This window comes from Telluria sp. AC161 (genome assembly GCF_979258535.1).
The window spans coordinates 742346-973031 of sequence record NZ_OZ409861.1; the positions used below are offsets into that span (position 1 = coordinate 742346).

The 230686-nt window shown below is 64.0% G+C and carries 204 protein-coding genes, 1 tRNA gene, 1 other RNA gene, 1 pseudogene and 2 riboswitches (1 of these 209 only partly in view); of the genes and pseudogenes, 135 read left to right on the forward strand and 72 right to left on the reverse strand.

All coding sequences use genetic code 11. The annotated features are described in order from the left end of the window. Positions 1–169 precede the first annotated feature (169 nt). The 6 genes from ACZ0AJ_RS03335 to ACZ0AJ_RS03360 all read left to right on the forward strand — a co-directional run bounded on the left by ACZ0AJ_RS03335 (position 170) and on the right by ACZ0AJ_RS03360 (position 6963). The gene (locus tag ACZ0AJ_RS03335; protein WP_499456714.1) at positions 170–442 is read left to right on the forward strand and encodes a WapI family immunity protein; all 273 of its coding nucleotides are present in this window, start codon (positions 170–172) and stop codon (positions 440–442) included. Between the two features lie 425 nt (positions 443–867). Further along, positions 868–1068 (forward strand): GNAT family N-acetyltransferase, encoded by a 201-nt coding sequence (locus tag ACZ0AJ_RS03340; protein WP_499452741.1) that lies wholly within the window; start codon positions 868–870, stop codon positions 1066–1068. A 790-nt stretch (positions 1069–1858) separates the two neighbouring features. Further along, positions 1859–2953: a galactose-1-phosphate uridylyltransferase gene (gene galT, locus ACZ0AJ_RS03345; RefSeq protein ID WP_183549818.1), complete on the forward strand. Its 1095-nt coding sequence runs from the start codon at positions 1859–1861 to the stop codon at positions 2951–2953. Then, positions 2950–4053, forward strand: coding sequence for a M24 family metallopeptidase (locus tag ACZ0AJ_RS03350; RefSeq protein ID WP_499453878.1), 1104 nt, complete (start codon positions 2950–2952; stop codon positions 4051–4053). Before galT ends, ACZ0AJ_RS03350 begins: the two co-directional genes overlap by 4 nt. Beyond that, positions 4050–5165, forward strand: a complete 1116-nt coding sequence (gene galK / locus ACZ0AJ_RS03355; protein ID WP_499452743.1) for a galactokinase — start codon at positions 4050–4052, stop codon at positions 5163–5165. The genes ACZ0AJ_RS03350 and galK overlap by 4 nt, the downstream gene beginning before the upstream one ends. After that, a complete protein-coding gene (locus tag ACZ0AJ_RS03360) occupies positions 5152–6963 on the forward strand; it encodes a glycoside hydrolase family 2 protein (RefSeq protein ID WP_499452744.1) in 1812 nt (603 codons plus the stop codon). Before galK ends, ACZ0AJ_RS03360 begins: the two co-directional genes overlap by 14 nt. A gap of 254 nt (positions 6964–7217) precedes the next feature. On the opposite strand, the gene ACZ0AJ_RS03365 is transcribed toward ACZ0AJ_RS03360, so the two are convergent. The 7 genes from ACZ0AJ_RS03365 to ACZ0AJ_RS03395 all read right to left on the reverse strand — a co-directional run bounded on the left by ACZ0AJ_RS03365 (position 7218) and on the right by ACZ0AJ_RS03395 (position 12210). Then, entirely contained in the window at positions 7218–7787 is a 570-nt protein-coding gene (locus tag ACZ0AJ_RS03365) for a hypothetical protein (protein WP_499452745.1), read from the reverse strand. Positions 7788–8004: 217 nt separating this feature from the next. Further along, positions 8005–8430, reverse strand: a complete 426-nt coding sequence (locus tag ACZ0AJ_RS03370; RefSeq protein ID WP_499452746.1) for a VanZ family protein — start codon at positions 8428–8430, stop codon at positions 8005–8007. Between the two features lie 112 nt (positions 8431–8542). After that, a complete protein-coding gene (locus tag ACZ0AJ_RS03375) occupies positions 8543–8848 on the reverse strand; it encodes a hypothetical protein (protein ID WP_499453881.1) in 306 nt (101 codons plus the stop codon). A 569-nt stretch (positions 8849–9417) separates the two neighbouring features. Beyond that, positions 9418–10185 (reverse strand): SDR family NAD(P)-dependent oxidoreductase, encoded by a 768-nt coding sequence (locus tag ACZ0AJ_RS03380; protein WP_499452748.1) that lies wholly within the window; start codon positions 10183–10185, stop codon positions 9418–9420. A 44-nt stretch (positions 10186–10229) separates the two neighbouring features. Then, a complete protein-coding gene (locus ACZ0AJ_RS03385; RefSeq protein WP_499453883.1) occupies positions 10230–10721 on the reverse strand; it encodes a TPM domain-containing protein in 492 nt (163 codons plus the stop codon). Between the two features lie 20 nt (positions 10722–10741). After that, positions 10742–11590, reverse strand: a complete 849-nt coding sequence (locus ACZ0AJ_RS03390) for a TPM domain-containing protein (protein WP_499453885.1) — start codon at positions 11588–11590, stop codon at positions 10742–10744. 8 nt (positions 11591–11598) lie between these two features. After that, complete coding sequence (locus tag ACZ0AJ_RS03395) at positions 11599–12210, reverse strand: LemA family protein (protein WP_499452751.1); 612 nt, start codon at positions 12208–12210, stop codon at positions 11599–11601. A 149-nt stretch (positions 12211–12359) separates the two neighbouring features. On the opposite strand from ACZ0AJ_RS03395, the gene pyrF reads away from it, so the two are divergent. Then, positions 12360–13187: an orotidine-5'-phosphate decarboxylase gene (gene pyrF, locus ACZ0AJ_RS03400; RefSeq protein WP_499452752.1), complete on the forward strand. Its 828-nt coding sequence runs from the start codon at positions 12360–12362 to the stop codon at positions 13185–13187. 68 nt (positions 13188–13255) lie between these two features. On the opposite strand, the gene sbcB is transcribed toward pyrF, so the two are convergent. Together sbcB and ACZ0AJ_RS03410 are read right to left on the reverse strand one after the other, a co-directional pair. After that, on the reverse strand, positions 13256–14704 hold the full coding sequence (gene sbcB, locus ACZ0AJ_RS03405; protein ID WP_499453888.1) for an exodeoxyribonuclease I: 1449 nt from the start codon (positions 14702–14704) through the stop codon (positions 13256–13258). 107 nt (positions 14705–14811) lie between these two features. Then, a complete protein-coding gene (locus ACZ0AJ_RS03410; RefSeq protein ID WP_183549846.1) occupies positions 14812–15774 on the reverse strand; it encodes a GGDEF domain-containing protein in 963 nt (320 codons plus the stop codon). A 129-nt stretch (positions 15775–15903) separates the two neighbouring features. Here ACZ0AJ_RS03410 and ACZ0AJ_RS03415 point away from each other — a divergent pair, with 129 nt between their 5' ends. Further along, positions 15904–16716 carry a helical backbone metal receptor gene (locus ACZ0AJ_RS03415; protein ID WP_499453890.1) on the forward strand — a complete coding sequence of 271 codons (813 nt, stop codon included), beginning with the start codon at positions 15904–15906 and terminating at the stop codon, positions 16714–16716. Between the two features lie 58 nt (positions 16717–16774). On the opposite strand, the gene ACZ0AJ_RS03420 is transcribed toward ACZ0AJ_RS03415, so the two are convergent. From ACZ0AJ_RS03420 to ACZ0AJ_RS03430, 3 genes are all read right to left on the reverse strand, one after another. Further along, the gene (locus tag ACZ0AJ_RS03420; RefSeq protein ID WP_183549853.1) at positions 16775–17167 is read right to left on the reverse strand and encodes an HPF/RaiA family ribosome-associated protein; all 393 of its coding nucleotides are present in this window, start codon (positions 17165–17167) and stop codon (positions 16775–16777) included. Positions 17168–17262: 95 nt separating this feature from the next. After that, complete coding sequence (locus ACZ0AJ_RS03425) at positions 17263–18519, reverse strand: MFS transporter (protein WP_499452754.1); 1257 nt, start codon at positions 18517–18519, stop codon at positions 17263–17265. A 6-nt stretch (positions 18520–18525) separates the two neighbouring features. Further along, positions 18526–19554 carry a CDP-6-deoxy-delta-3,4-glucoseen reductase gene (locus ACZ0AJ_RS03430; protein WP_499456716.1) on the reverse strand — a complete coding sequence of 343 codons (1029 nt, stop codon included), beginning with the start codon at positions 19552–19554 and terminating at the stop codon, positions 18526–18528. Positions 19555–19705: 151 nt separating this feature from the next. Here ACZ0AJ_RS03430 and ACZ0AJ_RS03435 point away from each other — a divergent pair, with 151 nt between their 5' ends. Beyond that, on the forward strand, positions 19706–20587 hold the full coding sequence (locus ACZ0AJ_RS03435; protein ID WP_499456717.1) for an NAD(P)H-binding protein: 882 nt from the start codon (positions 19706–19708) through the stop codon (positions 20585–20587). A 13-nt stretch (positions 20588–20600) separates the two neighbouring features. Here ACZ0AJ_RS03435 and ACZ0AJ_RS03440 read toward each other — a convergent pair whose 3' ends face one another. The 4 genes from ACZ0AJ_RS03440 to ACZ0AJ_RS03455 all read right to left on the reverse strand — a co-directional run bounded on the left by ACZ0AJ_RS03440 (position 20601) and on the right by ACZ0AJ_RS03455 (position 27534). Continuing rightward, on the reverse strand, positions 20601–21206 hold the full coding sequence (locus ACZ0AJ_RS03440) for a glycine-rich domain-containing protein (RefSeq protein WP_499452755.1): 606 nt from the start codon (positions 21204–21206) through the stop codon (positions 20601–20603). 235 nt (positions 21207–21441) lie between these two features. Continuing rightward, on the reverse strand, positions 21442–23319 hold the full coding sequence (locus ACZ0AJ_RS03445; RefSeq protein ID WP_499452756.1) for a sensor histidine kinase: 1878 nt from the start codon (positions 23317–23319) through the stop codon (positions 21442–21444). 188 nt (positions 23320–23507) lie between these two features. Beyond that, entirely contained in the window at positions 23508–25694 is a 2187-nt protein-coding gene (locus tag ACZ0AJ_RS03450) for a metallophosphoesterase (RefSeq protein ID WP_499453893.1), read from the reverse strand. Between the two features lie 85 nt (positions 25695–25779). Then, on the reverse strand, positions 25780–27534 hold the full coding sequence (locus tag ACZ0AJ_RS03455) for a glutamine--tRNA ligase/YqeY domain fusion protein (RefSeq protein ID WP_499453894.1): 1755 nt from the start codon (positions 27532–27534) through the stop codon (positions 25780–25782). 199 nt (positions 27535–27733) lie between these two features. Between ACZ0AJ_RS03455 and ACZ0AJ_RS03460 the strand changes: the two genes are divergently transcribed. From ACZ0AJ_RS03460 to ACZ0AJ_RS03480, 5 genes are read left to right on the forward strand one after another with little or no spacing between them, the layout of a single operon-like run. Further along, positions 27734–28027, forward strand: a complete 294-nt coding sequence (locus ACZ0AJ_RS03460; RefSeq protein ID WP_258836240.1) for a DnaJ domain-containing protein — start codon at positions 27734–27736, stop codon at positions 28025–28027. A gap of 48 nt (positions 28028–28075) precedes the next feature. Continuing rightward, on the forward strand, positions 28076–28585 hold the full coding sequence (locus ACZ0AJ_RS03465) for a hypothetical protein (RefSeq protein WP_499452758.1): 510 nt from the start codon (positions 28076–28078) through the stop codon (positions 28583–28585). Then, positions 28575–29366 (forward strand): hypothetical protein, encoded by a 792-nt coding sequence (locus ACZ0AJ_RS03470; RefSeq protein ID WP_183549872.1) that lies wholly within the window; start codon positions 28575–28577, stop codon positions 29364–29366. The genes ACZ0AJ_RS03465 and ACZ0AJ_RS03470 overlap by 11 nt, the downstream gene beginning before the upstream one ends. 14 nt (positions 29367–29380) lie before the next feature. Beyond that, positions 29381–30259 carry a hypothetical protein gene (locus tag ACZ0AJ_RS03475; protein ID WP_183549875.1) on the forward strand — a complete coding sequence of 293 codons (879 nt, stop codon included), beginning with the start codon at positions 29381–29383 and terminating at the stop codon, positions 30257–30259. Positions 30260–30269: 10 nt separating this feature from the next. Beyond that, a complete protein-coding gene (locus ACZ0AJ_RS03480; protein ID WP_499453897.1) occupies positions 30270–31478 on the forward strand; it encodes an MFS transporter in 1209 nt (402 codons plus the stop codon). Positions 31479–31592: 114 nt separating this feature from the next. Here the strand turns inward: ACZ0AJ_RS03480 and infA are convergent, their stop codons facing one another. Further along, positions 31593–31859: a translation initiation factor IF-1 gene (infA, locus tag ACZ0AJ_RS03485; RefSeq protein ID WP_183549881.1), complete on the reverse strand. Its 267-nt coding sequence runs from the start codon at positions 31857–31859 to the stop codon at positions 31593–31595. A 452-nt stretch (positions 31860–32311) separates the two neighbouring features. Between infA and ACZ0AJ_RS03490 the strand changes: the two genes are divergently transcribed. The 4 genes from ACZ0AJ_RS03490 to ACZ0AJ_RS03505 all read left to right on the forward strand — a co-directional run bounded on the left by ACZ0AJ_RS03490 (position 32312) and on the right by ACZ0AJ_RS03505 (position 36879). Further along, the gene (locus ACZ0AJ_RS03490; RefSeq protein ID WP_499452760.1) at positions 32312–33814 is read left to right on the forward strand and encodes an ATPase domain-containing protein; all 1503 of its coding nucleotides are present in this window, start codon (positions 32312–32314) and stop codon (positions 33812–33814) included. Continuing rightward, positions 33801–35537: a response regulator gene (locus tag ACZ0AJ_RS03495; protein WP_499453899.1), complete on the forward strand. Its 1737-nt coding sequence runs from the start codon at positions 33801–33803 to the stop codon at positions 35535–35537. The genes ACZ0AJ_RS03490 and ACZ0AJ_RS03495 overlap by 14 nt, the downstream gene beginning before the upstream one ends. A 74-nt stretch (positions 35538–35611) precedes the next feature. Continuing rightward, positions 35612–36169, forward strand: coding sequence for a sigma-70 family RNA polymerase sigma factor (locus tag ACZ0AJ_RS03500; protein WP_499452764.1), 558 nt, complete (start codon positions 35612–35614; stop codon positions 36167–36169). Beyond that, entirely contained in the window at positions 36166–36879 is a 714-nt protein-coding gene (locus ACZ0AJ_RS03505; RefSeq protein ID WP_499452765.1) for an anti-sigma factor, read from the forward strand. The genes ACZ0AJ_RS03500 and ACZ0AJ_RS03505 overlap by 4 nt, the downstream gene beginning before the upstream one ends. A 70-nt stretch (positions 36880–36949) precedes the next feature. Here the strand turns inward: ACZ0AJ_RS03505 and ACZ0AJ_RS03510 are convergent, their stop codons facing one another. Next, positions 36950–38599 (reverse strand): DUF4394 domain-containing protein, encoded by a 1650-nt coding sequence (locus tag ACZ0AJ_RS03510; protein ID WP_499452766.1) that lies wholly within the window; start codon positions 38597–38599, stop codon positions 36950–36952. A gap of 268 nt (positions 38600–38867) precedes the next feature. Here ACZ0AJ_RS03510 and ACZ0AJ_RS03515 point away from each other — a divergent pair, with 268 nt between their 5' ends. Then, on the forward strand, positions 38868–39071 hold the full coding sequence (locus ACZ0AJ_RS03515; protein ID WP_499452767.1) for a hypothetical protein: 204 nt from the start codon (positions 38868–38870) through the stop codon (positions 39069–39071). 45 nt (positions 39072–39116) lie between these two features. Here ACZ0AJ_RS03515 and ACZ0AJ_RS03520 read toward each other — a convergent pair whose 3' ends face one another. Genes ACZ0AJ_RS03520 through ACZ0AJ_RS03530 form a run of 3 tightly spaced genes read right to left on the reverse strand, consistent with a single transcriptional unit; the run spans position 39117 to position 44566 of the window. Then, positions 39117–40379 (reverse strand): CaiB/BaiF CoA transferase family protein, encoded by a 1263-nt coding sequence (locus ACZ0AJ_RS03520; protein WP_499453902.1) that lies wholly within the window; start codon positions 40377–40379, stop codon positions 39117–39119. A gap of 33 nt (positions 40380–40412) precedes the next feature. After that, complete coding sequence (locus ACZ0AJ_RS03525) at positions 40413–42182, reverse strand: cation:proton antiporter domain-containing protein (protein WP_499453904.1); 1770 nt, start codon at positions 42180–42182, stop codon at positions 40413–40415. Positions 42183–42238: 56 nt separating this feature from the next. Then, positions 42239–44566, reverse strand: a complete 2328-nt coding sequence (locus tag ACZ0AJ_RS03530) for a family 1 glycosylhydrolase (protein WP_499453906.1) — start codon at positions 44564–44566, stop codon at positions 42239–42241. Between the two features lie 299 nt (positions 44567–44865). On the opposite strand from ACZ0AJ_RS03530, the gene trpS reads away from it, so the two are divergent. Both trpS and ACZ0AJ_RS03540 read left to right on the forward strand, forming a co-directional pair. After that, a complete protein-coding gene (gene trpS / locus ACZ0AJ_RS03535; RefSeq protein ID WP_499453908.1) occupies positions 44866–45927 on the forward strand; it encodes a tryptophan--tRNA ligase in 1062 nt (353 codons plus the stop codon). 127 nt (positions 45928–46054) lie between these two features. Then, a pseudogene (locus ACZ0AJ_RS03540) lies at positions 46055–47102 on the forward strand (serine endopeptidase). 135 nt (positions 47103–47237) lie between these two features. Here the strand turns inward: ACZ0AJ_RS03540 and ACZ0AJ_RS03545 are convergent. Continuing rightward, on the reverse strand, positions 47238–47660 hold the full coding sequence (locus ACZ0AJ_RS03545; protein ID WP_332530914.1) for a DUF3597 domain-containing protein: 423 nt from the start codon (positions 47658–47660) through the stop codon (positions 47238–47240). A gap of 809 nt (positions 47661–48469) precedes the next feature. On the opposite strand from ACZ0AJ_RS03545, the gene ACZ0AJ_RS03550 reads away from it, so the two are divergent. The 4 genes from ACZ0AJ_RS03550 to alaS all read left to right on the forward strand — a co-directional run bounded on the left by ACZ0AJ_RS03550 (position 48470) and on the right by alaS (position 54022). Further along, positions 48470–48820 (forward strand): DUF1294 domain-containing protein, encoded by a 351-nt coding sequence (locus tag ACZ0AJ_RS03550; RefSeq protein ID WP_499452772.1) that lies wholly within the window; start codon positions 48470–48472, stop codon positions 48818–48820. A 17-nt stretch (positions 48821–48837) separates the two neighbouring features. Next, positions 48838–49590 (forward strand): glycerophosphodiester phosphodiesterase, encoded by a 753-nt coding sequence (gene ugpQ, locus ACZ0AJ_RS03555; protein ID WP_499456718.1) that lies wholly within the window; start codon positions 48838–48840, stop codon positions 49588–49590. A gap of 94 nt (positions 49591–49684) precedes the next feature. After that, on the forward strand, positions 49685–51340 hold the full coding sequence (locus tag ACZ0AJ_RS03560; RefSeq protein ID WP_499452773.1) for a flagellinolysin: 1656 nt from the start codon (positions 49685–49687) through the stop codon (positions 51338–51340). Positions 51341–51412: 72 nt separating this feature from the next. Next, the gene (alaS, locus tag ACZ0AJ_RS03565; protein ID WP_499453911.1) at positions 51413–54022 is read left to right on the forward strand and encodes an alanine--tRNA ligase; all 2610 of its coding nucleotides are present in this window, start codon (positions 51413–51415) and stop codon (positions 54020–54022) included. Between the two features lie 52 nt (positions 54023–54074). On the opposite strand, the gene ACZ0AJ_RS03570 is transcribed toward alaS, so the two are convergent. Beyond that, on the reverse strand, positions 54075–54992 hold the full coding sequence (locus ACZ0AJ_RS03570; protein WP_499453913.1) for a LysR family transcriptional regulator: 918 nt from the start codon (positions 54990–54992) through the stop codon (positions 54075–54077). 151 nt (positions 54993–55143) lie between these two features. Between ACZ0AJ_RS03570 and ACZ0AJ_RS03575 the strand changes: the two genes are divergently transcribed. The 5 genes from ACZ0AJ_RS03575 to ACZ0AJ_RS03595 all read left to right on the forward strand — a co-directional run bounded on the left by ACZ0AJ_RS03575 (position 55144) and on the right by ACZ0AJ_RS03595 (position 59898). Further along, complete coding sequence (locus ACZ0AJ_RS03575) at positions 55144–55470, forward strand: putative quinol monooxygenase (RefSeq protein ID WP_499453915.1); 327 nt, start codon at positions 55144–55146, stop codon at positions 55468–55470. Positions 55471–55834: 364 nt separating this feature from the next. Continuing rightward, positions 55835–56062, forward strand: coding sequence for a sulfurtransferase TusA family protein (locus ACZ0AJ_RS03580; protein WP_183553472.1), 228 nt, complete (start codon positions 55835–55837; stop codon positions 56060–56062). A 221-nt stretch (positions 56063–56283) separates the two neighbouring features. Beyond that, positions 56284–57033, forward strand: a complete 750-nt coding sequence (locus ACZ0AJ_RS03585) for an electron transfer flavoprotein subunit beta/FixA family protein (RefSeq protein WP_258836221.1) — start codon at positions 56284–56286, stop codon at positions 57031–57033. Between the two features lie 34 nt (positions 57034–57067). Next, positions 57068–57997, forward strand: a complete 930-nt coding sequence (locus ACZ0AJ_RS03590; protein WP_499453918.1) for an electron transfer flavoprotein subunit alpha/FixB family protein — start codon at positions 57068–57070, stop codon at positions 57995–57997. 110 nt (positions 57998–58107) lie between these two features. Then, a complete protein-coding gene (locus tag ACZ0AJ_RS03595; RefSeq protein WP_499452777.1) occupies positions 58108–59898 on the forward strand; it encodes an acyl-CoA dehydrogenase in 1791 nt (596 codons plus the stop codon). A gap of 181 nt (positions 59899–60079) precedes the next feature. On the opposite strand, the gene ACZ0AJ_RS03600 is transcribed toward ACZ0AJ_RS03595, so the two are convergent. Next, a complete protein-coding gene (locus ACZ0AJ_RS03600; RefSeq protein ID WP_499453919.1) occupies positions 60080–60493 on the reverse strand; it encodes an NINE protein in 414 nt (137 codons plus the stop codon). A 248-nt stretch (positions 60494–60741) separates the two neighbouring features. On the opposite strand from ACZ0AJ_RS03600, the gene rpsP reads away from it, so the two are divergent. The 10 genes from rpsP (at position 60742) to ACZ0AJ_RS03650 (ending at position 69045) form a co-directional block, all read left to right on the forward strand. Further along, complete coding sequence (gene rpsP, locus ACZ0AJ_RS03605) at positions 60742–60990, forward strand: 30S ribosomal protein S16 (RefSeq protein WP_183549939.1); 249 nt, start codon at positions 60742–60744, stop codon at positions 60988–60990. A 25-nt stretch (positions 60991–61015) separates the two neighbouring features. Then, positions 61016–61582 carry a ribosome maturation factor RimM gene (gene rimM, locus ACZ0AJ_RS03610; RefSeq protein WP_499452780.1) on the forward strand — a complete coding sequence of 189 codons (567 nt, stop codon included), beginning with the start codon at positions 61016–61018 and terminating at the stop codon, positions 61580–61582. A 26-nt stretch (positions 61583–61608) separates the two neighbouring features. Next, complete coding sequence (trmD, locus tag ACZ0AJ_RS03615) at positions 61609–62370, forward strand: tRNA (guanosine(37)-N1)-methyltransferase TrmD (protein ID WP_499452781.1); 762 nt, start codon at positions 61609–61611, stop codon at positions 62368–62370. Between the two features lie 135 nt (positions 62371–62505). Next, positions 62506–62898, forward strand: coding sequence for a 50S ribosomal protein L19 (gene rplS, locus ACZ0AJ_RS03620; protein WP_183553473.1), 393 nt, complete (start codon positions 62506–62508; stop codon positions 62896–62898). A 130-nt stretch (positions 62899–63028) separates the two neighbouring features. Then, on the forward strand, positions 63029–63655 hold the full coding sequence (locus tag ACZ0AJ_RS03625) for a CoA pyrophosphatase (RefSeq protein WP_499456719.1): 627 nt from the start codon (positions 63029–63031) through the stop codon (positions 63653–63655). A gap of 91 nt (positions 63656–63746) precedes the next feature. Further along, positions 63747–64706, forward strand: a complete 960-nt coding sequence (locus ACZ0AJ_RS03630; RefSeq protein ID WP_499452782.1) for a CobD/CbiB family protein — start codon at positions 63747–63749, stop codon at positions 64704–64706. 84 nt (positions 64707–64790) lie between these two features. Further along, entirely contained in the window at positions 64791–65141 is a 351-nt protein-coding gene (locus ACZ0AJ_RS03635; protein WP_183549952.1) for a DUF3579 domain-containing protein, read from the forward strand. A 189-nt stretch (positions 65142–65330) separates the two neighbouring features. Then, a complete protein-coding gene (locus ACZ0AJ_RS03640) occupies positions 65331–67604 on the forward strand; it encodes a M16 family metallopeptidase (RefSeq protein ID WP_499453923.1) in 2274 nt (757 codons plus the stop codon). Positions 67605–67645: 41 nt separating this feature from the next. Beyond that, positions 67646–68152, forward strand: coding sequence for a M16 family metallopeptidase (locus ACZ0AJ_RS03645; protein WP_499453925.1), 507 nt, complete (start codon positions 67646–67648; stop codon positions 68150–68152). A 101-nt stretch (positions 68153–68253) separates the two neighbouring features. After that, complete coding sequence (locus ACZ0AJ_RS03650; protein ID WP_499452784.1) at positions 68254–69045, forward strand: SDR family oxidoreductase; 792 nt, start codon at positions 68254–68256, stop codon at positions 69043–69045. Between the two features lie 25 nt (positions 69046–69070). Here the strand turns inward: ACZ0AJ_RS03650 and ACZ0AJ_RS03655 are convergent, their stop codons facing one another. Both ACZ0AJ_RS03655 and ACZ0AJ_RS03660 read right to left on the reverse strand, forming a co-directional pair. Continuing rightward, entirely contained in the window at positions 69071–70141 is a 1071-nt protein-coding gene (locus tag ACZ0AJ_RS03655) for a flavodoxin family protein (RefSeq protein ID WP_499452785.1), read from the reverse strand. 118 nt (positions 70142–70259) lie between these two features. Then, a complete protein-coding gene (locus ACZ0AJ_RS03660) occupies positions 70260–71165 on the reverse strand; it encodes a LysR family transcriptional regulator (RefSeq protein WP_499452786.1) in 906 nt (301 codons plus the stop codon). Between the two features lie 95 nt (positions 71166–71260). Here ACZ0AJ_RS03660 and ACZ0AJ_RS03665 point away from each other — a divergent pair, with 95 nt between their 5' ends. Both ACZ0AJ_RS03665 and ACZ0AJ_RS03670 read left to right on the forward strand, forming a co-directional pair. After that, on the forward strand, positions 71261–72046 hold the full coding sequence (locus tag ACZ0AJ_RS03665) for an NAD(P)H-dependent oxidoreductase (protein ID WP_499452787.1): 786 nt from the start codon (positions 71261–71263) through the stop codon (positions 72044–72046). A 302-nt stretch (positions 72047–72348) separates the two neighbouring features. Further along, positions 72349–72984: a PEP-CTERM sorting domain-containing protein gene (locus tag ACZ0AJ_RS03670; RefSeq protein ID WP_499453928.1), complete on the forward strand. Its 636-nt coding sequence runs from the start codon at positions 72349–72351 to the stop codon at positions 72982–72984. 199 nt (positions 72985–73183) lie between these two features. On the opposite strand, the gene ACZ0AJ_RS03675 is transcribed toward ACZ0AJ_RS03670, so the two are convergent. From ACZ0AJ_RS03675 to ACZ0AJ_RS03695, 5 genes are all read right to left on the reverse strand, one after another. Next, a complete protein-coding gene (locus tag ACZ0AJ_RS03675; protein ID WP_499452789.1) occupies positions 73184–74467 on the reverse strand; it encodes a tetratricopeptide repeat protein in 1284 nt (427 codons plus the stop codon). A gap of 177 nt (positions 74468–74644) precedes the next feature. Continuing rightward, positions 74645–76132, reverse strand: a complete 1488-nt coding sequence (gene nagZ, locus ACZ0AJ_RS03680; RefSeq protein WP_499452790.1) for a beta-N-acetylhexosaminidase — start codon at positions 76130–76132, stop codon at positions 74645–74647. A 17-nt stretch (positions 76133–76149) separates the two neighbouring features. Next, entirely contained in the window at positions 76150–77172 is a 1023-nt protein-coding gene (locus ACZ0AJ_RS03685; protein ID WP_499456720.1) for an SIS domain-containing protein, read from the reverse strand. Between the two features lie 38 nt (positions 77173–77210). Beyond that, positions 77211–78320, reverse strand: coding sequence for an N-acetylglucosamine-6-phosphate deacetylase (gene nagA / locus ACZ0AJ_RS03690; RefSeq protein WP_499452791.1), 1110 nt, complete (start codon positions 78318–78320; stop codon positions 77211–77213). After that, the gene (locus ACZ0AJ_RS03695; protein ID WP_499452792.1) at positions 78317–79195 is read right to left on the reverse strand and encodes a glucosamine kinase nucleotide-binding domain-containing protein; all 879 of its coding nucleotides are present in this window, start codon (positions 79193–79195) and stop codon (positions 78317–78319) included. The genes nagA and ACZ0AJ_RS03695 overlap by 4 nt, the downstream gene beginning before the upstream one ends. 276 nt (positions 79196–79471) lie before the next feature. Between ACZ0AJ_RS03695 and ACZ0AJ_RS03700 the strand changes: the two genes are divergently transcribed. The 6 genes from ACZ0AJ_RS03700 to ACZ0AJ_RS03725 all read left to right on the forward strand — a co-directional run bounded on the left by ACZ0AJ_RS03700 (position 79472) and on the right by ACZ0AJ_RS03725 (position 86204). Next, the gene (locus ACZ0AJ_RS03700; RefSeq protein WP_499453932.1) at positions 79472–82477 is read left to right on the forward strand and encodes a hybrid sensor histidine kinase/response regulator; all 3006 of its coding nucleotides are present in this window, start codon (positions 79472–79474) and stop codon (positions 82475–82477) included. 66 nt (positions 82478–82543) lie between these two features. After that, on the forward strand, positions 82544–83059 hold the full coding sequence (locus ACZ0AJ_RS03705) for a hypothetical protein (protein ID WP_499452794.1): 516 nt from the start codon (positions 82544–82546) through the stop codon (positions 83057–83059). Between the two features lie 6 nt (positions 83060–83065). Next, positions 83066–84709 carry an AAA family ATPase gene (locus ACZ0AJ_RS03710; protein ID WP_499453934.1) on the forward strand — a complete coding sequence of 548 codons (1644 nt, stop codon included), beginning with the start codon at positions 83066–83068 and terminating at the stop codon, positions 84707–84709. Position 84710: 1 nt separating this feature from the next. Next, positions 84711–85430 (forward strand): general secretion pathway protein GspB, encoded by a 720-nt coding sequence (locus ACZ0AJ_RS03715; protein ID WP_499452796.1) that lies wholly within the window; start codon positions 84711–84713, stop codon positions 85428–85430. Between the two features lie 13 nt (positions 85431–85443). Continuing rightward, positions 85444–85989, forward strand: coding sequence for a molybdopterin-guanine dinucleotide biosynthesis protein B (gene mobB, locus ACZ0AJ_RS03720; RefSeq protein ID WP_499452797.1), 546 nt, complete (start codon positions 85444–85446; stop codon positions 85987–85989). Positions 85990–86012: 23 nt separating this feature from the next. Then, positions 86013–86204 (forward strand): YjfB family protein, encoded by a 192-nt coding sequence (locus ACZ0AJ_RS03725; protein WP_183549996.1) that lies wholly within the window; start codon positions 86013–86015, stop codon positions 86202–86204. Between the two features lie 48 nt (positions 86205–86252). On the opposite strand, the gene ACZ0AJ_RS03730 is transcribed toward ACZ0AJ_RS03725, so the two are convergent. The 3 genes from ACZ0AJ_RS03730 to fumC form a co-directional block, all read right to left on the reverse strand. Continuing rightward, entirely contained in the window at positions 86253–86537 is a 285-nt protein-coding gene (locus ACZ0AJ_RS03730) for a DUF883 family protein (RefSeq protein ID WP_499452798.1), read from the reverse strand. Positions 86538–86642: 105 nt separating this feature from the next. Further along, positions 86643–86855 (reverse strand): RNA-binding S4 domain-containing protein, encoded by a 213-nt coding sequence (locus ACZ0AJ_RS03735; protein WP_258836198.1) that lies wholly within the window; start codon positions 86853–86855, stop codon positions 86643–86645. A gap of 61 nt (positions 86856–86916) precedes the next feature. Next, on the reverse strand, positions 86917–88314 hold the full coding sequence (gene fumC / locus ACZ0AJ_RS03740) for a class II fumarate hydratase (protein ID WP_499452799.1): 1398 nt from the start codon (positions 88312–88314) through the stop codon (positions 86917–86919). A gap of 89 nt (positions 88315–88403) precedes the next feature. Between fumC and ACZ0AJ_RS03745 the strand changes: the two genes are divergently transcribed. Continuing rightward, entirely contained in the window at positions 88404–89549 is a 1146-nt protein-coding gene (locus ACZ0AJ_RS03745; RefSeq protein WP_499453938.1) for a type IV pilus assembly protein FimV, read from the forward strand. Between the two features lie 353 nt (positions 89550–89902). On the opposite strand, the gene ACZ0AJ_RS03750 is transcribed toward ACZ0AJ_RS03745, so the two are convergent. Further along, positions 89903–90184: a flagellar protein FliT gene (locus ACZ0AJ_RS03750; protein ID WP_183550013.1), complete on the reverse strand. Its 282-nt coding sequence runs from the start codon at positions 90182–90184 to the stop codon at positions 89903–89905. 159 nt (positions 90185–90343) lie between these two features. On the opposite strand from ACZ0AJ_RS03750, the gene ACZ0AJ_RS03755 reads away from it, so the two are divergent. Beyond that, entirely contained in the window at positions 90344–90961 is a 618-nt protein-coding gene (locus ACZ0AJ_RS03755; protein WP_499453940.1) for a class I SAM-dependent methyltransferase, read from the forward strand. A gap of 72 nt (positions 90962–91033) precedes the next feature. Continuing rightward, positions 91034–91210 (forward strand): CsbD family protein, encoded by a 177-nt coding sequence (locus tag ACZ0AJ_RS03760; protein WP_183550018.1) that lies wholly within the window; start codon positions 91034–91036, stop codon positions 91208–91210. 80 nt (positions 91211–91290) lie between these two features. Here the strand turns inward: ACZ0AJ_RS03760 and ACZ0AJ_RS03765 are convergent, their stop codons facing one another. Beyond that, complete coding sequence (locus tag ACZ0AJ_RS03765; RefSeq protein ID WP_499453942.1) at positions 91291–92406, reverse strand: AI-2E family transporter; 1116 nt, start codon at positions 92404–92406, stop codon at positions 91291–91293. Positions 92407–92641: 235 nt separating this feature from the next. On the opposite strand from ACZ0AJ_RS03765, the gene ACZ0AJ_RS03770 reads away from it, so the two are divergent. Continuing rightward, a complete protein-coding gene (locus ACZ0AJ_RS03770; RefSeq protein ID WP_183550021.1) occupies positions 92642–92842 on the forward strand; it encodes a CsbD family protein in 201 nt (66 codons plus the stop codon). A 99-nt stretch (positions 92843–92941) separates the two neighbouring features. Here the strand turns inward: ACZ0AJ_RS03770 and ACZ0AJ_RS03775 are convergent, their stop codons facing one another. Further along, positions 92942–95161: a S9 family peptidase gene (locus tag ACZ0AJ_RS03775; RefSeq protein ID WP_499452803.1), complete on the reverse strand. Its 2220-nt coding sequence runs from the start codon at positions 95159–95161 to the stop codon at positions 92942–92944. An 88-nt stretch (positions 95162–95249) separates the two neighbouring features. Further along, complete coding sequence (locus ACZ0AJ_RS03780) at positions 95250–96650, reverse strand: MATE family efflux transporter (RefSeq protein ID WP_499452804.1); 1401 nt, start codon at positions 96648–96650, stop codon at positions 95250–95252. Positions 96651–96826: 176 nt separating this feature from the next. Between ACZ0AJ_RS03780 and tssF the strand changes: the two genes are divergently transcribed. The 3 genes from tssF (at position 96827) to ACZ0AJ_RS03795 (ending at position 100348) form a co-directional block, all read left to right on the forward strand. After that, a complete protein-coding gene (gene tssF / locus ACZ0AJ_RS03785) occupies positions 96827–98659 on the forward strand; it encodes a type VI secretion system baseplate subunit TssF (RefSeq protein WP_499452805.1) in 1833 nt (610 codons plus the stop codon). Between the two features lie 3 nt (positions 98660–98662). Beyond that, positions 98663–99622, forward strand: coding sequence for a type VI secretion system baseplate subunit TssG (gene tssG / locus ACZ0AJ_RS03790; protein WP_499452806.1), 960 nt, complete (start codon positions 98663–98665; stop codon positions 99620–99622). A 96-nt stretch (positions 99623–99718) separates the two neighbouring features. Further along, a complete protein-coding gene (locus tag ACZ0AJ_RS03795) occupies positions 99719–100348 on the forward strand; it encodes a type 1 glutamine amidotransferase domain-containing protein (RefSeq protein WP_499452807.1) in 630 nt (209 codons plus the stop codon). 28 nt (positions 100349–100376) lie between these two features. On the opposite strand, the gene ACZ0AJ_RS03800 is transcribed toward ACZ0AJ_RS03795, so the two are convergent. The 4 genes from ACZ0AJ_RS03800 to ssrA form a co-directional block, all read right to left on the reverse strand. Further along, positions 100377–100931: a manganese efflux pump MntP gene (locus tag ACZ0AJ_RS03800; protein WP_499452808.1), complete on the reverse strand. Its 555-nt coding sequence runs from the start codon at positions 100929–100931 to the stop codon at positions 100377–100379. Positions 100932–100934: 3 nt separating this feature from the next. After that, positions 100935–101108: riboswitch (yybP-ykoY riboswitch) on the reverse strand. A gap of 61 nt (positions 101109–101169) precedes the next feature. Next, positions 101170–102291 carry an acyltransferase family protein gene (locus tag ACZ0AJ_RS03805; protein WP_499452809.1) on the reverse strand — a complete coding sequence of 374 codons (1122 nt, stop codon included), beginning with the start codon at positions 102289–102291 and terminating at the stop codon, positions 101170–101172. Between the two features lie 337 nt (positions 102292–102628). Beyond that, a complete protein-coding gene (locus ACZ0AJ_RS03810) occupies positions 102629–103432 on the reverse strand; it encodes a T9SS type A sorting domain-containing protein (RefSeq protein WP_499452810.1) in 804 nt (267 codons plus the stop codon). Between the two features lie 419 nt (positions 103433–103851). Next, positions 103852–104210, reverse strand: a transfer-messenger RNA (tmRNA) gene (gene ssrA, locus ACZ0AJ_RS03815). 98 nt (positions 104211–104308) lie between these two features. On the opposite strand from ssrA, the gene ACZ0AJ_RS03820 reads away from it, so the two are divergent. Then, entirely contained in the window at positions 104309–105220 is a 912-nt protein-coding gene (locus ACZ0AJ_RS03820; RefSeq protein WP_499453947.1) for a class I SAM-dependent methyltransferase, read from the forward strand. Between the two features lie 40 nt (positions 105221–105260). Here the strand turns inward: ACZ0AJ_RS03820 and ACZ0AJ_RS03825 are convergent, their stop codons facing one another. The 4 genes from ACZ0AJ_RS03825 to ompA all read right to left on the reverse strand — a co-directional run bounded on the left by ACZ0AJ_RS03825 (position 105261) and on the right by ompA (position 108391). Then, entirely contained in the window at positions 105261–105869 is a 609-nt protein-coding gene (locus ACZ0AJ_RS03825; protein ID WP_307732197.1) for a glycine zipper 2TM domain-containing protein, read from the reverse strand. A gap of 193 nt (positions 105870–106062) precedes the next feature. Beyond that, positions 106063–106770 (reverse strand): HAD family hydrolase, encoded by a 708-nt coding sequence (locus ACZ0AJ_RS03830; RefSeq protein ID WP_499453949.1) that lies wholly within the window; start codon positions 106768–106770, stop codon positions 106063–106065. 4 nt (positions 106771–106774) lie between these two features. Next, positions 106775–107479, reverse strand: coding sequence for a bifunctional 2-polyprenyl-6-hydroxyphenol methylase/3-demethylubiquinol 3-O-methyltransferase UbiG (gene ubiG, locus ACZ0AJ_RS03835; RefSeq protein WP_183550052.1), 705 nt, complete (start codon positions 107477–107479; stop codon positions 106775–106777). A gap of 207 nt (positions 107480–107686) precedes the next feature. Then, a complete protein-coding gene (ompA, locus tag ACZ0AJ_RS03840; protein ID WP_183550055.1) occupies positions 107687–108391 on the reverse strand; it encodes an outer membrane protein OmpA in 705 nt (234 codons plus the stop codon). A 374-nt stretch (positions 108392–108765) separates the two neighbouring features. On the opposite strand from ompA, the gene gyrA reads away from it, so the two are divergent. The 16 genes from gyrA (at position 108766) to cysM (ending at position 126434) form a co-directional block, all read left to right on the forward strand. After that, positions 108766–111381: a DNA gyrase subunit A gene (gyrA, locus tag ACZ0AJ_RS03845; protein ID WP_258836182.1), complete on the forward strand. Its 2616-nt coding sequence runs from the start codon at positions 108766–108768 to the stop codon at positions 111379–111381. A gap of 115 nt (positions 111382–111496) precedes the next feature. After that, positions 111497–112069 carry a DUF2059 domain-containing protein gene (locus ACZ0AJ_RS03850; protein WP_499452812.1) on the forward strand — a complete coding sequence of 191 codons (573 nt, stop codon included), beginning with the start codon at positions 111497–111499 and terminating at the stop codon, positions 112067–112069. 19 nt (positions 112070–112088) lie between these two features. Then, positions 112089–113174 (forward strand): 3-phosphoserine/phosphohydroxythreonine transaminase, encoded by a 1086-nt coding sequence (serC, locus tag ACZ0AJ_RS03855; RefSeq protein ID WP_499452813.1) that lies wholly within the window; start codon positions 112089–112091, stop codon positions 113172–113174. Between the two features lie 106 nt (positions 113175–113280). Continuing rightward, on the forward strand, positions 113281–114351 hold the full coding sequence (gene pheA, locus ACZ0AJ_RS03860) for a prephenate dehydratase (RefSeq protein WP_258836179.1): 1071 nt from the start codon (positions 113281–113283) through the stop codon (positions 114349–114351). A 21-nt stretch (positions 114352–114372) separates the two neighbouring features. Beyond that, positions 114373–115476, forward strand: coding sequence for a histidinol-phosphate transaminase (hisC, locus tag ACZ0AJ_RS03865; RefSeq protein WP_499452814.1), 1104 nt, complete (start codon positions 114373–114375; stop codon positions 115474–115476). After that, entirely contained in the window at positions 115477–116379 is a 903-nt protein-coding gene (locus tag ACZ0AJ_RS03870) for a prephenate dehydrogenase (protein ID WP_499452815.1), read from the forward strand. Beyond that, positions 116376–117707, forward strand: coding sequence for a 3-phosphoshikimate 1-carboxyvinyltransferase (gene aroA / locus ACZ0AJ_RS03875; RefSeq protein WP_499452816.1), 1332 nt, complete (start codon positions 116376–116378; stop codon positions 117705–117707). The genes ACZ0AJ_RS03870 and aroA overlap by 4 nt, the downstream gene beginning before the upstream one ends. 18 nt (positions 117708–117725) lie before the next feature. Beyond that, entirely contained in the window at positions 117726–118388 is a 663-nt protein-coding gene (gene cmk / locus ACZ0AJ_RS03880; RefSeq protein WP_499452817.1) for a (d)CMP kinase, read from the forward strand. A gap of 341 nt (positions 118389–118729) precedes the next feature. Continuing rightward, positions 118730–120436, forward strand: coding sequence for a 30S ribosomal protein S1 (rpsA, locus tag ACZ0AJ_RS03885; protein ID WP_183550082.1), 1707 nt, complete (start codon positions 118730–118732; stop codon positions 120434–120436). A gap of 26 nt (positions 120437–120462) precedes the next feature. Continuing rightward, positions 120463–120768, forward strand: coding sequence for an integration host factor subunit beta (locus ACZ0AJ_RS03890; protein WP_183550085.1), 306 nt, complete (start codon positions 120463–120465; stop codon positions 120766–120768). 153 nt (positions 120769–120921) lie between these two features. After that, the gene (locus ACZ0AJ_RS03895; protein WP_183550089.1) at positions 120922–121245 is read left to right on the forward strand and encodes a LapA family protein; all 324 of its coding nucleotides are present in this window, start codon (positions 120922–120924) and stop codon (positions 121243–121245) included. 13 nt (positions 121246–121258) lie between these two features. Further along, positions 121259–122434 (forward strand): lipopolysaccharide assembly protein LapB, encoded by a 1176-nt coding sequence (gene lapB, locus ACZ0AJ_RS03900; RefSeq protein WP_332530738.1) that lies wholly within the window; start codon positions 121259–121261, stop codon positions 122432–122434. A 38-nt stretch (positions 122435–122472) separates the two neighbouring features. Next, positions 122473–123441, forward strand: coding sequence for a D-glycero-beta-D-manno-heptose-7-phosphate kinase (gene rfaE1 / locus ACZ0AJ_RS03905; RefSeq protein ID WP_267875160.1), 969 nt, complete (start codon positions 122473–122475; stop codon positions 123439–123441). A gap of 111 nt (positions 123442–123552) precedes the next feature. Further along, positions 123553–123900, forward strand: coding sequence for a ComEA family DNA-binding protein (locus tag ACZ0AJ_RS03910; RefSeq protein ID WP_499452818.1), 348 nt, complete (start codon positions 123553–123555; stop codon positions 123898–123900). A gap of 89 nt (positions 123901–123989) precedes the next feature. Further along, entirely contained in the window at positions 123990–125393 is a 1404-nt protein-coding gene (locus ACZ0AJ_RS03915) for a M20/M25/M40 family metallo-hydrolase (RefSeq protein WP_499452819.1), read from the forward strand. Between the two features lie 138 nt (positions 125394–125531). Next, on the forward strand, positions 125532–126434 hold the full coding sequence (gene cysM, locus ACZ0AJ_RS03920; protein WP_258836170.1) for a cysteine synthase CysM: 903 nt from the start codon (positions 125532–125534) through the stop codon (positions 126432–126434). 266 nt (positions 126435–126700) lie between these two features. On the opposite strand, the gene ACZ0AJ_RS03925 is transcribed toward cysM, so the two are convergent. The 5 genes from ACZ0AJ_RS03925 to ACZ0AJ_RS03945 form a co-directional block, all read right to left on the reverse strand. Continuing rightward, positions 126701–127039, reverse strand: a complete 339-nt coding sequence (locus ACZ0AJ_RS03925) for a hypothetical protein (RefSeq protein ID WP_183550106.1) — start codon at positions 127037–127039, stop codon at positions 126701–126703. A 468-nt stretch (positions 127040–127507) separates the two neighbouring features. After that, positions 127508–128719 (reverse strand): lytic murein transglycosylase B, encoded by a 1212-nt coding sequence (mltB, locus tag ACZ0AJ_RS03930; protein WP_499452820.1) that lies wholly within the window; start codon positions 128717–128719, stop codon positions 127508–127510. Continuing rightward, positions 128716–130731: a transglutaminase TgpA family protein gene (locus ACZ0AJ_RS03935; protein WP_499453957.1), complete on the reverse strand. Its 2016-nt coding sequence runs from the start codon at positions 130729–130731 to the stop codon at positions 128716–128718. The genes mltB and ACZ0AJ_RS03935 overlap by 4 nt, the downstream gene beginning before the upstream one ends. After that, the gene (locus tag ACZ0AJ_RS03940; RefSeq protein ID WP_499453959.1) at positions 130728–131720 is read right to left on the reverse strand and encodes a DUF58 domain-containing protein; all 993 of its coding nucleotides are present in this window, start codon (positions 131718–131720) and stop codon (positions 130728–130730) included. The genes ACZ0AJ_RS03935 and ACZ0AJ_RS03940 overlap by 4 nt, the downstream gene beginning before the upstream one ends. Beyond that, entirely contained in the window at positions 131720–132640 is a 921-nt protein-coding gene (locus ACZ0AJ_RS03945) for an AAA family ATPase (RefSeq protein ID WP_499453961.1), read from the reverse strand. The genes ACZ0AJ_RS03940 and ACZ0AJ_RS03945 overlap by 1 nt, the downstream gene beginning before the upstream one ends. A 217-nt stretch (positions 132641–132857) precedes the next feature. Between ACZ0AJ_RS03945 and ACZ0AJ_RS03950 the strand changes: the two genes are divergently transcribed. The 7 genes from ACZ0AJ_RS03950 to ACZ0AJ_RS03980 all read left to right on the forward strand — a co-directional run bounded on the left by ACZ0AJ_RS03950 (position 132858) and on the right by ACZ0AJ_RS03980 (position 140643). After that, positions 132858–133790, forward strand: a complete 933-nt coding sequence (locus ACZ0AJ_RS03950; protein WP_499452823.1) for a histone deacetylase family protein — start codon at positions 132858–132860, stop codon at positions 133788–133790. A 135-nt stretch (positions 133791–133925) separates the two neighbouring features. Further along, complete coding sequence (locus ACZ0AJ_RS03955) at positions 133926–134768, forward strand: hypothetical protein (protein ID WP_499453963.1); 843 nt, start codon at positions 133926–133928, stop codon at positions 134766–134768. 1 nt (position 134769) lies between these two features. Next, positions 134770–135960: a hypothetical protein gene (locus tag ACZ0AJ_RS03960; protein ID WP_499452825.1), complete on the forward strand. Its 1191-nt coding sequence runs from the start codon at positions 134770–134772 to the stop codon at positions 135958–135960. Between the two features lie 296 nt (positions 135961–136256). Continuing rightward, complete coding sequence (gene ylqF / locus ACZ0AJ_RS03965) at positions 136257–137204, forward strand: ribosome biogenesis GTPase YlqF (RefSeq protein ID WP_258836163.1); 948 nt, start codon at positions 136257–136259, stop codon at positions 137202–137204. 25 nt (positions 137205–137229) lie between these two features. Beyond that, positions 137230–137468: riboswitch (cobalamin riboswitch) on the forward strand. Positions 137469–137536: 68 nt separating this feature from the next. After that, on the forward strand, positions 137537–139504 hold the full coding sequence (locus tag ACZ0AJ_RS03970) for a TonB-dependent receptor (RefSeq protein WP_499452826.1): 1968 nt from the start codon (positions 137537–137539) through the stop codon (positions 139502–139504). A 150-nt stretch (positions 139505–139654) separates the two neighbouring features. After that, entirely contained in the window at positions 139655–140317 is a 663-nt protein-coding gene (locus ACZ0AJ_RS03975) for a thiol:disulfide interchange protein DsbA/DsbL (protein ID WP_183550131.1), read from the forward strand. Then, positions 140314–140643: a hypothetical protein gene (locus ACZ0AJ_RS03980; RefSeq protein ID WP_183550134.1), complete on the forward strand. Its 330-nt coding sequence runs from the start codon at positions 140314–140316 to the stop codon at positions 140641–140643. The genes ACZ0AJ_RS03975 and ACZ0AJ_RS03980 overlap by 4 nt, the downstream gene beginning before the upstream one ends. 45 nt (positions 140644–140688) lie before the next feature. Here ACZ0AJ_RS03980 and ACZ0AJ_RS03985 read toward each other — a convergent pair whose 3' ends face one another. Continuing rightward, the gene (locus ACZ0AJ_RS03985) at positions 140689–141912 is read right to left on the reverse strand and encodes an MFS transporter (RefSeq protein ID WP_499453967.1); all 1224 of its coding nucleotides are present in this window, start codon (positions 141910–141912) and stop codon (positions 140689–140691) included. Then, complete coding sequence (locus ACZ0AJ_RS03990) at positions 141909–143228, reverse strand: ATP-binding protein (RefSeq protein WP_499452828.1); 1320 nt, start codon at positions 143226–143228, stop codon at positions 141909–141911. The genes ACZ0AJ_RS03985 and ACZ0AJ_RS03990 overlap by 4 nt, the downstream gene beginning before the upstream one ends. A 351-nt stretch (positions 143229–143579) precedes the next feature. Here ACZ0AJ_RS03990 and ACZ0AJ_RS03995 point away from each other — a divergent pair, with 351 nt between their 5' ends. Beyond that, positions 143580–144419, forward strand: a complete 840-nt coding sequence (locus ACZ0AJ_RS03995; protein ID WP_499452829.1) for a MipA/OmpV family protein — start codon at positions 143580–143582, stop codon at positions 144417–144419. Next, the gene (locus ACZ0AJ_RS04000) at positions 144419–145114 is read left to right on the forward strand and encodes a hypothetical protein (protein ID WP_499453970.1); all 696 of its coding nucleotides are present in this window, start codon (positions 144419–144421) and stop codon (positions 145112–145114) included. The genes ACZ0AJ_RS03995 and ACZ0AJ_RS04000 overlap by 1 nt, the downstream gene beginning before the upstream one ends. Before the next feature lie 212 nt (positions 145115–145326). Here the strand turns inward: ACZ0AJ_RS04000 and ACZ0AJ_RS04005 are convergent, their stop codons facing one another. After that, entirely contained in the window at positions 145327–146013 is a 687-nt protein-coding gene (locus tag ACZ0AJ_RS04005) for a response regulator (protein ID WP_499452831.1), read from the reverse strand. Between the two features lie 144 nt (positions 146014–146157). Next, positions 146158–147726 carry an alpha-amylase gene (locus tag ACZ0AJ_RS04010; protein WP_499452832.1) on the reverse strand — a complete coding sequence of 523 codons (1569 nt, stop codon included), beginning with the start codon at positions 147724–147726 and terminating at the stop codon, positions 146158–146160. A 251-nt stretch (positions 147727–147977) separates the two neighbouring features. On the opposite strand from ACZ0AJ_RS04010, the gene ACZ0AJ_RS04015 reads away from it, so the two are divergent. Then, positions 147978–148784: a UCP032817 domain-containing protein gene (locus ACZ0AJ_RS04015; protein ID WP_499452833.1), complete on the forward strand. Its 807-nt coding sequence runs from the start codon at positions 147978–147980 to the stop codon at positions 148782–148784. An 86-nt stretch (positions 148785–148870) separates the two neighbouring features. Here ACZ0AJ_RS04015 and ACZ0AJ_RS04020 read toward each other — a convergent pair whose 3' ends face one another. Together ACZ0AJ_RS04020 and xseA are read right to left on the reverse strand one after the other, a co-directional pair. Beyond that, positions 148871–149446 (reverse strand): superoxide dismutase, encoded by a 576-nt coding sequence (locus tag ACZ0AJ_RS04020; RefSeq protein ID WP_499452834.1) that lies wholly within the window; start codon positions 149444–149446, stop codon positions 148871–148873. A 109-nt stretch (positions 149447–149555) separates the two neighbouring features. Continuing rightward, the gene (gene xseA / locus ACZ0AJ_RS04025) at positions 149556–150917 is read right to left on the reverse strand and encodes an exodeoxyribonuclease VII large subunit (protein WP_499452835.1); all 1362 of its coding nucleotides are present in this window, start codon (positions 150915–150917) and stop codon (positions 149556–149558) included. 1064 nt (positions 150918–151981) lie between these two features. Between xseA and ACZ0AJ_RS04030 the strand changes: the two genes are divergently transcribed. The 9 genes from ACZ0AJ_RS04030 to ggt all read left to right on the forward strand — a co-directional run bounded on the left by ACZ0AJ_RS04030 (position 151982) and on the right by ggt (position 159349). Then, entirely contained in the window at positions 151982–152590 is a 609-nt protein-coding gene (locus ACZ0AJ_RS04030) for a MotA/TolQ/ExbB proton channel family protein (RefSeq protein WP_183550160.1), read from the forward strand. After that, a complete protein-coding gene (locus ACZ0AJ_RS04035) occupies positions 152590–153027 on the forward strand; it encodes an ExbD/TolR family protein (protein ID WP_332533441.1) in 438 nt (145 codons plus the stop codon). Before ACZ0AJ_RS04030 ends, ACZ0AJ_RS04035 begins: the two co-directional genes overlap by 1 nt. A gap of 38 nt (positions 153028–153065) precedes the next feature. Next, entirely contained in the window at positions 153066–154100 is a 1035-nt protein-coding gene (lpxK, locus tag ACZ0AJ_RS04040; protein WP_499452836.1) for a tetraacyldisaccharide 4'-kinase, read from the forward strand. Beyond that, positions 154081–154251 carry a Trm112 family protein gene (locus ACZ0AJ_RS04045; RefSeq protein ID WP_183550164.1) on the forward strand — a complete coding sequence of 57 codons (171 nt, stop codon included), beginning with the start codon at positions 154081–154083 and terminating at the stop codon, positions 154249–154251. Before lpxK ends, ACZ0AJ_RS04045 begins: the two co-directional genes overlap by 20 nt. Before the next feature lie 9 nt (positions 154252–154260). Then, entirely contained in the window at positions 154261–155013 is a 753-nt protein-coding gene (gene kdsB, locus ACZ0AJ_RS04050; RefSeq protein ID WP_499452837.1) for a 3-deoxy-manno-octulosonate cytidylyltransferase, read from the forward strand. A 186-nt stretch (positions 155014–155199) separates the two neighbouring features. After that, the gene (adk, locus tag ACZ0AJ_RS04055) at positions 155200–155856 is read left to right on the forward strand and encodes an adenylate kinase (protein WP_499452838.1); all 657 of its coding nucleotides are present in this window, start codon (positions 155200–155202) and stop codon (positions 155854–155856) included. A 179-nt stretch (positions 155857–156035) separates the two neighbouring features. Then, entirely contained in the window at positions 156036–156599 is a 564-nt protein-coding gene (locus ACZ0AJ_RS04060; protein ID WP_499452839.1) for a hypothetical protein, read from the forward strand. Positions 156600–156707: 108 nt separating this feature from the next. Then, on the forward strand, positions 156708–157466 hold the full coding sequence (locus ACZ0AJ_RS04065) for a 3-hydroxyacyl-CoA dehydrogenase (protein ID WP_499452840.1): 759 nt from the start codon (positions 156708–156710) through the stop codon (positions 157464–157466). A 107-nt stretch (positions 157467–157573) separates the two neighbouring features. Then, on the forward strand, positions 157574–159349 hold the full coding sequence (ggt, locus tag ACZ0AJ_RS04070; RefSeq protein WP_499452841.1) for a gamma-glutamyltransferase: 1776 nt from the start codon (positions 157574–157576) through the stop codon (positions 159347–159349). Between the two features lie 42 nt (positions 159350–159391). On the opposite strand, the gene ACZ0AJ_RS04075 is transcribed toward ggt, so the two are convergent. The 3 genes from ACZ0AJ_RS04075 to ACZ0AJ_RS04085 form a co-directional block, all read right to left on the reverse strand. Continuing rightward, the gene (locus tag ACZ0AJ_RS04075) at positions 159392–159982 is read right to left on the reverse strand and encodes a hypothetical protein (protein ID WP_499452842.1); all 591 of its coding nucleotides are present in this window, start codon (positions 159980–159982) and stop codon (positions 159392–159394) included. A 90-nt stretch (positions 159983–160072) separates the two neighbouring features. Further along, positions 160073–160663 carry a hypothetical protein gene (locus tag ACZ0AJ_RS04080; protein WP_499452843.1) on the reverse strand — a complete coding sequence of 197 codons (591 nt, stop codon included), beginning with the start codon at positions 160661–160663 and terminating at the stop codon, positions 160073–160075. Next, positions 160644–161027 (reverse strand): CHAP domain-containing protein, encoded by a 384-nt coding sequence (locus ACZ0AJ_RS04085; protein WP_499452844.1) that lies wholly within the window; start codon positions 161025–161027, stop codon positions 160644–160646. Before ACZ0AJ_RS04085 ends, ACZ0AJ_RS04080 begins: the two co-directional genes overlap by 20 nt. A gap of 427 nt (positions 161028–161454) precedes the next feature. Between ACZ0AJ_RS04085 and ACZ0AJ_RS04090 the strand changes: the two genes are divergently transcribed. The 4 genes from ACZ0AJ_RS04090 (at position 161455) to ACZ0AJ_RS04105 (ending at position 168768) form a co-directional block, all read left to right on the forward strand. Further along, a complete protein-coding gene (locus ACZ0AJ_RS04090) occupies positions 161455–165747 on the forward strand; it encodes a hybrid sensor histidine kinase/response regulator (RefSeq protein ID WP_499452845.1) in 4293 nt (1430 codons plus the stop codon). Between the two features lie 44 nt (positions 165748–165791). Continuing rightward, positions 165792–166472, forward strand: coding sequence for a response regulator (locus ACZ0AJ_RS04095; protein ID WP_499452846.1), 681 nt, complete (start codon positions 165792–165794; stop codon positions 166470–166472). A 126-nt stretch (positions 166473–166598) separates the two neighbouring features. Next, positions 166599–168236: an AMP-binding protein gene (locus ACZ0AJ_RS04100; protein ID WP_499452847.1), complete on the forward strand. Its 1638-nt coding sequence runs from the start codon at positions 166599–166601 to the stop codon at positions 168234–168236. 7 nt (positions 168237–168243) lie between these two features. After that, positions 168244–168768 (forward strand): MarR family winged helix-turn-helix transcriptional regulator, encoded by a 525-nt coding sequence (locus tag ACZ0AJ_RS04105; protein ID WP_499452848.1) that lies wholly within the window; start codon positions 168244–168246, stop codon positions 168766–168768. A 1-nt stretch (position 168769) separates the two neighbouring features. Here ACZ0AJ_RS04105 and ACZ0AJ_RS04110 read toward each other — a convergent pair. Continuing rightward, positions 168770–168844: transfer RNA gene (locus tag ACZ0AJ_RS04110), tRNA-Arg, on the reverse strand. Positions 168845–169072: 228 nt separating this feature from the next. Between ACZ0AJ_RS04110 and ACZ0AJ_RS04115 the strand changes: the two genes are divergently transcribed. From ACZ0AJ_RS04115 to ACZ0AJ_RS04180, 14 genes are all read left to right on the forward strand, one after another. Beyond that, entirely contained in the window at positions 169073–170974 is a 1902-nt protein-coding gene (locus ACZ0AJ_RS04115; RefSeq protein WP_499452849.1) for an ATP-binding cassette domain-containing protein, read from the forward strand. A gap of 40 nt (positions 170975–171014) precedes the next feature. Further along, positions 171015–171758: a CAAX prenyl protease-related protein gene (locus ACZ0AJ_RS04120; protein ID WP_499452850.1), complete on the forward strand. Its 744-nt coding sequence runs from the start codon at positions 171015–171017 to the stop codon at positions 171756–171758. A 36-nt stretch (positions 171759–171794) separates the two neighbouring features. Beyond that, complete coding sequence (gene epsL / locus ACZ0AJ_RS04125) at positions 171795–173009, forward strand: XrtB/PEP-CTERM-associated polysaccharide biosynthesis outer membrane protein EpsL (protein ID WP_499452851.1); 1215 nt, start codon at positions 171795–171797, stop codon at positions 173007–173009. A gap of 183 nt (positions 173010–173192) precedes the next feature. Beyond that, positions 173193–173993, forward strand: coding sequence for a polysaccharide export protein EpsE (gene epsE / locus ACZ0AJ_RS04130; protein WP_499452852.1), 801 nt, complete (start codon positions 173193–173195; stop codon positions 173991–173993). Positions 173994–174113: 120 nt separating this feature from the next. Continuing rightward, complete coding sequence (locus ACZ0AJ_RS04135) at positions 174114–174596, forward strand: MgtC/SapB family protein (RefSeq protein WP_499452853.1); 483 nt, start codon at positions 174114–174116, stop codon at positions 174594–174596. A gap of 482 nt (positions 174597–175078) precedes the next feature. Beyond that, positions 175079–177073, forward strand: coding sequence for a heparinase II/III family protein (locus ACZ0AJ_RS04140; RefSeq protein ID WP_499452854.1), 1995 nt, complete (start codon positions 175079–175081; stop codon positions 177071–177073). Positions 177074–177621: 548 nt separating this feature from the next. Further along, the gene (gene galE / locus ACZ0AJ_RS04145; RefSeq protein ID WP_499452855.1) at positions 177622–178620 is read left to right on the forward strand and encodes a UDP-glucose 4-epimerase GalE; all 999 of its coding nucleotides are present in this window, start codon (positions 177622–177624) and stop codon (positions 178618–178620) included. 16 nt (positions 178621–178636) lie between these two features. Further along, a complete protein-coding gene (locus ACZ0AJ_RS04150; protein WP_183550210.1) occupies positions 178637–179803 on the forward strand; it encodes a nucleotidyltransferase family protein in 1167 nt (388 codons plus the stop codon). Further along, positions 179800–181218, forward strand: a complete 1419-nt coding sequence (locus tag ACZ0AJ_RS04155) for a mannose-1-phosphate guanylyltransferase/mannose-6-phosphate isomerase (protein WP_499452856.1) — start codon at positions 179800–179802, stop codon at positions 181216–181218. Before ACZ0AJ_RS04150 ends, ACZ0AJ_RS04155 begins: the two co-directional genes overlap by 4 nt. Before the next feature lie 351 nt (positions 181219–181569). After that, positions 181570–184548: an ExeM/NucH family extracellular endonuclease gene (locus ACZ0AJ_RS04160; RefSeq protein WP_499452857.1), complete on the forward strand. Its 2979-nt coding sequence runs from the start codon at positions 181570–181572 to the stop codon at positions 184546–184548. A gap of 12 nt (positions 184549–184560) precedes the next feature. Next, complete coding sequence (locus ACZ0AJ_RS04165) at positions 184561–185151, forward strand: NF038129 family PEP-CTERM protein (protein ID WP_499452858.1); 591 nt, start codon at positions 184561–184563, stop codon at positions 185149–185151. A 149-nt stretch (positions 185152–185300) separates the two neighbouring features. After that, complete coding sequence (locus tag ACZ0AJ_RS04170; RefSeq protein WP_499452859.1) at positions 185301–186017, forward strand: winged helix-turn-helix domain-containing protein; 717 nt, start codon at positions 185301–185303, stop codon at positions 186015–186017. Beyond that, positions 186014–186724 (forward strand): LuxR C-terminal-related transcriptional regulator, encoded by a 711-nt coding sequence (locus tag ACZ0AJ_RS04175; RefSeq protein ID WP_499452860.1) that lies wholly within the window; start codon positions 186014–186016, stop codon positions 186722–186724. The genes ACZ0AJ_RS04170 and ACZ0AJ_RS04175 overlap by 4 nt, the downstream gene beginning before the upstream one ends. Before the next feature lie 82 nt (positions 186725–186806). After that, positions 186807–187217 (forward strand): hypothetical protein, encoded by a 411-nt coding sequence (locus ACZ0AJ_RS04180; protein ID WP_499453982.1) that lies wholly within the window; start codon positions 186807–186809, stop codon positions 187215–187217. 169 nt (positions 187218–187386) lie between these two features. On the opposite strand, the gene ACZ0AJ_RS04185 is transcribed toward ACZ0AJ_RS04180, so the two are convergent. Both ACZ0AJ_RS04185 and ACZ0AJ_RS04190 read right to left on the reverse strand, forming a co-directional pair. Then, on the reverse strand, positions 187387–190527 hold the full coding sequence (locus ACZ0AJ_RS04185) for a S8 family serine peptidase (protein WP_499453984.1): 3141 nt from the start codon (positions 190525–190527) through the stop codon (positions 187387–187389). A gap of 31 nt (positions 190528–190558) precedes the next feature. Continuing rightward, complete coding sequence (locus tag ACZ0AJ_RS04190; RefSeq protein ID WP_499453986.1) at positions 190559–191284, reverse strand: NF038120 family PEP-CTERM protein; 726 nt, start codon at positions 191282–191284, stop codon at positions 190559–190561. Positions 191285–191711: 427 nt separating this feature from the next. Between ACZ0AJ_RS04190 and gspG the strand changes: the two genes are divergently transcribed. Genes gspG through ACZ0AJ_RS04245 form a run of 11 tightly spaced genes read left to right on the forward strand, consistent with a single transcriptional unit; the run spans position 191712 to position 201238 of the window. After that, positions 191712–192149: a type II secretion system major pseudopilin GspG gene (gene gspG / locus ACZ0AJ_RS04195; protein WP_499452864.1), complete on the forward strand. Its 438-nt coding sequence runs from the start codon at positions 191712–191714 to the stop codon at positions 192147–192149. 38 nt (positions 192150–192187) lie between these two features. Next, positions 192188–193375 carry a type II secretion system F family protein gene (locus tag ACZ0AJ_RS04200; RefSeq protein WP_499452865.1) on the forward strand — a complete coding sequence of 396 codons (1188 nt, stop codon included), beginning with the start codon at positions 192188–192190 and terminating at the stop codon, positions 193373–193375. Continuing rightward, on the forward strand, positions 193372–195078 hold the full coding sequence (locus tag ACZ0AJ_RS04205; protein ID WP_499452866.1) for a GspE/PulE family protein: 1707 nt from the start codon (positions 193372–193374) through the stop codon (positions 195076–195078). Before ACZ0AJ_RS04200 ends, ACZ0AJ_RS04205 begins: the two co-directional genes overlap by 4 nt. Next, positions 195071–195880 carry a hypothetical protein gene (locus tag ACZ0AJ_RS04210; protein WP_499452867.1) on the forward strand — a complete coding sequence of 270 codons (810 nt, stop codon included), beginning with the start codon at positions 195071–195073 and terminating at the stop codon, positions 195878–195880. The genes ACZ0AJ_RS04205 and ACZ0AJ_RS04210 overlap by 8 nt, the downstream gene beginning before the upstream one ends. Continuing rightward, the gene (locus tag ACZ0AJ_RS04215) at positions 195877–196422 is read left to right on the forward strand and encodes a PilN domain-containing protein (protein WP_499452868.1); all 546 of its coding nucleotides are present in this window, start codon (positions 195877–195879) and stop codon (positions 196420–196422) included. The genes ACZ0AJ_RS04210 and ACZ0AJ_RS04215 overlap by 4 nt, the downstream gene beginning before the upstream one ends. Next, positions 196419–196994 carry a hypothetical protein gene (locus ACZ0AJ_RS04220; RefSeq protein WP_499452869.1) on the forward strand — a complete coding sequence of 192 codons (576 nt, stop codon included), beginning with the start codon at positions 196419–196421 and terminating at the stop codon, positions 196992–196994. Before ACZ0AJ_RS04215 ends, ACZ0AJ_RS04220 begins: the two co-directional genes overlap by 4 nt. Further along, complete coding sequence (locus ACZ0AJ_RS04225) at positions 196991–197536, forward strand: hypothetical protein (protein WP_499452870.1); 546 nt, start codon at positions 196991–196993, stop codon at positions 197534–197536. The genes ACZ0AJ_RS04220 and ACZ0AJ_RS04225 overlap by 4 nt, the downstream gene beginning before the upstream one ends. Before the next feature lie 14 nt (positions 197537–197550). Further along, on the forward strand, positions 197551–199617 hold the full coding sequence (locus ACZ0AJ_RS04230; protein WP_499452871.1) for a secretin GspD/PilQ domain-containing protein: 2067 nt from the start codon (positions 197551–197553) through the stop codon (positions 199615–199617). Positions 199618–199628: 11 nt separating this feature from the next. After that, positions 199629–200102, forward strand: coding sequence for a type II secretion system protein (locus ACZ0AJ_RS04235; RefSeq protein WP_499452872.1), 474 nt, complete (start codon positions 199629–199631; stop codon positions 200100–200102). 33 nt (positions 200103–200135) lie between these two features. Then, positions 200136–200519, forward strand: a complete 384-nt coding sequence (locus ACZ0AJ_RS04240; RefSeq protein WP_499453991.1) for a type II secretion system protein — start codon at positions 200136–200138, stop codon at positions 200517–200519. After that, complete coding sequence (locus ACZ0AJ_RS04245; protein WP_499452874.1) at positions 200513–201238, forward strand: type II secretion system protein; 726 nt, start codon at positions 200513–200515, stop codon at positions 201236–201238. Before ACZ0AJ_RS04240 ends, ACZ0AJ_RS04245 begins: the two co-directional genes overlap by 7 nt. A gap of 347 nt (positions 201239–201585) precedes the next feature. Here ACZ0AJ_RS04245 and ACZ0AJ_RS04250 read toward each other — a convergent pair whose 3' ends face one another. Both ACZ0AJ_RS04250 and ACZ0AJ_RS04255 read right to left on the reverse strand, forming a co-directional pair. Beyond that, positions 201586–202026, reverse strand: coding sequence for a hypothetical protein (locus ACZ0AJ_RS04250; protein ID WP_499452875.1), 441 nt, complete (start codon positions 202024–202026; stop codon positions 201586–201588). 61 nt (positions 202027–202087) lie between these two features. Further along, complete coding sequence (locus ACZ0AJ_RS04255) at positions 202088–202447, reverse strand: DUF6984 family protein (RefSeq protein ID WP_499453994.1); 360 nt, start codon at positions 202445–202447, stop codon at positions 202088–202090. A gap of 226 nt (positions 202448–202673) precedes the next feature. On the opposite strand from ACZ0AJ_RS04255, the gene ACZ0AJ_RS04260 reads away from it, so the two are divergent. After that, the gene (locus ACZ0AJ_RS04260) at positions 202674–203138 is read left to right on the forward strand and encodes a nuclear transport factor 2 family protein (RefSeq protein WP_499452877.1); all 465 of its coding nucleotides are present in this window, start codon (positions 202674–202676) and stop codon (positions 203136–203138) included. A gap of 20 nt (positions 203139–203158) precedes the next feature. Then, entirely contained in the window at positions 203159–204694 is a 1536-nt protein-coding gene (locus ACZ0AJ_RS04265; RefSeq protein WP_499453996.1) for a dienelactone hydrolase family protein, read from the forward strand. A gap of 4 nt (positions 204695–204698) precedes the next feature. Here the strand turns inward: ACZ0AJ_RS04265 and murJ are convergent, their stop codons facing one another. After that, the gene (gene murJ / locus ACZ0AJ_RS04270) at positions 204699–206249 is read right to left on the reverse strand and encodes a murein biosynthesis integral membrane protein MurJ (RefSeq protein WP_482897953.1); all 1551 of its coding nucleotides are present in this window, start codon (positions 206247–206249) and stop codon (positions 204699–204701) included. 209 nt (positions 206250–206458) lie between these two features. Here murJ and rpsT point away from each other — a divergent pair, with 209 nt between their 5' ends. Both rpsT and ACZ0AJ_RS04280 read left to right on the forward strand, forming a co-directional pair. Beyond that, positions 206459–206725, forward strand: a complete 267-nt coding sequence (gene rpsT, locus ACZ0AJ_RS04275; RefSeq protein WP_183550274.1) for a 30S ribosomal protein S20 — start codon at positions 206459–206461, stop codon at positions 206723–206725. Positions 206726–207139: 414 nt separating this feature from the next. Continuing rightward, positions 207140–209371, forward strand: coding sequence for an NADP-dependent isocitrate dehydrogenase (locus ACZ0AJ_RS04280; protein WP_499452879.1), 2232 nt, complete (start codon positions 207140–207142; stop codon positions 209369–209371). Between the two features lie 70 nt (positions 209372–209441). Here the strand turns inward: ACZ0AJ_RS04280 and ACZ0AJ_RS04285 are convergent, their stop codons facing one another. Both ACZ0AJ_RS04285 and ACZ0AJ_RS04290 read right to left on the reverse strand, forming a co-directional pair. Then, a complete protein-coding gene (locus ACZ0AJ_RS04285; RefSeq protein WP_499452880.1) occupies positions 209442–210410 on the reverse strand; it encodes an IS1595 family transposase in 969 nt (322 codons plus the stop codon). 90 nt (positions 210411–210500) lie between these two features. Then, entirely contained in the window at positions 210501–211067 is a 567-nt protein-coding gene (locus ACZ0AJ_RS04290; protein ID WP_499452881.1) for a pseudouridine synthase, read from the reverse strand. A gap of 181 nt (positions 211068–211248) precedes the next feature. Between ACZ0AJ_RS04290 and icd the strand changes: the two genes are divergently transcribed. Further along, positions 211249–212502 (forward strand): NADP-dependent isocitrate dehydrogenase, encoded by a 1254-nt coding sequence (gene icd / locus ACZ0AJ_RS04295; protein WP_258836107.1) that lies wholly within the window; start codon positions 211249–211251, stop codon positions 212500–212502. 84 nt (positions 212503–212586) lie between these two features. Here the strand turns inward: icd and ACZ0AJ_RS04300 are convergent, their stop codons facing one another. Continuing rightward, on the reverse strand, positions 212587–212790 hold the full coding sequence (locus ACZ0AJ_RS04300) for a cold-shock protein (protein WP_171084635.1): 204 nt from the start codon (positions 212788–212790) through the stop codon (positions 212587–212589). Positions 212791–213106: 316 nt separating this feature from the next. Here ACZ0AJ_RS04300 and clpS point away from each other — a divergent pair, with 316 nt between their 5' ends. The 3 genes from clpS to ACZ0AJ_RS04315 all read left to right on the forward strand — a co-directional run bounded on the left by clpS (position 213107) and on the right by ACZ0AJ_RS04315 (position 217464). After that, on the forward strand, positions 213107–213409 hold the full coding sequence (gene clpS / locus ACZ0AJ_RS04305) for an ATP-dependent Clp protease adapter ClpS (RefSeq protein WP_137175749.1): 303 nt from the start codon (positions 213107–213109) through the stop codon (positions 213407–213409). Continuing rightward, positions 213406–215706, forward strand: coding sequence for an ATP-dependent Clp protease ATP-binding subunit ClpA (clpA, locus tag ACZ0AJ_RS04310; RefSeq protein ID WP_258836105.1), 2301 nt, complete (start codon positions 213406–213408; stop codon positions 215704–215706). Before clpS ends, clpA begins: the two co-directional genes overlap by 4 nt. 192 nt (positions 215707–215898) lie before the next feature. After that, on the forward strand, positions 215899–217464 hold the full coding sequence (locus tag ACZ0AJ_RS04315; RefSeq protein ID WP_499452882.1) for a methyl-accepting chemotaxis protein: 1566 nt from the start codon (positions 215899–215901) through the stop codon (positions 217462–217464). Positions 217465–217539: 75 nt separating this feature from the next. On the opposite strand, the gene ACZ0AJ_RS04320 is transcribed toward ACZ0AJ_RS04315, so the two are convergent. The 3 genes from ACZ0AJ_RS04320 to prpR form a co-directional block, all read right to left on the reverse strand. After that, positions 217540–218739 carry a trans-sulfuration enzyme family protein gene (locus ACZ0AJ_RS04320; protein ID WP_499452883.1) on the reverse strand — a complete coding sequence of 400 codons (1200 nt, stop codon included), beginning with the start codon at positions 218737–218739 and terminating at the stop codon, positions 217540–217542. After that, a complete protein-coding gene (locus ACZ0AJ_RS04325; RefSeq protein ID WP_499454002.1) occupies positions 218736–220115 on the reverse strand; it encodes a pyridoxal-phosphate dependent enzyme in 1380 nt (459 codons plus the stop codon). The genes ACZ0AJ_RS04320 and ACZ0AJ_RS04325 overlap by 4 nt, the downstream gene beginning before the upstream one ends. Before the next feature lie 177 nt (positions 220116–220292). Further along, positions 220293–221915 (reverse strand): propionate catabolism operon regulatory protein PrpR, encoded by a 1623-nt coding sequence (prpR, locus tag ACZ0AJ_RS04330; RefSeq protein ID WP_499452885.1) that lies wholly within the window; start codon positions 221913–221915, stop codon positions 220293–220295. A gap of 175 nt (positions 221916–222090) precedes the next feature. Between prpR and ACZ0AJ_RS04335 the strand changes: the two genes are divergently transcribed. The 7 genes from ACZ0AJ_RS04335 to ACZ0AJ_RS04365 all read left to right on the forward strand — a co-directional run. Further along, positions 222091–222399 (forward strand): DUF485 domain-containing protein, encoded by a 309-nt coding sequence (locus tag ACZ0AJ_RS04335; RefSeq protein WP_499452886.1) that lies wholly within the window; start codon positions 222091–222093, stop codon positions 222397–222399. Next, on the forward strand, positions 222396–224063 hold the full coding sequence (locus tag ACZ0AJ_RS04340) for a cation acetate symporter (RefSeq protein ID WP_499454004.1): 1668 nt from the start codon (positions 222396–222398) through the stop codon (positions 224061–224063). Before ACZ0AJ_RS04335 ends, ACZ0AJ_RS04340 begins: the two co-directional genes overlap by 4 nt. 245 nt (positions 224064–224308) lie before the next feature. Next, positions 224309–225199 carry a methylisocitrate lyase gene (prpB, locus tag ACZ0AJ_RS04345; RefSeq protein WP_499452888.1) on the forward strand — a complete coding sequence of 297 codons (891 nt, stop codon included), beginning with the start codon at positions 224309–224311 and terminating at the stop codon, positions 225197–225199. 11 nt (positions 225200–225210) lie between these two features. After that, a complete protein-coding gene (gene prpC, locus ACZ0AJ_RS04350) occupies positions 225211–226371 on the forward strand; it encodes a bifunctional 2-methylcitrate synthase/citrate synthase (protein ID WP_499452889.1) in 1161 nt (386 codons plus the stop codon). A 175-nt stretch (positions 226372–226546) separates the two neighbouring features. Further along, positions 226547–229147, forward strand: coding sequence for a Fe/S-dependent 2-methylisocitrate dehydratase AcnD (gene acnD, locus ACZ0AJ_RS04355; RefSeq protein ID WP_499452890.1), 2601 nt, complete (start codon positions 226547–226549; stop codon positions 229145–229147). After that, on the forward strand, positions 229144–230337 hold the full coding sequence (gene prpF, locus ACZ0AJ_RS04360; RefSeq protein WP_499452891.1) for a 2-methylaconitate cis-trans isomerase PrpF: 1194 nt from the start codon (positions 229144–229146) through the stop codon (positions 230335–230337). Before acnD ends, prpF begins: the two co-directional genes overlap by 4 nt. A gap of 122 nt (positions 230338–230459) precedes the next feature. After that, positions 230460–230686 carry the beginning of a bifunctional diguanylate cyclase/phosphodiesterase gene (locus ACZ0AJ_RS04365; RefSeq protein WP_499454007.1) on the forward strand. Its footprint extends 2374 nt past the window's final position, so the window shows 227 of its 2601 coding nt (coding positions 1–227); its start codon is at positions 230460–230462; its stop codon lies off the right edge, out of view.

The window sequence follows — 230686 nt, forward strand, 5'->3', positions numbered from 1 at the left end:
CCGCTACATAGACGAACTAGGTGAGCCACATCTTCATCTTGCTGGCCTCAAGCTTTGGGTGCACGGATATCAGTATCGGGATGCGGGCGACTACTGGGACGGAAATTGGCTGAACGCTACAGCAATCTGCTCTGAGAACGGTGCAACTGTGCTGGTATGAGGAGCCTTCATCCGCACGAACGAAATCTACGATTGGCAGCTTGCTGTAGACAAGTTGCTCGCGGATATGGAAAGTGAGGCGAAACTCGTATGCATTGAACCTGAAGTTGGTGTGACGTTAAAGGTGCGGCCTTTAGGCACAGTTGAGATGGAGGTGCAAATCACGCCGGATCAGTTAACTCAAGAACACCGATTCACTTTTGCCATCGATCAAAGCTACTTGCTACCGTTTTCATCCCAGTGCGTACGGTTGTTGAACGACTTTCCAATACGCTGTACGTGAAGGTCCGCAATGGATCCGTTCCTGCCCTTCGTGACAGTCCGCGACTTTTCTGCCTTGGTGAACTGAGATGCTCAGATGAACGGCTGGTTGTGCGAAGTGGGGACGGTCAAAAGATCAATCGGGCATTTAGATGGAATGAGCGAACGATGGACGCATTGTTGATGGTTGGCCGTATCCTTGACGCGGTTTGGCTGAGTCCACGAGTGCAAATGCACCCCCGCGTGGGAGGACGAAACTACGGAAGCTATCTGCACCCACGTTGTTAGCTTTTCCTTTTCTGGCGCCCCATCGGTACAGGTCGTGCCATGCGAGATTCCGATACACAACGCGTATCCGGCGCTTGGTATTGATGTTCAGAAGTCACCACCGCCGTCAGGATTGCTGGAGGAGCTGCAAGCACGAGAGCGGCTACACGAAATTCAGGAGTGCTTACCTGCGAGGGTCGCTTTGAGTGGCACCTTTTCGTTGAAGGGGCATTATGCGGATCGATACGCCTCAAGGACATCGACAGAGAGGATAAAAAAGCGAAGATTGGATACTTTATTGATCGGCAATGCGCCGGGAGAGGCATAGTCACTTCAGCGGTGTCTACACTTCTCGGGTTCTGCTTCGGACCACTAATCTGAACAGGATAGAGTTGCGGTGTGCGATAGAAAATGCGCCTAGCAAGGGGGGCGCCGAGAAATTGGGATTTATGCATGAGGTGACCTTACGACAAGAAGAATACCTGAACGGTGTTTTCGTGGACCAACATATTTATGCGCTGTTTAAGCACGATTTCGAACTTTATTCACACTCTTCAATGTCCCGTTAGCGTCCTTGTAAGGTCCTGTCGGGGTCGTAAGCAGCCGATCCCGATCCCTCTCCGTCGGTGGCGTTACATCAGTTGTCAGGTCAGGGACGAAATGGTTCGCAGCGATTTCGATATCCCTCCGGATCAATCGCAGCTGGTTAGCGAAAAATCGTCACAGCTGTTCGCAAAAACAGGTAGACGCCGTCCGGTACATCCGCTCCTTGCGTCGCGTCTATTTCAGGAAGTCACAGATGCAGCCCAATTCGGTAATGCGGCCCTATTCGGACACCCTCGTCATCGTAGTTGACTTGTAGGTTTGGGTCCTGCCAGGTAGTGTAAAAAGTTCTAATTTTCCCGTAGGCGCAGGACTACAATACTCTCGCCATGGAGTGCCCTTGGAGGCGCTCTCCCTTGTAAATCCTCGTTGTATGCCAAGGGCTGTGTCTTCCCGATGCAGCTACCGTATTGTCGCCTGGAAAAGTACCAGCTTCCGGGCAGAAAATGTGGCAAATACAGCATGATAGGATCGGCTTGGAGCCAAGCTCCTGCAGCCGCGAGCGCACCAATGCGTCGATGTTGGCGTGCGCGTTCGCGCCGGATGTGACCGAACCTTATTGATTGCCATGCACAGTAAAGAACTCAAAAAACCGGACGGACGCAACCTTACCCTCTACAGCAACCGGCCCATCCCCGATGGCCTCGTTGCACCCAGCCCGTTTCCGGATCCCCAGCACGCCAACCCGCACCTGCGCTGGCATCCGCTGCGCGGCGAGTGGGTGACCTACGCCGCGTTTCGCCAGAACCGCACTTATCAGCCGCCGCCCCAGTACAACCCGCTGGCGCCGACGATCGATCCTGCCAATCCCACCGAGATGCCGGCTGGCGACTACGAGATCGCCGTGTTCGACAACCGCTTCCCCTCGCTGGCGCTCGAATCGCACGATCCGCCGTCGGTGACGGTGCAGACCGCGCCGGCCAATGGCCAGTGCGAAGTGGTCGTGTTCACGCAGGATCCGAACACGGCGCTGGCCCACTTGCCGCTGTCGCGTATCGCGCTCTTGCTGCAGGTCTGGGGCGATCGCACCACGCGCGTGGGCAGCCTGCCGCACATCCAGTACGTGCTGCCGTTCGAGAACCGCGGCGCCGAAGTGGGCGTGACGCTGCACCATCCGCACGGCCAGATCTACTCGTACCCGTTCGTGCCGTCGGTCCCGGCGCGCATGCTCGCGCAAGAGCGCGACTACTATCAGCAGCACGGTACGAGCATGCTGTGCGACATGGCGCGCGACGAAGCGGCCGATGGCAAGCGCGTGCTGTACCAGGACGATTTCGCCATTGCCTTCGTGCCGGCCTGCGCCCGTTATCCGTACGAGGTGTGGGTGATGCCGACCGCACCGTGCAAGGACTTCGCGGCGCTCACGCCGCCGCAGCGCGACTCGCTGGCGCGCGCGCTCAAGACCGTGCTGCTCAAGTACGAGACGCTGTGGAACCGGCCATTCCCGTACCTGATGGCGTGGTACCAGGCGCCGACCGACGGCGCCGAGCATCCCGAGACGCAGCTGCACGCCCAGTTCTATCCGCCGTACCGCACGCGCGACCGCCTGAAATACCTGGCCGGCACCGAGCTGGCTGCCGGCATGTTCGCGATGGACGTGCTGCCCGAGACCACGGCCTACGAATTGCAGCAGGTCGAGATCGATCTGGAGGAGGGCGCATGACGGACATCGATATGCGTGCCCAGGAGGTCGCCGACAAACTCGCGCTGCTGCGCGCCACCCTTGCCACCAGCGGCGCCGGCGCGGTGCGCCTGCGCGGCACCGACTGGTTCGCGTGGGTCACGGCGGGCGGCTCGAGCGCCGTGCTGCACACCACCGACACCGGCATTGCCGAAGTGCTGGTCACAGCGGGCGACGCCTGCGTGCTGACCGACCAGATCGAAGGCGAGCGCCTGCGCCTCGAAGAAGTGCCGGCCGGGTTCAGCTTTCATATCGAACCATGGGCCGAGCCCGAGCTGCGCGAGCATTTTGTGCTGGCCGCGGCCGAGGGTCGGCCAGTGCTGTCGGACCGCCCGCAGGCCGACGAACTGCCATTGCCGCTGCCCCTGCGTCAGCGCAAGCTGGTGCTGGGCGACGCCGAGCAGGCGCGCTACCGCCTGCTGGGGCGCGAAGCGGCCGAAGCGATGACCGAAGTGCTGCACCGCGCGCGCCCCGACTGGACCGAGCAGCAACTGGCCGGCGCCGGCGCGGACGCGCTGTGGCGCCGTGGCATCCATCCGGCGCTGGTGCTGGTGGCAGGTGCGCGGCGTTTGCCGCTGTTTCGCCACGCGACGCCGTCGCACGAGCCGATCGGCGAGCGCGCCATGCTCGTGTTCTGCGCGCGCCGCCACGGCCTGTATGCCAACCTGACGCGTTTCGTGAGCTTTGGCGGTACAGGTTCGGCGCCAACTGCCCAGCGCGCGCTGATGGCAGTCGAGGCCACCGGCCTGGCGGCCGTGGCGCCGGGCAAATCGCTGTCGTCGGTGTATCACGCGCTGGCGCAGGCCTATCACCACGCCGACGTCGAGGATGCGATCCGCGAGCACCACCAGGGCGGCATCACCGGCTACCTGGCGCGCGAGATCGTGGCCACCCCAAGCACCGCCACGCAGCTCGAACAGGGCATGGCATTTGCGTTCAATCCAAGTTATAACGGTATGAAGATCGAAGATACATTCCTGCTGGGCCCCGACGGACTCGAAAACCTGACCTTCGACCCGGCCTGGCCGTCGGTGGATATCCAGGGCCGTCAGCGGCCGCTCTGGCTGGAGGTGGACGCATGACCATCACGACCGATACCTTCTTTGGCGGCGCCCCCGAGGTGAACGCGTCAGCCCCGGGGCGCGTGAACCTGCTGGGCGAACACACCGACTACAACGACGGCTTCATGCTGCCTGTGGCCACGCCCCAGCGCACGCTGGTGGCCATGAGCCGCAGTGGCGATGACCACTTCCATTTTTATTCACCCAATTTCGACGCGACCGTCACGTTCGCGAAGGACAGCAGCGCGCCGCAGGGCTTCGGCAGCTATATCGAGGGCTGCATCCGCCTCGTGCAGGCCGAAGGCATCGAGGTGCCGCCGCTGCGCGTATATGTCGAAACCGATCTGCCGGTGGGTTCGGGCCTGTCGTCGTCGGCTGCGCTTGAAGTGGCCACGCTGCGCGCCATGCGCGCGCTGCTGGGGTTCGAGCTCGACGACGTCAAGCTGGCGCGCATCGCCCAGCGCGCCGAAATCGAGTACGCGCACGTGAACTGCGGGATCATGGACCAGATGGCGTCGAGCCTGGCCGATGAAACCAATATGCTGTTCATCGACGCGCGCACGCTCGAACATCATCTGTCGGCACTGCCGCCGGACACCGGACTGATCGTGATCGATTCGGGCGTGGCGCGCACGCTTGCCGCCAGCAAGTACAACGAACGCCGCGCCGAATGTGAAGAAGCCTCGCGCATCCTGGGCGTGACGGCGCTGCGCGACGTGGTCGACCCGGCCTCGGTCGAGACGCTGCCATCGCCGCTGCGCGAACGGGCCCGCCACGTGGTGCAGGAAAACCTGCGCGTGCTCGAGGCCGCCCAGGGCGTCGATGCCGAGCGCTTCGGCGAACTGATGAACGCATCGCATGCGAGCCTGCGTGACGATTACGAAGTCTCGATCCGCGCGCTCGACGTCCTGTGCGAGGCGCTGCGCGCTGCACCCGGCGTACTGGGCGCGCGCCTGACCGGCGCCGGCTTCGGCGGCGCCTGCGTCGCCCTGTGCCGCAAGGGGCAGGCGCAAGAAGCAGCCGCCACCGCGCTGGCGGCGTATCACGACCATCATGGACCAGGCAATGACGTCCAGGGACGCATCCTGATTCCGGTGCCAACTGACAGAAAGGACAAGAATGAATCAGTTTGAATATCCGCGTCCGCAACTGGTGCGCGACCAGTGGCAGAACCTGAACGGCACGTGGCAGTTCTGCTTCGATGACGAAGGGCACTACACGCTGCCGTCGGACGTGAAGGAGTGGACGCACGAGATCACCGTGCCGTTTGCACCGGAAACCGCGATGAGCGGCATCGAAGACACGGGCTTTCACCGCTTCGTCTGGTACCAGCGCGAATTCGAGGTCATGCCCATGGATGGGCGCACGATCCTGCACTTCGGCGCGGTCGATTACAGCGCGCGCGTCTGGGTCAATGGCCAGCTGGTCGTCGAGCACGAGGGTGGGCACACGCCGTTTTCCGCCGATATTTCCGGCACCCTGAACGCGGATGGCAAGCAGGTCGTCACGGTCTGGGTCGAGGACGATCCGGCCGACCTGGCCAAGCCGCGCGGCAAGCAGGACTGGCTGCTCGAGGCGCACTCGATCTGGTACCCGCGCACCACCGGCATCTGGCAAACGGTCTGGCTCGAGCAGGTCTCGCCAACGTATATCCAGAAGCTGCGCTGGACGCCCGTGTTCGAGACCTACGAAATCGGCTGCGAAGTATTCGCCACCGGCGACATCCAGGAAGAGCTGTTTGTCGAAGTCAAGATCTGGCACGGCGACCAGCTGCTGGCCGACGATTACTACAAGCTGCTGGGCGGCGAAGCGAACCGCAAGATCGCGCTGTCCGATCCGGGCATCGACGATTCGCGCAATGAGATCCTGTGGAGCCCCGAACGTCCGACCCTGCTCGATGCCGAAGTGACCCTGCGCGCAGGCGACGTCGTGCTGGACCGCATTCGCTCGTACACGGCGCTGCGCTCGGTGTCGATCAACCGCGACCGCTTCATGCTCAATGGCCGCCCGTACCAGCTGCGCCTGGTGCTGGACCAGGGCTACTGGCCGGAATCGTTCATGACGGCCCCGTCCGATGAGCACCTGAAGCGCGACGTCGAGCTGGCCAAGCTGATGGGCTTCAATGGCGTACGCAAGCACCAGAAGATCGAGGACCCGCGCTTTTTGTACTGGGCCGACAAGCTGGGCCTGATGGTATGGGAAGAAATGCCATCGGCCTACCGGTTCAGCCCGCGCGCCATTACGCGCATGGTCAAGGAATGGACCGAGGCGATCGAGCGCGATTACAGCCACCCGTGCATCATCGTCTGGGTGGCCTTCAACGAGTCGTGGGGCGTGCCGAACCTGACGCTCACGCAAGCGCATCGCAATGCCGTCGAGGCGCTGTACCACCTGACACGCACGCTCGACTCGACCCGCCCCGTGATCGGCAACGATGGCTGGGAAGCGTCGGCCACGGACATCCTGGGCATCCACGACTACGACAGCGACCCCGAGAAAGTGCTGGCGCGCTACGCCGTCACGGACCCGGTGCGCACGCTGTTCGATCAGCGCCGCCCCGGTGGTCGCATCCTGACGCTCGATGGCTTCCCGCATCGCGGCCAGCCGATCGTGCTGACGGAATTCGGTGGCATCGCGTACGATCCGAAGCAGACGCCGAACCCGGACGAAACCACTTGGGGTTATAGCCGCGCGCACACGGCAGAAAGCTATCTGAAGCAGTACCGGCGCCTGCTGCAGGTGGTCAACGAGACGTTCATGTTCAGTGGTTTCTGCTACACGCAGTTCACGGACACGTTCCAGGAAGCCAATGGGTTGCTGAACGCCGATCGCTCACCGAAACTGCCGCTGGATGTGATCAGCGCCGCCACGCGCAATATTCCGTTGTTCCAGCGTGCGCTGGAAGAGGGCAAGGATACTGGCACGCCGTAACGGCTGAGGCAGGGCAGGGCCGGTAGGGTCTGCCTGGTGAGGCAGTCAGGTAATGCGGTAAGCAAAAGGCCACATGTCGCGTCAGCGCATGTGGCCTTTTTCACCGGTACAGATGGTTTTATCAGACCTGGGCGGGCGTGTGGTCATGTTGACGCGGGCCGCGACTCTGTGAATTTCTGAAACAGACGCGACGCAAGATGCGGCTGTCGACCGGTTGAATGCAAGACCCATAGCGGACTTGACGACGTCTTGCATCAAGGCGATTTGTAGCGTGCCAGGATCTTCACCCGTTCACCTTGGTGCCCGACTTTGCTGCCCCACTTACGTAACTGGGCAAGCTGTTCGCGCTCGTCCTGGAGACCAGGTAATTTAAGAGAGCGTCGCACTACATAGATGTCCAGCATGGGCTCGTCGTTGCAACGCACGGGTGGGCGTTTGCGAGAGTCACGCGCCATGGCTGCAATATCACTGTCGTCGAGTACAACATGCCGGCACTCGTAATTTCGTAACGCAACAGCAGCCACACTGCGTGAGCGCATGTCGACGATAATTGCCGCCTTCTCCATGCAGCTCTGGCGGCGACACCCTTCAATCATGGCGTATGTCCCGAACTGGACTGGTTCTTCATCTCCAGGGATACCGATAAATTCATCAATCGTCCGGACTAACGACGCGTCTGGGATATAGGCGTCAATCTGCATGCCTGCGAATACAGATTTGCTATCCGGGTAGACAAGACGAGCGACATCGTAAAAATCCAGCGTCGCGGATTGTGCCGAAGTCGTGCTTAACGCGACAAGCGCCAAAAGAACTTTACCGAACATGACATCGACTCCCGGGACGTGCACAGACTACGGTAGCTCAGCTGGGACGTGGTTACCGTAGCACCTATCGCTGGTTCTACTGTCCGCTTCTGGCCAGAAGCTGAAGATCATCGCGGCCAATGTAACTCAGCAAGAAGCGATCGACTTCGCTACTTTACCCTCAGTAGTCGCAGTAATGTCCAGAACGTCGCTTCTATTTTGGAACGTCACAACACTGTCAGCCCGGCCGCGCGGGGTTGCGGCCGGACGCCTGCGGCATCGGGATGCGCGCAAGCAGTGCGCCCAGAGCTGTTGCTGCGACGGTCGCGGCGCTGACATCGACCAGCCAGTCGCGCACCGTGCCCGAGCGGTACGGCAGGAAGTGCTGCACGCCCTCGTCGAAAGCGCCCATCAGTGCAATGGCCAGCACCGCCTTGAGCGCGCGTTGCAGCGTGCTGCCGGTGCTGCCCAGGAACCAGAGCGTCGCGAGGCCGGCATAGGCCAGGCTGTGCAGCACGATGCCGGACGCGTATTCACCCACCTCGGCGCGTGCGCCGGGGACCGAGCCGGCGATCACGATGCAGGTAAAAATGAGCAGTGCCGCAGCATGCATGGCACGGCGGTGACGGGGTTCGGCGTACAACAGGGGAGACAGGGCTGGCATGGCGACGTGGTGACAGTACGGTGACGGGGCAAACGTCAACGTTACCATGCCGGGCGCACCTTGTGTGCCCGTTGCCGCCGGCCCGTGCGCTGGCTGCCCGCCGCGACGTGCGTCAAATCGTCAGTGCCGGGGCGCCGTCGGCGTAATGGGCGTCGAAACAGCTGGCACAGTCGGCGCAGAACAGGTGCGCCACGCGCACGCTCGCCTGTCGCAACACGAGTTTCAAGTGTGCCCGCCGGCACTTGGGACACACTTCGCGGACGCTGCCGAACGTAAGCAGATTGAGGGGGACGCTGTCGCGATCGATATCGTCGACCACGGCGCGCGGATTGAGTTCGCTGAGAACGAGGTCGCTTGACTCCTGATGGCGGCGGCAACTGTCTGGCGAAAGCGATGTTTCTGGTACACGTAAACTCATCGGACAATCTCCCGTGGTCGTTTCGTTGTACGCGGTCACCACCCGCTGGACAAGGTGGGACGTCGCAGCTTCATGATAGCCCTATTGAAGACGGCTTCAAGCACATAGACAATTTTTTCTGGCCCAAGTTGCGACAATGCCGAAAAAAATACCCGCACTGGGCGGGCAGAACCCGAGAACGGGCCAAGAGTGCAGAAACCGGGTTGGTGTGCAGCGCACGGGGCGCTCCACACCTGCTGGCACCACGCATATCGGTTACGTGTGTGTCAGGTGCATTCGAGTATAGGCAGGGAATGTGACGGGTCAGTGACCGTCATCAAGGTTCGGATGGAACGGTAGGAAATGTGATGACAGAATTGGGCTTATGACAATACGGTCGCAAATGACGTGGACCGGGCAAACCGTTCAGGCAAAAAAAAAGCCCGCTGTGCGGGCTTGAAACTATTTTCTTGGAGGAGAATAGTGGAGACAGGTGTAACTATAGGGATTCAGCGATCCAGCGTCCAATTGCGTTTTCGGATACCAGACATGTGATCCGTCAATATCTCTCAAAAAAGACCAGCGACGTGTCAATCACGCACTGGCACCGTGTAGTTCAGCGCCATGCGGCCACCGTCGGCGTACAGGGTCTGGCCGGTCATGTACGAGGCATCGTCACTGGCCAGGAAGGCGGCGATCGACGCGACTTCTTCCGGTTCGCCGCAGCGGCCCAGCGGCGTGCGCGACAGGATTGTGTGACGCGCTTCCGGGCTGCCCAGCACCGCCTTTTTCGCAAGCTCGGTCAGGATGGTGCCGGGGCCGATGGCGTTCACCCGAACGTCGTACTGGGCCAGGGCGATCGCAGCCACGCGCGTGAGCTGGTTGACGCCGCCTTTCGAGATCACGTACGGCACCTGGTTCGGGATCGTCAGCTCGGCATTCACGCTCGACATATTGATGATGCAGCCGCCTTCGCCGCGCGCCACCATGTCGCGCGCCGCTGCCTGGCTGCACAGGAACATCGATTTCAGGTTAATGCGCAGCACGCGGTCGAAATCGTCCTCGTGCAGGTCGAGGAATTCGGCCGCGTGGGTCACGCCGGCATTGTTGATCAGGATATCGATGCGGCCGAACGCGGCCAGCGTGGCCGCGATCATCGCATCGACCTCGACCTTGATGCCGACATCGGCGCGGTAGGCGCGGGCTGCGTCGCCCAGGCTGGCAGCGGCTTGCTCGACTTCGGGCCGGATATCGACGAGCATGACGCGCGCGCCTTCGCGCACGAGGCGCTCGGCGCAGGCCAGGCCAATGCCCTGGCTGGCCCCGGTGACGATGGCGATTTTCTGATGTAGTTTCATGGCGGGCTTTCGACGCTGTGGCAAAAGCCGCCATTCTACTGCTGCTAGAGCATGATGGGCCGGTCGGGCAATTCGTTGGTGCGCTCTCCGCTGGCCGGGAAGTGCTGGTGCAGCAGGTCGTTGACCTGCGCCACCGCCGCCAGCGTGGCGTCATGGAACTTCCCGTTCTTGAAGCCTGCAGTCATCGTGCGGCACACCGCCTGCCAGGTGGCGGCGTCGATCTTGCGGTCGATGCCCCGGTCGGCCACGATGTCGACCTTGTGCTCGGCCAGGTTCACATAGATGAGCACGCCGCAATTGTCTTCGGTGTCCCACACGCCGTAGTCGGCGAACAGGGCGAGCGCGCGCTGGCGGTTGGTGATGCCGTCCCAGGCAGCGTCGAAGGGCAGGGCCTTCTCAACGATCAGGCGCACCTCACCGCGGTGGGTGCGCTCGCCGGCATCGATGGCCTCGGCAATGGCCGTCAGTGTTGTTTCAGGAAAAGCGCGCCGCGCTTCGCCCGCGCTACTGGTGGCGTGGCGCCACGCGCGTGTCATTTTTTGTGCGATCGATCCCATTACCAGTCTCCCGAGGCGCCGCCGCCGTCAAAGCCGCCACCACCGCCTGAAAAACCGCCGCCGCCGAAGCCACCGCCGCCGCCGCCACCGCCAAACCCGCCACCACCACCGTTGCTCATATTGCCGATGATGTTGCCGAGGATGAAGCCGGTCGTCGCGCCGCCCCAGTTCGAGCGACCACGGCTGCTGGCAACCGTACGGCCGCGCTTGCCGCCGAAGACCGAGCGCAGCAGGAATGCACCGATCAGGATCGCGAAGATGGCTATCAACGGAATCCCGCCACCGCCCGCAGCTTCCTGTCGTTGCGGTGCTTGCTGCGGGGGCGCCGGGAAGGCTTCCTGGTTCAGCAGCGTGGCGATGGCGCCCACGCCGGCCACCAGGCCTTCGTAATAATGTTGTTCCCGGAAATGCGGCGCGATCACATCCTGCAGGATGCGCTTGGATTGCGCATCGGTCAGCACGCCCTGTACACCACGGCCAGCCTCGATCCGCAGGCGGCGCAGCGCCGACGGGTTGCCGGGGGCGACGACGAGCAGCACGCCGTCGTCGACGCCCTTGCGGCCCAGCTGCCAGGCATCCGTGACGCGGATGCTGTAGGCCTCGATGGCTTCGGGCTCGGTCGATTTGACGAGCAACACGGCGATCTGACTGCCCGTCTTGGCTTCGTAGTCGGCCAGCACGGCTTCCAGGCGCTGGCGCTGGGTGGCGTCGAGCATGCCGGCCTGGTCAGTCACGCGCGTGGTGAGCTTCGGCACCTCCTTGAGCTGGGCATGGGCCGGCACCGCGCCGGCGAGCAGCGTCGCCAGTGCGAACAGAAGCGTGGAGAACAAGCGCAGGAAGGCCGTCATCGCCAGCCTTACTTGCCGAAGTCGACTGCTGGTGCGGTCGAGATCGCTTTTTCATTCTCGACCGTGAACGATGGCTTGGTTTCGTAGCCGAATACCATGGCCGTCAGGTTCTTCGGGAACTGGCGCACGGTCACGTTGTAATCCTGGACCGAGGCGATGTAGCGCTGGCGGGCCACCGTGATGCGGTTCTCGGTGCCTTCGAGCTGCGAGGCCAGGTCACGGAAGCTGGTGTCGGCTTTCAGGTCCGGGTATTTTTCGGAGACCATCATCAGGCGCGACAGCGCGCTCGACAGTTCACCCTGCACCTGCTGGAACTTCTGGAACGCTTCCGGGTTGTTCAGCACTTCCGGAGTGATCTGGAAGCTGGTGGCCGACGCGCGGGCGCGCGTGACGGCTTCGAGCGTTTCGCGTTCGTGCGAGGCATAGCCCTTGACCGTGTTGACCAGATTCGGGATCAGGTCGGCGCGGCGCTGGTACTGGTTGACCACTTCGCTCCAGGCGGCCTTGGTCGCTTCATCCTTGGTCTGGAAATCGTTGTAGCCGCAGCCAGAGAGCAGGACGCCGGCGAGAATGGCGCTGCCGAGCAGGCGGGTCCAGCGGGAGATAAAGGTCGTAGTCATGGCAGTAAAGGTCCGTGCAAGTTGTCGAATAATCAAAATATACCTGAAACGGGCCGCAATTGGTGTTCCTGCAACCCCGAGGGGCAGGGGACCGCATGGCGGCGGGTACAATAATGGGTTTGCAATTATTCGGATACAAGGGGCTCGACGTGACTTTCATTCAAAAACTGGCGGCTGCATGGACCCGCAACGATTCGCTGCTGTGTGTGGGCCTCGACCCGGACCTGGCGCGCTTCCCGGCGCACCTGGCTGGCCAGCCGGATGCGATCGTGCAGTTCTGCAAGGCGATCATCGATGCCACCGCCGACCTGGCCTGCGCCTTCAAGCCGCAGATTGCCTATTTCGCCGCGCTGGGCGCCGAAGACCAGCTCGAGGACATCTGCACCTATCTGCGCGAGACGTATCCACACATCCCGCTGGTGCTCGACGCCAAGCGCGGCGACATCGGCGCTACTGCGCACCAGTACGCGCGCGAAGCGTTCGACCGCTACGGCGCCGATGCGGTGACCGTCAATCCGTACATGGGATTCGATTCGGTCGAGCCATACATGGCGTGGCCGGACCGCGGCGTGATCGTGCTGTGCCGCACGTCGAACGCGGGTGGCTCCGACCTGCAATTCCTGGATGTGGGCGGCCGCCCGCTGTACCAGCACGTGGCGCAACTGGTGGCCGACAAGTGGAACCGCAATGGCCAGTGCGCGCTGGTGGTGGGCGCGACGTTCCCGGAAGAGATCGCGCAGGTGCGGGCACTGGTGGGCGATATGCCGCTGTTGATTCCGGGTGTGGGCGCGCAGGGCGGCGATGTCGAGGCAACCGTGAAGGCCGGCCGCACGGCAGGCGGCGCCGGCATGATGATCAATTCGTCGCGTGCGATTTTGTATGCGACGCCGCAGGCTGGCGAAGACTTCGCGCAGGCAGCGCGGCGCGTGGCGACGGAAACGCGCGACGCGATCAATGCGGCGCGCAACGCCGCATGATGTGAACATCGCGCCAGCCGGCGCATGGTGTGAACATCGCGCCAGCCGGCGCGATGTTGTTCAATTGCTCAATGCAACTCTGGCGCGATCATCTCGGCGTAGTCGTACAGCGCGCCAAGAATCGCCTCGGCCCGCTCGTCGGCCGTCTCCGACAATGCATCGATCTCCTGGAATAGTTGATCGATGGTTCTGGCCCCGCCGGCGCCCTCGAACAGGCGCGCTGCGCGGTGCGCTTCCCAGGTCTGCATTTCTTCTTCCGACAGCGTCTCGGGGAAGTTGCGCGCGCGGTAGCGCAGCAGCAGTTCGTTGAGGCGCTCGTCCTCGAAACTCACGCGCTTTCCGGTCAGTGCCGCGGGCTTTTGCATGCGGATCGATTCCAGCTGGCGCCGGTCATCCTTGCTGACGAAGCCGCCATACAGATCTTCATCCACATCGACCGGCGTGCTGGATACCGGCTTTTGCAATACCTGCGCCCAGATGGCGCGCAGGTCGGGGCCGGCAGCGGCCAGCGCGGCGTGCGCGCGGCCCTGTTCCAGATCGATATCCCAGCGCGTGGCCAGTTCGGGCTGCAGCGTCTTGAGATTGGCCACCAGCATCGGCGACTTGTTCAGGTGCACGCTCTTGACCGGCAGGCGCGTGACGCCCTCCGGCAAGTCGTCGGTGCGCGTGAACATGCGCGTGCGGATCGTCTCGGCATCGAGGGTGAACAGTTCGGACGGATCGTAGCGGCAATCCCAGACCAGGATTTCGTTCTTGTTGGTGGGGTGCTGGGCCAGCGGATAGACGAGGGCCAGGCAGCCGTTCTCGACCGGGAACATGCCCGACACGTGCAGGAACGGCTGGCGCGCTTCAGGGGCCTGGTGCAGGCCGATCTCGGCGGCGACGCGGTCCTTGCGGCGCAGCTCCAGGCAAAAGTCGAACAGGCGCGGCTGCTTGCTGCGGATCAGGCGCGCCAGCGCAATGGTCGCGCGCACATCCGACAGCGCATCGTGCGCGGCCTCGTGTGCCAGGCCGTTGGCTGCGCTCAGGTGTTCCAGCTTGAAGCTCGGCTTGCCATCGTCGCGGGTGGGCCACACGATGCCGTCCGGACGCAGCGCATGCACCATGCGCACGACGTCGAGCAAGTCCCAGCGGCCGCAGTTGTGCTGCCACTCGCGCGCGTACGGATCGATCAGGTTGCGCCAGAACAGGTAGCGCGTGACCTCGTCGTCGAAGCGGATCGTGTTGTAGCCGACGCCGATCGTGTCGGGCTGGCTGAAGGCGGCCTCGATCTGGCGCGCGAACTCGTGCTCGGGCACGCCGTGTTCGAGGCAGTGCTGCGGCAGGATGCCAGTGATCAGGCACGATTCCGGATCGGGCAGAAAATCATTGGCTGGCTGGCAGTACAGCATGATCGGCTCGCCGATCTCGTTGAGTTCAGCGTCGGTGCGGATCGCGGCGAACTGGGCCGGGCGGTCGCGGCGCGGGGTCGCGCCAAAGGTTTCGTAGTCGTGCCAGAGGAAGGTATGCGGGCTCATGTCTTGTTGTTGTCTTGGCTGCAATCACAGCGTCGGCGACATGGTGGCACAGATGCGCCGTCCCGTCACGGCCCGGTATCACGGTCCGTGCGGGACGGCGTTGGACGCTAGTTACAGACGCGGTTGCGCCCGGCTTCTTTCGCCCGGTAGAGGGCGGCATCGGCCGCCGCCATCAGCGCGTATTCGTCGCCGTTCTCGCCCAGGCTGGCCACGCCGAACGACGCGGTCAGGTGCGGCAGTTCCACGCGCATGTCGGTAAACACAACGGTGTCGCGCAGGCGCTGGCACAGGCGCTCGGCCACCATCGTGGCCAGTTCGATGCCGGTGTCGGGCAGCACGGCCAGCATTTCCTCGCCGCCAAAGCGCACGGCGAAGTCGGACGGGCGCAGTGCGTCGCGGATCAGGCTGGCGGCGGCCGACAGCGCCACGTCACCGATGATATGGCCGTGGGTATCGTTGAACTGCTTGAAGTGGTCCAGGTCGATCATGACGATCGACAGGCCGCTGCCGGTACGGGCCGCGCGCGCCGCCAGCTTCGGCAGCATGTCGTTGAGCCAGGCGCGGTTGTACAGGCCCGTGAGCGGGTCGTTGAGCGACAGCTGGCGGTAGAATTCGCCCAGCTTCTGGCGCCGGCGCAGCAGCGCATTGGTGGTGCGGATGCGGAACGACAGCAGGCGCAGCAGATTGCGCGCCAGCACGCTCGAGCGGTCGATCAGCGACCAGACGACGCTCGATTCGATCACCAGGAGTTCGCTGTCTTCCAGCGCCGTCATGGCCGCCAGGTTCGCGGCATCGTCCAGCACGGCCTGGTCGCCGACGCTTTCGCCCGGCAAGACGCGGGTGGTGCCGGTTTCGTCGCCTGCGTGCGCATCCGATTCGATTTCGAGCTGGCCCGAGAGTACGATATACAGGTGCGCCTGACCGCTGTCGTCGATGCGCTCGCCCTTCGGCAAGCGCACGATGGCGCAGTCGGCCAGCATCGCGGCGACGTCAGGGTCGGTTTCGTCGCGAAACAGTTGCAAGTCGTTGATATGGGTACGGCTGGTGCCGAAGGTGCCGATCTGTTCCAAGTGAGTCCTCAAGCGGTACGCCGCGTTGGCATGCGTGATTGCATGTGTTATTACATCAGCGGGATCATAGCCGATTGTGCCACTCCTGCGCGTTTGACGAAACTTAAACTACCATGGCGACATATTCACATGACATCCAGCAGCATTGAACTGACCGACGCATTGGGCCAGGTACACCGGCCCGCGCCAGGTGCGCGCATCGTTTCCCTCGTGCCGTCGATCACCGAATTATTGTGCGATCTGGTCCTGGCGCCCCAACTCGTCGGCCGCACGGGTTTCTGCATCCATCCCAGGGACATTGTCGCCGCCATTCCCAAGGTCGGCGGCACCAAGGACGTCAATCTCGACAAGATCCGGGCCCTGGCGCCTACCCACGTCGTCGTCAATCTCGATGAAAACACGCGACCGACCTACGACGCGCTGGTGCAATTCGTGCCGCACGTGATCGTCACGCATCCGGTAACGCCGCAGGATAACCTGGCGCTGGCCCGCCTGCTGGGTGGCATCTTCGGCGTGCAGGAGGCGGCCGAATCCTGGTGCACCGCATTCACACAGGCATTGGCCGCGCTGCGTGCCCGGCCTGCCGGTGCATCACGCACGGTGCTGTACTGCATCTGGCAGGATCCGTGGATGAGCATCTCGGCCGATACCTATATCGCGGCGATGCTGGCCGAACTGGGCTGGCGCGTGCCGCAGCTGGGCGAAGACCGCTATCCGCGCTTCACGTGGTCGGACAGTCTGGTCGATGGCCTGGACGCCGTGCTGCTGTCGACCGAACCTTACCGCTTCACGCAGGCGCACGTGGACGCGCTGGAAAAACAGATCGGTATTCCCGTGCTGCTGGTCGATGGCGAAATGCTGTCGTGGTACGGCAGCCGCGCGCTGGCGGGTGTGAATTATCTGGAGACGTTGCGGGAACTATTGGAAGGCACGCCGCGCTGAGTGCGGCGTTGGTATTGCCCCTGCGCCCATGGCGGGCGCAGGGTCCTGCGGGCACTGATCAGTTATCGGTCAGGTGCTTGTCGGCAGTCGGGTCGATGTCGCCGTCAACGCTGACCACCGGGACGGCGGTATGGCGATGCTTATCGTGCAGGCGACCGATGGTGCTGTCGAGTGCGCGGGCCAGTTTGCCGCTGGCATTGTTGATCGCCTGGTGCAGGTCGTTCGCGTGATCGTGCACGACGATCGGGGCCACGCCAGCCAGGCGTGCTTCAAGCATGCAGTGGTTGCCGCCGTCTGCTTTCTTTTCCTTGTTCTCGTCGCTCAGGTGAACGTCGACGCGGGTCACTTGCTCGCTGAAACGACCGATGGAAGCGCGCAAGACGGTATCCACGTGCTCGTCCAGGCCTTGGTGCTTGGTGATGGTGTTATCGGTATTGACATTGATCTGCATGGATGGCTCCTGTAATCGTTATGGCTTTATCTTACACGCCCAGCGATTTTTACCGCGTCCGCTCCGCCAACCGTGCTCGACCTTCCATGCCGCCATCAGACCACGTCTTTTTCGCGCGCTGCTTCGTGGTGCGGAAAACGGTCCATCCGCGACAGCACCGGGAACAGCATCGCCCACACGCCCGTCACGACCAGCGTCGCTACGCCGCCGAGCAAAATCGCGCGCGTCAATCCCAGCCAGCCGGCCGTGACGCCCGACTCGAATTCACCCAGTTCATTCGAGGCGCCGATGAACACCGAGTTCACGGCGCTCACACGCCCGCGGATATCGTCGGGTGTTTCGTACTGCACCAGCAGATGGCGGATATACACGCTGACCATGTCGCCCACGCCCAGCAGGAACAGCGCGCCGAAGGCTACCGCGAAGTGGTCGGTCAGGCCCAGCACGATCACGCACAGGCCGAACAGGGCGACGCCGCCGAACATCCAGGCGCCGACGCGGCGCGTGATCGGGAACATCACCAGCGCCACCGAGCACAGGGCCGCGCCCATGCCGGGCGCCGTGCGCAGAAAGCCCAGGCCGGACGGCCCGGCGCCCAGGATGTCATGTGCGTAGGCCGGCAGCAGGGCGGTTGCCCCACCGAACAGCACCGCGAACAGGTCGAGCGAGATCGCGCCCAGCACGATCGGGCGCGAGCGCACGAAGCGCAAGCCTTCGAGCAGCGTGTGCCAGCTGACCGGCGCCTTGTTGATCACCTGCGCGATGGTGCGCGTGTTCGTCATGAGCAGCACCGCGAGCGCGAGCAGCGAGGCGGCCGTCATGTGCACCGTCTGCGGCCCCAGCACGTAGAGCAGGCCGCCGAAGATCGGGCCGAGGATCATTGCCACGTGCATCGTCGAGGAACCCAGCGCCACGGCCTGGCTGAAGTCTCGGTCAGGCACCAGGTTTTTGAGCACCGCCTGCGAGGCCGGCATCATGAAGGCGCGCGCGCTGCCGAACAGCACCAGGATCGCGAACACGGGCCACACGGTCGTGCTGCCGCTGGCCGTGAAGGCAATCAGCATCGCACTGCACAGCAGTTGCACGGCCATGCAGCACAGCACGATCAGGCGCCGGTTGTAGCGGTCGGCCACGTGGCCGGCCCACAGGATCAGCACCAGAAACGGCGCGAACTGCGCCAGGCCGATCAGCCCCAGGTCGAACAGGCTGCCGGTGATCTGGTACACCTGCCAGCCGATCGCCACGCTTTGCATCTGCACGGCGAAGGTGGCGAGAAAGCGCGCCGACAGGTAGAACGCCAGGTTACGGTTGCGCAGGACACCCAGGCGCCCGGTCGGGGAAATCAGCGGCATGGGCCCTTACTGGTCAGCCAGATCGGCGGCGGTCGTGAACGCGTCGGCGAAGAATTCGTCCTCGGGCAGGCCGCACAGCGCCACGTAATCGCGGCGTGCCGCATCGACCATGAGCGGCGCGCCGCAGGCATACACCTGGTGGCCGGAGAGGTCGATGATGTCCTGCACGACGGCGGCGTGCACGTAGCCGGTGCGGCCCGTCCAGGCATCTTCTGGCAGCGCATCCGAAATCACGGGCACGTAGGTGAAGTCGGGCAGGGTGGTTTCCCAGGCGCGGCACAATTCGTCCATGTACAGGTCTTGCGGGCGGCGGCCGCCCCAGTACAGCGTGACCTTGCGCGTGGACTTTAGGTGCATCAGGTGCTCGACCAGGGCCTTGACCGGTGCGAAGCCGGTGCCGGATGCCAGCAGCACGATCGGCTTGTCGGAATCTTCGCGCAGGAAGAACGTGCCGAGCGGACCTTCGAAGCGCAGGATGTCGCGCTCTTTCATCGCGCCGAACACGTGATCGGTGAACAGGCCGCCGGGCAGGTGGCGGATGTGCAGTTCAAGCGGGCCTTCGAACGACGGCGCATTGGCAATCGAATAGGCGCGGCGCTTGCCGTCCTTGAGCAAGAATTCGATGTACTGGCCGGCGCGGTAGGCCAGCAGCTCATTGGCGGGCAATTGCAGGTTGACGATGGCGACGTCCGGCGCGGCCTTGCGGATGCCGGCAACGCGCGTGGGCATCTTGCGCAGCGGGTAATCCGAGCTGCCGCCCACTTCGCGCGCCTCGATCATCAGGTCGGCCGACGGCATCGCGCAGCAGAACAGCGCCATGCCGGCAGTCTTTTCGATGTCACTCAAGGCGCGCTGCTGGTAGGGCTTGTGCTCGATGGCGCCATCGAGCACCTTGCCCTTGCACGAGCCGCAGGCGCCGTTCTTGCAGCCATACGGCAGGCCGACGCCGGCGCGGATGGCGGCGGCCAGGACGGTTTCATCGGCTTCGCAGCCAAACTGGCTGCCGCTGGGCTGGACGGTGATCTGGAAGGTCATGCGAATGGAGAAGTTGGGGCGCGAACGCGGGTGGTTGGTGGGGTGCGCCGGCGTGCGGCGAGAGGCCGCCATTCTACACCCGCCCTTGTTTTACCGGGCGCGCCCTGTGCTACAGTTGCCGCCTCCACGACCCCGCGATTCTTTCATGACCATGCCATCCCGCTCCGCTTTTGCCCGTCCGCGCCTGTTGATCATCGGCTGCGGCGACGTCGGCATGCGCCTGTTGCCATTGCTGGCCGGGCGTTTTCGCGTGTTTGCGCTGACCAGCCAGCCCGAGCGCTGCTCTGAGCTGCGCGCGGCCGGCGCAGTGCCGGTCGTCGCCGACCTCGACCGGCCCGCCACGCTGGCGCGCCTGCGCAATCTGGCACCGTGGGTGCTGCACCTGGCCCCGCCGCAGCCCGACGGCGATACCGACCGCCGCACGCGCCACCTGGTGGCGGCGCTGGGCGCCGTGCGCCGCATCGTGTACGTGAGCACCAGCGGCGTGTATGGGGATTGCGGCGGGGCGCTGGTGAAAGAGTACCGCCCGGTGGCGCCGAAGAACGGGCGCGCCCGGCGCCGCGTGGATGCCGAGCGCATCCTGCGCGCATGGGCGCTGGTGGCCGGCGCGACGCTGTCGATCCTGCGCGTGCCGGGCATCTACGCCGCCGACCGGCTGCCGCTGCGCCGCCTGGAGCAGGGCACGCCCGCGCTGCGGTTCGAGGACGATGTGTACACCAACCATATCCACGCCGACGATCTGGCCCGCATCGTGCTGCAGGCCTTGACGCGCGGCCGGGCCGGGCGGGTCTATCACGCGGTCGACGACACGCGCATGAAGATGGCCGATTACTTCGATGCCGTGGCCGACGCCTTCGGCATGCCGCGTTCGCCGCGCCTGCCGCGCGCCGAACTGGCGCAGCTGGTCTCGCCCGTGCTGCTGTCGTACATGTCCGAGTCGCGCCAGCTTGACAACACACGCTTGCGGCGCGAACTGCGGGTGCGCCTGCAGTACCCGGACGTCGCCACGGCGCTGGCGCGCCTGCGAGGCTGATCCGGGCGAATGCTTATGCGCGCTTGCCGGGCGATGCGCAGAACGCGATCTTGCTGGTCATGATCGCCGGCAGGCCCGGCGAGGCGCAGAAAGCACTGTCCGCGCCCTTGGCGACCGGCTTGCCGGGCGAGGCGCAAAAGGCGGTGGCATTCGCTGCGGCTGCCGGTTTGCCGGGGGAAGCACAGAACGCCGTCGCGCCGGCCGGCTTGCCTGGCGACGCGCAGAACGCAGCGTCGCCCCTGACCACCACACCGAACTCGGCTTCGTACAGCGCGCGCATGCGCTCGCCCGCCTGGACGTGTTCGCCTTCGGTGCCGGCGGCGATGCCGACATACGGATAGTGATGCAGGAAGAAGCCGAAAGCGGCCTCGCAGTCGCGCGCGTATTTCATGGTGTCGAGGATGTGATAGTGCCAGAAGGTGTCGACATCGACCGTTGGCGAGGCGCCGGCATCCGGGTATTTTTTCATGAGGAACAGGAAACGCCGGTACTCGGTCTCGACGGCGTTGGCGCGCGTTTCGGACCAGCCTTCGCCGGACGCTGCATGCATCAGTTTCATCTTGATCGGGTTCAGGTCAAGCGCCTCGAAGGCGGCGTATTCGGTATGGGTCGACATCATGATCACCTCGTGTGTGTTTGTGGATGAATCGGACAGTGCTGGCGGCTGTCACGGTGCCTGAGTGGGGTATTTCCATAGCGCATTACCGGGAAATTCCGGTGGTATTGACCTGTGACAGACACAGCCATTGTCATGCGCTGGCTCAGCTCAGCAGTTGAGCTAGATCAAACTTGGTAGCATGGACGAGCTCGGTGACCGGCGACGTCGTCACCCTTAGCAGGAAAGGGGGGGCGCCTCAGGCGGTGACGGGCGAGATTGGGGTGCTGTCGGTGCGCAGCCCGGCGGTGGCCACAGCGCCGGCCGCCGTCGCGCCCGCAGCCGGCACGCCATCCACCGGGATGCTGACCACGATCGTGGTGCCGCTGCCCATGCCGCTGCTGTTGATCGAGAACGAGCCGCCCAGGATGGCGATGCGTTCTTCGATACCCACCAGGCCGAAGGAGCCGTGGCGGTTGCGGCTGCCCGGCTGCAGCCCGACGCCGTTGTCGCGGATCGTCATGGTGAGCATGCCGGCATGCTGGTGCAGCGTGATGCTCACCTGGGTAGCGCGCGCGTGGCGCGCCACGTTGTTGAGCGACTCCTGCAGGATGCGGAAGAACGCGGTGGCGCTGTTGTCGTCGATGCGGTGCTCGTCATCGTCGTCCACCAGCTCGCAGGTGATGCCGGTGCGGCGCGCGAAGTCGGCCACCTGCCAGTCGACGGCGGCCGACAGCCCCAGGTCGAGCACGTTCGGGCGCAGGTCGTTGATGATCTGGCGCACGCTGCGGATCGTGACGTCGATCTGGCGCACCGTGGCCACGGCGCGTGCGTGAAGGCGCTGCTGCGCGCCGCGCGTGCGGTTGGCCAGCAGTTCGGCCTCGATCTTCAGCGCCAGCAGGTTCTGCGCCAGGTCGTCATGGATTTCGCGCGCAATGCGCTTGCGCTCGCCTTCCTTGATCTGCTCGGCGTGGGCGGCAAGAAGTCGCAGTTTTTCATGGCTGGCCTGCAGCTTGGTCTGCGAGGCGCGCAGTTCGCGCGTCATTTCCTCGGCCATGCGCAGCGCGTTGCGGCGCGACGAGGCGAGCGTCTGGAACAGCGCGTAGAGCAGGGCGGTGCTCATGCCGGCGGCGAGCGCCGCCAGCCACGGGTAATACATGTCAAAGCGCGTGTACATGTCGGACTTGGGAATGCTGAAGTCGGCTCGCCAGACGCGCTGGTTGAATGCAATGGGCAGGCTGGCCACGAAGATCGCATCGGTGACCCGCAGCGGGCCGGGGTCGGGCCGCGCACTCGTGGCCAGGCTGTCGTACAGCACGGCGCGGGGCGGCGCTTCGCCCGGCTCCGGCGCCAGCGCGGTCACTTCGGTCAGCACCAGGCGCACGCCCTTGACGGGAAATTCATCGAGCACGTCGGCCACCAGCGGCGCAAGGCCGAAGCCGAGACCGGCCGAACCGATATACGCCAGACGCCGCGCCTGCACGCTGTCGTTGGGCAGGTCGCTGCGGTAGACCGGCAGGCGCAGCGCCAGCGCGCTCTGGTTGGGACCGGGCCGCAGGGCGATGCGGGTGCCCGAAGCGCTCGAGCTGCCGTTGTCGCGCGCGACGGCCAGCGAGCGCCGCGTCGTGCCCCGCGCTTCCAGGTCCAGCCCCAGCCGGTCGAGCAGGTTGGGCGGCAACGGCTCCATGTACACCAGCACCGTGTAGGTATCGCGATCCGGCGCCGTCTGCAACGGGGTGTGCACGACGCCGCGCCGCGCCAGGCGCTTTTGCAACTCGTCGTTCAGCGCCGGCAGGCCGTCGGCGCGCACCGCGCGCGCGTAGTTGATGTTGACGATCCCCGGGAAGTTGCGCTTGATGTCGAGTTCACCGACATACTGGTGGAACTGGGCCGCACTGGTATCGGGTGCGGAGCGAAACAGGCCGGCGACCCCGCGCAGCACGTCGCTGTAGCTCTTGATCCGGGCATCGATATTGTTCTGCGCGGCGCGCGCCATGGCGCGAAAGCGTGTCTGCGCATCGCTTTCGATCGCGCCGGACGTCGCCAGATAGGCGCCGGCCCCGACCGCCAGCGACAGCACCACGCCGACGATCATGGCGGCAGGTACGAACGTCCCGGCTTGGCGGTCTGGATGCATGGCGGATCTCACGAACGTGAGGCTGGTTGTGGACGTGCGTGCGGATGATGTTTCTACGCTAAGCATTGTCGGCGTCCACCGTAGCTAGCAGGTTTACTAGGTTCCGAAGAATGCCGCCCCGTTGATGAGATAACGGCGCCCGGCTCGTTGCGAGCGGGGCGCCGTGACACAGTTGGCGTGGGGCCGGCTTAGTTGAAGCTCAACCCGTTGTTGCTGGCGTTACTGACCTTCTTGCCCTTCAGGTCGACCGTGAAATGGTCGCTCGGCTTGGCCGAGCCAAGCCCCTTGAGGATCGCGAAAACGCCCTTGAACTGCTGCTGGAACGGCACGTGCACCGGGTTCTGGTCGGACGGCTTGTCGCCGATGCGCACGATCGGCGCCGGCGCCGCCGGGAACGCCGCCATCAAGACCTTGTACTGGTTCACGCGCGCCTGGCCCATGTCGCGCAGGGCCAGTTCGCCCGCATACACGGTGCGGTGGAAGTCGCCGTAGAACGCGTACGGGGTGAGATTCGCGAAGTCGTCCAGGCGCAGGCCGGCAGCCGTGGCCAGGCGTTCGGCGCGCACGGTGGCGTCCTGCCAGTCGGTGGCCAGCGTCGACGCAGCAACCGTCGTGCTCGCCGGTGTGCCCGCAGCGGCGCAGGCGGCGCTCAAGGGCAGGATGCCGGGCGCGTCCTTCAGTTGCGCCAGCGTGACCCTGGTCTGCAACTGCGACAGGATCAGCATCTGCTTGCCGTTCAGGGCCATCGCCGCTTCTTTCATCTCGCATGGCCAGTATTCGTCCATGAAGCGCAGGCGCGACAGCTCGCCGAAGTACTGGTGCGTGAATTCGCCATACGAGCGGGTGTCGAGGATGCTGCGGTCCCAGCGCTTGACGGCGTCGCCCGGCACCGCGCTGCCCTTGAGGTAATCGTTCTCGACCACATAATGCGGGAACAGTTCGGCAAAGCGTGGCACCGTCGACAGCGGCATGGTCTGGACGTCGATCGTCTCGGCATCCTTGTAGGTCACGACCTTGTAGGCGGCGCCATACACGGCCAGCGACGGCGACTGCACGTTGACGAGGTAGTTGCCGCTGCCGTCGGTGTGGTCGTTGGTGCCGTTGAAGTGCATGTGCCCGCCCACGTGCAGGCGCAGGCCCGTGGCCGCCACGGCGTTGGCGACACTTGCGTCCGGCACGCGCGCCGTCTGGAACGCGCCCGACTTGAACACGTCCTTCATGGCCTGCGTCTGGTTGGCGTAGAAGTCCATGGTCGGGTAGTGCGAGAAGGCCATCAGCTGCTTGCCTTCGGCCTTGGCACGTGCGGCGACCGACTTGATGTAATCCATCAGGAACATCTTGTGGGTGATCACCTTGTTCCAGCCGGCGTTGCCGGCGCCATCGAAGCCCTTGAAGCTGGTGGGATTGGCCGGGTCGAACTTCGCGTTCGGCACGAACACATTGGCGTCGATCGACAGCAGCCACAGGCCCTTGACCGGCTCGACCAAATAAGTGGTGTCGATCAGCTTCGTGCACTTGGTGAAGGCTTTGCCCAGCTTGGCTTCGCCTGCGGCCTTGTAGGCGCCGCCCGAGCCCTCGGCGCAGATTTCGAATTCGCGGCTCTTGCCGCCCGACTGCGCCAGCGCCGCATCATACGTGTACTTGCCGGCGTCGTACTTGCTGAACGGGGTTTCCCACAGCAGGTCGGCCTTGTTTGGCATGAAGCCGAATTCGCCCATCTTGACCATCAGGCGTTCGGTGCCTTGCTCCATGACCTGGTCGGTGCAGATCACCGTCGGATCCTTGGCCAGGCACGCCGGATTGCCGGTGGCGTAGATTTTCTGCTCCTTGCCGTCCTTGGTCAAAAAGTCGTTCTTGCCGGCTTCGTTATCGTCGAACGGCTCGACCGGGTCATGGTTGCCGGGCGCGATGAAAAAGCGCATGCCCTTGGCCTGGTACTGCCTCATGATCGCGGCGATGCCGTCGACGTTCATCGGCTGGGCGTCGTCGGTATAGTCGCCCGGCAGCGCGACGACGCGAATGCCCTTGGCATAGGCGTCGTCGAGCGCGGCGTAGAACGCGAAGTAATTTTCGTTGAACAGGCGCGTGGAGGTCAGCTGCGCATACATCGTACGGATGGTCGCATTCCTGCCGTCCTTGGTCGGAATGCCCGCGAACTGGCTGTTCTTGAAGTCGCCGTAGACATCCTGGAAGTGCACGTCGCTCATGAAGGCGACGGCGGTGCTGACCGGAGCCGGTGCTGGCGCCGGGCTTTGCACTGGCGGCGGCGTGGCGGCGACAGGGGCGTCGCTGTCGCCGGGACTGCAACCTGCCAGCACGGCCAGCAGGGAAAGCGCCGCGCAGGTGGCAGCGCGGTGAGGCATTGGACGGGTCATGCAATTACTCCGGTCATCAAGATGCCCGGAGGATGACATCGTTACATGACCGGATAGTTACATGGCCTGCTGCATGGCCGGCTGCTTACTTGCCCCAGCTGTCCTTGAGCGTCGTTACCCGGTTGAAAACGGGCTTGCCCGGCGTCGAATCGACGCGGTCAGCCACGAAGTAGCCATGACGTTCGAACTGGAAGCGCTGGTCGCCCACGGCGTCCTTCAGGCCCGGTTCCAGGTACGCCGTGATCGTCTCGAGCGCATTCGGATTAAGCACCGTCTTGAAGTCCTTGCCGCCGGCATCCGGCTGCGGGTCCAGGAACAGGCGGTCGTACAGGCGTACTTCGGCTTCGAGCGCGCTGGCGGCGCTGACCCACGTGATGTTGCCCTTGACCTTGTAGTTGTCCGCGCCCGGCGTGCCCGACTTCGAATCTTCGAAATACTTGACGTGGACGGCGGTGACGTTGCCGTCGGCATCCTTGTCAAAGCCCGTGCACTCGACCACGTAGCCATACTTCAGGCGCACGCGGCTGCCCGGCAGGTCGCCCTGCGGCGGCGTGAAGCGGAAGTAGCCTTTCACCGGCGTTTCCATGAAGTCTTCCTGCTCGATCCACAGTTCGCGCGTGAACGGGAAGGTGCGTTTGCCCATCTCGGGATGGTGCGGGTGCACGGGCGAGCTGCACTCATGCGACTCGCCTTCAGGGAAGTTGTCGACGACGAGCTTCAACGGGCGCAGCACGGCAATGGCGCGCGGCGCCTTCGGATCCAGGTCGTCGCGCAGCGCGCCTTCGAGCGTGCTCATGTCGATCCAGCCGTCGGCCTTCGACACGCCGATGCGCTCGCAGAACAGCTGGAGCGATTCGGGCGTGTAGCCGCGGCGGCGCAGGCCAACGATGGTCGGCATGCGCGGATCGTCCCAACCGGTGACGGTGCCATCGTCGACCAGCGCGCGCAGCTTGCGCTTGGAGGTCACGACATAGGTCAGGTTCAGGCGCGCGAATTCGTACTGGCGCGGCACGGGCTTCCTGAAGAAGCCGCCTTCGGCCAGCGTCTCGACCAGCCAGTCGTAGAACGGGCGGTGATCCTGGAATTCCAGCGTGCACAGCGAGTGCGTGATGTTTTCGATCGCATCCGAGATCGGGTGCGTGTAGTCGTACATCGGGTAGATGCACCAGGCGTCGCCCGTGCGGTGGTGGTGCGCATGGCGGATGCGGTACAGGGCCGGATCGCGGTTCGTCATGATCGGCGAGGACATCGCGTCTTCGCTCATCTTGGCGCGCAGGATGTGCTCGCCATCCTTGTACTTGCCGGCTTTCATGTCGCGGAACAGCTGCAGCGATTCTTCAACCGGGCGGTCGCGGAAGCGCGAATTGGTGCCCAGCGTGCCGAAATTGCCGCGGTTCTTCGCCATCTCTTCAGCGCTCTGGCTGTCGACGTAGGCTTTCCCGTTCTGGATCAGGTACTCGGCCATCGCATATAGCTGGTCGAAGTAGTCGCTGGCGTAGTACAGGTGCTCCTGGCCCTCTTGCTGCCACGAGAAACCGAGCCACTTGACGCTGTCGATGATCGTGTCGACGTATTCCTGGTCTTCCTTCTCGGGATTGGTGTCGTCGAAACGCAGGTGGCACAGGCCGCCGTAGTCGCGCGCCAGGCCGAAGTTCAGGCAGATCGATTTGGCGTGGCCGATGTGCAGGTAGCCATTCGGCTCGGGCGGGAAGCGCGTGATCACGGGCGGCAAGCCCTCGCGGGCATGCGTGCCGGCGGCCAGGTCGGATTCGACGATGGCACGCACAAAGTTCGACGACGGTGCGTTGCCCGGCGCCGGGGAATTCTTGTCGTTGCTCATGAGATAGTTCTGGGAGGGTAAGTTGTCGGGCATTTTACCGTAGACGGCGGCCCTGTAGCATGCCCTTGTCGTTACCCCGCCCGCCGTGGCCGCCAGCCGGTGAAAGCGGGCGCTCGCGCCCCGTCGAACCTTTTCTATAGGATAATCTCTCTTTAAACCGTGATTCAATGCCAGACGGCTGACGCCGGGAGAGTTTCTGTTGGAAAATTTATATGCGATCCTCGGCGTGGCCCCGAATGCCACGGATGACGAGATCAAGAAGGTCTACCGCTCGCTGGCCATGCGCTACCACCCGGACCGCAACCAGGCCCCGGGCGCCGAGGCGCGCTTCAAGGCCGTGAGCAAGGCTTACGAGATCCTGTCTGACCGCGCCAAGCGCGACGAATACAACCAGAGCGTGAACCACCGCATCGTGCTCGACGCCGAAGCCGAAGCCTTCGAGCTGTGGCGTTCGCTGTTCGCCCTGAACGGCGTCAACCTGCCTGCGCACTGACGCTTCGGCCGCCGCTGCGGCCCGCCAAACATATCTACAGGACACATTATGAAAAACGTACATCCCGAATTTTCTTTCCAGTCGCGTGAACTGGAAGGCCAGATCGAGGGCACCCTGGGCGACCCGCCCAACCGCAAGAACTACGACATGATGGTGAACGCACTGGTGTCCGAATACGCCGATGGCGGCGGCATCGACGACGTCAACATGATGGCCTTCGCGCTGGTCGACAAGATCCGCTTTCTGGACGCCAAGGGCCTGATGCGCGAAGCGCTCGACTACGCCGACGGCGACCCTTCCAAGGTGTTCGCGATGGCCGAATGCACGGGTGACGAGGGCGCGAAGATGTACGAAGCGATGACGACCAACTTCCCCGAGCTGGCGCGCCAGGCGATTATCACCGCATTCCTGTTCAAGAACCAGAATCGCTGGGACGATGAAGACCAGTCGCTCGAGCAGCTGGGCCGCAATGACGATGGCGACGATGTCGATGAAGACGGCGAAGCAACCGACGACTTCAGCGGCCTGTTCGACGAAGGAGACCGCGATGAGCGATGACACCGGCAGCAAGAATGAACATCTGCCAGCCTTGACGCAGCAGGTGGGCGACCTGGTGCTGGCCGGCTCGCTCGACCACGCCGAAGAGGTGTTCTCGAAAGCGGCCGACGAGCATGGCGACTACGCCGTGGCGCAGGTGCTGAGCGACCTGCCACCGCAAGTGACGGCGCTGCACCTGGCCGGCTTTGACGGCGGCAAGACGTCGCTGGCCACGATGCTGGTGCCGCCCAAGGCCTGGGCCGACAGCCTGGCCTACATTGCCGCGACCTGGCCCGACAACCTGATCGAGGACGATCCCGAGCGCATCGCCGAAAACCTGTTCAACCACGTCCATGGCGTGGTGTATGCGCAGGACGACGAAGAGCGCCGCAACGAGCTGCTCGAAGCGGCATCTGCCACCGACCATGGCGCGACGATCTTCGCGATCATGTGGTCGCTGGCGCCGCGCGAAATCCTCGAAGTAGCGGGCGAAATCCTGTCCAAGGGCCGGTACGTGAGCGGCCAGACGAGCGCCGACAGCGATATCGTGCCGCTGGCGGTCGACCTGGCCAAGGCCAGCGAAGATGGCTGGGAGCGTTCGCTGCTGGAGCTGTTCCCTGAATTCAGGCACAGCGCCGAGATGGCCGAAATCGAGCTGCCGGACGATCCGGATGAAGAGTCCGAATTCATGCAGCGTTCGACCCGCGACCTGTTGCTCCGCCTGCGCAAGCAGGTGCCGTCGGTGCGCAGCATGCCGCGCCGCAGCCCGCGCCGCAGCCTGGGCTCGGACATCTTTTCGTGACGGCAGGCCCCAGCATGTTGCCTGCCATTGTCATTGAAAAGCCGCCCCGGCTGATCCGCGCGATCCGGCTGCTGCCGGTTGACGCCACGCCCGACGAAGCGGCAATCCTGGCCGATGAACTGTCGGGGATCACCGCCATGGTGGCCGAAAAGTTCACCAACGACCGCACCGCCGAAGGCATCGGGCGCGCGCTGCTGTTGACAGTCGGCGGCATCTCGCTGGGCCTCGAACACCTGATCCAGACCGAGGAAGAGGGCGACCTCGATGCGCTCGACATCCTGATCGGGGAGGGCGCCGAGCACGCATTCCAGGCGGGCTTTCGCCTGATTCGCGAGCTGGCCGCGCTACCCGAGGACAGCCTGGTGAGCGAATACGATCTCGACCCGATCTATGCGCAGCGGCGCCTGAAAGAGCTGTTCGTCGACATCTGCACGGCCGACCCGGGCGAATCGTGGTCGGGCTACGAGCGCTATCTGGGCCAGGTGCGCCAGCGCCAGGAAGTCCAGGCGGTCGTCAAGGCGGCCGAGTGGCTGCGCAAGCACCACTACGAGGGCGCGGTCGTCGATCCGGACCTGAATGCCGAAGGCGTGATCGCGATGGCGATCATCTTCGCGGCCGAAGGTGGCGCGCGCATCACGGCGCGCACCGGCCAGCGCGAGTTCGAACGCTTCGTCAAGGCGGTGCGCAAGCACAATCCCGATTTCGAGGCCGGCTGGGCCGAGCTGATGGCGCGTGTGCCGCCGGCGCACCAGCCAGTCATCGCTGCGCGCATCGCGACCTACCGCGCCAGTTGCACGGTGCTGCAACTGATTGGCACGACGGCGACGATGAAGCAGCTGTTTGCCGAAATGGAAAACTACGCCGGGTCGGAGCTCGATCCCGAGTATCCGTGAAGGCTGCCAGGTGAGCGCGTCGGGCGCCCGCATTGCCGCCGGCAGCGCGGCGTTCCGGCGCATCAACCGCGCCATGGCCTTTGGCGGCTTTTCCACCTTCGCGCTGCTATATTGCGTGCAGCCCTTGATGCCGTTGCTGGGCCGCGACTTCGGGTTGTCCCCCGCGCAGAGCAGCCTGGTGCTGTCGGTGGCGACCGCCACGCTGGCACTCGCACTGCTTGGTTCGAGCAACGTCGCCGAGCGTTTCGGGCGCAAGAAAGTCATGGTCGGCTCGATGCTCAGCGGCGCTGTGCTCACGCTGGGCTGCGCCTTTGCTTCCGACTACCTCCACCTGGTGGCGCTGCGCGCCTGCATGGGCCTGATGCTGGGCGGCTTGCCGGCCGTAGCGATGGCGTACCTGGGCGACGAGATCGAACCGACATCCCTCGGCCTGTCGATGGGCATGTACATCAGCGGCAGTGCCTTTGGCGGCATGACGGGACGGGTGCTGTCGGCCTTCATCAGCGATTTTGCCTCGTGGCGCATTGCGCTCGGCGTGCTGGGCGCGGCCGGGCTGTACGCGGCGTGGGAATTCTCGCGCAGCCTGCCAGCATCCCGCCATGGTGCGACGCTGCCGGCGCGCGGCCCCGGCTTCATTGCCGGCTTGCGGATCCACTTGCGCGATCCGGGGCTGCCGTGGTTGTTCGCGCTGTCGTTCCTGCTGATGGGCGCCTTCATCACGCTGTACAACTACATCGGCTACCGGCTGCTGGGCGCGCCGTTCAACCTGCGCCCGAGCGCCGTCGGGCTGCTGTCGCTGCTTTACCTGCTGGGCATCGTCAGCTCGATGTGGGCTGGCAAGCTGGCTGACCGGCTCGGACGGCGCAATGTGCTGTGGCTCATGATGGGGCTGATGATCACCGGGTTGCTGATCACGCTGGCCGATTCTCTGGTCGCGATTGTGCTGGGCGTAGGCCTGGCAACGTTCGGCTTCTTTGCATCACACTCGGTGGCCAGCAGCTGGGTAGGGCGGCGCGCACGGGCGCCACAGGCGCTGGCCTCGGGCATTTACCTGTTCTTCTATTACCTGGGATCGAGCGTGGTGGGCTGGTCGGGCGGGTATGTCTACGAGCACTGGGGCTGGACCGGTGTCGTGACCTTGCTGGCGGGGCTGCTGGGGGTGGGCTTGGGGATTGCGTTGCATCTGCGGCGGTTGGCGCCCTTGCCGGTGAACTACTAGCTGGAGTAAGCAGGGGGGGCAATACCGAGCAGCGGGCAATACCGATGCCGTGCGCCGGCCGAAAACCGGGCGCACAAGTAAAAACGCCACGCTGCGAAGCGTGGCGTTGTCCGATCAGCGGCGAGCTGCGCGGTTTTGCGGGCGCGGTGCGCCGCCGGTTTTGCCAAGGTGACGGAAGGTGATCCGGCCCTTGCTCAGGTCGTACGGCGACAGTTCGAGGCTGACCTGGTCGCCGGCGATGATGCGGATGTGGTTCTTGCGCATCTTGCCCGAGGTGTAAGCGATCAGCTTGTGGCCGTTTTCGCAGTCGATACGATAACGCGAGTCCGGCAGCACTTCAGCCACGACGCCATTCATTTCGATGAGTTCTTCTTTTGCCATGATGGAGCTCCTGTAAATTTTAATATTGGGTAATCACACCAGCCTGGCGCGCGGCGCACGGGCTGGCGGATGATGCGGCCTGCGTGAAGCAGGCAGTGTCAGGATGGGAATAATATTGACTTCGCTGGGTGTTGCGGCCCGTGTGCCATCTCGTGCCGTGGCGTCGCGCTTTGCGCGAATCATTTGTCCACAGGAACACGATATGGGGACGGTAGTAGAATTTTCCAGTGGCAATCTCGTGTTGTCATTCCTGAAACTTTGTAATCGTGGAGGAGTGATCGATGCCATACAAGCGATAGTGTAGCACGGTTGCCGCTCTGCGGCTCATGCGCACGCATAATGACGATATAATCTGCTTAACTTCCGTTGCAAAAAGCAACGCTTATCACCAGGTCTTTCGCGTGCAGCAGTTGCCCCACGTGTCGATCGGCCGACTTTCCTGGGCTGCTCTCATGAACGACCGTACTTCTGCCAATGTAACCGGCCGCATTTCCACCGGTATTGCCGGCCTTGACGACATCCTAGGTGGCGGCTTGACGCCCCAGCGCGTGTATCTCGTCGAAGGTTCGCCCGGCGCCGGCAAGACCACGCTTGGCCTGCAATTTCTTCTCGACGGCATGGCGCGGGGCGAAGCCGGCCTGTATGTCACCCTGTCCGAAACCACCGATGAACTGATTGCGGTGGGTCAAAGCCATGGCTGGGACCTGACCCCGCTGTCGATCTACGAGCTGGCAGGCGAAGACGACCTGGATCTTGACGCGCAACAGTCGGTGTTCCATCCATCCGAAATCGAACTGGGCGAAACGACGCGCAAGGTGATGGACCGGGTCGACGAACTGCAACCGGTGCGGGTGGTGTTCGACAGCCTGTCCGAAATGCGGCTGCTGGCCCAGAATCCGCTGCGTTACCGGCGCCAGATTCTTGCGCTCAAGCAGTTCTTTTCCGCGCGTGGCTGTACCGTCCTGCTGCTCGATGACAAGACCAACCAGTCCGACCAGCAGCTGCACAGCATTGCCCACGGCGTCATCAGCCTGGAGCAGATCGCGCGGGACTATGGCAAGGAGCGGCGCCGCGTCAATATCCTCAAGATGCGCGGCATTCGCTTCCGTGGCGGCTATCATGACTATGCGCTCGATACGGGCGGCATCACGATGTATCCGCGCCTGGTCGCCGCCGAACACGTGCGCGATTTCGTGCCGCTGGTCGACTCGAGCGGCTCCGCCGGCTTCGATGCGCTGCTGGGCGGCGGCCTGATCCGCGGCACCAATACGCTGATCGTTGGCCCGTCCGGCATTGGCAAGACGACGCTGTCCACGCGCTGCCTGCTGGCGGCGCTCGAGCGTGGCGAAAAGGCGGCCTATTACCTGTTCGACGAAGGCCTGGGCACCTTCTTTGCCCGCAGCACGCAACTGGGGCTGGACTTGCGGCCCTACCTGGCCACCGGCCAGCTCTCGATGTGCCACTTCGATCCGGCCGAACTCTCGCCGGGCGAATTTGCCCAGCTGCTGCGCGACGCCGTCGAGCAGCAGGGCACGCGCTTCATGGTGATCGACAGCCTGAACGCGTACCTGCAGGCGATGCCGGGCGAACAGTTCCTGACGCTGCAGATGCACGAACTGCTGTCGTACCTGAACCAGCAAGGCGTGACGACCATGATGATCCTGGGCCAGCATGGCCTGATGGCCGAAGGCCGCACCGACGTCGATTTGAGCTACCTGAGCGACAGCACGGTGCTGATGCGCTTTTTTGAGGCCAGCGGCAACGTACGGCGCGCCATCAGCGTGATCAAGAGCCGCACCACGCAGCATGCGCAGACGATCCACGAGCTGCAGCTGGGCCATGGCGGCGTGCGTATCGGCGCGCCGCTCGTGGGCTTCGAGGGCGTGCTGACCGGCATCCCGAACTACCGCGGCGCCACGCCCATGATGGTTCCGGTTCCAGATGCCGGGCAATAGCCAGCCGCGCAGCGCGCGCGAGGAACGCATCCTGATTTTCGCGCCGCGCGGGCGCGACGCCGACGTCATGGCGTCGGTGCTGCAGCGCGATGGCCTCGAGTGCAAGGCCTTCCTCGACTTCGCCCAGCTCGGCGCGGCGATCGAGGAGGGCGCCGGCGCGGCCATCCTGGCCGAAGAAGCGCTGCAGAACATCGACCCCAGGGCCTTGCATGCCTGGCTCGAGGCGCAGGCGCCCTGGTCCGACTTTCCGTTCATCGTGTTGCTGGCCAAGACCGTCGGCCTGCAGCAGGGCGCGGCCCGCGAGCGCCTGGGCGACTACGGCAACGTGATCCTGCTCGAACGCCCGCTCAATGCGCAGACGCTGCGCAGCGCCAGCATCTCGGCCCTGCGCGCGCGCCGCCGCCAGTACCAGGCGCGCGATGTGCTGGCCGACCGCGAGCGCACGGCGCAGAGCCTGCACGACAGCCGGCAGGAACTCGTCGCCCTGAACGAAACGCTCGAATCGCGCATCGACGAGCGCACCCGCGCGCTGGCCCAGGCCAACGACCGCCTGATGAACGAGATCATCGAGCGCGAGCGCGTGCAGCAGGCGATGGCGCAGTACCAGAAGATGGAAGCGGTCGGGCGCCTGACCGGCGGCATCGCGCATGACTTCAACAACCTGCTCAACGTGGTCCAGGGCAGCATGGACCTGATCCTGTTGATGTCGAAGGACGATGTGGCCAAGGGCCGCGCCGAGATCGCGCGCCGCGCCTGCCAGCGCGGGGGCAAGCTCACGAGCCAGTTGCTCGCGTTCGCACGCAATCAGAGTCTCGACCTGCGCGAAACCCATATCGGCCTGCTGTTCGACGGCGTGCGCGAGCTGGTGGCAAGCTCGGTCGGCTCGGCCATCCGGCTGCGCTTTGCCGTCGACGACGACTGCGCAGCGGTGCTGGCCGACGGCAACCAGATGGAGATGGCGTTACTGAACCTGGCCATCAATGCGCGCGACGCGATGCCGGCCGGGGGCGAGCTGGTGTTCGCGGCCGGCCTGTCGGCCCCGCCGGCGGGCTTGCTGGCCGAGGGTGACTACGTGCGCATCGCGGTGACCGACAGCGGCGAAGGCATGGCGCCGGAACTGGTGGCCAAGGTGTTCGAGCCGTTCTTCACGACCAAGGGCGTCAAGGGCACGGGACTGGGCCTGAGCCAGGTGTACGGCATGGCGCAGCAATCGGGCGGCGCGGCGCGCATCCTCAGCGAACAGGGCGTGGGCACCACGGTGGAAATTTGGTTGCGCGCCGCCACCGGACTGGATGAGGCCGAGCCGGCGCCGCTGGCGCAGATGCCGGTGGCAAGCGAGCCGGCGCGCATCCTGATCGTCGAGGACGACGATTTCGTGCGCGCCTCGATGGTCTCGTCGCTCGAAGCGCTGGGCCACCATGTGACGCAGGCGGCCGACGGCGAAGCGGGCCTGGCGGCCCTGCAACGGGCGCGTCCGGAGCTCCTGATCACCGATTACCTGATGCCCGGCATGACGGGCGCCGACCTGATGGTGCGCACGCGCGCGATGTTCCCGGGCCTGCCGATGATCATCGCCACCGGTTACGCCGACATGAAGGCGATCGAGCAGGTGATCGGCGACGATATCGTGTTGCGCAAACCGTTCCAGCTGGCCGAACTCGCAGTGAGCGTCGGCCAGGCCCTGGACCGCCAGCGCCAGCGCGACAGCGCCGCCCTGGCCTGAGGTGTGCCCAGCGTGCTTTGCGCGTTTGACTGCGCCTATATAATCCGACAGACGCCACTTGCCAACGGACCACCGTGACAACCGCACCCGACCCATTCGACTATGAAGCCGCCATCGGCGCCTGCGCCCGCGGCGACCGGCACGCCCTGCGCCGGCTGTATGACCAGGAAAGCCCGCGCCTGTTGGGCGTGGCGCTGCGCATCGTGCGCGACCGCCAGAGCGCCGAAGACGTCGTGCATGACGCCTTCGTCAGTATCTGGACCCGCGCTGGCAGTTTCGAGCCCACGCGCGGTTCGGGCCGGGGCTGGATGTACACGATCGTCCGCCACGCGGCGCTCGATGCCGTGCGCGATGGCAGCCACGAAGTCGGCGTCGACGAAGACACGCTCGACGCGCTCGACGCCGATGCATTCGATCCCAATATGCAGGACGCCTTCGAGCTGCGCCAGGACATGGGCCGGCTGCACGACTGCCTGACCCAGCTCGATCCGGCCAAGCGCAACAGCATCCTGCATGCCTATGTGGACGGCTTCTCGCACAGTGAAATCGCCGAGCGGCTCAAGTCGCCGCTGGGCACGGTGAAGGCCTGGATCAAGCGCGGCATGAGCGCGCTGCGGGAGTGCATGGTATGAACGCAACACACGATTACGACGAACTGGCTGGCCAATACGTGCTCGGCACGCTGCCTCGCGCCAAGCGGCTCGAGGTCGACGCCGCGCTGCTTGAGAACGCCACGCTGCGCGCTGCGGTCGCCTTCTGGGAAGCGCGGCTGTTGCCCTTGACCACGTTGGTGGAACCGAGCACGCCGCCGGCGTCGCTGTGGGCGCGCATCGAGCGCAGCCTGGGACCCGTCACCAAGCCGGCACAGACTGCGCGCACCGGCTGGTGGGAGCGCCTGGGCCTGTGGCGCCGCCTGGGCCTGTGGCGCGGCCTGGCCGCGGGCGGCTTTGCCGCCGCTGCCGTCATGGCGGTGGTGGTCGGCCTGCGTGTCAACGACCTGCAGCAGCCGCACTATATGGTCGTGCTGGCCGCGCCGCAGAACGCGGCGCCGGGCTGGGTGCTCAAGATGACAGGCGCGACGACGCTGCGCCTCGAACCCCTGGTGGCAACCGCCGTGCCGGCGCAGCGCGCGCTGCAGTTGTGGACCAAGGCCGACGACTGGTCCGGCCCCGTGTCGCTGGGCCTGGTCAAGCCGGGCGAAACCGTCGAGGTCAAGCTCGACAAGCTGCCGAAGATCGTGCCGAACCAGCTGTTCGAGATCACGCTGGAGCCGCAGGCCGGCTCCCCGATCGGCAAGCCGACCGGCCCGATCCTGTTCATCGGCCGCGCCGTCGTCATCTAAAGGTCACGCACCGATGGAAAAGGGCGTTCCCACGCAAGCGGGAACGCCCTTTGTTCATGCTACGGTGTAATTAACGCAGCCAGATCGCGATGTCCTTCACGCCCGGCATGCCGCTGCCGATGCGCGATGTGGCCGGGTTGGCGGCGCCGCCGATCAGCGTGCCGGCGCCGGTGGTGATGTCGACGCGGTACAGCGACGTCGGGCCACCGGCGGTGGTGCGCAGGGCTGCCAGCACCAGGCCGTTCGCGCCGCCGGCGATGTCCATGCCGCCGTCGCCGGCGACCGTTACGCCCAGCGGGCCGACATTGACCAGCGTGCCGTCGTTTGGCGGGTTCTGCAGGGCCAGCACCGAGCTGGTGCTGTCGACGTCGAACAGTTGCGTCGCGGTCGCGTTCGGGACGCTGTTCGTGTAGGCGGCTGCTGCCACCATCGGGGCTGCACCGGCGCGGTTGATGACGCCATCGGTGGTCGTCGCGCCGGTGTCGACGTTGATGCGCAGGTTCTGGCCGCTGTTGCTGATCACGCGCAGACGGTCGGCGACCGGGTTGAAGTCGACGGCAAACGCGGTGCCGGCAATCGCGGTGTACGGCAGCGTGGTGTCGGTGCTGTCAGCGGCCAGCGTGGCTTTCACGGTGGCCATGCCGGTGGTTGGATCGATCGTGATCAGGCGCGCGGTCGAGGTCAGGCCGTACAGTATATTGTCACGTGGACGCACGTCGATGCCCAGCACGAGTTCGCCCGGGGCCAGGCCACTGATGGTGACGTTGGTGTCGAGCGTGTTCGGCGTACCGACCTTGAAGCCGACCAGGCGGTTATCGTCGGTCAGGCCCAGCACGACCGGCGTCTGCGCCGCGCGCAGCGCGATGCCGCGGATGTCTTCGGTCACGCCGAGCGCGCCCACCAGCGTCGTCGGTGCGGTGGTGGCAGCCAGGTTCACGCCGTACAGGTTACGTGCGCCGCCAACGGTGGCTACCATATAGCCCATGTTGGTGCGTGCATCGATGTCGAAGCCGTTGACGGCGCCGGCGACGATGCCCAGCGGGACCGGGTTGGCCAGCGTGCCGTTGTTTGGCGGGTTCTGGGTGTACAGCGTGTTGTTGACGGCATCGATGCCGAACAGCGTCGTCGAGCCGGTGCCGGCAAACGAGTTGGTGTAGGCCGAGGCCGAAATCGCCGTGTTCGCGGCGCCGCCGTTGATGCTGCCGTCGGTGGTCGTCGCGCCGGTGTCGACATTGATGCGCAGGCTCTGGCCCGTGTTGCTGACAATGCGCAGGCGGTCGGCCATCGGGTTGAAGTCGACGCCGAAGTTGGTGCCGGCCAGCGCGGTGAATGCGTCGGTGGTGTCGGCAGCGTCAGCGGCCAGGCGCGATTTGTTGGTGGCCGCGCCGGTCACCGGGTCGAGCGTGTACAGGCGGCCGGTCGAACCGACGCCATACAGCATGCCATCGACCGGGCGCATGTCGATGCCGACCAGGTTTTCGCCGCTCTGCAGGCCGGTAACCAGCACATTGGTGCGGATGGTGGCAGGGGACGCGCGGTCGAACGAGATCAGACGGTTGCTGACAGTCAGGGCAACCACATCGCCAACAGTCGCGGACGCCGGCGGCGGGGTGGTCGGCGCCGGCGCGGCGTTGTTGTCGTCGTCGTCGCTGCCGCAGGCGGTCAGCGCAAGGGCGATCGAAGAAACGAGGACGAGCTTGGCGAATTGTGGTTTTTTCATGATGTGTCCTTATTAGTAGAATGGGTCGTCAAAGTGGATCGGGGCGCACGGCCCGCGGGCAGGCTGCCATGTCGACACGGGTACTACGCGCCAGATGCAGGATTGGATGCAGCCGGATGAAAATAAATTTTCGTGCGCAGCCCGGCGGCGGCATGCAGCCCCCGTGCATGTGAGAATGCACGCATTTTGATGACAAGGTCGCATGTTACTGTAGGGAAATTATGGTGCAGCTGTCCTGCACCAGCAACCCTGTTCCAACGGTGCCGTCATGCGTGTTTCCCTGAGTGAGGTCGTGTCCGTGGCCGCCTTTTCGCTGGTCGGGTCGGTCTCGTGCCTCAAGGCCTGGTCGGTCTTGTCGGGTACCCCATTCACGCCGGGCTTCTACATTGCCGGCGCGATCTTCAGTCTGCTGATCTGTTCATTGTTTTTGCTGGCGTTCGCGTCGGTGCGGGCCTGGACCCGGGTGCGCTGAAGCAGCCCTGGTGGCCGGGCGGCCGCCAGGTGACGAGAGACGGCGCTAGACCACGCCGCGGTTCTGCAGGGCGGCGATCTCGGCGTCGCTCTTGCCCAGCACATCGCGCAGCACGTCCAGCGTGTGCTGGCCCAGCGTGGGCGGCGCCACGCTGCTGGTGGCCGGCGTGGCCGACATGCGGATCGGATTGCGCACCAGCGTGACTTCACCGGCGCTCGGATGCGGCAGCGCGATCGCCATCGCGCGCGCCTGCACCTGCTCGTTGCCGAAGACCTCGCCGACGTCATTGATCGGCCCGCATGGCACGCCGTGTTCTTCCAGCAGTGCGATCCAGGCGGCGCGCGTTTTTTCGCTGACCATTTCGGCCAGCAGCGGCACGAGCACGTCCCGGTGCTGCACCCGCAGCGGATTGGTGGCAAAGCGCGCATCGAACGCCAGCTCGGGCCGGCCGCCCGCTTCGACGAACTTCTGGTACTGGCCATCGTTGCCCGCGGCGACGATGATGTGACCATCCAGGCAGGCGAAGGTTTGGTACGGCACGATATTGGCGTGCGCATTGCCCCAGCGCTTGGGCGCCTTACCGCTGTTGAGATAATTGCTGCCGACATTGGCCAGCATCGCCACCTGCGTGTCGAGCAGCGCCATGTCGATGTGCTGGCCTTCACCGGTGCGGTCGCGGTGCGTCAGCGCGGCCAGTACGGCCACCGTCGCATACATGCCCGTCATCAGGTCGGTCAGCGCGACGCCGGCCTTCTGGGGCCCGCCGCCGGGCACGTCGTCCCGCTCGCCCGTCACCGACATCAGGCCGCCCATGCCCTGGATCAGGAAGTCGTAGCCGGCGCGGTGCGCGTACGGCCCGTCCTGGCCAAACCCCGTGATCGAGCAGTAGACCAGGTCGGGTTTGAGCGCCTTGAGGCTCGCGTAGTCGAGGCCATAGCGCGCCAGATGCCCGACCTTGAAGTTCTCGAGCACCACGTCGCAGGACAGCACCAGTTCGCGCAGTAACGCCTGGCCTTCGCTGCTGGCGATATCGACCGTCATCGAGCGCTTGCCGCGGTTCGCCGTCAGGTAGTAGGCCGCTTCCTGCGTGTCGCGACCATCGGCGTCTTTCGCATACGGCGGGCCCCAGGCGCGCGTGTCGTCGCCGCTGCCGGGGCGCTCGATCTTGATCACATCGGCGCCCAGGTCGGCCAGGTTTTGCGCGCACCACGGGCCGGCCAGTACGCGCGACAGGTCGAGGACGCGGATGTGGCCGAGCGCCTTGGGCAGCGATGTAGAAGCGGGAGCGGAAGGGGAGGATGGCGTCATGGTTCAGGCAGGTGGACAATCATGAAGCGCCGATTATAACGGGCCGGCCATGGGCTGCGGCGCCAACTGGGCGGCCGCGGACAGTGCACGTTCACGGTCGACGATGGCGTCGATCGTGCGCTCTTCCAGGCCCATCGCCCCGAGCACGAAGCTGGATAACTGCAGGCTCGCTTCCAGCGTTTCGGGCACCACGACCGAGGCGCCGGCCAGGCGCAGGTCGCGCGCGTGCTTCTCGTCGCGCGAGCGGGCGAACAAGGCCACATGGGGAAATTCGCGCCGGATGCCGTGCACCGCCTGCAGCGCCGCGAGCGGCTGGTCCATCGTCAGCACGATCGCAGGCGCCTCGTCGGCGTGCACGCGGCGCAGCAGTTCGGGCCGCGCCGCGTTGCCGAACCAGACCGGCCAGCCGTCGGCGCGCAGCTGCGCCACCAGCCGCGCATCGGTTTCGAATGCCACGAATGGAATCTTTTGCGCAGTGAGCAGCTTGCCCAGTTGCTGGCCGACGCGGCCGAAGCCGGCAATGATGACCTGGCCGCGCACCGCACTCAGGGCCGCATGATCGTGCTGCGCGGCGAGCTGGTCTCCACGCGTTTCCAGCTGGTCGCCAATGGCCGTGCCCAGGCGCGCCAGCAGCGGCGTGATGAACAGCGACAGGCCGACCGCCAGCATCACGCGCGCGCCTAGCGCCGGATCGAGCACGCCGCTGGTGGCCGCATAGCCGATGACGATGAAGGCGAACTCGCCGCCCTGGCCCAGCAGCAGGCCACCTTCGACGGCGCGGCCCCACGGCAGGCCGCCAATCCGGAACAGCAGCGCCACCACGACGCCCTTGATCAGTACCAGCCCGAGAACAAAAGTGGCCAGCCACAGCGGGGCATCGAGGATCTGGCCGGTGTCGATCGTCATCCCGACCGTCATGAAGAACAGCCCCATGAGCAGGCCCTTGAACGGCTCGACCATCAGCTCGACCTCGTGCTTGAACTCGGTCTCGGCCAGCAGCAGGCCGGCAATCAGGGCGCCCAGCGCCATCGACAGGCCGGCGGCGGCCGACAGTGCCGCGATGCCGAAGGTCGCCAGCAGCACCAGCGCCATGAACACGTCGGGCTGGCGCTGGCGGGCAAAGGCGCGAAACAGCGGGTGCACGACGCGCCCGCCCACCAGGTAGATGAGGGCAATCGCGCCGGCGGCCTTGGCCAACGTGATCGCGGCCAGCAGCAGCGCGTCGTTGCCGTCGCCGGCGCCCCTGGCCAGCGCGCCGATCAGGATCAGGATCGGTACCACAGCCAGATCCTGCAGCATCAACACGGCGAAGGCAGCCTGGCCCAGGCGCGTGCCGGTGCTGTGCTGCTGGTTCATCAGCTGCATGACGACGGCGGTGGACGAGAGCGAGAGCACGAGGCCGAGGATGACGGCAGCCTGGCCCGGCAAGCCATACAGGTACAGCGCGGCGCCGATCAGCGTGGCGCTGGCCACGACCTGCGCGGTGCCGGCGCCGAACACCCAGCGCCGCATCGACCACAGGCGTGCGGCCGACAGTTCGAGTCCAATCATGAACATCAGGAACAGCACGCCGATTTCAGCGAGCATCGAGATGCCGGGGCCGGCGGGGAAGGTGAGGAAGGACAGCCACGGCGTGTGGACGGCCAGCGCGCCCAGGCCGAACGGGCCGAGCAGGGCGCCGACGGCGAGAAAGCCGAGCACCTGGTTGATGCGCAGGCGCTGCAGGGTAGGGATGAGGATCCCGGCCAGGATCAGGAACAGCAGGATTTCACGCAGGAAGGGGAAAGCGTGGTGGTCGTTCACGGTAGTACCTGTTCGTGGAGGGTTGGCGCGATTGCCAACCCTACCACACGGACCGGTCAGGTCCCCGAGTGGATGACCTCATCCAGTTCGGCCTGGCGCTCGCCACCCGCCACGTCCTGGCGCCGTTCGGCTTGCGCTTCGAGCTCGCGCCGTTCGTCGCGGTCGGCATTGCGCAGGTCGATGTAGCGGCGCAGCGCATCGTCGAGCGTCGGCAGCAGCGCGCCCCGTTCGCTGGCGAGCGCGCAATAGCGTGGGCGCGGCGCCGTGAAGCCGAATTCCTCGGCCGCTTTTGATTCCAGACTGCTGGCATCGATGCCGGCCAGCTCGGCCGCGCGGCGCGCCAGCTCGGCCCAGGTCAGTTCGCCCTGGTTGGCCAGGTGCCAGATGCCCGCTTCGCCATCCACCGCGAGGTCGAGGCACGCATGCACCAGGTCGGGCACGAAGGTCGGCGACACGGTCAGGTCACCGGCGGCGACGAACGGATCGCCCCGTTCCAGCGCAGCGAGTGCCTGCGTAACGAAGTTGTGCTCGTCCCATGGCCCGAAGAAGGCGCTGGTGCGCACGACCAGCGCGCCCGGGTGGTTCAGCAGGACCACGCGCTCGGCCTCGGCCTTGCTGCGCCCGTATACGCCCAGTGGCGCGACCGGATCGGATTCGACATACGGCCGCTCATTGCTGCCATCGAACACGAGGTCGCTCGAGAACGTCGTCAGGTGGATGCCATGCTGCGCGCAGGCGGCGGCCAGCGTTGCCGCGCCCACCGTGTTTTCGCGCATGCAGCGTTCGAGTTCGTTTTCGGCGTCGTCCACGCGCACGTAGCCGCAGGTATTGATCACGGCCCACGGCTTGTAGCGGGCCAGTGCGCGCTCGACCGACTCCTGATCGGCGATGTCCATGTCCTGGCGCGACAGCAGGCGGTGCGCCAGGTTGCGCTTTTCGCAGATGCGGGCAAAGGCGCGGCCCAGCGTGCCGGTGGCGCCCAGGATCAGGATCGGCGGGGCGTTTGTGTCGACCACGCGGTGCCCGTCGTCGGCGATGGACGCGATCGTGCCGGGCGTGGCAACGGGCTGGCAGACGAAGCGGCCCGGGCGACGCCACCATCCCTGCGCGCGCAGCACCGGGTGCGACAGCGGCTCGCCGGCAGCCAGTTCATTCATCATCGTGGCCAGCGCAGTGCGTCGCGGCAGCGGCGAGCGCACGTCGAGCGGGCCAGGTTCGTAATAGCCGTTCTCTGCGGTAACGAGACAGTTCCAGTCGAATGACCCGAGCAGCGCCCAGACCGTCACGGCGCGCACGTCGACGCCATTGGCGCGCGACTCCTGCGCCGCTTCCCAGATTTCAAGCAGCCAGCGCAGTTGGTCTTCGCGGTTGGCGTCGATGTGCGCCTCGGTGATCGCCAGCGGGATGCCGTAGCGGTCCCAGATTTCCTGCAGCAGCGGAGCGATGCCGGGCGTGGGCGTGGCCAGCACGCGCGAGGCTTCGACGTCGGCGCACGGGAGGTCGTCGGCCATGCCGCGGTGGTGCGCCGGATAGCGCTCCGGGCGATGGTCGAGCCAGCGCTCGCTCGTGACGTAGTAATTGCAGCCGATGATGTCGGGCGGGCATGGGTTGTCGCGGAACCAGAGGATGTCGGCGGCATCGGCGCCATTACGCAGCAGGTAGTTCCACAACGGGTGGTCGGGCACGACCATCCCGCACAGCAGGTCCCAGCCAAGCCAGCGGCGCTCGTTGTAGAACTCGGCGACGTCGCTCAGTTCGGGCGTGCTGTAGGTCTTGCCGAGATCGTCGGTCTGGATCAGCTTGGCAGCCGGATTGACGGCGCGGATCGCGCGCATCGACAGCACGGTGGCGCGGCACTGATTCAGCAGCGCCTGGATGAACGTGCGGTCGTCGCGTCCGTGCGGATACCAGACGCCATACAGGCCGGCAAAGCGCGCCGTCGTGCAGATCTCGTTGACGGGGGTGTAGTACTCGAGCCAGGGATAGCGCGCGGCGACGGCGCCGGCATAGTCGGCCAGTGCCTCTGCAAAACCGGGGTCGACCAGGCTCGTGTGGCGCGGCCCGCTGCCGTGGTGGACGAGGCCGGCGATCGGCGTCACGCCGGCTTCGCGCAGGGCGTTCAGGCGTTCGTCAGGCCAGTGCCAGTTGGCGTTCTCGATGCCATCCGGCGCCGTGCGTTCCCACAGGATCGGATAGCGGATGGCGCGGATGCCGAGACCGGCGAAGCGCTCGATGTCGCACGGCCGGTCGGTGTGGCCATTGCGGTCGAGCTGGCTGAAATAGGCATCCTGCACGCGGTTGACGGTGCATTCGAGGCCGCCCCACAGTTCGAGGGGGTGGTCCTGGTGATTCTGATCATTGTGGCTGTTCGTGCTCTTGTTCATGGCGTTTATTCCTTAATATTATTGCAACTAGCTGGTCGACCTGAAGTGCTCTGACTGATCTGTATTGTGTTGGGAGAGCCCTGCTGCCGAGTCACGGACCGGGTGGCGGTTGACAGCGCGGCGGCAACCTGCAACCATGCGGTCCATGATCTTTCCGAAAGCACATCCAATTCTTCTTTCCTGGTGGCGCCGCTGACAGCGCGCGGCCACGGGAAATGATGTGCATTTCATAGCCGCCTCGATTCAGGCGGCGTTCATTGTTGATACGCAGCGATCGGGGCATAGAACCAGGAACCTCGATGACACTGCCTACTTCAACTACTTCTACCGATAACGCAACGACCGCCGCAACTACGCCGGCTGCCAACTCGATCATCCTCACCGGTGACCGGCCGACGGGCCCGCTGCACCTGGGCCACTTCGTTGGCAGCCTGCGCGATCGCGTGGCGTATCAGCATCAATACCGCCAGTTCGTCATGCTCGCCGACTCGCAGGCCATGACCGACAATATGGATGACTTGGGTAAGGTACACCGGAATGTGGTCGAAGTGGCGCTCGATTACCTTGCTGTCGGGATCGATCCGGCCAAAACGACCGTGTTCATCCAGTCGCAAATCCCCGAGCTGACCGAGCTGACGTTCTATTACCTGAACCTCGTGACCGTCGCGCGCCTCGAGCGCAACCCGACCGTCAAGGCCGAAATCGTCCTGCGCGGCTTCGAGCGCGACATCCCGGCGGGCTTTTTGACCTACCCGGCCAGCCAGGCTGCCGACATCACCGCCTTCAAGGCGAACATGGTGCCGGTGGGTGAAGACCAGATCCCGATGATCGAGCAGTGCAACGAGATCGTGCGCAAGTTCAACCGCATCGTCGGGCGCGATATTCTGGTGGAAGCCAAGGCCTTCGTGCCCGAAGTGGGGCGCCTGCCAGGCATCGACGGCAAGGCCAAGATGAGCAAGTCGCTGGGCAACACGATCAACCTGGGCGCCAGCCCTGACGAGATCCGCGCCGCCGTCCGGAACGTCTACACCGACCCGCTGCACCTGAAGGTGTCCGATCCGGGCCACATCGAAGGCAACGTCGCCTTCACGTATCTGGACGCGTTCGATACCGACAAGGACGGCCTGGCCGAGATGAAGGCGCATTACCAGCGCGGCGGCCTGGGCGACAGCATCGTCAAGAAGCGCCTCGAAGGCATCCTGCAGGACATGCTGGCGCCGATCCGCACGCGCCGTGAAGAGTTCGCGAAAGACCCGGCCTATGTCATGCAGATGCTGAAGGAAGGCACGATGAAGGCGCGTGAAGTCGCGGCGGCGACGACCGACGAAGTCAAGAAGGCGCTGGGGCTGTCGTACTTCTGATGCGCTTCTGACCGGTATCGCGCGGCGATGCCGGCGGTAGCGCAGCGCAAGGCTATCTCAACTGTGAGTAGTAGAAAGCCCCCGGTGATGGCAAGCTGCGTGCTTGTCCATCACCCGGGAGTGCATCATGAGCAAAGGCTTGCGCCTGACTGAAAAATGGATGCAGCGCGCCCTGTGGCTCGTTGCGTTCGTGTTTGCCGGCTTCTTGATCGGGCTTGGCAGCCTGATCGTGCAGAACGTGCGCGATGTTGAAGAGCCACTGACGCTCGAGCAATTCATGGACCCGGCCCAATTGGCCAGTGTGCAAGCCGAGCGCGAAGCCGCGCACAAAGCGCAGGAACAGGCCCAGTCGCGCCTGGAACAGGCGACCCAGAAGCACACGGTGGCCAGTGCGAATACTGCGTCGGCGCGCGAGACGTTCGCCAACTGGCTGGCGACGCGGCAGGTGACCGCGCGGCCCGAGCAGGATCCGGAATTAATCAAGCGCACCGAAGCACTCGATGCGCTCGCAAGCGCCGAGCGCAAGGCGCTTGCAGCAGTGGAAGCCGAACAGCAGACGCTGCTCGATGCAACCCAGGCCGGGGAGCGTGCCGGCAACCGTTGGCGTTCGCTGGAAGAGCCTGCCGAGATGGCGTTGTTTGAAGCGCAGACTGCGCGCGATCTTCGCGTGTTTGGCTATCGGCTTGCGCTGACCCTGCCGCTGTTGCTGGCGGCCGGCTGGCTGTTCAAGCACAAGCGCAAGACGCCCGACTGGCCGTTCGCCTGGGGCTTCATCCTGTTTGCGCTGTTCACGTTCTTTTTCGAGCTGGTGCCGTATCTGCCGAGCTATGGCGGGTACGTGCGCTACATCGTCGGCATCATCCTGACAGTCGTTGCGGGGCGCTATGCGATCCGGTGGTTGCAGGGATATCTGGCGCCAGAAACTGGCTGAAGCCTTGCCCGATGCCGAGCGGCGCCAGGGGATGCGCTATGACGTGGCTCAGACCCGGCTGGCAAAAAGCCTGTGTCCCGGGTGCGAGCGGGCGGTCGACCTGAAGGATGGCAAGAACGATTTCTGCCCGCACTGTGGCATCGGCCTGTTCAACCGCTGTACTGCCTGCACGACGCGCAAGAATGCGTTTGCACGGTTCTGCTTTGCGTGCGGCGCGGCAGCCAACACGACACTGGCCGACTGAATGAAAAAAACCGCAGCCGGCGGGGCCGGTTGCGGTTTTATGAAGTGCGCGCTACGTAGGGTGGGCGGGTTTCCGCCCACGCGTTCAACACACCTTCGCATACCAGGGAAGATGTGAAGTACGCGCTACCCGATATCAGTCACGCAGGTCAGCTGGCACCTTGCCGCCATTGGCTGCCAGCTTGTTCATGACCTGGCGGTGCAGCCAGATGTTCATCTTGGCCGAATCGTTCATGTCGCCCGTGTAGTTCAGCTCAGCAGCGAGTTCCTTGCGCGACTGCAGGCTGCTGTCGAGGCCGAGCAGCTTGAGCAGGTCGACGATCGACGAACGCCAGTTCAGTTGCTGGCCCGACGAGGCGAGCATGCCGTTCAGGACTTGCTCGACATCGACTGGCTGGGCTGGCGCCGCTGCTGGCGCTGGCGCTGCTGCTGGTGCGGCGGCCGTTGGTGCTGCCGGTGCTGCGGTCGGGGCAGCAGGTGCAGCCGTTGGCGTTGCCGCCGGTGCTGCGTCTTTTTTGCCTGGGAAAATTTTATGGAAGATGTTGCTCAGGATACCCACGGGACCCTCCTTTTCTGGTGATTGCTTACGGATGTTGTTTGCCATGTAGCCCAGTGCGACAGCCAGGGCGGCGCCCCCGGCAGCCTTGATCAGCGTCGGATGCTCGGCGTAGAAGTCGCTCATGCGATCGACGATGCCGGGATTCTGCTGTTGTGCTTTTTCAGCCAGTTCCTGTACTTGTTCAGGCGAAACCTGCGCTGCCTGTTCAGGCGTGACCTGCGTTGGCACATTGTTGCCAAAGATCTTGCTCAGTGCGCCACCGGCGACCGACGACAGCACGCCGCCACCTGCGCCGCCCAGCAAGCTGGTCAGCATGCCGGCGCGCTGGTTCTGGTCGCTCTGGCCAAACAGCTGGCTGACCATTTGCGGGAACGGTGGGGTCTGGTCGGAGCGCAGTGCGCTCGCGATGCCTTGCGCGACGCTGGCCCGGGGCGCGTTCTGCGCTACCTGGTCGAAGTCGGCGGCAGCATTGCCGTTGGTGCTGGCGGCGCCTGCGCCACCAAGATATTGCTGCAACAAATTACCTAAATCAAAAGCCATGTGTTCTCCTGCTGGGTGAATGCCGGGATGGATGACCAGCGTAGGCGTTTTGATATCGACCGCTCTGTACGATGACGAACCCACGGTGCATCGATCATCAACGATCTGCGCTCTGTGAACTGCGCTCTGCGCTCTGTGAACTGCGCTCTGCGCTCTGTGAACTGCGCTCTGCGCTCTGTGATCGTTACGTGGGTGTTGCGCGGGAAAGAGAAGCGCTGCATGTATTTGCCAGGTGGACATGACAGCACCGCGAACGGTAAGCTGTCGGCATGCCCTACGTCCCGCTCGCCGTGTTCCTCCTCCTATACCTGTTTGCCAGCCTGGCCTGGAACATGTCCCAAGTCGTCGGCGCCGCCTACCTCGTTACCAGCCTGACCTGTTTCGTGGCCTACGCGATGGACAAGTCGGCCGCGCGCGCCAGCACCTGGCGTACACCGGAAGCCACGCTCCTGCTGCTGGGTCTGATCGGTGGCTGGCCCGGCGCCGTGCTGGCGCAACAGTGGCTGCGGCACAAGACCAGCAAGCAATCGTTCCAGTGGAAGTTCCAGGCGACGGTGGCGTTGAACCTGGGCGTATTCGCATTCCTTGCTTACCGCTTCGGCCAACCGGCCTTTGCATGATGATGAAGAACGATCCCGTGTGGCCGTGGCCCCGCATCCTCGCGCACCGTGGCGGCGGCACGCTCGCGCCCGAAAACACGGTCGCCGGCTTGCGCTGCGGCATGGCGGCGGGCTTTCGCGCGACCGAGTTCGACGTCATGCTGGCGCGCGACGGCGTCCCCGTGGTGCTGCACGATCCGCGCCTGGGCCGCACGGTCCGGGGCAGCGGCAGCGTGTTCGAGCACGATGCGCTGGACCTGGCCGCGATGGATGCCGGCAGCTGGTTCGGTCCTGGATTCGCGGGCGAGCCGGTGCCGCTGTTCGACGCCTTCGCGCGCCTGTGCATGGCCCACGGCATCTGGATGAATATCGAGATCAAGCCGGCGCCCGGCTACGAACGCGAGACGGGCCACGTCGTGGCGCAGATGACGGCCGCGCTGTTCGCCGACGCGCTCGCGTCCGGCGACCCGGCCGCGTTGCCGCTGTTGTCGTCGTTCAGCGACGTCGCGCTGGCGGCGGCCCAGGCGGCGGCCCCGACCCTGCCACGCGCCTGCCTCATCAGCGCGCTCGACGCCGGTTGGCAGACGCGGGCACAGGCGCTCGGTGTACACGCCATCCATACCAACCACCTGCACCTGAGCCGGCAGCAGGCACGCGCCGTCAAGGACGCCGGCTACGGCCTGTTCTGCTACACCGTCAACGATGCCGGCCGCGCGCGCGAACTGCTGGCCTGGGGTGTGGACGCCTTCTGCACCGACCGCATCGACCTGATCACGCCCGATTTCGCCTGACAGCAGGGCCAGGCACTATATTTACACTGCGACCTCAAGTAACAGGGAAGGGGTGACGTTAAGAAGGGACGATCACCCTGACGGTGTTGCCACCATGGCGCTTTCCATTTCGACGAATACCCTGTCGCTCAGTACGCAGCGCAGCATGCGCACGCATGATACCGAGGCGGTAAAGCTCGTCGAGCGCCTGAGCTCAGGCATGCGCATCAACCGCGCGTCCGACGATGCCGCCGGCCAGGCGATCACGTCGCGCCTGTCGTCGAACCTGCGCGGCGTCAGCCAGGCGATGCGCAGCCTGAGCGACGCGACATCGATGCTGCAAGTGGCCGATGGTGCCATGGCCAGCGTCACCGAGACCCTGCAACGCCTGCGCGAGATGGCGGTGGCGGCCGGCAACGGCAGCTACACGGACGGCGATCGCAGCGCGCTGCAGAAAGAGACGCAGGCACTGCTGCAACACATCACGCAAGTGGGCACCGACACCAGTTTCAACGGGCAAGCGCTGTTTTCGCAGGACACCGTCAGCATTGGCGGCGACGAACGGCGGCGCGCCGTTCTCGATGGCCTGCAATCCGGCTGGCTCAGCTCGGCCGAGGACATGATCAGGCAGCATTACGGGCTCATGGGTGACGGGGCCAGACTGACCGTCAACCTCGAGACCACGGATGGCGCGTACAACGTGCTCGCCTCGGTGTCCGGCACGTCCTCCGGCGGCAAGCTGAACAATCTGCACCTGAACCTCGACATGGCCGACTTCGGCACCGCGGCCACACCCGACGGTGGCAGCGCACCGCTCTACAGCGACCGCATCGTCGCCCATGAAATGGTGCATGCCGTCATGGGCCGCACGATGAACATGGGCGCGCTGCCGCAATGGTTTGTCGAAGGCACGGCTGAACTGATCAATGGCGCCGACGAGCGGCTGGCCGGCGCCGGCAGCATCGCGGGCGTCGTCGCCACCATCGCCGGCGGCGGATTTACGTACGAAGGCGGGTATGCCGCCAGCCGCTACCTGCACGACCGCATGAAGGGCCTGGGCGTAGAGGGCGGCATCAAGGGCATCATGCAATACCTGAACAACAACCAGTCCGCCGATCTCGATGCCGCGCTCAATGCCGTCTCGAAAGGCGTGTACACCAGCAATGCCGCGTTCCTGGCTGACTTTGGCGCCAATGGCGCACAATTTATCAATACAAAAATGAATCTGACCAATGCCGATACAGGCGCCATCGGTGGCCTGGACGCTGACGGCGGCCCTGTGCGCGATGCCCGCGCCGTCGTGCCCGCCAGCGGGACCAGCAATGCCGCGGACGGCCTGGCCGGTTTCAATGTCGTCTACCCGGACGAGGGCGGCGCCAGCGGCGTGCGGCGCGTGCAGGTGCAGGCCGGCGACAGTGCCGGCGACCTGATCGACCTGCAATTTTCATCGATGAATGCGCGCGCACTTGGCCTGGCCAATCTCGACATGACGCGCTCAAGCGTAGCGCTGCTGACCATCGACCGGGCGCTGGAGTTTGTCAACGAGCAGCGCGTACGCACGGGCGCGTCGAGCAACCGGCTGGACCTGGCGGCCGGTGCCCTCGAGACGAGTTCGCAGAACATGCAGGCGGCCCGCTCGCGCATCCAGGACACCGATTACGCGAGCGACACGGCGCGGCTGACCCGCACGCAGATCCTGCAACAGGCGGCGTCGGCGATGCTGGCGCAGGCCAACGGGCAACCACGCTCCATCCTGAGCCTGCTGCGCTGAGAATGGATCGGGGAGCTAGGCTATAATCGTTCCTTTACAGGCACGCTGCCTCACTCCGCCCAACGATCAGACATGAAATCCTCCGACATCCGCGAAAAGTTCCTCAAGTTCTTTGAATCCAAAGGCCATTCCATCGTGCGTTCCAGCCCGCTGGTGCCGGGCAACGACCCGACCATGTTGCTGACCAACAGCGGCATGGTGCAGTTCAAGGATGTCTTTCTGGGCCTGGACTCGCGCCCGTACTCGCGCGCGACCTCCGTGCAGCGCTGCGTGCGCGCCGGCGGCAAGCACAACGACCTGGAAAACGTCGGCTACACGGCGCGTCACCACACGTTCTTCGAGATGCTGGGCAACTTCAGCTTCGGCGACTACTTCAAGCGCGATGCGATCCAGCTGGCCTGGGAGCTCTTGACCAAGGTCTACCTGCTGCCAGCCGAAAAGCTGACCATCACCGTGTACTTCGAGGATGACGAAGCGTACGACATCTGGGCCAACGAGATCGGCGTGCCGAAAGAGCGCATCATCCGCATCGGCGACAACAAGGGCGCGCGCTACGCATCCGACAATTTCTGGCAGATGGCCGATACGGGCCCATGCGGTCCGTGCACCGAGATTTTCTACGACCACGGCGCCGACATCTGGGGCGGCCCACCGGGCTCGGCCGAAGAAGACGGCGACCGCTTCATCGAAATCTGGAACCTCGTGTTCATGCAGTTCTACCGCGACGAATCCGGCTCGCTGACCCCGCTGCCGAAGCCGTCGATCGATACCGGCATGGGCATGGAGCGCCTGGCCGCCGTGCTGCAGAACGTGCACAGCAACTACGAAATCGACCTGTTCCAGAACCTGATCAAGGCCGCTGCCCGCGAAACCGCGGCACCTGACCTCGACAACAATTCGCTGAAGGTCATCGCCGACCACATCCGCGCTGCATCGTTCATGATCGTCGACGGCATCATCCCGAGCAGCGAAGGCCACGGCTACGTGCTGCGCCGCATCGTGCGCCGCGCGCTGCGCCACGGCCACAAGCTGGGCCAGACCAAGCCATTCTTCTACAAGCTGGTTGCTGACCTCGACATCGAGATGGGCGAAGCCTATCCCGAACTGCGCACGGCCAAAGACCGCGTGGCGCAAGTGCTCAAGGCCGAAGAAGAACGTTTCGGCGAGACGCTGGAAAACGGCATGAAGATCCTCGAAGCCCAGCTGGCCAAGGATCCGAAGAACCTCGACGGCGGCACCGCCTTCACGCTGTACGACACCTACGGCTTCCCGCTGGACCTCACCGCCGACATTTGCCGCGAGCGTGGCATCACGCTCGACGAAGCGGGCTTTACCGCTGCGATGGAGCAGCAAAAGAAAACGGCGCGCGCCGCCGGCAAGTTCAAGATGGCCGCCAACGTCGAGTACGCTGGCGAAAAAACCAAATTCGTCGGCTACGATTCGCTGGCCCACAACACGCACGTGCTGGCGCTGTATGCCGACGGTGTGAAGGTCGAGCAACTGAGCGCCGGCCAGGCTGGCATCGTCGTGCTCGACACGACGCCGTTCTACGCCGAATCGGGCGGCCAGGTGGGTGACCAGGGCGTGATTGGCGATGGTGCCATCCGCTTCGAAGTCGAAGACACGCTCAAGATCCAGGCCGACGTCTTCGGTCACCACGGCGTGCTGCGCGAAGGCACGCTGAAGGTCGGCGCAACGGTCGACGCACAGGTCGACACGGCCAAGCGTGCACGCACCATCCGCAATCACTCGGCAACGCACCTGATGCACAAGGCGCTGCGCGAAGTGCTGGGCACGCACGTCCAGCAAAAAGGTTCGCTGGTTGACCCGGATAAAACCCGCTTCGACTTCAGCCATCCGCAGGCGCTGACGCTGGACGAAATCACGCAGGTCGAAGCCATCGTCAACCGCGAGATCCTCGAGAACCACGCGACGCAATCGCACAATATGACGTTCGACGATGCGGTCAAGCACGGCGCCATGGCGCTGTTTGGCGAGAAGTACGGCGACACCGTGCGCGTGCTCGACATCGGTACGTCGAAAGAGCTGTGCGGCGGCGTCCACGTGACCCGCACCGGCGACATCGGCCTGTTCAAGATCGTGTCCGAAGGCGGCGTCGCTGCCGGCATCCGCCGCATCGAAGCCGTCACGGGCGAAGGCGCACTGGCCCTGGTGCAATCGATCAACCGCAAGCTGATCGAAGCGGCCGGCGCGCTGAAGACCAATCCTGACGAACTGACGGGCCGTATCGGCCAGGTGCAAGACCAGGTGAAGCTGCTCGAAAAAGAAGTCGCTGCACTGAAGTCGAAGCTGGCGTCGGGGCAGGGCGACGAGCTGATCGCACAAGCCATCGACGTGAACGGCATCAAGGTGCTGGCAGCGACGATGGAAGGCGCCGACGTGGCAACGCTGCGCGAAGCCATGGACAAGCTCAAGGACAAGCTGGGCACGGCCGCGATCGTGCTGGCAAGCGTCCTCGACGGCAAGGTCAGCCTGATCGCAGGCGTGACCAAGGATGCCACCGGCAAGGTCAAGGCCGGCGAGCTGGTCAACTTTGTGGCCCAGCAGGTGGGTGGCAAGGGTGGCGGGCGTCCGGACATGGCGCAGGCCGGCGGTACCGACCCATCGGGCCTGCCGGCAGCGCTGGCCGGCGTGGCGGGCTGGGTGGGCGAGCGCGCGTAAGCACGCTGTCTGCGAGATCGACGCCGCCTTCGGGCGGCGTTTTTTATTTGGGTCAAGTCGAAGGTGTGGGAACGACCTTGCTGCTGTCAAGTCCGGGAACCCTGGCAAGCACCTGCGCAATGAAGTCAATGAAAACTGCTGCACGCCGGGGCAGGCGTCGCTCTGCCGAATACAGCACATTGACGGGCACAGGCGGCGCCCCATGCGCGGTCAACAATGCGACCAGTTCGCCGCTCTGCAGTTCTTCGCTCACCATCCAGGCAGGCAGGTAAGCGATCCCCAGGTCGTTCAGGACGGCGCGCCGGATGCCGTCCAGGCTATTGAGCCGCACACGCCCGCTGACCTTGCGATCGCCATCCTTGAACGGCCAGCTGTCATTGCCGGCTGCCAGCAAGGTATACATGATGCAGTCGTGCGCAGCCAGGTCGCCGGGTTCCAGCGGTGTGCCACGTTGCCTCAAATACGTCCTGCTTGCCACGCAGATGCGCGCAGATTGACCGACGCACCGCGCACGCAGGGTGCTGTCACGTAATTTGCCACCCCGTATGGCGATATCGATGCCTTCGGCCACCAGGTCGATGTACGCGTCACCCAGGCGACATTCCACATCGACATGCGGATAGCGCTGCAGGAAATCCGGCAGTGCGGGTATCAGGAGTTCAGTTCCTATACTTTCGGGACAGGCAATGCGCAGCAGTCCATGCGGATCTTGTTGGCCATGCGCCTGTGCTTCGGCTTCTCCGATGATGTCGAGTGCCTGGCGCGCTTGCGCGTAGTAGCGCTGGCCCTCGGCCGTGGCAACCATCTGCCGCGTCGAGCGGTGCAATAGCCGCGTACCGAGCGACTTTTCCAGTGCCGCCACATGCCGGCTGACGTTCGGTTGTCCGATCCCGAGCTCCCGCGCGACAGCTGAAAAACTACCGGTTTCGACGGCGCGCACGAAGCAACGCATCCACAACAATTTATCCATTCCTGCCCGCGTGAAGTCATTTTATGCAGCAGGAGCATAAATGATATGAGCGCAGCATGGGTTCTCGCGCGGGCAGTCAGCCATCAGACTGCACGGATCGACCCCATGCGCACACGCTCGTGCCCCGGGTTTTACCATGACAGGAACCTACATGAACACCTCTACAACTGAACGCTTTGTCAGCCTGGTCGGGACCTATGAAATCGATCCGCTGGACGCTGCGGCGTTTGCACGCATTGCGACGGCGTCGATCGACCAGATCGCTGGCAAACCAGGCTGCCTGTACTACATCGCTGCGCAAGACCTGACGCGGGCCAATGTGTTTCATCTGACCGAAGGGTGGGCGACGCAAGAAGCGCTCGATGCTCACCTGAGTAGTCCTGATTTTCTCACCATGCTGGAGCAAGCATTCACACTGCGCGTCGTACGCCGTGACGTCTATCTGTCTGAGTCGGCAGGGCGAACATTGCTGGGTTGATTGGCGCAATCCAGGTGCATCGTCAGCTGTCGGACCTGCATTGACCCGCACATCGGCGTTTCAAGCCAAGCACCTTTCCACTTTATTGCGCCGGATTGTCTGACCGTCTATTGCGCGCGCCGATTTGGGTCGCATCTTGCATCGCGTGATGCACCACCATAGTGCTTTTTCGTGAGCATCCAGTACAGACTCGGTAGCAGTTCGTCAAGCTTTTAACACTGGGTTGCAGGCTCGCAACAATCTATGACTATTTTGGTGCGCTGCGTCATACTGTGGGAATTGGAGTAGTATTCGAGTTCCAGCACCCTCCTTACTGATCAGGAATGCGATGAGCGACATCATTTTCGACACTGACACCGACACCATGGAATTCCAGAGAGATCTGGATGCGCGGGGGCTCAATTGCCCACTGCCCATCCTCAAAGCGAAGAAGGCGCTCGCCGAAATGGAGAGTGGCCAGGTGTTGCGTATCGTGGCCACCGACACCGGCTCCGTGCGCGACTTTCAGGCGTTTGCCAAACAGACCGGCAATGCACTGCTGGCCCACACCTTTGAACACGGCGAGTTCACGTTTCTGATGCGCCGCAAGTAATCGAAACCGCCGTGTCGCGCCTGTCGACACGGCGCGCATCGTTGCCGTGCCGGGGTCTTTGCCCCGTTTGTTTTCCCCGAATTCATGACAGACCGAGTACTTTAGGTGTTTTCCTCTACTAAAAAATCGCACGCTCGTGCTTTAATTTGGCCCGTTGCCCCGATTTCTCATATAATCTGAGCCACTTTAGTCTGTCTCCATCTCATTTTAAAAGGCACCCTATGAAAGTCCTGGTACCCGTCAAACGCGTGGTCGACTACAACGTCAAGGTTCGCGTCAAGTCCGACAACAGTGGTGTGGATATCGCCAACGTCAAGATGTCGATGAACCCGTTCGACGAAATCGCGCTGGAAGAGGCGACCCGCCTGAAAGAAGGCGGCAAGGTTACCGAAGTGGTGGCAGTGTCGATCGGCGTGCCGCAGTGCCAGGAAACCCTGCGCACCGGCCTGGCCATCGGCGCCGACCGCGCCATCCTGGTCGAGACCGCCGGCGACACCGAGCCGCTGGGCGTGGCCAAGATCATGAAGGCGCTGGCTGATAAAGAGCAGCCACAGCTGATCATCCTGGGCAAGCAGGCAATCGATGACGACTCGAACCAGACCGGCCAGATGCTCGCCGCGCTGCTGGGCTGGCCACAAGCGACGTTCGCGTCGAAAGTGGTGCTCGAGGACGACAAGGTCACCGTGACGCGCGAAGTCGACGGCGGCCTGGAAACCGTGGCGCTCAAGCTGCCGGCGGTCATCACCACCGACCTGCGCCTGAACGAGCCGCGCTACGTGACGCTGCCGAACATCATGAAGGCCAAGAAAAAGCCGCTCGAGACGATCAAGCCGGAAGACCTGGGCGTGGACGTGGCGCCGCGCCTGAAGACGCTGAAAGTCGTCGAGCCAGCCAAGCGCTCGGCGGGCGTCAAGGTCCCGGACGTGGGCACCCTGGTGCAGAAACTGCGCACTGAAGCCAAAGTCATCTGAGCCGTTTGTCGTCACTTACAAGATAGGAATCAACATGGTCGCATTAGTCATTGCTGAACACGACAACGGCTCCCTGAAGGGCGCTACCCACCACACCGTCACCGCAGCTGTCCAGTGCGGCGGCGATGTGCACATCCTGGTCGCCGGTTCGGGTTGCGGCGCCGCTGCCGAAGCTGCTGCGCAGATCGCGGGCGTCTCGAAAGTGCTGGTCGCCGATGCGCCACACTTCGCCGACGGCCTGGCCGAGAACGTGGCCGAGCAGATCCTGGCGATCGCCGGCAGCTACTCGCACATCCTCGCGCCGGCCACCGCCTACGGCAAGAACATCCTGCCGCGCGTGGCTGCCAAGCTCGACGTCGCGCAGATTTCCGAAATCACCAAGGTCGATTCGCCCGACACGTTCGAGCGCCCGATCTATGCCGGTAACGCAATTGCCACCGTGCAGTCGAGCGACAGCGTGAAAGTCATCACCGTGCGCGGCACGGCGTTCGACTCCGCAGCCGCTGGTGGCTCGGCCGCCATCGAAGCCATCGCTGCCGTGCTTGACGCGGGTACGTCGAGCTTCGTGGGCCGCGAGCTGGCCAAGTCGGACCGTCCTGAACTGACCGCCGCCAAGGTGATCGTCTCGGGTGGCCGTGGCATCGGTTCGGCCGACAACTTCAAGATCCTCGAGCCGCTGGCCGACAAGCTGGGCGCGGCCATGGGTGCATCGCGCGCCGCCGTCGACGCCGGTTTCGTGCCGAACGACTGGCAGGTTGGCCAGACGGGCAAGATCGTCGCGCCAACGCTGTACATCGCTGTCGGTATTTCCGGCGCGATCCAGCACCTGGCCGGCATGAAGGACTCGAAGGTCATCGTCGCCATCAACAAGGATCCGGAAGCGCCGATCTTCTCGGTTGCCGACTACGGCCTGGTGGGCGACCTGTTCGAGGCAGTGCCGGAACTGGTCAAGGAACTGGGCTGATCGCCAGGCGCGGCGTCGTTGTACGCCGCGCCGACAGCCGCCAATGACGCCGTTCCCGCCCGTGCAGGAACGGCGTTTTTTTTGCATAAGAATTTATTCAGGAGACAATGGTGAGCTACAACGCCCCGCTGAAAGACATGCAGTTCGTGCTGACCGAACTGGCCAACCTGGCCGAGATCAATGCGCTGCCCGGCTGTGAAGATGCGACGCCCGACACCGTGGAAGCGGTCCTCGAAGAAAACGCGAAATTCTGCCGCGACGTGATCGCGCCGCTGAATCGCGTGGGCGACAAGGACCCGAGCTACTGGAAAGATGGCACCGTTACCACGACCAAGGGCTTCCGCGAGGCGTTCAAGGCGTACGCCGAGGCCGGCTGGCAGGGCGTGCAGCATCCGCAGGACTTCGGCGGGCAGGGCTTGCCCAAGCTCGTGGCCACGCCCTGCATGGAGATGCTGCACGGCGCCAACCTGTCGTTCGCGCTGGTGGCACTGTTGTCCGACGGCGCCATCGAAGCCTTGCTCACCGCCGGCTCGGACGCGCAAAAGGCGCGCTTCCTCGAGCCGCTGGTATCGGGCCGGTGGACCGGCACCATGAACCTGACCGAGCCGCAGGCCGGCTCCGACCTGGCCGCCGTGCGCACCCGCGCCGAGCCGCAGGGCGATGGCACCTATAAGCTGTTCGGCACCAAGATCTACATCACGTATGGCGATCACGACATGACCGAGAACATCGTGCACCTGGTGCTGGCGCGCACGCCTGACGCGCCGCCGGGTGTGAAGGGGATCTCGCTGTTCATCGTGCCCAAGTTCATGATCAATGACGATGGTTCGCTGGGCGCGCGCAACGACGTCGCCTGCGTCTCGATCGAACACAAGCTGGGCATCAAGGCCAGTCCAACGGCCGTGCTGCAGTTTGGTGACAACGGCGGGGCCGTCGGCACGCTGGTCGGCGAAGAAAATCGTGGCCTCGAATACATGTTCATCATGATGAATGCAGCGCGCTTCGGCGTGGGCATCCAGGGCGTCGGCCTGGCCGAGCATGCGTACCAGGGCGCCGTGGCCTTCGCCAAGGACCGCGTCCAGTCGCGCGACGTGGCCGGCTCGAGCGGTCCGGTGACGATCATCCACCACCCGGACGTGCGCCGCATGCTGATGTCGATGCGTTCGCAGACCGAAGCGGCGCGCGCGCTGGCCTATATCGGTGCGGCGCTGTCCGATCTGGCCCATCACCATCCGGATGAGGCCACGCGCACGGCGAATCTGGCCATCTATGAATACCTGGTCCCCGTCATCAAGGGCTGGGCGACCGAGATGAGCGAGCAGGTCGCGCGCGACGGCGTGCAGGTGCATGGCGGCATGGGCTTCATCGAAGAAACGGGCGCGGCGCAGCACTACCGCGATGCCAAGATCCTGACCATCTACGAAGGCACGACGGCGATTCAGGCCAACGACCTGGTGGGTCGCAAGACGGTGCGCGATGGTGGCGCCGTGGCCAAGGCGCTGATCGCGCAGATCCGCGATGTCGAGCGCCAGCTGGGCGAGGCGCAGAACGCCGATTTCGTGGCCATTGCGCAGCGCCTGCAAGAAGGCAGCGCGGCACTCGAACAAGTGGTCGAGTATGTGGTGGCCAATATCAAGACGGACGTGAAGGCGGTGTTTGCCGGCAGCGTCACGTACCTGAAGCTCGCCGGCATCGTGCTGGGTGGCTGGCAGATGGCGCGCGCGGCGCTGGCGGCGCAGAAACGCCTGGATGCCGGGGAGGGCGATGCCGCCTTTTACCGCGCCAAGATCGGCACGGCGCGCTTTTTTGCCGACCACATCCTGTCGCAAGCGCCGGGGCTGCGCACGTCGATCGTGGATGGCGCAGCGGGCGTGCTGGCGCTGGAGATCGAGCAGTTCTAAACAGGCATGCAGGCCGGCACGCGCCCTGGGCAGTGCCGGCCACGCCGTGGTGTCTTAAGGCTCGTTGAACGCGTGGACGGAAAATCCGTCCACCCGACCGTGGGCATGTAGGGTGGACGGCTCTGCCGTCCACGCGTTCAACAAACCGTTGCCCACCACGATCGTACGCAACCCGCGTTCTTCACCCGTACGCACCACCCGTGTACATCACATCCGACAGCCGTGCGATCGTCCCGATCAGCACAGTCGTCGCCACCAGCATCGTGATCACCAGCAGCAACACCAGCACCCAGTTCGAGCGCGTCTGCTGCCCGCTGTGCGCGTTGTATTGGGCGTCCCACTTCTCATCCGGCGTCAGGCCGATCACGAGCGCCTCGACGAAGCCGACGATGTACGACACCAGCAGCGGCAGCACGATATAGAACGGATGTGGTTTGACCGCGCCGTACAGGATCCCCGTGACCGGCAGGCAGCACAGGTGCAGCAGGCCGATCCGGTCCGCTCCGGGCTTCAGATAAAAGCGGTGAACGCCGAAGCCACCCAGCAGCAGGGCAAGCAGGGTGGCGACAGTCTTGTTCTTGTGCACAGCAGCCATGGATGTTGTCAATCGTTCAGGAAAGCCAAAGTATCGTCCAGATTGGCGCGAATGGCACGCTTTCGGCGCTTGACAGCGTATTCCAGGCCAATCGGGCAGATGGCTGGTAGCGGTATGGCGCGAAATCGGTGATAATGGTTGATTCTCCTGGGACTGCGCGCCCTGTATCATTAACGCTTGCTGCTGTTCGGTGTCGCGCGCTATAATCGTCGACTTTCTCCGTCCAGAACAACTTTTTCGGAAATATTATGGTCGTTATTCGTTTGGCTCGTGGTGGCGCAAAAAAGCGTCCGTTCTTCAACATCGTTGCAACTGATTCGCGCAATCGTCGCGATGGTCGTTTCATCGAGCGTATCGGTTTCTACAACCCGATGGCATCGGGCGCTGAAGTCAGCCTGCGTATCGCTGCTGACCGTCTGTCGCACTGGCAAGGCGTTGGCGCACAACTGTCGCCAACCGTCGCTCGCCTGGTCGCCCAGCAAAAGCCAGCTGCTTAATTTTAATTAAGCAAGGTACGCAGGTTTGAACGATTCAGCAGCGAGCAACGCAGGTACGGGAACCTCGGTTCCCGCCGATCTGGCCGAAGTGGGGTACGTGTCCGGTGCTTATGGCATCAATGGTGGCATTCGTGTCACGCCGCACTCCGCTGATGCCGATGCGCTGCTGAACGTGAAAACCTGGTGGGTCAGCAAGCCGACTCTGCACGCCGTCACGGTGCGCAGTGCAAAACTGCATGGCGGCGATGTCGTCGCCACGCTGGTCGGCCTGCAGGGCCGCGATGCTGCCGAAGCGCTCAAGGGCGCTACGGTACAGATCGCACGCAGCGCGTTTCCCGCGCTCGAAGAAGATGAGTATTACTGGTCCGATCTGATCGGGCTTGACGTGGTCAACCTGCAGGGCGAAGCCCTGGGCAAGGTGGCCGACATGATGAGCAATGGCGCGCAATCGATTTTGCGCATCGTGCCGGTGCCCGATCCGTCGTCAGACGAGAAGGCCCCCGAGCGCCTCGTGCCGTTCGTCGACCAGTTCGTCAAGACTGTCAGCCTCGACCAAAAACTGATTACCCTGGACTGGGGTCTCGATTTTTGAACCCGTCCACGTGGGCTTGAGATCCGATGCAATTTGACGTCGTGAGCTTGTTCCCGGAAATGTTTGCCGCATTGACGCAGTCCGGGGTCACCCGCCGTGCGTTCGAGCAGCAACGCTGGGGCTTGCATCTCTGGAATCCACGCGATTTCACGCAAGACCGTCACCGCACCGTCGATGACCGCCCGTATGGCGGAGGTCCCGGCATGGTGATGATGGCACGGCCGCTCGAAGCGACCATCGATGCCGCGAAGGCGCGCCAGCAAGACCTCGGTCTGCCGAGCCCGCGCGTGGTGTTCATGTCGCCGCAAGGCAAGCCGCTGACCCATGCCCGCGCGATGGCACTGAAGGACGAGCCTGGTCTCGTCATCCTGTGCGGTCGCTACGAAGCGGTGGATCAGCGCCTGCTCGATCGCTGCGTCGATGAGGAAATATCTCTCGGCGACTTCGTGCTATCGGGCGGTGAATTGCCGGCGATGGCCCTGATGGACGCCGTGGTACGCCTGATTCCCGGCGTGCTCGGCGACGATGCATCGGCCGTCGAAGACAGTTTCGTCAACGGCTTGCTCGACTCGCCGCACTATACGCGGCCTGACGTGTACGAAGACATACCGGTACCACCTGTCCTGATGGGTGGCAACCACGCCGAGATCGTTAAGTGGCGCCGCCAGCGCATGCTGGAAGCGACCTTGTCAAAACGGCCGGATCTGCTGGACGCGGCGCGCGCCGCCGGCCAGCTGACGGAGAAGGACGAACAGTTTCTGGCAGGGTTGGTCAAACCTGCCGAGTAAGAATGTGGCGTTGCAAGACGCGTACAGAATATGCGTCGCAAGACGCATGCAAAAGCGGGCACGTTGCCCGTTGTTCAACCCCATCCTCTACTGGGCGAAGGTAGCGCCGGCAAGATGGTTAATGGAGTCATAAAAATGAATCTGATTCAACAACTCGAGCAAGAAGAAATTGCGCGCCTCGGCCGCAAGATCCCTGATTTCGCACCTGGCGATACCGTTATCGTCAGCGTCAACGTCGTCGAAGGCACCCGCAAGCGCGCCCAGGCATACGAAGGCGTCGTGATTTCCCGTCGTAACCGTGGCCTGAACTCGAACTTCATCGTTCGCAAGATCTCGTCCGGCGAAGGCGTCGAGCGTACGTTCCAACTCTACTCGCCGCTGATCGCTTCGATCGAAGTCAAGCGTCGTGGCGATGTGCGTCGTGCGAAGCTGTACTACCTGCGTGAGCGTTCGGGCAAATCGGCGCGTATCAAAGAAAAACTGCCACAGCGTCGCGTCAAAGCAGCGCCAGCAGCTGCAGCTGAGTAATAGCTTTCGTGCGCAAGCACCTTTGCTAATAAAAAGGCATCCGCAAGGATGCCTTTTTTACTATCCGCAGCGTTATTGAAAGAACGTTATTTTGGCCAAGCTCTTGTTCGACCCTACCCAGTTGCCCGTGATGAGTCTGGCCGGCGAGGCCGCGGTCGCGCCCGCACGGCTCAGTCCCACGGCGCTGCGCCAGCGCTTTGCGCAAACCCTGGCCTGGGACCCGGAAATCTCGACCGAGACGGACGACCGCCTGGCCGCGCCGTTTCGCCGCGCCGCCGTACTGATCCCGCTGGTCGAGCGGCCTGAGGGCGTAACGGTCCTGCTCACGCGCCGCACCGACCACCTGACGAGCCACGCCGGCCAGGTCAGTTTTCCCGGTGGCCGCTCGGAAGATTACGATTCGTCGCCCATCGAAACCGCGCTACGCGAAACCGAAGAAGAAATCGGCCTGTCGCGCCACCGCATCGAGATCATCGGCGTGCTGCCCGACTACGCCACCATCAGCGCCTACCGCGTCACACCGGTCGTGGCCCTGGTCGCGCCACCGTTCACCTTGCAGGTGGATCCGGGCGAAGTAGCGGAAGCGTTCGAGGTGCCACTGGCCTGGCTGATGGACGGCCAGCATCACCAGCGGCGCGAAATCGACCTGCCGCAGGGCGGCAGCCGGGCCTTCTATACGATGCCGTACGAGCAGTATTTTGTCTGGGGCGCGACGGCCGCCATGCTGCGCAACCTGTTCCACTTCCTGCGGGCTTAAGGGAATGTTATTGCCCGAAATTTGATTCTGGCGTGCTTCTCCGCTATCGTAACGGGGCAGTCGTATTGCCATAACAAAAAAGGGTTCCTGAATGACATTCTTTTCCATCCTGTGCGCGCTGCTCATCGAGCAACTGAAACCGCTGCGCGCGGACAACCAGGTGTACGGCGCCATCAAGGCGCTGACGATTCGCATCGAAACCTGGTTCAATGCCGGCGAGCAGACCAATGGCCGCATGGGATGGTTCCTGATGATGGGTGCGCTGATGCTGCCCACCTGGCTGGTCTACTGGGTGTTCATGCACTACAACCTGATCTTCCTGGCTTTCGCCTGGAATGTCCTGATCATCTACCTCACCATGGGGTTTCGCCACTACAGCCACTTCTTTACGTCGATCCAGTTCGCGCTCAATGCCGGCGACGAGCCGCGTGCGCGTGCGCTGCTGGCCGAATGGACGCGACTCGACACGGTCGGCATGGACAGCACGGAAATCACCCGCATCGCCGTCGAGAAAGCGCTGATCACGACGCACCGCAATGTGTTCGGCGTATTCTTCTGGTTCCTGATGCCGCTCGGCCCGGCTGGCGCCGTGATGTATCGCGTCTCGGAATACCTGTCGCGTGCGTGGAACGAGCCCGACCACATGCGCAACGAAGCGTTCGGCGAGTTTGCCGCCAAGGCGTTCTACTGGATCGACTGGATGCCGGTGCGCCTGACGGCGGTGGCATTCGCCGTGGTGGGCAATTTCGAAGACGCCGTCTATGCGTGGCGCAATTTCGCCAACCGGTGGGTGGATGAAGCGCGCGGCATCATCCTGTCGGCCGGCGGCGGTGCGATGGGTGTGCGGCTTGGCACGCCCAACGAAAATGCCCCACAATTGTTGCCGGCGGACGCCGCCATGGTCGACATGAGCGACAGCGAAACGGATATCCTGCCGGGCGAAGAACCGACGATCCGTGCGCTGCAAAGCACGGTCGGCCTCGTGTGGCGTGCGCTGATTTTGTGGATGATTCTGCTGTTGCTGACCTCGAGCGTGGCCTGGCTGCGCTAGCGCAGAGGAGGGGGCGCCGCCCGCTTCCTCGTCCTCAGGTCTTCTATAAGATATAATAGTGGCTTCACTTAGCCCCTCAGGACTATGACCGACTTAGCGCAGACCAAGGACGAGGATCTCTCCGGAGAATTTTTTGTCCTGGGCATCACGAACAACGGCAAGCAATTCCGCCCGAGCGACTGGGCGGAGCGGCTGTGCGGCGTCCTGGCAGCCTATTGTCCCGGCACCGGCGGCCCGAATGCCCACCTGAAGTTTTCTCCCTACGTCTACCCGACCCTCGTCAACGGGATCAAGGCCGTCGTGGTCAACCGCAAGCTGCAGAAGATCGAACCACTGGCGTATCACTTCGTGCGCAGCTTTGCCACCGATAACGACATGCAGATCGTCGAGGCGTGCTTCGTGCCGCTGCCCGGCGAGAAGAAGCCCGAAGCCTGAACCTTCAGCACCACGCCACTGGCGCCTTGATCACATCAAGGCGCCAGTGTTCGTTTGGGGCCGCACTTCAGCACGCCTCGGATGCTCCCTGTCAACCCGTCAACCGAAGGGGCATGCTGGGCTTGCCCATCTGCTACTATTTCGGCCGCAGGCGGGACGGTTGGCGTCCTGCCCCAATGATCGGACATCATGGATTCAAACAACAAGCTGCGCGGTATCTCCGCGCATGTCGCGGCGCTGTGCCTGGCGCTGATCACCGTTGCGCCTGCCGGTGCACAGCCTGCTGTCAACGCACCCGCGGCCAGCGCACCTGCTGCGAGCCTCCCTGCGGCCAGCGCCGCCAAAGCCGTGCTGCCCAAGGGAGTGACCCTCGGCCCGGCAGTCGAAGGCATCACCGAATACCGCCTGGCCAATGGCCTGAAAGTGCTGCTGTTCCCGGACGCTTCGCGCCCGACCGTCACGGTGAACATGACCTATCTAGTCGGCTCGCGCCACGAAAACTACGGTGAAACAGGCATGGCCCACCTGCTCGAACACCTGCTGTTCAAGGGTTCGACAAAGAACCGCGACATCACGAAGCAGTTCTCGGAGCGGGGCATGCAGTTCAACGGCACCACGTCGCTTGACCGCACCAACTACTATGAAGTGTTCCAGGCGTCGAAAGACAATCTGGACTGGGCGCTGCAGATGGAAGCGGATCGCATGGTCAATTCGTTCGTCGCCGCCAAGGACCTGGCGTCCGAGATGACCGTCGTGCGCAATGAGTTCGAAAGCGGCGAAAACCAGCCGGGCAACGTGCTGTTCAAGCGCATGCAGAGTATCGCCTACGATTGGCACAGCTACGGCCGCTCGACGATCGGCAACCGCAGCGATATCGAAAACGTGCGGATCAAGAACCTGCAAGACTTTTATCGCACCTATTACCAGCCGGACAACGCCGTGCTGCTGGTGGCCGGCCAGTTCGAGCCGGCTGCCACGCTGGCAAAGATCCAGCGCCTGTTCGGGGCCATTCCGAAACCGAAGCGTACCTTGCCCGTGTTCTGGACCGAAGAGCCGACCCAGGACGGCGAGCGCAGCTTCACCGTGCGGCGCCAGGGCGACATGCAGTTCGTCGCGGTCGGCTACAAAATCCCGTCCGACCTGCACGCGGACGCCGAAGCGCTGGGCTTTGCGTCGCAGATCATGGGCGACGCGCCCAACGGCCGCCTGCACAAGCTGCTGGTGGAAACTGGCAAGGCCAGCCAGGTATTCAGCTTTGGCCAGACCGGCTACGCGCCTGGCCTGCAATACTTCGGCGCCGTGGTCAAGCTGGGCGAACCAATCGAGCCGGTGCGCGAGGCATTGGTCCAGGCCGTCGAAGAATTTGCCAGCAAGCCGCCCACGGCGGAAGAAGTCGAGCGCGTGCGGCGTTCGTGGCTGAACACGATCGAGCGCAGCCTGAACGATCCGCAGGCGGTGGGCGTGGCGCTGTCCGAGCCGGCGTCGCTTGGCGACTGGCGCATGTTTTTCGTCAGCCGCGAGCGTGTGCAGAAGATGACGGCCGAACAGATCGCCGCCAGCGCCGGCCGCTACTACCTGCGCACCAACCGCGTGACCGGCACCTTCATCCCTGAAGAATCATCGAAACGCGCGGTGCTGCCAGCGGCGCCTGCCGTGACGGACGTGCTCAAGGACTTCAAGCCGGCCGTGTCGAATCTGGTCGCGGAAAACTTCGACCCGAGCCAGCAGAACATCATGCAGCGCACCACGTTGACGACGGCGGGTGGCGTGAAGCTGGCGCTGCTGCCGAAAAAGAACCGGGGCGAGACCGTCACGGTCGACCTGCGCCAGCACTTCGGCACCGAGCAAAGCCTGTTCGGCAAGGGCACGGTTCAGGGCCTGACGTCGGCGATGCTGATGCGCGGTACCACGCGCTACTCGCGCGCCGAACTGGCCGACGCGTTCGACAAGCTCAAGATGACGGGTGGCCCGACGCATTTCCAGACCACGCGCGAACATCTGCCCGAGGCCTTGAAACTGGTGGCGCATGTGCTGCGTGAGCCGGCATTCCCGGAATCGGAATTCGAGCAGCTGCGCCAGCAGATACTGGTCGGACTGGAAGCGAGCCGTAACGAGCCCGACAGCGCCGCCGCGCGCGCGATGGCGCTGCACTTCAACCGCTATCCGAAGGGCGACGTGCGCCATGCGAATTCGCTCGACGAAGACGTGGCCGAGGTCAAGGCGGCGCGCCTGGCCGATCTGAAGGCGTTCCATGCCGACTTCCACGGCGCCCAGCCAGCCGAGATGGCGATCGTGGGTGACTTCGACGCGGCCCGGATCACGCCGCTGGTGAACACGCTGTTCGGTGCCTGGCGCGCGCCGCAGCCGTTCGCACCGGTGCTGACCGGGCATGCCGATGTGGGGCCCTCGCGCGTACGCTCAACACCCCGGACAAGGAGAACGGGTCGTACACGGCGCGCCTGAACGTCGACCTGAACGTCGAGGATCCGGACTATCCGGCCCTGATGCTGGCCAACTATATCTTTGGCGAAGGGGGCCTGAAGTCGCGCCTGATGGACCGGATCCGCCAGAAGGACGGCCTGTCGTATGGCGGCGGCTCGAACCTGATGGCGGGCACGCTCGACCGCTTCGGCGTGTTCTCGATCGGCGCGATCGCGGCGCCGCAGAACCTGGCCAAGCTGGATGCGGCAGTGCGGGCCGAACTGGCCCGCGCAGTGAAGGAGGGCTTCACGGCGGAAGAGCTGGCCGGCGCCCGTTCCGGGCTGATGCAGCAACGCCTGCAGACGCGCACGAACGACGCAGCGCTGGCCAGCGGCTGGACCTCGTACTTGTACCTCGACAAGACGTTCCTGTGGTCGCTGGAACTGGAGCGCAAGCTGAACGCCGTCACCTTGCCTGAGCTGAACGCAGCGTTCCGCAAGGCGATCGATCCGGCAAAACTGTCCGTCGTGATGGCTGGCGATCAGTCCAAAGTCGGGGAGCCGGTCAAACCGATCGTCGCTATGCCCTAACTACAACAGTTGCCCGACTTAAATTCCCTGGATTGTGACGCCGGGGGGAGCATGCGTTAAAATGTTTCCCTTCGGAATCATCGTATCACCCAGGGAGTATCATGAAAGGCATCAGCAAATTGCCGGCAGCAGGCGGCATGTCGTTCACCGGCAAGGTGGTCCTGGTCACTGGCGCGGCCAGCGGCATCGGTCGCGCCATTGCCCTGGCCTTTGGCCGCGCCGGTGCCTGTGTGGTCGTGGCCGACATCTCGATCGAGGGCGGCCACGCGACGGCGGGCATGATCGTGGAAAACGGCGGCAAGGCACTGTTCGTGCAGTGCAATGTCACGCGCGCGCTTGAGGTCGAGGCGCTGGTGGAAAAGACGATCAATTACTATGGTCGCCTGGACATTGCCGTCAATAATGCCGCGGTGGACGAAGAGCACCATCCGCTGGCCGACACCGACGACGAGCAGTTCGAGCGCATCATGAACGTCAACGTCAAGGGTGTCTGGTTGTGCATGAAATACCAATTGCGCCGGATACTGGCGCAGGGCGGCGGGGCGATCGTCAACATGGCGGGCGTGGCCGGCCTGGTAGGCAGCCCGAACCATGCGATCTATGGCGCCAGCAAGCATGCCGTCGTGGGCCTGACCAAGAGCGCTGCCGCCGAGTACGCACGCGAGGGCGTGCGCATCAACGTGCTGTGCCCGGCAGCGGTGAAGACGCCGATGCTGGCGCGCGCGATCGAGCGTGATCCGGGCATCGAGAAAAAGCTCAAGGCAGCCCATCCAATGGGCCGCTTCGCCGAAGCCGGTGAAATCGCGCAAGCCGCGCTGTGGCTGTGCTCGGACATGGCCTCGTACGTCAATGGCCACGAGATGGTCATCGACGGCGGTTATACGGCCGTCTAGGTTCGCCGGCCCCGGTCTTACTTGGTTATTTGGGTCGGGGCTGCTTGAGGTCCTGGCTGGCCACGGCGACGCGGCCGGCGCGTACTTCACCCACGGCAATCGCCACGGCGCGCGCGACGTTGCGTGCTTCTTCCTGCACCGCATGGTCGGCGTCGAACGTCTCGTGGCTGTCGGCATACGATTCGTAGTAGCCGATGAAGCGGTTGAGCTGGCCGAAGCTGCCCGAACTGATCAAGCCCATCCATTCCAGCCAGTCCGACAGCGAGCGGCGCACGCCCTCGATGCCGGCCACGTCCCCATGCACGATGAGGCCGAATGCGCGGCCGGCCAGGTGCTTTGGATATTCCCAGCCGTCGCGTTCGATCTGCTTGGCGATCTCGGCCTTCTTGCCCTGGGTCGAGGAGGGATCGGGATTGCCGCCGTCGGCGCAGACCAGCCGGTCGATCATCTGCTTGAGCACGCCCGGCGTCTGGTACCAGTAGACCGGCGTGATGATGATGACGCCGTGCGCCAGCACCCAGCGCTCGTAGATCTCGTTCATCCAGTCATTGACCTGGCGCTCGGCGTGGTTCGGATAGCAGCTGCATGGCCAGTGGCACAGCGGCATCGCGGTCGACACGCACCCCTTGCACGGGTGGATGTGGCGGTCGTAGTCGGAGTTGATCAGGCTGAGGTCGAGGATGTCGGCCTCGATGCCATCGGCTTCAATGATCTCGCGCGCCATCTCGGACATGCGCCAGCTTTTTGAAATTTCACCAGGGCAGGTGCCATCGTTGCGGGCCGAGGCATTGATGATCAGGATGCGGCTTTTGGTGTCCGGGTTCTTCTGGTGCTTTTCAGCCTCGAGCAGGCGGTCGCGCGCGGCTTTCCAGTCGATCGACAGGTCGTAGTCGGGATCGGCAAAGCCAGGGCCGGCCTTGACCGTGCGGGGCGCCTTGCGGCCGTCCTGGTAGGCGTCCCAGGCCACCGCCTCGATGGCGGCCAGCTCGGTTTCCAGCGCATCGTAGCCGGGATCCTGGAAGGTGCGACGAAATTGCAGGTGAAACTCGTTGCGCCCCAGTTTGGCGGGCGCCTGGCCCTTGCGTACCGTCGTCATAAGTTCTCCAATGTGAATGGCGTCATTATCGTGGCGACGGGTCAAAGGCTGTGTTCGCACGCGCACACAGAATCGCTGGACGAATCAAGTTTGCGTCCGAACCGCACGATCTGCCCACTCATAGTCGCCCGGCAAATTCCGCGATCATGGCACGCAGCCAACGTTGGGCAGGATGACCATGATGACGCTCGTGCCACAACATGCTCACCGAAAAGCCGGGGACGGGGAAAGCGCACTCGACGACGTCAAGCAGCGCCGCGCCATCGCGCACGAGGCGTGCCGGAACCAGGGCCACGAGGTCCGATTGCGCAACGATGCCAGGCACGAACAGGAATGACGACGCCGACAACACCACCTTGCGCTGATGGCCAAGCGCGGCCAGCCCGATATCCAGTGGCGTCGAGAACGCTCCGCCATCAAGCGACACAATGACATGCTCGAGCGCGCAGAATTGCGCGGCGGAGATTCCGGGACACAACGCCGGATGGCCGCGCCTGCCGATCAGTACGTAATGCTCGTCGAACAGGTGCCGGCTGCGCAGACGGCCTTGCTCCTCGCCCGGCGTCATCAAGGCAAGATCGATGTCGCCCTTGGCCATCCTGGCTTCCAGCCCGTTCGGATCGAGGTGGTGCAGGGCGACCCGCACGCCGGGGAAGCGCTGACGCAGCATCAACACGAACGGCTGCGCGAGCGCTGCCTGCACGTAATCCGTGCACGCGATGTTGACGTCGAGCACGGTGGCTTCCGGGTCGAATCGATGGTGCTCGGCCACCGTCGCGCGAAGCTGATCCAGCGAACTGCGCAGCGGCTCGAGCAATTCCAGCGCCTTGCTGGTGGGCGCCATACCGCGCTGCAGTGGAATCAACAGCGGATCGTCGAACAGCGTGCGCAGGCGGCGCAATTGCGCACTGACCGCCGGTTGGCTCAGGTGCAAACGCTGGGCCGCTCGCGTGACGTTCTGCTCGATCAGCAGCGCTTCGAGCGTGATCAGGAGATTGAGATCGGGCATGGTCTTGGTATTCATCCGGTAGATGATAGGCCAAAAATGATGTGATTTCACGGATACCTGGCGACCGATCACACTGGCGAGCTCTCCACATTCTCATAGGAAGCGTCCATATGCCCTCGACCACCAGCAAGAACGTCCTGCTCATTCATGCACACCCGGAACCGACCTCGGCCACGCGTCACCTCGTTGAGGTCGCCATTCAGACCCTGGAAGCGCAGGGGCACACCGTCACGCAGTCCGACCTGTACGGAATGGGGTGGAAGGCGGTGTTCGACCAGGACGATTTTTTAACCCGCGCCAACCCGGAGCGCCTGGCATTCATCGACGAATCGGGTCATGCCTACGCCACCGGTAGCCAGACGCCGGATGTCGAACAAGAGCAAGCGAAGCTCGCCGCTGCCGATGCCGTCATCCTGCTGTTTCCGCTCTGGTGGTTCGGCATGCCCGCGATCATGAAAGGCTGGATCGACAGGGTCTGGGCGTTCGGCCTGGCCTACGGTTACCAGAGCGCAGGCAACACCTATCGCTACGGTGAAGGTGGCCTGGCCGGCAAGCGCGCCATGCTGGCCGTCACCGTCGGCGGACCGGCAATCGATTACGGACCCCGCGGCATCAATGGCCCGCTTGAGCAGCTGCTTTTCCCCATCACGCATGGCAGCCTGTTCTTCCCCGGCATGCAGGTGTTACCAACGTTTGCCGTCTACGACGCGGTTCGCATCGACGCCGGGCGCATGGCCCTGATCGAGTCCGCTTGGCAAACGCGGCTTCAGGATTTGTTTGATTCGGCGCCGATTGCCTTCCGGACGCAGAACGGCGGGGACTACCCGGACCGCCACGTGCTGGCTGAAGATGTGGTGCCTGGCCTAATTGGGCTGGAGGCACATATCAAGACATGAGTTGAAACCGGGCGAGGTACACGATAACGACATTACAGAGTTTTTTACTCATCTTACTCTGAAAATAAACATATTTCTAATATTCAATTATGAATGTAGCATATTGATATTTCCAATACATCCTTATACACACCAATACATTTTCATAAAAATTATTAGTATAAGATTTCAAGCGTGAATTCCGAGTCAGACGTAAGAGTTAAATATAGTTTGGTGATGCTATTCACTGTCGGGCTTTTTTCAGCGCAATACCTTCATCCCCATCCGGTTTGTTCATAATTTCATTATACGAGAAAATAACGATGATCCGAAAAGCACTGCTGGCCATCACGGCTGCCCTCTTAACAAGCTCCGCAGTAGCGGCAACGATTGGTTTTGAGTCTGAGGACGGTGGGTACGGTTACTCGAATTACAGCTTTCTCGAGGACGGATTCAGGGTGACGTATTCACCGATCAGTGATTTCGGCTTTTATCTTATCGATGATCCTGCTGGTAATTTGGGTATGTGCAGTCCAGCGTGTGCTTCAAATGGGACGACTGCACTTTATGCGTTCAATGAAAGTAGTGTCACGATCGACCGCGAGAACAAAGGCTTGTTTTCCTTTACCTCGCTGGACGTTGCCAAGACATTTACCGGGAACGGTCGGCCTTTGAGTATGACCCTCACTGCGATGGGAATCAACGGCGTCATCACGAACACGATCTTCCTGGAAGAAAGTCTGGCTGAAACATTTTCAAACTTTAATTTCCAGGACTTCGTCAATATTTCGTCCTTAACCATCACGGGCGGACAAGACTTTCCGGAATTCGCAATAGACAATCTCGCCCTCTCCGCAACCGAGGTTCCAGAACCCGCATCCTGGGCAACCCTGATCGCCGGCCTCGGAGTCATCTACTCAGCCCGCCGTCGGCGTTCACCAAGCGCCCTGGTTCGATAACAACAACAGCCGGGGTCAGGTCTGACATTCGGACACGAGCTCAACAAAACGTCGACTCATGAAAGCGCTGCTAGGGGATGAAGGAAGAGGCCGTGTCTAAATGTCAGACCTGACCCCGGCTGTTAGTATTGATGCATGAAAAAAGCGGGCCAGGCTCAGGGCCCGGCCCGCTTTCGCGGGTCCATCGACGGCAGCAGGCTTACTTCTGCTGCTGCAGCAGCACCAGCCAGTACTTGGCCAGGTCGCCCGCACCACCACCGCCCTTGACGGTCTGGAAGGTCGAGATCGCTTCAGCTTTCTTGCCAGCGCGAACTTGTGCCATACCGAGGCGCAGCTTGGCTTCTTCCGCGTTCTTCAGACCGCCCTTGGCGATACCTTGCTGGATGAAGCCGACGCCCTTGTCGCCCTGGTCCATGGTCGCGTACGCCCAACCCAGGTTGACGAGGCCGGCGCCGGTCTTGGCCTTGGCCGCGCCTGCTTCACCGGCAGCGATGTTCTTGGCATCGTCCGCCGCGCCCTTGTTGGCCTTGTCGCGCAGTGCGCTGTGGGTCTTGGCATTGCTGCCTTTGCCCAGCACGCCGGCAGCGTAGCCGGCATCCATCGTTTTCTTCGCCTCGGTCGGGAAACCGTCACGCAGCGACAGCTCGGCCAGATCGACGTATTCCTCGGCCGCCATCTGCTTGACGGCAGCCGCTTCGAGGCGATACACGTTGATCATGTTGGTCTGCGCATCGAAGCCCGACTTGCGTGCCACACCGCGGTTGAGCAGGTCGGTCCAGAAGTCGTCGCTCGGGTAATGGGCGACCAGCTTTTCCAGTGCGACCAGGTAGCCGGCATCGTCCTTGACCTTGTTGGCCGACGAGGCCAGCAGGCGCAGGTCTTCTTCGCTTGGCTTCTGGCCGGCTTTTTCGGTGGCTTCGATCGCTGGCAGCAGCGCTGCCTTGGCGCTGGCGTAATCGCCGCCCAGGTAGTAGGCGCGGGTCAGTGGCGCGGCGACTTTTTCAGGCGTCGGGCTTTCTTTCTGGTAGCGCTTGAACCACTCGATCGCTTTCGGGTAATCCTTGGCGTTGTAGTGCATATTGGCCAGGGCCTGGATGAAGTCGGCCTGCTCGTTCGGCGCCAGGCGGCCCGATGCGATGACGGCTTCGAGGGCCGGGATCGAGATGGCGTTGTCGTTCGTTGCCGAACCCAGCGACAGCTTCATGCGGTTGACGACATAGTCTTCGTACGGCGTGCGGTTCGGGAAGGCTTCGGCCTGCGTCACACGGCTCTGGATTTCGGCGTAATTCTTTGCATCCATCAGCGGCTTGATCTGCGCCGGGTCGAGCAGCTTGAACAGCTCTGGGCGGACGGTGTCCTTCGGCGCTGCAGCCGCGGCGGCGGCGGGCTTGTCCTGTGCGTTGACGGCAGGAATCACGGCAGCGGAGCTCAGGCCGACGGCGGCCAGCATCAGGCAGAGGCGGGCGAGACGGAATTGGGACATTGGTTATCCTTCTATCTAGACAAAAAATATACGAAATGTGCGTTTGGCAATATAGCAAAAATGCCAAGCTCGGACAAAAAAGTATTGTCCCATATATCCAGCTTTTTCTGGATTGGCAATTGTGCCGCAGCACGGGCCGCCGTGCCCGTGTCGTTACATCGCGTTACTTTGCCGCTGTCACGGCCCGTCAAAACCCGGTACCGGGCAGACCCCTCGCGCGTCGATCTCGCCGGCCAGCCAGGCCACGGCCGCAGCCAGCGCCGGCGGCGCGAAGCCATAGGTGAGCAGGGCAGGGCCGGGAAAGTCGAGCGCCTGGTATGGATTCCACAAGGCCAGGTGCAAATCGGGTCTCCAGGTCGCGCAGGCCTGCGGCCCGTAGCGGCGGCGCGCGGTCGAGGCCAGGATCGTGAAGCGACCGTCGGCCGGGAGCGCCGCCCAGTCGAAAGTCTCGCTGTCGGCGAAGGTCACCAGGTCGACGTCGTACAGCTGCGCCAGCGCGGCCGCGATGCTGGCCGCCGGCACGCCGGCTTCCGACACGCCATCGCTGACCACGTCGGCACGTGCAACCAGGCGTACGCGCGCGCCGCGCGGTGGGCGCTGGGGCGCGCGCAATGCCGTCAGGCCCGCGCGCCATGCACGTTCCATCAGTGCGCGGTCATCCGGTTCGGCCGTGTACGCAACCGCGCCGGCCGGATGTGCGTCAGCCAGTTTGCCAAGGCGCGCCAGACGCGCCTGCACGGCGGCCAGTGGCAGCACGCCGTCGCGGATCGCCGCGGCAATCGCTTGCACGGTCTCGATCTGCGTATCGCGCGTGCCGATGGCCATGACCATGTCGGCGCCGGCCACCAGCGCATTCACAGCCGCCTGGCCGACGCCGTAGCGGTGCGCGATCGCATGCATGTCCATGCCGTCGGTGATGATCACGCCGTCGTAGCCGAATTGCTCGCGCAGCACGCCGGTGAGGATCGCCTGCGACATGGTGGCCGGATTGACGGGGTCCAGCGCCGGATAGACGATGTGGGCCGTCATCATGGCCGGTGCGTGGGGCGCAGCAATGCGAAACGGCGCGAATTCGAAGCGTTCGAGGTCGGCACGCGATTTGTCGACGTACGGCAGGTCGCGGTGCGAATCGACATGCGTGTCGCCGTGGCCGGGGAAGTGCTTGACGCAGCAGGCCACGCCTTCGCGCTCGCTGCCTTCCATCCAGGCCAGCGCAATGCGCGTCGCCTGCTCGGGATCGGCGCCGAACGAGCGCTCGGCAATCACCGGGTTGCGCGGGTTGTTGTTCAGGTCCAGCACCGGCGCGAAGTTCCAGTTGAAGCCGAGCGAACGCACCGCGCGCGCCACGGCCGCGCCGACCTCGCGCGCCAGGTCCGGATCATTGGCTGCGCCGAGCGCCATCGCGCTGGGCGGCGCCGGCACCCAGGTCGAACGCACGACGGCGCCGCCTTCCTGGTCAAGGGCGATCAGGGCTTGTGGCCCGATCGCGTCACGCAGCGCGCCCGTGAAACGCGTCAGCTGCGGCGCGTCGCGCATGTTCTGGCGGAACAGGCAGGCGCCGCGAATTCGGTAGGTACGCAGGAAGGCGTCGGTCTCGGCATCGAGTTCGGTGCCGAACAGGCGCACCATCACCAGTTGGCCGGCCAGGTCGAGGTAGTCGTTCATGGTCGAGATTCAGGCGGTTAGTTCGTCTTGGTGACTTTGCTCAGGTGGCGCGGCTGGTCGGCATTCATGCCGCGCGCCGCCGACAGTGTGGCCGCCATTGTATAAAACGCCTGCGCCGCGACGATCGGATCGAGGTCGGGGATGGCAGCGGTGGGCAGCGTCAGGTCGCGGCTGGCAATGTCGGCCGGCGCGGCGAGCAGCACGCGCGCGCCACGTGCGCGCATGTCGTCGGCCAGCGCCACCAGGCTGGCCTGGGTCGGGCCGCGCGTTGCGAAGATCAGCAGCGGATAGCCGTCTTCGATCAGCGCCATCGGGCCGTGCTTGATCTCGGCGCCCGAAAACGCTTCGGCCTGCAGCGCCGAGGTTTCCTTGAACTTGAGCGCCGCTTCGAGCGCCAATGGGAAGCTGATGCCGCGGCCCACCACCATGATGTTGCGCGCCGGCGCCAGCACGTCGATGGCGGCCGACCAGTCGCCGTCCTGGCCAAAACTGCGGGCGGCGCGCAGCGCATCGGGCAGGGCGGCGATACCGTCCTTCAGTTCGGCGTCGTTCTGCCAGTCGGCGACCAGGCGCGCGCCGGCCACCAGGCTGGCGATGAAGCTCTTGGTCGCGGCCACGCTGTGCTCCTTGCCGGCATGGAGCGGCATCGTCCATTCGGCGGCGTCGGCCAGCGGCGAAGCGGCGTCGTTGACCAGCGCCACCGTCACGGCCCCGCCGGCGCGGAAGTACTGCATCGGCTCGACCACGTCGGGACTCTGGCCCGATTGCGAAATGGCGATGGCCAGTGTGTCGCGCGCGATGATCGGCGACTTGTAGAGCGTGATGAGCGACATCGGCAGCGACGTCACCAGGCGGCCCATGCGCGACATGATCAGGTAGGCCAGGTAGCCCGACGCGTGATCGGAGCTGCCGCGCGCCACCGTCACGGCGCTGTGCAACTGGGTCGCACGGAGCCGTTCGCCCAGCGCGGCGTAGCGCTCGGCATCCTGCGTCAGGGCGTGGGCGATGCAGTCGCCCGACGACAGGGCCTCTTGCAGCATCAGCGATTGGTGACCGTCAGCGGTGGCGGGCGTGGCATTCACAGGCATTCTCCTTCGATATAGACAGCTTTGATGTTCAGGGCGCGGTCCAGGACCACGAAGTCGGCGTGACAGCCAGGCGCCAGGCGGCCGCGCCGGGTTTCGCCGAGGTAGTCGGCGGCGTGGGTCGAGACGCGCTGGCTGGCGTCTTCGATCGACAGCCCCATGCCCACCAGGTTGCGCAGCGCCTGGTCCATCGTCAGCGTGCTGCCGGCCAGCGTGCCGTCGGCCAGGCGCACGCCGCCCATGCATTTGTGGACCACCTGGCGGCCCAGCATGTAGTCGCCATCGGGCATCCCGGCCGCCGCCGTCGAATCGGTCACGCAGAACAGCTTGGGAATGCAGCGCAGGGCAGTGCGGATCGCTCCCGGATGCACGTGCATCAGGTCGGGAATGATCTCGGCGTATTCGGCGTGCGCGAGCGCGGCGCCCACCATGCCGGGATCGCGGTGGTGCAGGCCGGGCATGGCGTTGAACAGGTGCGTGAAGCCGGCCGCGCCGTGTGCAAGCGCTGCCACGCCGACGTCGTAATCGCCGTTCGTGTGGCCGATCTGGACCCGGATGCCGGCCTTCGTCAACTGCCGCACGAGGGCCATGTGGCCGTCGATTTCGGGCGCCACGGTGATCAGCTTCATCGGCGCCAGTGCGTGAAAGCGCATGACTTCATCGAGATGCGCCTCGCGTGCGAACGGTGGCTGGGCGCCGAGTTTGCCAGAGTTGATGTACGGGCCTTCCAGGTGCACGCCAAGGATGCGCGCCTCGCCCTTGCCGCGCGCCGCGCAGGCCGCGCCGATGGCGCTCAAAGCCCGGTCGATGTCGTCGACGGGCGCGGTCATGGTCGTGGCGAGCAGGCTGGTGGTGCCGTGTCTGGCGTGCAGCGCGGCGATGACGTGCGGGGCGTCGCCGCCTTCCATCATGTCGCGGCCCGCGCCGCCGTGCACGTGCACGTCGATAAAGCCCGGCACGATGTAGACGTCGTCGTTGTTGGCCGGGTCGACCCGGCGGCCGTCGATGCCGTCGACGCGCGCGCCGAAGCGCAGCGCGCCGTGCACCCAGCCGGCCGGTGTGAGGATGTTGCCCTTGATGGGGCGGCGAGTGTCGTCGGTCATGTGTTGGCGTCCTTCAGATGCAGTTCGATCATGCGCAGCGCGCCGGCGGCGGAGTCGCCATGCGGGGCGCTGCAGCGTGCCAGCATTTCGGCCAGCAGGTAGGCGCGCAGCGTGTCGCCCAAGCCGCCGCACAGCGCCAGCGGCAAGCTGCCCGACGGGTCGAGTGCGCGCGCGATGCGGGCGGCTTCGGCGCCCGCCTGTGTCAGGATCCCGGCGGCCACGGGATCAGTGGCGCCGTGCGCCACGACAAAGCGCGCCAGGCCTGCGTAATCGGTCTGCGTGGCGTGGCCGAGCCAGACCTGGATCGGATCGCGCGCGCCGCCGCAGGCGCCAATCACGGCGTCGGCAAAGGCGCCCCCTTCGGCGCGGCCGTCGAGCACCTGCTGGATGTGGCCGATTGCGCGCAGGCCCATCCAGGCGCCGCCCGCTTCGTCGCCGGCAGGAAAGCCCCAGCCGCCGACTTCGACCCGTGTGCCATCCTGCCGCAGGGCTTCGCCGACGCTGCCGGTGCCGATGGCGACGATCGCGCCGGGCTGCCCGCCATGGGCGCCCATCAGCGTCGTGAAGCCGTCGGTGTCGAGCACGAGGGCGCCAAAGCCCGGATCGGCGGCGCGAAAGGCGGCCGCCCATTCCTTGTTGTGGACACCGGCCATGCCCAGGCCGATCGCGCAGGCCGCCATGGGAACGGTGTCGATGCCGATTGCGGAGAAGGCCTGGCTGGCGGCGGCAAGCACCGCGCTCCAGGCCTTGTCGATGCCGTGGCGCAGGCCGGATGCGCCGCTGCTGCCGGTTGCGAGCACGGCGCCGTCGCGGCCGGCCAGGCGCACGCGGGTGTTGGTGCCGCCGCCGTCAACGCCAATGAGATAGTCGATCATGGTGTGCAATGAGTGCCGGGAAAAGGGTCATCGCACTATAGGCAGGGCATTCTGGCATGTCAACAGGTATTTAACTGGTATTGATTATGGCGGCCAACTGGTACGGACTCACTCTTCTGTAAGGAGGCGAGTATTCAAGCCGTTGAGCGAATTGGTATCGCAATTGGTATTGCACGAAGCCGGTCGACCAGTGGCATGTTTGCCTGCGGGAAAAAGGGCACTGGCCAGGTCGGCAAAGTGGTATCGTTCATGGAATATCCCGAGTGAATACCCCCAATGCCCGACCTCTTGCCCCCGCACCTCCCGCCGTCGAACCTGGCGTTTGCCACCGGTGGCGGGGACATGGGCGCGCTGCTGCGCGCGCTCGACTGGGCGCATCATCCGCTTGGCCCGCTGGCGACCTGGCCGCAACCACTGCGCACCGCAGTGAGCCTGATGCTCGGTGCGCGCCAGCCCATGTATGTGGCCTGGGGGCCGGCGCTGCACCTGCTCTACAACGATGCCTATCGCGTCGTTCTGGGCGCGCGCGGCGCGCATCCCGAACAGACGTTGGGCCAGCCGTTTGCCGAGGTCTGGGCCGATGTCTGGGACGAGGTCTGCCCGATGCTGTCTGCCACGCTGCAGGGCAATCCGGTGCACGCAGAAGACCATGGCTTCGTCGTGCACCGCAACGGCTACCCGGAGCAGATCTACGCCACCTTCTCGACCATCGCGCTGCGTGACGAAGCGGGGCAGGTGGCCGGCGTGTGCTGCATGTGCGCCGAAACCACGGCCCAGGTGCTGGCCGCGCAACAGCGCGACCACGCGCTGCACGAGCTGGAGACGACCAATGAAAAGCTGCGCATCGCGGCCGATGCCGGCGAATTCGGCCTGTTCGACCATTCGCTGACCCAGTGCGACATCGTCTGGAACACGCACGCGCGCACGCATTTCGGGGTGCCGCCCGACGGGCCGGTGACCCACACCTTGATCGATGCCGCGTTTCATCCGGACGACCGCGAGCGCGTCGTGGCCAAGGTGGTGGCGCTGCTGGCTGCGCCCGGAGATGGCCACTACCGCGACGAATACCGCACGGTGAGCGCCATCGATGGCCGCGAACGCTGGATCGCGGCCAGCGGGCGCCTGCTGCGCGATGCAGCGGGCGCCCCGGAACGCCTGGTCGGCACCACGCTCGACATCACCAGCCGCAAGCTGTTCGAAGCGAGCGCGCGCGCCACCGCAAGCGAAGCCATGGCCGCAGCCGAAGCGAATGCCAAGTTCCGCACGTTCTTCGAGCAGGGCACGCACTTCGGCATCCTGATGACGCCTAGCGGCACGCTGATCGAAGCCAATCGCGTGGCGCTCGACGCCGGCGGCTACGCGCGCGGCGACGTGCTGGGGCGCCCGTTCCAGGCCTGCGGCTGGTGGAGCGGCTCGCCCAAGGTGGCGGCCGAGATTGCGGCCTGCGTCGTGCTGGCCGCGGGCGGCGAGCGTGTGCGCTGCGAGCTGCCGTACTTCGTGGCAGGCGGCGGCGAGCGCTTCATCGATCTCGTCATCGCACCGGTCATGGGGGACGACGGCGCCTTGCTGTTCGTGGCCGCCACCGGCAGCGACATCACCGAGCGGCGCCAGGTCGAAGAGCGCCTGCGCATGCTCGACGCGATCGGCGAAGCCACGCGCGTTGCGCACGATCCGAAGACGATCATGGACGAGGCCACGCGCCTGCTGGGCCAATACCTGGACGTCACGCGCGTGGCCTATGCGGACGTCGAGGCCGACAACGACCGCTTCACGATCCGTCACGACTGGGTGACACCGGGGGCCATCAGCACCGTGGGCGTGTATTCGCTCGACCTGTTCGGCTCGCGCGCCCGCGCCGACATGCGCGAAGGCCGCACGCTGCTGATCCACGACGTCGAGCGCGAACTGACGGACGAAGACGGCGCCGCGATGTTCACCCAGATCGACGTCAGGGCCATCATCTGCTGCCCGCTGGTCAAGGGCGGCAGGCTGGCGGCGATGATGGCGGTGCATCAGCGCACGCCGCGCGTCTGGACAGCGGGCGAGGTGGCGCTGGTCGAGGCGGTGGTCGAGCGCTGCTGGGCGCATATCGAACGGGTGCGCGCCATGGAAGCGTTGCACGACGCCGACCGCCGCAAGTCGGAGTTTCTCGCCACGCTGGCGCACGAGCTGCGCAACCCGCTGGCGCCGATCCGCAACGGTCTCGAAATCATGCGCATGGGCGCGGACAAGCCGGGGAGCGCCTTGCGGCTGGGCGGCGTGCGCGCAATGATGGAGCGCCAGGTCGGCCACATGGTCCACCTGATCAACGACCTGCTCGACATCGCGCGCGTCTCGAGCGGCAAGCTGGTACTGCAGATGCAGCCGGTCGATTTGCGCGACGTGATCGCAACGGCCATCGAAACCAGTAAACCGCTGATCGACGCTGCCGGCCATGGGTTGTCGGTCGATCTGCCGCTGCTGCCGGTGCCGGTCGACGTCGATCCGGTGCGCATCAGCCAGGTGGTGAGCAATCTGTTGTCGAATGCCGCCAAGTACACGCCGCACGGCGGGCGTATCGTGCTGACGGCGCGCATCGAGGGGGACGAAGCGGTGGTGACGGTGCGCGATAACGGCGTGGGCATCGCGGCCGACATGCTGGCGGCCGTGTTCGAGATGTTCACCCAGGTGGCGCGCAGCATCGAGCGCGCCAACGGCGGACTGGGGATCGGGCTCTCGCTCGTGCGGCGCCTGGTCGAACTGCATGACGGCGCGGTCAGCGCGCAGAGCGCTGGCGTGGGCCTGGGCAGCAGCTTTGCCGTGCGCCTGCCGTTGATGACGGCGGCGCTCGTCGCGCCGCCGGAGCCTGCGCCGGGGGCGGCCGGCGCGCAGCATGGCGGGCAAGGCGTCGCATTGCAGGTGCTGGTCGCGGACGACAACGTCGATGCCGCCGCCACGCTGGCGGCGCTGCTCGAGATTGCCGGCCACACGGTGCGCGTCGTGCACGACGGCGCGGCGGCGGTGGAAGAAGCCGCGCGCTTCCGGCCTGACCTCGTGTTCCTCGATATCGGCATGCCGCTCATGGACGGCTACGAAGCGGCGCGCCGCCTGCGCCAGCTGCCCGCGCTCGATGGCGTCATGCTGGTGGCGCTGACCGGCTGGGGCACCGAGGAAGACCGCGCCCGCTCGCGCGCGGCGGGTTTTGATCGCCACCTGCTCAAGCCGGCCTTGCCGGACGACGTCGAGGCGGTGCTGGCCGCGGCCACCGCAGCAACGGCGGCAGCGGCGCGTGCGCCGGCATGATCCGGCACTTGGCTGCCCGGGCGCCACGCAGTGTCATAATGGGCGCCGCTGAAGGAGAGTATCGCCATGATCCGCCCGGTTGTTGCCTGCCGTACCAATAAGCTGCTGCTGCTCGCCGGCCTCGTGCTGGCCTGCGCCGCAGCCGCGGCGGGCGCGGCGCCATCGACGTTCGGGCCGGTGATCGGCAGCGCGCTCCTGTGCCGCAGCCAGCTCGATAACGCCTACTTCCACGCCTATCTCACCGAATCCTTCGGCCCGGCCTACAAGCGCGAGGGCGGGGCCTACTGGTTCCGCACCGAGGCGTCGTTGTGGGGTTCAAAGGTGGAACAAGTGATGGTCAGCGACGACACGAGCGCGGTGGTGTTCGTGGCCGCGATCCTCGAGGCCAAGCCCGACGAACTGGAAAAGTCGGTGCGCGCGGCGGTGGGTACGCCGTTTCGCGCGGCCGACGGCTCACGCTACCCGTTGCGCAAGTCGATCCCCGGCAGCACGATCGCTTACGCGAACGACAAAAGCAAAATATACTGCGCCAAGTTCAAGCCGCAGAGCAGCCCGCAGAGCATCCCGCCGAGTATCCGTTAGTCATTCATGTACAACCACTATTTCCAGCTCACGCACTCGCCATTTTCAATCGCCCCCGATCCGCGCTACCTGTTCATGAGCGAACGGCACCGCGAAGCGCTGGCGCACCTGCTGTACGGGATCGGCAGCGGCGGCGGGTTCGTGCTGCTCACCGGCGAGATCGGCGCCGGCAAGACCACGGTCTGCCGCTGCTTCATCGAGCAGGTGCCCGCAAACTGCCGCCTGGCCTACATCTTCAATCCGCGCCTGACGGCGCAGGAGCTGCTGCAGACCGTGTGCGACGAGCTGCATATCGAGGTGGCGCCGGCGGCCGCTGGCGCGGGCGTGAAGGGGTATGTGGATGCGATCAACCGCTACCTGCTGGCGTCGCACGCGCAAGGCCTGAACAACGTGCTGGTGATCGACGAGGCGCAGAACCTGTCGAGCGACGTGCTCGAGCAGCTGCGCCTGCTGACCAATCTCGAAACCAGCGAGCGCAAGCTGCTGCAGATCATCCTGATCGGCCAGCCCGAACTGCGCACGATGCTTGCACGCCCCGAACTCGAACAACTGGCACAGCGCGTGATTGCACGCTACCACCTGGGGCCACTGGGCGAAGCCGAGACGGGTGCCTACATCGCGCACCGGCTGGCCGTGGCCGGCGCCATCGGCGTGCCATTCCCGCCCGCGCTGACGCCGCTGGTGCACCGCCTGGCGCATGGCGTGCCGCGCCGGATCAACCTGCTGTGCGACCGCGCGCTGCTGGGCGCCTACGTGGAAAACAGTCCGCAGGTCACGCGCGCCATCCTGCGCCGGGCGGCCACCGAAGTCTTTGCCGACGATCCGGCCGCGCGCCGTGCACGGCAGCGCTGGCCACTGCTGGCCGGCGGCGCGCTGGCCTGCGTGGCGCTGGGCGCGGCGGCGTGGCAGATGCTGCCGCAGCATGCGGCGCAGCCGGCGGCGGCTGGGGTTGCGGCGGTCAAGCCGGCGCCGGTTGCTTCGGCTGCACCGAGTAAGCCCAAACCTGTCGCCGTCGCTGCCGCTGCACCAGGCGCGCCGCTGCCGACGCTCGAGAACGAGACCGCAGCGCTGGGCGCACTGGCAGCGCTGTGGGGGCCGTCATTTGCCAACCTGGCCGGCGCCGATCCGAAGGCTGTCTGCGAGGCCGCGCTGCGCGCCAATCTGCGCTGCCATGCGGGGCGGGGCGGCGTGTATGAACTGCGCCTGCTCGACCGGCCGGCCGTGGTCACGCTGCACGACGGCCCGCGCACCGGCCATGCGGTGCTGGTCGGGATGGACGAGCGCAGCGTCACGCTGGCGCAGGGCGACCGGCGCGAGCGCGTCGACATCGCTGCCTTTGTCGCGCACTTCGGTGGCGAGTTCACCACCTTCTGGCGCATGCCGGCGGCGTTTCGCGATGTCGTCGCCCAGGGCGACCGCGGGCCGGACGTCGACTGGATCGCCCAACGACTTGCAGGCCTGCACAGCGCCACGGCGCCGGCGCTTGATGCGCCGCTCGACGCGCGCACCAGGGAGTGGTTGCGCGCCTTCCAGGCCGCGCAGGATCTGAAGGCCGATGGCGTGGCCGGGCCGCGCACTTATATGCGTCTGAACCAGTTGTCGAACGTGGCCGAGCCCCGTTTGCTGGCCACTGGCGGGACGGGAAGCTGATATGTCGTACATTCTCGAAGCACTCAAGAAGGCGCAAGCCGAACGCCAGCTGGGCAACGCCCCGACCATCCACGCACCGGCGCCGTCGTACGCCGCGCCGCGCGCAGGGCAGGGCGTGCAGCGGCGCTACCTGGCGCTTGGCGCGGGCGCCGTCGTGGTCGCAGCGGCAGTGGCGCTGCTGTGGCCGCGTTTTGCGAGCGAGCAGCCGGTGCGGCTGGCAGCCGTGACGCCGCCTGCAGCGGTGCTGGCAACTGCGCCAGCGACCGCCCCGGTAGCGACGCCTGCACCGCCCGCTGCTGTCATCCCCGCACCCGCCCCGGTTGTTCAGCCCGCACCTGCACCTGCACCGGTGGCCGAAGCCCGGCCAGTACGTGTGAAGCCCGCACCGACGCCGGTCGTGCCGGCGGCATCATCATCACCACAGCCGTCACCGCAGCAGCGCGAGACCGCGCCTGCGCCTGCCACCGTGGCCCCGCAGCCGGTCGGCGACGACCAGCTGCGCACCCTGCAGCAGTTGCCGGATACCCTGCAGCGCGAAATCCCCAAGGTCGTGTTTGGCGGCTACATCTATTCGCCGACGCCTGGCGAGAGCCTGCTGCTGGTCGACAAGATGCTGCGCCGCGAGGGCGAGGAGGTCGCGCCGGGCCTCGTGCTCGAGCGGCTCACGCCCAAGGCCGCCGTGATGAATTACCGTGGAACCCGCTACCGTGCTGCCTACTGAATCGGATTCACGCGTGTCCGGCCCCGTACTGGCGGTGGTCGGCTGGTCGGGTAGCGGCAAGACGACGCTGCTCGAGCATCTCGTCGCCGGGCTGTCCGGCGCCGGCCTGCGCGTCAATATCGTCAAGCACAGCCACCACGATATCGAGCTCGAGCCGCCGCGCAAGGACAGTGCGCGCCTGCGCCTGGCCGGGGCGGCCGAGGTCATGATCGCCTCGCCGTACCGGATCGCCATCATGCGTGAGCTGCGCGCGGCCCCCGAGCCGCCGCTGGCCGAGCTGCTGGGGCGCCTGTCGCCGGCCGACCTGACGCTGGTGGAGGGTTACAAGTGGGAGTCGCTGCCGAAGCTGGAAGTGCATCGCCCGGCGCTCGACAAGCCGGCCTTGTACATTGACGATGCGACGATCGTGGCGGTGGTGTCGGACGTGGCCCGTCCCGCGGCGCTGCGCGCCGGCGTGGCCTGGCTCGACCTGAACGACATCGGCGCGGTGCTGGCCTGGGTGGGCAAATGGGCCGGCGCCAACCCTCAAGTTCCCGCTGGCGGCGTCGTTAAAGACTGACGAGTCTTATTCTGGAGGAAGATATGGACGTCACGAATATCGCCAAGCTGGCGACCAGCATGGCAGAAACCGGTATCCGTCAGGAAGTGGGCATGACGATGCTCAAGCGCGCCATGGACATCGAAGCCTCGTCGGCAGCGCAGATGATCGCCTCGCTCCCGCAGCCGCAGAACCTGCCGGCGCACCTGGGCAATTCGATCAACACGAAGGCGTGAGCAACCCGGCGCGATGCCGGGTTTTTTCGTTATGGCTTAGTGTATAGCTCAGTGAAACGCGCGCAGGATGCGCGATTCGCCCGAGCGGTCCGCGAACTGCTCGTTGGCCAGGCGCGTAGCGGCCATCATGCGTTCGAGCTGGGCGTCCTCGAAACGGGACAGCTCTTCATTGGCCGCTTCCAGCGCCAGCGACAGTTTGGTCCGGGCGCTCTGATACAGCGCGCTCGAGTATTGGTCCGTATTCTTGAGCAGTTCTTCCGCGTTTTCGATCACGAGGCGCAAGTCACCGATGAGTTGCTCTTGCGACTGGACGCGGGTTTCCGGGGTTTCCATCGATTTCACCTATAAGCCGTTGATTAACGTCTTAAAATATAAACAAGGAAGCCCGGTTCTGTTTGTTAAGCCGCAAACATAACAAGCTGTCTTTCTGTCTATTTTTTAGCGAACCGTGATTTCGACGTCGCCCAGCGTGACCACTTGGCCGGTACGGATCTTGGCCGTCTTGCGCAATTCCTGCTTGCCGTCGACCTTGACCACGCCACTGGCGACCAGGTTCTTGCCGGCGCCGCCGCTGTCGACCAGGCCGGCCAGCTTGAGTAGCTGGTTGACTTCGACAAATTCCGATGTCAACTCGAATTCGATTTTTTGCATGTTTTCCTCGGGTGTGAAAAGGGCGGCCTGATGGTTACAAGGCCGCCCGGGTACTGGGTGTTTATTCGACCGGATCGGGCCGCGTCATATCGATCGGCACGATCCACTGGTCAAACTGCTGATCGTCGACAAAACCGCTTTGCAGGGCGGCCTGGCGCAGGGTCAGGCCTTCCTTCGATGCGGTCTTGGCAATCTGCGCGGCGCGATCATACCCGATGTGTGGCGCCAGTGCCGTCACCAGCATCAGCGATTTTTCCATCAGTTCGCCGATACGGACCAGGTTCGGCTCGATGCCCTGGGCGCAGTGCGTGTCGAACGAGCGCATGCCGTCGGCCAGCAGGCGCGCACTTTGCAGGAAGTTATGGGCGATCATTGGCTTGAACACATTGAGCTCGAAGTTGCCCTGCGAGCCGCCGACGGTGATCGCGACATCGTTGCCGAACACCTGGCAGCAAAGCATCGTCAATGCTTCGCACTGGGTCGGGTTGACCTTGCCCGGCATGATCGAGCTGCCCGGTTCATTTTCAGGGATGGTAATTTCGCCCAGGCCCGAGCGTGGGCCGGACGCCATCCAGCGGATGTCGTTGGCGATTTTCATCAGCGCCGTGGCCAGCAGCTTGAACGCGCCGTGGGCCGAGACCATTGCGTCATGCCCGGCCAGCGCCATGAATTTGTTCGGCGCTGTCTTGAACGACAAGCCGGTGCGCGAACCGAGTTCGGCCGCGATGCGCGGTGCGAAATCGGGATGGGCATTGAGGCCCGTGCCCACGGCAGTGCCGCCGGCCGCCAGTTGCAGCAGGCCCGACAAGGTGGACTTGAGCGCGCTTTCGGCAAATTCGAGCTGGGCGACGTAGCCGGAAAATTCCTGGCCAAGCGTCAGCGGCGTCGCATCCTGCAGGTGGGTGCGGCCGATCTTGACGATCGGCTCGAAGTCGCGCGATTTGCGCAGCAGCGTGCCGCGCAATTGCGCCAGGGCAGGCAGGACTTCCTTGGCCAGTGCCCAGGCAGCAGCCACGTGCATTGCGGTGGGGAAGATGTCGTTGGACGACTGGCCCATATTGACGTGGTCGTTCGGGTGCAGCAGGCGTGCTTCGCCGCGCTCGCCGCCGAGCAGCTCGGAGCCGCGGTTGGCCAGAACCTCGTTCATGTTCATATTGCTTTGCGTGCCTGAGCCGGTCTGCCACACGGCCAGCGGGAATTCGCCGGGATGGCGCCCGTCCAGCACTTCGTCGGCCGCGCGGATGATGGCGTCGGCCTTGTCGGCTGGCAGCTTGCCCAGCGAGCGGTTGACGGCGGCCGCGGCGCGCTTGACCTGGGCGAGGGCGGCGACCAGTTCGGGCGCCATGCGTTCGGTCGAGATGTGGAAGTGGTGAAGCGAGCGCTGGGTCTGCGCACCCCACAAATTGTCTTGTGGCACTTCGATGGGACCAAAGCTGTCTTTCTCAATCCTGTTTTCCATGGACATGTCCTGATATGCAAGAGGCTGGGATTAAAGAGTTTATCCCAATGTCCGTTAATGACGCTTGGGCTTCACTTTTGTTAGTTGCTATGGCCAGCCGCCTCCCTGTATTCATCACGTGTGCTTTGCTCTCCTGCGGCGTCGGCGCAGCCGAGCTTGGCGAACCGCGCATCAGTTCGTATATCGGCCAGCCGCTGGTGCTGGAACTCGAGCTGACTGCGCTGGCCTCGCCCGCGACCCCGGTCCAGGCACGCCTGGCGCATCCGGACGTGTACCGGGGCGCGAACATCGGCATGCCGGCCGTGCTGTCAACGCTGGCCATGCGTGTGAGTCAGCGCGATGGCCGTCAGTTCCTGCGCGTGACGTCGTCGGCACCCGTCGAATCGAGCCGCCTGCATTTGTATCTTGATTTGGCCGATGGCGGGACGCGCGATGTGCGTCTCGTGACGCTCTTCATTGCGCCGAATCCGAATCCACCGGCGCCAGCGGTTCCATTACCGGTTCCGGCACCGGTGCCGGTGCCCGCGAACGCGCCGGCACCGGTCGTGGCGGATCTTTCTGCTGCACCCGCTGCGGCGCCCAAGCCGATAACGGTCAAGCCAAGGCCACCGAAACCACCGAAGGCGCCGAAGCCGCCACATCCGGTCACACCGGCGACGCCGGTCGTCGCCGAGAAAGTGGCGCCGGCGCCTGAGCCTGCTGCAGTCACACCAACGTCGACGCCAGTGCCCAAGCCGCTGCCTGTTGCCTTGCCTGCATCTGCGTCTGCATCTGCATCTGCTGCGACCTGCGCACCGGCGTCCTCCGTCGACAATGCAACTGTGTGCGCCGCACTCGATGTCAAGAATGCCCAGTTGCGCGAGCAGATCGGCACGCTGGAAGACAAGGTGCGGGTGTTGCAGGTGGCGCTTGGCGCCAGCCCGTCCGCCGTCGTGCAGGACAAGGTCGCGCCGCGGGCCGCGCCACGGCCATCCCGCAAGCGGCCTGCGCCGGAACCGGAAGCGTCCACGCCGTGGGGCTGGATCGCCGGCGCAGTGGTCGCCGTCCTCGGGGCCGCGTGTGGCACGCTGTTCCTCCTGCGCCGTCGCAAGCGGGCAGCGCCAATGATCCAGCCCATGCCGCGTACCTCACTGATGGCCCGTCTGCGGCAGCGTTTTGCGCGCAAAACGAAGGCGCCGGTGCCGGTCGAACCACAGCTGGACGAGCCGCACAATGAAATGTCTACACAACTTTGATTTTGCGCTATAATTGCTTCGTGATCGACAAGGTCACAGACAGCACAGGGTCTGGCGCAGTCACCAACGATAGGTGGCGCGATCAGCAGACGACCGTTGAGGAAACGCCTGTGTCTGGAAGCAGTTCGCTTGCCTACAGTGGCAACGGACGCCGGCAGCAACCGGCACGAGGCGACGCCAGCAGATAGCTGGGGTTCGTCCTCTCACCGAATTCGCCACCCGGCTTCCAGCCCCGTGGCCACCAAAGCGCCCACCGGGCGCTTTTTTGTTGCCGGTGCCCGTTTGGCACCTTTCGTTTGCCTGCCCATAAAAAAAGCACCCGAAGGTGCCTTGATCGATGATCCGATGGCGGATCAGTGTGCGTGCAGGGCGCGACCGACTTGATCGTCCCATGGATCGGTCACGTCGCGAATGGCGCGGTCATTGGCCATCAATTGTTTCAACAGGTCGACCTTGCTGAGGCGCTTGGCGCCTGTCAGTTCCGGCATGCCAGCGACTGCCGGGGCTGCCTGAGCTCGGGCTTCCATATTCAATTGCGCAAACTCGTGCCAGTCGCCCGCCTTGGCGGCATGCGTCATCTGGCCCGTCAGGCCAGCCAGGTTTTCGTACATCGCAAGGACATCATCTGCGTTCATAAGGTTACCAAAGCATGGTTTCTCAGGCCGGATTCCCGGTTGTCTGAATCATTTACGGATGGGCATGTGGAAACTTTAGGGTAGCCCAGGAAATATTTTTAATGTTTTTTGCATGGCTGCACATGGCGCAAGCTGCGCGCCCGCTGGCATACTGTGCGCATGAACCATGACGACATCTCCCGCAGTACTCTCCAACACTACAACGAGCATGCCGAGGATTTCTTTGCCGGTACGATTGACCATGACGTAAGTCAAAACATTGCCGCTTTGCTGGGTGCGATCACAACGCCAGCGCCGCACACGATCCTCGACCTGGGTTGCGGGCCCGGGCGCGACCTCAAGACCTTCAGCGGCCTTGGCCATCGCGCCATCGGCGTGGACGGCAGTGAACGGTTTGTCGCCATGGCCCGGGAATACAGTGGTTGCGAAGTATGGCAGCAGGATTTTTTGCACCTGGATTTGCCGCCGGCAATGTTCGATGGCATCTTTGCCAATGCAGTGCTGTTCCACGTTCCGAGCGCGGCGTTGCCGCACACGCTCGATCAGTTGTTCGGCACGCTCAAACCGGGCGGGGTGCTGTTCACGTCGAACCCGCGGGGCGAGAACCAGGAAGGCTGGAACGGCGAGCGCTACGGTACCTACCATGACTACGACAGCTGGGAGCGCTTCCTGCTCTCGGCCGGCTTTGTGGCATTGCATCACTATTACCGGCCGCCCGGTTTGCCGCGCGAGCAACAACCGTGGCTGGCAAGTGTCTGGCGCAAACCCATGTGTTAAGCGCCGCACAGAACTAACCGAAAGTTACTCCTAGTGTGAAGTCTCATCCACGTCACGGGCAAGGAGATTGCAATGAACAAGGATCAAGTCAAGGGCAAGACCAAGGAAGTCGCCGGCAAGGTGCAGCAGAAGGTTGGCGAAGCCGTTGGCAGCCGCCAGCAGCAGAGCGAAGGTCTGTCGAACCAGGCGGAAGGTAAGGCCCAGAAGAAAGTTGGCGACGTCAAGGAAATCGCAAAAGGCAATCGCTGATGCACTTGCGCTGATGTATCGCTGCTGATTGGTACGGCAGCATCACCAACAAAGCCGCGCAGTGCGCGGCTTTGCTTTTATCAGGACGCTTTCGCGGGACTGTCCCCGGGTCTATCTGCGGGTCTGTCACCCAGTATGTCTTCGATATACAGCATCTTGACCAGCACGGACAGCACGGCCGCCAGTGGCGTGGCCAGCGCGACGCCGGCGAAGCCGAACAGCGTGCCGAAGATCAGTTGCATCACAATTACGAGGGCGGGTGGCAGTTCGATGGCTTTCGCCTCGATCATCGGCTGCAACACATAACCTTCGAGCATATTGATCGCTGCAAACAGCAGCAGTGCATACAGCGCCAGGTCAGGGCTGATCGACAGCGCCAGCAAGACGGCTGGAATGCCCGCCATGATCGGCCCCAGGTAGGGGATGAAGTCGAGCAGGCCCGCGATCACGCCCAGAATCAGCGCCAGAGGTACGCCAAGCATGCTGAGGCCAACCGCCGTGGTGACGCCGACGATCAGCATCGAGACGGCCTTGCCCAGCAGCCAGCTGGACAGGTTGTCGCCCATCTCCTGCATGACCTCACGTGCGCGGCCACGCTTCTGTTGTGGCACGAGACGGATAAACCCTCCAGTGTAGACACCCGGCGACGCGGCAAAATAAATGCCTACGAAAATGATGATGACAATATTGCCCAGTGCGCCGATGATGCCGCTGAAGAACAGGCCGGCATTCGGTACGAGCGAACCCATCTGCTTGACGATGTCTTCGGGTGGCGGCAGCTCCGCCACGAGGCGCTTGAGCAGAGGATGTTGCGCGACTTCCGCTTGCAGGCGCTCTACGGCCGCAGGGATATCCTTGGCCAGCTGACCCGATTGCTCGGAAATCTGCGGCGCCATTGCCCAGCCGCCCAGGCCAAAGATGGCAGTGAGCAGCAGCACGACAATGACCAGGGCGATATTGCGTTTGATACCCGTGCGTTGATGCAGCAGCGCGCTCAGTTTGTAGAGCAGGATCGAAAACAGGATGCAGGCAAAGATCAGCAGCAGCGCGTCGGCGGCGAGCACGACTGCTGCCAGTCCCAGAATGAACAGGACGCCGATACCGTTGACGAGTGTGACGCGGCGCGCGAGCTTGCGCTGGGTGAGGGGAGTCTCGGGGGCCGTTGCGTCGGAAGATGGCGGTGTGTGGGGATTCATGATGGTGTTCGATCGCGCATTAGAATGTTATTGGAATTGGTGTAGTCAAAACCGCTTTACGACAACTGGTGTAGTTACAGCTGGTGTTGGTAAAACGATAGCATTCTTAACGGCAAGATGGCGCATCGTTCGATCGTTGCACTAAGTGCGTGCGCTAACAGAAGAGCTGGAAGCATTGCGTTAATCTGTACTCATCGCATCGCCAACCGGCCATGCCAAATCACAGGAGATCACCATGAACAAAGACCAAGTCGAAGGCAAACTGAAAGAAGTTGGCGGCAAAATCCAAGAAGGCGCCGGCAAACTGGTGGACAGCAAGGAACAGCAAGCCAAAGGCCTGGCAAACCAGGTTGAAGGCAAAGTCCAGAACGCAGCTGGCGACGTGCGTGAAGCAGCAGAAGACGCAGCTGACCGCGCAAACCGTCCACGTCCATAATAGGGACTCATTCACCAGCCGCTGATAGCGGCAGGTGAATGGACGAAGAAAAAGCCGCATCGTTTCCGATGCGGCTTTTTTACGTCTGGTGCAACCGCCTTATTTTGCCGGCGTCTCAGCCAGATGGCGTTTGAAGTACGCTTCAATCAAGCCATACACGTGGCGCTGGCTGGTACGTCCCGAGATGCCATGCTTGGCACCCGGGTACGTCATGAGGTCGAATTGCACGTTGCGCTTGACGAGCTCATCGATCAAAAGCGTGGTGTTCGAGAACAGCACGTTGTCGTCGGCCATGCCGTGCACCAGCAGCAATGGCGACTTCATGCCATCCAGATGCGCAAACACGCCGCTGCGTTTATAGGCTTCCGGATCGCCCTTCGGCGTCGCGCCGACGAACTGTTCGGTGTAGTGGGTGTCGTACAGCGACCAGTCGGTCACCGGCGCCACCGACACGCCCATCGCGATCTTGTCCGATGCGGCCGACAGCAAACGCAGCGTCATGAAACCGCCGTAGCTCCAGCCGAACACGCCGATGCGCTTTGGATCGACAAAGCTCTGCTTGGCCAGCCAGTCGATGCCGGTCACCTGATCTTCGACTTCGTGCTTGCCCAGATTGTTGTACAGCACGTCGGTGAAGGCGCGCTCGCGGCGGCCCGAACCACGGTTATCGAGGCGGAATACCACGAAACCCTGCTGCGCCATGTACTGGTCAAAGTAATTGCCCCAAGCGCGGGTCACGCGCTGCGAGTGCGGGCCGCCATAGGTGAACAGGAACACCGGATAGCGCTTGCTCGCATCGAAATTGGCCGGCTTGATGATCGAATAGTGCAGCGTCTGGCCATCGTTGGCCTTCATCGTGCCGTATTCGGTGGCCAGGTGGTCGGCCATGTGGCGCGTGTACGGGTGATTGGCATTGAGCTCGTTCTTTTCGATCCACTCGACCATTGCGCCATCGGCGCGGCGGATCGACACTTGCGGCGGCGTGCGCGGGTTCGAATAGGTGTCGACGAACAATTTGCCATTGCCGGCAAACGCGGCATCGTGCCAGCCGTCGCCCTGCGTGATGCGGGCCGGCTTGTCGGCGCTGCTGCCGTCCAGGGCCAGTGCATAGGTCTGCTTGTCGATCACGGCGTCGCGGTTCGACGACACGTACACCTTGCCGGCGCCTTCATCGACCGCCAGCACATCGTCCACGCCCCACGTACCGCGCGAGATCGGATGCAGCAGCTTGCCGTCCAGGTCGTACAGGTACAGGTGGTTGTAGCCGCTGCGCTCCGACGCCCAGATGAAGGCCTTGCGGTTTTTCAGGAAGCGCAGATCGTTGTGGATGCTGACCCAGGTCTTGGAGTTTTCCGAAAACAATGGCCGCTGCGCCAGCGAGCCGACGTCGACAGCCACCAGATCGAGGCGCTTCTGGTCACGCGTCTGGCGCTGGTACACGAGCGTCTTGGCGTCGGCGCTGAAATCGGCGCGCACCAGATAGATATCCTTGTCCGCGCCCAGGTCGACCTTGCGCTGCACGCCCGTGGCCGGGTCGACCAGCATCAGGTCGATCAGCACGTTCGGATCGCCCGCAGCCGGGTAGTGCTGGTCGATCACTTCAGTGCGATCGGCGAAGATCTCGAAGCGGCGCACGACCGGTACCGGCGCTTCATCGTAGCGGCGATAGGCAATGGCCGAATCGTCCGGCGCCCAGTAGTAGCCGGTGGTCTGGCTCATTTCTTCCTGCGCGATGAACTCGGCTGCGCCGTTGTGCACGGTGCCCTTGCCATCGGTGGTCAGTTGGCGCTCGGCGCCGCTTTTCAGGTCGATCACGACCAGGTTCTGGTCACGCACGAACGAGACATAGCGGCCGCGCGGCGAGATTTTCGGATCGGTCACGCTGCCCGAGGCGACCTTGCGTGCGTTCTCTGGCTTGGCCGCATCGACGAGGTACAGGTCACCACCGACCGGCACCAGCAACTGCTTGCCGTCCGGCGACCAGAAATAATTCAGGATGCCCGACAGACCGGCGGTGCGGGCGCGCTCACGGCGTGCTTTTTCTTCGAGTGACAAGGCCTCGTTCGGCACCAGTTGCTTCGAATCCACCAGGCGCTGCGTGGCCTTGCTCTTGGTATTGTATTCCCACAGGTCGAGACGGTACTGGTCGTCGGCGCGCGGGCGAAGGAAGGTCACGCGTTCACCGTCGGGCGACACGCGCAGGTTGCGCACACTGGCGCCGGCCAGCGAAGCGTCGCCATAAATACGGTCGAGGGTCAGACGTTCAGCCATGGCAGGAACGGCCGTGAGAGCGGCCAGAAGGACGAGGAGAGGGCGCATAGTTTCTCTGATGGATGTTTAATTGACAGCAACCGCGAGACGATACCAGAGTCAGACTGCCAGCGCTGTAATGACATGTCATAAAAAACTAGGACACCAACGCTTTCGCCACACCCTCACGGATACGCTGGCGCGCCAGCTTCTCGAATTGCCAGGTCAGCAGCACCGCCGCGACCGTCAACGCGAACACGAGGCCGATCCAGAACCCGGTGGCCTCCATCGGCGCCGCGGGCGTCCACGGGAACCATTGCGGCGCCAGCCCCAGCACGCAACCGAGTGGCAGCGACAAGCCCCAGAAAGAGACCAGCTGGATCACCATCGGCGGGCGCGTTACCTGGTAGCCACGGATGGCCGAGGCGGTGGCCACCTGGGTCGCGTCCGACAACTGGAACAGCGCCGCGAACAGCAGCAGGTGGGCCGTCACTTGCTGCACGGCCGGATCGGACGTGTAGGCGGCTGCGATTTCCCAGCGGAAGATGGCGATGAACAATGCTGCCAGAGCGCCAAACGTCAGCGACACGCCCACGCCGACCCAGCCGACGAAGCGCGCCCGCACCGGGTCGCCTTCGCCCATCGCCTGGCCGACGCGGGTAAGCATGCCAATGGCGAAACTGAGTGGCAGCATGAACACGAGCGACGCAAAATTGAGCGCGATCTGGTGCGCCGAGACTTGCACGACGCCATAGCGCGCCACCAGCAGGCTGATCAGGCCAAAGGCGCTGACCTCGGCAAAGTACGTCACGCCGATCGGCAGGCCCAGGCGCAGCATGCTGCCGATGGCTGCGGCGTTCGGCCCTTCGAAGCGGTCGAACGGGTAGGTCATGCGGTAGGCCGGCGAGCGCCGCACCCACCACAGCATCACGCCCAGCATCAGCCACATGCCGCTGGCCGTGGCAATCGCGCAGCCAACCGCGCCCAGGCGCGGAAAGCCCAGCTCCCCAAAGACGAGCAACCAGCTCACCAGCGTGTTGTACAGCAGACCGAAAATGGCAATCCACATGATCGGCTTGGTCTGGTTGATGCTCGTCGTGTACCCGTACAGCGCGCGGTAGACGCCAAAGGCCGGCAAGCCGACGCTGATCACGTGCACGACCAGCGACGCCCGCGCGGCCACATGGGCATCGAGGCCGACATGGTCGAACAGCAGCGTGCACAGGTTGGCAAACAGCATCGCAATGGTGCCGACCAACAGGCCTTTCCACATTGCCTGACGCACCGAGTGGGGCACCTGGTCGTGCCGCGCGGCGCCCATTTCGTGCGCGACGACGGTATTGATCGCCATCATCGTGCCCATCACGGTCACCAGCACGATCGACCACACGGCCGTGCCAAGCGACACCGCCGCCAGTTCTTCGGCGCTGACGTGCCCGGTCATGGCGACATCGACCACGCCCATCCCGACCGTGGCCAGCTGGCCGACCAGCACGGGCCACGACAGGCGCCACAGGGTGAGAATTTCGGTACGGATCGGTGTGGCGGAGGTGGTCATGATGCAGGCTCGGCTTAGGGAACCCGTGATTTTACTGACTTATTGTCAAGGCCGGTGGAAGCCGCACTGTCCACGCGCTGCAACGTGTCGTTTATCCGCGCGCATCCATTGCGCTTTCACAACGGCCATGCGCGCGATCTGACCGACCGTAGCGTGTCAGCCTGAGGGAGAATGCAATGAAAGCGCTGTTGCCCTACTACGAGCGCGAGCTGGTCTACCTGAACACGGTCGGCCGCGAGCTTGCCCACCAGTATCCGAAGCTGGCCGCCGAGCTGGGCCTGGGGCCGGAAGGCAGCGAGGATCCGCATATCCGGCGCCTGATCCAGGCGTGCGCGCTGCTCAATGCGCGCACCGCGAAAAAGCTCGATGACGATTACCCGGAATTCACCGAGGCGCTGCTCGGCAGCCTGTATCCGCATTTCCTGCACGGCATCCCGAGCTGCTCGATCGTGCGCGTCGACGACAGCGACCGCCAGGCCAGCTCGGCCACGCTTGGCCACGTGCACGTGGTGCCGCGAGGCACCGAGATGACGTCGCTGGTCGCAGGCGGCGCGCCATGCCGCTTCCGCACGACGGCCGACCTGGCGCTGGCGCCCGTGACGGTCACGCGCGCCTGGTTCTCGCCGGTGGCGCAGATGCCGCCGCCGCTCCGGCTGCCGGCCCGCGCCAGCGCGCGCATCAGCATCAGTATCGACAGCGCCATACCATGCCGGCTCTTGTCCGGACTTGGCCTGGCGCGCCTGCGGCTGCACGTCGACGGCGACGCGTTGCTGACGGCCGCGCTCATTGACAGCCTGTGCCTGCACACGCTGGAAACGTGGGTCGAGACGGAAGGGCAGGACCGCTGGCGCCGCCTGGACCGCCCGGTCTTGTCGCTCGGTGGCCTCGAGCCTGACGAAGCCCTGGTGCCCGAACCGGCGCACGCCCATCCCGCCTACCGCTTGCTGACCGAATACTTTGCCTTCCCCGACAAGTTTCACTTCCTCGACGTCGACCTGGCGGCGCTGGCGCCGATGTTTCCCGCCGGCGCGCGGCGCTTCACGCTGCATGTGCTGCTGACCGGCCTGCACGCAGACGCCGGCCCGGCGCGTGTCCTGCGCGCACTGTCGCACCAGCACTTGCTCGCGGGCTGCGCACCGGTGGTCAATTTATTCCAGCAAGCGGCGGCGCCGGTGCGCATCACGCACCGTTCGTCCCTGTACGACGTGGTGCCGGGCCGGCATGAAGAAGACGTCGAGGTGTATAGCATCGACGCGGTGCAGGTACTGACAACGCGTGGCGGCAAGACAGCCGGCGTGACCTATCGCCCCTGTTATGGCCTGCGCCATGGCGAAGGCGGCGAAGGCCAGCGCTACTGGTACGACCGCCGTATTGATGGGGGCGACCGCAGGCACCGTATGCAGATCGCCTTCAGCGACGACGACACGGCACTGGCCGGACCCGAGCCAGCAATCGCGTCGATCGACCTGACCTGCAGCAACGGCCCGTCGGCCTGCGCGGTGGGCGTTGGCGCGCCGGGCGGCGACCTGGCCAGCGAAACGGCGACGGGTGGCGTGCCCATCCGCCTGTTGCGCAAGCCATCCGCGCCGCTGCACTTTGGCAACCGCGACGGCACCGGCTGGCGCCTCGTGGCCCAGCTGGCGCTGAATCACCGCTCGCTGGCCCAGCTCGACGCCTTCCGCGACACGCTGGCGCTGTACGACCTGGCGCGCTCGGGCAGTTCGCAGCGCCAGATCGCCGGCCTCACCGCACTGACCACGCTGCCGGCGACGGCCTGGCTGCGCAACCGGCATGGCGCCACGCTCGTGCACGGGACCGAGGTGCGGCTGACGCTGGACGAAGAAGCATTTGCTGGCAGCAGCGTGTTCGTCTTCGCGCAGGTGGTCAGCCGCTTTCTGGGGCTGTATGTTCACCTGAACAGTTGCACGCGACTGGTGTTGGTCTCTGGCCAGAGCGGCAAGGAACTGCTGCGCTGCGAGCCACGCAGTGGCAGCCTGACGCTGGTGTAGTGGGTGATTGCCGACCTGCTGGCGCACCCGCAGCGCTACGAATTTTTCCAGGCGGTGCGCCTGCTGCTGCGCTGGCTCGGCCGGCAGGAGATCGGTCCGGAGCAGGCGCTTGGCGGCGTCATTCGCTTTCGCAACAGTGTCGGGCTGGGCTTTCCACCGAGCGAGATCGAGGCCATCGAGCCCGGCACCGGCGACGTGCCGGCAATCACGATCACACCCGCGATGATGGGGTTACTTGGCACGATGGGCGCCTTGCCGCTGCACTACACCGAACGGTTCGCCGCCTGGGAGCTGCGCAACCGCGACGACGGGCCGCGCGCCTTCCTCGATCTGTTTTCCAGCCGCCAGGTGGCGCTGTTCTACCGCGCCTGGTGCAAGTACCGGGTACGGCAACCGCTGGCGGCGGGCGTCGACCGTTTCCAGCCGCTGCTGCTGGCGCTGGCTGGCGTGGCGTCGGGGTGTCACGATGTGGCGGGCGTCGACGCCATGGCCCGGTTTGCCGCGCCGCTGCGCAGCCGCGTGGTCAGCGCCGACCTGATCGCCGGCGTACTCGGCGCCTGCTTTGGCGTGGCAGTGCATGTCGAGCAATTTACCGGCCGCTGGGATGTGCTCGCACCGGACCAGCGCACGTTGCTGGCCCAGGGCAATTGCGTGCTGGGAGCGGGCGCCACGGCAGGGGCGCGGCTGCTGCGGCCCGAGCTCGGCATCCGCATCCGTCTGGGTCCGGTGAGCGCCACTGAGTTTGAACGGTTCCTCCCGGGGCAGGAGGGCAGCCGCGCATTGGCTGCCTTGCTCGGGCGCTTTGCCATCGACGTGCCGTATCGCACTTTGCAAGTCGTGCTGCGGCGCGAGGCGGTCCATGGTGTGCAGCTCGGCGGTTCGGCGCGGCTGGGGCTGAATGGCTTCTTGTGCACGCGCAGTGCACTAAGTGATCGCGACGACATGTGTTACCTGCTCGAGTGACACGTTCGATTCCTGACGGCATACGCGCGCCACACATGTGACGGGCAGCCTACAATCGATGTCAACGAATTAACAAACCATCGACCAGGAGGCACCATGCAACAAGCAGAAAACATGCAGCCGGCAGATCATCTCGAACCAGCAGCAACCCAATCACTCGACGGCCGCCGCGTCGCGGTCCTGATGACCGACGGCGTCGAGCAAGTCGAATACACCAAGCCGCGCCAGTTCCTCGAAGCGCAGGGCGTGACCGTCGTGCTGATCTCGCCAAAGAAAGTGGGCGAACAGATCCAGGGCTTCAATCACCTTGAACCTGGCGACAAATACGCGGTCGAACTGAACGTGGAAGACGCCAACGCCGATGACTACGATCTGCTCCTGCTGCCGGGCGGCGTGGCCAATCCCGACAATCTGCGCTCGAGCCCGGAATCGATCGCCTTCATCAAGGCCTTTGGCGATGGCGACAAGCCGATTGCCGCGATCTGCCATGGCCCATGGCCGCTGATCGACGCTGGCATTGCCGAGTCGAAGCACATGACCAGCTGGCCGACGCTGCAGATCGACCTGGTCAACGCCGGCGCCGAATGGACCGATGACGAAGTGGTCGTCGACGGCAAACTGATCACGAGCCGCAAGCCGGACGATATTCCGGCGTTCAACGAAGCCATCATGAAGCAATTGATGGTGCTGCAAGAAGCTGGCACCGATTCGGGGCCAACCTCGTAATATTCTAGTCGTCAGCGGCCGGGCCGCGTCACTGCAAGTGTTCCCACAGCGTGACGCAACCGACCGCGATCAAGACCAGGCCGCCGAAGATCTCGGCGCGCTTGCCCGCCAGGGCACCGATGCGGCGGCCTACCAGCATTCCCAGTGTCACCATCGTCAGCGTTGCCAGGCCAATGGCCAGCGCCGGCATCAGTATGCCGGCGTTGGTAAATGCCAGGCTGACGCCCACGACCATGGCGTCGATGCTGGTGGCGAAACCCGTCAATGCCAGCAGCCACAGCGGTCGGTTCGAGTCTTCGGCGTCTTCCGGCGGGGATAAGCCCTCGTGGATCATGCGTACGCCCAGTCCGCAGAGCAAGACGAATGCCACCCAGTGATCCCAGCTCTCGACGTAGGAAGCGGCAATGCTGCCCAGCGCCCAGCCGACCAGCGGCGTCGTGCCCTCGATCACGCCGAACAGCACGCCCACCTTCAACGCATCCTTGAACCGTACATGATGGCGGCGCGCGCCCATGGCAATGGCGACGGCAAAGGCGTCGGTAGACATGGCGAAGGCGAGGATGAGGATGGCAACGAGAGACATGACAGCTTTCCGATCGGGCACGACAAAAGGCATGTCGCGTGGCCCGAACGTCACGCAAACATGCCAATGGTCTTGCCAACCAGAAGGCTTGCGCACCATGACGTTGAGCGTCAAGTATGTTGATGCGACAAACTTCCGAAAGAGGAAGCAGGCTACTCCCCAAGGGCGGCGCTATGGTAACTCAGCGGTAGCTAATCGGCAAGGCGCGTGGCGGGCACGCCATCGGCACATCCGGGCATCAGGCAAGGGCGGCGCGGCGCCTTGGCGCCAGCCTCAGCGCACGTCCGAGCGGCAATTCGACGCCGTGATGGAACAGTGCGCCGGCGATCATGCTGGCAATCCAGGCGAGGATCATGCCAGCAGTTTGCACGAGCACGTCCTGCGGCGCGAAGCGGGTGAATGCCGCGTTGATGACGAGGCACACAGGGAAATGCACCAGGAATATGGAGAACGAGATGTTTCCGGCGCTGCTGACGACGCGCCATTGCCCGGGTGCGGTCGACGCGGCCTGCATGCGGCCGAACGCGACCAGCACACACGCGACGAGCAGCGCAAGGGCAATGCGGCTGCGAAAGTCGACCGTCAGCGCGAGCAGCGCCGGTACGGTCATCATCAGTAGCAGAATCGCGACCGAGCGCGGCCGGCGGGCAGGATCGCTCGCCCACCAGGCAAGCGCGCCCAGGCCATAACTGCCGAGAAAGTAGGGCGCCCAGACGTCCCAGTCGGCGTCCAGGTTGAAGTACAGCAGCGAGGCGCCGGTGGCAATGGCCGTCACGGCCGGGATCAGATCGGCGGGCATGGGTCGTGCCGATGCGCGGCTGCAAGCCCACAGCAGGATGCTGAACATGGCATACAGCTGCAGATCGATGGCGACGTACCAGGCGCCGGCCGAGAGCGCGTCGTAGGCAAGCACGTCATGCAGCAGGAACGCGTGTGCGAGCAATTGTCCGCCGCTGGGTGGGGCGGAGATGGCATCGTGTGTCATCCAGAGGCCTGCCAGCCATGAGGCGGCAACGGCCAGCAGGATCGCCACGAAGAATGGCGGGGCAAGCTTGGTGTAACGGCGCAGGATCGTTGGTACGGGGTTGGCGGGGCCGGTCAGGCCGTGCGGCGACAATGACTTTGCAGCGAGGAAGCCGCCGATGACGAGGAAGACCTGGACTGCGATGCGGGCATCCTGGGCCAGCCAGTCGATCAGGTCAGGGAGTGCCTCGCGGGTGTAGTCGGCCATGGGGCCGTAGAAGGCCAGGTGGTGCAGGACGATCAGCTGGGCGGAGATGGCTTTCAGCAGGTTGATTGAGGCGTATTCTGCGGAGCGTTGTGGCGGCGTGATCAGGGTGGTGCTGGATGCAGACTTCATGTGGTTTCTGGATGGTGACGCGGGTGCGGGCGCGCTGCAGGGGTTCTGCCGACGAGCTTGTCAAGGCGCCATCATAGCCGAGCTTGCTAAAAAAGCATGGCGCGGGGCTAGTGTGTGCGGGATGCTGCCTGGTGTTTGATCTTGGGCTAGCGGTGAATAGCGATGCCATTCACCGCATTTGATGCAGTAAATGGCTTGCGATGCGGATGTTGTACTTTGCTGAAACAGGACTCATCGGCTCAGTGCAAGCCGTGTGGTTGCTGCTATTGCAGTCCAGCGCCTTAGCGCATGGATGTCGGTTGGTCGTTGCGATAGCCTGACTATGTCGTTATTGCAGTTATTGCTGCTGAGACGAATACGAATTCAAGATTCTGTCGAGTTCATGGTCTGGAACATCAGTGACTTCGACGATGTCAGCATTGAATAGCCTTTGAAAACTCAAGGGAACTTTTGAATTGCTTAATTTGATGGTTGATGCTTCTGCGGGCTTTTCAACAATGAGTTGTGTACGAACACTTGCACAGCCGCCGCATTCAAATTTCAAAAGGTAATACCCTCTCGGCAAGCGCAATTTGCTGATTTTGGCGGTGTTCATTGGCTGGGTAATCAGCAAATGTCGCCCTGAAATGTCGTAGACCGAAATCAGTCCATCGTTGTCCTGAATTGTGTTTTGTTGCTTGGTAAACTCAAAGTAGTAATCTCCCATTTCTCCCCGCTTGAGGCGGCTTGCATTTGCTTGCGAGATGAATGAAAAAAAGCTGAGCTGATGTGTTGCTGCCTCCAACGGCGAGCGGGCTTGCTGCTCAGGGGTAAATGCTGCCAGTATCGCGAAGACGGATAGTCCCAGGGTGAACGATTCTTTGCGGTTGGCTGGACGATAGATGCTGCACAGAATTGTCGAAAAGATCGCCATCAGGCATAGCGCGATCCAGCCCGCTCCCAGGTAAGGTGAGAACTGTTCTCGTAGCACCGCCGAAATGCGGAGTACTGTTACATTCGTTGTTTCACTGCCGGCGCGTATTAGCTCGCTAAATCCGACAAGAAAACCGCCGAATGCTGCTGCCATGTAGTGGCTACGGTCTTGTGGAGTGTGTTCAGGTGTGATCGCGGGCCTGGCATGATCCTCGGGATTCGATTGCATTTGTGTCCCTTTCCATTGGATGGTGGATGTGCTGAACAGAGGTGGCGCGTGGCCGACCTCTTATCTTGGGACAGGTAGTGGTTCTGTTGTCGATCGTGAACAAACTCGCGTGAGAAAGAAATGACGATTAGTTGATCTTGCTCATCATGCCGAAGGTGGTTGGGTGTAGCGGGCGGGTGGTTGCGGACGTGGGCATTTGATCTGCGTTGTTGTCAGCTGTAGAGCAAGAAATCGCCTTGGCGATTTCCCTCTGGTCAGGCGAATCGGAGAGCCTTGCGCTTGCAAGCGCAAGGCGGATTTCCGGCGGGGAGCGGTGCTCCCCGAATTCCCGGAAATCCCCCGCGTCCCGCGGGTTCGATTCCCGCCGCCTGGAGCGCAGGCGAAAAAAAACCGTCCACAGGACGGTTTTTTAGGAATACTGGTGGAGGCGGCGGGAATCGAACCCGCGTCCGCAAGCACTCTACAGACAGTTCTACATACTTAGCACTATCATTTAATTTAGCCTGTACAGCGCGGATGTGCACGCTTTGGACAGGCGAGTTACCTTAAATTTCGGAAACAACCAAGTAACCCGGCTGAGTCCTAGCCTCTGTAAATGACTCTACTAGTCTTGCGACTCACCCCAGAGGCGAGGTGTTGTAGAGCTAGCAGCAATTAAGCTGCTTGTGCGTACGAGTTATCGTTTGCAGTTATTGATTTCTGGATGTATTTACGAGGTAACCAGTCCTCGGTATGCCCTGCGCTGCTTTGCAACCCACGTCGAAACCAGGTCGCCCCCAGTGTCGAGAAGTTTTATTGTACCCCATGAGTGGATGATGTACACCGGTTTTCATTAGAGAAGACTTAAAGTCGCTGCTGGTGAGAAACCCGCAATGCATGCTTGAAATGCAATATGCTCGTCAAATTCTTCATGTAACGACAGGGTCCGTAATGACATGCATCGTTTGTGGCGGTCCGCAGATCGCAGGACTGACTGGCTGGCACGCAAGATGCCTTGGATGTCGCTATGAAAGCGCCGCATTGACGCCGGCGATCAATGTGCTCAGTATCGCGCCCATCGATGAAGCACAGCGCGAGGCAGGGCTCAAGGCATTGCGCGTCGAGAATTTCAACACGATCGTCGGCTATGCGAAGCAGCATGTATCAGCCAACAAGCCACGTTTGCTCGACGTAGGCAGCGCGCACGGCTGGTTTCTCGAGGCAGCGCGCGGCCAGTTCGATGTGCTGGGTGTCGAACCCGATGCCGAGGTGGGTGGGCGGGCGGCTGCGCGTGGCTTGCCGGTGCGCTCGGGTTATTTTCCGGATGCCGTGGGGCGCGACGAGCGCTTCGATGCGATCGTCTTCAACGATGTGATCGAGCATATTCCCGATATTCATCGTGCACTGGCAGCTTGCCACGCGCATCTGAATGACGGCGGCATCCTGATCCTGAACCTGCCCAATAGCCGCGGCTTTTTCTATCGCATGTCCAAGGTGCTGGCCCGGGTTGGCTGGCGCGGACCGTTCGAGCGCATGTGGCAGAAGGATATGCCGTCACCGCACGTCCATTATTTTGACCCGCACAATCTGCGCGAACTGGTGCTCAAGCAAGGGTTCACGATGGCGAAAACGGCCGAGTTGCCTGCACTGCGCGCAGAAGGCCTCATGGAACGGATGCGTTGCGTGGGCAAGGCCGCGCCGGTGTCGCTGTATCTGCAATACATCGCGATCCGCTGCGCCATCCCCGTCTTGAGCATTTTCCCGAGCGACATCATCGTCAGCATTTTCAAGAAAAAAGCCGCAAGCTGATCAGCTTGCGGCCAAGGGGAGGTGTGCGGTTGTCGCGTGCTTAACGATTGCGGTTGGCAATCTCGTTGCCCAGCATGCCGCCGCCGATCACGCCGGCCACGGTGGCCAGTTTCTTGCCATTGCCGCCGCCGATCTGATTACCGATCAGGCCGCCGATGACGGCGCCGGTACCGATGCCGACATAGTTCGGTTGTGCTGGCGCTGGTTCTGCGTAACGCCGCTGTTCATAGTGCACTGGCTTCGGCGCAGCGTGCACCACGCGGGTTTTCTCGACCACGCGCACCACCGGCTTTTCCTTGATGATCACGGTCGGCTGCTGCTGTTGGGCCACTGGCTGGGCATACGCCAGTTGGTTAGCGGGCACCATCGCCGGGACCATGGCAGGAACCAGTTGCTGCTGGTTGGCCGCGACCGGCACCAGCTGGCCGTTCTGGACCATATAGCCGTTAGGCACTTGCAGGCCAGGCTGCTGCATGCCAGGCTGCTGCAGATTGTAGGGCGAGGTGGCGGCCAGCGGCATCGGCTCGGGCGCGCTCTTGGACGATGGCAGCAGACCAGTGATCGCTGCGGCACCGGTCAGGCTGACGATGATGACCGACGCTGCTGCGGCTGCCATCATTGGGTGAATGCGGTTGGTGGTGTTTTCCATGATCTGCTCCAGTAAGCTATTGCTTGTTTGTATGGATGTAGATTACTGGCGAGCCCGCTTCCAAGCTAGACGCATCCCTGTATCAATCGTAAAGAGATGTAAGCCGGCATCCTTGGCGGGCACAAACAAAAATGGCGCCCGAAGAGGGCGCCATCGTGGAAGCAAGTTAGTGTAAAGCGGCGGGGCTACGCGATCAGGCTGCCCGATCCGCGCGCGACGTGCGATCTGCAGCATCGCGCAATGCAGCCAGCAATTGCTCCGGTGTGTCGAACAGGTAATCAGCGCCCCAGGTCGACGGTGCAATCGCGCCGCAATAACCCCAGGCGCAGGCTACGGTGACCATGCCGGCTGCCTTGCCGGCTTCGATATCGCGCAGGTCGTCACCGACATACCAGCACTGTTCTGGTGCAACGCCCAGGCGGCGGGCGCCTTCGAGCACGGGCGCCGGATGCGGCTTGGCGAACGCTGTCGTGTCGCCCGAGACGATGCAACCGGCGTGCGCCAGTGCGATCTGCGGGACCAGCGGGTCGGTGAAGCGCGAGGGCTTGTTGGTGACGATGCCCCATGCCATGCCGGCTTGTTCGATGCCGGTGAGCAGCTCGTTGATGCCGTCGAACAGCGTCGTATGGGTCGACATCGCCGTTTGATAGCGGTCGAACCAGGCCAGGCGCAGTTCTTCGTAGCCGTCGTCGCCCGGCGCCAGGCCAAAAGCAGCCCCGATCATGCCGCGCGCACCGGCCGAGGCCGTAGGGCGCAGCACTTCGTACGGCGTCTCGGCAAGGCCGCGCTCGGTGCGCAGCCAGTTGACGGCCGCAGCCAGGTCGGGCGCGGTGTCGGCCAGCGTGCCATCGAGGTCGAACAGGACGGCGCGCGGCGCCGGAATCGAAGGGGGGAAGGTCATCGGATCACAGGGGTTTGGTGCACGCCACCATGTAGTTCACACTGGTGTCGCTGTTGAGCGAATAGATCTTGGTCAACGGGTTGTAGGTCAGGCCCTTGAGGCCATCGACCTGCAGGCCGGCCTGGCGCACGAACTGCGACAGCTCGGCGGGCGTGATGAACTTGCCGTAGTCGTGCGTGCCGCGCGGCAGCATGCGCAGGATGTACTCGGCGCCGATCACAGCGAACAGGTACGACTTTGGATTGCGGTTGAGCGTCGAGAAAAACAGGTGGCCACCCGGTTTGACCAGGGCTGCCGCGGCGCGCACGATCGAGGCGGGGTCGGGCACGTGTTCCAGCATTTCCATGCAGGTCACCACGTCGAATTGGCCCGGTTCTGCCAGGGCCATGTCTTCGGCAGCGATGTGCTTGTAACGCACTTCAACCCCGGATTCCAGGCTGTGCAGGTCAGCGACCTTCAGCGCTTTTTCCGACAGATCGATGCCAGTGACTTTGGCGCCTTTTTTCGCCATCGACTCGGACAGCACGCCGCCGCCGCAACCGATGTCGATCACGTTCTTGCCGGCCAGCGGCACGCGCGCATTGATCCACTCAAGGCGCAGGGGATTGATCTCGTGCAGCGGCCGGAATTCCGAGGTCGGATCCCACCAGCGGTGGGCCAGTTCGCTGAACTTCTGAATTTCTGATGGGTCTGAATTTGTCGTCGTCATAGCTCGGAATAATAACCGACCTTCTCCCGATTCGGGAGAAGGTCGTCCCCGCGCATGCGGGGAGCCAGATGTACTTGAATCGTCGATACCTAAAACGACGTCGTCCCCGCGAAAGCGGGGACCCAAGTTCAGCGTGAACGAAACGCTTGCAAACTTGGGTCCCCGCCTGCGCGGGGACGACGTGCTTACTGCAACTACTGTTGACGATTACTTGGCGGCGCCGCGGGTGCCGACCACTTCGATTTCCACGCGACGATTCTGTGCGCGGCCTTCGGCAGTGGCGTTGTCCGCCTTAGGCTGGCTCTCGCCCTTGCCTTCGGTGTAGATGCGGGTTTCTTCGATGCCCTTGCCCTTCAGGTAAGCCTTGACAGCTTCTGCGCGGCGGATCGACAGTTTCTGGTTGTACGCATCGGTACCGACCGAGTCAGTGTGACCGACGGCGATGATGACTTCCAGGTTCATGTCGCCCAGCTTGCCGCTCAGCTCGTCCAGCGATGCCTTGCCGGCTGGCTTCAGGATCGCCTTGTCGAAGTCGAAGAATGCGTCGGCCGAGTAGCTGACTTTTTCCGAGGTTGGGACTGGCGCTGCTTCAGGCACTGGTGCCGGTGCTGGTGCAGGGGCGACTGGCGCTGGTGGCGCGACACACTTGCCGTTTTCAAGCTTTTCTGGCTCAACGCACAGTGGCGCGTCGCAACCTGGGACCGCATCAGCCGGGGTCCAGTAGCCGGTACGCCAGCACAGACCGAAAGGATTGCGTGCGATCACGCCGCGGCTGTCCTGCACATAAGCGCTGTATGGGGTGCGCGCTTGCAGGTCAGTGGTCAGCGGCGCATAAGGTGGGGCGCTTTGGGCAGAAGCGACGCCCGCGATGGCGGCCGTTGCTGCGAACAGAACAGTGATCATTTTTTTCATATTCTTTTCCTTTCGGTAAATTCCGTGTCGATTCAGACAGTCTCCATGTGGTCATAACAATAACATGGTGGCTGCTCTGTCCGTTTCGTATTGTGAAACAAGCAATTGACTTCCTGGCCATTCTGCCACACGCACCAAAATCGTACGACTGCACCTAAATCAAACACCGAGCATTTGTTGCTTGACGTTGTTTAAGCGCAACATTTATGCAAGCAGGCGTCGCTGGTGACGACAATACTGGAACTTTTAGTGAGTCCAGTCCGGATTTTCGGTGTCAAAAAGGCATGGCCCGGAATTGAGCAACTACTATGTTGCGCGTGGTAGAATCGTCCGCTGTAACTTATAACTTTCGCCTGAAAGCAGTCGACCCGCCAATGGATCAATTCGCAAAAGAAACAGTCCCGATTTCCCTCGAAGAAGAGATGCGCAAGAGCTATCTCGATTACGCAATGAGCGTGATCGTGGGCCGCGCACTGCCGGATGTCCGCGACGGCTTAAAGCCAGTGCACCGCCGCGTCCTGTACGCGATGCACGAAATGAACAACGTGTGGAACCGGCCCTACCTGAAGTGCGCGCGCGTCGTCGGCGACACGATGGGCAAATTCCACCCGCACGGCGACTCGTCGATCTACGACACGCTCGTGCGCATGGCGCAAGACTTCTCGCTGCGCTACACGCTGGTCGATGGCCAGGGCAACTTCGGCTCCATCGATGGCGACAGCGCCGCAGCGATGCGTTACACCGAGTGCCGCCTGGACAAGATTGCCGGCGAAATTCTGGCCGACATCGACAAGGACACCGTCGACTTCCAGCCGAACTACGACGGCAAAGAGAAAGAGCCGACCGTCCTGCCAACCCGCATCCCGAACCTGTTGATCAATGGTTCATCGGGCATCGCGGTCGGCATGGCCACCAATATTCCGCCGCACAATCTGTCCGAAGTGATTGCCGGCGCGATGCACGTGCTGCACAACCCGGACTGCACGATTGACGAGCTGATCGAGCTGATCCCGGCGCCGGACTTCCCGACCGCCGGCATCATCTATGGCGTCTCGGGCGTGCGCGACGGTTACCGCACCGGTCGTGGCCGCGTCGTGATGCGCGCCAAGACCCACTTCGAAGAAATCGGCCGCGACGGCGCCCGTACGGCGATCATCATCGATGAGCTGCCGTACCAGGTGAACAAGAAGTCGCTGCTCGAGCGCATCGCCGAGAACGTGCGCGACAAGAAGCTCGAAGGCATTTCCGACATCCGCGACGAGTCCGACAAGTCGGGGATGCGCGTCGTGATCGAGCTCAAGCGCGGCGAAGTCCCCGAAGTCGTGCTGAACAACCTGTACAAGCAAACGCAGCTGCAAGACACGTTCGGCATGAACATGGTGGCGCTGGTGAATGGCCAGCCGAAGCTGCTGAACCTCAAGCAGATGCTCGAGTGCTTCCTGTCGCACCGCCGCGAAGTCGTCACGCGCCGTACCGTGTTCGAACTGCGCAAGGCGCGCGACCGCGGCCACATGCTCGAAGGCCTGGCCGTCGCGCTGGCCAATATCGACGATTTCATCGCGATCATCAAGGCGGCGCCGTCGCCACCGGTTGCCAAGGTCGAGCTGATGCAGCAAGCCTGGGATTCGTCCCTGGTACGCGAAATGCTCAACCGTACCGAGACCGGCGCTGCCGGCGGCATCGAAGCCTTCCGTCCCGAGCACCTGCCAAAGCACTACGGCATGCAGCCTGACGGCCTGTACAAGCTGTCGGACGAACAGGCGCAAGAGATTCTGCAGATGCGTCTGCAGCGCCTGACGGGCCTGGAGCAGGACAAGATCGTCAACGAGTACAAGGAAGTGATGACCCACATCGCCGACCTGCTCGACATCCTGTCCAAGCCCGAGCGCGTCACCACGATCATCGTCGATGAAATGACGGCGATCAAATCCGAGTACGCCGACAATGGCAAGGATACGCGCCGTTCGGCCATCGAGCACAATGCCAGCGACCTCGAAACCGAAGACCTGATCACGCCGCAGGACATGGTCGTGACGCTGTCGCACTCGGGTTACATGAAGTCGCAGCCGGTGTCCGAATACCGCGCGCAAAAGCGTGGCGGCCGTGGCAAGCAGGCGATGGCAACGAAAGAAGACGACTGGATCGACCAGCTCTTCATCGCCAACACGCACGATTACATCCTGTGCTTCAGTAACCGTGGCCGCATGTACTGGCTCAAGGTCTGGGAAGTGCCGCAAGGCTCGCGCAACTCGCGCGGCAAGCCGATCGTCAACATGTTCCCGCTGCAGGACAACGAAAAGATCACCGTCGTGCTGCCGCTGCAGGGCGAAAACCGCACCTTCCCTGAAGACCATTACGTCTTCATGTCCACGTCGCTGGGTACCGTGAAAAAGACGCCGCTGCGCGACTTCTCCAATCCACGCAAGGCCGGCATCATTGCGGTCGACCTGGACGAGGGCGACGTGCTGGTTGGCGCGGCGCTCACCGACGGCAAGCACGACGTGATGCTGTTCTCAGACGCCGGCAAGGCCGTGCGCTTCGACGAGAACGACGTGCGCCCGATGGGCCGTACCGCCCGCGGCGTGCGCGGCATGAACCTCGAAGAAGGCCAGGAAGTCATCGCGCTGCTGGTGGCCGAGAACGAGCAGCAAACCGTGCTCACCGCGACCGAGAACGGCTTCGGCAAGCGTACCCCGATCACGGAGTACACGCGCCATGGCCGCGGTACGAAGGGCATGATCGCGATCCAGACCTCCGAGCGTAACGGCAAGGTGGTGGCGGCGACGCTGGTCGAGCCAAGCGACGAGATCATGCTGATCACGACGGGCGGCGTGCTGATTCGCACCCGCGTGTCCGAGATCCGCGAGATGGGCCGCGCGACGCAGGGCGTGACCCTCATCGCCGTGGAAGACGGCACCAAGCTGTCGGGCCTGCAGCGCATCGTCGAAACCGACCTCGAAGAAGTCGAGTTCGAGCCGGCGCCCGAGTAATATCGTACTGAGCAGGGGCGTGCTGTCGTCCCTGTTGCTGTCACTTCGAATGGCCGGCCCGGCAGGCCGGCCATTGTCCCAAGTCGCCGGGCTCTGCCACCCGCATGGACTCCTGATGAAACACTTTCTTCGTTCCCTGACCCTCGTTGCCGCTGTCGCTGCTGCGCCCTCGTTTGCCGTGGCGCAGACCGCGCCGGCCCCGGTGGCCGCCACCGCCGCCAGCCCGCAAGCCAACGCCGCCGTCAAGGAACTGCTCGACGCAATGGACGTGCGCAAGATGATGACCGCGTCGTTCGCCGAGATGGAAAAGGCGCTGCCGCAGATGATGCGCGCGCAGATGACAGCCGTGATCAATGCCGATCCGGGCGCCGATGCCGAGAAAAAGAAGGCTGCACTGGCCAAGGTCGAGCAGGTCTTGCCCGTGGCGTCGCAAGCCATCAACCGCATGTTCAAGGATCCGGCGCTGATCGATGAAATGATGGTCGAAATCGCGCCGCTGTACGCCAGGAACTACACGGTCGCTGAACTGAAGGAACTGACCGCGTTCTACCGCACGCCGCTGGGCCGCAAGATGATGGCCCTGAGCCCGCGCCTGTCCGCCGAAAGCATGGCGATCGGCCAGCGCATCGTCGCGCCGCGCCTGAATGGCATGATGCAGGAAGTCATGCAGAGCGCACAAGGCAAATAACCCTCCACGAAAGGACCGCATGACCCAGATCTTCAATTTCTCGGCCGGCCCCGCCGTACTGCCGAAAGAGGTGCTCCAACAGGCCGCGCACGACATGCTCGACTGGCATGGCAGCGGCATGTCGGTGATGGAGATGAGCCACCGTGGTCCTGAATTCTCCAGCATCCACCGCCAGGCGATGATCGATCTGCGCGAGCTGCTGAACGTGCCGGCCAATTACAAGACCCTGTTCCAGCAGGGTGGGGGACTCGGGCAGAACGCCATCGTGCCGCTCAACCTGGCCGGGCGCCGGCCCGATCCGGTGATCGACTTCGTTCACACCGGTACCTGGTCGGGCAAGTCGGCCAAGGAAGCGGCGCGCTTTGCACGCGTGAACATCGCGGCATCGAGCGAGCCTGACCACTTCACCCGTGTCCCTGCGCGCGACACCTGGCGCCTGAGCGACGACGCATCGTATCTGCACATCTGCACCAACGAGACCATCGACGGCGTCGAATATCCTGACGCGCCCGACGTGCCGGCCGATCTGCCGATCGTGGCCGACATGTCGTCGCACATCCTGTCGCGCCAGATCGACATCTCGAAGTACGGCGTGATCTTCGCCGGCGCGCAAAAGAACATCGGCCCGGCAGGCCTGACGCTCGTGATCGTGCGCGACGATTTGCTCGACTTTGCCTCGCCCCAGTGCCCGTCGGCCTTCCACTGGAAGACCTGCGCCGAGCACGATTCGCTGTACAACACGCCGCCCACCTATGCGATCTATATTGCGGGGCTCGTGTTCGCGTGGCTGAAACAGCGCGGCGGTGTGGCGGCGATGGAAGCAATCAATATCGAAAAAGCGCGCCTGCTGTACGCCGCGCTCGACGCCGACGATTTCTACGCCAACCGCGTGGATCCGGCCTACCGTTCGCGCATGAACATTCCGTTCTACCTGCGCGACGAATCACTGAACGAGCAATTCCTGGCCGGCGCGAAAGAGCGCGGGCTGTTGCAACTGAAGGGCCACAAGTCCGTCGGCGGCATGCGGGCATCCATCTACAACGCGATGCCAATCGAGGGCGTACAGGCCCTCGTCGATTATTTGAACACGTTTGCAGGACGGTAAGCCGTCGCGGTTGAGCACGACGTAGGGTGGACGGGTATCCCGTCCACGCGTCCACCGCACGGCTGATGCGCCCAAACGCAAACAACATCGACCAACCAGCATAACGATGACAGACAAACTCACCCCCTTGCGCGAACGCATCGATGCGATCGACGCACAAATCCTCCAGCTATTGAGCGAGCGCGGCCAGGTCGCGCAGGCCGTCGGCCACGTGAAGGCCGAAACCAACGCGCCCGTGTTTCGCCCCGAGCGCGAAGCACAGGTGCTGCGCGGCGTGGCCGAGCGCAATCCCGGTCCGCTCAAGAACAGCGACGTCCAGACCATCTTCCGCGAGATCATGTCGTCCTGCCGCGCCCTTGAAAAGCGTGTCACGGTGGCGTTTCTCGGCCCCACGGGCACCTTCAGCGAGCAGGCCGTGTTCCAGCAGTTCGGCACGGCCATCGACGCGCTGCCGTGCGTATCGATCGATGAAGTGTTTCGCGCGACCGAGGCCGGCACCGCCGACTTTGGCGTGGTCCCGGTCGAGAATTCGTCCGAGGGCGCCATCAACCGCACCCTCGACCTGCTGCTGGCAACGACCACCATCATCAGCGGCGAAGTCTCGATCGCGGTCCACCACAGCCTGATGACCAGGACCGGCACGATGGACGGCGTGACCGTCGTCTGCGCCCATTCGCAGGCGCTGGCACAATGCCAGGTGTGGCTGAACCAGCATTACCCGAACATCGAGCGCCGCGCGGTCGCGTCGAACGCCGAGGCGGCCGTGCTGGCCAGCCAGGATCCGACAGTCGCCGCGATCGCCAGCGAGATGGCGGGCGAGCAGTATCGCCTGGGCGTCGTGCAGGCCCACATCCAGGATGACCCGCACAACCGCACGCGCTTCGTCGTGATCGGGCAGTTGCAGACCGGCCGCTCGGGCAAGGACCGTACCGGCATCGTGCTGGCCGTGCCGAACAAGGCCGGCGCCGTCTACAACCTGCTCGCGCCGCTTGAAAAGCACGGCGTGTCGATGACGCGTTTCGAGTCGCGCCCGGCCCGCATCGGCACCTGGGAGTACTACTTCTATGTCGACATCGAGGGCCACGTGCACGACGCTGCCGTTGCGCGCGCGCTCGAGGAACTCAAGGACAACGCCGCCTTCTTCAAGGTGCTGGGGTCCTACCCGCAAAGCCTTTAAACGATTACGAGAGAGATTTTCATGTCGACATTTGGTCCCGAATACATCCGTGCCATCGCCCCGTACCAGGCCGGCAAACCGATCGCCGAAGTGGCCCGCGAATATGGCCTCGACGAAGCGAACATCGTCAAGCTGGCGTCGAACGAAAACCCGTTCGGCATTCCAGAGTCCAGCCGCGCCGCGATGCTCGCAGCAGCAGCAGATCTGGGCCGCTATCCGGACGCCAACGGGTTTGATTTGAAGACCGCGCTGGCCAAGCGCTACGACGTGCCGCTCGAGTGGCTCACGCTGGGCAACGGCAGCAACGACATCCTCGAGATTGCGGCGCACGCCTTCGTCCAGAAAGGCGAAGCGGTCGTGTATTCGCAGTATTCGTTTGCCGTGTATGCGCTGGCCACGCAGGGCGTCGGTGGCCGCGCGATCGTGGTGCCGGCCGTCGACTACGGTCACGACCTCGATGCGATGGCGGCCGCCATCGATGCCGATACGCGCCTGGTGTACGTCGCCAACCCGAACAACCCGACCGGCACCTTCATTCCGGCCGCGCAGATCGAAGCGTTCCTGCAAAAAGTGCCGGCGCGCGTGATCGTCGTGCTGGACGAAGCGTACAACGAGTACCTGGCGCCCGAACACCAGTTCGAGTCGAGCACCTGGGTGCGCACCTACCCGAACCTGATCGTGTCGCGCACGTTCTCGAAGGCGTATGGCCTGGCCGGCCTGCGCGTGGGCTTTGCCATCGCGCAGCCCGCCGTCACCGATCTGATGAACCGCATCCGCCAGCCATTCAACGTCAACTCGCTGGCGCAGGCCGCCGCAGTGGCCGCGCTGAACGACACGCCGTTCCTGGACCAGGGCGCGCGCAACAACGCCGACGGCTATCGCCAGATGATCGCCGCCTTTGAGGAGCTGGGGCTGCAGTACGTGCCGTCATTCGGCAACTTCGTGCTGGTGCGGGTCGGCGACGACGACGGCGCCGGCGCGCGCGTGAACGTGGCGCTGCTCAAGCAGGGCGTGATCGTGCGCCCGGTCGGCAACTACGGCCTGCCGCAGTGGCTGCGCATCTCGATCGGCCTGCCGCAGGAAAACGCCGCCTTCATCGAAGCGTTGAAGAAGGCGCTCGGCTGAATGCTGGACAAGATCGTTATCGTCGGCGTCGGTCTGATTGGCGGTTCGTTCGCGCTGGCGCTCAAACGCGCCGGGCAGGTGCGGGAAGTGGTCGGCATCGGCCGCCATCCCGAGGCACTGGCCCGGGCGCTTGCCCTTGGCATCATCGACCGGGTCTGTGACGACTACGCCGATGCGTTGAACGGCGCCGACCTGGTCATGCTGGCCGCGCCGGTGGCGCAGACGGGGCCGATCCTGGCCGCGCTGTTGCCGCACCTGGCGCCCGGCACGGTCGTCACCGATGCCGGCAGCACCAAGTGCGACGTGGTTGCAGCAGCCCGCGCGGTGCTCGGCGAGCGGGTAGCCCAGTTTGTGCCCGGCCACCCGATCGCCGGCAGCGAAGCAAATGGCCCCGATGCCGCACTGGCCGGCCTGTACCAGGGCAAGAAAGCCGTGCTCACGCCGCTGCCCGAGAACGCAGCAATCGATGTCGAACGTGTCGCCGCCGCCTGGCGCGCCTGCGGCGCCGTGATCCATCAACTGACGCCCCAAGACCATGACCGCGTGTTCGCCGCCGTCAGCCATCTGCCGCATCTGCTGGCCTACGCGCTGGTGGACGACCTCGCCGGCAAGCCGCACGCCGACATGCTGTTTCAGTACGCCGCCAGCGGCTTTCGCGACTTCACGCGCATCGCCGGTTCGTCGCCCGAAATGTGGCGCGACATCAGCCTGGCCAACCAGGCGGCGCTGCTGACCGAGCTGGATGCCTATCTGGCACAATTGACGGCGATGCGGGCCATGCTCGCCGCCGGCGACGGCGCCGGATTGCACGATATTTATGCGAACGCGCAGCGCGCCCGCCACGAGTGGCAGATCGCCATCGAAGCTGGCTCGACTCGCGCGCCAATTCAGGAAAACACATGACGCAGCAAAAACACTATCCGCAGCATATCGACCTCGAACCTGTGTTGCACGCGCAGGGCGTGGTGCGGCTGCCGGGCTCCAAAAGCATCTCGAACCGCACGCTGCTGCTGGCTGCGCTGGCCGAGGGCACGACCACGATCCACGACATGCTCGCGTCCGACGACACGATGGTCATGCTGGGCGCGCTGCGCTCGCTGGGCATCCGCTGGGATGAAGTCGACGAGCGCACGGTCATCGTGCATGGCAACGGCGGCGTGCTGCCCGAGGCTACGGCCGATCTGTTCATGGGCAATGCGGGCACCGCGATCCGGCCACTGACGGCGGCTCTGGCCGTGATTGGCGGCGACTACACGCTGCATGGCGTCTCGCGCATGCATGAGCGCCCGATCGGCGACCTGGTCGACGCGCTGAACGCCGTCGGCGCGCAGATCGAATACACGGGCGAGCAGGGCTTTCCGCCGCTGCGCATCCGCCGCGGCCACATCACAGCCAACCGCATGGCCGTGCGCGGCAATGTGTCGAGCCAGTTCCTGACCGCGCTCTTGATGGCCGCGCCGCTGATGGCGACCACGCATCCGGTGTCGGTCGACGTCGTCGGCGAGCTGATTTCCAAGCCCTACATCGAGATCACGCTGAACCTGATGCGCCGCTTCGGCGTCGAGGTCGAGCAGAATGGCTGGGCCTCGTTCACCGTGCAGCCGGGCCAGCGCTATCAAAGTCCGGGCACGATCCACGTCGAAGGCGATGCCTCGTCGGCGTCGTACTTCCTGGCCGCCGGCGCGATCGCGGGCGGGCCGGTGCGCGTCGAAGGCGTCGGTGAACACAGCATCCAGGGCGACGTGCGCTTTGCCGATGCGCTCGAACGCATGGGCGCCATCGTCACGCGCGGCGAGAACTGGATCGAGGTGCAATCGAATGGCGTACTGAAAGCCATCGACGCCGACTTCAACCACATCCCGGATGCGGCGATGACGATCGCGGTGGCCGCGCTGTATGCCGACGGCCCGAGCACGCTGCGCAATATCGCCAGCTGGCGCGTGAAGGAAACCGATCGCCTGAGCGCGATGGCGACCGAACTGCGCAAGGTCGGCGCCGAGGTGGAGGAGGGGCCGGACTACATCCGCATCACGCCGCCGGACGAACTCAAGCCCGCCACGATCGACACCTATGACGACCACCGGATGGCGATGTGCTTTTCGCTGGCGTCGCTGGACGGCAAGGCGCGGCGCGGCAACGCCATGCGGATCAACGATCCGAAGTGCGTCGCCAAGACCTTCCCCGACTATTTCGAAGCGTTTGCGGGCATTGCGCGCAACGAGCTGTTTTAATTGACCCGCCCCGAGCCCATGCCCAATTCCAACGTACCAGTCATCACCATCGACGGCCCGACCGCTTCCGGCAAGGGCACCGTGGCCAGCCGCATCGCCGACCGCCTGGGTTTTCACCTGCTCGATTCGGGCGCGCTGTACCGCCTGACGGCGCTGCAGGCGCTGCGCGGCGCGCTGCCGCTGTCCGACGAAGCGGGCATCGCGAAGCTGGCCCAGCAGCTGCCGGCACGCTTCCGGGATGATGTGATCTACCTGGCGCACGAGGATGTAAGCCACGCGATCCGCGCGGAAGAGGTGGGCAATATGGCGTCGAAGATCGCCGCCTTGCCGACTGTGCGCCAGGCGCTGTTTGACCTGCAACTGGGCTTTCGCCAGGCGCCCGGACTGGTGGCCGACGGCCGCGATATGGGCACCGTGATCTTTCCCACCGCCAAGCTCAAGGTGTTCCTCACCGCAAGTGCTGAGGCGCGCGCGCAACGCCGGTATAAGCAATTGATTGACAAAGGCTTTTCTGCTAATATGAACGACCTGCTGGCAGATTTACGGGCTAGAGACGAACGCGACACCGGTCGCGCAGTCGCTCCCCTGGTCGCAGCGGCTGATGCGCATATCCTGGATACCTCTGCGATGGGGGTCGACCAGGCGGTCGAGCAAGTCCTGACCTGGTATGCGCAGAAATAAGACTTTGAATGATGTGGTGGCGGTGGTGTCAACCGGTTGCAGTCCGAACCGTTAGGCAGCAGCGCCTGATCGTCATTCCCGCGCAGGCGGGCATCCCGGTTCGATGCGTCACCATTGGCTTGAGTCATCGCCATGGTGGTTTGCAAGTAAATCTGGATCCCCACCTGGGTGGGGACGGTGGTCTTCCGGTTGGCATCTTCGTTGTTGAGGGTGGCACTTGAAGACCTTGTCCTTTGGTGCTTGCGACAGCATATTGGCCATCGCAAGCGTGTTTTAACCTAACCCAGTTCAGTCCGCACTATCGTCGGTCTGCTGGCTCACATGAAATAACCAACTTTTTTATGTCTACTGCAACTACCCAAGATACTGGTATGGAAAGCTTTGCCGCCCTCTTCGAGGAATCGCTGTCGCGTCAAGACATGCGTTCGGGCGAAGTCATTTCGGCTGAAGTCGTGCGTCTGGATCACAACTTCGTGATCGTCAACGCAGGCCTGAAGTCGGAAGCGTTCATTCCAATCGAAGAATTCAAGAATGACCAGGGCGAACTGGAAGTCGCAGTAGGCGACTTCGTTTCCGTGGCCATCGAGTCGCTGGAAAACGGCTTTGGCGACACCATCCTGTCGCGCGACAAGGCCAAGCGTCTGGCTTCGTGGCTGGCGCTGGAAAAAGCAATGGAATCGGGCGAAATCGTCACCGGTACCGTCAATGGCAAAGTCAAGGGCGGCCTGACCGTTCTGACCAACGGCATCCGCGCGTTCCTGCCGGGTTCGCTGGTTGACACCCGTCCAGTCAAGGACACGACCCCATTCGAAGGCAAGACCCTCGAATTCAAGGTCATCAAGCTGGACCGCAAGCGTAACAACGTCGTGCTGTCGCGCCGCGCTGTCATCGAAGCATCGATGGGCGAAGAGCGTCAGAAGCTGATGGAAACGCTGAAAGAAGGTACCGTGGTTACCGGTATCGTCAAGAACATCACCGACTATGGCGCATTCGTCGACCTGGGCGGCATCGATGGTCTGCTGCACATCACCGATCTGGCATGGCGTCGTGTGCGTCACCCATCCGAAGTCCTGTCGGTTGGCCAAGAGATCACCGCCAAGGTCCTCAAGTACGATCAAGAGAAGAACCGCGTCTCGCTGGGCGTCAAGCAGCTGGGCGACGATCCATGGACCGGTCTGTCGCGTCGTTACCCACAGAGCACCCGCCTGTTCGGTAAAGTCACGAACCTCACCGACTACGGCGCGTTCGTCGAAGTCGAGCAGGGTATCGAAGGTCTGGTCCACGTGTCCGAAATGGACTGGACCAACAAGAACGTGGCACCAAACAAAGTTGTCCAGCTGGGCGACGAAGTGGAAGTCATGGTTCTGGAGATCGACGAAGAGCGCCGCCGTATTTCGCTGGGCATGAAGCAGTGCAAAGCAAATCCATGGGACGACTTCGGCATGACCCACAAGAAGGGCGACAAGGTCAAGGGTTCGATCAAGTCGATCACCGACTTCGGCGTGTTCATCGGCCTGCCAGGCAACATCGATGGTCTGGTGCACCTGTCCGACCTGTCGTGGACCGAAGCCGGCGAAGAAGCTGTGCGTCGCTTCAAGAAAGGCGACGAACTGGAAGCCGTGGTTCTGGCCATCGACGTCGAGCGCGAGCGTGTTTCGCTGGGCGTGAAGCAACTCGAAGGCGACCCGTTCAACACCTACTCGTCGATGAACGACAAGGGTTCGCTGGTTACCGGCACCGTGAAATCGGTTGAGCCAAAAGGCGCCGTGATCTCGCTGAGCGAAGAAGTTGAAGGCTACCTGCGCGCTTCGGAAATCTCGCGTGACCGCGTTGAAGATGCTGGCACCCACCTGAAAGTCGGCGATACCGTCGAAGCTCTGGTGATCAACATCGATCGCAAGGCTCGCAGCATCCAGCTGTCGATCAAGGCGAAAGACAATGTCGATACGCAAGAAGCCATGAGCAAGCTGTCGAACGACAACAGCGCTGCTTCGGGCACGACCAGCCTGGGCGCACTGCTCAAGGCCAAGTTCGATAACAAGAACTAATCAGGTAAGCCCTGAGGAGCTTGCAGATGACCAAGTCCGAGCTGATCAACCGACTGGCTGAGCGTTATTCTCAGCTGGTGGCAAAGGATGCGGAATTTGCTGTCAAGACCATCCTCGATGCGATGACCAACGCCCTGGCGACCGGTCAACGCATCGAGATCCGTGGTTTCGGCAGTTTCTCGCTGAACAGCCGCCCACCGCGCATCGGTCGCAATCCGAAGTCCGGCGACAAGGTGATGGTGCCCGAAAAACGGGTGCCGCACTTCAAGCCGGGCAAGCAGTTGCGCGAGCAGGTGGACGCGATGGTCGGGCAACCGATCATCAACGATTGAGTCAGTGCTGGCACCAAGAAACGGCATCCGCGAGGGTGCCGTTTTTTTTGGCCTGTCGGGTCAGCCAACGGCCCAACGCCGCACGCTATTTTGAAATATGATGGCGGATATGCGACACTTCGCCCTTACACCATTGTCTAGCGGAACCTGTTGATGAAATTCGTCTCGACCATCGTCGGATTTGTCCTGTTCATCCTGTTTTTCGGCTTCGCGCTGAAGAACACGAAAGAGGTCGACCTGCATTTTTTCCTCGACTATGAATTGCGCGGCCCCCTTGTGCTGATGCTGCTGGCGTTTTTTGTTGCCGGCGCCGCCTTCGGCATCCTGGCCCTGGCGCCGACCGTGTTCCGTCAGCGCCGCGAAAAATGGCAGCACAAGTACACCATCCAGGCCCTGCAAAGCGCCGCCGGCACCGGCGTGGTTGCCACCACGCCACCGCCGCCGGATGCCGTTCCACCGGTTGCACCCCGCCACTAACAACAAGAACACCATGGATTTCGAACTCTGGATGCTGCTTGGCATCCCCTTCTTCTTTGGCCTGGGCTGGCTCGCCGCCCGGGTCGACATCAACGAGGTGGTCTCCGAGTCGCGCACGCTGCCGCGCGGCTACTTCAAGGGCCTGAACCACCTGCTCAACGACCAGCCCGACAAAGCCATCGATTCGTTCATCGAGATCGTCAAGCTCGATCCTGAATCGAGCGATATGCACTTCGCGCTGGGCAACCTGTTTCGCCGCCGCGGCGAGACTGAGCGCGCCATCCGCGTGCACCAGAACCTGCTGGCCCGTCCTGACTTGCCGAGCGAAGAGAAAGCGCACGCGCAGTACGAACTGGGCATTGACTACCTGAAGGCGGGTCTGCTGGACCGCGCCGAGGAATCGTTCAATGGCCTGGCCGACACACCGTATGCGGTGCAAGCGCGCCGTTCGCTGCTGGAAATCTATCAGCGCGAAAAGGAATGGAAGCGCGCCATCGAGGCGGCTGAAGACTTGCAGGCGTCCGGCGCCGGCGCGCGCCAGATCGAGATCGCCCAGTTCTATTGCGAACTGGCGGCCGATGCGCTCGTGCACATGGCGCCGAGCGACGCGATGCTGTTGCTGGACAAGGCGCTGGAAGCGAATCGCCACAGCGTGCGCGCGACCATCCTGCGTGGCGACGCGCTGCTGGCCCAGGGCGACGTCGAAGAAGCACTCAAGACCTGGCGCCGCGTCGAGCAGCAAAGCGTGCCGCACGTGGCCCTGGTGGCCGCGCGCCTGATGGATGGCTACCGCAAGGTAGGCCGCCCGCAGGAGGGCGTGAACCTGCTGCGCTCGTACCTGGCCGAGGCCTCGTCGATCGACCTGATCGAAGTCGTGTTCAAGGCCGTCATCGAGCTCGATGGCGTCGAAGCGGCCAAAGGTCTGGTGGTGGAAGAGCTGCGCCGCAATCCGACGCTGCTTGGCCTGGACAAATTGCTTGAAGCGCGCCTGATGGATGCACCGGCCCATGTCTGGGAAGAGCTGTCGATGGTCAAGAACCTGGTGCAGCGCTACACGCAGAAGCTGGCGCGCTATCAGTGCAGCCACTGCGGTTTCAAGGCGCGCCAGTTCTACTGGCAATGCCCGGGCTGCAACCGCTGGGATTCGTATCCGCCACGCCGCACCGAAGAACTCAATGTGATGAACTGACGGTTCATCGAACGATTCCAATGACAAGCGATATGCCCATGACCCCGAGCCGCCTGCTGGTGGCCGACGACTACCGCCAGCAGGCGGCCCCTGAACTCTCCGCCGTGCGCCTGCTGGTGGTGGGCGACGTGATGCTCGACCGCTACTGGTTCGGCGACGTCTCGCGCATCTCGCCCGAAGCGCCAGTGCCCGTCGTGCGCATCGAGCGGCGCGAGGAGCGCCTGGGCGGCGCCGCCAACGTGGCGCGCAATGCCGCCGCGCTGGGCGCCCACACGGGCCTGCTGGGCGTGGTGGGGGCCGATGAGGCGGGCGATGAGGTCGAGCGCCTGCTGCAGGGCGCGGGCATTCACAGCTATCTCAAGCGCGACGACGCGATCTCGACCATCATCAAGCTGCGCGTCATCGGCCGCCAGCAGCAGATGGTGCGCATCGATTTCGAGGATGCGCCGACCGAGACCGTGCTGCGCGATAAGCTCAGCCAGTTCAAGGCGCTGCTGCCCGATTACGACGTGATCATCCTGTCCGATTACAACAAGGGCGCGCTGGTCAATGTCGCCGAGATGATTGCCCTGGCGCGCGCTGCTGGCAAGATCGTGTTGGTCGATCCGAAAGGCGACGATTTCACGCCGTACAAGGGCGCCAGCATCCTGACGCCCAACCGCGCTGAACTGCAGCGCGTTGTCGGCGGCTGGAAGAGCGAGACGCAGTTGCTCGAAAAAGCGCAGGCGCTGCGCGTGGAACTCGGCCTGGATGCGCTGCTCTTGACGCGCTCCGAAGAAGGCATGAGCCTGTTTACGGCCGACGAAGTGCTGCACGTAAACGCCGATGCACGTGAAGTATTCGACGTGTCCGGTGCCGGTGACACGGTGATTGCGACGCTGGCCACGATGCTGGGCACGGGCGCGCCACTGGGCGAGGCGCTGGTGACGGCCAACCGCGCCGGCGGCATCGTCGTCGGCAAGCTGGGCACGGCCACTGTGACGCGCGACGAGCTGTTCCCCGGTTGAGTCGCGCTTGATCTGCCTCAAGCCCGGCCCGTCAACGACGCTCCGAGCGATCCGTTAGAAGAACGATGGGCGGCGTCGCCGTCCAGCGTCTTCAACCAACGGAGAAATTCGATGATCAAGAAACTGATGCTTGCCTTTGCCGCGCTGGCCGTCTCGGGCAGCATGGCGTTTGCCCAGGTCGATGTGAACAAAGCCGATGTCGCCGCGCTCGATGGCGTCAAGGGCGTGGGGCCGAGCATGTCCAAGGCCATCCTCGACGAGCGCGCCAAGGGCGACTTCAAGGACTGGCCCGACCTGCAAACGCGCGTCAAGGGCCTGGGCGATAAAAAGGCAGCCAAGCTGAGTCAGTCCGGGCTGGTGGTCAACGGCAAGGCCAAGGAAGGCGCAGCCGCCAAGCCTGCCGCGGCCAAAGGCGACAAGCCGGCCGCCAAACCGGCCGACGCCAAAACCGCAACATGACATGTATTGACTGACAGCGTCACGGGCGCGTGGCAAGATGTTCCAGCTCTTCAAGATCATGCTTGAACATCAACATCAGAAAGGTCGTCATGCCTCACGCCCGTGTTTCAACCGCCTTGTTGGCAGCCCTGCTGGCCGCTGCAGGCGCCGCTTCAGCTGCTGCGCCAGCAACTACGCCTGCTTCGCCTGCCACACCGAAACAACCCGACATCACCGCGCAGCAAGCCCAGATCACGAAGATCCTGGGCGAAGTCTCGCAGCAGCGCATCGAAGGCCATATCCGCAAGCTGGTCAGCTTCGGCACGCGCCACACGATGTCCGAGACCGAATCGCCGACGCGCGGCATCGGCGCTGCCCGCCGCTGGATCAAGGCCGAGCTCGAGCGCTGCGGCGCCGGCACGCCATTGCAGGTCACGTATGACAGCCACGTCGCGCCCGTCTCGGCGCGCATCACCAAGCCGACCGAGATCGTCAATGTCGTCGCAACGCTGCCCGGCACGCAGGCCGCTTCCAAAGAGCGCATGTATGTGGTCAGCGGTCACTATGACTCGCGCGCCTCGGACGTGATGGACGCCACCTCGGACGCGCCAGGCGCGAACGACGATGCATCGGGCACCGCCGCGATCATGGAACTGGCGTGCGTGATGGCCAAGTACAAGTTCGACGCGACGCTCGTGTTCATGGCCGTGGCCGCCGAAGAGCAGGGCCTGATCGGCGCCCGCCACTGGGCTGTCGGCGCGCGTGAAAAGAACTGGAACGTGGCCGGCATGTTCACCAACGACATCATCGGCAGCTCGAAGGGCGACGATGGCAAGGTCGACAACAAGCAGGTGCGCCTGTTTGCCCAGAGTATCCCGGCGACCAAGGAAATGAGCGAGGCCGTGCGCCAGTTGGTGGCCACGGGCGGCGAGAACGATTCGCTCTCGCGCCAGCTCGCGCGCCACACGAAGGAGCAGGGCGAGCGCTACGTGAAAGGCTTCAAGGTCAGCGTGATCCAGCGGCATGACCGTTATCTGCGCGGGGGCGATCACATGCCGTTCCTGGAGCAGGGCTACGCCGCGCTGCGCTTTACCGAGCCGGCCGAAGACTTCGCGCACCAGCACCAGGATCTGCGCACCGAAAATGGCAAGGTGTACGGCGACACGATCGACCACGTCGACTTCGACTACATCGCCAAGGTCACGCGCGTGAATGGCGCCGCGATGGCCTCGCTCGCAATGGCACCCGCCGCACCGCAAGAGGTCAAGCTGCGCACCGCAGCCCTGACCAACGATTCCACCCTGGTCTGGAAAGCGAATGGCGAGCCCGATCTGGCCGGCTACCGCATCGTCTGGCGCGACACGACCAGCGCCAATTGGGAGGGGTCAAAGTGGGTTGGCAACGTGACGGAAGCCACGCTCGACCTGTCGAAGGACAATGTCTTCTTCGGGGTGCAGGCGGTCGACAAGGATGGTAACGTCAGCGTCGCGACGTATCCGCTGCCGCTGCGCTGAGCCGGCGTCTGAGCAGACAGAAGGGCCGCGATGGAACGTTTGCATCGCGGCCCTTTGCATTGTCGAACCCGTCCTCCAACGTCGACGTTCGTCTCGGATTAAAATGGTGTTTTGGTATCGCAAGGAATAGAGAACGCAATGGCATACAAGACCATCGAATCCACGATCGGCAACACGCCGCTCGTGCAGCTGCAGCGCCTGCCGGGCGCGGAGTGCGCGGCCCGCAACAACATCATCCTGGGCAAGCTCGAGGGCAATAACCCGGCCGGCTCCGTGAAGGACCGGGCTGCGATGTCGATGCTGCGCGGCGCCGAACTGCGGGGCCAGATCAAGCCGGGCGACACGCTGATCGAAGCGACCAGCGGCAATACCGGCATCGCGCTGGCGATGGCTGCAGCCATCCTCGGCTACAAGATGATCCTGTTAATGCCGGACAACCTGTCGATCGAGCGGCGCCAGAGCATGGCGGCCTACGGCGCGCAGATCATTCTTACGCCAAAGACCGGCGGCATGGAATATGCGCGCGACATGGCCGAGCAGATGCAGAAGGACGGCCAGGGCATCATTCTCGACCAGTTCGCCAACGACGACAATCCACGCGCGCACTACGAGAGCACGGGCCCGGAAATCTGGCGTGACACCGACGGGCGCGTCACGCACTTCGTCAGCGCCATGGGCACCACCGGCACCATCATGGGCGTGTCGCGCTATCTCAAGGAACAGAACGAGGCCGTGCGCATCATCGGCGCGCAGCCCGAAGAAGGCTCGTCGATCCCGGGTATCCGCAAGTGGCCCGAAGCCTACCTGCCGAAGATCTATGACAAGGCACGCGTCGACCAGGTCGAGAGCGTGAGCCAGGCAGCCGCTGAGCAGATGGCACGCCGCATGGCAGCCGAAGAGGGCATCTTCTGCGGCATTTCGGCCGCTGGCGCCTGTGAAGTGGCGCTGCGCATCGCGCAGACCGTCGAGAACGCGACCATCGTGTTCATCGTCTGCGACCGGGGCGATCGTTACCTGTCCACGGGTGTCTTTCCTGCCTGAAGCAAGAGCGCGGTCAATGCAGCTACAAGATTGACGACCCCATAAAAAAGGCCGCCTGGTTCACAGGCGGCCTTGTCAAATCAGTCCTTGGACTGCCTAGACCTTTCCATCGGCTCGAAGCCAATTTCCTTCGGTCGTCCGCCAATGCGGCGGCTCATACGCCCGCGCGGGCGTATGCACTACTGGTGCGGGCCGTGCCACATGGGACGGTCCGTTCAATCCTGGCCAGGCGAACAACGCAGACGCCCTGAAGCGCCCGACGTTGCTCAGTCCTTCATTGCCGGGACTGCGCCTTCTTTTGGCTTGAACTGCTTGTCGCTGATGCGGAACTTTGCACGGCGATCGCCCATCAGGTAGCGCAGGTCACGGATCGACAGGTCGCTTACTTCGTGCATGCGGATCAGCAGCGATGCGCCGACTGGCAGGCGGTGGTGACGGATTTTCGAAATCACCGGCGGCGCTACTTCCAGCGCGCGCGACAGCGCTGCGTCATTTTTCAGGCGCAGGTTCTCGATCAGCGTATCGAGAAGGCGATTCGGGTTGTACTGAAGCAGCTCGTCGCCTTCCGAATCGCTGTTCATATCAATGCCGACTTGGTTAGTCATGATTCATATTCCTTAGGGGTTAGTGCGGAGTCATCAACATCTACAACGTCGAGTCCGGTTTTTACTTTCGTAAATTTCTATTCAATTGTACAACTATTTCGATACCGATACTCATGAGCAAGCCGGAATCGTTTCTTTCGATTCGGTTATCGTTGTCTACTTGCAACAATAGCCGCAATGCAATTCTCTCATATAGTCACGTGAAACAACTATTGTTTTTTGATTAATGAGTAGTGTACGGGCATCCAGCATTTGATGCCGCACAGTATGGGAATTGCTGACTTAATGGAAAGAAAATGGGGAGTATGACTACATTCGTAATATATTTAGTACGAATAATTGCAAGATACTTGCGCATACCCCTGGGGGGTATGCGAGCGAGTGCTGATCAGCAATATTGAAAGTTGGCAGGAAACTTGTTACAAAGGATTACAAACTTTCCCGCTCGGAAAGTGAGCGCGATATGCCTCACTCCGGCCGGGCAGCCCGCACCGCACGTCCCAGGTCCACGACCGACATTGCATAGAAATAACTGCGATTGTATTTGGTAATGGCATAGAAATTATCATTGGCGACCCAGTACTCGGTCGGCTCGGCGCCGTTTTGCAGGTCGATCAAACCGTACAGGTTCTCCGCCGGCAGCGGGGTGCTGGTGACCACGCCCGCAGCACGCAGCGCTTCCGGTTTCAGCGTCGCTTCCAGACCGAGTCCGAGCAGCGATTCCCAGCCGCGCGTTGGCGAGACGTCGGCGGCGTACGCGGTCGGGCCACGGTGCTCGGGGTTCCAGCCATGCTGGATCAGGAAGTTGGCGACACTGCCGATCGCATCGACGCTGGAGCCACGCAGATCGACGCGGCCATCGTTGTCGAAGTCCACACCATATTTGAGGATATTGCTCGGCATGAATTGCGGCAAGCCGACGGCGCCTGCGAACGAGCCGAGCAGCGAGAACGGGTCGTAGCCGCGCTCGCGCGCCAGCACCAGCGTGTTGGCCAGCTCATCGCGGAAGAACGCCTGGCGCGCAGCCTGGTTCGGTGAATCCGGATAGGCGAACGCCAGGGTGGTCAGCGAGTCGAGCACGCGGAAGCGCCCGGTGTCGCGGCCATAGATGGTCTCGATACCGATGATGCCGACGATGATCTCGGCTGGTACGCCATAGGCCGCTTCGGCGCGCTTGAGCGCCTCGGCGTTCTCGTCCCAGAAGCGCACGCCGGCACGGATCCGGATCGGCTCGATGAAGCGGGCGCTGTAGGCTTGCCAGTTCTTTGGCTTGCCCGGTGGCGCCGGCTTGACCAGTTGCACGGCCGTATCGATGTAGCGCACCTGGCCGAACAGCGTCTCGAGCGCCGCGCGTTCGAAGCCGTGCTGCGCGACCATCCCATCGATGAATTCGCGCACCGGTTGCCATTCCAGAAAGTTGACGTGCTCGTTGTCGGTGTCGACGACGCTCGCGGCAGCGGCGCCGGCTGCAACAACTGGCGCGGCCTTGACGGCCGTGCTGCGCGCCTTGGACGATTTCGTTTTCGTTGATTTGGCTTTCGCTGCGGCCTTGGCTTTCGCGGCCTTGGTCTTGGCTTGTGCGCTGCGCGCCTGGCTGTCGGAAGAAGGGGCGGCGAGCGCATCGCCATGCGCGCTGGCGACAAGGGCGAGCGCGGCAAACAGGGTAACAATTAATTTCATCTGACTTGCGACAATAGACGTTTCAAGGTGGCGTGGAGCCGGGGATCGGCTGCGGGCGCGGCGTAGCGCCAGGCGCTGTAACGACGCAGGAAGGCGATGGCGGCCTCGCGGGCGGGCGGGCTCAAGGCCTGCGCGCCGGCGGCGGTAGCAGCATCGGTGGCGAGGATGCGCGCCGCGTAGGCGCTGGGCCCTTCGTCTTGTGCGCGCGGCAGGCCGGCCTGGCCCAGTCGCTTGCACAAGACCGAGTATAGAGCATCGATCGGGTCGATTTCGCGACGGCGGCGTAAAATCTTCATGCCCCACCAGGCCAGGCCGGCCAGCACCAGCGCGACGCCGAACGGCCAGCCGAGCAACTTGTCCTGCAAGCCTTGCACGACGCTGCGCTGCCGTTCCGGTGTGTAGTTCAGCACCCACTGGTTCCAGCCATTGTTGAGCGCGCCCATTGCGTTACGCACACCGGCCAGCCAGGCGCCGGCTTGCAGTCCGAACGGGTTCACGCCGCGCAGCGCGTCGATGCCGAATGGCGCCGGCCGCTCCGTGGCGCGGTTCGTCCCCGACTGCACACGCTCCGGCGCCACCGCCGCCGTCGGATCGACGCGCAGCCAGCCGCGGCCTGCGATCCAGACTTCGGCCCAGGCGTGGGCATCCGACTGGCGCACCGTCATGAAGCCGTCGATGGGATTGAGTTCGCCCCCCTGGTAGCCGGTCACCACGCGCGCCGGCACGCCGGCCGCGCGCATCAGAAACACGAACGCGCCCGAGTAATGTTCGCAAAAGCCCGAGCGCGTCCCGTACAGGAATTCGTCGACCGTATGGCGCCCGAGCAGCGGCGGGGCCAGCGTGTATTCAAACGGCTGCTCGCGGAACTGGCGCAGCACGGCGTCGACCCGCGCCGCGGGGTCGCCCAGCGCGCGCAAGGCCATGCCGGCAGCCAGTGCGCGCGGGTTGAAGCCATATGGCAGCAACAGCCAGCGATTGGTGTCCGCCAGTGCCGGACCGCGCTGCAGCGCATACTCGACGTGCGAGCTGGCGCGGTAGCGTACGCGGCTCGCCAGCGGCGTGTCGGCCGTCAGTTCGAACTGTGGCGAGATGCGCAGCTCGTGGCCCGGCACGACGGGCAATTCGCCCGGCATCTCGAGCGCGAACACCCAACGCGACTGCGATGGTTCCAGCGTGACTTCGTATTCCAGTCCCGGCCCGCCGACCGACAGGCGCAGGTTGCGGCCCGATGCGGTGTTCTCGCCCCGGCGCCAGGTCAGGCCATCGAAGGCGTCGAGCACGGGACCGCGCCAGTACAACTGAGGCGGCAGCGGTGGGCGGCCAAAAAAGCGCACGCGAAACGCCGGTTCTTCAGATAGCGCCAGGTTCGACATCTGGCCCGGCGCCATCTGGTCCGACAAGCCCGAGGTGCCGGCGCCCGGGCCGCCTGGCATGCTCCACAGCGGGCCCTGGATGCGCGGGAACACGAAAAACAGCGCGATCGCGATCGGCGCGGCAAAGACCAGCATGCGCGCGGCCATCGCCAGGCGCGTGCGCAGCGGCGGCACGGCGCCGGTGAACTGAAACGACAACTGCGTGGCCAGCAGCAGCAGCACCGACGCGATCATCATGACCGCCGTGCCGATCCCCTGCGCGTAAAAGAAGTTGGTCAGCACAAGGAAGAAGCACAAGAACACCACGACGAACAGGTCGCGCCGCGCGTGCATCTCGAGCATCTTGAAGGCCACCAGCAGCACCAGCATCGCCACGCCGGCATCCTTGCCGAGCAGCGTGTCGTAGCTGAACTGCACGCCGACCATGGCGGCAATGGCAATCGGCAGCAGGACGATGGCCTTGGGCATGCGCTTGCCGCGCAGCGTGATGGCGGCGCGCCAGGCCAGCGTGGCCGCGCACAGCAGCGAGACCCACCACGGCAGGTGCAGCGCGTGCGGCGCCAGCACCAGCACCGCGCTGCCCAGTAGTAGCAGCGTGTCGGCCTTGTCGCGCGGCAGTGGGGTACGCAGGAAGTTCATGCGGGGCCCTCGATGCCATACAAGGCCAGCGCGCGCAGGCACGCCGCCTGGTGCGCCGCGCCGCTGCCGGCGTCGATGCGCACGGGGCCCAGATGGAAGGTGTAGGGCAGGGCGCGGCTTTCGGCGTCCAGCACCCAGCGCGTCAGGCGTGCCAGGCGCAGTTCCAGGTCGAGGTCGCGTGGCAGGCGGTCGAAGTCGAGCACCAGTTCGTCGCCGCCACCGCCTTCAAAGTGCTTGGTCACCAGCTGGCCGCCGATGCTGGGATCGAGCCGCGCGATCTGGCGCCAGGCCATCTGGCGCGGCGAGTCGCCCGCCTGGTAATTGCGCACGCCGGCAAAGTCGTCATGGCCGGCCGTGCGCACGCTGTTGCCGCCGCCGCCCTGCAGCGGCAGGCCGGGCGCGCCGTCTTCGGGGCGCGGGTAGACCAGCACTTGCGCAGCCGGCCGCCAGTAGCTCCAGGCGACGAACAGGCCGAGGGGAAAGCGCGTCGACAGCTTCACGCGCGCCGGCGCCGCCCAGCCGCGCGCGGTGGTCGGCAGCGTGAGCGTGACGGTGGCCTGCGTGCCGGCGGCGATGTCGGCGACGTGGCGTGGCTCGGGCCAGTCGGCAAAGTCGGCCCGCACGGCATAGCGCGCCAGGCGCGTGCGGTTGATCACATGCAGCTCGAACTGCGCGACCTCGCCCGCAAACACGGGCGCCGTGCGGCCCTGCTGCAGGCGCAGCTGCGCCAGATTGCGGTAGGTGGCGACCATGTCGACCAGTGCGCACGACAAAGCCAGGAAGGTCAGCCCGAAGCCCAGGCCCAGCCCATAATTGACCGAGCCGACCAGCAGCACGGCCAGCAGCAGCACGAACCCGAGGCCCGCGCGCGATGGCACGATGAACACGCGGCGCTGGCTGATGACCACTTCGCCCGCATCGAGCGCGCCGCCGCGCGGCAGCCATGTGCCGGTCGTGCGGCGCAACCAGCCCCGGAGCGCCAGCGCCATCAGACCGGGACCGCCTTTTGCAGTTGCAGCACCAGGTCGCGGCTGGCCAGCGCCGTGCCGTGCGCGGCGCGCAATGGCCGCAGGCGGTGCGCGCAGACCGGCACCAGCACGGCCTGGATATCCTCGGGGATCACATGATCGCGCCCTTCGAGCGCAGCCCAGGCGCGCCCGGCCTGCAGCAGCGCGATCGCGGCGCGTGGCGACAGACCCTCGGCGAACATGCCGTTCTGGCGCGATGCCTGCGCCAGCGCCTGCACATAGGTGATCAGGGCGTCGGATGCGTGGATGGTGCGCAGCTGGTGCCGGGCTGCGGCCAGTTCGGCGGCCTGCATCGCCGGCTGCAGGGTCTTGAGCATCGCGCGCCGGTCTTCGCCCATCAGCAGCGCGCGTTCGGCGGCGGCGTCCGGGTAGCCCAGCGTCAGGCACATCAAAAAGCGGTCGAGCTGCGACTCGGGCAGCGGGAACACGCCGACCTGATTGGCCGGGTTCTGCGTGGCGATGACAAAGAACGGCTCGGGCAGGGCGCGCGTGACGCCATCGGCCGAGACCTGGTGTTCTTCCATGGCTTCGAGCAGGCCCGACTGGGTCTTGGGCGTGGCGCGGTTGATCTCGTCGGCCAGCAGCACCTGCGTGAAGATCGGGCCCGGGTGGAACACGAATTCGTTCTTTTCGCGCTCGTAGATCGAGATGCCCGCCACGTCGGCCGGCAGCAAATCGCTCGTGAACTGGACGCGGTTGAAGCGCAGGCCCAGCGAAATGGCCAGCGCGTGCGCCAGCGTGGTCTTGCCGACGCCCGGCAGGTCGTCGAGCAGCAGGTGGCCGCCGGCCAGCAGGCAGGTCAGGGCCAGGCGTACCTGCTGGTCCTTGCCGACCACCACCTCGTTGACCTGGCGTGCGACGGCGTGCAATTTGTTGAACATGGTTGGCTTTACGTTATTCGGTACATGAAACAGGTCGGCGGACCTGGCACGCATGGCATGATTGACAAGGCGGCACAGCAGCGCTGCGGCCTGCCGTGGTAGATTAGCGTCATTGGCAATCTTCATACGTCGACAGCAACAAGCCGTCCCAAGGGATTCTATGCGAGAACGGCGCGGCAAGGTGTGAATGGATGAGCACAGGCGGAGACCGAGCATCATGAGTACAGCGATTTACAGCCACCCCGACTGCCTGCGGCACGAAATGGGCGATTGGCATCCCGAGTCCCCGGCGCGCCTGCGGGCCATCGACGACCAATTGATCCTGGCGCGCCTGGATGGCTTGATCGAGCAGCGCAGTGCGCCGCTGGCCGACACGACGCAGATCCTGCGCAACCACACGGCGGGCGCGCTGGCGCTGGTGCGCGACCATGTGCCCACGACGCCGGGCGACTACTACCCGCTCGATGGCGACACGTCGCTCAATCAGCACAGCTACCAGGCGGCGCTGCGCGCGGCCGGCGCCGCAGTGGCGGCAACCAACGACGTTATCGCCGGCACGGTCACCAATGCCTTCTGCTCGGTGCGCCCGCCAGGCCACCACGCCACGCCGACCGAGCCGATGGGCTTTTGCCTCTTCAATAACGTGGCCATTGCCGCGCGCCACGCGCTCGAGGCGCATGGCCTGAAGCGCGTGGCGATCATCGACTTCGATGTCCACCACGGCAACGGCACGGCCGACGCGTTTCGTGACGATCCGCGCGTGCTGATGGCGAGCTTCTTCCAGCACCCGTTCTTTCCGTACACCGAGCCCGAACCGATTACCGCCACCTGCGTGAATGTACCGGTGCCGGCGCGCTGCGAGGGTGATACCGTGCGCCAGCTGGTGCAGGAGCAGTGGCTGCCGGCGCTGCATGCCTTCAAGCCGCAGATGATTTTTGTCTCGGCCGGCTTCGACGGCCATCGCGACGACGACATGGGCGGCATCGGGCTGGTCGAGGCGGACTACGCGTGGATCACGCGGCAGGTCGTGGCGGTGGCCAACGAATACGCCGGCGGGCGGATCGTCAGCTGTCTCGAAGGCGGCTACGAATTGTCGTCGCTGGCGCGCAGCGTGGTGGCGCACCTGAAGGTGCTGGCCGATCTCGAATAGTCGGGGAACCACAGCGGTATTCTGCTCTCTAACGTAGCACCGGCACGCGCCGGGCAACGAGGAGACCAGCATGAGCGAGAAGACCAGCATGAACCCCCGCCGCATCCCGTACGCCCTCTACATCTTCTGCACCCTGTGCCTGCTGCTGGCCAGCACCGTGGCGGGCGCCACCAACTACACGCTCTGGATCAATGGCCGCAGCAGCGGCGGCGCGCCTGGCAACTACAGCGACTTTCGCTACTGGGGCCGGGCGCTACCCCGGCCGGCATCAACAAGCAGGCAGTCAACTGGGATGGCCGCAGCAGCATTGCCTCGCAAAGCGGGCGCGTGCGCGATGCGCTCGACTGCTTCTGCACGGGCCAGAACTGGTGCTACATCGCCGCCTACAGCGCGGGCGACCTGCTGCTTGGCTACACATTGGCCAATTACGGCGGCTCGGCACGCACCGTGACGAACGCCAGCGCGAACGCCAGCGGCGTGTGCGCCGCCAGCGGTGGCGTGCAGACCGGCTGGAACCTCAAATGGGTGCGCGTCGCAGCTGGCGCGGCGGGCGGCTCCGAGCTCGCCAACGTCGGCGCCTGGACCACCTCCGAGCCGCTCGTGCAAGACCTCAAGACCAGCACCGCGCGCGCCATGTACAACCACAACGACACCCGCAACGTCTGGTTCTATCGCTACGCGGGCGCGCGTGGCACCGCGTACTCGTTCGTGCTGCCAGGCCAGGACGACGAGGTCGTGGCGTATCACAGCAGCGGCGGCGTGGCCGGCAATGCGGGCCGTTCGCTGTGTAATCCCGGCGACTGGCTGTGCGACGACCTGCGCCTGGGCACCGCGCCAAACCAGGGCGGCAGCGTCAAGTGGAGCTGGCACTCGGTCGTGTTCCGCGACGACGGCGAACGCTTCAATCACTATGGCGACGGCAACTGGGCTGGCATCATCGGAGTCATGCGTGAAGCGATGGTCGATACGGCCAATTAGTTTGCGCCATGTCTGGCTGGCGCTGGTCGTCGCCGCTGCGCTCGTGGTCGGGCTGTTCTGGCACCAGGACGATCCGGCGCTGCCACGTGCAGCGGCGGCGCCACCGGCCGGCCTGCATTTTCTCGGTCCGGTGCCGGTCATGAATCCTGCCGGCGACGACCGTACTGCGCGTCGACGCCAGCTTGCCGGGCAGGTCCGATTAACGCAGCACACCTATTGCAGCTACCTGCAGCACACCCGCTACCCGCACACTTCGCGTCCGGCCGCGCAGCATCCCGACCAGCTGTATCCGAACCAGCCGGTGCGCGAATCGAACCCGATGCGTGTCGACGGCGGCGACAGCGATCCGGGCGTGCTGGTGCAGACCGCGCAGTCGCGCGTCTACCTGGCGGCGGGCGAAACGGTCGAATTGTCGCTGCGCGCTGTTGACGCGCACGGCGCCGCACTGCCGCTGGTGGTCACGCGCGCGCTGGCCCAGGGGATGGTCGCGCAGGGAGCGCGCCCCGCGCCCCGCGTGACGCTGGCGTTTTCGCAGGATGATGGCGATTACTGGCGCGCCACGTTCGCGCCGCAGGCGAGTGCACTGGCGGGCTTTCACGGCACCATCCGTAGTGAAGTACGCTTCAGCGTCAATGGCCGCGCGGGTGTCGTGTTGTTCGATGTGATCCATTCACCCGAGCTGCCCGCCATCTGGACGGGCGCGCCGCGTGAAGCGATCGGCGCGGACGCGCTCGAGTTCACGCTGCCGCTCGATGTGCGCCTGGCTGGCCGCTACGTGGTCAGTGGCCGCATCGACGATGCGCTGGGCCGCCCGTTCGCGCTGGCGAGCTTCAACGAACTATTGGGGCAGGGCACGCAGTCGGTAGCGTTGCGCGTGCACGGCAAGCTGCTGCACGACGCCGACCCTGCGCCGCCATTGCCGCTTGTGCTGCGCGATGTCGAAGGTTATCTGCTGCGTGAGAACGCCGACCCGGACCGGCTGCTGCTGGCGCGCCGCGAGGGCGCCGTGCTGGTCAGCCGCACGCTGTTGCTGGCCGGCGTGCCCGATCACGTATGGCAGAGCGAGGAGCGCAGCCGCTACCTGGCCGAGTATGCGAAAGACCGCGCGGCAGCGCGCGAACGCTTGGCGGCGTTCGATCCGGCGGCCACCTTGCCGCCCGTTGACTGCAGCGAACCGGGGCTGGTTCAGTAAGGCACCAGCGGCAACTCGACCAGCGCGGACACCGCGATGGCGCAGCACAGCAAGCCGACGCCATACCAGCGCACCATCGATCGTTTCAGTCTGTCCCGTGCGCGCATATGTCGTCTCCGCTGGCGGCCCGCCACCGTGCGTGGCCAAGGGCAAGTGTGCACGCCGAATATGTCAACAGTGTTGCAACGGCTCAACGTCATGCGCAAGAGAAAGACCAGCTGTGGCGGGTTCGCCACGCTCGCGTGCGCCACCAGCGTAAAATAGCACCCTGAACGAAAGATAAAGAAAGCAACAGCATGTCGATACAATGGTTCCCGGGCCACATGAACGCGGCCAAGAAGGAAGCGGCCGAGCAGATGGAGAACATCGATCTGGTGATCGAAGTCCTCGATGCACGCCTGCCCGAGGCGAGCTGCAACCCACTGGTGGACCAGCTGCGCAAGTTCCGCCAGCGTCCCAGCCTCAAGATCCTGAACAAGATTGACCTGGCCGATCCGGTCGCTACCGCCGCCTGGAAAGCCTATTACGATGCGCAGGATGGTGTCACGGCCTACCCGATGACGACCAAGAAGCCGGCCGACGTCGCCCGCATCCCCGATCTGGCCCTGTCGCTGGCGCCGCACCGCGGCGTGCCAACGAAACCGCTGCGCATCATGATCATGGGCATCCCCAACGTCGGCAAGTCGACGTTGATGAACGCACTGCTGAAAAAACGCGTGGCCAAGGTGGGCGATGAGCCGGCCGTGACCAAGGTCCAGCAGCGCCTTTACCTGAACAAGAACGTGGTGCTGGTCGACACGCCCGGCATGCTGTGGCCAAAAATTGCCATGGCCACCGATGGCCTGATGCTGGCAGCCAGCCATGCCATTGGCACCAATGCGCTGGTCGAAGAAGAAGTTGCTGAATACCTGGGCGAACTGCTGCTGCAGCGCTACCCGCACCTGCTCACCGCGCGCTACGGCCTGAAAACTGAGGGCATGGATGGCGTGGGCGTCATCGAAGGCGTGGCGATGCGCCGGGGCTTCCGCGTGCGCGGCGGCGAATACGACTACGAAAAGGCAGCGCACTCGCTGCTGCAGGATTACCGCCAGGGCGCCCTGGGGCGCATCAGCCTGGAAACGCCGGATTCGCGCGCAGCCAGCCTGGCCCTGCACGCAGCCGAAGTGGCCGAGAAAGCCCGTCTGGCCGCCGAGAAGCTCGCTGCCAAGCTCGAAGAGCAGTCGCGCGGCAAGCGCGGCAGCTGACCTGCCAGGGCGCGTGCCGACACGGTATAATCGCGCCGTTTTGGTGCTCTCGCGCGCATTCCAGCGCGCGAAGTTAAACGGGAAACACGACAGGGCTGCGCTGCGCGCCGTCCTGGAAGTGTGCTGCCCCCGCAACGGTCAACAAGCGCCGCGTCCGCACATCCTGCGCCGCGGCAGACAATCTCGATAACCACTGTCCGCACGACAGGAAGGTGAGGGCGTCCGCTTGCCAGCCCGGATACCGGCCAGGACAGGTGGAAGCGCGATGCGCTTCCTTCGACGCCAGGCTGCGGGGACGCAGCGGGGCGCCCTTTACCGAGAACACACTCATCATGACTTTTGCAGCTCCCGCGCGCCGCGCGCCCCTCGCCGTGGCGTGCGCCTTCGCCGTGTCCACCTTCGCCACCATCGCTGTCAACGCTACTGCGCAGGAAACGCTGGCGCCGGTCGTCGTCACCGCGTCCCGCTTCCCGGCCACCGCCACACCAATCGGCGCCACCGTGATCACGGCTGACCAGATCCGCACCTCTGGCGTGGCCGATGTCAATGCCGCCATCCGCAAGATCGGCGGCGTCTTCGGCCGCCAGAGCCTGGACGGCTCGCCCGACTTCAGCCTCGACCTGCGGGGTTTTGGCACCAACAGCGCGCAGAACGTGGTGGTGATGGTCGATGGCGTGCGCCTGAATGAAAACGAGCTGGCTAATACGGTGCTCTCGAGCATCCCGGTCGACACGGTCGAGCGCATTGAAATCACCCGTGGCGGCAGCAGCGTGCTGTACGGCGATGGCGCCACCGGCGGCGTGATCCAGATATTCACCCGCCGTCCGCAAGGCAGCGGCACGCGCGGCACCCTGTTCGTGGAAGGCGGGCGCTTTGACGCGCTCGACCTGCGCGCCTCGATCGCGCATGGCGCCGGCCCGTGGTCGTTCGACGCCGCCGTGGCCGACCGCCGCACCGACAACTACCGCGACAATAACAAGTACGAGCAAACGAGCTTCAGCGGCGGCGTCCAATATGCGTACGCCGCGAACGGCCGTGCCGGCCTGCGCTTCGAGAGCTCGCGCTCGGACTCGCGCCTGCCGGGTTCGCTGAACGAGGCACAGTTCCAGGCCAACCCGACCCAGAGCAATACGCCGGATGACTTCGGCTCGCTCGACACCGACCGTGTCAGCGCCTTCGTTGAACACCGCATCGGCGCCATCGAACTGGCAGCCGAGCTGTCGCACCGCGAGCGCGATGTCGGTTCGACGTATGTGTTCTCGGGCTTCCCATCGGCCTCGCGCTACCAGGCCGATCAGACCCAGTTCTCGCCACGTCTGCGCCATACCGCCACGCTTGGCGACAAGCGCAACGAATTCGTCACCGGCATCGACCTGACCCGCTGGGATCGCCAAGTCACGTCGAGCTTCTCGGCCGGCGACGCGAAACAGGAGTCCAAGGCGATCTACGTGCGTGACGAGCTGACCTGGAACGCGCCGCACAACGCGCGCCTGGCCGTCGGCGCGCGCCATGAACGTTTCGACAAAGAGTACGCCGACCCGCTCGCGTTCACCGCCCCGGAAGACACCGGGCAGTCGGTCAACGCGTTCACGGTCGAAGGCAGCTTCGACGTCGCGCGCGAAGTAACCGTGTTCGCCAAGGCTGGCCGCAGCTACCGCATTGCCAATATCGACGAGAACTCGTACCGCGCCACAACGGACGTGCTGGCGCCGCAAACCTCGCGCGACCTCGAACTGGGCGTCGCCTTCGGCAACGACGCGCGCAAGGCCACGGCCCGCGTGTTCCGTCACCGCCTGACGAACGAAATCTTCTTCGATCCGACGCTCGCCGGTGGCTTTGGCATCAACACCAATCTCGACCCCACCCGCCGCCAGGGTGTCGAAGTCGAAGGTAACGCGCTTCTGGCGAACAACCTGCGCCTGACGGGCGCCTGGCAGTACGTGCAGTCCGAGTTCCGCGATGGTCCGAACGCCGGCCGCGAGATGGTGCTGGTGCCCAAGCACGTCGTGACGACGCGCCTGGCCTGGACACCGGGCAATGGCCAGACCGCCGATATCGGCGCGCAGTGGGTGGCCAGCCAGCGATTTGGCGACGACTTCGCCAACAGCTGCGACGCCCGCGTGCCGTCCTACACGACGGTCGACGCCCGCTATGCGCGCCGCTTCGGCCCATGGGAAGCGTCGGTGTCGGGCCTGAACCTGCTCGATCGTCAGCACTACAGCTATGCGTTCAGCTGCCGCGCCGGGATCTACCCGAGCGATGGCCGCCAGCTCAAGGTGTCGCTGCGCTACGACTTCTGATCCATGTTTTGCCCGGCGCGGACGGCTGATGTATTTGCATGCATGTTTCAGCGGTAAGCAAATGCAATAAATCGCGCCCTGCAGACAGGGCAGGGGCAAAAAGTGGTAATCTCGCGATCGTTCGCTCAATCATATATGTGGAAGGATGTTATGCGCACTCTGCGTTTTGCCCTCGTTGCTGCCGCCCTGGTTGCCGGTTTCGCCAATGCTTCGCCGACTGATCCACGCGTCGGCTCCGAATACACCGTGCTGGCCGCGCCGCAGCCGACCCAGACCGTCGGCAAGAAGGTCGAAGTCGTCGAATTCTTCGCCTACCACTGCGGCGCCTGCAATGCGTTCGAGCCAACGCTCAATGCATGGATCAAGAAGCAGGGCGACAACATCGTGATGCGCCGCATCCCGCTGCCGTTCCAGGGCCCGAGCGATCCGGAAGCACGACTGTTCCTGACGCTCGACGCCATGGGCAAGCTGGAGCAGTACCATGACCGCGTGTTCCGCGCCGTGCACGTCGAGCGCAAGCGCCTGATGAAGGACGAGGACATCATCGCCTGGGCAACCTCGAACGGGCTGGACAAGGCCAAGTTCATGGAAGCGTGGAACTCGTTCGGCGTCCAGACCAAGCTCAAGCGTCTGCCGGCTGTTGCCGAAGCGTACAAGGCCAGCAGCACGCCGACCGTCGTCATCGATGGTAAATACGTCGTGTCGCCGGCGACTGTGGCACAATCGAACAAGATCCAGGACATGGGCCAGCTGATGACGGCCACTGGCCAGGTCCTCGATGCACTGGTAACGAAGGCAGCCCAGACCAAATGACCAACGACGTCGAACGCGACATCCTCAAGATCTACGAAGGGTCACGGCCCAAAGAGGAAGAGCTGTTTGAGACCAGCCGCGTGAACCATGTCGCGTGGTCGCTGGCGGCAATCTTCGCCCTGGTGGCCATCTGGCTCGCCATCGCGCTGGTCAATGCCGAAAACCAGCGTCATGCGCTGGCGACGAACAAGTGCCCCGACATGGTATTCAAGTCCGGTGTCGACAAGGCCTGCCTCGTCACGGTCAATTCGCGCGATCACTGGTGGCAGCATCTGTGGCATGCGGTGACGAATGTGCGTCCGCTGCCGAGTAATGTCGGGCAGTAAAGGTTGTTGGTAGCAAGTTGAACGGCGTCCGATGGACGCCGTTTTTCATTCCACCGGCGTCGCCGCAGGCCCGGCCTGGGCCCGGGCGCTTGCACTCCAGCGCCGCAGCGCCACCGAGGCGCACGCCGCCAGCACACCCCCGACGACCAGCACCAGCCGCGTGTCGATCAGCGTCAGCACGGCGCCCAACAGCGCCATCAGGATATTGGCCAGGCAGAAAATGGTCGACAGCAGCGCCATGACCGAACCCTGGCCGTACTCCGCGAACGTATCGGCCGACCAGGTTTGCAGCGCCGTGTTGTAGAACGCGTGCGGCACGCCGAACAGGACGATGCCGGCGATCCCGATCCACAAATTGCCAAAGCCCACGCACAGGATGGCCGTGGCGCCCACCGCCGCATACCAGCCGGCGCGCAGGCGGCCTTCGACCAGACTGGCATGGCCAGCGAACAGCGCGGCCGTGGTCATCAATGCGCACATGCCCATGTTCACGAGCGAAATCTGGCGTGCATCGTAGCCGCCCACATCGACCAGCCACAACGGGAAGTATTCGTACAGCGACGCGACGCCACAGCAATAGCCCAGATGGATGATGAACAGCGTGCGCAGCGGCCCGTGGCGCAGCAGCGTCAGCGCATGGCGTTCCCGTGCGACGGTCCACCAGCGCAGGCCGTGCGTGGCCGGTGGCGTCGCCGGGATCGTCAGGAACACGCCGAGCGTGCCCAACAGCAGCGCGACTGCGGCGATGCCGAACGGGACTTCTGCGCCGTACGCCATCGTGAAACCGCCCAGCAGCGGCCCGACGAGCCAGCCAAGGTTAAACGCACCATTGAGCCAGGACAGTGCGTGATTGCGTAGCGGCCCTTTAACGCGTTCGATCACCAGCGCGCGCATGACGGCGCCATTGCCTTCGAGCAGACCGGTGAAGAAGCGCGCCGCCAGGAACAGCAGGTACGATTCCATGACCATCGCGGCGGCCGTGAGCAGGTGACCGAGCGCCGCGCCCACAGTCGTCAGCAGCAGCGCGCGGCGCCGGCCGAAGCCGTCGGACAGCGGCCCCAGCACCGCGCTGCCGATCAGCAGGCCCAGCGGATTGATCATCAGCGCAATGCCCAGCAACAGCTTGGGTGGCAGGCCGAGGAAGCTGTTCAGGCCATGGATGCTGCCGTCGGCAAACAGCGGCGCCAGCATCGGGTAGGGCAGGGAGGCGCCGACGGTCGACAGCAAGGCCAGCGCACACAGGGTCGTGATCAGGAAGCGTTGATTCATGCGGGAACTCCGAGGGAAAGCGGTAGCCGCACGACGAAGCGCGCGCCGCCAAGACCGGACGTCGCCACGTCCAGCGTCCCGCCATGCAGGACCACCGCCTTGCGCGCGATCGACAAGCCGAGTCCGAAGCCGCCGGTGGCGCGGTCGCGGCTGCGGTCGAGCCGGTAGAACGGCTCGAACACCTTGTCGCGCTCGGCTTCGGGGATGCCGGGACCGTCGTCGTCGACAGTCATCTCGATGCCGGTTGGTCCCCGTGTGGCCGACAGCACGACCCGGCTGCTGGCATATTTCTGGGCGTTGCGCAGCAGATTGCCGACAGCGCGTGCGAGCAGGCGGGCGTCGCCGTCGATCGTACCGAGCCCGTCCGCGAGCTGGCAACTGACGTCCTGGGGCGACGGTGGCAGCGTCGCGCAGCAGTCGCGCAGCAGCGCGTCCAGATCCACCGTGGCGCCCTGCAGCGTGCCGGCGCTGTCGAGTTTGCTCATATCGAGCAGCTCCCTGACCAGGTCGTTCAGCTCGCGCACGTCGCCCTCCATCGCGGCGATACGGCGGCGCAGGTCGGGGTCGTTGGCGCGCGCGTCCAGCAACTCGAGGCCGAATTCGAGGCGCGCAATTGGCGTGCGCAATTCGTGCGAGACCGAATGCAGCAGACTGCGCTGTGCGCCCATCAGCGCTTCGATGCGTCCGGCCATATTGTTGATGCGTTCGGCCAGCGGGTAGACGATTTCGGAAGGGGCGAGCCGGGCGCGTGCCGACAGCTTGCCAGCGCCAAACTCGTCGGCCATCCGTGACAGCGATTGCAGTGCGCGCCAGTGCGAACGCGACCACAGGGCAATCGGCAGCAGCAGGGCGAGGGCGACGATGACGAAGCGCAGCAGCTCCTTCTTGAGCTCCTTGCCGATATCGATCGGCAGGTTCTGCGCATGCAGCACGTCGTCGTTGCTGCCGATATAGCGCTCGCCCGCCAGGTCGACGCGCCGGTACAGGGCGCGCTCGCCGATGTCCAGGACGATCGCGCCGCGATCGAGCGCGGCACGCCGGGTGTCGTCCAGCCGGGCGCGCGCGGCCGCCAGCGGCAGCAGGTCGTAGCGCACCGGCGAGACTTCGCGCACATTGTTCAGGCGCGTGAGCCACTCGTCGCCGGGCGCTTCGTCCACATAATGTTCGATCAGGAAAATCTGGCCAGCCGCCTGGCGTCGTGCAATGTCTTCCAGCGGATCGCCGAACAGACGCGCGAAGGCGAAGTAGATGAGGAATGTCGCGGCCGTGATCGACAGCATGACGACCACGAAGAACCGGAAAAATAGCCGGTTCACGGGTGCATCCCGGGTGACTGTCGGTGATGAAGCGCGGCCAAAAGCATGGTTTCTCCTGAGCCGGAGATTGTACAGCGGCAAGGGCGCAACCGTCAGCATCCACGCCGGCGCACGCGCGCTGGCTTACAAATTGACGACAATTGGTGGACATCTGAAGGGTGATTCACGGCGGCGCAACGCTTACCATCAGTCGCATCATCAGGGTTTCCGTTTGCCCACTGATGCGCAAGTGTCAGTGGGTTTTTTTATTTGTGCCAGAGCGAAAGCGTCTGCGTTGCCATCATGCGATTGGGAGAGCGAAGCTTGCTCGACGTAAAATATCAGCACACGAACTCCCGGAACCCCGTCACGATGAAACAGTTCTTCGCCCTGGCCTTCGCTGCAGCAAGTGGTGTTGCGAGCGCGCAGACGCCGGCCACCAACCCGATGCCCGACGGCAGCCACGATATGTATGCGGGGCTGGGTGCCGTGTCACGGGCGCGCTATGAGGGCGCGGCCAACACGAAGACCTCGGTTCTTCCAGTGCTGCAGGTGCAGTGGAGCAATGGGATATTCATTTCCGGCATGACCGCCGGGATGCACCTGTCGACCGATCCCACGCTTGAATTCGGTCCATTGGTATCGCTCCACGCCAGCCGCGACGAGTCCGGCTCGGGCGGCATCGTCGATGGCGTTGGCGTGGCGACCATGATGCCGCTGGCGGCGCGCATGCGGCGCGACAATCCGCTGGCCGGCATGCCGGACGTCGATGCCCGGCTCGAAGGCGGCGCCTTCCTCAACTATTACCTGAATCCAGCGTGGCGTCTCACCAGCAGTGTGCTGATCGGCTCCGGTAGCGAGCGCGACGGTGCCCGCATGACGCTGGGCGTGCAGCGCCTGGCCGTGGCCATTGCGCCGCAGCACACGATGTCGTTCCATGCCGGGGTCACGCTGGTCAACCGCGACTACAACCAGAGTTACTTCGGCGTCAACGAAAACGATGCCTGGAGCAGCGACAACCCCGTGTATCGCCCCGGAGGCGGCCTGAAGGATGTGCACGTCGGCGCGCGCTGGAACTGGGCGCTCGGTCCGTCGTGGATGCTCACCACCAACGTGCAAGCGACGCGCCTGACCGGCAGCGTTCGCCATAGCCCGCTCGTCGAGCGGCCCACCAACGTGACGGTTTCGACCGCCTTCGCTTACCGCTTCTGATGATGCAACGCGTACACCTCTCCGCCTGCGTGACCCTGCTGCTGACGGCAGGCATCGCCGTCGCGCAGGCGCGTGGCGACGACTGGGTGAGCTATCGGGATGCCTACCGGGCGATGGTGGTATTCGACAAATACGGCGGCCCCAAGCATCTGCTGCAAAATCAGCTGCAGGTGCGCCCGCGTGCCAAAGGGATGCTGGGCGATGGCGCGAGCCTGCTGATCAAGGGCCGCACGCTGCAGACCAGCCTGGCGCTTGATCCGCTGGGCCGCACGACGCTGCCGCTGCTGAAAGCCGCCTACGACGAGAACGCCGTGCTGGCGCCCAACCGGCCGCTGGGCGGCTTCACGGTGCGCCCGCGCATCTCGCTGGCGCTGCGCGCCGACGGCTCGTATGACGCGACCGAACTGCGCGCCGCCTGCGAGCAGGCGCTGGGCTTTGCCCGTCACGCCGATGCCTCGGCGCGCAGCCAGGCGTGCGTGGGCGTGCGGCTCGTGTTTTCAAAAACGAGCGTCGATGCCGGCGCCCGGGTACGGACCGGTAGCGCCGAGACCGTCTTACCGGTCACGCGCGCGCCGGCGTTCGCCGGCGACGTCGATGACGATTTCCCGGTCGTCAGCTACCGCTTCGCTCCAGCGGACGCGGCCCAGGTCGTGACGTACCACGCGCCGCTGGCGATCGTGCCGGTGTTCGAATAAGTGAAAAGCGGGGGTCAGGTCTGACATTCGGACACGAGCTCGACAATCAGGTAGTCGGAACTAGCTGGCACCGGGTCATGCTCATACTGGTTAAGACACTATTGGAAGTGGCTAAGGCTGAGGCCGTGTCCGAATGTCAGACCTGACCCCGGCTGTGAACCGCCAGACGTAAAAAAACCTGCCGCGGCAGGTTTGTGTTTATGGGGGTGCCGTCAATTCCAGGCCGATGGCGAAAACAGGTAGCCTTCACCCCACACCGTCTTGATCTTTTCCGAATCGGCATCGTCGAACTTGCGGCGCAGCTTGGAGATGCAGTTGTCGATACTGCGGTCGAGCCCATCGAACTCGATCCCGCGCATCTTCTTGAGCAGGGCGTCGCGCGAGAGCACGCGCCCGGCCGCCTCGGCCAGCACCAGCAGCAATTTGTATTCGGTATTCGACAGGATGCACGGCTGGCCGCGCCAGACGACGCTGCGGTCGCTCGTGACGATGCGCAGCGCGCCAAATTGCAGGATGCGCGAATCGACGCCCGACTTGGCCTGGGCACGCCGCATCAGGGCGCGCAGGCGCGCCAGCAGCACGCGCGGCTGCACTGGCTTGTTGACGAAATCGTCAGCACCTTGTTCCAGGCCCGATACTTCATCGTACGAATCTTCGCGCGCGGTCAGGATCAGGATCGGGACGTCCGAGTGCTCGCGGATCTGGCGGCACACGACCATACCGTCCAGGCCCGGCAACATCAGGTCGAGGATCACGACGTCGGGAGAGAGTTCCTTGAAACGCTCGAGCGCGACGTCGCCGCGGGTGACGAGGTCAACCGCGAACTCGTAACTGGACAGGTATTCGGAGACGAGCTCGGCCAGACGCGCATCGTCTTCCACCAACATTACACGGTGCATTCAATTTCTCCTCGGTCTGTCATTGTAGCGGGCAGCATGCCGGAATGGCAGAACCTGCGAGAAGCGAGACAAGTCATTACAGTTTGACGACAACCGGGCGCATCAGATGCGCCCGGTGGTCCGATCAAGGCGCGCACACGATCCTCAGTTGGCACCATTCCTACTGCGTGACGCGCTGGCGCCAACCTTCTGGTTGGCATGCAGTGCCAGCGCCGGCACGGTCGCGCCATTCACGCTGCCCAGCGTGAACTTGATGACGCCATTGGCCGGGACCACCACGGCGTCGCCGCTGCAACCTGTTTTAGCGGCATTGAGCTGGCCATTGATGACGTTGCAATAGGTGCCAGGCGGCAGGCCGGTCGCGTGCGTCGTGGTCCAGGCCGCTTGGTCATTATTGATCGCGACAAAGCCCTTGTTGCCACGCGAAAAGGCGATCTGGTTGCGGGTGCCGGTGACAAAACTGTCGACGCCCTGGCCCGATGTGGCAGCGCGAAACCCGACCATGTTCGAGATCTCGGGCCAGCGGTGGATGAAGTCCCAGGCCTGGTTGATGAGCGGCTTGCCATTCGCGTCGAACGGGCTGGCGGCTGGCGGTGGCTGCTCACTGCGGGTAAAGCGAAAGCCCGAATGCACTTGCGCTGCGCCGTAGGGCCAGGCCAGCATCAGGACATTGGCCAGCTGGTAGCGCTTGGTGCCTTGCGTATCGTTGGGAACGCCAGTGAAGTTGCTGGCCACGAGCGAGCTCGGCGCGTGTTCGCCGCGTTCGGAATCCCAGTTGTTGATGAACACGGTCGCCTTGTCGCTGGGGATAAAGCCCCAGGTCCCGCCCCATCCGGCGCTTGGCGACCCCATAAACCTGGGCAAGTCCGCCACGGCGGCGCCATTCACATTCTGGAACATTTCCTTCATCGCATAGACATAATGGAACTCGTTCACCGAGCCGGTGGCCAGATAGGCATTCGCCTTGACGCCGCTGTCCGGGATCACCTCTTGCGTGAACCACAACGGCTCACCGGCTCGGGTCGTCCGGGATACGCCATTGAGGAAGCCGGCAATGTCGCCCGGCGCCATGTGCTTGGCGGCGTCCAGCCGCACACCGTCCACGCCCATGGCCACGAGCTTGTTCAGGTAGTTGCGGATCTGGCCCTGCACATAACTGGCGCCGGTATTCAGGTCGGGCAGGTTGTTGAGGCGGCAGCTCGTCACCTTGGTGCGGTCGGCCAGGCTGTAGTCACCACCCTGGATCACGCAGGCGGCATGGAAGTCGGGGGCGCTGAAATGGGGGTAGCTTTGCGTGGCGGCATTCCAACTGCTGCCGTCGGTGGCCGTGCCGGTACCAGCGCCGTCGGCCATCTGGTTGACGACCACGTCGGCGTAAATGCGCACCTTGGCAGCATGGCAGGTATTGATCATGGCCTGCAGCTCGGCTTCCGTGCCCATCCGGCTGTCGAGTCTGGTGTAATTGACCGCCTGATAGACGTCGTACCAGAAGTCCAGCTTGCGCGATGCATGGGGTGGCGAGATCTGCACCGCGCCGTAGCCCTGTGGCCCGAGCCAGTTCGTGCACTCCCTGGCGATGTCGTTCCATTTCCAGCGGAACATTTGTACCGAGGTATCGGCAGGGTTGAAGTCGGCTGCGGCCGCTGGCGTGCTGAACGCCATGGCGATGCAGGCGATGCTGGAGAGACGCGCTGCGCGGGGCAGACGGTGCACCAATTGCCTGGTTCGGATGAATTCCACGTTGATTCCCGGGTTGTGACGCGTTGACGATAATGACCACATGGTGGACGCACTGCGTGTCCAATGTTGCTATGGCGGAAATTATCACGGAACGTCAGGGCGTAGATTCAGACTTGCTTCAGACGCATGCAGCCTGGGCATGGGAGTTTCCGGCTTGACGAACAGGGATCTGTCGTCGAAGATTCCGGTCATCCAACCACGTCCTGACACCCTTGGAAAACGCCATGAACCTGGTCGTCAAAGTACGCGTGCTGCGGCACATCCGGCAGTCTGGCTATCGTCCGCAACTGGAGGACCTTTCTCCAGGTCTGTTTCCGTTCTGGCAGCGCACTGCCGGGAAAGAATTTCCCGGCATGCCGGACAGCGAGCTTTTTTTCACGCAAGCAGCAACTGGATTGATGCGCTTTTTCGAAGTCGCCGCTGACCGGAGCGAGCCGTGCGCGTTGCCATCGCTGGCCGCCGACTCGGTCTGGCATGCGTGGATGGCATGGGACGCCGTGAATCTGGATCACTTTTGCCGCCGCCACTTCGGCAAGCCGATCGACCATCTTCCCCACGCCATGCTCGATGCGCTGGCACTGCCGCGCGCGCTCGTTGGCTGCCGTGAGCACGAGGACGCGCGCTCGCGGGTACGGGGCTTGCCCGCGTTGTTCCGCCTAGATGCCACGTTGCGTATGCCATATGGTCATGGCTACGCGCTGCAAGACGAGGACATCGTGTACAGCCGTCTGGATGTCAACGGCAGGATGGCCGGAGGCGCACGGCCGCATCCCGAGCTGACACTGCGGGCGCTGCTGCTGGCAAACCTGATCAGCCAGACAGACTATGCTGCGGCCCTGCGAGAAAAACGGGGGCTGGACAGCGGGGCAGGCACTTATTACGTCGGTGATGGCGGCAGCGACAACGCGATGCGCGACTGTGACGCCGACTTCAACTGTCACGGCGGCGGAAGCGATGGTGGCGATGGCGGCGGCAGCAGCAGTTGCGGCGGTGGCAGCAGTTGCGGCGGCGGTGGCGGCGGGGGAGACTGAGCGCCAGCATGCAAACGGCCCGCTTGCGCGGGCCGTTTGCAGATCGTCACGCCGGACAGCGCGTGACCTTCAGTGACTCATTTAATTCAAGCCATGTTCTGGTTGACGAAGTCCCAGTTGGCCACGTTCCAGAACGCTTCCAGGAACTTCGCGCGCGCGTTGCGGTAGTCAATGTAGTAAGCGTGTTCCCAGACGTCGGCTGTCAGCAGCGGCTTGTCGGTCGTGGTCAGTGGCGTGGCGGCGTTCGACGTGTTGACAATGTCGACGCTGCCGTCGGCCTTTTGCACCAGCCAAGTCCAGCCCGAACCGAAGTTGCCCAGTGCCGATTTGTTGAACTCTTCCTTGAACTTCTCGACCGAACCCCATTTGCCATTGATCGCGTCCAGCGCCTTGCCGCTCGGTGCGGCGCCGTTCGGGGTCATGCAGTGCCAGAAGAAGGTGTGGTTCCAGACCTGCGCCGAATTGTTGAACACGCCGCCCGACGACTTCTTGACGATCTCTTCCAGCGGCATTTCTTCGAACTCGGTGCCCTTGATCAGGTTATTCAAGTTGGTCACGTAGGTCTGGTGATGCTTGCCGTGGTGGTATTCCAGGGTCTCGGCCGAGATGTGCGGTTGCAGGGCGTCTTTGGCATACGGCAGTGCTGGCAGGGTGTGTTCCATGATAAATCCTTGTTGGGTTGGAAAGGTTGCAGTTCTGATAGCGGCGCTATTCTAAACCGGATGCAGCAATGTTGCATCGTTGCATTCTCTTTCCTTTGGACAGGATTTCTTATTCCAGCACGCTCTGCACCTGTGCCACGCCGACCTCGGCGCTGCCATCGGCCAGGCGGATGCGCAGCGTGTCGCGCGCGTGGATCTGCGTCGGGTCGCGCACGATCTGGCCCTTGCCGTCGCGCACGATGGCATAGCCGCGCTCGAGCGTGCGTTGCGGGTTGAGCAGTTCGAGCTGCGCTGCCAGCCCCATCAACGCATCGCGGCGGCCCTTGAGGTTGTTGCGCAGGCTGGTATGCAGATGGCGGCCATCCGACGCCAATTGCGCCCGCAGCGCACGCATGTCGGGCCGGTGCCGGCTCCACCGCTGCTGCAACTGCGCCAGCACCAGTCCCTGGCGGTTGATCGGCAGCTTGACGGCGTGCGTCATGGCCGTGGCCAGTGCCAGCAGTTTCAGGCGCTGGTGGCCGATCTGCGCTGACGGGCTCAGCAGGCGACGGCTCAGGTTATCCAGGCCCTGGCTGGCATCCGACAGGCGGCGGTCCATCGCGCGCTGGAGGTCGAGCGCGTCGCCGTGCAGCGATGCGAGCCAGTCGGCGCGGGGCGTGGCGGCCAGTTCGGCGGCGGCAGTTGGCGTCGCAGCGCGCACATCGGCCGCGAAGTCGGCAATGGTGACGTCGGTTTCGTGGCCCACGCCCGAGACCACGGGAATGGCGCAGGCATCGATCGCGCGCGCCACGCATTCTTCGTTAAAACTCCACAGGTCTTCGATCGACCCGCCGCCGCGGCACACCAGCAGCACATCGACTTCGCCGCGGCGCGACGCCGTCATGATCGCCTCGGCAATCTTGTCCGCAGCGAACTGGCCTTGGACCGGCGTCGGGTAGAGCACCACGTGCACATGGGGCGCGCGCCGGCGCAGGGCCGTGAGCACGTCGCGCAGTGCGGCGGCGCCGGGGCTCGTGACGATGCCGATGCTGCGTGGGAACAGCGGCAGCGGGCGTTTGCGGTCGGCATCGAACATGCCTTGCGCGGCCAGCTTTTCCTTCAAGCGCAGGAATGCCTCGTACAACTGGCCGACGCCAGCGCGGCGGATCGCCTCGACATTGATCTGGTAGTCGCCGCGCGCGCCGTACAGCGTCACGAGGGCGCGCACCTCGACCTTGTCGCCTTCGCGCGGGATGAAGCCGGCCGACTGCGCGCGGCCACGGAACATCACCGCGCGTACCTGAGCAGCATCGTCTTTGAGCGTGAAATACCAGTGGCCCGACGCCGCGCGCGTGAAATTGGAAATTTCACCGCCGATCCAGGTCAGTGGAAAAGTACGCTCGAGCAGGCGCGCCACTTGCTGGTTCAGCGCAGTAACGCTCAGAACGGCAGGGGGCGTGTAAGCGGAGTCGGCGTCGCTGGTCGGGAACATGGTCGGTCGCGAAAAATCGGAGAGGAGCGATTATAGCTGCCCACGCGCCGCGTTCAGGCTCGATGGCAATCAGCTCTGTGAGCGTTGATTATTGCTGCTTTTCAATGCAATCTATTGAAATGCTTTTTAAATCAATAGGTTGCGGTGTTGGTGATGTCATTTGAGGGCGGTTTATCCACACAAACTGTGGGGAACTCATTCATAAGACATGACGCTGCGCGCGGATTGGGCAGGGGAGTTAGATTTATTACAAAACAATGACTTAGGGCCATTGCGGCAAGCTTGATCACAAAGTTGTCCACAGAATCTGTGCACACCTTTATTGGCGACTCGAGGGCGTTTCAGCGGAATCCTGTTGATCCGACTACACCCGGTTGATGGCGGCGACGCTGCTTAAATTTAAAGCAGTACGAGTCGTTGGTAATGAAATCAATGACTTACACCCCTAACTTGATGCTTCCTCACACTCTTATCCACATAAAGTGTGCATAGGGCGAATATTCTGTGAACAACGGGCGAACAGGCCGAATAAACATGGTGGTGTCCGAGAATACGGCGTGTTTCATGGGTGATTTCGCCTATATGCTCAAATTTTAAGCGTTGCGGGTTTTCTGATTAAAATCAATACCTTAGTGTCATAAACGACGTCTTGCGCACACTTTTGTCCACAATAAGTGTGTGGAACTACACAGCCGCACGCGCTCGGCAAACCGATACGACACTGCCTCCAAAACAGGCGCGCAATCGAAATCCTTTGAAATCAATAGCTTAGGTGTTGTTCAGGGGCCTTGCGCACAATTTTGTCCACAGAATGTGTTCGCAACTACACGCACAAGCAGTGGCGTTGTCGAAAAAACCATGGTGTCATTGCATGATGGCACCGAGTCATGAGACTGCCATTTTCTTGCGCAGGCGCAGAAAGCCCTTTGAAATCAACGTGCTTGGGCCGTGTCGCGCGCCTTGCGCACAATTTTATCCACAGAAGGTGTGCAGAACTCTACTTGCCGCTTCGCTGCCAACTTGCTACATTGCCGGATTGACTTTTATCCTCTCAGGAGTATCTCTTGCTCGCCATTTTTCAAGCCGCAGGCTGGCCTATCTGGTTCCTGCTGTTCGCGTCGATCGTTGCCGTCGCCCTCATCGTCGAACGCCTGATCACGCTGCGCCGCGAGAAAATCCTCCCACGCAACCTGCTCGATGAAGTCATCCGTGTGCACCACACGGGCAAGGCCACGCCGGACGTCATCAACAAGCTGGAACAGAATTCGCCGCTGGGCACCGTGCTGGCGGCTGCACTGCGTAACGTCGATGCGCCGCGCGACGTGATGAAGGAGTCGATCGAGGAAGCCGGCCGCGGTGTGGCCCAGAACCTCGAACGTTTCCTGACCACGCTCGGCACCATCGCCTCGCTCGCGCCGCTGATGGGTCTGTTCGGCACGGTGGTCGGCATGATCGAGATCTTCGGCGCCTCGGCCCCGACCGGCGGCAATAACCCGGCGCAACTGGCGCACGGTATCTCGGTGGCGCTGTACAACACCGGTTTCGGCCTGGCCATCGCCATGCCCGCCCTGGTCGCCTACCGTCACTTCCGCAACCTGGTCGACACCTATATCGTCGACATGGAACTGCAGGCCGTGAAATTTGTCGACGTCGTTCACGGTGCCCGCAAATGATGGATTTTCGCCGTGGCCGCAAGCGCGAGGATCCGGAGATCAACCTGATCCCGTTCATCGACGTGCTGCTCGTGGTCCTGATCTTTTTGATGGTCTCGACCACCTACAGCAAGTTCACCGAACTGCAGATCACCTTGCCGACGGCCGAAGCCGAGAAGCAGGCGCAAAAGCCGTTCGAGATCAATGTCACGGTCGACGCTAAGGGCAACTACACGGTCAATAACACGCCCGTGGCATTCACCAGCGTGGCAGGCCTTGCGCAGGACATGCGGACGGCCGCGCGCACGCCGGATGGTCAGGTGGTGGCCAGCCCGGTCGTCATCGTCAATGCCGACCAGTTCGCGATGCACCAGATGGTGATCAATGTGCTGGAAGCAGCGCGTGTGGCTGGCTACGACAAGCTGACCTTCGCTGCCCAGACCGGCACTGGCAAGTAACCTCACCGGCCCGCGTCAAGCGGGCCGGCTTCCTCCGCATGGCATCTTCCCTTGAAACAACCCTGACCCGCGCGTGGTTGCGGCGCGGCCCGCTTGCCATCGCGCTATTGCCGGTGGCGCTGCTGTTCGGGGCGCTGGCCGCTGTGCGCCGCCGGCTGTTCCAGTCCGGCCTCAAAGCGTCAAAGCGCTTGCCCGTGCCCGTCATCGTTGTCGGTAACATCTTTATTGGCGGCACCGGCAAGACCCCGCTGACGATCTGGCTGGCCGAGGCCCTGCGTGCGGCCGGCATGCAGCCGGGCATCATCTCGCGCGGTCACGGTGGCGATGCCGGCAAGGATGGCGCGCCGCGCGCCGTCACGCCAGGGTCCGATCCACGGGTCGTGGGCGACGAGCCGCTCCTGATTGCCCAGCGCACCGGCTGCCCGGTCGTCATCGGCCGCCAGCGCGCCGAGGCGGGCAGGGCGCTGCTGGCGGCGCACCCGGACGTCGACGTGCTGATCACCGACGATGGCTTGCAGCACTATGCGCTGGCCCGCGACATCGAGATCGTCCTGTTCGATGGCCGTGGCGTGGGCAATGGCTGGCTGCTGCCGGCCGGGCCGCTGCGCGAGCCGCCGTCGCGCCGTCGGGATTTCACCGTGGTCAATGTCCCGGAGATCACGCCAGCGCTGGCCCGGGCCGTCGGCGGCGCCCCGTACCGCATGCTGCTGTCGGGCCAGTACGCCGAACCGCTGCATGGCGGGGAGCGCGTGCCGCTGGCCGATCTGCGCGCCAAACGCATCGTCGCCGCAGCCGGCATCGGCAATCCGGGGCGTTTCTTCGCGATGCTGCGCGCGGCCGGCCTGGCACCCGGCGAACTGGCCTTGCCCGACCATCATGACTTCCTGGACGACCCGTTCGCCGCTCTGGACGCCGAGATCATTCTGATCACGGAGAAGGATGCAGTAAAATGTCGGCAAATTGAACATCTGAAGGACGATCCGCGCTTGTGGGTCGTGCCTGTGACGGCGCAGCTCGACCCTGCGCTGGCTGAACAAATCGTGGAGAAATGTCGTGGACGCTCGCCTGCTTGATATCCTGGTCTGCCCGTTGTGCAAGGGTCCGCTTGAACTCGACAAGAAGGCGCAGGAGCTGACCTGCCGCGCCGACCGCCTCGCCTATCCGATCCGCGACGGCATCCCGATCATGTGGGCCGACCAGGCGCGCAAGATCGAGCCTGTCTGATCGGCCTGCATGAACTTTACCGTCATCATCCCGGCGCGCCTGGCGTCGACCCGCCTGCCGAACAAGCCGCTGGCCGACCTGGGCGGCAAGCCGATGGTGGTGCGCGTGGCCGAACGTGCGCGTGAATCGGGCGCGACCCGGATCATCGTCGCGACCGACCACGCCGACATTGCCGCCGCCTGTGCCGAGCATGGTGTCAGCGCCGTCCTCACGCGCGCCGATCACCCATCGGGTACCGACCGCATCGCCGAAGTGGCGCACGTGCTGGGCCTGGCGCCGGATGACGTCGTCGTCAACCTGCAGGGCGACGAGCCATTGATCGACCCGCGCCTGCTGGCGGCCTGCGCCGCCCGGATCAGTGCCGACGTCCCAATGGCCACTTGCGCGCACCCGATCCACGATGCGGCCGATGTGTTCAACCCGAACGTCGTCAAGGTCGTGCTCGACAAGAACGGGCGCGCATTGTATTTCTCGCGCGCCACCATTCCCTGGCACCGCGATGCGTTTGCCCAGACGCTCGAGTCGCTGCCTGCCGGCTATGCGCCGCTGCGCCACATTGGCCTGTATGCCTACAGCAATGCGTTCCTGCAGGCGTATCCGGCCATGGCCGTGTCGCCGCTCGAGTCGATCGAGGCGCTGGAGCAGTTGCGCGTGCTGTGGCACGGTGTGCCGATCGCCGTGCACATCACCGACAGCGCACCGCCAGCGGGCGTCGACACGCCCGACGATCTGGCGCGCGTACGCCTGCACTACACGTCTTGACGCAGGCCGCAAGGGTATAGCCGGGCCGTCTGCGCAGGATCAAATATCCTCGCTGCAACGGCTTGCGGCTGGCTTTTACGCCAACTTTTGTGGTAACTTCCGTCTCAACGAAGTCTGCGCAATATCAAAAAGATCACCGTATCCGCCATTTTACTTTTCTCTATTTTCTAGAATCTCAGGAAACTCATGCGTCTCATTCTGTTAGGAGCACCCGGTGCCGGCAAGGGCACCCAGGCCAACTTCATCAAGGAAAAGTTCGGCATCCCCCAAATCTCGACCGGCGACATGCTGCGCGCGGCGATCAAGGCAGGGACTGAACTGGGCCTGGCCGCCAAAAAAGTGATGGATGCCGGCCAACTCGTGTCGGACGACATCATCATCGGCCTGGTCAAAGAGCGCCTGAAGGACACAGACTGCCAGAACGGCTATCTGTTCGACGGCTTCCCGCGCACCATCGCGCAGGCCGAGGCGATGAAGGACAGCGGCGTGAACATCGATTACGTTCTCGAGATCGATGTTCCTGACGACATGATCCTTGAACGCATGACCGGCCGCCGCTCGCACGCTGCGTCGGGCCGCGTGTACCACGTCAAGTTCAACCCGCCAAAAGTCGACGATACCGATGACATCACGGGCGAGCCGCTGATCCAGCGCGACGACGACAAGGCAGAAACCGTCTCGAAGCGTCTCGAGGTGTACCACAACCAGACCAAGGTGCTGCTCGGCTACTACGGCAAGTGGGCCGAGTCGGGCCTGCCAGGCGCGCCGAAGTACCGCCGCATCTCGGGCGTCGGCCCGGTCGAGCAGGTGCGTGACAACGCGTTTGCCGCGCTGACCGAGTAAGTTTTCCGTCCAGTACTACCTCAGCGATCCCGCGCCGGCCCTGCCTGCGCGGGATCGCTGCATTTCGGGCCTGTGATTGTCATTACGCCGTACAATTGTGAGCAATTGTTTCCCGTGCGCCGTGTGCGGGTTGGCAAGACGATAATAAGTTATCTGTCTACAACCCTGAGAGGTCTCCCATGAACAAGAACAACACCATCCTCGCCATGCTGCTGGCGCTTGCCGCTGCCAGTGCCGGCGCCCAGACGACAGGTGCTACCCAGGGTCAGCCCGCCACGGGCGAGACATACCGACCATCCCTTGATGGCCAGCAAACCTCGACGCCAGCTGCGCCGATCGACATGCAGCCGAAAACCCAGGAAGAAAAAGCCACGGGCCGCCAGGAGCCATCGCGCCTGAAGGACATCGACCCGGCCACGCATCCGGCGCCGCAGAACGTGCGTCCACAGCCGACGCCGAAGACGCAGCAGGAGCAGGGCGTGCAACCGGTCGCGCGTCGTTCAGTCCAGCAGCAGATCGATAGTGCGGGACGCCTGGCGTCGCCGAATGCCCCAACGGTTGTCGCTCCAGCCAGCAACGCGCCGACGCCGGTCGTGCCAACGACCAGCCAGGTCGCCCCGTGCGTCGGCGCAACCTGCACCGACACGACCGGCGCCACCACGGCCGGTGCCATCGGCAGCTCGAGCGTCAACAGCGCCGGTCGCCTGTGCAATCGCAGCGGCACCACGGTGCAGTGCTTTTGAACTGAGCGCGCGCGTCGTCCCGAACATTCTTGATGCGCTCACTTTACGTTTACGTAAACGTTAAAGCCGGGCAAAATAGCGGTACAAGAATTTTCACAAGGGACAACCATGCACATCCAGGATAACGTTTTCATTGTCACCGGCGGCGCGTCCGGTCTTGGCGCGGCCACCGCGCGCATGCTCGCCGCGAATGGCGCAACCGTCGTCATCGCCGACGTCCAGGCCGAAGCCGGCCAGGCTCTGGCCGACGAGTTGAAGGGCCAATTTGTCCGCTGCGACGTCACCCAGGAAGCCGACGCCCAGGCTGTCGTCGATGCGGCCGTTGGTCTGGGCACGCTGCGCGGCCTGGTCAACTGCGCCGGCGTCGCGCCGGCCGTCAAGACTGTCGGCAAGGATGGCGCGCACCCGCTGGACGTGTTCCAGCGCGCCGTGAACATCAATCTGGTCGGCACCTTCAATATGGCGCGCCTGGCCGCCGAGGCCATGGGCAAGACCGAGCCGGTCGAGCACGGCGAGCGCGGCATCATCATCAACACCGCATCGGTCGCTGCTTTCGATGGCCAGATGGGGCAGGCGGCCTACGCGTCGTCCAAGGCGGCCGTGGCCGGCCTCACGCTGCCGATGGCGCGCGACTTGTCGCGCAACGGCATCCGCGTCATGACCATCGCGCCGGGCATTTTCGAGACGCCGATGCTGATGAACATGCCGCAAGAGGTCCGTGATTCGCTGGGCAAGATGGTGCCGTTCCCACCGCGCCTGGGTCTGCCGACGGAGTTCGCCCACCTGGCCCGCGCCATCATCGAAAACGTGATGCTCAACGGCGAGACGATCCGTCTGGATGGCGCGATCCGCATGCAGCCAAAGTAGTTCTTCAGGGACGTGTCCTGAAAGCATTTCGAAGATGCTGTAGCATGTCTTCGATGTCGGGCGCCTGGTGCAAGTCCACGCGCCCGTTTGCTATTTCGGAGAACCGTTTGAACACACTCAGCAAGCTTGCGCTCGCCCTGGCATTGGCCGGCGCGACGACCACGCCCCTGTGGGCCCAGGATTCACTGCAGGCCGCGCCCGAAGCGGCGACTGGCTATACCGAGAAAAATGGCTGGCAGGCCAAGAAGTACATGGTCACCGCCGCCAATCCGCTGGCGGTCGAGGCCGGCTACCAGATCCTGCGCCAGGGCGGGGCCGCCATCGATGCGGCCATTGCCACCCAACTGGTGCTGACGCTGGTCGAGCCGCAATCGTCGGGCATCGGCGGTGGCGCGTTCATGGTCCATTACGACGGCAAGCAGACCCAGGCGTTCGATGGTCGCGAAACGGCGCCGAGCAAGGCCGACGAGCACCTGTTCGAACGGCCCGACGGCACGCCGCTGTCGCGCACCGAAGGCGTGGTCGGCGGCCGCTCGGTCGGCGCGCCGGGCGTGCTGCGCATGCTCGAACTGGCGCACCGCCAGCACGGCAAGCTGCCGTGGAAGGCGCTGTTCGCCCCGGCGATCCGCTTGTCGGAGCAGGGCTTCAAGGTCAGCCCGCGCATGCACAAGATGCTCGCTGGCGAAACGTTCCTGATCCAGGACCCGGTTGCCGCCGCCTATTTTTATGACGCGGCCGGCAAACCGTGGCCGGTTGGCCACGTCCTGAAGAACCCGGCGCTGGCCGCTACGCTGCGCGAGATTGCCGCCGGCGGCGCCGACGTGTTCTACACGGGCCGCTTCGCGCGCGACATCGCAGCCAAAGTGGCCGCGCACCCGACCAATCCAGGGCTGCTGACGGCCAAGGACATCGCCGACTACCGCCCCAAGGTCCGCACGCCCGTCTGCAGCGACTACCGCGCCTACACGGTGTGCGGCATGCCGCCGCCATCGTCGGGCGGGATCGCCGTGGCGCAGATGCTGGGCATGTTCGAGACCTTCGACATGAAGGCGCTGGCGCCGAAAGACGGCGTGCCGGGCGCAGACGCCGTGCACGTGTTCTCGGAAGTAGGGCGCCTGGCCTACGCCGACCGCAACCGCTACGCGGCTGACGCCGACTTCGTGCCGCTGCCGGGCCGTGGCATCCCGAGCCTGATCGACAAGGGCTACCTGACGGCGCGCGCCAGGTTGGTAGGTGCGCGCTCGATGGGCGAGGCCAAGGCCGGTACGCCGCCCGGGATGGAGGTTGCATGGGGCACCGATAACGCGATCGAGACGCCATCGACCTCGCACATGTCGGTTGTGGACGGCAATGGCGCCGGCCTTGCGATGACGACGACGATCGAAGACGCATTCGGTTCGCGCCAGATGGTCGACGGCTTCATGCTGAATAACCAGCTAACCGATTTCTCGTTCAGCGCGCGCGACGCCGATGGCCCGGTGGCCAACCGCGTCGAAGCGAACAAGCGCCCACGCAGCGCGATGTCGCCGACGATCGTGTTCGACCGCGCCAGCGGCAAGCTGGTGCTCGCCATCGGCTCGCCGGGCGGTCCGGCCATCATCAATTATGTGGCCAAGGTGCTGGTGGGCACGCTCGACTGGGACCTGAACGTGCAGCAGGCCATCGCGCTGCCGAACTTCGGCAGCCGTAACGGTCCGACCGAACTGGAACGGGGCCGCTTCCCCGACGCCACGCTTGACGTGCTGCGCGCGCGGGGCCACGCGATCCGGGTCAGCGAGCAGACATCGGGCCTGCACGGCATCGAACGTGTGATGGTAAAAGGCGTGCCGATGTGGTTTGGCGGCGCCGATCCGCGCCGGGAAGGTGTTGCCAGGGGCGATTAAGGTATCCCTAAAATGCAATCCGGCTCAAATGGGCCGGCTTTTTTATTTTATGAGATGCAGATTCCGGAATGCATAGCGAAGTGCTCCCGGCAGCGTGTCCATGTCGACGTATTGATTCAGGAGTTCGATCCGGAGCTTGTCCTTGCCGCCATACGCAGCAACAAGCCGGTTTGCATAGTCGATCATGAGACGCTGCTGAATGTCGCGCGAGTATTCCTCGGTGAAGTCGTCATCGGCCAGTCGGTAGGGGCCTTCGTGATCGATGATGACGCACGCTTGATGTTGCAGCATGATGATCGGCGCATATTCGTCGGTGATATAGCGCGGGAAGCGCATATCGTCGACGCGGTGCCGAACCTCATAGCCATTGAGCAGGTAGTAGACCCGGCCGGAGGCGTCGCTGGCGCTGGCAAAAATGAAGAAGGCGCGATGTGGATGGCCGCCCTCGTCCAGCGCCGGGCAATCGTTGCGTAATGTTGACGGGAAGGGCGCGAAATGGATTGTGGCGGGTTCATACCGAAGGCGAAGGACGGGATCTTCCAGAATGCGTGGCAGGGGTTGGGCGCACAGCAATCCGCTCAATGCACTGAACAGGATGGCGCAAACAAGTGGCTTGATCGTGTGGGACGTCATGGAAGCAGCCTCGCTATTCGTTGATTCCGGATCTGATCTACCATCTGACGGGCTTGTAAAAGGGCGCCAACGCCAGCGAGTTGGCGATCTCTATTTTGGCAGGCGCAAGTCCCTGAATGCATGGCGAAGCTCGTCCGGCAGCATGTCGAGATCCACGCGCTGCTTCAGGATTTGCGCCCGGAGCTTCTCCTTGCCACCAAAGGCCGAGGACAGCCGAGCGGCGAAGTCGATTGCCAACCTCTGGTGTATATCCTGGGGATATTCGTCATTGAAAACCGGACTCCTGAATGTTTCTCTGGCATCGTTATCAATGACCAGACATTCCGGACCCCGGACCATCACGATCAATCCATGGCCACCAGTCGAATACTCAAGAAGATTAGTGGAACCAGACTTTTTCCGAACATCATATCCATTGAGAAGATAATAGGTCCAGCCAGAGGCATCGCCGGTTTTTGCGAAGACAAACCATACACCTTGACGATACTCATCGTCGGCCAGGACCGGACAGTCGTTGACTAATTTGGAAGGCCACGACTCGAACCGAACCTTGGCGCGCTCATATCGCAAGTCGAGAAGCGGGTCTTCAAGAATGCTGGGTGGATCTTGTGCGCAGAGAGCGCCGCAGGCGGTAACGAGCATTACTGCAGCAATGTATTGCTTAAGGGCGATAGAAGACATGTGGGGGCCTTAGCTTTCTGTAAGTTGGACCTGACCAAAAGTCGCGCTGTTTGAAGTCGGAGATCCAGATTCGTCCATCGTACGCAGCAATATGCCCGGAGAAATTCCCTTTTGGATATGGCTGAATAACCACGACGTCGCCTTTCAACGGAATAAAAGCGTCTGAGTTTTCGACCTTCAGAGGATGAAAGCCAAGGCGCAGTAGTGTAGGTCCCCAGTCTTTTGCATGGATTGGATGTATTCCGTGCGTGGAGGCACCGCCGGCAGCAAGTGCTTCACGAACAAATTGGGCGCACCTTTTCTGACTCGTATCTTTTGCTTTGGTGCGCAAATGCGCCGTGTATCTTTCAATATCGAGAGGCATAGTAATACCTATGCAGTTCTGTTTTGCGCCAGATTCCATTCACCGACAGTCGAGCCGGCCCCGCCGCCAAATATTTTCTGCTGGCTGTACTTCCACCGCCCCTTCCCTTTGGTGCCATCGATTTGCAAATACACATCGCGTGCCATGATGCCCCCGGAAAGTGAATTGAGCTTGGAGTCTGGCGCGGTTCGACAAAGCGGTTTTTGGCGTGTCACAAGACCACGCAGGCAGAGTCGAATATTCGGAGTGACTGGGGCACCCAAGCGACAGTCTGCGACAAATTCTTGCCATTTCCATCCCATATTTGCCTCAAGACAAGCAGAATTTGCTAACCTGCTGGCGTGACGAACAAACAGAAAACCAGACCGGGCGTGACAGAAGATGGTGCGCGCGACGCCTGCCGGGGCGCGATTCTGCACGTCGCACTATGCGGCGACGTGCTGGCCTTGCGCGCGGCGTGACGATGCTGCGCACGTTCCTGCTCCTGGTGCTGCTGGCGCTGACCGCGCTATGCCCACCCCTCGCGCGCGCGGCGGCTCCTGAGCCGACCTTGCGCTTCGAGCACCTGTCGGTGCAGCACGGTTTGGCGCAGGAGTCGGTGCTGTCGATCCTGCAGGACGGCGACGGCTTCATGTGGTTCGGCACCCAGTCCGGCCTGTCGCGCTACGATGGTTACCGCTTCGTCAATTACCGCACCGAGATCGGCAACCCGCGCAGCCTGGCCAGCAACTGGGTGCGCGCGATGCTGCTCGATCGCCACGGGCGCATGTGGGTCGGCACCGACGGCGGCCTGAATCGCTATGACCCGGCCACCCGCAGCTTCACGCTGTTTGCGCCCAACGAACCGGCGCGGCGCGGTGCCGGCAACCGCCAGATCAAGACGATGATCAGCGATGGCCAGGACGGCCTGTGGATCGGCACCGCCGACGGCTTGCAGTATTTCGACATCGACACCGGCAAGTTCACCGTCTGGCACCACGTCCCGAACGATCCGCGCACGCTGCGCGACGACGGCATCCAGGCGCTGGCGCTGGGCGGTGACGGGCGCCTCTGGATCGGCAGCGCGGCAGGCCTGGACAGTTTGAGCGCGGACCGCCAGCGCGTCGAGCACCATGGGTCGGACCTGGCCGGGCGTGCACTTCCGGTGCATGCGCTGCTGGTCGACAGCCAGCAGCGGCTGTGGGTAGGCCGTTACGGCGGGCTTGAACGCCACGGCCAGGGTGGGCCTGGCAAGGGCGCGCTGCGCCGCTTCGGGGCGGGTGACGGCGTCGGCAACGAATGGATCACGACCCTGCGCCAGGATGCCGATGGCACCGTGTGGGCGGGTACGCACGACGATGGCCTGTATCGCTGGCGTGCGCAGGGCGACCGCTTCGACACGTTCCGCCATGAAGTCGCCGATCGCCACAGCCTGGGCGACAATTATGTCTCGGCGCTGTACCGCGATGACGTCGGTACGTTCTGGGCCGGCACCTGGTATGGCGGCGTCTCGCGCGTCGACCTGGGGGGCGGCGGCTTCGCCCGCATCGTCGGGCGTCCCGGCGAACCCCATTCGCTGGCCGACAACAAGATCCGCGCGCTGCTGCAGGATGGTGACCATCTGTGGCTCGGGTCGTCCACCGCGCTGCACCGGTTCGATCCGGCCACCGGCAAGGCTGACGTGTACCGGCACCAGAAGGACAATCCCAACAGCCTGATCGACGTGCCGGCAGCGGCCATCGTGCGCGATCGCGCTGGCCTCTTGTGGATCGGCAGCCGCTCCGGCGTGACGAGCTTCGACCCGGCCACGCGGCGCTTCCGGCGCTACATGCTGCCGGGCGACGCCGACGCCAACCAGGTGCGCTCGATGCTGGTCGATCGCGATGATGTGATCTGGATCGGCACGCGCGGCGGCATGCACCGGATGGCGGCCGGCACCCGCGCACTCACGAGTCTGCGGCATGACCCGGGCAAGGCGGCCAGCCTGACGGACGACACCGTGCGGCCGCTGCTGGAAGACCGCCGCGGGCGTTTCTGGGTCGGGACGGTCTCGGGCCTGGAACTGCTCGATCGCGCCAGCGGGCGGTTCCGCCACTTCCGCCATGATCCGTTTGACCCGAATAGTCTCAGCCACAACGAAGTGCAGTCGCTGTTTGAAGACAGCCGCGGTGACATCTGGATCGGCACCGGCGTGGGCCTGAACCGCATGGTCACGGGACCGGATGGCGCCCTGAGCTTCACGCGCTACACGACGCGCGACGGCCTGGTCGACGATTCGGTGTCGGCCATCCTGGAAGATGCGGACGGGCGCATCTGGACCAGCACGTCGAGCGGCATCTCGAGCTTCGACCCGGCCAGCGGGCGCTGGCGCAGCTACACGGCCGCCGACGGCATCAGCGAAGGCGCGTTCTTCGACACCGCGGCTTTGAGGACGACCGACGGCACGCTGTATTTCGGCGGCTTCAATGGCCTGACCGCGTTCGATCCGCGCGCGATCCACGACAACCGCATTCCGCCGCGTCCGACGATCACCGGGCTGCAGGTGTTCAACCAGCCGGTCGAAAAGGTCTTCCCGGGCCTGTTGCCGGGACCGATCGAGCATGCGAGCGCGATCACGCTGCCGTCCGACGCCGCCGTGATCACGGTCGAATTCGCAGCGCTGCATTACGCCGCGCCCGAGCGCAACCGCTTTGCCTACCGCCTCGACGGATTCGATGCAGGCTGGGTCAATGCCGGCGCCGACAAGCGCTTTGCCACCTACACCAATCTCGATCCGGGCACCTATGTGTTCCGGGTGCGCGCGGCCAACAAGGACGATGTCTGGAGCGAAGACGTGGCCGCGCTGGCGATCACGATCGAGCCGCCGCCCTGGGGCACGGCATGGTTCCGGATCGGGATGATCATCCTGACCTGCGGTGCGATTTACCTGGGCATGCGCATCCGCTTTGCGAGCCTGCGCCACCAGAAGGAGCGCCTCGAGCACCAGGTGAGCGCGCGCACCGAACAGGTCGAGCAGCAGAACCGCATGCTCGAACTCCAGACGGAGGAATTGCGCGAGCAGGAGCGGCGCGGCCGCCACCAGAGCAATGAGCTGGCGCGCGCCTACCGCGCCTTGCAGGACAACGAGGAAGTGCTGCGCCAGGCCAAGGAGCGCGCCGAGGATGCGACGCGCCAGAAGTCCGAATTCCTGGCCAATATGAGCCACGAGATGCGTACGCCGCTGGCCGGCGTGATCGGCATGCTGGGCTTCGTGCTGCGCGACCTGGCGCTGCGCGACAACACGCGCGAGCAGATCCTGCGCGGCCAGGCCAATGCCCAGGCCCTGCTGGGGATCATCAACGATCTGCTCGACTTTTCCAAGATCGAGGCCGGCAAGCTGACCCTGGAGCGGATCGATTTCGACCTGCACGCCAAGGTACGCAATGTGGCCAGCCTGTTCGACGAGCAGGCGGCCATGCTGGACCTGGCGTTTTCGGTGCTGGTCGACGACAACGTGCCGCGCTACGTGGCGGGCGATCCGACCCGCGTGCGTCAGGTGCTGGTCAACCTGGTCGGCAACGCCTTCAAGTTCACCAATGCGGGCGGCGTGACGATCCATGTCGAATGCCGGCCTGGCGAGCAGCACGAGGCGGGCAACCCCCACATGATCCGCTTCACGGTGCGCGATACCGGCATCGGCATCCCGGCGGCGGCCTTGCCGCGCCTGTTCCAGAAATTCGAGCAGGCCGACACCACCACGACGCGCCGCTACGGCGGCACGGGTCTGGGTCTGGCGATCTGTCGCCAGCTGGTCGAGCTGATGGGCGGGACCATCGGCGTGAGCAGCGTCGAAGGCGAGGGCAGCGTGTTCTCCGTGCTGCTGCCGCTGCGCGACGGCGTCGCGCCGGCCCACATCCCGCACGTGACGCACGCGCCGCACAGCCACCGGCTGGCGATCCTGTGCGCCGAGGATTTCCCGACCAACCAGATCATCGCGCGCCTGATGGTCGAGGAGATGGGGCATGCGATCGACATCGTCGACAACGGCGTCGAAGCGGTGGCGGCGTGCGCCCGCACGCGCTATGACCTGATCCTGATGGACGGTCGCATGCCCGAGATGGACGGCGCCAGCGCCACGCGCCTGATCCGCGCCGGCGGCCCGCACGACGCGCCGGTGCTCGACCAGCACGTGATGATCGTGGCGCTCACCGCCAACGCCAGCGGGGAAGACCGCGCGCGCTACCTGGCCTGCGGCATGGACGCGTTCCTGACCAAGCCGATCGACGAAGCGGCGCTGCACCTGCAACTGGCGCGCGCGATCGAACGCCAGTTGCAGCGCGGGTTTGTCCTGCCACTGATCGAGGACGGGCCTGTACCTGAACCTGCGCCGGCTACCCCTACGCCGGCTGCACCTTCCCCTGCTGCCCTCGATGCGCTGTTCGGCGTAGCGGCGCCGGTGCCAGCGCCGCCTGCCGCGCGCGCCGACAATCTGGGGCTGCGCCTGCGCGCGGCATTCTCTAACGACCTGCCGCGCCGGCGCGCCGAGCTGGATGCCGCGCTGGCAAGCGACGATTTCGAAGCCGCGGGCCGGATCCTGCACGGGCTGCGCGGCAGCGCCACTTATCTGGCCGAGCCGGCGCTGGAAACACTGTGCGCCGAACTGGAAGCGGCCGCCGACGGGCGCGACGCGCAGCGCCTGCGCGCGGGCTTGCCGGTCCTGGCCAGCTTCCTCGATGCCTTCGAAACGGGCGCCCCGTCCTGACACCTGCTTATAATGCAGGTTCTGACGAATCTGGTGGAGACGTGATGAACGTGCTGGTGGTCGACGATGACGTGGTGGCGCGCATGATGCTGATGCATCTGGTGGACAGCTGCGGCAGCCATGCGATCGTCGAAGCGGATGACGGCGCCGATGCCTGGCGCCAGCTCGAAGCGGGCCTGCGGCCTGACATCGTGTTCTGCGACCTGCGCATGCCGCACCTGTCCGGCCTCGAACTGCTGCAGCGCGTGCGTCACGATCCGGTGCTGGCGGCGCTGCCGTTCGTGCTGGTCTCGGCGGCGTCCGACAGCGCCACGATGGACGAGGCGGCGCAGGCTGGCGCCAGCGGCTACATCGTCAAGCCGTTCCGCCACGACGACGTGCGGGCCCAGTTCGAGCGCCTGTTCTTGCTGGCTGACGCGAACAACGCAAACGACGCGACCGACGCGGATGACGAGGCCCCGGAGGCCGTGGTGCGCCGGCTCGGCATCGACATCGAGCGCCTGCGCCTGTATCTCGATGGCCTGGCGCGCCAGTTGCAGGCAGCGCAGACCGGCCTGGCCGAAGGCGCCGAGGGTGCCGAACAACTTGCGCGCCTGCGCGCCGGCTGCAGCATGCTGGGCCTGCACGGCGCCGCCGCAGCGCTCGAGCAGGCGCCGCTGGCGGCTGGCCTGGCGCAGGCGCAGGCAGTAGTGATGCGCCAGATCGAGCGCGCGGCGCGTGCCTGATGCCGATGGCCTGCCTGCCCGCCAAAGTTCCTTGCTGCCGGTGTGCTTTGGACTTACAGTATCCCGCGGGTGTTGCCTGACCGGCGCTGCCGGTCGACTGCTTCGTTGTCAGCCGGGGATCACGCCATGAACGATGTCACCAGTGCAGCGCTGTGTCCCTCCGGCCACACCGATGGCTTCGCGCGTGCGCACTTGCCACCGCCCGATACCTGGCCCGACTTCCTGTTCGATCTGCCCGAGCTGCAGTACCCCGAGCGCCTGAACTGCGCGAGCGCGCTGCTCGATGGCGCAATCGCGCGCGGCTGGGGCGCGCGCGGGGCGCTGATCGGCGCGCGTGAACGCCTCTCCTACGCCCAGTTGCTGGCGCAGGTCGACCGGATCGCCTACGTGCTGCGCCACGACCTCGGGCTGGCCACCGGCAGCCGCGTACTGCTGCGCGGCGCGAACTGCCCGATGATGGCGGTCTGCATCCTGGGCGTGATCAAGGCCGGCTGCATCGTGCTGCCCACCATGCCGCTGCTGCGCGCGCGCGAACTGCGCGCCATCGCCGACAAGGCGCGCATCAATGCGGTACTGTGCGCCGATGGTCTCGTGGACGAAGTCGATGCGCTAGGCCTGAAGGTGCCGGTCCTGGTGTTCGGTGCGCCGGCGCCCGATGCACCCGATGCGCTGGAAGCACGGATGGCCCGCCACGACGCCCCGTTCATCGCCGCCGACACCGCGCGCGACGACGTCTGCCTGATCAGTTTCACGTCCGGCACCACCGGCATCCCGAAAGGGACCATGCACTTTCACCGCGACGTGCTGGCCGTGTGCGACTGCTTCCCGCGCCACATGCTGGAGGCATGTGCCGACGATATCTTCATCGGTACGCCGCCGCTGGCGTTCACGTTCGGGCTGGGTGGCCTGCTGCTGTTTCCGCTGCGCGTCGGTGGCGCGGGTGTGTTGCTTGAGCGCCTGAGCCCCGAGGCGCTGCTGGCGGCCATTGCCGACTACCGCGCCACCGTGTGCTTCACGGCGCCGACCTTTTATCGCCTGATGGCGGCGCAGGCGGACCGTTTCGACCTGACCAGCCTGCGCGCCAGCGTGTCGGCCGGCGAGCCGCTGCCGCTGGCCACGCGCGAGGCCTGGCAAACGGCCACCGGACTGGCGATGATCGACGGGATCGGTGCGACCGAACTGCTGCACATTTTCATCGCCAGCGCGGGCGCAGCCATCCGGCTAGGTGCGACCGGCAAGCCGGTGCCGGGCTATCAGGCCTGCATCCTCGATGCCGACGGCGTACCTGTCGGGCCGGGCGTGATCGGGCGCCTGGCCGTGAAAGGCCCCACCGGCTGCCGCTACCTGGACGACGAGCGCCAGGGTGATTACGTGCAGGGTGGCTGGAACATCACGGGCGACGCTTACGAAATGGACGCCGACGGCTATTTCTACTACCGCTCGCGCACCGACGACATGATCATCTCGGCCGGCTACAACATCGCCGGCGCCGAAGTCGAAGACGCGCTGCTGCACCATCCGGCGGTGGCCGAGTGCGCCGTCGTGGGGCGGCTCGACCCCGAACGCGGCCAGGTGGTCGAGGCCCACGTCGTGCTGCGCGCAGGGCGGGCGGGGTCGGACGAGCTGGCATGCGAATTGCAGGAATTCGTGAAGGCGCAGATCGCGCCGTACAAGTACCCCAGGGCCATTTTGTTCAAGGAAAAACTGCCTCGCACCGAAACCGGTAAACTACAACGCTTTAAATTACGCACGAACGCAGATTGAGGACAGCATGCAGGAAGTGGATGGACGTGAAGAAGACCCAGCGATGGGCGGGGCAGGCGAGCTGGACATGGAAAGCCGCCTGACGGACGAACATCACCAATCGCTGCGCCTGTGGCTGCGCATGCTGTCCTGCACGACGCGCATCGAGAACGAAATCCGCAGCCGTCTGCGCACGACGTTCGACATCACGCTGCCGCGCTTTGACCTGATGGCGCAGCTCCAGCGGCATCCGGATGGCCTGCGCATGGGGGAACTGTCCAAGCGCATGATGGTCACGGGCGGCAATATCACGGGGATTACCGATCAGCTCGAGCGCGAGCAGCTCGTGGTGCGGGTGCAGGATGTGAACGACCGGCGCGCGTCGGCCGTCAAGCTGACGTCAGCGGGGCGCGCGGCGTTCGACGAGATGGCGGCCGTGCATGAGCGCTGGATCGAGGAAATGCTGGCCGACGTGGCACCAGAAGACAAGGCGACGATGATCGCGCTGTTGTCGACCATGAAGCGCAGTTTACGGGTGGATGACGGGGTGTAGCTGGTCCCCCCGACTGGAATCGAACCAGTATCCCACGCTTAGGAGGCATGTGCACTATCCATTGTGCTACGGGGAGGACGCCCGCGCCGCCAGGTGCTGACGGCGCGAAGCAGGGCAGGCCTGCAGTCCGGCGGGCAGGCCCCGCAGGGCGGGCTGGTACCGTGAACCGGTTGCAATTATAGCCGGGATCGAAATAGAAATGCAGGTTCATGCCCGGCAGTCGGTACAATGTGCCCCTTATTCAATCAACGCACCTTTTCCCCCCGCGCCAAAAATTTTCGGCGCGACGAAACGCATACCGATCATGGCTGTCATCTCCATTAGTTCCGCTCAACTTGCTTTCGGCCACGTGCCGCTGCTCGACCACGCTGATTTTTCCCTCGAGACCGGCGAACGCGTCGGCCTCATCGGCCGCAACGGCACCGGCAAATCCTCGCTCCTGAAAGTCATCTCGGGCCGCTCGCGCCTGGACGATGGCTTGCTGGTGATGCAGCAGGGTGTCACCATCGCCTATGTCGAGCAGGAACCGGTGTTTGACCTGAGCATGACGGTGTTTGCCGTGGTTGCCGGCGGCATGGGCGACCAGCAGGCGATGCTGACGGAATACGAAGAACTGACCGGCAAGTTCGGCCAGGGCGACGACGACGCGCTGATGGAGCGCATGCATGTGATCCAGACCAAGCTCGACGCAAACGATGGCTGGAATCTGGCGCACAAGGTCGAGACCACGCTCGATCGCCTGAACCTGTCGGGCGACGCGTTGATGGGCACGCTATCTGGCGGTATGCAAAAGCGCGTGGCCCTGGCCGTGGCGCTGGTGTCGGCGCCGGACGTGCTGCTGCTGGATGAGCCGACCAACCACCTGGACTTCACGTCGATCAAGTGGCTCGAGAGCCTGCTGCGCGAATTCCGCGGCTCGGTCCTGTTCATCACCCACGATCGTAGTTTCCTAGACAACGTTGCCACCCGCATCATTGAACTCGACCGCGGCCGTCTGCTGTCGTTCCCGGGCAACTTCACGACCTATCAGGCGCGCAAGCAAGAATTGCTGGCCAATGAAGAAGTCGAAAACGCCAAGTTCGACAAGTTCCTGGCGCAAGAAGAAGTGTGGATCCGCAAGGGTGTGCAGGCACGCCGCACCCGCGACGAAGGCCGCGTGCGCCGCCTGGAAGCGTTGCGCTCACAGCGCGCGGTGCGCCGCGATCAGCAGGGCCAGATCAAGCTGGACGTCGCCACGGGCGAACGCTCGGGCAAGATCGTTGCCGATCTCGAGAACATCTCGAAGATGTATGGCGACAAGGTCATCGTCGACAACTTCACCGGCACCCTGATGCGTGGCGACAAGGTCGGTCTGATCGGACCGAACGGCGCCGGCAAGACGACGCTGCTCAAGATCATCCTGGGCGAAGAAACGGCCGACAGCGGCAAGGTCCGTCTGGGCACCAAGCTCAACGTCGCGTACTTCGACCAGATGCGCACCCAGCTCAATGAAGAAGCCAGCCTGGCCGACACCATTGCACCGGGCAGCGACTGGGTCGAAATCAATGGCCAGCGCCGCCACGTGATGACGTACCTGAACGACTTCCTGTTCTCGCCGGAACGCGCGCGTTCGCCGGTCAAGTCGCTCTCTGGTGGCGAGCGCAACCGCCTGCTGCTGGCGCGCCTGTTCGCCAAGCCGGCCAACTGCCTCGTGCTCGATGAGCCGACCAACGATCTGGACATCGACACGCTCGAGCTGCTCGAAGAACTGCTCGAGGAATACACGGGCACCGTGTTCCTGGTCAGCCACGACCGCACCTTCCTCGACAACGTCGTCACGCAGGTGATCGTGGCCGAAGGCGCCGGCAAGTGGCGCGAATTTGTCGGTGGTTATACCGACTGGGAACGCGTCAAGGCCGCAACGCCGGTGGTCCAGGCGCCGGTCAAGACCAGCGCACCGAAAGCGGACGAGGCGGCGGCCCCCGCTGCCAAGAAGGTCAAGCTGAGCTACAAGGAGCAGCGCGAGCTGGAAGAGTTGCCGAAGCTGATCGCGACGCTGGAAGATGAACAGTCGGCCATCACGGCGCAGCTCAACGGCCCGGACTTCTACAAGCAGAACCCGGCCGACGCCAAGCGCATCAATGCGCGCTTTGCCGAAATCGAAGACTTGCTGCTCGACGCACTCGAGCGCTGGGAAACGATCGAAGCGCGCTCGCGCGGCGTGTAATCCAACAGGGGCGGGCAATGGCCGGGCGGAGCGACTTTTCATGATCGACAACAACGAATCGCGCGCCGCCCGGCCAGCCGGCCCCGGTCCCGGGTCTGCGGCCCCGGCGGCCGACGAACCTTTCCTCACCCGCGCCGCCTGGGCGCGCATCCTGCCATTCGGCACCTATATCCTGTTCATGGTGGTTGGCGACCTGCTCGAGCGCATGGGCATGAGCCGCGCCGACCTGCGCTGGCTGTATCCGGTACAGGCCGGCGCCGTGCTGGCGCTGCTGGCCGTGTTCTGGCGCCAGTACGACGAGCTGCACCGGTTCGGCTTGCGCCTCTCGCACACGCTCGTTGCCATGGTCGTTGGCATCATCGTGCTGGTGTTGTGGGTCAATCTGACGCTGCCCTGGATGCTGCTGGGCAGCTCGCCCGGCTACGATCCCCGCACGCATGGCGAGATCGACTGGCTGATGGTGACGCTGCGGATCGCCGGCGCGGCGCTGGTCGTGCCCGTCATGGAAGAATTGTTCTGGCGCTCATTCCTGATGCGCTGGGTCGAACACGCCAACTTCAGACTCGTTGATCCGGCGCGTATCGGCTTCAAGGCGTTCGTGATCCCATGCGTGCTGTTCGGCTTTGAACACACGCTGTGGCTGGCCGGTATTGTGGCTGGCGTGGCCTATGGCGTGTTGTATATGAGGCACCGCAACCTGTGGTCGCCCATCCTGGCCCACGCTGTCACGAATGGGTTGCTGGGCGTCTGGGTCGTCTACACAGGGGGCTGGCAATTCTGGTGATTCCTCCGGTAGTACGACCCGTGGAAGACGACGACCATGCCAGTCCCTTCAGCGTTGCATCGCCTTTCCCCGGTCGCGCTGTGCGCCGGTGCCCTCTGGTGCGTTCCTGCAGGCGCGGCGCCCACGCCGTCAACTGAAGGGATACAACTGCTTGCCGGTATCGGCTGGGCCCACGACGACAATCTCCTGCGCCAGGCCGACGGAGCACCCGCGTTCGGCGACGGGCGCAGCGACAGCTACCGCACATTCGAAGCGGGTGTGGCGCTCGACAAACATATCAGCCGCCAGCGCATTGCCGCCACGGCCAGCGTGTCGAAGACCGCGTTCGATCGTTTCAGGCAGCTCGACTACACTGGCCACGACCTGCAAGCGACGTGGTTCTGGCACCTCGGCACGCAGTTCGACGGCCGTATCGAGGCGCTCGATATCCGGACACTCGCGCCGTACACCGACTTCAACAGCGACCAGCGCAACCTGCGCCAGCAGCGGCGCCAGGCATTCGATGCCGGCTGGCAGCTGCACCCGAGCTGGAAGCTGCGCGCAGGCGCCGAGCGCGACAAGGCAAGCTACGACCTGGCGATCCAGCGCTTCAACAACCGCACTGAAAAAGCATTCGAGACCGAACTGCTGTACCAGCCCAGGGGCGGCAGTGCGCTGGGCCTGGTCGCACGCCGCGTCAAGGGCAGTTATCCGTATCGGCGCCCAGCTGTCGCTACGATGCTGACGGACGATTTCACGCAGGACGAACTCAAGCTGCGTGTGAACTGGCTCGCTACCGGCTCGACCACGGTGCAGGGCCTGGCCGGCTACGTGCGGCGCGAGCAGCCATCGTATGGCGAAGGCGTCACGAGCGGCGTTAACGGCCGCATCAATGCGTTCTACACACCGCGCGGGCAGGTCAGCTATCAAGCGGGCGTGTGGCGCGAGTTCGCGCCCATCGAAAGCCCGTTCGTCAGTTACACGCTGAACAAGGGTGTCAGCATTGGCGTCAATTGGGCGGCCAGCGCCAGGCTGGCGCTCGAGGCCAGCGCGACCTACGAGCGGCGCAGCTACACGGGGCGGGGCGACTTTGCCGGCGCCGATGCGCTGCGTGACGCGATCCGTTCGGCCAGCGTGCGCGCCGTGTGGCAGGCCCGGCCCGGGGTGAAGGTCGTTGCCACAGTGGTCCATCAGGCGCGTACCGCTTCCGGGCTCGGCATTGGCAAGTTCGATGCAAACGTGGTGCAGGTCAGCGCCAATGTGTTGTTCTGATGGCGATTCTGTTGACGTGAGGTCGATGGTTTTTTTGCGAGAAAACGCGCATTGGTTGCGCTGGCGCTAGCGCAGTCAGGCCGGCGGCTTTTTGGTGGAACCGATGGGTTGCTGACGCATCGAATGGCATGTTGGGCGTGTGTTTGCCGCCCCGTTGCAACGATCACCGATGCTGGAGGAATCATGAAGCGTATCGTCATATGGATCGCGGGCCTGGCGTTGATGCTGGGTATGGGTATGGGTATGAGCGCAGCCGGCGCGGCCGAAGTGCTGCTGGGGCCGGGGGACGTGGTCAAGCTGTCGGTGTATGGCAGTCCCGACCTGTCGATCGAGACCCGGGTCAGTGAAAGCGGCCATCTCACGTTTCCGTGGCTGGGGCAGGTGGCTGTCGGCGGCATGCCGGTGGCGGTGGCCGAGAAAACCATCGCAAGCCTGCTCGAAAAGGGCGGCTACCTCAAGCAGGCCCAGGTCAATATGCTGGTGACGACCCTGGCGAGCCAGCAGATTTCGGTGCTTGGCCATGTGAACCGGCCCGGGCGCTATCCGGTGGACGGGCGCCGCCGTGTGCTCGACATGCTGGCGCTGGCCGGTGGCATCCACAGCGATGGTGGCGACATGATCAGCCTGGTGCGCACGCGCGATGGCAAGACCCTGCGCGAGACCATCGATGTGGTCGACATGGTGCGTACGGGCGAGCTCGACAGGGATGTGGAAGTGGCCGGCGGCGACATCATCTTTGTCGAACGGGCGCCGCGGGCGTATATCACCGGCGAAGTCAGTCGTCCGGGACCATTCCGGCTCGAGCGCGGCATGACGGTTCAGCAAGCCTTGTCGGCTGGCGGCGGCTTGAGTCCGCGCGGCAGCAGCAATGGCATCCGCATCACGCGCAAGGCAGTTGGCGGTCAGCCGGTTTCGCTCGATGCCCGTGCCAGCGACATCGTCCAGGTCGATGACGTGATTGTCGTGCGCGAAAGCTGGTTCTAGACGGCCATTGCCTTCGCCTCTACTGTTACGTTGCCACCAGCCCAACAGGGCCAGCGTGGCGACACACTTCTTGCATGGATGGCATCATTTCCTTGAAAAACATTGATCAAGGATAGAGGCATGCAAGGGTGGTGGACACAAAGCTGGGAGACGATTCAACACGAATTTTCCGATCTGGGCGATGCCGAAGATGTGACGATCATCGTCGTGCGTCTGCTGGTGGCGGCGGTGCTGGGTGGTTTGCTTGGGTATGAGCGCGAAACCAAGGGGGCGTCGGCCGGCCTGCGCACGCACATGCTGGTCTCGGTTGGCTCGGCGTTGTTCGTCCTGATTCCTTTGCAGGCCGGGATGACGATCCAGGACTTGTCGCGCGTGTTGCAAGGGGTTACGGCTGGAATTGGTTTCCTTGGTGCCGGCGCGATTCTCAAGCAGCGCGATCAGAACGACATCAAGGGGCTGACCACTGCCGCCAGTGTCTGGATGACGGCGGCCATCGGCGTTTCCGCCGGCATGGGGCGTGAAGGCACGGCAGTGCTGAGTGCGCTATTTGGACTGGTCATCCTCGCGTTCGTTCGCTCGCCCAGCAAGCGCAACGCTGACTGACAGTGGGGCGGCAGCGTACGCCAGTAGGCCAGGTGTACGTGCCAGCGCTGAGGCTCCACGACGCCTCCAGTGCATCGGCGCCCATGACAACTGCTTGAATCACGCCATGCGCTGACCCGCTGTTGCACCGGCTATCTTGTTGTTGTTTGCCAACTTCTTGCTGCGGCAATGGCAAGCGCAATCTTGATTGTATTCTTCCGCATGACATCGGCGGGACCCACGCGGCATTCTCAAGCCCGGTCAACACCGCCCGACGTTGCACGATCCTGGCAGGCTGGTCTTCCTCGACTACGCATCTCGAATCGTGCGTAGCTACCGACACAGATGAATGTATTATCGGAAAAATTGTGCCTTTACCAAGTGCTTGAGCGCGAGGGTGCGGCGTTCATCGCCCCTACACCGGAGGTACGCTGCGATCCACGGACGCCGGGCGGCGGATGGCAATCGGTTGACGAGGCAGAATTCTGCATGAAGGAAGCGCAATGAACGGAACAAACATGGTGAGGCTGGTGAACCGCTTGCGCTGCATGTCGGTGGCCGAGATGGGATACCGGGTCCAGCAGGCTACTGCGATCCGCCTGGGGCGGAGCATGGCGGGCCGCACGCAGCTGGCGCTGGCGCGCTCGGCGCCCCCGGCCATGCCGACCCTGAACCTGGGCGTGCGCGGTGCGCCCGAGCTCGATCAGGGCGAGGTCGATGCGTTGCTGCTGGACGCCGAGCGCATCTGTGCAGGCCACGTCGTGCTGTTTGCCGACGGCCGCTTCGACGTGGGCGTGCCAACCGCATGGAACCGCGATCCCGACACCGGCGTGACCGCACCGGCCGTGTACCGGGGCGACCTCGCCATCAACGACCGCGAGTTGGTGGGCGACATCAAGCATGTCTGGGAGCTGAATCGCCACCTGCACCTCGTGCGGCTGGCACAGGCCTGGACACTCACGCGCGATACGCGCTGGATGGATGCGCTCGAGCAAAACCTGCGCAGCTGGCTCGAGCAGTGTCCGCCACTGACCGGCCCCAACTGGACCAGTTCGCGCGAGCTGGGCATCCGGCTGATCAACTGGAGTCTGATCTGGCAATTGATCGGTGGTGACCGCAGCGCGCTGTTCGAGGGCGACGCCGGTCAGCGCCTGCGCGCCGACTGGCTCGGCAGCATCCACGCCCATTGCCGTACGATCGCGCGCCATCTGTCGCGCCATTCGTCGGCCAACAATCACCTGATCGGCGAACTGGCCGGCCTGTACATGGGCGCCGTCACCTGGCCGTGCTGGAAAGAGTCGCGCGATTGGCAGGCGCTGGCGCAGAACGAGCTGGAAGTGGAGGCCCAGGCGCAATTCTCGCGCGATGGTGTCAACCGCGAGCAGGCCTTTGGCTACCACTTGTTCGTCTGTGAATTTTTGTTCGTGGCCGGCTTGCTGGCCCAGACCGGCGGCCACACCCTGCGACCGTTTTCGCGCGCGTACTGGGGCAGCCTGCAGCGCGCGCTGCGCTTTTTACGCTCGGTACGCGATGTCGGTGGCAATGTGCCTGCCGTGGGCGACGCCGACGATGGTTGCGTGTTCCGTCTGGACGCCTCGGGCATGGACCGCGCCGCGCAGTTGCTGGCGCTGGGCGACACCGTCTTCGGCGGCCATGCCGACAGCCACCCGGGCGTGCGCTGGTTGCTGCACACGCTGCCGGGCGGGCGGCCCGATTGCGATCCGCACGAGGTCGATACGGGCTGGGCCTTTCCCGATGGCGGCTACCTGCTGTTCGGCAATCGCTTTGGCGAAGCCGACGAAATCAAGGGCCTGCTCGACTGCGGCCCACTGGGCTACCTGGGCGTGGCAGCCCATGGCCACGCCGATGCGCTGGCGCTGGCCCTGTCAATCGCGGGTGAGCCGTGCCTGGTCGATCCCGGTACCTATTCATACGGGCAGGACGACAAATGGCGCGATTACTTCCGCGGCACGTCCAGCCACAACACGGTGCGCATCGACGGCGTGGACCAGTCGGTCTCGGGCGGACGTTTCATGTGGCTGCGCAAGGCTGCGGCCAGCATCGAGCGCATGCCGGCGTCGCCCCACGAATTCGATTTCCGCGGTTCCCACGACGGCTATGCGCGCTTGCCCGATCCAGTTCGCCATGTACGCAGTGTCCGCTTCGAGAGCGTCAGCAACACGCTGACCGTGCGCGACGAGGTGTCCGGCAAGAAGCCGCACAAGGTCGAATTGTTCTGGCACTTCGCGCCCGGGCTGGACGTGCGCCTGACCAGCAACGGCCTGGCCGTACGGGGCCGCCGCTTCGTGCTGCAGATGCAGGCCAGCGGCGAGGACCTGCACCTCGAACTGGTGCGCGGCGCCGAAAATCCGCCGCTCGGATGGTATTCGGCCACATACCAGTCCAAGGTGCCGTGCGACGTCTTGCGGATATCGACCGTGTCGTCCGCCGTGCCGGTGGAGTGCAAGTTTTCCATCACGTTCATCGACGAAAAGTAGCGCATTGCCCGTAGCAAAGGCACCCCGCGCATGCGGCGTGTCGCTGCCAAACTCCGGGAGCAGGGCGCATGTCGAATCTCATGTTGCAGTGCAATCTTGAGCATGGGAACGAGTATTGCTTCGTGCACACGCGTGCGTGCGCACGGAATCGATCAATGCATTGTAAAATAGATAAGCTTTAGCTGCGGGACATCCCGAACCGCGTTGCAGCGCCGCTTGTACAGTGTCCAGCCTCACCCGGTGACCTCGATCCGTACTGCGGCGCCTTGCCGCGCAAGTGGCAGGCAGGCATGAATTCTCGTTGGGTACACACGAAGATATCGTGCGCGGGTCGAGCAGATGTATTCTAGGCATGGTGCGCCGCAACCGCGGCAACCGGCTGTCGCGCCGGCCCCGTTGTTCGAAGCACAATGATTGCCACGTTCCGGGAACGCGCGCACCAGCAGCGAACAGACGTGAATAGCAGTAAATAGCATCAAGCACTGGCTGGAAGCATCACGGCTATTGCACACAATCGATCACAAAAAGTGAAGGCAGAGAGCAAACACATGAAGATTCTCGTTACTGGCGGCATCGGTTACATCGGTTCGCACACGGTCGTTGAACTGCAAAGCGCAGGCTACGACGTGGTGGTGCTCGACAACCTGTCCAATGCCCAATTGTCGGTACGCGACCGCGTGCAGCGCATCAGCGGCAAACCATTCGCCTTTGTCGAAGCCGACATCCGCGATCGCGCGGCGATGGAAGCAGCGTTCGCCGAGCACAAGCCGGAAGCGGTCATTCACTTCGCCGGCCTGAAGGCGGTGGGGGAGTCGGTCGCCGAGCCGCTGCGCTACTACGACAACAATGTCTCGGGCAGCGTCGTGCTGTTCGAAACGATGGCCAAATTCGGTTGCAAGTCGCTCGTGTTCTCGTCGTCGGCCACCGTGTATGGCGACCCGGCTTCGGTGCCGATCCGTGAAGACTTCCCACTCTCGGCCACAAACCCGTACGGCCGCAGCAAGCTGATGATCGAAGAGATCCTGCAAGACCTGGCCAAGGCCCAGCCCGACTGGCGCATTGCGCTGCTGCGCTACTTCAATCCGGTGGGCGCCCACGAGAGCGGCCTGATCGGCGAAGAGCCAAGCGGCATTCCCAACAACCTGGTGCCTTACATCGCCCAGGTTGCCAATGGCCAGCGCGAGAAACTGTCGGTCTTCGGCGGCGATTACAACACGCCCGACGGCACCGGCCAGCGCGATTACATCCACGTCGTCGACCTGGCCATCGGCCACGTCAAGACATTGGACCGCCTGGCCAAGGGCCCGGGCATCGTCGCGTACAACCTCGGAACGGGGCGCGGTAACAGCGTCCTGGAAATGATTCGTGCGTTCGAAGCGGCCAGTGGCCGCACGGTCGCCTACCAGATCGTCGACCGCCGCCCAGGTGACGTGGCGAAATGCTACGCCGACCCGGCCAAGGCACGCGACGAACTCGGCTGGACCGCCGAACGCGATGTCGCTCAAATGTGCGCCGATGTATGGCGCTACCAAACCACTGCCAAATAATTCAAAGGAACATCGAATGAAAGCCATGATTCTCGCCGCAGGCAAAGGGACGCGCGTGCGTCCACTCACCTACGATCTGCCAAAACCGATGATCCCGCTGCTGGGCCGGCCCGTGATGGCTTACCTGGTTGACCACCTCCGCAAAAACGGAATCTCCGAGATCATGGTCAACGTCAGCTGGCTGCATGAGAAAATCGAAGAGTACTTCGGCGAAGGCGAGCAGTTCGGCGTCCAGATCGGTTACTCGTTCGAGGGTTACACGAAAGACGACGGCGAAGTCGTGCCGATGCCGATCGGCTCGGCCGGCGGCATGAAGAAGATCCAGGAATTCGGCGGCTTCTTCGACGACACCACGGTCGTGCTGTGCGGCGACGCACTGATCGACCTCGACCTGAAGGCGGCCCTGATGGAACACCGTCGCAAGGGCGCGATGGCCACGGTCATCACCAAGGAAGTGCCCTGGGACAAAGTCTCGTCGTACGGCGTGGTCGTGACCGATGAAGAAGGCCGTATCCAGGAATTCCAGGAAAAGCCAGCCGAAGCGGACGCCAAGTCCAACTTCATTTCGACCGGTATCTATATCTTCGAACCGGAAGTCATCGACCTGATCCCGTCGGGCGTCTCGTTCGACATCGGCTCGGACCTGTTCCCGCTGCTGGCCGAGCGCGGCCTGCCGTTCTACGCACAGGGCCGGCCGTTCAACTGGCTCGACATCGGCACCATGAGCGACTACTGGGAAGTGCTGCAGACCGTGCTGACCGGCGAAGTGAACCACATGCACGTGCCGGGCATTCAGATCAAGCCGGGCCTGTGGGTCGGCCTGAACACCAGCATCGACTGGGAAGGTACGACGATCGAAGGGCCGGTATACATCGGTTCGGGTTGCAAAATCGAAGCCGGTACGCGCATCGTGGGCCCGACCTGGATCGGCCACGGCAGCCACATTTGCGAAGGCGCCGAAGTCGTTCGCAGCGTCTTGTTTGAATACACACGGGTGTTGCATGATGTAACATTGAATGAAATGATTGTATTCAAGGAATACAGTGTCGACCGAAATGGCGAGATGAAGCACACTTCCGAGTATTCTTCCGAAGAGTGGCTCAATGCACGCGATCGCCGCACCTCGCGTCGCAAGGACACCCCGGACACCAACGAGTCAAAGAAAGAGAAAGTCAGCGCATGAAGATCTATCCAGTCATCCTTTCCGGCGGCGCCGGGACCCGCCTGTGGCCCCTGTCGCGTGCCGTTCTGCCAAAGCAGTTGCTGCCACTGGTTGCCGACAAAACCATGCTGCAGGACACTGCCTTGCGCGTGACGAACTGGCCTGGATTGATGGCGCCGCTGGTTGTCTGCGGCAATGATCACCGTTTCATGGTGGCAGAGCAGTTGCGCGAAGTAGGCATCACGCCGCTGGGCATCCTGCTCGAGCCAGTCGGCCGCAATACGGCGCCAGCCGTGGCCGCGGCTGCGCACCATCTGCAACAGATCGATCCGGAAGCCGTCATGCTGGTGTTGCCGGCCGATCACGTCATCGAGAACGTTGCTGCCTTCCGTGAAGCGGTCGAGCGCGCGACGCGCCTGGTCGCTGCCGGCAAGCTGGCCACGTTCGGCATCGTGCCAAAGACGCCGGAAACCGGCTACGGCTACATCCGCCGTGGTGAGCCGGTCGCCGAGTGCAGCGATTGCTACAACGTGGCGCGCTTCGTCGAAAAGCCGGATGCCGCCACCGCCGAAGGCTTCGTTGCCGAAGGCACGTATTACTGGAACAGCGGCATGTTCATGTTCGGCGCCGCGCGCTACCTGCAGGAACTGCAGGAGCACGCGCCAGCCATCGCTGCTGCCGCCGACCAGGCCATGCACGCCGCCTACCGCGACCTCGATTTCTGCCGTCTCGACGAAACCGCCTTCTCGGCATGCCCGTCCGATTCGATCGACTACGCGGTCATGGAGTACACGCGTGACGCGGCAGTCGTGCCGGCCGACATCGGCTGGAATGACGTCGGTTCGTGGTCGGCCCTGTGGGAAACCCAGCCGAAAGATACCAACGGCAATGCCCAGCGCGGCGACGTCTATCTGGATGGCGTGAAGAATTCGCTGGTGCGCGCCGAAAGCCGCATCGTGGCGGTCGTTGGCCTCGAAGACATCGTCGTAGTGGAAACGCAGGATGCCGTGCTGGTCACGAGCAAGAGCCAGGTGCAGCGCGTCAAGCAGGTGGTCGAACACCTGAAGTCGAAAGAGCGCACCGAGCACTTGCACCACACCAAGGTGTATCGTCCATGGGGCCACTACGAAGGCATCGATGCGGGCGACCGTTTCCAGGTCAAGCGCATCACGGTCAAGCCGGGCGAGAAGCTGTCGCTGCAGATGCACCACCACCGCGCCGAGCATTGGGTCGTGGTGTCGGGCACGGCGCGCGTGACGTGCGGCGATACGGTCAGCCTGCTGTCCGAGAACGAATCGACGTACATCCCGATCGGCATGAACCACCGTCTGGAAAACCCGGGCAAACTGCCACTGCACATCATCGAAGTGCAATCCGGCAGCTACCTGGGTGAAGACGATATCGTCCGCTTCGAAGATATCTACAAGCGCGCCTGATTCTCTAGGCCGCACTACGCTGATACCCGGACGGTCGGTTTGACCGATCGGGTATCGGCGGCAGTGGCGCCACGCGCTGCTGGGTTACCAAAGCCTGTATCACCTGTCCAACCCCGGCCAGGCCCACGCTTTTTCCACACCGACGAATGTTGCCTGCCGTGCCCTGGCGGCAATCCGCTCGTCCGTTAGCGGTCGTCCTCAGACACTAATTCCCGATTGTGTTGTATGCATGCTGAAGATTAGTTCCTTCGGACTAATGCGGCGTCATCATGTTGTCAATTTGCGCATTTACTATGATTTTTGTTAATGAATGCCGCAAGCATGTCTTGCACGACAACCAACAGGGAATCCATGACCACCTTTGCATCCTTCATGCCACGGCGCACGCTGCTGGCGACATTGATCGCGGGCTTTGCTGCGACAGCTTCGGCTGCCCCGGGCGACGTTGTGATCAGCCAGCTGTACGCCCATTCGAATAATGCCGGCGGTCAGTGGAGCCACGACTTCGTCGAGCTGTTCAATCGCAGTTCCTCGCCAGTCAGTCTGGATGGCATGAGCTTGCAATACCAGTCGGCAACTGGCACTGCCTGGGGTTCCGTCACCCGCCTGCCGGCCGTGGAACTCAAGCCCGGCCAGTATTTCCTGATGGTCGGCCGCACCGGCACCCAGGCCAACGCCATGCCAGTGGGCACGGGCGACGTGACCAGCACCAGCTTCGACATGGCGGCAGGCGGCGGCAAAGTGGCGCTGTCCGGTAGCACGACGCAAATGCCCGCGGGCGATGGCACGAATCTGATCGATCTGGTGGGCTTCGGCACCGCCAACCGCGCCGAGGGCGCGCCGGCACCGGCCCCATCGACCGTCAATTCGATCCAGCGCGCCGCACTGGGCTGCCAGGATACCGACAACAACCGCGACGACTTTGCCGCCGCGCCCGTCACCGGCCCACGCAGCATGGCCTCGGCCATCCAGGCTTGCGGCGGTCCGGTCGTGCAGCCGATCGTGCTGACTTGCCCGGCCGCGGTCCAGGTCGCGCAGGGCAGCAGTTCGTCGACCGTCCTGTCGGCCATCGACGGCGACAGCATCGTCAATAGCGCCAGCATCATCTCTGGCGCTCGTCCTGGCATCAGCCTGCTCGACTTCGCAGCAGCCGGCGCCGTTGGCGGACGCGCCCAAGCGCGTCTCGTCATCGCCGATACGCTGGCCGCAGGCAGCTACCCGGTCCAGATCCAGTTCGGCAACGCCGCCGGCGATGCCGAAACCTGCGCCGTCAACGTCAATGTCGCCGGTGAATTGCGCATTCCTGCAATCCAGGGCTCGGGCGCAAGCAGCCCCTATGTCGGCACGGTCCAGTCCACGCAAGGCGTGATCACGGCCAAGATCGGCAGCGGCTTCTTCATTCAGGACGCCGCAGGCGATGGCGACCCGTCGACGTCGGATGGCCTGTATGTCTTTGGCGCGCAGACCGATGCGCCGATCGGCGAACTGGTGCGCGTGACCGGGACGATCATCGAGTACCGCCCAACCGGCGCCAACCGCACCTATACCGAATTTTCCAACGTCACCGGCGTGCAGCGCCTGGGCGCCGGTCCGGCGGTCACGCCGACCAATATCGTGCTGCCGAACGCGGATCTGGCCAGTGTCGAAGGCATGCTGGTGCGCTTTGCGTCGCCATTGACCGTGAATGGCAACCGCAACGTTGGTGATCGTGGCGAACTGATCTTGGCCAATGGCCGCCGCGAAAATCCAACCAACCGCTTCCCACTCGGCTCGCCTGAAGCCCTGGCGCTGTACCAGGAACACCAGGCCAACCAGATCGTGCTGGACGATGGCATCTTTATCGCGCCGACCGTGATTCCGTACCTGGCCGACGATGGCACCGTGCGCGTCGGCGACACCGTCACCGACCTGACGGGCGTCATCGACTATGGCGCACTGGGCGGTGGCGGCGCCGGCTTCAAGCTGCAGCCGACCATGGCCCCGACCTTTGCGCGCACCAATGAGCGCACCGCTGCGCCGATCGTGCCAGCGGGTATCAAGGTCGGCAGTGCCAACGTGCTCAACTTCTTCACGACCTTCACCGACGGGCGTGATGCCTGGGGCCGCACCGGCCAGGGCTGCACGATCGGCAACTCGACGTCTGCCGGCAACTGCCGCGGTGCCGACAACACGGCCGAATTCATCCGCCAGCGCGACAAGATCGTCAAGTCGCTGGCGGCGCTCGATGCCGACGTCGTGGGCCTGATGGAAATCCAGAACAACCGTGACATTGCAGTCGGTTACCTGGTCGAGCAGCTCAATGCCGCCACGGCGCCGGGCAAATACGCCGTCGTGCCACAGCCGGTTGCGCTCGGTACCGATGCGATCCGCGTCGCGATGATCTACAAGCCGTCGGTCGTGTCGCTGGTGGGCGGTGCACTGTCAGACGGCAACGCCGTCAACAACCGTGCGCCGATGGCCCAGACCTTCATGGCCAGCAATGGCGGGGGCAAGTTCTCGGTGGTCGTGAACCACCTGAAATCCAAGGGCGGTTGCAGCGGCGCCGGCGCCGGCGATACCGATCCGGGCAACGGCGCAGGTTGCTGGGACCGTACCCGCACCCAGCAGGCCCAGCGCCTGACCTCATACTTCATCCCGCAAGTGATCGCGGCCGCCGGCGACCCGGACGTGCTGGTCATCGGTGACCTGAACGCCTACGCCTTCGAAAGCCCGATCAACCACCTGACCGGCGTGGCCGGCATGGTCAACCTGCTCGAGCGTTTCGTGCGCCCGAACGCGATGCCGTACTCGTACGTGTTCGACGGCCTGTCAGGCTACCTCGACCACGCACTGGCAAGCAGCTCGCTGGCCGCGCAAGTGGTGGGCGCCGCCGAATGGCACAGCAATGCCGATGAGCCGGAAACCATCGACTACAACCTGAACGATACCGTGCAGGATCCATACCGCAACAACGCCTACCGCGCATCGGATCACGATCCACTGGTGGTGAGCCTGAACCTGACGCCGGCGTTCAGCGATGTCACGGCTTCGGTCAGTGTGGTGCTGGGCGGTTTCAGCATCAACCGTGCGACCGGCAAGACCAGCGGCAATGTCACGATCACCAACAAGAGCGCACAAACCCTGACCGGTCCATTGCACCTCGTGTTGCAAGGATTGCCTGACGGCGTCACGCTCGACAACGCCACCGGCACGCGCGGCGGTTCGCCGTACCTGACGTTGCCACAATCGAGCATTGCGCCGGGCGCAACCATCACCTTCGGCACCACGTTCACCAATGGTGCCAAACGTAATTTCATCTACACACCGCAGCTGATCTCTGGCGCGTTTTAAAAGGAAAACCTCATGTCGCTCATTCATTCTCTGTTTTTCCGCGCGCTGCTTGCCTTGACCATCGCTGTGGGTGCGCCTGCCGCGATGGCCGGGCCGACCTACCGCGTCTCCCTCGATACGACGGCGCTGGCGGGCAGCACCGGGTATCTCGATCTTGGCCTGAACGGTCCGGTGGACGCCTCGCCAACCATGGCCAATATCAGCAATTTCAGCGGTGCCTTCCTCCAGGGCACCATGTACTCGGGTACCGCGAGTGGCAACGTCGAAAGTGGTGTATTCCTGGCCAATGGTCCCGAATTCAATTTCTTTGATCAACTCGTCGCATTCGGAGGAATGTTCAGCTTTGACGTCGACATTGATTTTGGCAACGGCACCAACGGCAGTCTGTTCAGTGTGGCATTCGTGGATGATCAGTTCAATTACCTTGGTGCCGCTGGTAACCTGATTGAACTGAATCTCGTTGCTGGACAACCTGCGCAGTTGTTGACGCTGGAGACCGCATTTGCGAGCGTGGCCGAAGTCCCTGAACCAGGCGAATGGCTGCTGCTCGCCACCGGCCTGCTGCTGATCGTCGCTACCCGCCGGATGCAACAGCGCGGCTGAGCCCTGCACGACAGATAAATCGGGCGCAGCGACTGCCAAGTCACTGCGCCCGATTTATTCATTAAACATCTAAATACGCTAAAGAAATTGTATTTATAAACATCCGATCCTTGGGGCATAGTCGTTGTATTGTCGCGCAGACATTACATATGCCTTCCATGCCAGTCCAGATTCTCGCGGTCGATCCTGACCCTGCTGTCCAGCAATTATTGAGGCTCAATTTCGGCAGCGCCGGCTATCTGGTCGAGTGTTGCCCGGATGCGGAAAGCGCGCTACTACGCATGGCGCGCGGCTTGCCGAACCTGGTGCTGATCGAGTGGGAGTTGCCGGGCCAGAATGGCGAGACGCTCGTGCGCCGCCTGCGCGCACATGCGAAGACGCGCGACATGGGCGTGATCATGCTCACGGAACGCGGCGCCGAGGCCGACAAGGTGCTGGCGCTGGAATCGGGCGCCGACGATTACGTCACCAAACCCTTCAGTCCCCGCGAATTACTGGCGCGCACGCAGTCCGTGCTGCGCCGCCTGGCGCCGGTCGGCGCTGCGGCTTTGCGCGACGGTGGCCTGCACCTCGATCCGGACACGTTGCAAGTGAGTGCCGGCGGTCGCCCGATCCTGCTCGGTCCCATCGAATTTCGTCTGCTGGCGTTTCTGATGCGCCATCCCGAGCGCGTGCATTCGCGGCCGCAGTTGCTCGACCGTGTCTGGGGCCGTCATGCAGTGCTCGACGAACGGACTGTCGACACCCACGTCGGGCGCCTGCGCCAGGCGCTGGGCGCGGACGGGCAGGGCGAGCGCATCCAGACCGTGCGCGGCGCCGGCTACCGCTTTACCGCCGGCCTGCCGGCGCTGGCGAGCGCAGCATGACAATCCTCGACAAGCTGGAGCAGGAATACCTGTTGCGTACGATCGAGTCGGGGGTCGAGCTGACCGAGCGGCGCCAGCTGTTCTTGTGGACGCAGGGCGCCTTCCAGGCGCTGCTGCCGCACGAGATCATGCTGTGCGTGAGACTCGATGCGACCGGCGCCGTCGACCATGTCGAGTGCCTGCACCGCGCCGTGCTCGACCGCGCTGCGCTGGCGCAGCTCAAGGTCCATGTGGCGCCGGCGCTGGTCGCGCGCTGGCAGGCGGGGCGCGCCATGCCCGTCGCGGTCGATGCCGCTGACATTGCCCTGCGCGCGACGGGGATGGACCACGCGCTCGTGCATGGCAGCGCGCAACCGGGGGCAGCCGGCACGGTATTCGCGCTACTGGGCATGCCGTCGTCGCCGGATGCGCGCCACGTCTATTTTCTGCAGCTGCTGCTGCCGTATCTGCATCTGGGATTGCTGCGCATGCCGGTCGCGGCCAGCGCCGGGCAGGGCGCCGACAGCGCGCCGGTGCGGCCCCTGAGCGGGCGCGAACTGGCCGTGCTCGACCGCATACGGGCGGGGCACAGCAACGAAGAAGTGGCGCGCCAGCTTGGCATCAGCGCGCTGACGGTGAAGAACCATCTGCAGCGCAGCTACCGGGTGCTTGGCGTGGCCAACCGGGCGCACGCGGTGGCGCGCTGCATGGCGCTGCGTCTGCTCTGATCGCCGCTGCAAGATAATCCCAGCCGCGCGAGGCAGCCGCAATTCGCTTGACCGCATGCCGATCGCACGCGAAGATAGCCCCATGAACAAACTCTTACTTTTGCTGCTCGTCAGCTGCGCCGCCTGCACGAGCCAGGCCCAGGGTCCCGTCCGCGCTCAGGTCAAGGGAGAAACCTCCATCAGCACGGCGCCGGCCGATACGCTGGCCGAGATCCGGCGCCAGATCGGCACGCCGACGTGCAGCGACAACGCGCAATGCCGCACGCTGCCGGTGGGCGCCATGGCCTGTGGCGGCCCGCAGGAATACCTGCCGTACTCCACGCAAAAGAGCGACGCCAATGCGCTGCGCGCACTGTCCGAACGCTCGTACACCGAGACCAAAGCAGCACTCACGGCCAGTGGCATGGTATCGACCTGCATGCTGAAGGCCGATCCGGGCGCAGTCTGCGTCGCCGGCACCTGCCAGCTGGGCACCGGTTCCCCGGTCAATTGATCGTTCATCGGCGCATGTTCATGCGCCTGCAATGACAAAGCGCGCCGAGGCGCGCTTTGTCGTTTACCACCAGACCGCCGGATCGCCGGACCGCCGGATCGCCGGACCGCCGGATCGCCGGACCGCCGGATCGTTGAACGCTGCTGCGTTGCAACGATCCGGCATCGCCTTACAGGCCCAGGTCCTTCTTGCGTGCGCCCGAGACTGCACGTGGAATCGGGCTGTTGGTTTCCACCTGCAGCAGCGTCGTCGAGGCAATCGCGCCGTTTGGTTCAAGCAAGCGGATGGCGCCCAGGAAGCGTTTGCCGGTTGGCAGACCCGACCAGCTCGTGGTGACCGTTGCCGTACCGCCCACATACACCTGGGCAGGCACCAGCGCCTTGAAGTTGTAGGCGCGGTCGGCCGTGGTGACGACGCCGGCATGCAGGCCGAAGCCGATCACGCCGCCGTTGACGGTGTCGTAGCCGAGGGCGCAGACCGTGTAGGTACCGGCGCTTGGCGAGGTCAGCGTGACCACCTCGTCCGACGTGCCGTTGCCCGAATAGCCCACATCGGCATTTGCACCGTTGAGCACGAGCAGGTCGAGGTCGTTCGCGCCTTCGCCCGTCATGTCACGGTCGAACAGTTCGAACTTGGCGGCCATCGCGTTGCTTGGCACCACAACCTTGGACACGAATACGCCCGGTGCGCTGGCCAGGCAGGCCTGGCGCATCGTCTCCCGAGTGCTGAAGATCGCCGGGTTGGCAGTGCCCACGGTGCCGGCAATGCGGTCGATTTCCTTCATGCCGCCGGCCGCCACGCCCATCTTGCCGGCAAACCCGGTGCTGATGGTGAGGGACTTGCCGCCGCTGGCGCGGTCGCTTTCCACGAGGGCAGGCGCCGAGATCAGGCGGCCCGAGCGGGCCACGATCGGGCTGCGCACGCGGTGGGTGCCGTCCGACCAGGTCAGCGAACCGAACTGCCACACATTCTCGGCGGCATTGGTGCGGGTCAGCGTCACGGTGTACTGGCGCGTCTCGCCGGCCGGCACGACCAGCGAGGTCGGGCTGACCGCGGCGGTAAAGCCCGTGATCGCCACTGTCGGCGTGTAGGTCGATTCGCTGTCGCTGACATTGGTGACCGAGCGGGTGACGGTAACGGTGCCCAGAACATTGCCAACAGCGATCGACGGCAGGTTCAGGTTGTAGCCGGCGATGCTGCCGCCGCTACATTGCGCTGCGACGCCCGCGCCGCACATGTATTTGCGGTAATCCAGTTCGGTGATGTCATACACCAGGCCCGGATTGGCCGCAGCGTTCGGTGCCACGTGGCCTGCGCCCTGGCCGAACGGCAGGCGGCCGCGCGTGTCGCCGGACTGGATCGCATCGGCGAAGGTGTCGGTGGCGGTCGTCATCAGTGCCGATTTGATCATGGCTGGCGACCAGGTCGGATGCTGCTGGCGCAGCAGGGCGGCCAGGCCGGCCACGTGCGGGCTCGACATCGACGTGCCCTGGTACGACGCCCAGGCCACCGGCACCGGATCGAGCGTGCCGGTGAGCAGCGCTGCGCGCTGCGCTTCGGTCATGTTCGGCGACACGCCGGCGATGACGTCCACGCCGGGCGCGGTCATGTCAGGCTTGAGCACGTTCGGGTCGTAGCGATTCGGGCCGCGCGACGAGAAGCTGGCCATCGTCGGCGCCGGTACATTCGACGTGCCGATCACGAAGGTCGAGATCGACGCGGTGGCGCCGGACGTTGTGGCATACGACTTGATGACAGCGCCATCGGCGGCGTTGACGTGCACCGATGGGACCGCATGCACTTCGGCTACCAGGCCGGTGCCGTTGTCGATCTGCACCATGCCAACGCCGCCTGCGTCCTGCACGGCCAGGCTCTTGTCGACGCGCGCATTGCCGCCGCGGGTACAGGTCACGATCTTGCCGGCCACCTTGGCCGGATCGAGCACGGCCTGGCCGCCGTTGGCGCTGGCACTGTAGCACTGCGCCACCAGCGTCGGATTGGCGCCCGGCAGTGCGGCCGCTTCGGCAGTGATCATTGGCGCCGGGCCCACGGCCGTCGAGTTCATCGAGGCGCCGCGGAAGCTGCGGCCGTTGCCGAGGGTGACGGTGGCCTGCAGTTCGCGGTTGTGGGTCGAGGCGGCAACCGTTGCCTGCCATGGGCTGATGTGGGCGACCGTGTTCGCCGGGCCGCTGTTGCCGGCCGAGGCAGCAACGAACACGCCGGCGTTCGAGGCATTGAAGAAGGCCTGCTCGACCGGGTCGATGATCGATTCGCCGCCGCTGATCGAGAAGTTGATCACGTGCACGCCGTCGACGACCGCTTTTTCAATGGCGGCCACGCTGTCGCCGGTGAAGCAGGCATTGCGCCGGCCGCTGGCCTGGGCCGGATCCAGGTAGGTCCAGCAGACCTTGTAGGAAGCGATGCGCGCGCGTGGGGCCATGCCGCTCATTTCGCCGATGGCGACGCCGCCAACGACCGCGGTCGAGCGGGCATTGCCGCCGGCCGTGGTGGAGGTGTGGGTACCGTGGCCGCCTTCGCCGGTGGTGCCACCGATCGAATCGCGTGGCGACGAATTGAATTCGGTCCAGTGGCTGACCCGGTTGCTCGAGCGGTAGCTGGCGTCGAAGTACTGGGCGCCGATCAGCTTGTTATTGCAATCGGCGGCGGTAAAGCCTTCGCCGGTCTGGCACGTGCCTTTCCAGCGCGACGGCGGCGCATCGTACACGATGGTGCCGCTGGTGGCGAAGGTCGGCTTGCCGTTGGCGTCGACACGGTCGGCGTACGACGGATGCTCGGGCCAGATACCGCCATCGACGATGCCGATGATGATGTTCTCGCCGGCGGCGCCCTGGCCGCCAAGCTGCGACCACAGGCCGCCCGGTTGATCCAGGCCGAGGAAGGTCGGGGTGTAGGTGGTGGCCAGTTCGCGCGGCACGTCCGGAGAGACCGTGACCACGTCGGTGCGCGCCATCAGGGTGCGCACTTCGGCATCGGTCAGCATGGCGGCAAAGCCGTTCAGGACCACGCTGTACTCATGCAGCACCGGTGCGCTTGCCACAACGGCGCGCACGGCGGCCTGCTTGCGGGTCAGGTAGTTGTTGTAGAGAACAACGTTCTGGGTTTCCAGGTTCAGGCGGTTGCCTGCGGCTGGCTGGGTCGCGGGCATGCCGGCGATCTCGCCGGTGTAGCCGGCGATCGGCTTGTCGGCCAGTTGAACGATGTACGGGCGGCGCACGTCCTGGGCCTGGACGGTGATCGTCAGGCTGGACAGGACCAGCAGTACTGCAGCGGATAAAGGACGGAGTTTCATGGTGATTCGTTCCCGGGATACGTTGTGGGGGTCAGGCGCGGATGGCGAGGCTGTTGCTGCGGCGGCGGAGTGCGCTGGCGGCCAGGCCGGCGATGCCGAGACCGAACAGCAGGGCGGTGGCCGGTTCCGGCACATCGGCGGCTGCGCCTGATTCCAGGTTCAGGTTATCGATGGCAAACTGGCCCTGGTTGGTATTGAAGGCCGAGCAGTCGCCCGCGCCATCGCACACGAAGCCGAACAGGGCGATCTCCGTGAATGCCATTTGCGAGAACGCGCCAAAGTCGTAGCCGCCGAATCCGAAGCCAGCGCTGGATGGACCATCCAGTGCCAGGTCGATGTACGTGTAGCTGCCGTCAGCGCGGAAGCCCTGCGCGCGCAACAGACCCGATACGGCCGGGTAGCCGCTGAGCTCGGTTGTATTGCCGATGAAGCTCGCATCCAGACCCAGCATGCGGAACGGGTTGCCGTCCTCGGCAGTGATCCAGACGACGCTGTCGTTGAACGCGCCGTAGTACATGCTCGAATTATTGACCGGGCACGCCATGTCACAGGCCCATGGGTCGCTGCCATCGACAAAGGCGCCGACGCCGGTGCTGCTGTCGGCTTGCGGGTTGTTGGCATCGAACCGCATCGAGAAGCCCGATTCCTGGTAGGTCTCGCCATTCGCCACAGCACCATAACCGTTCTCGAAGCCGATGGTGGCGGCCTGGGCCGGTGCGGCCAGGATGGCGGCGCCAAGTGTGGCGCTGCATAACATTGCAAGAGTGCTGCCGAGGGTCGGTGCTGCCAATCGTCCGTGCCGAATCATGATGTGCCTTTGTCGTTGTAATGGTGCTCGCCGGGATACGGCAAGACCGGTAAAAGCGCAACCTAGTGCTGCGTTGTAAATAAATATATCAATGGAAATAATTAAAATGTAAAAATTATTAACAGGAAAAATATTGAGTTTTTTTAAAAATGGTTAATTAAATTCGGTTTCTACAGCGGCCAGACTTTGTTTTATGGTTTTATGACGTCGGTATGAATTGTGGCGTTTTTGTAACAGTAATTGAACAAGGTGCCGTTTGTTTCGGCTCTACAGCTTTGACGCTGGGTGGTATCTCAAAACAAGAGTTGTCCTTCTGCTATACCGCGTGATACCGTTCAGAGGTATTTTTTTCGCGAAGCACATGAGGAGTCGGTTGATGTTTTTTGCCATGAAACGGGGCGCCGCGCGTCGCAGCGCCGGGTTCACGTTGCTGGAATTGCTGGTGGTGATCGTCATCATCGGTTTGCTTGCGGCCTATGTCGGCCCGAAATATTTTTCCCAGCTGGGCAAGTCCGAAGTCACCGCGGCCAAGGCGCAGATCGACGCGTTCGATAAAACGCTCGACACCTACCGGCTCGATGTCGGCCGGTATCCGACCACCGAAGAAGGCCTGGCGGCCCTGATGACGGCGCCTCCCAGCGCCGGCGTCAAATGGAACGGCCCCTACCTGAAGAAGGCCGTGCCACTCGATCCGTGGGGCAATGCGTACCAGTACCGCGCCCCCGGCGCCCGGGCCGAATACGAAGTGCTTTCGCTGGGCAAGGACGGCCAGCCCGGCGGCACCGGCGAGAACGCCGACATCACGTCGAACTGAATGACGTTTCCAGCATCACCCACCTGACAGCGCCGCCCATGCAGTTCGCCGTTCGCACCCTCGCGCCCGACATGTCGATCGCCAACCTCGTCGTCGACGCCCTCGACGCGCAGGATGCGCGCCGCCAGATCGAGGCGCGCGGCCTGTTCGTCAGCGCCGTCGAACCGGCGCGCGGCGCGCGCCTGGCCAGTTCGCGCGGCGCCAAATTATCTCTGGTCCTGTTCAGCCAGGAACTGCTCGCGCTGCTCAATGCCGGCCTGGGCATCGTCGAAAGCCTTGAAGCCCTGCTCGAAAAGGAAAGCGCCGCGCCCACCCGCGCCGTGCTTGAACGCCTGCTCGGCGGCCTGCGCGAAGGCAAGCGCTTTTCGGCCGTGCTGGCGGCGCAGCCGGCGCTGTTCCCGCCGCTGTACATCGGCATCGTGCGCGCCGCCGAAGGCACGAGCGACCTGCCGCGCGCGCTGACGCGCTACATCGATTACCAGCAGCGCATCGACACCGTGCGCGCCAAAATCGTCAGCGCCTCGATCTATCCGGTGATCCTGCTGATGGTCGGCGGGGGCGTGTCGGGCTTCTTGATCGGCTACGTGGTGCCCAAATTTGCCGAGGTGTACCAGGGCGCCGGCCGCGACCTGCCGTGGCTGTCGCAGCGGCTGCTCGACTGGGGCCAGTTCGCGTCCGGCCACGGCACGGCGATCCTGATCGGCGCCATGCTGGTGGTGGCAAGCATCGTCGCCGGCATTCGCCATCTGCGCCGCAGCGGCGGCATGGGCCGGTTGCTGCGGCGCGTGCCCGGCATCGGCGAGCGCGCCCGCGTGTATGAACTTTCGCGCCTGTACCTGACGCTCGGCATGCTGACCGAAGGCGGCATCACGATCGTCGGCGCCATCGAGACCGTGCAGCAGATGGTCTCGCCGCACCTGGCCAAAAACCTGGCGGCAGCGCGCGCCGCGATCGAGTCGGGCGAGCCGATGTCGAACGCCTTCGAAGCCCACGGCCTGACCACGCCGATCTCGCTGCGCATGCTGCGCGTGGGCGAACGCACGGGCGAGATGGGGCCGATGCTGACCCAGTCGGCCGCGTTCTACGATGGCGAGATCGGGCGCTGGATCGACCGCTTCACGCGCACCTTCGAGCCGCTCCTGATGGCCGCCATCGGCCTCGTGGTCGGCGCCATCGTCGTGCTGCTGTACATGCCGATCTTCGACCTGGCAGGAGACATGTCATGAACACGCACGCCGATACCGTGGCCATCGCGCCGTTCGATCCCGCCATCCTGGCGCAGGCACGCGCCGCCGCGAACGTGTCGCGCCGGGGCCTCGTGGCCGAGCTGGAAGCGCTGACCGGGCGCGATGCGCGCGAGCTGGTGCAGGCCCTGGCCGCGCTGTTTGCGCTGCCAGTGATGGAAACGGGCGAGATGCTGCTGCTCGCACCGGCGTTCGACCTGCTGCCGCTGGCGCAGGCGCTGTCGCGCCACTGCGCGCTGCTGCGCCACGTCGACGGGCGCCTGGTCGGCGTGGTGGCCGATCCGTTCGATCTCGATCTGCAGACGTGGCTCGGCGCCCAGGCGCGCGCCATGCCCAGCCGGCCGCTCGACCTGTGCCTGGCGCAGCAGGCCGACATCCAGGCCTACCTGTCCAAGCAGGAAGAATCGGCGCGCGCCGTCGATTCGCTCGTGGGCGGGGCAGCCGACGGCCGGCGCGACGGCAAGATCGGTACTGTACTGTCGTTCGCGTCGGTGTCCGAAGCGGGCAGCCCGGCCGTCAAGCTGGTCAACTCCACGTTGTACGATGCGCTGAAAGCCGGCGCCTCGGACATCCACCTGGAAAGCACGGCCGGCGGCCTGGCCGTGAAGTACCGCGTCGATGGCGTCCTCGATCACGCCACGACGGTGGGCGGCATTGAACTGGCCGAGCACATCATCTCGCGCCTGAAGGTACTGGCCGAACTCGATATCGCCGAGCGCCGCGTGCCACAGGATGGGAGCTTTCGGGTCGAGGCGGCCGGGCGCGACATCGATTTGCGCGTGTCGATCATGCCGAGCATCCACGGCGAAGATGCGGTGATCCGTATCCTCGACAAACGCGCGATGATCGAAGCCTACGGCTCGCTCACGCTCGAAGCGCTGGGGTTTGATGCGCCGTCGCTCGTCACGCTGCGCCACCTGGCGCAGGAAGCCTACGGCATGCTGCTGGTAACGGGTCCCACCGGCTCGGGCAAGACCACGACGCTGTATGCGGCGCTGACCGAAATCCACAACGGCCGCGAAAAGATCATCACGATCGAAGACCCGGTGGAATACCAGCTGCCCGGCATCCTGCAAATCCCGGTCAACGAAAAGAAGGGCCTGACCTTCGCCAAGGGCCTGCGCTCGATCCTGCGCCACGACCCGGACAAGATCATGGTCGGGGAGATCCGCGACCGTGAAACTGCCGAAATCGCGGTGCAGTCGGCGCTGACCGGTCACCTGGTCCTGACGACCGTCCACGCCAATAACGTGTTCGACGTGTTCGGGCGCTTCACGCACATGGGCATCGATCCGTATGCGTTCGTCTCGGCGCTGAACGGCATCTGGGCCCAGCGCCTGATCCGCATGAACTGCCCGCGCTGCGGCGAGCAGCACGACCCGACCGATCTCGAACTGGCTTCGGTGCACCTTGAGCGCGCCGAGGTGGGCGACTACCTGTTCATGCGCGGCAAGGGCTGCGGCGATTGCCGCGGCACCGGCTACAAGGGCCGCCGTTCGATCGCCGAAATCCTGACCCTGAACGACGAGATCCGCGAACTGATCGTCGACAAGCAGCCAATCCGCCGTATCAAGGCCGCCGCCCACGCCAACGGCACGCGCAGCCTGCGCCTGGCCGCGCTTGACCTCGTGCGGCGCGGCGCCACCACCATCGATGAAATCAAGCGAGTGACCCTGCATGCGTAAGCTTCTTGGACACACTCTGCGCCTGGGCATTGCCAGCGATGGCCTGGCCCTGGTCAGGGTCAACCGCCTGTTCGGTCGCGCGCCCGTGCTGCTGGCCGAGCAGCGGCTCGACCTGTTCGCGCCCGATGCGCTGGCCACGGGCCTGCGCGCGCTGTTCGCCGACCATGCGCCTGGCGGCTGGACGGTGAGTGTCGTACTGGCCGATGAATTGATCCGCCTGTGGCAGGTCACGCCGCCGCAAGGCGCCACGCGCATGGGCGACCTTGAGGGGGCGGCTGCGCTGCGCTTCCAGCACCTGTTCGGGGCGCCGGCTTCCGAGTGGGTGATCCGCGCCGACTGGGATGCGGCCCGGCCGTTCCTGGCCAGCGCTGCGCCGCTCAATCTGCTCGATGGCCTGCAGCTGGCCGCCGAGACCCACCGCTTTCACCTGGTCGACATCCGGCCGCAATTCGTGGCATCACTCAATCACTGGCGCCAGGCGCGCAGGGCAGGGGCATGGTTCGGCCAGGTGCATGGCGGCGTGCTGTCGCTCGCGGCGTATGACGGCGCGGTGTTGATGGCCGTGCGCAGCAGCCCGATTCCTGCCGGCGCCGATCGCGACTGGCTGGAAGCGCACGTGGCGCGCGAAGCGCTGCGCGTAGGCGTGGGACGGCCCGAACGGCTGCAACTGTGCGGCGCCGCGCCGGCCACCTGGGGCAGCAGCCCGGGGCGCCTGAAGTTCGCCTGCAGCCTGCTCGAACAGAACGCCGGCGACGGCTGGTCCGACCTGGCGCGCCTGGCGCGTACGGGAGCGCCCGCGTGAAGCGTACCCGCATCGATTTTGCCCCGCCGGGCCTGCGCCGCACGCTGTTTCGCACGCCGCCACGTCTGATCTTCATGCTGCCTGCCGTGCTGGCGATGTGCGTGCCGGCAGGCGTCATGACCCAGCGCTATGTCGAGCAGCAGCAGGAACTGACCGACTTGCAGGCGGCGCTGGCCGTGCGCAGTGCGCCGCCGCCCGTCGTGGTGGCCGCCGCGCCGAAGGTGGCCCTGGCGCCGGCGCAGGTCACCGCCGTCAACGCCGCCGTGGGGCAACTGAACCTGCCATGGCGCGATCTGGCGGCAGCGCTGGCCGACGCCACGCCTGCCTCGATCGCGCTGCTGGCGCTGGAGCCCGACGCCAAGCGACGCACGCTGCGCATCAGCGCTGAAGCAAAGAATAGCGACGACATGCTGGCCTATATCACGCGCCTGCAGGCCGAGGAATGGTTCACGGGTGTGGTGCTGATGCGCCATGAAGTCATGCAGGAAGACCCGAACCGGCCGCTGCGCTTCCAGGTCAGCGTGCAATGGGGGACGCCATGACGCTCGCGACCCTGCCACTCCGCGCGCGCCTGCTGCTCGCGCGGGTCAATCCGCTGGTGGCGCTGGTTGTGGCGCTGCTCGTGGCCGGCGCAGCCGTGCAGGTCGCGCTGGTGCCGGCGCGCGCGCGGCTCGAAGCAGACTACGAGGCGGCGCGCCGCCTTGCACGCACGCCGTTGCCACCACGCCCGGCACCAAGCGCGCCACCACCGAGCAGCGACCAGAACCTGGCGCAGTTCTACGCGACGCTGGGCGATGCCCGCAGCGTCGAACGCCAGTTGAAAGCGGTGTTCGCACTGGCCGCCCGCCATGGTTTGACGCTGGAGCAGGGCGAGTACCGCACCACCGCCGACCGCAACGCCCGGCTGGTCGCCTATCAGGTCAACCTGCCCGTCAAGGGCAGTTACGCGGCGATCTGGCAGTTTGCGATGGACGTGCTGCGCGCCGTGCCGCATGCCTCGCTCGACGACGTGGCGTTTCGCCGCGACGCCATCGGTGATGCGGGCGTCGATGCCCGGCTGCGCCTGACCTTCTATCTGGCCGAGCGCAGCACAGCACCGGGAGAAGCGCGATGAAGCCGCGTCACATCGCCATGGGTGGCGCGCTGGCGCTGGCCGCCGGCCTGGTCGTGTTTGGCGACACCACCCCAGACAACACGCTGGCCGAACCGGCCGAGCGCGTGGCCAAGACGGCGGCCACTGCACCTGTGCGCAGCACGAGCGCGGTGGTCGCCAAGCCGCTCGCGGACACCGCGATCGTCCGCCTGGTCCCGCGCGACGAGTTGATCGGCGCCGACGGCGAGCGCTTCGGCGAGGGCGGGCAGGGCCTGTTCGCGCGCCACGACTGGACGCCGCCACCGCCGCCGCCATCGAATCTACCGCCGCCGCCACCGCCGCCGCCCGTGGCGCCGCCCCTGCCGTTCAAGTACATCGGCAAGTCGCTCCAGGACGGCGTGTGGGAAATCTACCTGGCCCGCAACGACCGTACCTATCTCGTGCGCGACGGCGCGACGATCGACGGCGCCTACCGCGTCGACGCGATCCGTCCGCCCACGCTGACCCTGACTTACCTGCCGCTGGACCAGGTCCAGCAGCTCAATATTGGAGTATTCGATTGATGGCTCGTTTGCCGATGCGGGGGTTGACCCTGCTGCTGTTGCCGTTTCTTCTCGCGGGTTGCGCGGCGCAGCGCGCCTACCAGGAGGGCAATGCACTGGTGGCCCAGGACAAGGTCGGCGCTGGTCTGGCCAAGTACCAGGAGGCGCTGGCCTCCGACCCCGGCAACCCCGAATACAAGGCGGCCTACCTGCGCGCGCGCGACGGCGCCGTCGTGCGCATGGTGGAGGCAGCCGACCGCGCACTGGCCGCCGGCCAGATCGACGTGGCCAGTAATGAATACCGGCGCGTGCAGACCATCGATCCGGGCAACGACCGCGCCCGTGCTGGCCTGCGCCAGGTCGAGGCGGACCGGCGCCACGCGGCCGCACTGATCGAGGCGCGCGCCGCGTTCGAGAAGGACGATATCGACACGGCGCGCAACAAGCTCGCCGCCGTGCTGACCGAGCGTCCGGCGCACGAGGCGGCGCGCCTGCTGCTGCTGGAGATCGACGAAAAAGCGGCTGCCGCGCCATCCGGCCCGGCAGCGCTGGCGGCCAGCTACCGCAAGCCCATCAGCCTCGAATTTCGCGATGCCCCGCTCAAGCAGGTGTTCGAGATCATCGCGCGCCACTCGGGCCTGAACTTCATCTTCGACAAGGACGTCAAGGCCGATACCCGCACCTCGATCTTCCTGAAGAACAGCACCGTCGAAGCGGCCGTGTACTACCTCTTGATGACGAACCAGCTCGAGCGCCAGGTCATGGATGGCAACACGATCCTGATCTACCCGAACGTCGCGGCCAAGCTGCGCGAGTACCAGGAAATGACGGTCAAGACGTTCTTCCTGGCGAATGCCGACGCCAAGTCAATCGCCAACACGTTCAAGACGATCCTCAAGAGCCGCGACGTGGTGGTCGATGAAAAACTGAACCTGGTGATCCTGCGCGACAACCCGGAAGCGATCCGTATCGCCACGCAGCTGGTCGCGCTGCAGGACGTGCCGGAGCCCGAAGTGATGCTCGACGTCGAGGTGCTGGAGATCAACCGCAGCAGCGTGATGGACCTGGGGATCAACTGGCCATCGTCGCTCGGGTTCTCGCCACTGACGTCGTTCGAAGGCAGCGTGCTGACCATCGACCAGCTGCGTGGCCTGAACAGCAGCACGATCACGACGGGCCCGATCAGCGCCACGCTCAACGCCAGCAAGACAGACGGCGACACGACGACGCTGGCCAACCCGCGCATCCGCGTACGCAACAAGGAAAAGGCCAAGATCGTCATCGGCGACAAGATCCCGAATATCTCGGCGACGGTGTCGTCGGGGATCGGCGGCTTCGCGTCCGATAACATCACCTACCTGGACGTGGGCCTGACGCTGAACGTCGAGCCGACCATCTACCTGAACAACGAGGTGGCGATCCGCATCAACCTCGAGGTCAGCACGCTGGGCGAGCGCGTCGAAACCAAGAATGGCACGGTAGCCTACCGCATCGGCAGCCGTTCGGCGACCACCATGCTGCAGCTCAAGGATGGCGAGAACCAGGTGCTCGCAGGCCTGATCAGCAACGAGGACCGCAGCAGCGGCACCAAGGTGCCCGGGGTGGGTGACCTGCCGATTGTCGGGCGCCTGTTTGGCAGCCAATCGGATCAAACCGGCCGCTCCGAGATTTTGCTGTCGATCACGCCGCGCATCGTGCGCGCGGTGCAGCGCCCGCCCGCATCGGCGTCTGAATTTGGCGCCGGCACCGAGTCGAGCTTCCGCCGCCGGCCCGACAATGCCGTGCGCGCACCGGTAGCGCTGCCGACGACGGGCGCGCGGCCTGCCACGTCAGCCCTGGCGCCGCCAGTGACGGTTACCACGACCACGGTCACGACGCCGGTCGCGCCGCCGCCGGCGCAGGAACCCGCGACGTCATTCTCGGTACCGCCATCGGCCTTGCCGGCCACGCCGCAACTGGGCTCGCCCCCATCGGCACCGCCTGGCCAGCCGGTGACGTTGCCTGAATCTGTGCCTGCATCTGCACCGGAATCTGCGCCCGAGGCCATGGCGCAGCCGGCCGCCTATCCACCAGGCGTGACGCCGCCAGTGCCGCAGCGATGACGCAGCCGGGCATGCGCGCGCGGCACGGCTTCACGCTGATCGAGCTGCTCGTCACGCTCGCGATCCTGGCCCTGCTCGGCACCCTGGTGCTGCCGGTGGCCGAAGTGACGGTGCAGCGCCGCGATGAACAGGAACTGCGGCGCGGCCTGCGCGAGATCCGCGCCGGACTGGATGCCTACAAGAAGGCTGCCGACGAGGGCCGCGTGGCCAAGGCCGCCGACGCCAGCGGCTATCCGGCGCGGCTGGAATTGCTGGTGCAGGGCGTGCCCGACCTGCGCAGCCCGAAGCAGGCCAGGATCTATTTCATGCGGCGCCTGCCGCGCGACCCGTTTACACCCGAGCGCGATCTCGATGACGCCGCCACCTGGGGCAAGCGCAGTTATGCGAGCGAGCCGGATCAACCGCAGGAAGGCGACGATGTCTATGATGTGTATTCGCGCTCCACGCGGGTGGGGCTGAACGGCATCCCCTACAACAAATGGTGAGCACGAGGTGAGCACATGGTGAGCACAATGCGCATGCACGCAGATGGAAAAAGCCGCGGCTTCACGCTGATCGAACTGCTGGTCGTGCTGGGGATCATCGCGCTGCTGCTGACGGTGGCGCTGCCGCGCTTTTTCCCCAGCATCGACAGCGCGAAGGAGACGATCCTGGCCGATAACCTGCGCAACACGCGCCAGGTGGTCGATCAGTACCGCTCCGATACGGGCCGCTATCCCGAGTCGCTCGAGCAGCTGGTGGAGGCGCGCTACCTGCGCGAAATCCCGCTCGACCCGGTTACCGAAGCGCGCGACACGTGGATCCTCGAAGCGCCGCACGAAGGCGAGCAGGGCGGCTTTGCCAACCTGCGCAGCGGCGCGCCGGGCAACGACCGGCGCGGCCGGCCCTATCTGGAATGGTAGTTCGGGGAGGGATACGCCGCGGGCGCCAGGCCGGGTTCACCTATCTGGGCCTGATCATCTTTGTCACCATCATCGGTCTGGTGGGCGCGGCCACGCTCAAGATCGGCGCGCTGCTGCAACGGGCGGCGGCCGAGGAAGAACTGCTGGACATCGGCGCCGCCTTCAGCGCGGCGCTCGACAGCTACGCGGCGGCGACGCCGCAGGGCGCCTCGCCGTATCCGCCATCGCTGAAGGAATTGCTGAAGGACCCGCGCGTGCCGGGCGTGCGCCGGCACCTGCGCAAGATTTTCGTCGATCCGCTGACGGGCAAGGCCGAGTGGGGTGTGGTGTATCTGGGGGATGGCACGACGGGCGTCGTTGCAGTGCATAGTCTGTCGACGGCCAGGCCGCTGAAGGTCGCCAATTTCGACAGCCGGTTTGCGGGCCTGGACAATGCGGACACGATTTCGGCGTGGCGGTTCAAGGCGCGTGATCCCGCGCTGGGGCAGGCGCCTGGGCAGCCGCAGCCGCGGCCTGGTGCACCAGCGGCGCCGGCGGCGCAGCCGGTGCCGCCAGGCTTGCCTGCGGCAGCGCCGGCAGATGTGCCGGCGGCGGAGACGGCTGAAGAATCCGATCCAGCACCGGTTACCGCACCGGAACCCGTACCGATGAATGCACCGGAAACCGCAGCCGAATCGCATGAGGATACTGCGCCGGAAACGTCAACTGAGGACCGGTAGGCTTGGACGAACAATAAAGTTAGGCGCAGCCGGCAGGCACGCAGGTGAACGACAGTCTGGATTCGGCCCGATGCGTACGCCCATGCTGCAAGCCCCGTGATAGGTAGCCACACGCCAGCGATGGACAGCCATTTCAAATAGCTCAGCATTCGTTATGCCTGTAAGGATTGAACGGCATGGACGCAATCAACATCCACTCTTGGCCGCACCCGGCTGTTCAGGACAGCGTAGCGTGCTGCCAGCATTCAGAAACGAACTCGACAAAAAGTCTGTCGATGAATGCTCTGGTAATGGTACTAAGGGAGAGGGCGATGGTCGGGGTCAGGTCTGTCACCCATTTCCAATGACTAGGGCGCCATCTCATCAATACCATGACGAATACCGACTTTCTGGCTTATCCACCAGTAAGCAAGTCCACCGGCAAGGCCCGACCCGAGACAATTCAATGAATCATACAGACCGAATTGCGCCCAACGGACAAATGTGAATGGCTCGGCAAGCTCAATCCATACAGGTGTGGCGCAGATAAAGCCTGTCACTGCGAACTGCCACCATCGCGTCAGACGCAACTTGCAAAATAAAAACGCTAGTGGCAGGCCAAAGATAAGCGCATTGGTGATTGCAAGCGGAAAGCCGATGAACCAAACCAGTGGTAACGCGCACCAGGTGCCCGTTCCATGGGCAAGTCCAACGCCGCAGGTGGTAAAGGTGGCGATCGTCACACCAATAACGGCAGCCACGCCAAGCATCGACATGGTACGGAACACTAATCTGGCGGATGGATGCACGGTTTCTCTGCGATGGCGTGACGTTTTGTGGACAACGGCAGTCTAGTACAACCCTACAATATCAAGCCTTGACTGTCACACGTTCAAAAACCGGATATGCCTGAAGTGGGGAAAAGTCTGCCTTCCAGATGTCGAGTTCATAGAGCTGTCCGGTTGTGTCCGCATTGAGAACGATACTCACTGGGACGCCATCGAGATCGACGTACTGCGCCTCAACAAGGCAACTGCCTAAAAACCGATTGTCGTGACCGGCAAATTGAACGCTACCCATTTTGCCATCATTCATGTCAAATACCTGAGCATGCTCCAGTCGGACGAGCAGACGCTCGCCGTCCCGTGCCCGCTGAAGCAAAGCGCGTATGAATGAATCCTCTTCAAGACGCAGAGGACGTAAGCCGTCCTGAATCTGGTCTGGCACCATATTTCCTTCCAATGTAAAAACGCATCCGTAGTTTCAGCGCGGCTGCTGTAACAGACTCTCTCGTTTTGGAGCGGACTTGATGCGTTGTGGCGAACTCCATTCGCACGGCGCAGTAACCCAGCAGCCATATGCATCCGTTTTTAATAGGCAACAATAACGCAGATTGCTATGATCGACCGTCACCATGGCGCCACTACCGGCGTTGACCAACTTTACGAGGAGTCGCATGATCTCTTGCAGCAACACGTTATGCATTGCGGGCGCGCTTGCCTGCCTGTCGATCACGGTCGCCCACGCCGCCACGCCGGAGCAGTCGGTCAGCGAACTGGTGCAGCGCTTCGCCACCGCGCAAGGCACGTTCGACCGCGCCGCACTCGAAGCGCTGACGTTTGAAAACTATATCGAGATTTCGCCACTGGGCGAGGTCGACCCGCGCGCGAAGATGCTGTCGTTCTACGTCAAGCATGACGATAAGCCGCTGCCGGCAATCACCGTCGACGAGATCACGCCGCGGGTGCTGGGCAATACCGCCATCGTGCTCGCGAAGGTGTCCTACGCCATGACCGTTGGCGGGCAAACCCGCACATCCGCGCTGCGCTCGAGCTTCGTGGCCCAGCAGCAGGACGGTGCCTGGAAGCTGGTCTCTGCGCAGTACACGCCGATCCGGCCGCTGGCCGCACCAGGCAAGTGAGCGGCCCAATGAAGCTACCAATGATCCTGCGTCCCATCCTGATAGTCCTTTCCATCGCCGTCAGTGCCAGTGCCAGCGCAGGCGTGCCAGTGCCTGCCGCGCCGAACCTGATCCCTGAAGCCGGCCCGCATGCCGTCGGCCTGCGCGTCATCCAGCAATACGATTACGGCCGGTTGCTCGAGCCGCAGGTCGATGCGTTTGGCAAGGCCAGCAATGCTGCGCCTGGCCGGCCAATCCAGATGCTGGTCTGGTATCCAGCCAGGCGTGGTGGCGGCGCGCCGATGCTGGCCGCAGATTATCAGCAGGCCAGCCTGAATGATGTCGACTTCACCGCGCCGGCCGCCGAAGCAACCAGGCAGCGCGCAGGCTGGATGGCAGGACCACAAAGCGCGCAGTACCGCGCGCCGATGCTGGCCGTGCGTGATGCGGCTGCGGCCGCCGGCCGCTTTCCGGTGGTGATCTACGCGCCCAGCTTTGCCGCCCAGGCCCATGAAAACATCGACCTGTGCGAATACCTGGCCAGCCATGGTTATGTGGTGCTCGCCAGCCGCAGCCTGGGCGCGCGCTCGGTCATGATGACCGACGACGTCGAAGGCGTCGAGGCGCAGGCCGCCGATATCGCGTTCCTTGTCAATTACGCTCAGACGCTGCCGCAGGCCGACATCGGCAACGTCGCGGCGGCGGGTTTCAGCTGGGGCGGCATGGCCAATGTGTTTGCCGCGGCGCGTTCCAGCCGCATCAAAGCGCTGGTCAGCCTGGATGGCTCCATCCGGTATCACCCGAAGGTGTGGGGCGCGGCGGGTTACGTGCAGCCAGCGCGCACGGCGGTGCCGATGCTGTACCTTGGCGCGCGCGCGCCGTCTGCAGAAGTCATGGAGCGCAAGGACATGCTCGGCAAGAGTTACCTCAACACGATGACCTATTCCGACGTGTATGTCGCGACGCTGCCGCCGATGACGCATCCGGATTTCAGCGCGTGGCATGTGCGTTTTGCCGACGATGCTGCGTTTGGCGACTATGCGCGTGCCGATGTGCTGCAGGCGTACCGCAGCGGCGCGTTGTATGTGCGCCGGTTTCTGGACGCGTATCTGAAGCAGGACGGCGAAGCTCTGGCATGGCTGAAGCAGTCACCAGCGCGGCATGGTATCGGCCCGCAGGTGATGTCGATGGCGTTCACGCCGGCACGGCATGCACTGCTTGGTGAAGGCGACTTCCTGCGTGCGTTCGCGAAGGCGGGCTTCCAGGATGCGCAGTCGATCCACGACGGGATGGTGGCACGCTCACCCGACTTCAAGCTCAGCCCCATGAACATGAATACGCTGGGCTACCAGCTGCTGCGGACAAAGAACGCGCGCGGCGCGCTCGAGCTGTTCAAGCTGGCCACGTTCCTCGAACCGACGTTCGCCAACGCGTTCGACAGTGAGGGCGAGGCGTACGAAGCGCTCGGCGACACCAGGTCAGCCATCGCGGCCTACGAAAAAGCTGTCGCGGCCGATCCGAACCAGCGCAACGCCGTGGCGCGGATCGCAGCGCTGCGCCGGGGTGGTGCAAACTGACCAGTTACGCCGCGCGGCGCCGGAAGTCGCGCGGCCGGAATCCCAGCAGTGCGAGCATTGCGAAGTAGGTCACGGCACTGGCCACAATGATGCCCAGCAGCGCACCAATGCGCAGGCCAGGCGTGACTTTCATGGCGGCCCAGTCGAACTGTGCCTGGCCGAACCACGCCACGGCGCCCATTGCCGCCACGCCGATGGCGAGCTTCAGGAAGAACTTGCCCCAACCCGGCTGCGGCGTGTAGATGCCGCGTTTGCGCAGGCCAATGTACAGGCAGGTGGCATTGATGCAGGCGCCCAGCCCAATCGACAGGGCCAGGCCTGCCACGCCCATCAGCGGCACGAAGATCAGGTTCATCAGCTGCGTGGCAACCAGCACGGCAACGGCGATGCGTACCGGCGTCTTGACGTCCTGGCGGGCATAGAACGCCGGCGCCAGGATCTTGACGAGGATGATGCCCAGCAGGCCGGCGCTGTAGGCCATCAGCGGTAGCGATGAATTGACCAGAGCTGCATCGTCGAATTTACCGTAGTGGAAGAGGGTGGCGATCATCGGCACGGCCAGCGTGGCCATGCCCACCGCGGCAGGCAGCGCAAGCAGGAAGGTCAGGCGCAGGCCCCAATTCAGCAGCGCCGCGTATTCGGCGGTGTCGCCTTCGCTATTGGCTTTCGACAGCGATGGCAGCAGGATCGTGCCCAGGGCCACGCCCAGCATCGCGGTCGGGAATTCCATCAGGCGATCGGCATATTGCAGGGCCGAGACGGCGCCGGCGGCCAGGCTGGCGGCGATGCCGGTATTGATCAACAAGCTGATCTGCGCTGCGGAGACGGCGAACACGGCCGGGCCCATCTTCTTAAGCATGCGGCGCACGCCGGCGTCGCGCAGGCCCGTCATCGGATTGAACGAGATGCGCGGCAACATGCCGATTTTCACGAGCGACGGAATCTGGATCGCCACCTGCAGCAGGCCGCCGACGCAGACCGCAATCGCCATCGCGTAGATCGGCTGTTCGAGGTAATTGACCAGCACGAGCGACGCGAAGATGAACGACAGGTTCAGCAGCACCGGCGTGAACGCGGGGATCTTGAACTGGCGCCAGGTATTCAGGATGCCGCCGGCCAGCGCGACAAACGACATGCAGGCGATGTACGGGAACATCATCTGCGTCATGATGACCGACGCGTTGTAGGCGCCGGGCGTCTCGCGCAGGTCGCCCGCCAGGACCATGATCAGGAGCGGGGCGCCGATGATGCCCACGATACTGGTGAGCACCGTGGCCCACAGCAGCGACGTGGCGACATGATCAACGAGGGTCTTGGTGGCCACGTCGCCATGCTGCGTCTTGTACTCGGACAGGATCGGCACGAATGCTTGCGAGAACGCGCCTTCGGCAAACAGGCGCCGCAGCAGGTTGGGCAGGCGGAACGCGATGATGAAGGCATCGGTGTACGCCGAGGCGCCGAAAGCGCGTGCAAACAGGCTTTCACGCAAGAGGCCGGTGACGCGCGAAAGCATCGTCATGCTGGAGATGGCGGCGAGGGTTCTGAGCAGGTTCATGGCGCGAGATTATACTGGTGCAACTCGACCGGTACAGACATCCGGCCGACAATCTTTGAATTTTGAATTGCCCAGACTTGAAAGCTTCGCTATAATCATGGGCTGTACTGAATTCTGTTAGCAGACACTAATCGTTGGGCAGGCTCCTGCGCCGGTTTAACAGTCGCTAATGTTTGCAAACGCAACTTGACCCCGATTTAGGAAATTCCATGGCAAATACCGCACAAGCGCGCAAGCGCGCTCGTCAAGCAGTTAAGCAAAACGCGCACAACTCGTCGCAGCGTTCGACCCTGCGTACCGCAATCAAGGCAGCTCGCAAAGCCATCCAGGCTGGCGACAAAGAAGCCGCGACCCTGATCTTCCAGCAGTCCGTGTCGAAAATCGACAGCATCGCTGACAAGAAAATCATCCACAAGAACAAAGCAGCGCGCCACAAGAGCCGCCTGGCTGCAGCCCTGAAAGCACTGTCGGCGTAAAGCCCGCGTGCGTGCGGCCTTCGGGCCGCGCAGGCAAGTTCTGTGCAGTGGAAAGACCCGCCCGACTTCGGTCCTGGCGGGTTTTTTTGCTTGGCGCTTTCGTTTTTCCATCCGGAATGCATGGCGGGGTTGTCGATAACGTAAAAACTGGTGTCCGCCGCAAAGGTGGGGCATAATATGGCGCGTCTTATGTCTTATAGAAGACTGGCGTTGAAGACAGGTTTCGCGGCCTTGCACGAAGCGGCCGCCCAACCAACGGAATGTACGCCGGTGCGCTCTGGCCCTCCCGTCGCAGACAGGGGTAGAATGTCCGGCATCGGCGCCCAGTGCCCGCAGCGCATCGATTGATGGGCTGTGGCCAATTGTCAGTTTTTACTACGCGCGACGTTGTCGCGATTACCGAGGAAAATGTGCATGAGCAGTGATCAGACCATCATCTACACCCTGACCGACGAGGCGCCGCTGCTGGCGACCCACGCCTTCCTGCCTGTGGTCAGCACCTTCACGAAGCCGGCCGGCATCACCGTCACGGCCAGCGACATCTCGGTCGCGGCCCGTATCCTGGCAGCGTTCCCTGAAAACCTGACCCCGGAGCAGCGCGTGCCGGATTCGCTGGTCGAGCTGGGCAAGAAGACGCTCGAGGCGAGCGCCAACATCATCAAGCTGCCGAACATCAGCGCCTCGGTCAGCCAGCTGACCACCGCGATCAAGGAACTGCAGGACAAGGGTTACAACATCCCTGACTACCCGTCGGACCCAAAGACCGACGAAGAAAAAACCATCAAGGCCAAGTACGGCAAGTGCATCGGCTCGGCAGTGAATCCGGTGCTGCGCGAAGGTAACTCCGACCGCCGCGCCCCGCGCGCCGTCAAGGAATACGCACGCAAGAACCCGCACTCGATGGCCCCATGGTCGCAGGCATCGCGCACCCACGTCGCGCACATGACCGAAGGCGACTTCTACCACGGCGAAAAGTCGATGACGGTCGAAGCTGCGCGCGACGTCAAGATGGAACTGGTCACCAAGAGCGGCCAGACCATTGTGCTCAAGCCAAAGGTTTCGCTGCTGGCCGGTGAAATCATCGATTCGATGTTCATGAGCCGCAAGTCGCTGCTGGCCTTCTACGAAGCCCAGATCGAAGACGCACACGCCACCGGCATGCTGTTCTCGCTGCACGTCAAGGCAACGATGATGAAGGTGTCGCACCCGATCGTCTTCGGTCACTGCGTGCGCATGTTCTACAAGGAAGCGTTCGAGAAGCACGGCACGCTGTTCGAGAGCCTGGGCATCAACGTCAACAATGGCATGGCCGATCTGTACAACAAGATCGCCGACCTGCCGTCGTCGCAGCGCGAAGAAATCATCCGCGACCTGCACGCCTGCCAGGAACACCGTCCTGAACTGGCCATGGTCGATTCGGCCAAGGGCATCACCAACTTCCATTCGCCGAACGACGTGATCGTCGACGCGTCGATGCCAGCGATGATCCGCGCCGGTGGCAAGATGTACGGCGCCGATGGTCGCCTGAAGGAAGTCAAGGCCGTCATCCCTGAGAGCACGTTTGCGCGCATCTACCAGGAGATCATCAACTTCTGCAAATGGCATGGCGCCTTCGATCCGAAGACGATGGGTACCGTCCCGAACGTCGGCCTGATGGCCCAGCAAGCCGAAGAATACGGCTCGCACGACAAGACCTTCGAGATCCAGGAAGACGGCGTGGCCAACATCACCGACCTCGCCACCGGCGAAGTCCTGATGAGCCAGAACGTGGAGCAGGGCGATATCTGGCGCATGTGCCAGGTCAAGGATGCGCCGATCCGCGACTGGGTCAAGCTTGCGGTGACGCGCGCGCGCAACTCGGGCATGCCGACCGTGTTCTGGCTCGACCCGTACCGTCCGCACGAAAATGAACTGATCAAGAAGGTCAAGGTCTACCTGAAGGATCACGACACGAACGGCCTGGATATCCAGATCATGTCGCAGGTGCGCGCGATGCGCTTCACGCTCGAGCGCGTCTGGCGCGGCCTGGACACCATCTCGGTGACCGGCAATATCCTGCGCGACTACCTGACCGACCTGTTCCCGATCATGGAACTGGGCACGTCCGCCAAGATGCTGTCGATCGTGCCGCTGATGGCCGGTGGCGGCATGTACGAAACGGGCGCCGGCGGTTCGGCACCGAAACACGTGCAGCAGCTGGTCGAAGAAAACCACCTGCGCTGGGATTCGCTGGGCGAGTTCCTCGCGCTGGCGGTGTCGCTGGAAGACCTGGGCCTGAAAACCGGCAACCACAAGGCCAAGATTCTGGCCCGCACGCTGGATGCTGCAACCGGCAAGCTGCTGGACAACCGCAAGTCGCCATCGCCAAAGACCGGCGAGCTGGACAACCGTGGCAGCCAGTTCTACCTGTCGCTGTTCTGGGCGCAGGAGCTGGCTGCGCAAACCGACGACGCCGCGCTGGCCGCCACGTTCGCGCCACTGGCCAAGAAACTGGCCGACGACGAAGCGACCATCGTTGCCGAGCTGCTGGCCGTGCAGGGCAAGCCGGTCGATATCGGTGGTTACTACAAGCTCGATGAAGCCAAGGTGACGGCTGCGATGCGTCCGAGCGCCACCTTCAATGCAGCGATCGATTCGTTCGCCTGAACTGAGCGGCTGCCGTAACTAGAACCCGCCGACCGCAAGGTCGGCGGGTTTTTTATTGGCGCAGTCAGCGTTATCTATTGATGACGCTGATAGCAATGCAAAGCAATTGTTCTGGCGACGTGACCCGTTCACCATCCAGCGCCCAGCGCCAGCCCAGGTAATTAGGCAGGTAGCGCGACGCCACGCCGCGAAAGCCCTGTAGCCAGGCCTTGAAGCGTTGATGGTAGGCGTTCACGTTTTGCACGTGGATGGCAAGGCTGCCCAGACGCCTCACGCGCACACCTTCGCGTACATTGACCGCCTCGTGCGCGATGCTGTGTTTGCGTGCAAAGGCGCGGTAAGCAGGATGGCCATCACTGACCAGCAACGCCTGCCTGTCGAGCCTGGGCAGCAAGTCACGCTCGAGTTGCGCAGCAGTGAGTGCACCGCGGCCAGTGACGGCATCGACCGTACGGCCCTCGCGGTCGCGCGCAATCAGGATGCAATCGAGTTCACCGGAAATGCCACGTTTGGCAGCATGGCCGCCGCGATGGCGCGGTGGCCGATCGAGGGTACGCGAACCCTTTTGTGACTCGAGCAAAAATGTTTCGTCAGCTTCGACGATGCCATTGAGCGCTCCGGGCCGGTCGAGCTTGACCCAGTGCAGGAAGCGGTGGCGCCATCGAAAGGCCGTGTTGCGGTGTATCTCGACCCGATCTGCCGCCTTGCGCACGGGGAGTGAATCGAGCAGCACCTGCGAATACGCGAGCCATTTGGCCTTGAGCCTGAGCCGCGCCAATGGCGTGCCGGTCAAATCGTTAAAGGTGCGGCCACAGGCACAGCAGCGATAGCGCTGCAAATCATTGGCGAACCCATGGCGGTAGCAGCGCTCGTTGCCGCATCTGGGACAGCAGCGGCCTGGCGCTCTGGCCTCACTGATGAGCGCGACTACCTGATTCAGCCCGGCTGCAGGATGCAGGGCATCGAGCACTTGCCGGCGCTGAGGCTGGTTCAGCGAAGGCAGTTTTGCGAACCAGCCCTTGAAACGTGGCGCTTTCATGATCGACTCCTGACGCTGGGGACAGGGGTTGGACCACTGGACTGCTCGTCAGTTCAAAGCTGGTCTCTATTTAACGCTGACTGCGCCTTTTTATTTACCCGCGTGGCGCGAATAGGCCGGCACGTCGATGAATTCGCCGGGCAGCAATGGATGCGTGCTCAGGGAAAACGGGCCGATACTGCTGCGCACCAGGCGCAGCGTCGGCAAGCCCACGGCCGCCGTCATCCGGCGCACCTGGCGGTTCTTGCCTTCTTCGAGCGTGATCGCGATCCAGCTGGTCGGCTTGTCCTGGCGCGCGCGGATTGGTGGATTGCGCGGCCACAGCCACTCGGGCTCGGCGATGCGCGCGGCGCGGCACGGTTTGGTGACGAAGTCGCCCAGGTCGAGCGGCGCCTGCAGGCGCGCCATGGCGGCGGCATCGGGCACGCCATCGACCTGCACCAGGTAGGTCTTGGCTTCCTTGTGATCCGGATGGGCGATCTTGTGCTGGAGCTGGCCGTCGTCGGTCAGCAGCATCAGGCCTTCGCTGTCGGCGTCGAGCCGGCCGGCGGGGTAGATGCCGGGAATCTTGAGATAGTCAGCAAGGCATTCGCGGCCTTCCTGGGACGAGAACTGGCACAGGACCTGGAACGGTTTATTGAAAAGGATCAGGGACATGAAGGTGCAGAGAAACGAATGAAAGGGCGGCCAGCCGGTAGCGTGGCAATATGGCAAAATACTGGGGCATAATGAAGAGCAGCCCTCGGCTGACGCTGGCAACGGCGACATTGTAAGCGAGTTAGTAACGTCGTTCGTCACGTCGTTCTCACCGCCTTTCGCCACCCACCTGGAGAACTTGATGTACCAGCATATCACCGTCCCGCCTGCGGGCCAGAAGATCACCGTCAACGCCGATTTCAGCCTGAACGTGCCGGCCACGCCGATCATTCCGTATATCGAGGGCGACGGCACGGGCGCGGACATCACGCCGGTGATGAAAAAGGTGGTCGATGCAGCCGTGCACAAGGCCTACGGCGGTGAACGCAGCATTGCCTGGATGGAGATCTTTGCCGGCGAAAAAGCGACCAAGCGCTACGGCGCCGACGTCTGGCTGCCCGCCGAAGCGCTGGATGTGCTGAAGGAGTACGTCGTCTCGATCAAGGGTCCGCTGACCACGCCCGTCGGCGGCGGCATCCGCTCGCTCAATGTCGCGCTGCGCCAGGAGCTCGATCTGTACGTCTGCCTGCGCCCGGTGCGCTATTTCACCGGCGTGCCGTCGCCACTGAAGCAGCCGGAAAAGACCGACATGGTCATCTTCCGCGAAAATTCCGAGGACATCTACGCCGGCATCGAATGGGAGGCCGGTTCGGAAGGTGCGCAAAAGCTGATCGCGTTCCTGAAGGCTGAGCTGGGCGTGTCGAAGATTCGTTTTCCCGCCACGTCGGCCCTTGGCCTGAAGCCCGTCTCGATCGAAGGCACCGAGCGCCTCGTGCGCAAGGCGATCCAGTACGCGATCGACCATGACAAGCCATCGGTGACCCTGGTTCACAAGGGCAATATCATGAAGTACACCGAAGGCGGCTTCCGGGACTGGGGTTACGCGCTGGCGCAGAAAGAATTTGGCGCCGAACTGTTCGACGGCGGCCCATGGTGCAAGCTCAAGAACCCGAAGACCGGGCGCGACATCATGATCAAGGACTCGATCGCCGACGCCTTCCTGCAACAGATCCTGCTGCGCCCGGCCGAATACAGCGTGATCGCCACACTGAACTTGAACGGCGATTATATTTCGGATGCACTGGCGGCCCAGGTTGGCGGCATCGGCATCGCGCCGGGCGCGAACATGTCCGATTCGGTCGCGATGTTCGAAGCGACCCACGGCACGGCGCCAAAGTATGCCGGCAAGGATTACGTGAATCCCGGTTCGCTGATCCTGTCAGCCGAAATGATGCTGCGTCACATGGGCTGGAGCGAAGCGGCCGACCTGATCATCGCGGCGATGGGCAAGGCCATTGTGTCGAAAAAGGTAACCTACGATTTCGCGCGCCTGATGGAAGGGGCGACGCAGGTGTCGTGCTCGGGCTTTGGTGAAGTGCTGATCGAACAGATGTGACGTGCAGCCCGTCGTTGCCGGTACGGCGGACGAAAAAAAACCCCACTGTGACAGTGGGGTTCTTCGCTTCCGGGAGGGGAATGATTAGTTACCCTGGATGTTGGAAGCTTGCTTGCCTTTAGGGCCTTGCGTGACTTCGAATTGGACTTTTTGACCTTCTTTGAGGGTCTTAAAACCGTTCATGTTGATTGCGGAGAAGTGTGCGAACAGATCCTCGCCGCCGTCATCAGGCGTGATGAAGCCAAAGCCTTTGGAATCATTGAACCACTTAACAGTACCAGTTGCCATAAAAGAACTTTCAAATTTAACAAATCACACGAGCCATAAAAGCAAGAAACCTCTTGCCCTCCTCAGCCTGCTCACTTCTTATCAACGAGTACATAAGTACAAAGTCGATGACTGCATTGTTGGTGGAATAATCACGCAAGTCAAGGGGTTTGGGGCGCGAGTTGTCAAATTTTTCATCGAATTCCTGTGCGCCGGACTTGATTTCGGCAATCGAAACGCCATCTGCGCAGTTATCCGAAAAAGCGTAAGATGGAAATATCAGAAAACGAGCTGATGTTTACGCTCTGCACCAACCTCGGAAGTATTAGAATACCCCATGGCAACGAAGCACGATACTGAACAACTGCTAGAGCGGCAGACCGTCAAACCGCCTCCGCTATACCAGGTGGCGCTACTGAACGATGATTACACGCCGATGGAATTTGTCGTGGCCGTGATCCAGGAGTATTTCAACAAGGATCGGGAAACGGCCACGCAGATCATGCTGTCGGTGCACCAGAATGGCAAAGGGGTGTGCGGCGTGTTTTCCAAAGATATAGCGTGTACCAAAGTGGAGTTTGTCTTAACGCATGCACGCAAGGCAGGGCATCCCCTGCAGTGCGTGATGGAGGAAGTATGATTGCGCAGGAACTTGAAGTATCCCTACACATGGCCTTTGTCGAGGCACGCCAGGCACGCCACGAGTTCATCACCGTGGAACACCTGCTATTGGCATTGCTCGATAATCCTTCGGCCGCCGAAGTCCTGCGTGCATGCGCGGTCAATATTGAAGACCTGCGCAAGACCCTGACGAATTTCATCGGCGACAACACCCCGACCGTGCCTGGCACGGGCGAGGTGGACACCCAGCCGACGCTTGGTTTCCAGCGCGTGATCCAGCGAGCGATCATGCACGTGCAGTCGGCGTCCAACGGCAAGAAAGAAGTCACCGGCGCCAACGTGCTGGTGGCGATCTTCGGCGAAAAAGACTCGCACGCGGTGTACTACCTGCACCAGCAGGGCGTGACCCGTCTCGACGTGGTCAATTTCATTTCGCACGGCGTGCGCAAGGACCAGCAGGTCGACACGTCCAAGGCGCCCGAAGGCGTCGAGGAAGCGCAGGTCGAAGGCCAGGCGAAAGAAAGCCCGCTGGACCAGTTCACGCAGAACCTGAACAAGGCCGCGGCCGATGGCAAGATCGATCCGCTGATCGGGCGCGAAGAAGAAGTCGACCGCGTCATCCAGATTCTGTGCCGTCGCCGCAAGAACAATCCGCTGCTGGTGGGCGAGGCGGGCGTGGGTAAAACCGCGATCGCTGAAGGCCTGGCATGGCGCATCGTCCAGGAAGACGTGCCTGAAATCCTGCAGAACGCTGTCGTGTTCTCGCTGGACATGGGCGCGCTGCTGGCCGGCACCAAGTACCGCGGTGATTTCGAGCAGCGCCTGAAGGCCGTGCTCAAGCAGATCAAGGACACGCCGAACGGCATCCTGTTCATCGACGAGATCCACACGATCATCGGCGCCGGTTCGGCCTCGGGCGGCACGCTCGACGCATCGAACCTGCTCAAGCCTGCGTTGGCCAATGGCCAGCTCAAGTGCATTGGTGCGACCACGTTCACCGAGTACCGCGGCGTGTTCGAAAAAGACCACGCGCTGTCGCGCCGGTTCCAGAAGGTCGACGTCAACGAGCCGACCGTCGAACAGACGATCGCGATCCTGCGCGGCCTGAAGTCGCGCTTCGAAGAGCACCACGGCGTGAAGTACTCGGCTTCGGCCCTGACCACCGCCGCCGAGCTGGCTGCGCGCTTCATCAATGACCGTCACCTGCCCGACAAGGCCATCGACGTGATCGACGAAGCCGGCGCCGCCCAGCGCGTGCTGCCGAAGTCGAAGCAGAAGAAAACGATCGGCAAGACCGAGATCGAGGACATCATTGCCAAGATCGCGCGCATCCCGCCGCAGTCGGTCAATCAGGACGACCGCAGCAAGCTGCAGACGATCGACCGCGACCTGCGCAACGTCGTGTTCGGGCAAGACCCGGCGATCGAGGCGCTGTCGGCCGCGATCAAGATGGCGCGTGCCGGCCTGGGCAAGACCGACAAGCCAATCGGTTCGTTCCTGTTCTCGGGTCCGACCGGTGTCGGCAAGACCGAGGTCGCCAAGCAGCTCGCCTTCATCCTGGGCATCGAGCTGGTGCGCTTCGACATGTCCGAGTACATGGAGCGGCACGCTGTCTCGCGTCTGATCGGCGCGCCACCGGGCTACGTTGGTTTCGACCAGGGCGGCCTGCTGACCGAAGCGATCACTAAGAAGCCGCACACCGTGCTGCTGCTGGACGAGATTGAAAAAGCCCACCCGGACATTTTCAACATCCTGCTGCAGGTGATGGACCATGGCACGCTGACCGACAACAACGGTCGCAAGGCCGACTTCCGCAACGTGATCATCGTCATGACCACGAACGCGGGCGCGGAAAGTCTGACCAAGCGTTCCGTGGGCTTCGTCAACTCGCGTGAAGCGGGCGACGAAATGGGCGACATCAAGCGCATGTTCACGCCGGAGTTCCGTAACCGTCTGGATGCGATCATCAGCTTCCGCGCGCTGGACGAAGACATCATCCTGCGCGTTGTCGATAAGTTCCTGATGCAGCTGGAAGAGCAGCTGCACGAGAAAAAAGTCGAAGCCATCTTCACCGAGAAGCTGCGCAAGTTCCTCGGCCAGAAAGGGTTCGACCCGTCGATGGGTGCACGACCGATGTCGCGCCTGATCCAGGACATGATCCGCAAGGCGCTGGCCGACGAACTGCTGTTTGGTCGCCTGACCAATGGTGGCCGCGTGACGGTCGACCTGAACGAGAAGGACGAGGTTGTCCTCGAATTCCCCGAGGGCGATGTGAGCCCGCCACCGGCCCCGGCCGAGACGGTCGAAATCGAGTAAGCAGGTTCGCTCCCGCAAAAGCCCGCGCACGCAAGTGCCGCGGGCTTTTTTTATGCCGAGCGGAACCCACACGTAACGTCGATTGCGCATTTCTTCGATGCAATCGGAGTTACTGGCGAGCCATTTCACATGCCTGTCATCGTTACTTCCTACACTGTGCGTACACGCTGTTTCACTCTCACGAAGAACCCAATGCGACTCGCACCGCGCAATACATTTACCAAGCTCATCGGCGCCTTTGGCATCCTCTCCCTCGTCATCGTTCTCATTGCCGCTGTTGCCGTCTGGCGCATGCACGCGGCCGACGTCATCACGTCGAACCTGGTGGACGACAAGCTGGTCAAGCAACAACTGACGTCCGAGCTGCTGGGCATTGCGCGCCTGAATGGCTCGCGCGCCGTGTCGATCGCGCGCAGCGACAGCCTGGAACTGGGCGATTATTTTGGTGCGCAACTGGCCGAGGGCCGCAAGCTCGCCAGCGACATCGAGGCGAAACTGGGCAAGCTACCGGCCACGGCCCAGGAGCGCACGCTGATCGAAGGCGCCAGTGCCAACAAGGCGGCGCTGGCCGCGACCCAGGCCGATCTGTTCAAGGCCAAGGACCTGGGCCAGACGGGCCTCGTTGAAGACATCCTCACCAAGCGCTGGGAGCCGGCCTATCGCGCCGAAGTCGCCGCGCTCGAGGGCCTGCTCACCCACGAGAGCACCGAAGCGCACCGCCTGGCCGACGCGTCGGCAGCGGAATCGAGCTTCAGCAAGACGCTGCTGCTGGCACTGGGTGGCGCCGCGCTGGCCGTGGCCGGCGGCCTGGCCTGGCTCCTGACCCGCAATCTGGTAGGCCCGCTCAGGCAAGCCGCGACACTGGCCGAGCAGGTGGCCCATGGCGACCTGCGCCCGACCATCAGCCACACCCGTACCGATGAAATCGGCCGCCTGTTCGACGCACTCAATGGCATGACGCACGGCGTCTCGGGCACCGTGGCGCAAGTGCTGCAAGGGGCGCAGGCAATCGACGCCGCCTCCAGCGAAATCGCCGAAGGCAACCAGGACCTGTCGATCCGCACCGAGCGCCAGGCCGAATCGCTGCGCGAGACGGTGACGGCGATGGATGAACTGTCGGGCGCCATCGCCAGCAACAACGCCAACGCGCAGCAGGCCAATGCGCTGGCCCAGACCGCGTCCGGCGTGGCCGCCGAGGGCGCGCAGGCCGTGGGTCAGCTGGTCGTGCGCATGGGGGCGATCAAGGCGTCGGCCGCGCGCATCGTGGACATCACCGGGATGATCGACAGCATCGCCTTCCAGACGAATATCCTGGCCCTGAACGCCGCGGTGGAAGCGGCGCGGGCGGGGAGCGAGGGGCGCGGCTTTGCCGTGGTGGCGGCCGAAGTGCGCAACCTGGCGCAACACTCCGCTGGCGCGGCGAAGGAAATCAAGAAGCTGATCGGCGAATCGTCGCGCGAGATCGAGGCCGGCACCGGCATCGCCGAAGCAGCCGGCTCGACCATGCGCACGATGCTGCAGCACGTGCATGACGTGGCCGGCATCCTGGGCGAGATCCACACCGCCAGCGCCGGTCAGGCCAACGGTGTCACGCAAGTGAGCCGCGCCATTGCCGAGATGGACCTCTCGACCCAGCAGAATGCGGCGATGGTGGAAGAAGCGGCAGCAGCAGCCGCCTCAATGCGTCAGCAGGCCGCGGAGTTGTCGGCGCTGGTGGCGACGTTCAAGTTACGTCAAGAGCCTCTGTTGCTGGCGTAGGGTGCGCGGCTATGCCGCGCACGCGGTGATGGTTGGCAGTAAGGTCATCCGGAATGATGACAGCAACTCAACCAATCAAATCGCCGCCAGCGCCCGCCGCAAATCCTCACGCTGATCATCGATATGCTCGATCCCGACCGACAACCGGATCAGCCCATCGCCAATCCCCAGCTCGGCACGCCGCTCGGGAGGAATGCTCGCATGCGTCATCAGCGCCGGATGCTCGATCAGGCTCTCCACGCCGCCCAGGCTTTCGGCGAGCGTAAACACTTCGCACGCTTCGAGAAAACGCCGCGCGCCATCGATGTCGGTGTCCAGGTCGATCGACACGATGCCGCCGAAACCGCCATGCATCTGGTTGCGCGCCAATGCATGCTGCGGATGCGATTCCAGCCCCGGATAATGCACCTTGCGGACCTGCGGCTGCTGCTCGAGCCAGTTCGCCAGCAATAGCGCGTTGCCGCTGCTGCGCTCCACGCGCAGGGCCAGCGTCTTGATCCCGCGCAGCACGAGGAAGCTGTCGAACGGGCCCTGGATCGCGCCCACCGAGTTCTGGATGAAGCCAAGCTTCTCGGCCAGGCCGGTCTGGTGGTCGTTGGCGCCGACAATGGCGACGCCGCCGATCACGTCCGAGTGGCCGTTGATGTATTTGGTGGTCGAGTGCACGACGATGTCGACCCCGTGTTCGAGCGGGCGCTGGATGATCGGGCTGGCGAACGTGTTGTCGCACACGCACAGGATGCCGCGCGCGTGGCACAGGCTCGCGATGGCAGTCAGGTCGGCCAGCTTGAGCATCGGGTTGGTAGGCGTCTCGACCCACACCATGCGTGTGGCAGGCGTGATGGCGGCGGCCAGCGCGTCCGGGTCGGACAAATCGACGTAGCTGAACGTGTGCCCGGCGCTGTCCCGGCGCACGCGCTCGAACAGGCGGTAGGTGCCGCCGTACATGTCGTCACCAGCGACGACGTGCGAACCGCTGGGCAGCAGTTCCAGCACGGCGGCAATCGCCGCCAGGCCCGAGGCAAACGCGAAGGCGGCGCGGCCGCCCTCGATGTCGGCCAGCGAGCGTTCGAGCGCAAAGCGGGTCGGGTTGTGCGAGCGGCCGTAGTCGAAGCCCTGGTGCACGCCCGGGCTTTCCTGGCGATAGGTCGAGGTGGCGAAGATCGGCGGCATCACGGCGCCGGTCGCGGGTTCGGGCGACTGGCCGCCGTGGATGACGCGGGTGGCCAGGTGGCGTTTGAATTCGATGGTGTGTTTGGTGTCCGGATGGGTCACGAGAGTGTCCTTCGCAGGTGATTGAGCAGGTCGTAGCGCGTGATCAGGCCAAAGAACTGCGGCCCGTCGGCGATTACGGCAGTCAGGCCCCGGTCGAGGATGTCGCGCAGTTGCGCCATGCTCGCGCCAGGGGGCAGGGTTTGCAGGTCGGCCGTCATCGTGGACGACACCGGCGCGCTGAAATGGTCGTTCGATTGCGTCACTTTCAGCAGCAGGTCGGATTCATCGATCAGGCCCGCCAGGCGTCCTTCGGCGTCCATCACGGGCAGTTGCTGCAGGTCGCTCGAGCGCATGCGGTTGAATGCAGTAAGCAGCGTGTCCGATGGCGCCAGCGTGATGACTTCGCCGGCATCATGGCGGCGCCCGATCAGGTCGCGCAGGTCGCCCGTTTTCGGGCGCGTGATCAGGCCCTGGTCGACCATCCAGCCATCGCTGTACACCTTGCTGAGATAACGCGTACCGGTATCGCAGACGAAGGTAACGACACGCTTCGGACGCGTCTGCGCGCGGCAGTATTTGAGCGCTGCCGCCAGCAGCGTGCCGGTGGACGAGCCGCCCAGGATGCCTTCCTGCTGCAGCAGCAGGCGCGCGGTGGCGAAGCTTTCCTCGTCGGTGATCGTGTACGCCTTCTTGACGCGGGTAAGGTCGGCGATGCCGGGAATGAAGTCTTCCCCGATGCCTTCCACGGCCCATGAGCCGGCATGCTGCGACACGTGGCCGGTCTCGACGTATTCGGCCAGGATCGAGCCTTTCGGATCGGCCAGGATGAATTCGAGCTGCGGCGCGGCTTTCTTGAAGTAGCGCGACAGACCGGTCAGCGTGCCGGACGAGCCGACCCCGAGGACGATCGCGTCCAGCTTGTGCTTGGCCTGATCCCAGATTTCGGGGCCGGTCGTGGTTTCGTGGGCGCGCGGATTGGCTGGGTTGTTGAACTGGTCGGCAAACCAGGCGCCGGGAATCTGCTTGGCCAGCCGCGCAGCGAGATCCTGGTAATACTCGGGATGGCCCTTGCCGACGTCGGAGCGGGTCAGGTGGATTTCGGCGCCAAGCGCCTTGAGGTGCAGGATTTTCTCGGGCGCCATTTTGTCCGGCACGACGAGCACGACGCGGTAGCCCTTGATGCGCGCGACCAGCGCCAGGCCCAGGCCCGTATTGCCGGCAGTGGCTTCGACGACGGTGCCGCCGGGATTGAGCAGGCCGTCATGCTCGGCCTGTTCGATCATCGTCTTGCCGATACGGTCCTTGATGGAGCCGCCGGGGTTCTGCGATTCGAGCTTCAGGAACAGCTGGCAGGGCCCGGTATCGATGCGGGTCACTTCGACCATCGGGGTATCGCCAATCAGGGAAAACAGAGCCGCTTGCGACGCATGTTGCATATTTGCCTCCGTGGGGCCAGACTGTGGCGCCGCGGATAGGGGCGCTGCGGCCGGCATGCTACGAGGAACTGGCGCGGATTGGCGCCAGGCCATATCAAAGAATCATGATACGAGTTTTCGGTGGACGTTGCTTTGGAGCGTCTTAAGGGTGAGCGATCAGAGGTCAGAGCGCAAAGATCAGCCTTCCGCCTTCAACCGCCGCCACAGCGTCGTACGGCTGATCCCCAGATGACCGGCCGCCAGGTCGCGCTGCCCGCCAAAGCGCGCCAGCACCGCGGTGGCCGATTCCTGCGTTGGCCCGGCCGCGGCATCGGCAGGGGCTGCACCACGCGCCAGCTCCGGCGCCACCGACAGCATGAAGCCCGGCGTCAGCGCCTGCAGCGGCTCGGCCGCCAGGAACAGCGCCAGGCGCTCGGTCAGGTTGCGCAGCTCGCGCACGTTACCGGGCCACGCATAGCTGGTGAGGAGCGGCGTGCACGCTTTCAGTTCGGCCAGCAGGTTCGGATGCGGACGCGCATCGAGCGCAGCCAGTGCGCCCTTGAGCGACCATTCGAGCAGCGGCGCGATGTCCTGCACCCGTGCCCGCAGCGGCGGCAGGGCCAGGCGCAGCACGGCCAGGCGGTAGAACAGGTCGGCCCGGAAGCGCCCGTCGCGCACGCGCGCCTCCAGGTCGCAGTGGGTGGCGCTGATCACGCGCACGTCGATCGGCACCGGCCGTGTGCCGCCCACGCGCATCACTTCGCGCTCTTCGAGCACGCGCAGCAGGCGCGTTTGCAGGCCGAGGGGCATTTCGCCGATCTCGTCGAGAAACAGCGTGCCGCCATTGGCCGCTTCGAACAGGCCCGCGTGGCCGCCGCGGCGCGCGCCGGTGAAGGCGCCGTCTTCATGCCCGAACAGTTCCGATTCCAGCAGCGACTCGGCAATCGCGCCGCAATTGACGGCGACGAACGGGCGGTTCGCATCCCGGCGCGGACTTTCGCGGTGGATCGCCTGCGCCACGAGTTCCTTGCCGCTGCCGGTCTCGCCTTCAATCAGCACGGTGCTGGGCGAGCGCGCGTACAGCACGACGGTCTGGCGCAGCTGCTGCATCGCGGGCGAATCGCCGCGCAGGTCGTTCAGGCCGCGCCGCAGCCGTTGCTTGTCAGGGGCCGTGCTGCCGGTTCGGCTGCGGCCACGGCTGCGGTCGACCTCGAGCCGGGTCAGACGCGCCAGTTCGAGTGCATCGTCGAACGCCTGCCGGATCGACGCCGCCGAATACAGGAACACGGCGCGCAGGCCCGCTTCTTCGGCCAGGTCGGTCACCGAGCCGGCGCCGACGATGACGGCCACGCCCAGCGCCTTGAGTTCGTCGACGGCGGCGCGCGCATCTTCCTGCGTCACATAGCTGCGCTGGACCAAGTCCAGGCCAAAGCCGGCCGCGAATTCGGCCAGCTCCGGGAGCAGGGCGCCGTAACTGACAACGCCGATGGCGCCGGGGGCGTTGCCGGCGAGCTTGCGCGCGCGCGTGAGCGCCTGCAGCACGTCGAAGCCGCTGGCCCGGGCCGCGACCACCGGCACCGACACGCGGCTCTTGAGCCAGGCCGCGTTCGAGCCGGCGGCGATCACGACGTCGCAGTGTTCCGTGGCGAGCCGCTCGCGGATGTGCGTCGCGGCCTCGTCGAACCCGATGTGCAGCGGCTCGATCGACGCCAGGTGATCGTATTCGACGGTGATGTCGCGAAACAGGGCGGACAGGCGCGAGACCGACACGGTCCAGATAATGGGCTTGTCGCCAGCGGAAGAAGAGCGTGGGGAATCCATGTTTCAAGTGTAGTGCAAAAGATGGCCAATGTTTCAGCCTGAAACGCCCAATCACCGAACGACCGGTCGAAATTAGGCACCCGGCGTAAGAATCCGGTAAGGGCATGCCCGTAGGATGGGTCGCAGCCAAAAAGGCAGCCGAACCACGGCACCAACAAAAGAATCAGGAGACAAAGTGGATCAAGACATCGTAGAACGGGTCAAGAACGACCCCAATTACCAGAAACTCAAACGCATCCGTTCCCGCTTCGGCTGGACGCTGACCTGGGCCATGATGATCGTGTACTACGGCTTCACGCTGCTGGTCGCGTTCAACAAGGAGTTCATGGGCACCCCGATCGGCGACAGTGTCATCACCTGGGGCATTCCCCTGGGCCTGTTCGTCATCCTGTTCACCGTTCTGATTACCGGCATCTATGTGCGCCGCGCCAACCGCGAATACGACGAGTTGAGCGACGCCATCCGTGCAAAGGTGGGCGCATGATGGCCGGCGCTCGCACCTCCTCGCTGCTGGCACTCGTGCTGCTGGCCGCCACCGGCCTGGCCCACGCCGCGCCCGACATGGGCCAGGCCGTACGCCAGCCGACCAACTGGACCGCGATCAGCATGTTCGCGCTGTTCGTCGTCGGCACGCTGTTCATCACCAAGTGGGCTGCCGCCAAGACCAAGTCGGCGTCCGACTTCTACACCGCTGGTGGTGGCATCACCGGTTTCCAGAATGGCCTGGCGATCGCGGGCGACTTCATGTCGGCTGCGTCGTTCCTCGGTATCTCGGCCGCCGTGTTCCTCGACGGTTACGATGGCCTGATCTACGCGATCGGCTTCCTGGTCGGCTGGCCCGTCATCACGTTCCTGATGGCCGAGCGCCTGCGCAACCTGGGCCGCTTCACGTTTGCCGACGTGGCCTCGTACCGCTTCGCGCAAAAGCCGATCCGCGTGTTCGCGGCCTCCGGCACACTGGTCGTGGTCGCGTTCTACCTGATCGCGCAGATGGTCGGCGCGGGTCAGCTGATCAAGCTGCTGTTCGGTCTGGAATACTGGATCGCCGTCGTGCTGGTCGGTATTTTGATGATGGTCTACGTGCTGTTCGGCGGCATGACGGCCACCACCTGGGTCCAGATCATCAAGGCCGTGCTGCTGCTGTCGGGCGCGTCGTTCATGGCGTTCTCGGTGCTGGCGCAATACAACTTCAGCCCGGCCAAGCTGTTCCAGACCGCGACCGAAGTGCACGCCAAGGGCACCGCCATCATGGGCCCGGGCAGCTTCATCAAGGATCCGATCTCGGCCATCTCGTTCGGCATGGCGCTGATGTTCGGTACCGCCGGCCTGCCACACATTCTGATGCGCTTCTTCACCGTCCCGAGCGCAAAAGAAGCGCGCAAGTCAGTGCTGTGGGCAACCACCTGGATCGGCTACTTCTACATCCTGACCTTCATCATCGGCTTCGGCGCGATCGTGCTGGTGGGTACCAACCCGGCATTCAAGGATGCAGCCGGTGCTCTGCTGGGCGGTAACAATATGGCGGCGGTCCACCTGGCCAAGGCCGTGGGCGGCGACGTGTTCCTGGGCTTCATCTCGGCGGTGGCGTTCGCGACCATCCTGGCTGTGGTGGCGGGTCTCACGCTGTCGGGTGCTTCGGCCGTGTCGCACGATCTGTATGCGACCGTGTTCAAGAAGGGCAATGCCACCAGCGAAAACGAGCTGCGCGTATCGAAGATCACCACCATCGGCCTGGGTATCGTGGCCGTGGTGCTGGGTATCGCTTTTGAGAAGCAGAACGTCGCCTTCATGGTGTCGCTGGCCTTCGCGATTGCCGCATCGGCCAACTTCCCGGTGCTGTTCATGTCGGTGCTGTGGAAGGATTGCACCACCCGCGGTGCCACGATCGGCGGCTTCCTGGGCTTGGCCACGGCAGTGGGCCTGACGATCGTGTCGAAATCGGTGTGGGTCGATGTGCTGCACCATCCGGCCGCGATCTTCCCGTACGCCTCGCCAGCGATCTTCTCGATGGCAGTGGGCTTCATCGGTATCTGGCTGTTCTCGATCACCGACAAGGGTCCTCGTGCCCGGATCGACCGTGCAGGCTTCGAAGCGCAGCAGGTGCGCGCCGAGACCGGTATCGGCGCATCGGGCGCGTCGGGTCACTAAGACCGGCTGAACTATCCAGTCAACCGGGTGTGCGCTGCAAGGCGCCACCCGGTTTTTTTGCGCCTGCGTGTTTCATGTTTCAAACTGGTGTTTCAGAGTGAAACAATGGCCGGTGTGTTTGAGGACGATTTGGGTAGAATAGGCACGCAAGTGCTTGAAATGTCGGGACATCGCGGATCAACCGGCGCTGGCACGGTGCTTGCAATGAAGACCATAACTTCTTCACCGTGATGACAAGGACCAGCATGAGCAAACTTTCCGCAGGCGCCGCCTTCCGCCAGGCGATCCTCGATGAATCCCCGCTGCAAGTCGTGGGCGCGATCAACGCCAACCACGCATTGCTGGCCAAGCGCGCCGGCTTCAAGGCCATCTACCTGTCCGGTGGCGGCGTCGCTGCCGGCTCCCTCGGTCTGCCTGACCTGGGCATCTCGAACCTCGACGATGTTCTGGTCGACGTGCGCCGCATCACCGACGTCTGCGATCTGCCGCTGCTGGTCGACGTCGACACCGGCTTTGGCGCGTCGGCCTTCAATGTCGCGCGCACCGTGCGTTCGCTCAGCAAAGCCGGCGCGGCGGCCTGCCACATCGAAGACCAGGTCGGCGCCAAGCGCTGCGGCCACCGGCCGGGCAAGGAAATCGTCAGCAAGGAAGAAATGGTCGACCGCATCCGCGCCGCTGCCGATGCCCGTCTGGATGACGACTTCGTGATCATGGCGCGCACCGATGCGCTGGCCGTCGAAGGCCTGGACGCAGCGATCGAGCGCGCCGTGGCCTGTGTCGAAGCAGGCGCCGACATGATCTTCCCGGAAGCGATGACGACGCTCGACATGTACAAGCGCTTCGCCGACGCCGTCAAGGTGCCGGTGCTGGCCAATATCACCGAGTTCGGCGCGACGCCGCTGTTTACCGTCGATGAGCTGGCCGGCGCCGGCGTCGGCCTGGTGCTGTATCCGCTGTCGGCGTTTCGCGCGATGAACAAGGCCGCCGAAAACGTCTACACCGCGATCCGCCGCGACGGCACCCAGCAGAACGTGCTGGACACGATGCAGACGCGCGCCGAACTGTATGACCGCATCGATTACCACAGCTACGAGCAAAAGCTCGACGCGCTGTTTGCCCAGAACAAAGTCAAGTAAGGAGACCGCACATGACTACGCAGAACCAGGAAACCCCGACCTTCAAGCCGAAGAAATCCGTCGCCCTGTCCGGCGTCGCCGCTGGTAACACCGCACTGTGCTCGGTCGGCAAGTCGGGCAACGACCTGCATTACCGCGGCTACGACATCCTCGACATCGCCACCACCAGCGAATTCGAAGAAATCGCCTACCTGCTGGTGCACGGCAAGCTGCCGAACGACGGCGAACTGCGCGGCTACAAGGCCAAGCTGCGTTCGCTGCGCGGCCTGCCGCAGGCGCTGAAAAGCGCGCTCGAAGCCTTGCCGGCCAATGCCCATCCGATGGACGTGATGCGCACGGGCGTGTCGGTCCTGGGCTGCACGCTGCCCGAGAAGGACGACCACCACATCACCGGCGCGCGCGATATCGCCGACCGCCTGATGGCATCGTTCGGCTCGATGCTGCTGTACTGGTACCACTTCAGCCACAGCGGCAAACGCATCGACGTGAATACCGACGACGATTCGATCGGCGGCCACTTCCTGCACCTGCTGCACGGCTTTGCGCCAAAGGAATCGTGGGTGCGCGCGATGCACACGTCGCTGATCCTGTACGCCGAACACGAATTCAATGCCTCGACCTTCACCGCCCGCGTGATTGCCGGCACCGGCTCGGACATACACTCGGCCATCACCGGCGCGATCGGCGCACTGCGCGGACCGAAGCACGGCGGCGCCAACGAAGTCGCGCACGATATCCAGAAGCGCTACGACAACCCGGACGAAGCCGAAGCCGATATCCGCAACCGCGTGGCCAACAAGGAAGTCGTGATCGGCTTCGGCCATCCGGTGTACACGATCTCGGACCCGCGCAACAAGGTGATCAAGGAAGTGGCGCGCACCTTGTCGGAAGAGGGCGGCTCGATGAAGATGTTCGACATTGCCGAGCGCCTCGAGACCGTGATGTGGGACGTGAAAAAGATGTTCCCGAACCTGGACTGGTTCTCGGCCGTGTCGTACCACATGATGGGCGTGCCGACGGCGATGTTCACGCCGCTGTTCGTCATCGCGCGCACGTCGGGCTGGGCGGCGCACGTCATCGAGCAGCGCATCGACAACAAGATCATCCGACCGAGCGCCAACTACGTGGGGCCGGAAGATCTGCAGTTCGTGCCGCTGGCAGAGCGCAAGTAACGCAAATAAGCGCAGCCACTTGACCACCAACTCCGGCACGTCGTTCCCGCGCAGGCGGGAATCCAAGTTCAGCCCAGGTGACCGCTATCAGCGTTCCTGGCTTGCTAATTGACTTGGGTTCCCGCCTTCGCGGGAATGACGGTTTCGGGGTTAGCTAAAAAGATCGAACACCGCCATGAATACTGATTACCGCATACCCCTGCCGGGCACGGAGCTCGATTATTTCGATACCCGCGCCGCCGTCGACGCCATCGCGCCTGGCGCCTACGCCACGCTGCCCTACACGTCGCGCGTGCTGGCCGAAAACCTCGTGCGCCGCTGCGCGCCCGCGACCCTGCGCGATTCGCTGAAGCAGCTCATCGAACGCAAGCGCGACCTCGATTTTCCGTGGTTCCCGGCGCGCGTGGTCTGCCACGACATCCTCGGCCAGACCGCGCTGGTCGACCTGGCCGGCCTGCGCGACGCGATCGCGCTGCAAGGGGGCGACCCGGCGCTGGTCAACCCGGTCGTGCCGACGCAGCTCGTGGTCGACCATTCGCTGGCCGTCGAATGCGGCGGGTTCGATCCGGATGCGTTCACCAAGAACCGCGCCATTGAAGACCGCCGCAACGAAGACCGCTTCCACTTCATTGACTGGACCAAGAAGGCCTTCAAGAACGTCGACGTGATCCCGCCCGGGAACGGCATCCTGCATCAGATCAATCTCGAGCGCATGTCGCCCGTGATTCAGGCGGAGCGCGGCGTGGCCTATCCGGACACGCTGGTCGGCACCGATTCGCACACGCCGATGGTCGACGCGCTTGGCGTCCTTGCGATCGGCGTTGGCGGCTTGGAAGCCGAGAGCGTGATGCTGGGCCGCGCCTCGTGGATGCGCCTGCCGGACATCGTCGGCGTTGAACTCACCGGCAAGCCGCAGCCGGGCATCACGGCGACCGACGTCGTGCTGGCGCTGACCGAGTTCCTGCGCAATGCCAAAGTCGTCTCGACCTACCTGGAATTCTTCGGCGCTGGCGCATCTGCGCTGACGCTGGGCGACCGCGCGACGATCGCGAACATGGCGCCCGAATTCGGCGCCACCGCCGCGATGTTCTACATCGACGAGCAAACCATCAAGTACCTGCGCCTGACAGGGCGCGACGATGCGACCGTGCACCTGGTCGAGACGTATGCAAAGCACGCCGGCCTGTGGGCCGACAGCCTGCAGACGGCCGAATACGAACGCACGCTGTCGTTCGATTTATCAAACGTGGTGCGCAATATCGCCGGGCCGTCCAATCCGCACAAGCGCGTGCCGACGTCTGAACTGGCCGCGCGCGGCATCTCGGGCGTGGTGGAAAACACACCCGGCCAGATGCCCGATGGCGCCGTCATCATCGCCGCGATCACCAGCTGCACCAACACCAGCAACCCGCGCAATATGGTCACTGCGGGCCTCCTGGCACGCAATGCCAACCGCGCTGGCCTGACCCGTAAACCCTGGGTAAAAAGTTCGCTGGCGCCCGGCTCGAAGGCCGTGGCGCTGTACCTTGACGAAGCGGGCCTGAGCCAGGAGCTCGACCAGCTGGGCTTTGGCGTCGTCGCCTTTGCCTGCACCACCTGCAACGGCATGAGCGGCGCGCTGGATCCGGTGATCCAGGACGAAATCATCAAGCGCGACCTGTATGCAACGGCGGTCCTGTCGGGCAACCGCAATTTCGATGGCCGCATCCATCCGTACGCGAAGCAGGCCTTTCTGGCCTCGCCGCCGCTGGTGGTGGCGTACGCGATTGCCGGCACGATCCGCTTCGACATCGAGAAGGATGTGCTGGGGCTGGATAGCGCCGGGCGCGAAATCCGCCTGGCCGACCTGTGGCCATCGGAGGAAGAAATCGACGCCGTGGTCACCGCAAGCGTCAAGCCGGAACAGTTCCGCAAGGTCTACACGCCGATGTTTGCGCGCGTGGCCGACGATGGCGCCGCCGTCAGCCCGCTGTACGACTGGCGGGCGCAGAGCACCTATATCCGCCGGCCACCGTACTGGGAAGGCGCGCTGGCCGGCAGCCGGCCGCTGGCGGGAATGCGGCCACTGGCGGTATTGGGTGACAACATCACCACCGACCACCTGTCGCCGTCGAACGCGATCCTGCTCGACTCGGCCGCTGGCGAATACCTGGCGAAGATGGGCCTGCCTGAAGAAGACTTCAATTCGTATGCCACGCACCGGGGCGACCACCTGACGGCGCAGCGCGCGACGTTCGCCAATCCAACACTCAAGAACGAGATGGTGAAGGACAGCCATGGCAAGGTGATGGCCGGTTCGCTGGCGCGCATCGAGCCGGAGGGTGAAGTGACCCGCATGTGGGAAGCGATCGAGCATTACATGGCGCGCAAGCAGCCGTTGATCATCATCGCCGGCGCCGACTACGGTCAGGGCTCGTCGCGCGACTGGGCGGCCAAGGGCGTACGCCTGGCGGGCGTCGAGGCGATTGCGGCCGAAGGCTTCGAGCGCATCCACCGCACCAACCTGGTGGGGATGGGCGTGCTGCCGCTCGAATTCAAGCCGGGCGAGAACCGCATCACCCTGGGCATCGACGGCACCGAAACGTTCGATGTGATCGGCGCGCGCACGCCACGCGCCGAGCTCACGCTGGTCATCAACCGCGCGAGCGGCGAGCGGGTCGAGGTGGCTGTGACGTGTCGGCTCGATACGGCCGAAGAAGTGGCCATCTACGAAGCCGGCGGCGTGCTGCAACGCTTCGCGCAGGATTTTCTTGAATCGACGGTGAAGGCGGCATGATGGAATCGACCACGTATTCTCCCCAGCGCCGGATCGCTGCCACCTATCTGCGCGGCGGCACCAGCAAGGGCGTGTTCTTCAAGCTGGACGACCTGCCGGAAGACGCCCGCGTGGCGGGCCCCGCACGCGACGCGCTGCTGCTGCGCGTGATCGGCAGCCCCGACCCGTACGGCAAGCAGATCGACGGCATGGGCGGCGCCACGTCGAGCACCAGCAAGGCCGTCATCGTCGCGGCGTCCGCGCGCGCTGAGCACGACGTCGACTACCTGTTTGGCCAGGTGGCGATCGACAAGCCGTTCGTCGACTGGAGCGGTAATTGCGGCAACCTGTCCGCAGCGGTGGGGACGTTCGCGATTGCCGCAGGCCTGGTCGATCCGGCGCGCGTGCCGCACGACGGCGTGGCCGTGGTACGCATCTGGCAAGCCAATATCGGCAAGACCATCCTCGCCCACGTCCCGATGGCCGCCGGCCAGGTGCAGGAAACGGGCGGCTTCGAGCTCGATGGCGTGACCTTCCCGGCAGCCGAGGTGCAGCTCGAGTTCATGGATCCGGCCGCCGAGGAAGAGGGCGGTGGCGGCGCCATGTTCCCGACCGGCAATCTGGTCGATGAACTCGACGTGCCCGGGGTGGGCGTGCTGCGCGCCACGCTGATCAACGCGGGCATCCCGACCATCTTCGTCGAGGCCGGGGCGCTGGGCTACGATGGCACCGAGCTGCAGGACGCGATCAATGGCGACCCGCGCGCACTGGCCGTGTTCGAGACGATCCGCGCCCACGGCGCACTGCGCATGGGCCTCATCGCCAGCATCGACGAGGCAGGCAAGCGCCAGCACACGCCGAAGGTCGCGTTCGTGGCCAAGGCGGCCGGCTACGTATCGTCGAGTGGCCGGCAAGTGGCGGCGGGCGAGATCGACCTGCTGGTGCGCGCGCTGTCGATGGGCAAGCTGCACCACGCGATGATGGGCACCGCGGCGGTGGCAATCGGCACGGCGGCGGCCATTCCGGGCACGCTGGTGAACCTGGCGGCCGGCGGCGGCGAGCGCTCGGCGGTGCGGTTCGGTCATCCGTCCGGCACGCTGCGGGTGGGCGCCGAAGCAGTCCTGGAGGACGGGCAGTGGCGCGTTGCCAAAGCCAGCATGAGCCGCAGCGCTCGCGTCCTGATGGAAGGCTGGGTGCGGGTGCCCGGTTAGTGTCGCTTTCTCGTCGCGCGAGGCTGGAGTAACGGGGTGTTTACAGGTTATGATTGACCTTCAGTGGTTGCTAATTGGCAACTCGCCGGATCATCATAACCAATAGCTTGCCTGCCTCGACGATGGATGGATTTTCGACCCCGCACGTTCCTGATGTACCGTCCCCTGGCGCGCCTGCGCGTGGCTTAGTGGGCGTGCGCCGCACGGTGCGCGAACAACGCGCAATCTTCCAGCACGCACCGGTCGGCATTGCCGTCACCCAGCCCCACCAGATTCGTTCATTCAACCCGCGCCTGGGCGAAATGTTCGGCTATGCGCAGCATGAAGTCGATACCATTTCGCTGCCGGA

Bases quoted from the DNA above. Each gene is read 5' to 3' on its own strand.
- galT (WP_183549818.1), top strand. From the start codon at position 1,859: ATGCACAGTAAAGAACTCAAAAAACCGGACGGACGCAACCTTACCCTC.
- ACZ0AJ_RS03350 (WP_499453878.1), top strand. From the start codon at position 2,950: ATGACGGACATCGATATGCGTGCCCAGGAGGTCGCCGACAAACTCGCG.
- galK (WP_499452743.1), top strand. From the start codon at position 4,050: ATGACCATCACGACCGATACCTTCTTTGGCGGCGCCCCCGAGGTGAAC.
- ACZ0AJ_RS03360 (WP_499452744.1), top strand. From the start codon at position 5,152: ATGAATCAGTTTGAATATCCGCGTCCGCAACTGGTGCGCGACCAGTGG.
- ACZ0AJ_RS03365 (WP_499452745.1), bottom strand. From the start codon at position 7,787: ATGTTCGGTAAAGTTCTTTTGGCGCTTGTCGCGTTAAGCACGACTTCG.
- ACZ0AJ_RS03370 (WP_499452746.1), bottom strand. From the start codon at position 8,430: ATGCCAGCCCTGTCTCCCCTGTTGTACGCCGAACCCCGTCACCGCCGT.
- ACZ0AJ_RS03375 (WP_499453881.1), bottom strand. From the start codon at position 8,848: ATGAGTTTACGTGTACCAGAAACATCGCTTTCGCCAGACAGTTGCCGC.
- ACZ0AJ_RS03380 (WP_499452748.1), bottom strand. From the start codon at position 10,185: ATGAAACTACATCAGAAAATCGCCATCGTCACCGGGGCCAGCCAGGGC.
- ACZ0AJ_RS03385 (WP_499453883.1), bottom strand. From the start codon at position 10,721: ATGACACGCGCGTGGCGCCACGCCACCAGTAGCGCGGGCGAAGCGCGG.
- ACZ0AJ_RS03390 (WP_499453885.1), bottom strand. From the start codon at position 11,590: ATGACGGCCTTCCTGCGCTTGTTCTCCACGCTTCTGTTCGCACTGGCG.
- ACZ0AJ_RS03395 (WP_499452751.1), bottom strand. From the start codon at position 12,210: ATGACTACGACCTTTATCTCCCGCTGGACCCGCCTGCTCGGCAGCGCC.
- sbcB (WP_499453888.1), bottom strand. From the start codon at position 14,704: ATGAGCCCGCATACCTTCCTCTGGCACGACTACGAAACCTTTGGCGCG.
- ACZ0AJ_RS03415 (WP_499453890.1), top strand. From the start codon at position 15,904: ATGACATCCAGCAGCATTGAACTGACCGACGCATTGGGCCAGGTACAC.
- ACZ0AJ_RS03420 (WP_183549853.1), bottom strand. From the start codon at position 17,167: ATGCAGATCAATGTCAATACCGATAACACCATCACCAAGCACCAAGGC.
- ACZ0AJ_RS03425 (WP_499452754.1), bottom strand. From the start codon at position 18,519: ATGCCGCTGATTTCCCCGACCGGGCGCCTGGGTGTCCTGCGCAACCGT.
- ACZ0AJ_RS03430 (WP_499456716.1), bottom strand. From the start codon at position 19,554: ATGACCTTCCAGATCACCGTCCAGCCCAGCGGCAGCCAGTTTGGCTGC.
- ACZ0AJ_RS03435 (WP_499456717.1), top strand. From the start codon at position 19,706: ATGCCATCCCGCTCCGCTTTTGCCCGTCCGCGCCTGTTGATCATCGGC.
- ACZ0AJ_RS03440 (WP_499452755.1), bottom strand. From the start codon at position 21,206: ATGATGTCGACCCATACCGAATACGCCGCCTTCGAGGCGCTTGACCTG.
- ACZ0AJ_RS03445 (WP_499452756.1), bottom strand. From the start codon at position 23,319: ATGCATCCAGACCGCCAAGCCGGGACGTTCGTACCTGCCGCCATGATC.
- ACZ0AJ_RS03450 (WP_499453893.1), bottom strand. From the start codon at position 25,694: ATGACCCGTCCAATGCCTCACCGCGCTGCCACCTGCGCGGCGCTTTCC.
- ACZ0AJ_RS03455 (WP_499453894.1), bottom strand. From the start codon at position 27,534: ATGAGCAACGACAAGAATTCCCCGGCGCCGGGCAACGCACCGTCGTCG.
- ACZ0AJ_RS03465 (WP_499452758.1), top strand. From the start codon at position 28,076: ATGAAAAACGTACATCCCGAATTTTCTTTCCAGTCGCGTGAACTGGAA.
- ACZ0AJ_RS03470 (WP_183549872.1), top strand. From the start codon at position 28,575: ATGAGCGATGACACCGGCAGCAAGAATGAACATCTGCCAGCCTTGACG.
- ACZ0AJ_RS03475 (WP_183549875.1), top strand. From the start codon at position 29,381: ATGTTGCCTGCCATTGTCATTGAAAAGCCGCCCCGGCTGATCCGCGCG.
- infA (WP_183549881.1), bottom strand. From the start codon at position 31,859: ATGGCAAAAGAAGAACTCATCGAAATGAATGGCGTCGTGGCTGAAGTG.
- ACZ0AJ_RS03490 (WP_499452760.1), top strand. From the start codon at position 32,312: ATGAACGACCGTACTTCTGCCAATGTAACCGGCCGCATTTCCACCGGT.
- ACZ0AJ_RS03495 (WP_499453899.1), top strand. From the start codon at position 33,801: ATGCCGGGCAATAGCCAGCCGCGCAGCGCGCGCGAGGAACGCATCCTG.
- ACZ0AJ_RS03505 (WP_499452765.1), top strand. From the start codon at position 36,166: ATGAACGCAACACACGATTACGACGAACTGGCTGGCCAATACGTGCTC.
- ACZ0AJ_RS03510 (WP_499452766.1), bottom strand. From the start codon at position 38,599: ATGAAAAAACCACAATTCGCCAAGCTCGTCCTCGTTTCTTCGATCGCC.
- ACZ0AJ_RS03515 (WP_499452767.1), top strand. From the start codon at position 38,868: ATGCGTGTTTCCCTGAGTGAGGTCGTGTCCGTGGCCGCCTTTTCGCTG.
- ACZ0AJ_RS03520 (WP_499453902.1), bottom strand. From the start codon at position 40,379: ATGACGCCATCCTCCCCTTCCGCTCCCGCTTCTACATCGCTGCCCAAG.
- ACZ0AJ_RS03530 (WP_499453906.1), bottom strand. From the start codon at position 44,566: ATGAACAAGAGCACGAACAGCCACAATGATCAGAATCACCAGGACCAC.
- trpS (WP_499453908.1), top strand. From the start codon at position 44,866: ATGACACTGCCTACTTCAACTACTTCTACCGATAACGCAACGACCGCC.
- ACZ0AJ_RS03550 (WP_499452772.1), top strand. From the start codon at position 48,470: ATGCCCTACGTCCCGCTCGCCGTGTTCCTCCTCCTATACCTGTTTGCC.
- ACZ0AJ_RS03560 (WP_499452773.1), top strand. From the start codon at position 49,685: ATGGCGCTTTCCATTTCGACGAATACCCTGTCGCTCAGTACGCAGCGC.
- alaS (WP_499453911.1), top strand. From the start codon at position 51,413: ATGAAATCCTCCGACATCCGCGAAAAGTTCCTCAAGTTCTTTGAATCC.
- ACZ0AJ_RS03570 (WP_499453913.1), bottom strand. From the start codon at position 54,992: ATGGATAAATTGTTGTGGATGCGTTGCTTCGTGCGCGCCGTCGAAACC.
- ACZ0AJ_RS03575 (WP_499453915.1), top strand. From the start codon at position 55,144: ATGAACACCTCTACAACTGAACGCTTTGTCAGCCTGGTCGGGACCTAT.
- ACZ0AJ_RS03580 (WP_183553472.1), top strand. From the start codon at position 55,835: ATGGAATTCCAGAGAGATCTGGATGCGCGGGGGCTCAATTGCCCACTG.
- ACZ0AJ_RS03585 (WP_258836221.1), top strand. From the start codon at position 56,284: ATGAAAGTCCTGGTACCCGTCAAACGCGTGGTCGACTACAACGTCAAG.
- ACZ0AJ_RS03590 (WP_499453918.1), top strand. From the start codon at position 57,068: ATGGTCGCATTAGTCATTGCTGAACACGACAACGGCTCCCTGAAGGGC.
- ACZ0AJ_RS03600 (WP_499453919.1), bottom strand. From the start codon at position 60,493: ATGGCTGCTGTGCACAAGAACAAGACTGTCGCCACCCTGCTTGCCCTG.
- rpsP (WP_183549939.1), top strand. From the start codon at position 60,742: ATGGTCGTTATTCGTTTGGCTCGTGGTGGCGCAAAAAAGCGTCCGTTC.
- trmD (WP_499452781.1), top strand. From the start codon at position 61,609: ATGCAATTTGACGTCGTGAGCTTGTTCCCGGAAATGTTTGCCGCATTG.
- rplS (WP_183553473.1), top strand. From the start codon at position 62,506: ATGAATCTGATTCAACAACTCGAGCAAGAAGAAATTGCGCGCCTCGGC.
- ACZ0AJ_RS03625 (WP_499456719.1), top strand. From the start codon at position 63,029: ATGAGTCTGGCCGGCGAGGCCGCGGTCGCGCCCGCACGGCTCAGTCCC.
- ACZ0AJ_RS03630 (WP_499452782.1), top strand. From the start codon at position 63,747: ATGACATTCTTTTCCATCCTGTGCGCGCTGCTCATCGAGCAACTGAAA.
- ACZ0AJ_RS03635 (WP_183549952.1), top strand. From the start codon at position 64,791: ATGACCGACTTAGCGCAGACCAAGGACGAGGATCTCTCCGGAGAATTT.
- ACZ0AJ_RS03640 (WP_499453923.1), top strand. From the start codon at position 65,331: ATGGATTCAAACAACAAGCTGCGCGGTATCTCCGCGCATGTCGCGGCG.
- ACZ0AJ_RS03645 (WP_499453925.1), top strand. From the start codon at position 67,646: ATGCTGGCCAACTATATCTTTGGCGAAGGGGGCCTGAAGTCGCGCCTG.
- ACZ0AJ_RS03650 (WP_499452784.1), top strand. From the start codon at position 68,254: ATGAAAGGCATCAGCAAATTGCCGGCAGCAGGCGGCATGTCGTTCACC.
- ACZ0AJ_RS03655 (WP_499452785.1), bottom strand. From the start codon at position 70,141: ATGACGACGGTACGCAAGGGCCAGGCGCCCGCCAAACTGGGGCGCAAC.
- ACZ0AJ_RS03660 (WP_499452786.1), bottom strand. From the start codon at position 71,165: ATGAATACCAAGACCATGCCCGATCTCAATCTCCTGATCACGCTCGAA.
- ACZ0AJ_RS03665 (WP_499452787.1), top strand. From the start codon at position 71,261: ATGCCCTCGACCACCAGCAAGAACGTCCTGCTCATTCATGCACACCCG.
- ACZ0AJ_RS03670 (WP_499453928.1), top strand. From the start codon at position 72,349: ATGATCCGAAAAGCACTGCTGGCCATCACGGCTGCCCTCTTAACAAGC.
- ACZ0AJ_RS03675 (WP_499452789.1), bottom strand. From the start codon at position 74,467: ATGTCCCAATTCCGTCTCGCCCGCCTCTGCCTGATGCTGGCCGCCGTC.
- nagZ (WP_499452790.1), bottom strand. From the start codon at position 76,132: ATGAACGACTACCTCGACCTGGCCGGCCAACTGGTGATGGTGCGCCTG.
- ACZ0AJ_RS03685 (WP_499456720.1), bottom strand. From the start codon at position 77,172: ATGCTGCAAGAGGCCCTGTCGTCGGGCGACTGCATCGCCCACGCCCTG.
- nagA (WP_499452791.1), bottom strand. From the start codon at position 78,320: ATGACCGACGACACTCGCCGCCCCATCAAGGGCAACATCCTCACACCG.
- ACZ0AJ_RS03695 (WP_499452792.1), bottom strand. From the start codon at position 79,195: ATGATCGACTATCTCATTGGCGTTGACGGCGGCGGCACCAACACCCGC.
- ACZ0AJ_RS03700 (WP_499453932.1), top strand. From the start codon at position 79,472: ATGCCCGACCTCTTGCCCCCGCACCTCCCGCCGTCGAACCTGGCGTTT.
- ACZ0AJ_RS03705 (WP_499452794.1), top strand. From the start codon at position 82,544: ATGATCCGCCCGGTTGTTGCCTGCCGTACCAATAAGCTGCTGCTGCTC.
- ACZ0AJ_RS03710 (WP_499453934.1), top strand. From the start codon at position 83,066: ATGTACAACCACTATTTCCAGCTCACGCACTCGCCATTTTCAATCGCC.
- ACZ0AJ_RS03715 (WP_499452796.1), top strand. From the start codon at position 84,711: ATGTCGTACATTCTCGAAGCACTCAAGAAGGCGCAAGCCGAACGCCAG.
- ACZ0AJ_RS03725 (WP_183549996.1), top strand. From the start codon at position 86,013: ATGGACGTCACGAATATCGCCAAGCTGGCGACCAGCATGGCAGAAACC.
- ACZ0AJ_RS03730 (WP_499452798.1), bottom strand. From the start codon at position 86,537: ATGGAAACCCCGGAAACCCGCGTCCAGTCGCAAGAGCAACTCATCGGT.
- ACZ0AJ_RS03735 (WP_258836198.1), bottom strand. From the start codon at position 86,855: ATGCAAAAAATCGAATTCGAGTTGACATCGGAATTTGTCGAAGTCAAC.
- fumC (WP_499452799.1), bottom strand. From the start codon at position 88,314: ATGGAAAACAGGATTGAGAAAGACAGCTTTGGTCCCATCGAAGTGCCA.
- ACZ0AJ_RS03745 (WP_499453938.1), top strand. From the start codon at position 88,404: ATGGCCAGCCGCCTCCCTGTATTCATCACGTGTGCTTTGCTCTCCTGC.
- ACZ0AJ_RS03750 (WP_183550013.1), bottom strand. From the start codon at position 90,184: ATGAACGCAGATGATGTCCTTGCGATGTACGAAAACCTGGCTGGCCTG.
- ACZ0AJ_RS03755 (WP_499453940.1), top strand. From the start codon at position 90,344: ATGAACCATGACGACATCTCCCGCAGTACTCTCCAACACTACAACGAG.
- ACZ0AJ_RS03760 (WP_183550018.1), top strand. From the start codon at position 91,034: ATGAACAAGGATCAAGTCAAGGGCAAGACCAAGGAAGTCGCCGGCAAG.
- ACZ0AJ_RS03765 (WP_499453942.1), bottom strand. From the start codon at position 92,406: ATGAATCCCCACACACCGCCATCTTCCGACGCAACGGCCCCCGAGACT.
- ACZ0AJ_RS03770 (WP_183550021.1), top strand. From the start codon at position 92,642: ATGAACAAAGACCAAGTCGAAGGCAAACTGAAAGAAGTTGGCGGCAAA.
- ACZ0AJ_RS03775 (WP_499452803.1), bottom strand. From the start codon at position 95,161: ATGCGCCCTCTCCTCGTCCTTCTGGCCGCTCTCACGGCCGTTCCTGCC.
- ACZ0AJ_RS03780 (WP_499452804.1), bottom strand. From the start codon at position 96,650: ATGACCACCTCCGCCACACCGATCCGTACCGAAATTCTCACCCTGTGG.
- tssF (WP_499452805.1), top strand. From the start codon at position 96,827: ATGAAAGCGCTGTTGCCCTACTACGAGCGCGAGCTGGTCTACCTGAAC.
- ACZ0AJ_RS03795 (WP_499452807.1), top strand. From the start codon at position 99,719: ATGCAACAAGCAGAAAACATGCAGCCGGCAGATCATCTCGAACCAGCA.
- ACZ0AJ_RS03800 (WP_499452808.1), bottom strand. From the start codon at position 100,931: ATGTCTCTCGTTGCCATCCTCATCCTCGCCTTCGCCATGTCTACCGAC.
- ACZ0AJ_RS03805 (WP_499452809.1), bottom strand. From the start codon at position 102,291: ATGAAGTCTGCATCCAGCACCACCCTGATCACGCCGCCACAACGCTCC.
- ACZ0AJ_RS03810 (WP_499452810.1), bottom strand. From the start codon at position 103,432: ATGCAATCGAATCCCGAGGATCATGCCAGGCCCGCGATCACACCTGAA.
- ACZ0AJ_RS03820 (WP_499453947.1), top strand. From the start codon at position 104,309: ATGCTTGAAATGCAATATGCTCGTCAAATTCTTCATGTAACGACAGGG.
- ACZ0AJ_RS03825 (WP_307732197.1), bottom strand. From the start codon at position 105,869: ATGGAAAACACCACCAACCGCATTCACCCAATGATGGCAGCCGCAGCA.
- ACZ0AJ_RS03830 (WP_499453949.1), bottom strand. From the start codon at position 106,770: ATGACCTTCCCCCCTTCGATTCCGGCGCCGCGCGCCGTCCTGTTCGAC.
- ubiG (WP_183550052.1), bottom strand. From the start codon at position 107,479: ATGACGACGACAAATTCAGACCCATCAGAAATTCAGAAGTTCAGCGAA.
- ompA (WP_183550055.1), bottom strand. From the start codon at position 108,391: ATGAAAAAAATGATCACTGTTCTGTTCGCAGCAACGGCCGCCATCGCG.
- gyrA (WP_258836182.1), top strand. From the start codon at position 108,766: ATGGATCAATTCGCAAAAGAAACAGTCCCGATTTCCCTCGAAGAAGAG.
- ACZ0AJ_RS03850 (WP_499452812.1), top strand. From the start codon at position 111,497: ATGAAACACTTTCTTCGTTCCCTGACCCTCGTTGCCGCTGTCGCTGCT.
- serC (WP_499452813.1), top strand. From the start codon at position 112,089: ATGACCCAGATCTTCAATTTCTCGGCCGGCCCCGCCGTACTGCCGAAA.
- pheA (WP_258836179.1), top strand. From the start codon at position 113,281: ATGACAGACAAACTCACCCCCTTGCGCGAACGCATCGATGCGATCGAC.
- hisC (WP_499452814.1), top strand. From the start codon at position 114,373: ATGTCGACATTTGGTCCCGAATACATCCGTGCCATCGCCCCGTACCAG.
- ACZ0AJ_RS03870 (WP_499452815.1), top strand. From the start codon at position 115,477: ATGCTGGACAAGATCGTTATCGTCGGCGTCGGTCTGATTGGCGGTTCG.
- aroA (WP_499452816.1), top strand. From the start codon at position 116,376: ATGACGCAGCAAAAACACTATCCGCAGCATATCGACCTCGAACCTGTG.
- cmk (WP_499452817.1), top strand. From the start codon at position 117,726: ATGCCCAATTCCAACGTACCAGTCATCACCATCGACGGCCCGACCGCT.
- rpsA (WP_183550082.1), top strand. From the start codon at position 118,730: ATGTCTACTGCAACTACCCAAGATACTGGTATGGAAAGCTTTGCCGCC.
- ACZ0AJ_RS03890 (WP_183550085.1), top strand. From the start codon at position 120,463: ATGACCAAGTCCGAGCTGATCAACCGACTGGCTGAGCGTTATTCTCAG.
- ACZ0AJ_RS03895 (WP_183550089.1), top strand. From the start codon at position 120,922: ATGAAATTCGTCTCGACCATCGTCGGATTTGTCCTGTTCATCCTGTTT.
- lapB (WP_332530738.1), top strand. From the start codon at position 121,259: ATGGATTTCGAACTCTGGATGCTGCTTGGCATCCCCTTCTTCTTTGGC.
- rfaE1 (WP_267875160.1), top strand. From the start codon at position 122,473: ATGACCCCGAGCCGCCTGCTGGTGGCCGACGACTACCGCCAGCAGGCG.
- ACZ0AJ_RS03910 (WP_499452818.1), top strand. From the start codon at position 123,553: ATGATCAAGAAACTGATGCTTGCCTTTGCCGCGCTGGCCGTCTCGGGC.
- ACZ0AJ_RS03915 (WP_499452819.1), top strand. From the start codon at position 123,990: ATGCCTCACGCCCGTGTTTCAACCGCCTTGTTGGCAGCCCTGCTGGCC.
- cysM (WP_258836170.1), top strand. From the start codon at position 125,532: ATGGCATACAAGACCATCGAATCCACGATCGGCAACACGCCGCTCGTG.
- ACZ0AJ_RS03925 (WP_183550106.1), bottom strand. From the start codon at position 127,039: ATGACTAACCAAGTCGGCATTGATATGAACAGCGATTCGGAAGGCGAC.
- mltB (WP_499452820.1), bottom strand. From the start codon at position 128,719: ATGAAATTAATTGTTACCCTGTTTGCCGCGCTCGCCCTTGTCGCCAGC.
- ACZ0AJ_RS03935 (WP_499453957.1), bottom strand. From the start codon at position 130,731: ATGAACTTCCTGCGTACCCCACTGCCGCGCGACAAGGCCGACACGCTG.
- ACZ0AJ_RS03940 (WP_499453959.1), bottom strand. From the start codon at position 131,720: ATGGCGCTGGCGCTCCGGGGCTGGTTGCGCCGCACGACCGGCACATGG.
- ACZ0AJ_RS03945 (WP_499453961.1), bottom strand. From the start codon at position 132,640: ATGTTCAACAAATTGCACGCCGTCGCACGCCAGGTCAACGAGGTGGTG.
- ACZ0AJ_RS03950 (WP_499452823.1), top strand. From the start codon at position 132,858: ATGAGTACAGCGATTTACAGCCACCCCGACTGCCTGCGGCACGAAATG.
- ylqF (WP_258836163.1), top strand. From the start codon at position 136,257: ATGTCGATACAATGGTTCCCGGGCCACATGAACGCGGCCAAGAAGGAA.
- ACZ0AJ_RS03970 (WP_499452826.1), top strand. From the start codon at position 137,537: ATGACTTTTGCAGCTCCCGCGCGCCGCGCGCCCCTCGCCGTGGCGTGC.
- ACZ0AJ_RS03975 (WP_183550131.1), top strand. From the start codon at position 139,655: ATGCGCACTCTGCGTTTTGCCCTCGTTGCTGCCGCCCTGGTTGCCGGT.
- ACZ0AJ_RS03980 (WP_183550134.1), top strand. From the start codon at position 140,314: ATGACCAACGACGTCGAACGCGACATCCTCAAGATCTACGAAGGGTCA.
- ACZ0AJ_RS03985 (WP_499453967.1), bottom strand. From the start codon at position 141,912: ATGAATCAACGCTTCCTGATCACGACCCTGTGTGCGCTGGCCTTGCTG.
- ACZ0AJ_RS03995 (WP_499452829.1), top strand. From the start codon at position 143,580: ATGAAACAGTTCTTCGCCCTGGCCTTCGCTGCAGCAAGTGGTGTTGCG.
- ACZ0AJ_RS04000 (WP_499453970.1), top strand. From the start codon at position 144,419: ATGATGCAACGCGTACACCTCTCCGCCTGCGTGACCCTGCTGCTGACG.
- ACZ0AJ_RS04005 (WP_499452831.1), bottom strand. From the start codon at position 146,013: ATGCACCGTGTAATGTTGGTGGAAGACGATGCGCGTCTGGCCGAGCTC.
- ACZ0AJ_RS04015 (WP_499452833.1), top strand. From the start codon at position 147,978: ATGAACCTGGTCGTCAAAGTACGCGTGCTGCGGCACATCCGGCAGTCT.
- ACZ0AJ_RS04020 (WP_499452834.1), bottom strand. From the start codon at position 149,446: ATGGAACACACCCTGCCAGCACTGCCGTATGCCAAAGACGCCCTGCAA.
- xseA (WP_499452835.1), bottom strand. From the start codon at position 150,917: ATGTTCCCGACCAGCGACGCCGACTCCGCTTACACGCCCCCTGCCGTT.
- ACZ0AJ_RS04035 (WP_332533441.1), top strand. From the start codon at position 152,590: ATGGATTTTCGCCGTGGCCGCAAGCGCGAGGATCCGGAGATCAACCTG.
- lpxK (WP_499452836.1), top strand. From the start codon at position 153,066: ATGGCATCTTCCCTTGAAACAACCCTGACCCGCGCGTGGTTGCGGCGC.
- kdsB (WP_499452837.1), top strand. From the start codon at position 154,261: ATGAACTTTACCGTCATCATCCCGGCGCGCCTGGCGTCGACCCGCCTG.
- adk (WP_499452838.1), top strand. From the start codon at position 155,200: ATGCGTCTCATTCTGTTAGGAGCACCCGGTGCCGGCAAGGGCACCCAG.
- ACZ0AJ_RS04060 (WP_499452839.1), top strand. From the start codon at position 156,036: ATGAACAAGAACAACACCATCCTCGCCATGCTGCTGGCGCTTGCCGCT.
- ACZ0AJ_RS04065 (WP_499452840.1), top strand. From the start codon at position 156,708: ATGCACATCCAGGATAACGTTTTCATTGTCACCGGCGGCGCGTCCGGT.
- ACZ0AJ_RS04075 (WP_499452842.1), bottom strand. From the start codon at position 159,982: ATGACGTCCCACACGATCAAGCCACTTGTTTGCGCCATCCTGTTCAGT.
- ACZ0AJ_RS04080 (WP_499452843.1), bottom strand. From the start codon at position 160,663: ATGTCTTCTATCGCCCTTAAGCAATACATTGCTGCAGTAATGCTCGTT.
- ACZ0AJ_RS04085 (WP_499452844.1), bottom strand. From the start codon at position 161,027: ATGCCTCTCGATATTGAAAGATACACGGCGCATTTGCGCACCAAAGCA.
- ACZ0AJ_RS04090 (WP_499452845.1), top strand. From the start codon at position 161,455: ATGCGGCGACGTGCTGGCCTTGCGCGCGGCGTGACGATGCTGCGCACG.
- ACZ0AJ_RS04095 (WP_499452846.1), top strand. From the start codon at position 165,792: ATGAACGTGCTGGTGGTCGACGATGACGTGGTGGCGCGCATGATGCTG.
- ACZ0AJ_RS04100 (WP_499452847.1), top strand. From the start codon at position 166,599: ATGAACGATGTCACCAGTGCAGCGCTGTGTCCCTCCGGCCACACCGAT.
- ACZ0AJ_RS04105 (WP_499452848.1), top strand. From the start codon at position 168,244: ATGCAGGAAGTGGATGGACGTGAAGAAGACCCAGCGATGGGCGGGGCA.
- ACZ0AJ_RS04115 (WP_499452849.1), top strand. From the start codon at position 169,073: ATGGCTGTCATCTCCATTAGTTCCGCTCAACTTGCTTTCGGCCACGTG.
- ACZ0AJ_RS04120 (WP_499452850.1), top strand. From the start codon at position 171,015: ATGATCGACAACAACGAATCGCGCGCCGCCCGGCCAGCCGGCCCCGGT.
- epsL (WP_499452851.1), top strand. From the start codon at position 171,795: ATGCCAGTCCCTTCAGCGTTGCATCGCCTTTCCCCGGTCGCGCTGTGC.
- epsE (WP_499452852.1), top strand. From the start codon at position 173,193: ATGAAGCGTATCGTCATATGGATCGCGGGCCTGGCGTTGATGCTGGGT.
- ACZ0AJ_RS04135 (WP_499452853.1), top strand. From the start codon at position 174,114: ATGCAAGGGTGGTGGACACAAAGCTGGGAGACGATTCAACACGAATTT.
- ACZ0AJ_RS04140 (WP_499452854.1), top strand. From the start codon at position 175,079: ATGAACGGAACAAACATGGTGAGGCTGGTGAACCGCTTGCGCTGCATG.
- galE (WP_499452855.1), top strand. From the start codon at position 177,622: ATGAAGATTCTCGTTACTGGCGGCATCGGTTACATCGGTTCGCACACG.
- ACZ0AJ_RS04150 (WP_183550210.1), top strand. From the start codon at position 178,637: ATGAAAGCCATGATTCTCGCCGCAGGCAAAGGGACGCGCGTGCGTCCA.
- ACZ0AJ_RS04155 (WP_499452856.1), top strand. From the start codon at position 179,800: ATGAAGATCTATCCAGTCATCCTTTCCGGCGGCGCCGGGACCCGCCTG.
- ACZ0AJ_RS04160 (WP_499452857.1), top strand. From the start codon at position 181,570: ATGACCACCTTTGCATCCTTCATGCCACGGCGCACGCTGCTGGCGACA.
- ACZ0AJ_RS04165 (WP_499452858.1), top strand. From the start codon at position 184,561: ATGTCGCTCATTCATTCTCTGTTTTTCCGCGCGCTGCTTGCCTTGACC.
- ACZ0AJ_RS04170 (WP_499452859.1), top strand. From the start codon at position 185,301: ATGCCTTCCATGCCAGTCCAGATTCTCGCGGTCGATCCTGACCCTGCT.
- ACZ0AJ_RS04175 (WP_499452860.1), top strand. From the start codon at position 186,014: ATGACAATCCTCGACAAGCTGGAGCAGGAATACCTGTTGCGTACGATC.
- ACZ0AJ_RS04180 (WP_499453982.1), top strand. From the start codon at position 186,807: ATGAACAAACTCTTACTTTTGCTGCTCGTCAGCTGCGCCGCCTGCACG.
- ACZ0AJ_RS04185 (WP_499453984.1), bottom strand. From the start codon at position 190,527: ATGAAACTCCGTCCTTTATCCGCTGCAGTACTGCTGGTCCTGTCCAGC.
- ACZ0AJ_RS04190 (WP_499453986.1), bottom strand. From the start codon at position 191,284: ATGTTATGCAGCGCCACACTTGGCGCCGCCATCCTGGCCGCACCGGCC.
- gspG (WP_499452864.1), top strand. From the start codon at position 191,712: ATGTTTTTTGCCATGAAACGGGGCGCCGCGCGTCGCAGCGCCGGGTTC.
- ACZ0AJ_RS04200 (WP_499452865.1), top strand. From the start codon at position 192,188: ATGCAGTTCGCCGTTCGCACCCTCGCGCCCGACATGTCGATCGCCAAC.
- ACZ0AJ_RS04205 (WP_499452866.1), top strand. From the start codon at position 193,372: ATGAACACGCACGCCGATACCGTGGCCATCGCGCCGTTCGATCCCGCC.
- ACZ0AJ_RS04210 (WP_499452867.1), top strand. From the start codon at position 195,071: ATGCGTAAGCTTCTTGGACACACTCTGCGCCTGGGCATTGCCAGCGAT.
- ACZ0AJ_RS04220 (WP_499452869.1), top strand. From the start codon at position 196,419: ATGACGCTCGCGACCCTGCCACTCCGCGCGCGCCTGCTGCTCGCGCGG.
- ACZ0AJ_RS04225 (WP_499452870.1), top strand. From the start codon at position 196,991: ATGAAGCCGCGTCACATCGCCATGGGTGGCGCGCTGGCGCTGGCCGCC.
- ACZ0AJ_RS04230 (WP_499452871.1), top strand. From the start codon at position 197,551: ATGCGGGGGTTGACCCTGCTGCTGTTGCCGTTTCTTCTCGCGGGTTGC.
- ACZ0AJ_RS04235 (WP_499452872.1), top strand. From the start codon at position 199,629: ATGCGCGCGCGGCACGGCTTCACGCTGATCGAGCTGCTCGTCACGCTC.
- ACZ0AJ_RS04240 (WP_499453991.1), top strand. From the start codon at position 200,136: ATGCACGCAGATGGAAAAAGCCGCGGCTTCACGCTGATCGAACTGCTG.
- ACZ0AJ_RS04245 (WP_499452874.1), top strand. From the start codon at position 200,513: ATGGTAGTTCGGGGAGGGATACGCCGCGGGCGCCAGGCCGGGTTCACC.
- ACZ0AJ_RS04255 (WP_499453994.1), bottom strand. From the start codon at position 202,447: ATGGTGCCAGACCAGATTCAGGACGGCTTACGTCCTCTGCGTCTTGAA.
- ACZ0AJ_RS04260 (WP_499452877.1), top strand. From the start codon at position 202,674: ATGATCTCTTGCAGCAACACGTTATGCATTGCGGGCGCGCTTGCCTGC.
- ACZ0AJ_RS04265 (WP_499453996.1), top strand. From the start codon at position 203,159: ATGATCCTGCGTCCCATCCTGATAGTCCTTTCCATCGCCGTCAGTGCC.
- murJ (WP_482897953.1), bottom strand. From the start codon at position 206,249: ATGAACCTGCTCAGAACCCTCGCCGCCATCTCCAGCATGACGATGCTT.
- rpsT (WP_183550274.1), top strand. From the start codon at position 206,459: ATGGCAAATACCGCACAAGCGCGCAAGCGCGCTCGTCAAGCAGTTAAG.
- ACZ0AJ_RS04280 (WP_499452879.1), top strand. From the start codon at position 207,140: ATGAGCAGTGATCAGACCATCATCTACACCCTGACCGACGAGGCGCCG.
- ACZ0AJ_RS04285 (WP_499452880.1), bottom strand. From the start codon at position 210,410: ATGAAAGCGCCACGTTTCAAGGGCTGGTTCGCAAAACTGCCTTCGCTG.
- ACZ0AJ_RS04290 (WP_499452881.1), bottom strand. From the start codon at position 211,067: ATGTCCCTGATCCTTTTCAATAAACCGTTCCAGGTCCTGTGCCAGTTC.
- icd (WP_258836107.1), top strand. From the start codon at position 211,249: ATGTACCAGCATATCACCGTCCCGCCTGCGGGCCAGAAGATCACCGTC.
- ACZ0AJ_RS04300 (WP_171084635.1), bottom strand. From the start codon at position 212,790: ATGGCAACTGGTACTGTTAAGTGGTTCAATGATTCCAAAGGCTTTGGC.
- clpS (WP_137175749.1), top strand. From the start codon at position 213,107: ATGGCAACGAAGCACGATACTGAACAACTGCTAGAGCGGCAGACCGTC.
- clpA (WP_258836105.1), top strand. From the start codon at position 213,406: ATGATTGCGCAGGAACTTGAAGTATCCCTACACATGGCCTTTGTCGAG.
- ACZ0AJ_RS04315 (WP_499452882.1), top strand. From the start codon at position 215,899: ATGCGACTCGCACCGCGCAATACATTTACCAAGCTCATCGGCGCCTTT.
- ACZ0AJ_RS04325 (WP_499454002.1), bottom strand. From the start codon at position 220,115: ATGCAACATGCGTCGCAAGCGGCTCTGTTTTCCCTGATTGGCGATACC.
- prpR (WP_499452885.1), bottom strand. From the start codon at position 221,915: ATGGATTCCCCACGCTCTTCTTCCGCTGGCGACAAGCCCATTATCTGG.
- ACZ0AJ_RS04340 (WP_499454004.1), top strand. From the start codon at position 222,396: ATGATGGCCGGCGCTCGCACCTCCTCGCTGCTGGCACTCGTGCTGCTG.
- prpB (WP_499452888.1), top strand. From the start codon at position 224,309: ATGAGCAAACTTTCCGCAGGCGCCGCCTTCCGCCAGGCGATCCTCGAT.
- prpC (WP_499452889.1), top strand. From the start codon at position 225,211: ATGACTACGCAGAACCAGGAAACCCCGACCTTCAAGCCGAAGAAATCC.
- acnD (WP_499452890.1), top strand. From the start codon at position 226,547: ATGAATACTGATTACCGCATACCCCTGCCGGGCACGGAGCTCGATTAT.
- prpF (WP_499452891.1), top strand. From the start codon at position 229,144: ATGATGGAATCGACCACGTATTCTCCCCAGCGCCGGATCGCTGCCACC.